A 222,501-nucleotide genomic window follows, 5' to 3' on the forward strand; every position below is an offset into this window, starting at 1 on the left:
GAGCAGCTTCACCGCGCCGAGGACGTCGGACGCGGTGAGCAGTTCCTCGATCCGGCTGTCGAAGGACCGCGCCTCCTTCTCGCCCCGGGCGACCGCGAACACGTCGGCGGCGTGCGGCCAGCGCGGGTACTCGTGCGGGTGGAGGCGCTCACCGAGCCGCTTGAAGGGCTCCCGGTGCGTGTGCACGTCGGCGAGCTTCGCGGGATTCGCCGCGATCACGGCGTCGAGACCTGCGAGCAGCCCTCGGCGCAGCGGCCGGGGCACCGACCGGAACCGGGTCGGTTCCTGCAGCGTCACGTCACCGCCGGAGAGTACGCAGGCCAGCCGCAGCACATCGGTGACGGTGTCGAGCAGGAGGTCCGCCCCGACGCCGAGCCGCGCCTCGTTGATGACGGCCCGGTTCTCCCGTACCGGAATCCGCTCCGGCTGAGGATCGAGCGCGCAGCGCTGGGCGAGGGTCCTGAGGTCGCGCAGGTCGTCCTCGTTCAGCGGGGTGGTGCTGCCGGCGAGGGCGAGGTAGAGGGCGCCGAGTTCGGTGTCCAGGTCGCGGCCGAGGTGCAGGACGGTGATCCGGTCGCCCGCCGAGGCGATCAGTTCGTCCTGGGCCGCGAGCATCTCCTCGTACGTGTGCTGGTACCGGCCGTAGGCGGGCAGGCTCAGCAGGTCCACGGCCCCGCGCGTCAACTGGGCCAGCACCTTCCCGCGTGACGCCTTGTCACCGAGCGCCTCGGTCACGCATCGCGTCCAGAACTCTTCGGTGGCCGGCACGTTGGCGGGGAAGTCGATGAAGTAGGAGTTGTGCCGGACATGGTCGCCCGCCATCTCGCGCACCACGGGCAGCGTCCGCCTGGCGGTGTGCACGACCGCGGCCTCGGACAGTCCCGACAGCCGCTCCAGCAGCTCGGCCGAGAGCTTGAAGCCCACGGAGGCCAGCACGGCGTCGAACTGCCGCGCGACGACCGTGCCTGCACCGGCCGAGCCCTCGGGGGCGGGAAGCCGGTGTGTGTGCCGGATGACCAGCGATTCGAAAATCTGCGCCATTCCGGGATGATCGCAGAGGCGGACACACCGCCGCACGGGAGTTTTGCCGGGTGTCGCACCGGCGGCGCCGGTCCGCCGTGCGGCCGTCAGCGGGTGCGTTCGTAGTGGCGTCGCGCCTTCTCGCGGTTGCCGCAGGCGGCCATCGAGCACCAGCGGGCCCGGTTGGCACGGCTGCGATCGAGCAGGAACAGCCGGCACTCGCTGTTGGCGCACGGCCGCAGGCGGCCGGGCATGCGCTCCTCGGTGTCCGCCCAGGCGAGTACGGTCTCGACGGCCAGCCGGGCGTGCGGGGCGGTCCTGAGCGTCCACCGAAGGCCCTCCCGGCCGACCTCCGGAACCTGCTGGACGCCGTCGAGCAGCGGCTTCAACGCCTCGGGCGAGCGCACTCCGCCGACGATGTCCCGCAGGACGTCCCGCGCCTCCCGGAGCAGCTCCAGTTCCGCGAGGCTGCCGTCGCCGCCGTGTTCCCGTGCCCAGCTCCGGCCTTCGGCCGAGTCGGCGAGGGCGTCCTGTTCGCGGCCGTCGACCAGCGGCCTGCTGTTGAGCAGGTCCAGCAGCGTGTTCATCGAGCATCCTCCCTCTAACCATACCGGAGCGCTTGACAGGTTAGCTCACGCGTGCTTGCCTGGCCAGAAGCTAACCGGATACTGCACACGAAGGGGTTAGACATGAACTCGGTGCACCACCGGACCGCCACCGTCGACGGCCACGAGATCTTCTACCGCGAGGCCGGACCGGCCGACGCTCCCACGATCGTCCTGCTGCACGGCTATCCGACCAGCTCGTTCATGTTCCGCGAGCTCATCCCGCTGCTGGCCGACGACTACCACGTCATCGCGCCGGACCACCTCGGCTTCGGCCTCTCCGACGCCCCCGACGCAGCGGACTTCACCTACACCTTCGACGCCCTCGCCGAGATCACCTCCCGGCTGCTCGACCAGCTCGGCGTGGACCGCTACGCCCTCTACGTCCAGGACTACGGCGCCCCCATCGGCTGGCGCCTCGCCCTCAAGCACCCCGAGCGGATCTCCGCCGTCGTCACGCAGAACGGCAACGGTTACGAGGACGGTTTCGTCGAGTCGTTCTGGACCGACGTATGGGCGTACGGGGCGAACCCGGGCCCCGACACCGAACCCGCCGTACGCGCCGCGCTCAGCCGCGACGCCATCCGCTGGCAGTACCTGCACGGCGTGCCCGACCCGAGCGTGGTCAGCCCGGACACCTGGGAGCACGACGTCGCCCTGGTCTCCCGCGAGGGCAACGACGAGGTCCAGCTCGCCCTCTTCCGCGACTACGCCAGCAACCGCCCGCTCTACCCGGCGCTGCACGACTTCCTGCGCAGCAGCGAGGTGCCGGTGCTCGCCGTGTGGGGCCGCAACGACGAGATCTTCGGCCCGGCCGGCGCCCTGGCCTTCACCCGGGACGCCCAGGACGCCGAGGTGCACCTGATCGACGGCGGCCACTTCCTGCTGGAGAGCCACCTCGATGTCGTCGCGGGGTATCTGCGCGGCTTCCTCGGCCGGGTACTGGGCTGAGGCCGTGGGTCTGTGTGCGGCCGCCATATGGGGGCCGCACGCACACTCCCGCCCCGAACTATGTAGCCCCACCACATGTGCCCCTGACCTGCCCCTTCCTACGGTGTGCCGACACCACCCGTCCCCACCGCACACAAGGAAGTGGCGCACATGGCAGCCGACCACACCGCTCCCCCGCCCCCGGCGAAGCTCCCCCGCATCGTCGCCGCCAGCCTCATCGGCACCACCATCGAGTGGTACGACTTCTTCCTGTACGGGTCGGCGGCGGCCCTGGTGTTCAACAAGCTGTTCTTCCCGGACTCCGACCCGTTGGTGGGGACGCTGCTGGCGTTCGTGACCTATGCGGCCGGGTTCGCGGCGCGACCGCTCGGGGCGCTGGTGTTCGGGCACTTCGGGGACCGGCTGGGGCGCAAGAGGCTGCTGGTGCTGAGCCTGCTGCTGATGGGCGGGGCGACCTTCTGCATCGGCCTGCTGCCGACCCACGCCACCATCGGCACCGCCGCGCCGGTGCTGCTCACCGCGCTGCGCCTGGTGCAGGGTTTCGCTCTGGGCGGCGAGTGGGGTGGCGCCGTCCTGCTGGTGTCCGAACACGGGGACGCGCGCAGGCGCGGCTTCTGGGCCTCGTGGCCGCAGACCGGCGCGCCCGCGGGGCAGTTGCTCGCCACGGGTGTGCTGTCCCTGCTCACCGCCACCCTCTCGGACGACGCGTTCACCGCCTGGGGCTGGCGCGTCCCCTTCCTGCTCTCCGGTGTGCTGGTGGTCGTGGGGCTGTGGATACGCCTCTCCGTCGACGAATCGCCCGTCTTCAAGCAGGCGTTGGCCCGCGCCGAGGCACGGCAGGGCGAGGCGGCGGAGAAGCTGCCGCTGGTGTCCGTGCTGCGCCACCAGTGGCGCGAGGTGCTCGTCGCCATGGGCGCCCGCCTGGCGGAGAACATCAGCTACTACGTCATCACCGCCTTCATCCTCGTCTACGCCACCACCTCCGCCGACGTCTCCAAGCAGACCGCGCTCAACGCCGTACTCATCGGTTCCGCCGTCCACTTCGCGGTGATACCCGCCTGGGGCGCGCTCTCGGACCGCGTCGGACGGCGGCCGGTGTACCTGTTCGGCGCGGCCGGCGTGGGCCTGTGGATCTTCCCGTTCTTCGCGCTGGTGGACGCGGGTACCTTCGGGCGGCTGGTGCTTGCCGTTGTCGTCGGCCTGATCCTCCACGGCGCCATGTACGCGCCCCAGGCAGCCTTCTTCGCGGAGATGTTCGCCACCCGCGTCCGCTACTCCGGCGCCTCCATCGGCGCCCAGTTCTCCTCCGTGGCCGCCGGTGCGCCCGCCCCGCTGATCGCCACGGCGCTGCTCGCGGAGTACGACAGCGCGACCCCGATCGCCCTGTACGTCATCGGCGCCGTCCTGCTCACCCTGGTCGCCGTGGGCGTGGCCGTCGAGACCCGCGACCGGGACCTCGCCGACGTCACGGCCGACGGCGCCTCCCCGTCCGCCCCGGTGGACACGGCGGACCCGGTGGCGAAGACCCCGGCCCCCTGACCGGCGTCGGCCGGCACCCCCGTGCGGGTGCCGGTCAGCGGCGTCCCGGACCCGACAACCCGTGCAGCCTCAGCGCGAGTTGGATCTCCAGCACGCGGGACGGGGTCTGCCAGTCCTCGCCCAGCAGCCGGCCCACCCGTTCCAGCCGCTGGGCGACGGTGTTCACATGGACATGGAGCACCTCCTTGGTGCGGGCCGGGCTCATCCCGGCGGCGAAGTAGGCGTCCAGGGTGCGCAGCAGATCGGTGCCGCGCCGCGCGTCGTAGGCGACGAGGGGGCCGATGGTGCGGTCCACGAAGCCGCCGATGTCCCGGTCCCCGGCGAGCAGCAGCCCGAGGAAGCCGAAGTCCTCGGCGGCCGCGCCCTCCCCCGACCTGCCGAGCAGTTGGAGAGCGTCCAGGCAGCGACGGCCCTCGGCGTAGGCGGCGGCCACCTGGTCGGGGCGGGCGGCCAGGCCGGTGACGGGGGCGGAGGCTCCGACGGTGACCGGCTGGCGGACGGCGGTGCCCAGTTCGCGGGCGGTGCGCCGGGCCAGTTCCGTGGCGGTGTCGCCGGGGCCGAGCGGGAGCAGCAGCACGGTGCCGCCGTCGCGGGTGCCGGCCAGGCCGTGCCGGGTGGTGGCGAGGTGGGAGGCGGCGGACCACAGGCGGCGCCTGGCGGCGGCCTCCTCGTCGGCGTCGGCCGAGGCTGCGTCGAGGCGGGTGGCGAGGACGGCGTGGGTGGCGTCCAGGTCGGCGTCGAGCCGCGCGGCACGTTCCCGCAGCAGGCGCGGGTCGCGGTCGCGGGCGTCGAGGAGGTCGTCCAGGAGTTCGCCGCGCACCCGGCGTTCGGCCTCGGCGGCGGAACGGCGGGCCAGCAGGAGCAGGGAGGTGACCATGGCGGCCCGCTCCAGGGTGCGCTGGTCGACCGGGTCGAGGTCGGGGTGGCCGTGCAGGACGAGCGCGCCGAACACCTCCTCGCCCGCTGCCACGGCCGCGATCCAGTCGGGCCCGTGGCGCACGGCGTGCCCCTCGGCGCGGGACGCCTCCAGCGCCTCGGCCGGCGTGCCGCCTGTCTCGGTGAACTCCACCGCCCCGTCGAGGACTTCGGCGACGGCGGCGGCCACGTCGTGCACTCCGCCGCCGCGCAGGACGAGTTCGGCGAGCCGGTCGTGCACCTCGGAGGCGCGCTCGATGACGGCGCTGCGGTCCTGGATGACCTCGTTGGCGCGTTCGAGTCCGGCGAGGGCGGCCTGGGTCCCGGTGAGCAGGTTGGTGGTGTCGATGGCGGCCGCGGCGAGGGCCGCGAAGGAGCCGAGCAGGGCGATCTGTTCGCGCTCGAAGACCCGCGCGCGCCGGTCGGCCGCGAAGAGGACGCCGATGACCTGCGGGCCGAGCGTCAGCGGGACCCCGACGATGGCGAACAGGCCCTCGTCGCGCACCGCGACGTCGATGGTGTCGGTGTGCTGGAAGCGGGCGTCCTGGAAGTAGTCGTCGGTGACGTACGGCCGGGCGGTCTGGGCGACGAGTCCGCCGAGCCCCTCGCCCATGCCGAGCCGGAGCTGCTGGAAGCGGGCGGAGACGGAGCCCTCGGTGACCAGCATGTAGGTGTCGCCGCGCTCGGGGTCGTTGAGGCTGAGGTAGGCGATGTCGGTGGCGAGCAGGGAGCGGGCGCGCTGCACGATGGCCCGCAGGACCGCGTCCACGTCCCTGAGCCCGGCCAGGTCGTGGGCGGTCTCGAAGAGGGCGGACAGCTCCGCCTCGCGGCGGCGGCGCCCCTCCAGCTCGGCGCGGACGCGCAGCGCGAGGAACTTGGCGTGTTCCAGCGCGGCGACCCGGTCGACGGACTCCCCCTCGGCGCGGGCGAGCAGGACGGGACGTTCGTACGCCTCCGGGGAGGCGTCGCGGGCGAGCAGTTCGAGGTAGGGGGCCTCCGCACAGGCGACGGCCCCCGCCGCGGCGGCCCCGGTGGCGGGGCGCGCGGCCGACTGGAGTTGATCGGGAGACATGGCCACAGGATCGCTCATCGTGGGCTCGGCCCGTCAGCCCTGTGGACAACTCCGCGAGGGCCCACGCGGGCTGGTCGGGACACCGGTTCAGTGGGCCGTCCAGCCGCCGTCCAGCACCAGGGAGGTGCCGGTGACGAAGGACGCCTGCGGGCCGCAGAGGTAGGCGACGGCCTCCGCGACCTCCTCGGGTTCGATCAGCCGACGCAGCGCGCTGTCCTTGAGCAGGACCTCGGAGAGCACCTGGTCCTCCGGGATGCCGTGCGCCTCGGCCTGGTCGGCGATCTGCTTCTCCACCAGTGGGGTGCGCACATAGGCGGGGTTCACACAGTTCGACGTCACCCCATGGGGGGCGCCCTCCAGCGCCGCCGTCTTGGACAGCCCCTCCAGCCCATGTTTGGCGGCCACATAGGCCGACTTGAAGGCAGAGGCGCGCAGCCCATGGACGGAGGACACATTGACGATGCGCCCCCAGCCCTGCGCGTACATATGGGGCAGCGCCCCACGGATGAGCCGGAACGGCGCCTCCAGCATCACCGTCAGCACGGTGTGGAAGACCTCGGGCGGGAACTCCTCCAGCGGCCGTACCAGTTGCAGCCCGGCATTGTTGACCAGGACGTCGGCCCCGGCGGCGGCCTCCTCGGCCGCGTCGAGATCGGTGAGGTCGACCACCCGGGGCACGATCCGGCCCGCGAGGCCCCCGGCCCGGCCGGCCAGCTCGGCCAGCCCCGCCGCGTCCAGGTCGAGCGCGCGCACCTCCGCCCCGGCCGCCGCGAGCCGGAGCGCACAGGCGCTGCCGATGCCTCCGGCGGCCCCGGTGACGAGGGCGACCCGGCCGGCGAGGTCCAGGGCGGAAGAGGTGCTGGGCTGAGGGCTGGGCGAGATCATGCTTCGACCCTAATGACGCGCCCCCGGCTCGCCACATAGGGCGAGAACCCATACTTCAGCCAAGAGTCATGGGGTCGAACCATGTGGGTGTCTCGGACAGGGCCTGCTTGATCCGGAACAGCGAGAACTCGTTCAGCTCCGGCAGCGCGTCCACCGCGAACCAGCCCACGTCCAGCGACTCGTCGTCGTTGACCCGCGCCTCGCCGCCCACCGCCCGGCAGCGGAAGGTGATGTCCATGTACTGGCACTCGTCGCCGTTGCCGTAGGTGATCGGCTGGAGGGCCTGCACCAGGACGACCCGCTCGGGCACACAGTGCACGGCCGTCTCCTCGAAGACCTCGCGCACGGCGCAGGCGGCGGGCTGCTCCCCCGGCTCCGGGATGCCACCGACCACGGACCACTTGCGGGTGTCGGTGCGGCGGCCCAGGAGCACCCGCCCCTCGTCGTCGAAGACGATGGCGGTGACACCGGGCATCCAGAGCAACTGGGTGCCCGCCGTGGCCCGGAGCGCGGTGATGAATTCAGGTGTAGCCATGGCCCCGACCCTAAACGGCCCGGCACCCGCCGACCGCCACGGCCGGGCGCGCCCGCCCGGCTGGACGCCGAAAGCGCGCCGCTAGGCACTGTCCGGCGGATCATGTGACTTTCCGACCGGCTGCTCGTTGGACGGAGCATGGGTCGGGGGGATCTGACGAATCGCGAGTGGTCGCTGCTCGAGCCGCATCTGCCGTCCGCGGGCGGTAGGGGAGGCCGGTGGAGCGACCATCGCACGGTGATCAACGGGATCCTGTTCCGGGTTCGGACCGTTGTCCCGTGGCGTGACCTGCCGGAACGCTATGGGTCCTGGAAGACGGTCTATGAACGGCATCGCCGCTGGTCGGCGGACGGCACCTGGGACCGGGTCCTGCAGGCGGTCCAGGCCGACGCCGACCTGGCGGGGCGGATCGACTGGTCGATGGTCGGAGTGGACTCGACGTCCTGCCGGGCTCACCAGCACGCGGCCGGCGCCCGCAAGGCCAGGCCGCGGGTTCCGAAAAAAGGACGACGCCCCGGCACCACCGCCCCGATGAGGGACTCGGACGGTCCCGGGGCGGTCTGACCTGCAAGATCCACCCTCGCCGGCGAGGGTGGATGCCGTCCCATGGCCCTGCTGCTCACGCCGGGTCAATGGGGCGATGCCCCGCAGCTGATCGAGGTCCTGGACCGGATCCGAGTCCCCCGGCCGCTGGGCGGACGGCCCCGGACCCGGCCCGGCCACGTCAGCGGCGACAAGGCCTACAGTTCCCGCCGCAACCGCCGCTACCTGCGAAGACGCAGGATCAAACACACGATCCCTGAGCCGAGGGACCAGCGGGCCAACCGTCGGCGCAGAGGCAGCACGGGCGGCAGACCCGCCGGGTTCGACCGCGAGCGCTACCGGCGTCGCAACGAGGTCGAGCGGACCATCAACCGGCTCAAGAACTTCCGCGCTGTCGCCACCCGTTACGACAAACGGGCCTACGTCTTCCACGGCACGGTCACCGCAGCAGCGATCCGCTTATGGCTCCGACCATGATCCGCCGGACAGTGCCTAGACGCCCGAGGCCCGTCGGCCGCGTGCCACCACCGCGCCCGCCCAGCCCAGACCGCCCGCCGCGACCAGCAGCAGCGCCAGTTCGGGCAGGATGCCGAGCCGGGTGGCGGGCGTCTCGGAGGTGCGCAGCGGGACCTTCATGTCGATGTGGGCGGGGACGAACATCCCGGTGTGCCGCACTACCCGCCCGTCCGGCATGATCACCGCGCTGACGCCGCTGGTCACCGGCACGGTCACGGCCCGGCTGTGCTCGACGGCGCGGACGCGGGACATGGCGAGCTGCTGGTAGGTCATCTCGCTGCGGTCGAAGGTGGCGTTGTTGCTCGGCACGGAGATCATCTGGGCGCCGTGGGTGACGGTGTCCCGCACGGCCCAGTCGAACGCGGCCTCGTAGCAGGTGGCGAGGCCGACCTTGACGCGGCCGAAGCCGAAGACGCCCGGCTTGTCGCCCCGGCTGAAGTCCTGGCGGACCATGCTGGTCCACTCGCTGTTGATCGCGCCGATGAGCGACCGCATCGGGAGGTACTCGCCGAAGGGCTGCACCTGGCGCTTGTCGTAGGTCTGGAGGGGTCCCCTGACCGGGTCCCAGAGGATCTGCTCGTTGAGGAGCCTGCCGTCCCGCTCGACGACCGAGCCGACCGAGATGGGCGCGCCGATCGCCTCGGCGGCGCCCTGGATGACGGCGGCCGCGTCGGGGGCGGCGAAGGGGTCGATGTCGGAGGAGTTCTCCGGCCAGAGCACGAAGTCGGGGCGCGGCGCCTTGCCCGCCGCGACCTCGGCGGCGAGCCGGCGGGTCTCCCGCGCGTGGTAGTCGAGCACCGCGCGCCGCTGGGCGTTGAACTCCAGGCCCGCGCGCGGCACGTTGCCCTGGATCAGCGCCACGGTCGCGGTCCCGGCCTCCGCCTTGTCGCTGACCAGGGCGCGCGCGCCGAGCGCGCCCACCACCGGCAACACGAAGCTGAGCAGCGCGACGACGGCGGCCGATCGCCGTACCTCGCCGTCGCGGCGGCGCAGTGCCAGCCGGACGATCTCGTAGAGGCCGAAGCCGCACAGGACGACGCCGAAGCCGAGCACCGGGGTGCCGCCCAGCGCGGCGAGCGGCAGGAAGACGCCGTCGGCCTGTCCGAAGGCGACCTTGCCCCAGGGGAACCCGCCGAAGGGCATGCGCGCGCGTACCGCTTCCCCTGCGGTCCACAGCGCCGCCGCCCACACCGGCCACACGGGCAGCCTCGACACGGCGGCGATGCCCACGCCGACGAGCGCGACATAGACGGCCTCGATGGCGACGAGGGCGATCCAGGGGCCGGGGCCGACCTCCACACCGGTCCACACCAGGAGCGGCAGCAGGAAGCCGAGGCCGAAGAGGTAGCCGAGGCCGAGCGCCGTCTTCCAGGTCCGGCCGCGCAGCGCCCAGGCGAAGCAGGCGAAGGCGGGCAGCGCAAGCCACCACAGGGTGCGGGGCGGGAAGCTGACGTAGAGGAGCACGCCGCTCAGCGCGGACACGAGGGCCGGGACCAGGCGGATCAGGCGGGCGCGGGCGCCCTTGGCCGGGGACGGCTGGAGCCGGTCCGGCCGGTCCACGGAAGTTGCGGTGACGGTCACCCTGGGGAGTGTACGGCGGTCCGCACACCCCCCGACATGCCGGTCATCACGGCATTCACGCGCAACTCGTCCACAAATCGGCCCGCAGCCGTTAGCGTGATCCGAGCCTCGGCGGCGCGGCCGGTCCCGGCCGGATGCCGTCGCGAGGTGCGGCCACAGGTCGGGGGACCGGGTGCGAGGGGCAACGGGTGGCGTCGACGGGGATGGAGCGCGCGTCCGGGGTGGACGTGGACCGCGCGGGACGGAACGGGTCCGACGGTGCGGGGATGGTCCTGCTCGGGCTGTGCGCGGCCTGGGCTCTGATATCGGCGGCGGCGCACGACGGGCGGCCGGAGGGGATGCTGCTGGCCGTGCTCGCCACGGCGGCGGGCTGCGCGGCGGGGCGGATGTCGGGGGCGCTGCTCCCGGTGGCCGCGCCGTGCGCCGGGGCGGCGGCCGCGCTGGTGCTGGCCGTGACGATGCCCGGCCCGCTGCCGGGACCGGCCTACGCGGCTCCGCTCGGGCAGGCCGGTGCCGTGGCGGCGCTGCTGGCGCTGGCCACGGGCGCGCTGTGCTGCGCCGCCTGGTCGACGCCGGTGCCGGGGATGCGGCCCCTGCTGTGGCTGTCGGCGGCCGCGCTGGTGCCGGCCGGGGCGCTGCTGGGTTCGCCGGGCGGCTGCGCGGCCGGGGGCGCGGTACTGCTGTGCTCGGTGGCCGCCGGTTCGATCCCGTACCGGGGCGCGGGCCTGGCCGGACTGTCGGTCGTGGCCGGGGTGGCGGCGGCCGCGGTGTGGGGGCTGGCGGCGGGGGTGCTGCCGGGCGGGTTCGCCGCGGAGTTCACGGAGCGGATCGGGCCGTACCGGGTGGGGCTGTGGGGCCGGGCGCTGCGGCTGGCCCGGGAGGCGCCGGTGTGGGGGGTGGGGCCGGGGCGTTTCGGTACGCCTGGTGATCCGGTGGGGCGGCCGCACTCGGCGCCGCTGCAGTTGCTGGCCGAGCAGGGGGTGGTGGGGGCGCTGCTGCTGGCGGCGGTGTTCGGTTGGGTGCTGCACGCCCTGTGGCGAGCGGCCCGGCCGACGCCGGTGGTGCTGACGGCGGGTGCGGCGCTCACGGCGCTGGCGGTGATCGCGTCGGTGGGTGACGCGCTGAGCTTCACCACGGTGACGGCGGGCGCGGGACTGCTGGCCGGGTGGGCGACGGCGCGCCCGTGGGGCGAGGAGGAGCGGGCGCCCCGCGCGGAGCCGGTGCCCCGGCAGGAGCCGGTGGGCTGAGCGGGTCGGTGCGCGTCGTCAGTGCGCGTTGCCCGGGGTGATGGCGAGCAGCCGGGCCCGGATGACGCGGACCGCCGACTCGGCGTTGTCCACGGTGATGGTGAAGGTGTGGCCGTCCCACAGGCTGAGCACGATGCCCTCGCCCCGGCGGACGACCACGGCGGTGCCCTTCTCGGGGCGCCAGCGGTAGCCCCAGCCGCCCCAGTGCCGGGGGGTGACGTGCGGGAGGTACTCGGCGTCGACGACCTGGGAGAGCGGGATGCGGCGGCGCGGCAGCCCGACATGGCCGCAGCGGACCTCCAGCGCGTCCCGGTCCAGCTTGAGGTCGACGTGCACGAAGGCGAGTGTGCCGAACAGGACGAGCAGCCCGACCGCGATGCAGCCCACCACGGACATGACCAGGGCGATGATCCCGGAGGTCCACGCGGACTGCACGGCCAGTTCGATGCCGAGCGCCATGCAGGCGGCGCCGGCCAGCGCCAGCACCCACTGCACGCGGTTGGTGGCGCGTCCGGTCCAGACGTCGGGGTGCGGGGCGTCCTCGGAGTCGCGGTGCTCCCTCATGTCTATGAGGTTACCCAGGTTCCGCCGTGGTGGTATCCGGTCACGCAGAGGTACTGCTCCGGGCGGACGGGCGGACCGCGCGGGCGCCCGGTGTCACATCCGGTCGGCGAGCGGGCCGGTGGTGGGCAGCAGCCGTCCCTCGGCGTAGTGCAGCGCGGCGGCGGGCAGCGCGCTCCCCTCACGGCCGCTGAGCAGCACGGTGAGGGAGCCCCCGGCGGGGGCGTCGGGGGCGGCGCTCTCCCCGATCCGGCGCAGCGCCTGGGAGGCGACGGCTCCGGCGGAGCCGTGCAGCACGAGCGGGGCGGCGCCCGGCTGCTGGACGGCGGCGCGGATGCGTTCCGCGACGAGTTCGTAGTGGGTGCAGCCCAGGACGACGGTCGTGACGTCGGGCGGGGTGAGTTCGGCGGCGGCCGCGACGGTCGCGGCGATGGCCTGCTCGTCGGCGTGCTCGACGGCCTCGGCCAGCCCCCAGCAGGGCACCTCGGTGACCTGGACACCGTGCGCGAAGTCCGCGATCAGACCGCGCTGGTAGGGGCTGCCGGTGGTGGCGGGGGTCGCCCAGATCGCCACGTGTCCGCCGCCGGCCGAGGCGGGCTTGATCGCGGGTACGGTGCCGATCACCGGGATGCCGGGTTCGCAGAGGGCGCGCAGCGCGGGCAGGGCGTGCACGGTCGCTGTGTTGCAGCCGACGATGAGGGCGTCCGGCCGGTGCGCGGCGGCGGCCTCGGCGACGGCGACGGCACGCCGGGTCAGGTCCTCGGGGGTGCGCGGGCCCCAGGGCATACCGTCGGGGTCCAGGGAGAGCACGAGATCCGCGTCGGGCCGAAGGCGGCGGACCGCCGCGGTGGCTGCGAGGAGGCCGATTCCGGAGTCCATGAGCGCGATCTTCACCCGGCCACGATAGTCGATGACCGTTGACGGGCCCTTCGGGTGGGGCAGACTGCGGCCGTGAGCGCCATCGTGTGGACCGCCGCCGTATCCCTCGCCGTCTGGTGCTGGCTGCTGCTGGGCCAGGGCTTCTTCTGGCGCACCGATGTACGCCTTCCCCCGCGCCGCGAGCCCGAGGAGTGGCCCCCGGTCTGTGTGGTCGTCCCGGCCCGTGACGAGGCGGCCGTGCTGCCCGCGAGCCTGCCCTCGCTGCTCGCCCAGGACTATCCGGGCCGGGCGGAGGTCTTCCTGGTGGACGACGGCAGCCGCGACGGCACCGGTGAGCTGGCCCGCGAGCTGTCCGCGCGGTACGGCGGGCTGCCGCTCACGGTGGACTCCCCCGGTGAGCCGCCCGAGGGCTGGACGGGCAAGCTGTGGGCGGTCCGGCACGGGATCGCGCTGGCTCGCGCGCGTGATCCCGAGTTCCTGCTGCTGACGGACGCGGACATCGCGCACGCCCCGGACAGCCTGCGCTCCCTGGTCGCGGCGGCCCGTACGGGTGACTTCGACCTGGTCTCCCAGATGGCCCGGCTGCGCGCGGAGAGCCCCTGGGAGCGGCTGGTGGTCCCGGCCTTCGTCTACTTCTTCGCCCAGCTCTACCCGTTCCGGTGGATCGGCCGCCGGGGAGCGCGTACGACGGCTGCGGCCGGGGGCTGTGTGCTGCTGCGGGCGGACATGGCCGAGCGGGCCCGGATTCCGGACGCGGTCCGGCACGCGGTCATCGACGACGTGGCGCTGGCGCGCGCGGTGCGGGCGAACGGCGGCCATCTCTGGCTGGGCCTGGCGGACCGGGTGGACAGCGTGCGCCCGTACCCGGGGCTCGGCGAGCTGTGGCGCATGGTGGCGCGCAGCGCGTACGCCCAGCTCAGGCACAGTCCGGCGCTGCTGCTGGGCACGGTGGCGGGGCTGGTGCTGGTGTATCTGGTGCCGCCCGTGTCGGTGGTGGCGGGCGCGGCCGTGGGGAGCGCGCCGACGTGCGCGCTCGGCGCGGTGGCGTGGGCGGTCATGGCGGCGACGTACGTGCCGATGCTCCGCTACTACCGGCAGCCGCTGTGGCTCGCTCCTCTGCTGCCCTTCACGGCGTTCCTGTATCTGCTGATGACCCTCGACTCGGCGGTCCGGCACTACCGGGGCCGGGGCGCCGCCTGGAAGGGCCGTACCTACGCGCGCCCCGACGCCGTGCCGGACGAGGGCTGAGGGCGGCTCACTTGCGGCCGGGCGTCCAGTTCATGCCCCAGCCGTAGGCCCGGTCCACGGTGCGCTGCGGGCTCACCCCGCGCTCCGGGACCAGATAGCGGGCCTCGCGCCGGACGACGAGGTCGCCGCCCGCGTCGGTGATCAGCGCGAGCGCGCACACCGTGGAGGGCACCGTGCACTCGTCCAGCGAGAAGTCGATCGGGGCGCCGTGCTGGGGCCGCAGGGTGACGGTGGCGTGCAGGTCGGCGAAGGAACGGGCGCCCTCGTAGATGGTGACGAACACCAGGACCCGTCTGAGGTGCTCCTTGTGGTCGAGACTGATGGTGAGGTTCTCACCGTCCGTCACGGCCCCGGTCCGGTCGTCGCCGTCGAGATGGATGTACGGCGGCCGCTCCAGCGCCCCGAAGGCGTTGCCGAGGGCCTGTACGACGCCTTTGCGGCCGTCGGCGAGTTCGTACAGGGCGCACAGGTCGAGGTCCACGTCACCGGGTCCGGGGCCCCGGCCGCGGCCGGTGATGTGCTTGCGGGTCTGCCAGTTGAGGTTGACGCGCATGACGCCGGAGGTGCCGCCCTGCTTGGCCAGGGACACCGAGGGGGTCGCCTTGGTGAGTGTGACCTTGGCGGGCGGGGCCGGCGGCGCGGCCGGGGCGGGGGGTGCTGCGGGGTGCCCGGGGTGCTGGGGTACGTCGACGGTGATGCCGAAGTCCGTCGCGAGGCCCTCCAGTCCGCTGTCGTAGCCCTGGCCCACGGCCCGGAACTTCCAGGAGCCCTGGCGGCGGTAGAACTCGCCGAGGACGAAGGCGGTCTCCACGGTGGCGCCGGTGCTGTCGAAGCGGGCGGCGGTGTCTCCCGTGGCGGGGTCGGTGACCTGGACGGCGAGACCGGGGACCTGGCCGAAGGTGCCGCCGTCGGCCGAGGCCGCGAGGACGATCCGTTCGACGCCGGCCTCCACGCGCGCGAGGTCGACGAGCAGGGTGTCGGTGACCTGCGCCCCGCCGGCCCGCTTGCCCTCGTGGCGGACCGCGCCGGAGGGATGCGCGGGCTGGTTGTAGAAGACGAAATCGCCGTCCGCGCGGACCCTGCCGCCCGAGAGAAGCAGTGCCGAGGCGTCCACGTCGGGGATGCCGGGGCCCGCCCGGCGGGTCACCTCGACACGGAGCGCGGTGACGGGCACCGGTGTGTTCGACCCCTTGGGCATTGACATGTCCGCCCCCATCTGTACATCTTCCGACGCTCCGTCAACCGCCGGTAATCGGACAGGAACTCGCCTTTTACACGATCCAGACACCGGATGGAGTCCATTTTTGCCAAGTTCGCTCGGATTAGCGATCGCAGATCGCCGCCGACACGGAAAACAACCCTCTTATCGGTCTCCCCAACCAGCACATCGTGGGCTTAACTTATGTGCCATGACCTCCCCCCGCTCCACCTATGGCGGCGGCTACTACTCCGCCTCCTTCCCGGACACCCCGATCTACGACTCGCTCGTGGCCGAGCGGGGCACCCCGCAGATCGCCCCGATCCGGGTCCCGGCCGCCTATGACACCGGTCTCGGCATGCAGTCCTCCCCGGGCATGCCCTCCCCCGGCGGCAACCTCCCCGCACTGCCCTCCGCTCTCCCCGCGCTGCCCGCGGCCCCCTCGCCGCAGCCCGCCTACGGCTACCCGCAGCAGCAGGCGCCCCAGATGCAGCCGACGCCCACGGCGTACATCCCGCAGCAGGCCGGCGCCCCGCGCGGCTACCCCGGCGCGCAGCCCCAGCCGCCGCGCCCGGCGCCCTCGGGCTACGAGGCGATGCGCCCGGCCGCTCCCCGGCCGCCGCAGCAGCCGTACCAGGAGCCGTACAACAACCAGCAGTACCGCGGCTACTGAGCCCGTTCCGCTCCTCGTAGCGGCCGTCCGGCTCCGGGAACGCGACTCCGCGATCGATCGATGCCCACCGTGACCAGCGGTGGAACCGGTTCGACGACGGGGGGAGGTCGTCACCCCGCCCGAGCCGCCCCGTCCCCCTTGTGCCGTGTGCCGTCGCCGGGCCTGTCGCCCGGCGGCGGCATTCGTCCGTCCCCCTCCGTCTGCCTCTCCCGACGGTGCCCGTACCCCGTCACACGGGGAACATGCCGCTCACTTTTCCCAGCCGTACGGACCGGCGGGCGTCCACATCCCACACCGCGTCACCACTGGTCGGCTGTTCGGGCACGGGAACCGGGAACTCCCCCCGCACTTCGGTCGTTGGGCGAACATGAGAAAACCGTGAGAGAGACCGCAGGGACGTGATGTCCTTCTCCCGTGCCCTCTTCACCGGGCCGGGGGATGAGCGGGGCCGACACGGGGCAGGACAGGGGGCGTCGGAGCGAAGGGGGGTGGGGGACGTGCGGACCATCAGCGGTGTGTGGCGCTGGCGCGGCAATCCGCTGCGCCGCCCGACCGATCTCGCGGAGGCATGGGTGTGCCTCGTCGCGCTGTTGCTGACGCTCGTGGCGATGCCCGTCGTCGGCGTCGTCACCGGGTCGGCGACACAGGACTCGCTGCGGCGGTCGGTGCGCGAGCAGCGGCACACCCGGCATCTGGTCACGGCCACCGTGCTTCGCACCCTCGCACAGGCCCCGCCCGAGGCCGATCCCGACACCGGCGCGGCCCGTACCTCGCGCAGCCGGGTGGTGGCCGGGTGGACCGCGCCGGACGGCAGCCGCCGGCAGGGCGCGGTGCTGGCCGAGGTCAAGTCCCCCCGCGCGGGTGAGCACTTCAGGCTGTGGACGGACCCGGCCGGGCGAATAACGACCCGGCCACTGGACTCCGCCACCGCGCGGGCGCACGCGGTGCTGGCCGGTTTCGGCGCCGCCGTGGTGGCGGCCGGGCTCATCGAGAGCGTGCGGCGCCTCGTCGTGTGGCGCATGGTCCGCCGCCGCCACGCGAGTTGGGACCGCGCCTGGGACCGGGCGGGCCCGGACTGGGGCAAGGCCGACACGGGCAGCTAGGGGGTGTCGTTTGGATCAGGTCGGCCGAGAGTGACTGCGCCGCTCGGGTCGGCATGATCCAAACGACAGGCCCTAGGGCTGGGCGGCACGGGCTCCGGGTCCGGGGTTGCGGCTCTGGTCGGTCCGCCGCCCGCGCGCACGCTACGGTGGACCGGCCGACTCGCTTTCGGCATCGACCCGCGCGCGAGCGAGCCGAAGGCCGCGCCGGAGTCCGGAACACGCGTATCCGTGAACGCCCTTGGGGCGCTCCGCGGCCCGCCGTCCCGGCACCGGCTGCGGAGCCCCTGAGGCGGACGAGCACAAGTACCACGAGGTGGGGGCACGGCAACGCCATGGCACAGGGCACGGTCCAGGTGACGCACACCGGCACATCGCGGTGGCGACGCCGCACGGGTGAGTACGCGTCGCTCGCGGCCGCTCTCGAGGCCGCCTCCGACGGCGACGTCCTCACCATCGCCCCCGGCACCTACCGGGAGAACCTCGTCGTGCGGCGGGAGGTGACACTGCGCGGCCCCGACAACGCGCCGGGCTCGGTGCGGATCGCGCCCGTGGACGGCGTCCCGCTGACCGTGCGGGCCTCCGCCGTGGTGCAGGGCCTGCATGTGGAGGGCCAGGACGGCGCCGCCCCGGCGCTGCTGGTGGAGGAGGGCACCCCCGAACTGCTGGACGTGCGGATCGTGACCCGCTCCGCCTCCGGCATCGAGGTGCGCGGCGGAGCACGCCCGACCGTGCGCCGCTGCACGGTGAACAACCCGGCCGGCATCGGCGTCCTCGTCCTCGACGGCGCCGCCGGGGTGTTCGAGGAGTGCGAGGTCGTCTCGGCCGGCCAGGCGGGCGTGGCGGTGCGCGGTGGCGGCCGTCCGCGCCTGGACCGCTGCCGGGTGCACCACGCCTCGGGCAGCGGACTGAGCGCGACCGGCGAGAACTCCGCGCTGGAGGCGTTCGGCTGCGAGGTGTACGAGGTCCGCGGGGCCGGGGTGCAGATCACCCAGGGGGCCACCGCCCACCTCACCGACTGCGCGGTGCACCGCACCTCGGCGGACGGCGTCACCCTCGACACCGACGCGGTGCTGACCCTGGCCGACTGCCGTATCCACGACATCCCGGAGAACGCGGTCGACCTGCGCTCCCGTTCGGTGCTGACCCTGACCCGGACGACGGTGCGCCAGTTCGGGCGCAACGGCCTGTCGGTGTGGGACCCGGGCACGCGCGTGGACGCCAACCAGTGCGAGATCTTCGACAGCACCGGCGACTACCCGGCGGTCTGGGTGAGCGACGGCGCGACGGCCGTACTGGACTCCTGCCGGGTGCACGACGTGCCGGACGCCCTGTTCGTGCTGGACCGGGGCTCCCGCGCGGACGTGGTGGACAGCGACCTCTCCCAGGTGCGCAACACGGCGGTCTCGGTGAGCGACGGCGCGACCGCCCAGCTCGACGACTGCCGTATCCGGGACGCGGCGACCGGCGCCTGGTTCCGGGACCACGGCAGCGGCGGCACGCTGAGCAACTGCACGGTGGACGGCACCCAGACCGGCGTGATCGTCACCAAGGGCGCGGACCCGACGATCGAGCGCTGCGCGGTGGAGAGCCCCGCCGAGGCGGGGTTCTACGTCTCGGCGGGCGGCCGGGGCAGCTTCGTCAACTGCCGGGTGACCGGCAGCGGCGGCTACGGCTTCCATGTACTCGACGGCTGCCGTACGACCCTGCGCAAGTGCCGTACGGAGCGCTGTGTGCGCGGTGGTTACGAGTTCGCCGAGGGCGGTCCGGACGCGGGCTCGGGCGCCGGTCCGGTCGTGGAGGACTGCTCCAGCGACGAGAGCGGCGCGTTGCGGCCCCCGGCGGCGCAGGACACGGCGGTGCAGACGGTTCCGGCGTCCACCGGCGGGCTGCTCGGCGCGATTCCGGGACAGCGTGCCGTCGGCGCGGAGCCGTCGGCGGCGGCGCCCGTGCCCGAGCGGGAGACCCGTACCTCGAAGGCGGTGATGGGTGAACTCGACGCCCTGGTTGGCCTGGAGAGCGTCAAGCGCGAGGTGCGGGCGCTGACCGACATGATCGAGGTGGGCAGACGGCGACAGAAGGCGGGGCTCAAGGCGGCCTCGGTCAAGCGGCATCTGGTCTTCACCGGCTCCCCCGGCACCGGCAAGACGACGGTGGCCCGGCTGTACGGGGAGATCCTGGCCGCGCTCGGGGTGCTGGAGATAGGGCATCTGGTGGAGGTGTCCCGGGTCGATCTGGTGGGCGAGCACATCGGTTCCACCGCGATCCGCACCCAGGAAGCGTTCGAACGGGCCCGGGGCGGGGTGCTGTTCATCGACGAAGCGTACGCGCTGTCGCCGGAGGACGCCGGGCGTGACTTCGGCAAGGAGGCCATCGACACCCTGGTGAAGCTGATGGAGGACCACCGGGACGCGGTCGTGGTGATCGTGGCGGGCTACACGGCGGAGATGGAGCGCTTCCTGTCGGTCAACCCCGGTGTGGCGTCCCGCTTCTCGCGGACGATCACCTTCGGGGACTACGGCCCCGAGGAGCTGCTGCGGATCGTGGAGCAGCAGACGGACGAGCACGAGTACCGGCTCGCGTCCGGCACGGCGGAGGCGCTGCTGAAGTACTTCACGGCGCTGCCGAAGGGCCCGGCGTTCGGCAACGGCCGTACCGCGCGGCAGACGTTCGAGGCGATGGTGGAGCGGCACGCGAGCCGGGTGGCGCAGTTCGCCGACCCGAGCACCGACGACCTGACCCTGCTGTACCCGGAGGACCTGCCCGAACTGCCGTGAGGCGCCGTCACTTCCGGTCCGGTTCCGGGCGGGGTGCGGGCAGGTCGGGGTGGAGGCGGGCCAGCAGGCGGTCGCGTTCGCGGACGAAGACGGGGTCCTCCTGGTAGTCGGAGTGGCCGAGGATCGGCGCGGGCAGCGGGTGTTCGGGGGTGCGGCCGTAGGCGCGTGGGTCGGGCAGCGGCTCGTGGTCGACCTCGGTGCCGTGCCCGGCGGGCAGCCGGATGGGGCCGCCGATGGGGTCGGTGCGGCGGTGGAGGTTGCGCCAGCAGCAGATGTCCCGGTGCAGGGCGGCGAGGGCGGCCGGGCCGAAGTGGGCGGGGAACCAGCGCCCGTAGAGCCGTTCCAGCGGTGAGCCGTAGGTGAGCAGGGCGACGCGCTGCCGTACGGCGGGCGGGAGCTGCCAGGCCGCGGCGGCGACCAGGACGCTGCCCTGGGAGTGGCCGGAGAGGACGAGACGGCCGCCGGTGCGCTCGGTCCAGGTCGCGGTGCGCCAGGTCAGGTCGGGTACGGCGCGCTCGGCGTAGCACGGGGGCGCGAAGGGGTGCGCCGCGCGCGGCCAGAAGGTGCCGACGTCCCACAGGATGCCTATGGTCCGGCGGGCGGAGGCGTCCTTGTAGGCGCGGCGCCCCCAGGTGACGAAGAGCAGGAAGCCGACGCCGACCAGCCAGGAGCCGAGCGTCTGGCAGATCTCGGCGGCGACATGGACGGGGGCCCAGGCGTCCCGGGCGGCGTGGGCGGGAGCGAGCCCGGTGGCGAGGGCGCCGGTGAGGGCCCCCGCGCCGGCGATCAGGGTGGCGACGGAGCCGACGGCGAGGATCAGGGGCGCGCGGTCGGTGAGGGTCGCCATGGCGCGGACGTGGGCGATGCGCCGCGTGCGATGGGGGTCCTCGGGCTCACCGGGGTGCTCGGCGCGCACCCGTCGGCGCTCGGCGCGGGCGAGGCGCGCGGTGCGCCGGGCCAGGAAGGCGATCAGTACGAGGAGCACGGCGAGTACGGGCGGGATCGCGGACGCCTGCCAGGTGAGGGTGACGGGCGGGCCGGTGATCGAGGCGCGGGTGCCGTCCAGCCAGTCGGCGACGCGCTGGGCGACTCCGCCGGAGGCGACTCCGCCGAGCGCGCATGCCAGCAGGGCGACGGCCGGTCCGCCGAGGCCGCGCATCGCGGCGCGGGGGTCGGGCAGGCGCCGGTGCAGCCGGCGGGCGACGACCGCGAGGGCGACGACGAGGATGCCCTGGGCCAGCATGATCGCGCCGAACGCCGGGTCGCCGGGCAGCCGCCCGGCGGACTGCCAGCCGGGCCGGGCCGAGCAGGCGTAGGTGACCGCGAGCAGCAGCAGGGCGAGGGCGCCGAGCGGGAGGGCGCGCAGCAGGTGGCGGTCGAGCGCCTGGTCGAGTTCGCGTTCGCTGCGGCCCCGGCGGCACACCACCGCGACGACCGCGCAGGCCCAGGTGAGGATGCCTGTGCCGAGCAGGACGCCGAGGAGGTCCAGGAGTGCGGGTCCGCCGGGGCGGTGGTCGAACCGGACGGCGGGCAGGGTGACGGCGGCGGCGACGGTGAGCAGGCCGGCCGAGGTGTGCGCGGCGCGGAGCCGGGCACCGAGGCGGCGGCCGTACCAGAATCCGGGGCGGGCCAGCGCGCCCTCGTCGGCGGCCGGTTCGGCGGTGGTGGTCAGGGGGCGGTGGGACTCGTACGCGCTCCAGGTGCGGTGGGAGAGGTACCAGAGCAGCGCGGTGAGCAGGGTGGGCGCCAGGGCGGCGAGGGCGAGGCGGCGGCCGGGCGGGGTCCACCAGCCGCCGGAGAGGCTGGGCGAGAGGAAGGTGAGCCAGGTGTGGCGGCCGGCGCAGGCGGGGGCACCGGCGCACTGCCAGGCCACCAGGTCCAGCGCGACCTCGGAGGCGGCGGCGACCAGGAGCACGGTCAGGGTGAGCGCGGCCAGCCGGACGAGGAGGCCGTAGAGGCGGACCGAGGGGCCGGGGCGCTCGACGGAGGGGCGCATCCAGTGGGCGAGGTTGACCACCATGAAGGGCAGCAGCAACAGCCACAGGGCCCGGGTGCCGTTGCCGGAGGTGAGGTTGCACCAGACGTACGCCTCGCGCACCGGGCCTTCGCCGGGGCGTTCGTCCAGGGCGGGTCCGGCGGGTCCGGGGGACTCCGGGACGTCCTCGGCGCGGCGGTAGACGGCGGCCGTGTCGTCGCCGGTCACGCGGATCGTGCGCGGCTCGGCGAGCATCTTCTCGGGGGTGGTGCCGCCGACGCCGTGCACCAGCAGTTCCAGGCCGCGTGCTCCGCCGGCGGATGCCGGGGGCGGCGGGTCGGGAGGGCCCGGCCGGGGATCGGTGATGCGTTCCCGCGCGTGTTCCACTTGTCGTCCGCACTTCCGTTGTCACCTGAGGAGTCTCAAGTCCGTGCGGGCTTCAGGTTCTCCGCTTCCAAGGTGGCGTACACCTGGCGGACGGCCCTTGTCACGGAATCTCCCCGATCCGGGTGACGAGGGCCGCCATGGTGGCCGCACACATGTGCGCGCGCCCTATGTGTGCGTGGTGACAGCCAGTGGCGCGCCCCATGGCGGCCCGTGACAAGATGAGAGGCCGACGCATGTGGTGCGCCCGGGGAACGGGCAGGTCACCGTAGATGCGCCGGGAAGCTCGGACAGGTGTGGCGAAAGGACCGGAGCGTACGTGAGCGAGAATCAGAACCTCCTCGCGGAGCAGCGGCGCGCTCTGATCGTGGACGAGGTCCGGCGGCGGGGCGGGGTCCGGGTCAACGAACTGACCCGGCAGCTGGGCGTCTCGGACATGACCGTGCGCCGCGATCTGGACGCGCTGGCCCGGCAGGGTGTGCTGGAAAAGGTGCACGGCGGTGCGGTCCCGGTGGTCGAGGCGAGCACGCACGAGCCGGGTTTCGAGGCCAAGTCGGGCCTGGAGCCGACCGCCAAGGAGGAGATCGCGCGGGCGGCCGCGCGCCTGGTGGCGCCGGGTTCCGCGATCGCGCTGTCCGGCGGTACGACCACCTACACGCTCGCCCGCCGGCTCCTGGAGGTGCCCGACCTGACCGTGGTGACGAACTCGGTGCGGGTCGCGGACGTGTTCCACACCGCGCAACGCACCACGGGCCGGCGGCCGGGCGCGGCCACGGTGGTGCTGACCGGCGGGGTGCGCACCCCCTCCGACTCCCTGGTGGGTCCGGTCGCGGACCGGGCCATCGCCGCCCTCCACTTCGATGTGCTGTTCCTCGGCGTGCACGGCATATCGGTGGAGGCCGGACTGTCCACGCCGAACCTCGCGGAGGCGGAGACCAACCGGCAGCTGGTGCGCTCGGCGCGCCGGGTCGTGGTGGTCGCCGACCACACCAAGTGGGGCACGGTGGGCCTGAGTTCGTTCGCCGCGCTGCACGAGGTGGACACGCTCGTCACGGACGGCGGGCTGCCCGCCGAGGCCCGTGCGGAGATCTCCGAGCGGCTGCGGCGCCTGGTGGTGGCGGGCGAGCCGGAGGACGACGAGGAGCCCGAGGGCCCCGAAGAGGACTGACGGCCTCCCGAGGGCCCGGTCAGCCCGGCCACACGCCCGTGGCCAGCAGCGATTCGATCGCGGCCGTGTACGGCCCGATGTCGAGGTTCTGCTCCTCCAGCCAGCTGTCCGAGTAGTACTTGTCCAGGTAGCGGTCGCCGGGGTCGCAGAGCAGGGTGACCACACTGCCGTTCCGGCCCTCGGCCACCATCTCGGACACGATCTTCAGCGAGCTCCACAGCCCGGTCCCGGTGGACCCGCCCGCCTTGCGGCCGAGCGCCCGCTCCAGCGCGCGTACGGCGGCCACGCTCGCGGCGTCCGGGACCTTCATCATGCGGTCGATCGCGCCGGGCACGAAGCTGGGCTCCATGCGCGGCCGCCCGATCCCCTCGATACGGGAGCCGCAGTCGTAGGTGACGTCCGGGTCGCCGGTGGTCCAGCCCTCGAAGAAGCAGGAGTTCTCGGGGTCGGCCACACAGACCCGGGTGTCGTGCTGGAGGTAGTGCACATAGCGGGCGAGGGTGGCGGAGGTGCCGCCGGTGCCGGCCGTGGCGACGATCCAGGTGGGCACCGGGTACCGCTCCAGCGCGAGCTGCCGGAAGATCGACTCGGCGATGTTGTTGTTGCCGCGCCAGTCGGTGGCGCGCTCGGCGTAGGTGAACTGGTCCATGAAGTGGCCGCCGGTCTCGGCCGCGAGCCGCGCGGACTCGGCGTACATGGTGCGCGGGTCGTCCACGAAGTGGCAGCGGCCGCCGTGGAACTCGATGAGCCGGCACTTCTCGGCGCTCGTGGTGCGCGGCATGACGGCGATGAACGGGACCCCGATCAGGGAGGCGAAGTACGCCTCGGAGACGGCGGTCGAGCCGCTGGACGCCTCGATCACCGGGCGGTCGGGACGGATCCAGCCGTTGCACAGGCCGTAGAGGAAGAGGGAGCGGGCGAGGCGGTGCTTGAGGCTGCCGGTCGGGTGGGTCGACTCGTCCTTGAGGTACAGGTCGATGCCCCATTCCTCGGGCAGCGGGAAGCGCAGCAGATGCGTGTCCGCCGAGCGGTTCGCATCCGCCTGGACCTTGCGCACGGCCTCTTTCAGCCAGTCCCGGTAGACGGCGTCACTGCGGTCGACATCGAGGGTGACGCCGGTCCGGGCCGGTGGGGTGGTGCTCACGGCGGGGCTCCTTACGCTGGGCGCCGACGACGCCCGGCGCGGTCGGCAGCCCGATCATAGGCATCAGTCGCACCGCTTCTCACCTGCATCAACGCATCTTTGAGCCACCCAAAGGCAGCCTGGGGCACACCCGTACGAGGGGGCGCGGGGGCGCATTGGCGCGAGTGCTGCGGCGCCACGTGCGCCCCGTCCGCGCGCACTGGTGCTCCCGTCCGCGCCGGGGCAGACTGCACCGCGTGGACCGGCCGCCACCCGGGGGCCGGTGGACGGTACGCGCGAGGGGGCGGTGCGGGATGGCGGAGCCGGAGTTCACGGCGAGAGGCGTGCGCATCGGCAAGGGGGTGCGCTCGCTGACGCGGGCGGGCCGGGTCCGGGTCGGCGACGGCAGGGTGGAGCTGCTCACCAGTGCGGGCAGCGAGATCGACAGCGCCCCCGTCGGGACCGTAAGGGCCTCCAGACCGTGGTTCGCCCCGCAGGACCGGGCGCAGGCCGAGCTGAACGGCCGGCGCTACCAGCTGACGCTCACCGAACGTGCCGCCGAGCCCGGTGAACCGGGGCCGCCCGCCGCCGGACGGTTCGTCGAAGCGGTGCGCCGCGCGGCCGGCCGGGGTGGCTGACCTGCGGGCCACCGTGGCGAGTTGCGGGAGGGCGGGCACTGCGGCACGCTGATCTCACGTCACTCTGGGTTTACCGGAGGTAACGCTGCGGACCAGCCCGTCGGCCTCGACGGCGGCGGTCACAGGGACGTCGGCGCCCTCCCGGATTTCCGTTGTTCTCCGTGTTCCTCCGGTCAATCCGGACCTCACACCGGGGAGTCGCAGCCGTGATCAGTTACCCGAACAGGCACTGCACGGTGGAGCTCCAAGCCCTGCCGTCGCGGATCGGCCAGGTCCGCAGAATCGTATCTGCGCAATTGCGCTACTGGCGTCTGGACCCCTTGATAGACCGGGCCGCGCTCGGTGTGACCGAGCTGCTCAGCAACGTCCACCGACATGCCCGGCCCGACAAGTCGTGCACCGTGGAGCTGGAGTTCCAGTCCGACCGGCTCACCGTCTCGGTCCGCGACCGCGATCCCCGTCTTCCCGTGGTGCCCGAGGGCGCCGACGCGTCGGACGCCGGACCGCTCGCCACCTGCGGGCGCGGGCTGGTGATGGTGGCCGCCGTCAGCGAGAGCTGGGGGTGCCGCCCGGACGGCGAGGACGGCAAGGTCGTGTGGTTCGCGCTGTCCGCGACCGCCGCCCCGGCCCCGCTTCCCATGGCGCCGAAGCCGCTCCGCGCGGCGGAGAAGCGGCCCGAGCCCGCCCAACTCACCGTCCAGCAACCGGTCCGCGCACCGGAGCCGGTCGTGGTCCACGCACCGGCACCCGAGCCTTCGGTGACACACGGTCCGGTCCGCTCCCCCGAGCCCGCCGTGGCCCACGCCCCGGTCGCCACCCCGGCACCGGAACCCGCTCTGGCCCACGCGGCACCCGAACCCGTGGCCCCTCAACCGGCCGAGCCCGTGGTGGTGGCCGTGGCTTCCGCGACGTCGGCCGTCCCCGGCTGACCGCACGGAACGCGTGCCCGGTACCGCGCCCGTGCGCCGTACCGGGCCACGCCGAGCCCTTCGCTACGCCCCGAAGAAGCGCCTCGCTGCCAACTCCAGGTAGGACGCCAACGGGCCGGGCCGCGAACGGAGTTCGGACAGCGAGCCGATCAACTCCACCCGGTCGAACTCGGGGTCCACCCCGGACGCGGTCTCGGTGCGCGCCAATTCCGCGTACCGCTCCCGCAGTTCGCGCGCGGGCCGCGGCGGGGCGGTGAAGAGGAACCCCAGGCTGCCCCGGGCGCCAAGGACGACCGGCCCCGGTACGAGCGCGTCGGCGGGGGTGTCCGAGCCGGTCTCCTCGGCCAGTTCACGCGCGGCGTGGGCGCGGAGCAGCTCCAAGTCCAACGCGCCCCCGTCACCCGGAGGTTCGAGCGTCCCGCCGGGTGGCTGCCACCGGCCGGGGGCGGAGGTGGTGGGCGACATCCGGCCCACCAGCAGACGCCCGTCGTCGCAGGGCTGGAGCACGGCAACGAACAGGGCCGCGACGGCCGGCGCGCCCGGCAGCCCGCGCAGGGCGCGGAACCGGTACGTCAGCCTCGTCCAGGAGACCGACAGGCCGCCCGCGCCGTCCCGTTCGTACCCGGCGAGCGCGGCCACCGGGCCGTCGAACAGGGTCGGGTTGGCGCGTACGGCGGCTGCCCAGCGGGCGTCCATCGTGGTGCGCTGGGCGGCGGTGAGACCGGGCGGGGCGGTCTCCTCGAAGCGGAGGCGGGAGACGTCCCACAGCTCCGCCGTCACCGCAGGACCGTCTTCCCTCACCGCAGCGCCGCGAGCGGGTCGTCGAGGACCGGCTGCCAGGCGAGTTCGGCGGCGCCGACCAGGCTGTCATGGTCCAGGGTGCACGGCAGGATGGGGACACTGCCGCTCTGTCCCCACAGGCTGCGCTCGGCGACGACCGCCCGCAGCCGCTCGGGGTCGGCGTTGAGCAGGCCCCGGTGCAGTCCGCCGAGGATGACGCGGTCGGGGTTGAGGATGTTCACCAGTCCGGCGAGCCCCAGTCCGAGCCGGTCGATCAGGGTCTCGGCGGCGGCGCGTACGGCGGGCTCGGCGTACCGGGTGCGCAGCAGGTCGTCGGCCTGGTCGAGGAGTGAGACCTCGGGGCCGGGATCGAGGCCGGCCTCCGTGAGCAGGGCGAGCGGGTCGGCCTCGACGTCGAGGCAGCCCCGGCTGCCGCAGTGGCAGACGCGGCCCTCGGGATTGACGGTGAGGTGGCCGACCTCCAGGGCGAGGCCCGAACTCCCGGTGTGCAGGCGGCCGTCGAGGACGAGGGCGCCGCCGACACCCCGGTGCCCGGTGGCCACGCACAGCAGGTGCCGGGCGCCCCGGCCCGCGCCGTGCCGGTGTTCGGCGAGCGCGGCGAGGTTGACGTCGTTGCCCGCGAAGGCGGGGCCGGTGATCCCGGCGGCGTGCACGAGGTCGGTGAAGATGCGGCGCACCGGCTCCCCGGCGGGCCAGGCCAGGTGGAGGGGGTTGAGGGCGAGCCCGTCGGGTTCGGCTACGGCGGACGGCACGGCGAGTCCGGCGCCCACGCAGCGGCGGCCGGTGGCGCGCAGCAGGTCGGCGCCCGCCTCCACCACCGCGCCGAGCACCTTGGCAGGGTCCGCGTCGACGGCCTCGCAGCCGGGCGTGGTCGCCACGATCCGTCCGCCGAGGCCGACCAGGGCGGCGCGGAAGCCGTCGGTGTGCACTTGCGCGGCCAGCGCGACGGGCCCGTTCTCGGCGACCTCCAGGCGGTGCGAGGGGCGGCCCTGGGAACCGGCGGGGGCGCTGGGGCGGGCGTCGACCCTGATCAGGCCGAGCGCCTCCAGTTCGGCGGCGACGGCACCGGCGGTGGCGCGGGTGACGCCGAGTTCGGCGGTGAGCACGGCGCGGGTCGGGGCGCGTCCGGTGTGCACCAGCTCGAGGGCGGGCCCGAGGGCACCGCGTCCCCGGTCCAGCCGCGCCCGTGAGATGGGTCCTGCCCCCGCCTTCCGGGGGTCCGCCATGCCGCTCATGGGGGCGAGTCTCGCATGATCCGCGCCGGTCGTGACCGGTCTCGTGACCCATGTGACACGGTCAATCACCGGAGGCGGCCAGGCCGCTCACCCGGAGGGTGATGTTGAGCCGACCGGTCAGGCCCAGCCAGGGCGGCGCGGTGCCGGGGAGCACGCGCGGGACGCCGTGGAAGGCGAGGCGGGAGGGGCCGCCGAAGACGAACAGGTCGCCGCTGCGCAGCTCCACGTCCGTGTAGGGGCGGGTGCGGGTCTCGGTGTTGCCGAAGCGGAAGACACAGGTGTCGCCCAGACTGAGGGAGACCACCGGGGCCGCGGAGCGTTCGTCGCCGTCGCGGTGCATGCCCATGCGGGCGTCGCCGTCGTAGAAGTTGATCAGGGCGATGTCGTAGGGGTCGCCGGGGACCGCTTCCGGGCCGAGGGCATCGGCGACCGCGTCCCGGGCCAGTTCGCCGAGCCAGGCCGGGAAGGGTTTGACGGGCGCGTGGTCGCCGTCGACGACGGTGCGGGCGTAGGCGTACGGGTACCAGTGCCAGCCGAGGCAGACCTGCCGGGCGGTCATCGTGCCGCCGCCGGGGGTGTGGACGGTGCGCAGTCCGGCCGGCGGGCGGGCCCATCCGCGGCAGGCGGTGAGCAGCGCGCGCTGCCGGTGCTCGTCCAGCCAGTGCGGGACGTGCACGGCGCCCGGTGCGGCTTCGGCCCGCTCCCGCGGGAAGAGTTCCACGTCCATGCGCCCCATCTTGCCGCAGGAGCGGCCGACCGGGCCTGAGCTGCGGCTCGGCTAGCCTGGGGGGCGATGAACGACCGCATGACGACTCCGTGGGGCGAGACCGAGCTGTCCCGTTTCCCCGATGATCCCCGCGACCGGCTGCGTGCCTGGGACGCCTCCGACGCCTATCTGCTGCGGCATCTGGCCGGGGAAGGGGTGGATCTGTCGGGCGAGGTGGTGGTGCTCGGCGACCGCTGGGGCGCGCTGGCGACGGCGCTCGCCGCACACCGGCCGACGCAGATCACCGAGTCCTTCCTGAGCCAGGAGGCCACGCGGGCCAACCTGGCGCGGGCCGGGGTCGGCCCCGGCACGGTACGGCTGCTGACCACGCAGGACCCGGTGCCGGAGCGGGTGGACGTGCTGCTGGTGCGGGTGCCCAAGAGCCTGGCGCTGCTGGAGGACCAGCTGCTGCGGCTGGCGCCCTCGGTGCACGCGGGGACGGTGGTGATCGGCACCGGCATGGTGAAGGAGATCCACACCTCCACGCTGAAGCTGTTCGAGCGGATTCTCGGGCCGACCCGCACCTCGCTGGCCGAGCAGAAGGCCCGGCTGATCTTCTGCACCCCGGACCCGTCGCTCGTCGCGCCGGTCAACCCCTGGCCGTACGGCTACACCCTGCCGGACGGGGTCGGGGCGGCGTCGGGGCGGCCGGTGGTCAATCACGCGGGTGTCTTCTGCGCCGACCGGCTGGACATCGGCACCCGGTTCTTCCTGGGGCACCTGCCGGAGACGCGCGGGCGCCGGGTGGTGGACCTCGGCTGCGGCAACGGCGTGGTGGGCACGGCGGTGGCGCTGGCCGACCCGGAGGCCGAGGTGCTGTTCGTGGACGAGTCGTTCCAGGCCGTGGCCTCGGCGGAGGCCACGTACAAGGCGAACGGGGTGCCGGGGCACGCCGAGTTCCGGGTCGGGGACGGGCTGGCCGGGGTGGCGTCCGGCAGTGTCGATCTGGTGCTGAACAACCCGCCGTTCCACTCCCACCAGGCCACCAGCGACGCCACGTCCTGGCGGATGTTCACCGGCGCCGAGCGCGCGCTGCGGCCGGGCGGCGAGCTGTGGGTGATCGGCAACCGGCATCTGGGCTACCACACGAAGCTGAAGCGGCTGTTCGGCAACTGCGAACTGGTGGCGAGCGACCCGAAGTTCGTGGTGCTGAAGGCGGTCAAGCAGGGCTGACGCCCAGTACGCGGATAATTCGGGCCACCTCCTCGGCCATGGCCGTGCGGCCGTCGGCGAGGTAGGTGCGCGGGTCGACCGTCCCGGGGTGCCGGCCGAGGTGGTCACGGACGGCCCGGGTGAGGGCCGTGTTGAGCGCGGTGCCGACGTTGACCTTGCCGATGCCGCCCTCCACCGCCCGCGCCAGCTCGTCGTCCGGCACGCCCGAGGAGCCGTGCAGCACCAGGGGTACGGCCAGTTCGGCGGAGAGCCGCTTGAGCAGGGCGTGGTCCAGGCCGGCGGTACGGGTGGTCATGGCGTGGGTGCTGCCGACGGCCACGGCCAGCGCGTCGACACCGGTCCGCGCGACGAAGTCCCGCGCCTCGGCGGGGTCGGTACGGGCTCCTGGGGCGTGGGCGTCCAGCGGGGGGCTGCCGGCCTTGCCGCCTATCTGGCCCAACTCGGCCTCGATCCAGAGACCTTGGGCGTGCGCCCAGTCGGCGGCCGCGAGCGTGGCGGCCAGGTTCTCGGCGTAGGGCAGGCGGGCGGCGTCGTACATCACCGAGCTGAACCCGGCGTCGGGGGCGCGACGCAGAAGGCCGTCGCTCTGGACGTGGTCGAGGTGCAACGCCACCGGGACGGCGGCCTGTTCGGCGGCGGAGACGGCGGCGTGGGCGAGCGGCTGGAGGTGGCCGTTCCTGAACTTAACCGCGTTCTCGCTCACTTGGAGCACGACGGGCGCTCCGGCCGCTTCGGCTCCCATGACGACGGCCTCGATGTGTTCGAGGGTGATGATGTTGAACGCGGCCACGGCGGTACGGAGTCGGGCTGCCCGGGTGATCAGTTCACCGGTGGTGGTGAGAGGCACGGCGACTGCTCCCTTCCGCGTTCAGGGGGTGAGGATCACCGAGCGGGTGAGGTGGCGGGGCCGGTCGGGGTCGAGCCCCCGCGCGGCGGCGACCGCCACGGCGAGACGCTGGACGCGGATCAGTTCGGCCAGCGGGTCGAGACCGCCCTCGATCCACAACGCGCCGGTCGCGCGCACCTGTTCGGCGAGCCCCTCGGGGGCCGGGCCGAGCGTCCAGGTCGCGGTGTCCTCGCCGCTGATACTGATCGGGCCGTGCCGGTACTCCATCGCCGGGTACGCCTCGGTCCAGGACAGCGACGCCTCGCGCATCTTCAGCGCCGCCTCGTTGGCCAGTCCCACGGTCCAGCCTTGGCCGAGGAAGGTGAACTCCCGCCGCTCCACCAGTCCTTCGGGCAGCGGGGCGGTGAGGGCCGCGCGGGCGTCGGTGACGGCGGCCGGGGTGTGCAGACCCAGGTGCGCGCGGAGCAGGGTGAGGGCGGAGGTGGCGAACCGGGTCTGCACGACGGAGCGTTCGTCGGCGAAGTCGAGGACCACCAGGCCGTCGGCGGCCTGCCGGATCGGTGTCTCCGGGTCGGCGGTGATCGCGGTGGTGCGTGCCGTGCCCTTCAACTGGGTCAGCAGGTCGAGCACTTCGGTGGTGGTGCCGGAGCGGGTGAGGGCGACGACCTGGTCGTAGGACCGGCCGCGCGGGAACTCCGAGGCGGCGAACGCGTCCGTCTCGCCCTGCCCGGCGCCCTCGCGCAGCGCGGCCACGGCCTGCGCCATGAAGTACGAGGTCCCGCAGCCGACGACCGCGACCCGCTCCCCCGGCACCGGAAGGGCCGCCCGGTGCGGGCCCGCCTCCCGCGCCGCCCGCTCCCAGCACTCCGGCTGGCTGCTCAGCTCGTCCTCGACATGGCTCATGCCACACCCCCCCCAGGCTGATCGTTCTTGCAAGATACGGGGGACTTTCGAGCACAATCAAGCATCGGGACGGAAATCACCGGTGCGTTAGGGTCGCCGGGAGATCACAGGAACGGAGACCCGATGGCGCGGGACACCCGCTGGCAGGCACTGCTCGAACTCCTCGCGGAGCGGGGCCGGCTGGACGTCGAGGAGGCGGCGGCCGAGCTGGCGGTGTCGGCGGCGACCATCCGCCGGGACCTCGACGGGCTGGCCGAGCAGCGGATGCTCGTACGGACGCGGGGCGGGGCGGTGGCGCACGGGGTGTCGTACGAGCTGCCGTTGCGCTACAAGACGGCCCGGCACGCCTCCGAGAAGCAGCGGATCGCGGCCGCGGTGGCGGAACTGGTGGCGCCGGGCGAGGCGGTGGGGCTGACCGGGGGCACGACGACCACGGAGGTGGCCCGCGCGCTGGCGGTACGCCCCGATCTGGCCGCCGGCTCACCCGCGTTGACCGTGGTCACCAACGCGCTCAACATCGCGGGGGAACTCGCCGTACGGCCGCAGTTCAAGATCGTGGTGACCGGCGGGGTCGCGCGTCCGCAGTCGTTCGAGCTGGTCGGGCCGCTCGCCGACGGGGTGCTCGGCGCGGTCACGCTGGACGTGGCGGTGCTCGGGGTGGGCGCCTTCGACCCGGTGCACGGCGCGGCGGCGCACGACGAGTCGGAGGCGGCGGTCAACCGGCTGCTCTGCGAGCGCGCGGAGCGGGTGGTGGTCGCGGCCGACTCCAGCAAGCTCCAACGGCGGGCGTTCGCCCGGATCTGCGGCCCGGAACCGGTGGACACCCTGGTGACGGACACCGCGGTCGCCCCGGAGACGGTGCGCCGGTTCGAGGAGGCGGGCGTGCGGGTGCTGGCGGTCTGAGCCCGCCGGAGCGGACAGGGGGTGCCGCCGGCTCAGGCGGCCGGCAGGCCCACGCTCACACCGAGCCGGGTCACGGCGTGCCGGAAGAAGCGCTCCCGGTCGAGCACCACCTGCTCGAACTGCCCGAACACCTCGAACCCGACCAGCCCGAACAGCTCCGCCCAGGCGGCGACCATGGCGGGCGCGGCCTCCACCGGCAGCTCGGGGGCGATGTCCGCCGCCATGCGCTCGGCCTCGGTCCGCAGCTCGGCGGGGAGTGCCAGGCCGGTGAGGCCGGGCCCCCGGTCGGCGTCGCGGACGACCCCGATCAGCACCATGGCCACCCGCGCGGCGGACGAGATGGTGGTGGCGGGGGCCGCGTATCCCGGTACCGGCGACCCGTAGATCAGGGCGTACTCGTGCGGGTGGGCCAGCGCCCATACCCGTACCGCCTCGCAGGCGACCGTCCAGCGGCGCATCAGCTCCCCCTCGGGGACGGCCGCGTGGGCGGTCTCGGCCGCCGCGCCGATCGCGTCGTAGGCGTCGATGATCAGCGCGGTCAGCAGGTCGTCGCGGCTGGGGAAGTAGCGGTACAGCGCGGAGGACACCATGCCCAGCTCGCGGGCCACCGCGCGCAGCGAGAGCTTCGACGCGCCCTCGGCGGCGAGCTGCCTGCGGGCCTCGTCCTTGATGGCCGCGGTGACCTCGGTCCTGGCCCGTGCGCGGGCGCCCTCTGCGGTGCTCATGCCGGTCAGTGTGCCATTACGGAGCAGTGCACACAAAGCAGAGCACTGCTCTTGCGCGAGAGCACTGATCTCGGCACACTGGAACCAGAAGCGAGAGCACCGCTCTCCCGAACCCCTGGGGGTCGTCATGTCGTCCGCGCCGTACTACCTGAAGGCAAGCCCGCTCGGCACGTGGTTCAACGGGCTGGTCGGCAAGCTGGCCCGCCTCGGTGTCAGCCTGGCGGGCAGTGCGGAGCTGTCGGTGCGCGGCCGCAGGAGCGGCGAGATGCAGCGCATCCCGGTCAACCCGCACACCTACGAGGGCGAGCGGTACCTCGTCTCGGCGCGCGGACACTCCCAGTGGGTGCGCAACATGCGTGTGGCGCACGGCGGTGAGCTGCGGGTCGGCCGGAAGGTGCGGCCGTTTCGCGCGGTGGAGCTGCCGGACGCGGAGAAGCTGCCGATACTGCGGACCTACCTGGAGCGCTGGGGCTGGCAGGTCGACAAGTTCTTCGCCGGGGTGACCGCGAGCAGCCCCGACGCGGAGATCCTCGCGGCCGCCTCCGACCACCCGGTGTTCCGGATCACCGTCACGGACTGACGGTGATCCGGACTGACGGTGCTCACCGTCACGGACTGACGGTGTCCCCCTGCTCCGGGCGCTCCGGCTGTTCCTCCTGCTCCGGCCGGTTCTCCGGCACGGTCCGCCCCCGGTCCAGCGCGGCCAGCGCCCGCTGGGCGAGCGGACGGGACCTGACCATCTCCCCCAGCGTCGTCGCACCGGTGGTGATGTCCCGGAACGCCTTCCACGCGGGCCGGAACCCGGTGATCCCGGCGTGGAAGACACCGGGACGGCGCTCGAAGGCGGCCAGCAGCCGCTTGCCGACGCTCATCTCCACGCCGAGCCCCGCCTTGATGGCGAAGGCGTAGTTCAGGGCCTGCCGGCGGGTGTCGACCGCGTCGTGGGCCTCGGCGATCCGTACCGCCCACTCACCCGCCAGGCGCCCGGAGCGCAGCGCGAAGGAGATGCCCTCACGGGTCCAGGGCTCCAGCAGACCGGCCGCGTCCCCGCAGACCAGCACCCGGCCGCGGGAGAGCGGGGAGTCGTCGGCGCGGCAGCGGGTCAAGTGCCCGGAGGAGATGCTCGGTTCGAAGCCGGCGAGGCCCAGCCGGGCGATGAAGTCCTCCAAGTACCGCTTGGTGGCGGCCCCTTCGCCGCGCGCGGAGATCACGCCGACGGTGAGCGTGTCGCCCTTGGGGAAGACCCAGCCGTAACTGCCGGGCAGCGGGCCCCAGTCGATGAGGACGCGGCCCTGCCAGTCCTCGGCGACGGTGTCCGGCACCGGGATCTCGGCCTCCAGGCCGAGGTCGACCTGGTCGAGCTTGACCCCGACATGGGCTCCTATGCGGCTGGCGCTGCCGTCCGCGCCGACGACCGCGTGGGCCAGTACCGTCTCGCCGTTCTGCAGGACCACGGCGACGGTGCGCCGGTCGGGGACGGCCGAGCCGTGCTGCTCGACGCGCTGCACGGTGACGCCGGTGCGCACCTCGGCGCCCGCCTTCTGGGCGTGCTCCACCAGCCGCTGGTCGAACTCGGGCCGGTTGATCAGCCCGAACAGCATCTGCCGGGAGCGGCGGGTCCGGGTGAAGCGGCCGTTGTGGGAGAAGGTGACGGCGTGCACCCGGTCTCTGAAGGGGAGTTCGAAGCCGGGCGGGAGCGCGTCGCGGGAGGGGCCGATGATGCCGCCGCCGCACGTCTTGTAGCGGGGCAGTTCCGCCTTCTCCAGGATCAGCACCCGGCGGCCGGCGACGGCCGCCGCGTAGGCCGCCGAGGCGCCCGCGGGTCCCGCGCCGACCACGACGACGTCCCAGACCCGCCGCTCATCCTCCGCCGAAGTGTTCTCGCCGCTCACGATGGTCCATCGCTCCGATCAAGCCGCTGCCGCTCCCCCGGTGCACCGCTGACACGGGGCGGGGGACCCCCATGTCCCACGCATCCTACGGCGGGTCCCCGGCGTGGGCCGCTGTGGGAGGATCGGTGTATTCCAGCAGTTCAACGTCGTACCCCACGAGGAGCCGTGCCCATGTCGTCGAATCCGGTCGCCGAGACCGTCGCCTCGCTGATGCCCCGCGCCAAGGCGGAGCTGGCCGAGCTGGTCGCCTTCAGGTCGGTGGCGGACTTCGAGCAGTTCCCGAAGAGCGAGAGCGAGGGCGCCGCGAACTGGATCGCGGACGCGCTCACCGCCGAGGGCTTCACCGACGTGGCGCTCCTGGACACCCCCGACGGCACCCAGTCGGTGTACGGCTACCTGCCCGGCCCCGAGGGCGCGAAGACCGTGCTGCTCTACGCCCACTACGACGTGCAGCCCCCGCTGGACGAGGCCGGCTGGACCACGCCCCCGTTCGAGCTGACCGAGCGGGACGGCCGCTGGTACGGGCGCGGCGCGGCCGACTGCAAGGGCGGCCTGATCATGCACCTGCTGGCGCTGCGCGCGCTGAAGGCGAACGGCGGGGTGCCGGTCAACGTCAAGGTGATCGCGGAGGGTTCGGAGGAGCAGGGCACGGGCGGCCTGGAGCGGTACGCGGAGGCGCACCCCGAGCTGCTGACGGCGGACACCATCGTGATCGGCGACACCGGCAACTTCCGGGTGGGCCTGCCGACGGCGACCACCACTCTGCGCGGTATGACGATGCTCCGGGTCCAGGTCGACACCCTGGCCGGGAACCTGCACTCGGGCCAGTTCGGCGGCGCCGCCCCGGACGCGCTCGCGGCGCTGATCCGTCTGCTGGACTCGCTGCGCGCCGAGGACGGTTCGACCACGGTGGACGGCCTCACGGCCGACGCCCGCTGGGAGGGCCTGGAGTACGGCGAGGAGCAGTTCCGCTCGGACGCCAAGGTGCTGGACGGCGTGGAGCTGATCGGTGACGGTTCGGTGGCCGACCGCCTGTGGGCGCGTCCGGCCGTGACGGTCGTCGGCATCGACTGCCCGCCGGTCGTGGGCGCCACCCCGTCCGTGCAGGCCGCCGCCCGGGCGCAGATCAGCCTCCGGGTGCCGCCGGGCGTGGACGCCGCCGAGGCGACCAAGCTGCTCACCGCCCACCTGGAGGCCCACGCGCCGTGGGGCGCGCGGGTGAGCGTCGAGCAGGTCGGCCAGGGCCAGCCCTTCCGCGCCGACACCACGAGCCCCGCCTACCAGGCGATGGCCGACGCGATGGCGGCCGCCTACCCCGGCGAGACCATGCAGTACGCGGGCCAGGGCGGCTCGATCCCGCTCTGCAACACCCTCGCCGGTCTCTACCCCGACGCCGAGATCCTGCTCATCGGCCTGAGCGAGCCCGAGGCCCAGATCCACGCGGTCAACGAGAGCGTCTCCCCCGAGGAGCTGGAGCGCCTCTCGGTCGCGGAGGCCCTGTTCCTGAACAAGTACGCGGCGAACTGAGCGAGTTGACGACGGTGCGCCCGCCCGTGGGAGTGTGCGCACCGTCGTCGAGTGCGCGTCAGCCCACCGGCACCCCCGCCTCCAGGTACAGCGCCGCGCCGCGTTCGCGGGCTCTCAGCGCCCAGCGGAGGCGTTCGTAGCGGACCGGGGGGAGCATGGTGGCGGCCTCGCGTTCGGTGGCGAAGCGCCAGGCGCGCAGTTCGGGGCCGGGCAGCAGCACACGGGCGGCCTCGTCGGGGGCGAGGCGGCCGCCGTCGAAGAGCAGGCGGAGTCCGCCGTGGCCGGGCGGGGCGGGACGCTCCCAGTCGACCACCAGCAGGCGGGGCACCTCGCGCAGCCGGATGCCGACCTCCTCGGCGACCTCGCGCATCCCGGCGCGGGCCGGGGCCTCCCCCCGCTCGACCACCCCGCCGGGGAACTCCCAGCCCGGCTTGTAGGTCGGGTCGACCAGCAGCACCCGGTCCTCCGCGTCGAAGAGCAGCACCCCGGCGGCCAGCGTCTCCCCGGCCGGCTCGGGCGTCTGCACGATCTCGCACGGCCGGGCCGCCCCGCTCCCCACGGCCTCGGTGATCCGGACGGCGCTCTGGTACGGCGTGAGCCCGCTGGTGTCGACGGGGTACGCGTCGGCCGTGAGCCAGGAGGCGAGGGCCGCGCGGTAGGGCTCGATGTGGTCGTAGGCCCACTGCCGCTCGCGCATCTCGGCGTCCGGAACGCCCGGCGAGGGCTCCCGCCCGGCGATCCGCTGGCGCAAAATCGTTTCGGCCGGGGCGAGCAGCAGATGGCGCACGGAGATCCGGCGGGCGGCGAGGCCGCCGAAGATCTCGTCGCGGTACTCCTGGCGCAGCAGGGTCATGGGGACCACCAGGGTCCCGCCCAGCTCGGCGTGGAGCGCGGCGGCGGTGTCGATCACCAGGCGGCGCCAGATCGGCAGGTTCTGGAAGTCGTCGACCTCGGCGAGGCGCTTGGCCGGCAGCAGGCGCGGGAGCGCGGCGCCGATCAGCTCGGGGTCGAAGATCGTGCTGTTCGGGATCAGTTCGATCAATTCCCGTGCGGTCGTGGTCTTGCCCGCACCGAACGCGCCGTTGATCCAGACGACGGTCACGGTTCCCCCTCTTCTGTTGGCCCCCTGGGGCTTGCCCGTTCCACCCTGTCACGGAAACCACGCGCAGTTGAGGGCGCACAGCACGGTGCCGGGACCCCTGGGGCGGGGTCCCGGCACGGTGCCGGCGGCCGGTTCCGGCCGTTACTGGCCGAGCGCGCCCTCGTCCACGTCGAAGCTGTCCTGGCTCACGATGTGGTCGACGGTGCTCAGGGTGTCGTCCACCTTGAGGTCGCTGAGCCCGGCGTTCTCGGCGGCGTGCGACGGGGTGAGGGCGGCCACCACGAATCCGGTGGCGAGGCTGGCGATGGCGAGCATGCTGCGCTTCTTCATGCCGTGATCAACTGCTTGATGGCCCGAGGGGTCACGCGGTACGGGTTTCGGCCAGCCGAACCACCAGGACCGAACAGATCCGTCCTACCCCTTCCAACAGACTCGGACACGTCCTACCGTGATCGCGCACCGGTGCCCCGTCCCTGTCCGCCGCGAGCCGGAGGAACGCCGACGATGCGTCACCCTCGTCCCCGCACGCACCGCATCCGAACAGCCGCACTGCTCCTGACGACCCTGCTGAGCACGGGCGGTCTCGCCGCCCCTGCCACGGCCGCGCCCCCTCCCCGGGCCCCCGCCGAGGGCCTGGCGCCCACCCCGCCGATGGGCTTCAACAACTGGAACTCCACGCACTGCCGGGCCGAGTTCAACGAGGACATGGTCAAGGGCATCGCCGACCTCTTCGTGACCAAGGGCCTCAAGGACGCGGGGTACCAGTACGTCAACCTCGACGACTGCTGGGCACTCCCCCAGCGGAACGCCGACGGCAAGCTCGTCCCGGACCCGGCCCGCTTCCCGCACGGCATCTCGGCGGTCGCGGACTATGTGCACGCCAAGGGCCTCAAACTCGGCATCTACACCAGCGCGGGCACCAAGACCTGCGACGGCGCGGGCTTCCCGGGCGCGCTGGGCCACGAGGAGAGCGACGCCCGGCAGTTCGCCGACTGGGGCGTGGACTACCTGAAGTACGACAACTGCAACAACCAGGGCGTGGACGCCCAGCAGCGCTACCGCACCATGCGCGACGCCCTCAGGGCCACCGGGCGCCCGATCGTCTACAGCATCTGCGAGTGGGGCGAGAACAAGCCCTGGGAGTGGGCCGCCGGCGTGGGCCAGCTCTGGCGCACCACCGGCGACATCAGCGACAGCTGGGGCTCGATGCTTTCCATCCTCAAGCAGAACCTCCCCCTCGCCCCCTACGCCGGTCCCGGCCACTGGAACGACCCCGACATGCTGGAGGTCGGCAACGGCGGGATGACCGACACCGAGTACCGCTCCCACTTCTCGCTCTGGTCGGTCATGGCGGCGCCGCTGCTCATCGGCACCGATCTGCGCACCGCCTCCCCCGCCACCCTGGACATCCTGGGCAACAAGGAGGTCATCGCGGTCGACCAGGACCCGCTGGGCAAGCAGGGCACGGTGATCTCCAGCGAGGCGGGGCGCTGGGTGGTCGCCAAGGAGATGGCCGACGGCAGCCGCGCGGTAGCCCTGTTCAACGAGTCCGGGACCGCGCAGCGCGTCGCCACCAGCGCCGCCGCCGTGGGCCTGCCCCGCGCCGCCGGCTACACCCAGCGCGACCTCTGGCAGCACCGGGACACCAACACGGCCGGCACCATCGCGGCCACCGTCCCGGCCCACGGCACCGTGCTGCTCCGGGTGTCGGCCGACGGCCACTGGGCGGAACACCCGCCCGCCGTCGAACTCGGCCTTGACGAGGCGCCGTTCGTCGAGCGGGACACCCCGGCCACGCTCACCACGACCGTCACCGGCCTGGGCCGCACCCCGGCCCGCGAGGTCTCGGCCGCGCTGACCGGCCCGGAGGGGTGGACCGTACGCGCCCTGTCCCCCGCCACCAGGGCGAGCCTCCCCAACGGGGGTTCCCTGCGCACCCGTTGGCGGGTGACCGCGCCGCCCGGTACGCCCGTCGGGTCGTACGTCCTCTCGCTGCGCGTGCGGTACCGCTCGCCCGCCGGGGAGCGGGTGACGAGTGAGCTGCCGGTGAGCGCGTCCGTGGTGGTGCCGCCGCCTGCCGGGACCTCGTACCTGAGCGACCTGCCGTGGCTCTCGGCGGTCAGCGGGTGGGGTCCGGTGGAGCGGGACACCAGCAACGGCGAGGACGCGGCGGGCGACGGCTCCCCGCTCACCATCGGCTCCACGGTGTACGCCAAGGGGCTCGGGGTGCACGCGGTCAGCGAGGTCGCGTACTACACCGGGCGGCACTGCTCGACGGTCACCGCCGAGGTGGGCGTGGACGACGAGAAGGGCGCGAAGGGCAGCGTGGCGTTCGAGATCTGGGCGGACGGGGTGAAGGCCGCCTCGACGGGCGTACTGACCAACGCCGATCCGGCCGAGCCGCTCAGCGCCGATGTCAGCGGCGCGCGGGTGGTGCGGCTGGTCGTCACCGACGGGGGCGACGGGATCGACTCCGACCACGCGGACTGGGCGGACGCCCGGCTTGGCTGCTGAACCGGCCGTGGCCACGGGGGTGTTGGCCCCGTGGCCACGCGCGTCCGTCAGACTCCGGCGGCGGTGGTGTCCGGCCGGAGGGCGAGCGCGGCCGCGGCGGCGCCGACCAGGCCGGCGTCGGTGCCCATCTGGGCGGGCACGACGGTGAGCCGCTGGACGAAGGAGAGGGTGGCGTAGTCCGCCAGGGCCTTGCGTAGCGGGGCGAAGAGCACGTCGCCCGCCTTGCCGACACCGCCGCCGATCACCGCGATGTCGATCTCGACCAGGGTCGCGGTCGCCGCGATCCCGGCCGCGAGGGCCTGCGCGGCCCGCTCGAAGGAGGCCACGGCGACCGGGTCGCCCCGGCGGGCCGCGTCCGCCACGGCGGCGGCGGAGGTGTCGCCGTCCGGGCCGGGCAGCCAGCCGTCGGCCAGGGCGCGGCGGGCGATGTTGGGGCCGCTGGCCAGGCCCTCCACGCAGCCGCGCGCGCCGCACGGGCAGGGCTCGCCGTCCAGGTCGACGCTGATGTGGCCGATGTGACCGGCGTTGCCGGTGGGGCCCGGGTGCAGCCGGCCGCCGAGGACCAGGCCACCGCCGACGCCGGTGGAGACCACCATGCAGAGGGCGTTGTCATGGCCGCGCGCGGCGCCCTGCCAGTGTTCGGCGGCGGTGATGGCGACGCCGTCGCCGATCAGCTCGACCGGCAGGCCGCCGGTGGCCGCGCGTACCCGCTCGACCAGCGGGAAGCCGCGCCAGCCCGGCACGTTGACCGGGCTCACGGTGCCCGCCGAGGTGTCCACCGGACCGGCGCTGCCGATGCCGAGCACGGAGGCGCGTCCCCACAGCGGCGAGGCCGCGAGGTCGCCGAGCACCTGCTCGACGGCCTGCATGACCGTTTCGCCATCCTGCCGCGCGGGCGTCGCGCGCTGGGTGCGCGCCTGAATCCGGCCATGGCCGTCCACCAGCGCACCGGCGATCTTGGTACCGCCGATGTCCAGGGCCGCCACGAGGTCGGTGTGCATCTGAGTCTGGTCTCCCCGTCGAGCCGTCGGTTGGTTTCGGTGGGCCTCCCCGGCCTGGTCGCGGTGGGGGCGCGGGCCGGAACGGCGGTGGACAGTCTCTCTCGCACCTGACAACGTTGTCCAGGCTCTATGCTCGACGCCACATGCTTGTACCGGCCTTTGATTCCCCGCACCGACCCGTCACACCCGCGCCACCCCCGGACAACAGGACAGGACACCGCACCGTGCCCGAGACCACCCGCCGAGCAGACCGCGCCAACGGCAGCCGTTACGGCAACCGGCCCACCATGAAGGACGTGGCCGCGCGGGCCGGGGTCGGCCTGAAGACGGTGTCCCGGGTGGTCAACGGCGAGCCGGGGGTCACTCCGGACACCGAGCGGCGGGTGCGGGAGGCGATCGAGGCGCTGGGCTTCCGGCGCAACGACAGCGCGCGGGTGCTGCGCAAGGGCCGTACCGCGAGCATCGGCCTGGTGCTGGAGGACCTCGCGGACCCGTTCTACGGGCCGCTCAGCCGGGCCGTCGAGGAGGTGGCCCGCGCGCACGGGGCGCTGCTGATCAACGGGTCCAGCGCGGAGGACCCGGAGCGGGAGCAGGAGCTGGCGCTCGCGCTGTGCGCGCGGCGGGTGGACGGTCTGGTGGTGATCCCGGCCGGGGACGACCACCGTTATCTGGAGCCGGAGATCCGGGCGGGCGTGGCCACGGTGTTCGTGGACCGGCCGGCCGGGGGCATCGACGCGGACGTGGTCCTGTCGGACAACTTCGGCGGCGCCCGTGACGGGGTCGCGCATCTGATCGCGCACGGCCACCGCCGGATCGGCTTCATCGGCGACATGCCCCGCATCCACACGGCCGCCGAGCGGCTGCGCGGCTACCGGGCGGCGATGGAAGACGCGGGGATACCGGTCGCGGAGGGCTGGATGTCGCTGGGGGCGACCGATCCGGAGCGGGTGCGGCGGGCCACCGAGGAGATGCTCTCCGGGCCCGACCGGGTCACCGCCGTCTTCACCGGCAACAACCGGGTGACGGTCACCGTGATCCGGGTCCTGGCCGAGTACGACCGGCCGGTCGCCCTCGTCGGGTTCGACGACTTCGAGCTGGCCGACCTGCTCCAGCCGGGCGTGACGGTGGTCGCGCAGGACGCGGCCGCGCTCGGCCGCACCGCCGCCGACCGCCTCTTCCAGCGCCTCGACGGCGCCCCCGGCACGCCGGAACGCCTGGAACTGCCGACCCGGCTGATCACGCGGGGCTCGGGCGAGCTGCCCCCGGCGGACTGAGAGGGCTACTGGGGCCTGAGGGCGGCCAGGTTCTCCAGTTCGGCCCGGCTGAGCCCGCTCGCGGCCGTCACCTCGGCGCTGTCCAGGGCGCCGCAGTGCAGGCCCCTCAGCAGGTAGCCGCTCAGCGCCCGTGCGGTGGCGGGCTCGTCCAGCACGTCGCCCTGGGCGCGGGCGGTGTAGGCGGCGAGGCGGGCGGCGGCCTGGGCGAACCCCTCGCGGTAGAAGGCGAAGACGGCCGCGTACCGGGTCGGGAGATGGCCGGGGTGCATGTCCCAGCCCTGGTGGTAGGCGCGGGCCAGGGCGCGACGGGTGAGCCGGTGGTGCAGCCGCCAGGCGTCGTGGACCTGCGCGGTGGGTCCGACCGGCAGCACGTTGGTGGAGCCGTCCGAGACGCGTACGCCGGTGCCGGCGGCCGCGACCTGCATCACCGCCTTGGCGTGGTCGGCTGCGGGGTGGTCGGGGGCCTGGTGGGCGGCGGAGACGCCGAGGGCGGCGCTGTAGTCGAAGGTGCCGTAGTGCAGTCCGGTGGCCCGCCCTCCGGCCGCCTGGATCATGCGGGCGACGGTGGCGGTGCCGTCCGTGGCGAGGATCGCCTGGCTGGTCTCGATCTGGATCTCGAAGCCGAGCCGCCCGGACTCCAGCCCGTGCACCCGCTCGAAGGCGTCCAGCACATGCGCGAACGCCGCGACCTGCTCGGCGTACGTCACCTTCGGCAGGGTCAGGTTCAGCCCCTCGGGCAGTCCGCCGGCCGCCAGCAGCCCGGTGAGGAAGACGTCGAGGGTACGGACGCCCCGCTCGCGCACCCCCGCCTCCATGCACTTCACCCGCACCCCGAGGTACGGGGGCGAGTCCTCGGCGAGCAGCCGGGCGGCGCGGGCGGCGTGCTCGTCCTCCTCGGCGTCCGGGCGGTGCCCGTACCCGTCCTCGAAATCGACCCGCAGGTCTTCCACGGGCTCGCGCTCCAGCTTGGCCCGGACCCGCTCGTACACCGGCCCGGCGAGTCCCCCGTCCAGCCCGAGCACGGCCCCGAACGAGTCCGCGTCCGGGGCGTGTTCGTCGAGCGCGGCGAGCGCCCGGTCACCCCACTCGCGCACGGTCCCGGCGCCGAACACGTCTCCCGGCACATACACGGTGTGCACGGGCTGACGTGTGCCGGGATCGCCGGGATAACGGAGCGCCAACTCGGCGTCGACAGGCGCGAGAAGCCCGTCGACCTCCTTGCCGACCCCCGCGCCGAGACTCGTCCGCACCCGCTCCTGCCGACCCATGCCCCACCCTCCGGCCTCGACGAACCCGTCCAGGGACGCTATCCAGGGCGATTCCGGCGGGTCAACACACCCCGCCACCCGTAGGGGCCGCCGGGTGTCCGCTCGTACCGAGGGACGGCACCGGGGCAGGCCCGCGCGCTGCTGCACGCCCTGCTGGGCATCCCGCTCGGCGCGCTCTCCCTCGTCGCGTCGGTGTGGAGCTGCTGTTCGTAGCCCGTGGCGTGCTGTACGTGCTGGTGGACCGGGGCCCTACGACCATTGCTGGGGCGGGCCGATGCGGGGCGGGGCGTGGCCGGCGCACTCCGCGCTGGGGCTGCCCGTCGCGGCGGCCGGGCCGGCCCTGCTGTGGTGCGTCGCGTATCTGGACGACCGGCTCGGGGCGCGGTTCGTGCGCGGTGAGCGGACCGGCGCCTGGGTACTGTCCGCTGCGCTGCTCGCGTGCGGCGCCGGGGCGGTGTTCGTGGTGGCGTGCGCGCACCAGCTCTGAACCCCGGGCCGTCGCAAGGCGCCCGGAACAGGGCGAGGCCCCCGGGACCGTGTGGGTTCCGGGGGCCTCGTTCGGCGTCGGAGGGGTCAGCCCTTGCGGGTCTTGACTTCCTCGGTGAGCTGGGGGACGACCTCGAAGAGGTCGCCGACCACGCCGTAGTCGACCAGGTCGAAGATCGGGGCCTCGGGGTCCTTGTTGACCGCGACGATCGTCTTCGACGTCTGCATGCCCGCGCGGTGCTGGATCGCGCCGGAGATGCCGTTGGCGATGTACAGCTGCGGCGAGACCGACTTGCCGGTCTGGCCGACCTGGTTGGTGTGCGGGTACCAGCCGGCGTCCACGGCGGCACGCGAGGCGCCGACAGCGGCGCCGAGCGAGTCGGCGAGGGCCTCGATCAGCGCGAAGTTGTCCGCGCCGTTGACGCCACGGCCACCGGAGACCACGATCGCGGCCTCGGTCAGCTCCGGGCGGCCCGTCGACTCGCGCGGGGTGCGGCCGGTGACCTTGGTGCCGGTCGCCTTGTCCGAGAAGGTCACCGACAGCGCCTCGGCGGCACCGGCGGCCGGGGCGGCCTCCACGGCGGCCGAGTTCGGCTTGACCGTGATGACCGGGACGCCCTTGGTGACCTGGGACTTGGTGGTGTACGACGCGGCGAACACCGACTGGGTGGCGACGGGACCCTCGGCCCCGGCCTCGATGTCGACGGCGTCGGTGATCAGACCGGAGCCGATGCGCAGCGCCAGACGGGCGGCGATCTCCTTGCCCTCGGCGGAGGACGGGACCAGCACGGCGGCCGGGGAGACGGCCTCGACGGCGGCCTGGAGCGCGTCGACCTTGGGGACGACCAGGTAGTCGGCGTACTCGGACGCGTCGTCGGTGAGTACCTTCACCGCGCCGTGCTCGGCGAGGGCGGCGACGGTGTCGGCGGCGCCGTTGCCCAGGGCGACGGCGACGGGCTCGCCGATGCGGCGGGCCAGCGTCAGCAGCTCCAGGGTGGGCTTGCGGACGGCACCGTCCACGTGGTCGACGTAGACGAGGACTTCAGCCATGGGATTGCTCTCCTGCGTAACGAAGTTGAGGGGCGGTCGGCGGGGTGCGGGTCCTTAGATGAACTTCTGGCCCGCGAGGTACTCGGCGAGCTGCTTGCCGCCCTCGCCCTCGTCCTTGACGATCGTGCCCGCGGTGCGCGCCGGGCGCTCGGTCGCGGTCTCGACCTTGGTCCACGCGCCCTCGAGGCCGACCTCCTCCGCCTCGATGTCGAGGTCGGACAGGTCCCAGGACTCCACCGGCTTCTTCTTGGCCGCCATGATGCCCTTGAACGAGGGGTAACGCGCCTCGCCCGACTGGTCCGTCACGGAGATCACGGCCGGCAGCGAAGCCTCCAGCTGCTCGGAGGCGGCGTCGCCGTCACGGCGGCCCTTGACGGTGCCGTCCTCGACCGAGACCTCGGACAGCAGCGTCACCTGCGGCACACCGAGACGCTCGGCGACCAGCGCCGGGACGACACCCATGGTGCCGTCGGTGGAGGCCATGCCGGAGATCACCAGGTCGAAGCCGGCCTTCTCGATGGCCTTGGCCAGCACCAGCGAGGTGCCCAGCGCGTCCGTGCCGTGCAGGTCGTCGTCCTCGACGTGGATCGCCTTGTCGGCACCCATCGAGAGCGCCTTGCGCAGCGCGTCCTTCGCGTCCTCGGGGCCGACGGTCAGCACGGTGACCTCGGCGTCGTCCGCCTCGTCCGCGATCTGAAGAGCCTGCTCCACCGCGTACTCGTCGAGTTCGGAGAGCAGACCGTCCACGTCGTCGCGGTCGACGGTCAGGTCATCGGCGAAGTGCCGGTCGCCAGTGGCGTCGGGCACGTACTTCACAGTGACAACGATCCTCAAGCTCACGCCGGCTCTCCTACTGCATCGTCTTTTCCGGGCTGCCTCTTGAAGTGCAGCATAGGCGCCTCAAGCGGCTGATCCCGCTCGGGGCGTCGGTGCGCTCCGACCGAAATATTACTCACCAGTACATCCAGTTCATGCCCGCTAAGCAAGCGCTTTGAACTGTGACCTTCGCAACGCAGCGTAACCGGAACTCGACGGCACCGCGGAGCCGGGGCCCAACCCGCTCAGTCCCGCAGGGCGTTGAAGCGTCCCTGGTGATAGAGCAGCGGGCGGCCGTCGCCGGAGGGATCGCCGAGCAGCACTTCGGCGAGCACGATCCGGTGGTCCCCGGCCGGTACCCGGCCCACGATCCGGCACACCAGCCAGGCGAGCACGTCGTCCAGCACGGGCACGCCCCCGGGCCCCTCGCGCCACGCGGTGGACGCCCCGAAACGGTCGGCGCCGCTGCGGGCGAAGGTGGCCGCCAGCTCGCTCTGGTGCTCGGCGAGCAGGTGCACGCCGACGTGGTCGGTGCGCTCGATGGCAGGCCAGCTCGACCCGCCGGTGCCTATGCCGAAGGAGATCATCGGGGGCTCGGCGGAGACGGAGCTGAGCGAGGTGGCGGTGAAGCCGACCGGGCCGTGCTCGCCGCGCGCGGTGATCACCGCGACACCGGCCGCGTGCCGGCGGAAGACGGAACGCAGCAGGTCCGGAGAGGCGGGCTGCCGGGAACCGAGGCCGTAAGTGGCCGTCATGAGGTCGTCCTTCTGCTGACGGGGGCGAGCTGGTGGGGTCCGGTGCTGTTCAACGGCCCCGGCAGCGGGCGCTCCCGAGGCGGGCCGGGCCGCGGGCGGCGGCCGGTCCGGCGAGAAGGTGTTCGATCGGCACCGGGCCAGGCTGACGACCGACGGCGGGCGCAGTCAAGTCGCCGCCGGTGCGCCCGGGAGCGCTCAGCCATCGTGCCGCCCCCGCACGGCCTCGCCCAGCGCGGCGATGACATCGGCCCTGCGCGGCTGCCCCTGGGCCCGCCGCACGACCGCGCCGCCGGCGTCGAGGACGAGCACGGTGGGGGTCTTCAGGATGCCGAGTTCGCGGACGAGCTCCAGCCGGGCCTCCGCGTCGATCTCGACATGGGCGACACCGGGCACCATCCGGGCGACCTCGGCGAGGGTGCGCCGGGTGGCCCGGCAGGGCGCGCAGAAGGCGGAGGAGAACTGCACGAGGGTGGCCCGCTCCCCCGGTTCGCCGCCGAGGTCGGCCGCCGTCAGCCGCCGTACGTCGTCCGCCCCGCGCACCTGTGTCCTCCGCCCTGCCGCCACCGCGGCACCGCTCGTCCGATCCGTCCTCAACACCAGCACATCGAGGGCCGAATGGATTCCCCGCCTCCGAAAGAGTGGGTCGAGGGCGGACGTGACGAGGATCTCGCCGCCACCGGGCACCAGGACTGGTCACCCGCCCGTTCTTGGGGCACGATCTGCGAGAGCCGTAAACCTACGGCTCCGTAACTTCCCGCCGGGAGCCCCCTTTCCCGAGCAGAGCAGAAAGGGACCACCCCGAACATGGCAGAACTGGTCTACCGTCCCGTCGTCGGTCTCGCCAAGACGATGTTCAAGGTCTGGGACCTCAAGATCGACTGCCAGGGGTCGGAGAACATCCCGCGTACCGGCGGCGCCGTCCTGGTGAGCAATCACATCAGCTACCTGGACTTCATCTTCAACGGTCTGGCCGCGCTGCCGCAGAAGCGCCTGGTGCGCTTCATGGCCAAGGAGTCGGTGTTCCGGCACAAGGTGTCGGGTCCGCTGATGCGCGGCATGAAGCACATCCCGGTCGACCGCGAGCAGGGCGAGACGGCGTACGCGCACGCGCTGGCGTCGCTGCGCGCCGGGGAGATCGTCGGGGTGTTCCCCGAGGCGACGATCTCGCAGTCCTTCACGCTGAAGGGCTTCAAGTCCGGTGCCGCGCGCCTGGCGCAGGAGGCGGGCGTCCCGCTGGTGCCGATGGCGCTGTGGGGCACCCAGCGGCTGTGGACCAAGGGCCAGCCGCGCAACTTCAAGCGCAGCCACACCCCGGTCACCATGCGGGTCGGCGAGGCGCTGGAGGCGTCGCGCGAGCAGTACGCGGGCGCGATCACCCGCCGGCTGCGTGAGCGCGTCCAGGAGCTGCTGGACGCGGCCCAGCGTGCCTACCCGGCCCGCCCGAGGGGCGCCGAGGACTCCTGGTGGCTCCCCGCCCACCTGGGCGGCACGGCCCCGACGAACGAGCAGCTGCGCGCGGCCGAGGCCCACTGAGACGACGACGGCCCGGCCGGACGGTTCCCCGTCCGGCCGGGCCGTTCGCGTGTCCCGAGGAGGCCCTCAGCGGGCCATCTCCTCCTTGAGCGCCGCCACGAAGGTGTCGACGTCGTCCTCGGTGGTGTCGAAGCCGCACATCCAGCGGACGTCACCGGCCGCCTCGTCCCAGAAGTAGAAGCGGAACCGCTTCTGCAGCCGGACGCTCACGTCGTGCGGGAGCCGGGCGAAGACGCCGTTGGCCTGCACCGGGTGCAGGATCTCCACGCCGTGCACCGCGCGGACGCCCTCGGCGAGCCGCTGGGCCATCTCGTTGGCGTGCCGGGCGTTGCGCAGCCAGAGGTCCTTGGCGTACAGGGCCTCCAACTGCACGGAGACGAAGCGCATCTTGGACGCGAGCTGCATGGACAGCTTGCGCAGGTGCTTCATGTGGGAGACGGCGTCCTGGTTGATGACCACGACCGCCTCGCCGAACAGGGCACCGTTCTTCGTCCCGCCCAGCGACAGGATGTCGACGCCGACCGCGTTGGTGAACGCCCGCATGGGGACGTTCAGGGAGGCGGCGGCGTTGGATATCCGGGAGCCGTCCAGGTGCACCTTCATGCCGTGCGCGTGGGCGTGTTCGCAGATCGCGCGGATCTCGTCGGGCGTGTAGAGGGTGCCCAGCTCGGTGGACTGGGTGATCGAGACGACCTGGGGCATCGCCCGGTGCTCGTCGTCCCAGCCGAACGCCTGCCGGTCGATCAGCTCGGGGGTGAGCTTGCCGTCCGGGGTGGGCACGGTGAGCAGCTTCAGCCCGCCCATCCGCTCGGGCGCGCCACCCTCGTCCACGTTGATGTGCGCGCTCTCGGCGCAGATCACCGCGCCCCAGCGGTCGGTGACCGCCTGGAGCGCGACCACGTTGGCCCCGGTGCCGTTGAACACCGGGAACGCCTCGGCGGTCGCGCCGAAGTGGCTGCGGATGATCCGCTGGAGGTTCTCGGTGTACTCGTCCTCGCCGTACGCGACCTGGTGGCCGCCGTTGGCCAGGGCCACGGCGGCGAGCACCTCGGGGTGCGCCCCGGCGTAGTTGTCGCTGGCGAAACCGCGGACCTGCGGGTCGTGGTGACGACGGGCGTCGGTCCTGGGAGGGTTCACGGCTTCTCGGTCAGCCACAGACGGTTTCCGTTCACTTCGGCGGCGGGCCTGCCCCAGACGCCCTCGATGGCCTCGGCCAGCTCCTTGACGTCCGTGAAGCCCGCGAACTTCGCGTTGGGGCGCTCCGCGCGCATCGCGTCGTGCACCAGCGCCTTCACCACCAGGATGGCAGCCGCGGCCTGCGGGCCGTCCTCGCCCCCCGCCTTGCGGAAGCCGTCGGCCATAGCCAGCGTCCACGCCTCGGCCGCGGCCTTGGCGGCGGAGTACGCGGCGTTGCCCGCGGTCGGCTTGGACGCGCCGGCGGCGCTGATCAGCAGGTAACGGCCGCCCCCGGCGCGCTGGAGGGCGTCGTAGAAGGCGAGCGAGGTGTGCTGGACGGTGCGGACGAGCAGTTTCTCCAGCAGGTCCCAGTCGGCGAGGTCGGTGTCGTCGAACTTGGCGCCGCCGCGCCAGCCGCCGACCAGGTGGACCAGGCCGTCGACGCGGCCGAACTCCTTCTCGATGCCGGCGGCCCAGGCGCGGGTGGAGTCCAGGTCGAGCAGGTCGACCGTCTCGCCGGTGACCGTGGCGCCGCCGTTGGCGTAGCGGGCCGCGTCCACGGCCTCCGCCAGCCGGGCGGGGTCGTTGTCCGCGCCGACCACGGTCGCGCCCGCCTCGGCGAGCCTGATCAGGGTGGCCCGTCCCGCCGGTCCGCCCGCACCGGCGACCGCGATCACCGCGCCCCGAAGAGCCCCGTTCTGCATCGTCTTCCCTTCTCCCACTGCCGTGTCGTCCCGGCGGTCGCTCACGCGGCGATCCGCTCGGCGCCGTCCGCGGTGATGCCCTTGGTCTCGGCGATCACATTCTTCAGCTTCTTGGCCAGCGCCTCGTAGAACATGCTCAGCGGAAACTCGTCCGGGAGCACGTCGTCCACCAGCTTGCGCGGCGGCAGGCCGAGGTCGAGGGCGTCGGGGCCCTTGGCCCACTTGGAGCCGGGGTGCGGGGAGAGGTAGGTGGCGACGAGTTCGTACCCGGCGAACCAGTGCACCAGCTTGGGGCGGTCGATGCCGTCGCGGTAGAGCTGCTCGATGTCGGCGCAGAGCTGGTTGGTGACCTGCGGGGCGCGCTCCCAGTCGATGGCGAGCTTGTTGTCGGTCCAGCGGACCACGTCGTGCTTGTGCAGGTAGGCGAAGAGGAGCTGGCCGCCGAGCCCGTCGTAGTTGCGGACGCGGTCGCCGGTGACCGGGAAGCGGAACATCCGGTCGAAGAGCACCGCGTACTGCACGTCACGGGCCTGCGGGACGCCGTCGGCCTCCAGCTTCACGGCCTCCTTGAAGGCGGTGAGGTCGCAGCGCAGCTCCTCCAGGCCGTACATCCAGAAGGGCTGGCGCTGCTTGATCATGAAGGGGTCGAACGGCAGGTCGCCGTGGCTGTGGGTGCGGTCGTGGACCATGTCCCAGAGCACGAACGCCTCTTCGCAGCGCTTCTGGTCGTGCACCATCGCGGCGATGTCCTCGGGCAGCTCCAGGCCCAGGATGCCGACGGCGGCGTCGGTGACCCGGCGGAAGCGGGCGGCCTCGCGGTCGCAGAAGATGCCACCCCAGGAGAAACGTTCCGGCGCCTCACGGACGGCGATGGTCTCCGGGAAGAGGACGGCGGAGTTGGTGTCGTACCCGGCCGTGAAGTCCTCGAAGGTGATGCCGCAGAACAGCGGGTTGTCGTACCGGGTGCGCTCCAGCTCGGCCAGCCAGTCCGGCCAGACCATGCGCAGCACGACCGCCTCCAGGTTGCGGTCGGGGTTGCCGTTCTGCGTGTACATCGGGAAGACGACCAGGTGCTGGAGGCCGTCCGCGCGGTCGGCCGCCGGCTGGAACGCCAGCAGCGAGTCCAGGAAGTCCGGCACCTCGAAGCCGCCCTCGGCCCAGCGGCGCAGGTCGGCCACCAGCGCGCGGTGGTACTCCGCGTCGTGCGCGACCAGCGGGGAGAGCTGCTCCACGGCGTCCACGACCCGGTCCACGGCCGCCTCCGCCTCGGCGCGCCCGGGGGCGCCCTCGGCGGTGAAGTCGATCGAGCCGTCCTTCGACTGCCATGGCCGGATCTGCTCCACCGCGGCCTTGAGGACGGGCCACGCCGGGTGCTCGACCACCCTGGTCAGCGAAGGAAGGTGTCCCTCCGGACCGGCCTGCACAAGAATTTCCGTCATGTCCCATCCTCCACGGGAGAACCTCGCGTATGGACACCGTATGCATACCCCGTTTCGCCTAACAAGAGGGGGCTCGGGAAATTATTCTGCGCGGCCGCATGGTCACCGCTGTTTTTGCGGCCTCAAACCGTGACCGCGCTCACTTTCGCTGCGGGTGCCGAGGCGGTCCGGGAGCGTGACCGGACGTTCCGTTCCGGCCACCGAACCTCCGGTGCCGCGCCGTGCACCACGGATCGCCCAGGTGAGGGCATCGCCGTTAGGCTGCGAGCCAGGCGTGCGGACGACGACACTCCGTCCCGTCCGCGAAAGCCGATCCGCCGTCGACGGAAGCGAGTTGAACCTTGAACTTCCTTACCATCGGGCACCGTGGGGTCATGGGTGTCGAGCCCGAGAACACGCTTCGTTCCTTCGCCGCCGCCGAGCAGGCCGGGCTGGACCTGATCGAACTCGATCTGCACCTGAGCAAGGACGGTGCGCTGATCGTCATGCACGACGCCTCGGTGGACCGCACCACGGACGGCACCGGGCAGATCGCCGAGAAGACCCTCGCGGAGCTGCGCGCGCTGGACGCGGGGCGCGGCGAGCGGGTGCCGGTGTTCGAAGAGGTGCTGGACGCGGTCCGGGCGCCGGTCCAGGCCGAGATCAAGGACGTGGCCGCCGCGAAGGCGCTGGCGGAGGTGATGCTCCGGCGGGACCTCGTCTCCCGCGTGGAGGTCATCTCCTTCCACGACGAGGCGCTCGCCGAGATCTCCCGGCTGGTGCCGGGGGTGCGCACCGCGCTGGTGGCCGAGCACTACGGCCCCGAGGTGGTGGCCCGCGCGGTGGCGGTCGGCGCGGCGACCCTCTGCCTGGACGTCCGCCGGCTGACGCTGGAGGTAGTGGAGAAGGCGCGCGCGGCGGGCCTGAGGGTCTTCGCCTGGGTGGTGAACACCCAGGACGAGCTGCGGCTGGTGCGCGCCCTCCAACTGGACGGCGCGACCACCGACCTGCCGGACATCAAGCGCACGGGCCGCTTCACGGCCTAGGTCTCAGACCAGCGGCTTGACCAGCAGCTCGAAGCAGAGGTCGGGGCGGCGGGGGATGCCGAAGCGCTCATCGCCGTACGGGAACGGGGTCGTCTCACCCGTACGGCGGTAGCCCCGGCGCTCGTACCAGCCGATCAGGTCGTCGCGGACCGAGATCACCGTCATGTGCATCTCGGTGACGCCCCAGTCCGCCCGTGCCAGCCGCTCCGCCTCGGCCAGGACCGCCTTGCCGAGGCCCGCTCCCTGGACGGTGGGGCTGACCGCGAACATGCCGAAGTAGGCGTGCGTACCCCGGTGTTCGAGCTGGCAGCAGGCGACGATCCGGCCCTCCCGCTCCACCACCAGCAGCCTGCTGTCGGGCGTCTTGATGACCTGGCGCACGCCCTCGGGGTCGGTGCGCTGCCCGTCCAGGATGTCCGCCTCGGTCGTCCACCCGGCCCGGCTGGCGTCCCCCCGGTACGCCGACTCGACGAGCGCGACGAGGGCGTCCACATCGACGTCGGTGGCGTCTCGGAACGTCGGTCCGGTGGGGGTCTCCATGGCGGTGTACTCCGATCTGGGGCGCGGCTGAACAGGGACGAGCGTAGCCGGGCGGCTAGGCTCCGCTCGCATGGTGCATGTACTGAGCAGCCGTACCCTCGTCCGCCCCACGGACCCCGAGCGCTCCCGGGCCTTCTACGGGGGGCAGCTCGGGCTCGCCGTCTATCGCGAGTTCGGGGAGGGGCCCGAGCGCGGGACCGTGTACTTCCTGGGCGGTGGCTTCCTCGAACTCTCCGGGCGCTCCGAGACCCCGCTCGCGCCCTCGGTGCGGCTGTGGCTCCAGGTGCCGGACGCGGCCGCCGCGCACGACGAGCTGCTGGCCGAGGGCGTGGAGATCGTCCGGGCGCCGGTCCGGGAGCCGTGGGGGCTGATCGAGCTGTGGATCGCCGACCCGGACGGCATCCCGGTCGTGCTGGTGGAGACCCCGGCGGACCATCCACTGCGGTACCGGCCGGGCATCTGACAACACCACCTCAGCCGCGCAGGGCGCCCAGCCGGCCTTCGAGACCGTCGAGGAGACCGGCGAGCAGCCCGGACAGCTCATCCTGGCGGCCGGGGGTCAGTACGGACAACACGGCCTCCTCGTAGGCGAGTTGCTCGGGCAGGATGCCGTCCACGAGGTCGCGTCCGGCGTCGGTGAGGCGGAGGTGGGAGACGCGGCGGTCGCGGGTGTCGCCGCGCCGCTCGACCAGTCCGCGCCCGGTGAGCTGCTTGACCCGCTTGGTCACGGCCGCCCCGGAGGAGAAGGTCTCCCGCGCCAGCTCCCCCGGCGTCAGCTCGTGCCCCGTCCGGCGGAGCGCGCCGAGCAGGTCGAACTCCGCCCGGCTGAGCCCGGCCCGGCGCAGCGGGGCGTCCTCGGCCTGCTGGAGGAGGGCGGCGCAGCGGTTGATCCGGCCGATGACCTCCATGGGCCCGGTGTCCAGCGCGGGGTGCACGGCACGCCACTGCCGGACGACCGAGGCGACGGTGTCCGCCCTCGGCTGCTGGTCTGCCGTGTCCGTCATGGCCGCGTGTCCTCCGTGGTGCCGTGTCGGTCCTGCTTCAAGGGTGCGGCTTCCCGGTGCCGCACCGCAGCCGCGAGCGTACGGTGTCCGGCCTGCTCGGCGAGCGCGAGGCGTTCGGTGGGGAAGGGTCGCTGCCACCACTCCCCCCGCGCGGCGTCGGCGGTGGCGCGCAGGTCGGTCAGCGCACGGGCGAGGGCTCGGCGGGCCTCGGGCAGGGCGTGGGGCGCGGGGCGGGCCAGCAGGTGTTCGGTGTGCGCGCCGGCGTTCTCGACGGCGGTCAGCGCTTCGTGCACGCGGTCACCGGCCCGGCGGTTGGTGACGAGCACGGCGGCGGCGAACCCGGCCGACGCGCCGACAAGGGTGTCCAGCACCCGCTGGGTGATCAGCAGGCCGGGGTCCTGGAGGTGGGTGAACTCGGTGATGAGCAGCGCCATGGGGGTTACGCAGACCGTGCCGAGCCAGTAGTTGCGGGCGATGAGCGCCTCCGCGCCGAAGCTGCACGCGAGGCAGCACAGGACGAGCGTGACGGGGTGGAGGTGGGTCAGCGGGGTGAGCGCGGCGAAGACGAGCACGCCGAGGAGGTTGCCGACGACGCGCTGGACGCTCCGGTTCCAGGTGAGGGTGACGTTGGCCTGGTAGAGGGAGGCGGCGGTGACCAGGGCCCAGTAGGGGCGGCCCACGCCGAGGGAGAGGGCGGCCAGACCGGCCAGCGCGCAGCCCAGGGCGGTGCGGGTGGCCACGGGGGCCAGGTGGCTGAAGGGGACGCGGGCGGGGCGGGGGTGTGTGCCGGCCTCGTGGGCGGCTTCCGCCTGCGGCACCGGGCCGGTGCCGCGCAGTGCCCCGGCCCAGGCGCGGAGTTGCTCCGGGTCGGCGTCGGCGGACTCGGCGCGCAGCAGCAGGTTCTCCAGGGCGCGCCGGGTGGAATCGGAGCGGGTGCCGGGGGAACGCAGGGTCTGCCAGGCGGTGTGCAGGGCGGCATGGGCGGGCGCGTGGCTCTGGTCGGCGAGGCCGGCGGCGGCGTGCAGAGCGGCGGCGACGGCCCGGCGCTCGGGTCCGTGCGGGCGGAGCAGCCCGGGGGCCATGCAGACGAGCCAGGCCCAGGCTCCGGCGGCGAGGGTGAGGCCGAGGTGGGCGGGGACCTGGCCGGGCGTCTGCGGGATGAACAGCGCGGCGGAGCTGATGAAGGTGACGACGACATTGCCGGGGGGGCCGACGCGGGTGGCCTCGCAGACCGTCTTCTGCGCGGCGGCCAGCAGGGCGCCGACGAGCACCAGGACGACAGGGCCCGGGGTGAGCGCCGAGGCGAGCAGGGCGACGGCGAGTCCGGCCGTCATGCCGAGCACGACACCGGTGAGGACGCGGGCGCGGGCCGCGTAGGGGCGCTGATGGGCGTAGAGCGCGCAGAGGGACCCGGCCATCGCGTAGAGGGCGAGGTCGAGGCGGCCGAGGGCCAGCAGGAGGAGGTTGGGCGGGGCCGCCGACACGACCACGCTCAGCGCGGGCTTGAACCAGATCGCGGAGGGTCCTTGGAGGCGGAGCGCCTGGACGAGGGGAAGGCGGCGGCTGCTCATACGAATAACTTAACAGGTGTTTCACCAGTAAAAGACTTATCGTGGGCCCGCAACCGCCCTGGTCACACGCCGTGCTCCGGTGAACGCTCCCCGTACACCCCCTTGCGCTCGCGTGCGCTGCGCGTGGCATGGGCATCGCATCCCTCGACATGGCGTCGAACGGGGGTGGTGCGCGTGCACGGACCGGTGTCACCGGCCTGGCTGCTGGTCGCGCTCTGCGCGGCGACCGGCGCCTACTGCCTGCTGCGGATGCGCAGCGGGGTCGAGGAGCAGCGCCGCGCGGCGGGCGGCGAGGCGCTGATGGGCTTCGGGATGGCGGCGATGGCGGTACCCGCCGCGGTGTTCGCCCCGCCGCGCTGGGTGTGGCCGCTGTACGCGGCGGTCTTCGGGCTCGCCGCCCTGCGCGCGCTGTGGTCGGCGCGGCGGAGCGCCCACCATCTGCACCATCTGCTGGGCAGTACGGCGATGGTGTACATGGCGGTGCTGATGGCCGCCGCCCCGGCTCCCCACCACCACACGGGCGGCTCGGGCCCGGCGTGGCTGACGGGCGCGCTGCTGCTGTACTTCACCGGCTACGTCCTGCTGACCGGCGCCCGTCTGGTGCCGGTCACCGTACGGGGCGGCCCCGGCGCGGTGCGGTGGGGCGACCGGCCCGAGCTGTCCCGGGTGTGCCGGCTGTCGATGGGGATCGGCATGCTGGCGATGCTCCTGACGATGTGACACCTCAAGCGGCGTGCGGCGCACGGGAGTTGCCTGCGTCACTTCGGCGCCGGTGAGCGGTCCGCTGCTCATAGGGTGCTGCCCATGACCGTCCCCGTGGCACTGCTGCTGCTCGGCATCCTGACCTCCGTCGCCGCCCCGCGCCTGCTGGGCCGGGCCGACTGGCCGGACCGGGAGCCGGTGGTGGCGCTGTGGGCCTGGCAGTGCGTGGTGGCCGCCGTCCTGCTGTGCTGCGCGCTGTCGATGACGCTGAGCGCGGCGGCGGCCTGGCAGGAGGTGCGCGGGCATCTGTTCGGCGGGGCCCCGCACGGGGTCGTCGAGGCGTACGCCCTCGGCGCGGCGGGTCCCTGGGCCGCGCCGACCGCCGTGGCGCTCGCCTGCGGCGGGCTGTGGACCCTGACGATGCTGGCCGGTGAGGTGCTGCGCGCGCGGCGCCGCCGGCGGGCGGGCCGGGCCGAACTCCTCCGGCGGGCGCCCCTGTTGCAGGGCGAGGAGCCGGGCGGACGGCTGGTGGTCGTGGAGGCCGACCACCCCGACGCCCACTGGCTCCCCGGCGCCACCCCTCAACTCGTCGTCACCACGGCCGCCCTCCGCCGCCTCAAGGGCAGCCGCCTGGACGCCCTGCTGGCCCACGAACAGGACCACGCCCGCTTCCGCCACGACTGGCTGCTGCACTGTTCCGCAGCTCTGGCCGGCGGCTTTCCCCAGGTGCCGGTCTTCGCCGCCTTCCGTAACGAGATGCACCGCCTGGTCGAACTGGCCGCCGACGACACCGCCTCCCGCCGCTTCGGCCGCGTCACCACCGCCCTCGCCCTGGTCGACCTCAACGAGCACCGCGGTGTCTTCGGCCCGTCCCCCACCCCCGAGGCCCAACTACCCCACCGAGTGAACCGCCTCCTGGCCGCCCGAACCCGCCTCCCGGCCCCCCAACGCCTCCGGCTTACGGCAACAGCCGCCCTGGTACCGGCACTTCCGGTGCTCGTCGCTTTCGTCCCGGGGTTGCGGGCGCTGCATTAGGGTCTGTCGTCCGCGATGGGCCGACGCGTCGGGTGATGCTCCGCGTCTTCATGGACGAGGATCGCCCCATGCCCCGCCGACCCACCCTTCTGCTCGCCCTCCCCTCCGCCCTCCTCCTCGCCCTCGTCGCCCTCCACTGGTCCCCTCTCCTCGCGATGGACGAGGGCATCGCCCGCACCACCCACCGCTGGGCCGTGAGGGAGCGGGGGGTCACGCAGACCGTTCGGGTGCTGACCGACTGGGTCTGGGACCCGGTGACGATGCGGCTGTTGTGTGCCGGGGTCGCGGTGTGGCTGGGGTGGAGGAGGGCGGCCTGGGGGACGGCGGTGTGGCTGTTGGTCACCTGTGCCGTGGCGGCCATGGTGCAGCAGGCGGTCAAGGCGGGTGTCGCGCGGCCGAGGCCGGTGTGGCCGGACCCCGTGGACAGTGCGCGGTTCGCCGCGTTTCCGTCCGGGCACGCCATGACGGCCACCGTGGTGTGCGGGCTGCTGCTGTGGCTGGTCCGCGAGAGCGGGGTGCGTGGGCCCCGTTGGTACGGTGCGGTCGTCCTGGCCGTCGTCTCCGTGCTCGGTGTCGGTCTCACCCGGGTCTGGCTGGGGGTGCACTGGTTCTCGGACGTGCTCGGGGGCTGGCTGTTCGGGGCCTTGGTGGTGGCCGTCGCCGTACGGGTCCATGAGCGCCGGAGTAGGGTCCGCCCATGACCGCTGTGCTGTTCGACTTCTCGGGCACCCTGTGCCGCGTCGAGTCCACCGAGTCCTGGCTCCGCGCCACCCTCACAGCGACCGGCATGACGATGGAGGAGCCTCAACTCCTGCAAGCCGCAGCCGCGTTGGAGAAGGCGGGCGCACTGCCCGGCGGTGCCGAACCGAGCACCGTACCGGAGGAGCTGGCCGGGACGTGGGCCGGGCGGGACCTCGACGCCGCCTCGCACCGGGCCGCGTTCACCGGCCTCTCCCTGCAGGTGCCGCTGCCCGAGGAGACCCTCCACGACGCGCTGTACGACCGGCACATGACCCCCGCCGCGTGGACCCCGTACCCGGACGCGGCCCACGTCCTCGGAGAACTGCGGCAGCGCGGGATCGCCGTGGGCGTCGTCAGCAACATCGGCTGGGACCTGCGGCCGGTCTTCCGCGAGCACGGGCTCGACGCGTACGTGGACGCGTACGTGCTGTCGTACGAGCACGGTGTGCGCAAGCCGGACCCGCGCCTGTTCGCCGCCGCCTGCGCGGAGTTGGGGGTGGAGCCCGAGCGCACGGTGATGGTCGGGGACAGCAGGGTGGCCGACGGAGGCGCCGCCGTGCTCGGCTGCCGGGTGCACTTCGTGGAGCATCTGCCGGCGCACGAACGCCCGGACGCCCTGCTGGCGGTGCTGGACCTGCTGCCGGACGCGGAACTGCCGTCCGTCTGAGGCGCTCCCCCGCGGCGCTCAGACGAACGGCAGCCCTGAGAAGGCCCCGCGCGATGCGGTGCCTCACGCCTTGAGTATAGTTGGCTGACAGCCAGTCAACGCAGGAGTTCGACAATGTCCCCGCGCAGCGCCTCGGTCAATGAAGAGCTGCGGCGGCGTTCGCGCGAGCGGCTCCTCCACGCAGCGGTCGAACTGGTGGACGAGCGCGGGTTCGAGGCGACGACCCTCGGCGACATCGCGGACCGCGCCGGATCGGCGCGCGGACTGGTCTCGTACTACTTCCCGGGCAAGCGTCAGCTCGTCCAGTCCGCCGTGCACCGGCTGATGCACCGCACGCTGGAGGAGGCGCTGGAGCGGGAGCCGCGTACCGAGGACGGGCGGGAGCGGCTGGCCCGTGCCATCGACGCGATCCTGGGACTGGCGCGGGAGCGGCCGGTGCTCATGCGCCAGCACATGGCGGGCCTGCTGCACGAGGAGGGCTTCGTGCAGTGCCCGGAGCAGCAGCGCCTCTCCGAACTCCTCGGCGACACGATCGCCCGCAGCGGCGCGGAGGACGGCACGGCCGGCTATCCGATGCTCCGGGCGCTGCTGATGGGCGCGGTGTACGCGGCGCTGGTACCAGGCGTACCGATGCCGATACCCGTACTGCGCGCGGAGCTGTTCGAGCGGTACGGACTCGACGGCGAGCCGGGTCTCCCGGCGGACGGCGAGCCGGACCGGGGCGACCTCTCCCGCTTCTTCGCCACGGAGAGGCGGCCTGAGGGCCCGGGCGAGTAGTCCGCTCCCCTGCCGACCCCGCCGCGCGGTGCCATGCTGGAGCCGTCAGGGCTGTCTCCCGATGCCCACGGGGTGAGGAGTACGCCGTGCTGCGGGTCGCCGTCGTCGGCTCCGGACCGAGCGGGTGCTACACCGCGCAGAATCTGGTGGAGCGCCACCCCGACGTGCACGTGGACGTGCTGGACCGGCTGCCGGCCCCCTTCGGGCTGGTGCGCTACGGCGTCGCCCCGGACCACGAGAAGATCAAGTCGCTCCAGGGCGGCCTCCGGACGGTGCTGGAGCACGACCGGGTCCGGTTCCTCGGCGGAGTCGGGGTGGGCGGCCCGGACGGGGTGCCGGTGGAGCGGCTGCGGGAGCTGTACCACGCGGTGGTGTACTGCGTGGGCGCGGCGGCGGGCCGCCCGCTGGGGATTCCGGGCGAGGAACTGCCGGGGAGCTGGTCGGCGTCGGAGTTCGTGTCCTGGTACAGCGCGCATCCGGACGCGGCCGACGAGGGTTTCCTGCGCGACGTGCGCTCGGCGGTGGTCATCGGGGTCGGCAATGTGGCCGTGGACGTCACACGGATGCTGATGCGCGGCGCAGCCGAGCTGCACGGTACGGACATGCCGCAGGCCGCGCTGGAGATGCTGGCCGGGGGCGGGGTCGGCGCGGTGACGATGGCCGGGCGGCGCGGGCCCACCCAGGCCCGGTTCACCACCAAGGAGCTGCGCGAGCTGGGCCGTCTGCCGGGCGTCGGGGTCTCGGTCGACACGGCGGAGCTGGCCCTCGACCCCGGCTTCGTGGACCTCGCGGCGCTGCCCGCCGCCCGGCGCCGTAACGCGGAGGTGCTGCGGGACTGGGCCGCCGTCTCGCCCCCGGACACCGGTCGGACGATCAGCCTGCGGTTCTTCCTGCGTCCGGTTCAGGTGCTGGAGGCGGACGGCCGGGTGGGCGGGGTCCGCTTCGAGCGCACCGAGCCGGACGGGCGGGGCGGGGTGCGGGGCACGGGCGTGTTCGAGGACGTCCCGGCGCAGCTGGTGCTCCGCTCGGTGGGGTACCGGGGGATGCCGCCTCAGGGGCTGCCGTCCGACCCCGAGACCGGGATGGTGCCGCATCTGGCGGGCCGGGTGCTGAGCGACGGCGTGCCGGTGCCCGGGGCGTACGTGGCCGGGTGGATCAAGCGGGGCCCGACCGGGGTCATCGGCAGCAACCGCTCCTGCGCCAAGGAGACGGTGACCTCGCTGCTGGAGGACGCCCCCGCGCTGGAGTCCCGCGAGGTGCCCGGGGACCCGCTGCCGGGGCTGCGGGCGGCGGGCGCGGACCCGGTGGCGTGGCCGGGCTGGCTGGCGATCGAGCGGGCCGAGGCGGAGCTGGGCGCGAGCCTGGGCCGGAACCCGGTCAAGCTGTCCGACTGGGAAGCGCTGTGGGCGGCGGCGCGGTCGGAGTAACGCGGCGGAGGGCGTCTCCGCGTGTCCCCACCGTTCACGTGGGCATGACACACAGCGGCAACGCACCGGAAATCAACAGATTGTTCAAGGCCCCTACGGTCTCGTGCTGTCCCGTTGCCGCTCCCCGCCCGCCGCTGAGGAGGCCCCATGGCCACGACCGCCGAAGTGCACCCCGTCGACGAGATACCCCCGGTACGGCAGCTCGCGGCCTTCGGGCTCCAGCATGTGCTGGCCATGTACGCGGGCGCCGTGGCCGTCCCGCTGATCGTGGGCGGCGCCATGCGGCTCTCCCCCGCCGACCTGGCGTATCTGATCACCGCCGACCTGCTGGTGTGCGGGGTGGCGACGCTGATCCAGTGCGTCGGCTTCTGGCGGTTCGGGGTACGGCTGCCGATCATGCAGGGATGCACCTTCGCGGCCGTCTCGCCGATGGTGCTGATCGGTACGACGGGCGGCGGCCTGCCCGCGATCTACGGCTCGGTGATCGTCGCGGGGCTGGCGATCATGCTGCTGGCGCCGGCCTTCGGCCGGCTGCTGCGGTTCTTCCCGCCGCTGGTCACCGGCACGGTCATCCTGATCATCGGGGTCTCCCTGCTGCCGGTGGCGGGCAACTGGGCGGCCGGCGGGGCGGGCGCGAAGGACTTCGGGGCGCCCCGGAACCTGGCGCTGGCCGGGTTCGTCCTGCTGGTGGTGCTCGCCGTGCAGCGCTTCGCCCCGCCCTTCCTGGCCCGGGTGGCCGTACTGACCGGCATCGTGGTGGGTCTGGCCGTCGCGGTGCCGTTCGGCTTCACGGACTTCGGCGGGGTCGCGGACGCGGACTGGGTGGGGATCAGCACCCCGTTCCACTTCGGGGCGCCCGAGTTCCGGGTGTCCGCGATCGTGTCCATGCTGGTGGTGGCGCTGGTGACGATGACGGAGACCACCGGTGACCTCATCGCGGTGGGCGAGCTGACCGGCCGCGAGGTCGAGCCGCGCTCCCTGGCGGACGGGCTGCGCGCGGACGGCCTGTCGACCGTGCTGGGCGGCGTCTTCAACACCTTCCCGTACACCGCGTACGCGCAGAACGTGGGCCTGGTCGGGATGACGCGGGTCCGCAGCCGCTGGGTGGTCGCGGCCGCGGGTGCGCTGCTGGTCCTCCTCGGGCTGCTGCCCAAGCTGGGCGCCGTCGTGGCGGCCGTCCCGGCGCCGGTGCTCGGCGGGGCGGGGCTGGTCATGTTCGGCACGGTCGCGGCGAGCGGTCTGCGCACCCTGGCCCGCGTGGACTTCCGGGACAACCACAACCTCACCGTCGTCGCCGTCTCGGTCGCGGTCGGCATGCTCCCGGTGGGCGTGCCGACGGTGTACGCGAAGTTCCCGGACTGGTTCCAGACGGTGATGAACAGCGGCATCAGCGCGGGGTGCCTGACGGCGATCGTGCTGAACCTGCTGTTCAACCACCTGCCTGGCCGGAAGGCCGAGGAGGCTCCCGTACAGGTCGGGGAGCGTGTCTAGGCCGCTTCCTCCGTCGGCACCAGTCCCGCGACGATCTCCTCCAGCCGGGGCAGCGTCCGCTGGGCCGCGAGTGCGGCGGCGATGGCCACGGCGACGCCCGCCCAGGCCATCGGGCCGAGCGGGGTGCAGCCGACCAGGCGGCTGACGGCGGGGGTCTGGATGACGGCCACCAGGACCCCGGCGGAGCCGAGGGCGGTGACCCGGACCAGGGTGCTGTCGCGGCGGTCGAGGAGGGTCTGGACGAGCTGGGTGCCGACGACGCCGCACAGGGCCATGGTGCTGGCGCGGCGGGCGGTGCCGGGGGTGTAGCGGCCGATGAGCCAGGCGGCGATGGCGCCCAGCGCGGTGGTCAGGGCCCGGTGCCGGATCTGCCGGATCAGCGGGGTGCCGAGGACCCCGCCCGCCGCGTCCTCCGGGGAGGCGGTGCGGTCGCGTGCCCCGGCTTCGTCGCCGTCCTTGGGGGTCACGGCCACCGCCATGGCCGGGAAGAGGTCGGTGAACAGGTTGACCAGCAGCATCTGCCGGGTGGACAGCGGGGCGGTGCCGGAGAGCAGGGTGCCGAGGATGCCGAAGCCGACCTCGCCCGCGTTGCCGCCGATGAGGATGGCGATGGCGTCCGCGACGCTGTGCCACAGCGAACGCCCTTCGCCGATGGCGTCGATGAGGACGGTCAGGTCGTCGTCGGTGAGAACGATGTCGGCGGCGTTGCGCGCGGCGGCCGAGCCCCGTGCGCTGATGCCGACGCCGATGTCGGCGGCCCGGATCGCGGCGGCGTCGTTCGCACCGTCGCCGACCATGCCGACCACCCGGCCCGCGTCCCGCAGCGCCTCCACGACCTGGAGTTTCTGCTCGGGCGCGACACGGGCGACGACCCCGGCGTCCCGCAGCATCCGGGCGCGGGTGCGCCGGTCGGCGGCGGCCAGTTCGTCGCCGGTGACCACCTCGGTGTCCTCGGGCCAGCCGAGTTCCCGGGCGATGGCGCGGGCGGTCTGCGGGTGGTCGCCGGTGAGCATGACGGGCCGTACGCCCTCCTCGTAGAGGCCGCGCACCAGCGCCTTCGAGGTCTCCCGGGGTACGTCGGAGAGCGCGAGCAGACCGGTGAACTCCAGTCCGTTCAGCGGGCCTTGGAGGGCGTCGGCCTCCGACTCGCCCTCGTCGAGGCGCCGCATCGCCACCGCGAGGACGCGCAGGCCGGCGCCGGCGAGGGAGTGCGCGGAGTCGTCGGCGCGGCCGGAGAGGTCCGCGCAGCCGGGCAGGACGGTCTCGGGGGCGCCCTTGACGACCAGGGTCCGGGGGCCGTCGCCGTCGCGGCCCACGGCGGCGGCGTATCCCCGCGCGGCCTCGAAGGAGAGGCCGCCGAGCTGGGTCCAGCCGGGGTCGGGGGCGGCCGCGTCGATGACGGCCTCGTCGGTGGCGTGCACCGGGCGCCCGGAGCCGCCGTTGACGCGGGGGCAGGCTCGGGCGGCGCGGCGCAGGGTGGCGGCGGGGCCCGCCTCGCCCGCGTCACCGGCCGCCCACTCGATGCCCTCGGCGTCGGTCACCCGCACGACCCGGAGCCGGTTCTCGGTGAGGGTGCCGGTCTTGTCGAAGCAGAAGGTGTCGACCCGGCCCAGCGCCTCCAGGGTGCGCGGGGTGCGGACCAGGACGCCGTCGCGGCTCAGCCGGCGGGCGGCGGCGAGCTGGGCGACCGTGGCGACCAGCGGCAGCCCCTCGGGCACGGCGGCGACCGCGACGGCCACGCCCCCGCTGACCGCCTCGCGCACCGGGGTGCCGCGCAGCAGGGCGAGCCCGGTCACGGCCGCGCCGCCGGCGAGGGTCAACGGCAGTGCCTTGCGGGTGAGTTCCTGGAGCCGGGCCTGCACCCCGGCGGCCGGGGGCGTGCGGGCGGCGAGGTGGACGGCGCGGGCGGCCTCGGTGCGCTCACCGGTGTCGACGACGACTGCCTGCGCGGTGCCGGCGACGACGGTGGTGCCCTCGAAGACCATGCAGCGCCGGTCGGCGACGGCCGCGTGCGGGGTGACCCCGACGTGCTTGTGCACGGGCAGGGACTCACCGGTCAGCGCGGACTCGTCCACCTCAAGACCGTCCTGCCGGAGCAGCCGGGCGTCGGCGGGGACCACGTCGTCGCCCTTCAGCTCGATCACGTCGCCGGGCAGCAGCTGTCCCGCGTCCACGGTGCGGGTGCCGCCGGCGGGCGCCTCCTCGGGCGGGGGCGCGACCCGTGCCTTGCGCTGCTGCTCGGCGTGCAGCCCGGACAGCGCCCGCTCGGCGCGCAGCCGCTGGACCCCGCCGACCAGCGCGTTCAGGTCGAGGGCGCCGACGACGAGCAGGGCGTCCACGACCGAACCGAGGATCGCGGAGGCGGCGGAGCCGACGGCCAGCACCGGGGTGAGCGGGTCGTCCAGCTCGCCGCGTACCGCCCGGCCGAGCTGCCAGGTGAAGCGTGCGGGGGCGAGCGCGGGGACGCGGGCGATCCGGCCGGCTCTCTTACGGGCCTCGGTGGCGGCCCGCTCCAGCATGCCCGGCTCGGGGGGTGCCTCGCGGTCCAGGCGTTCCACCGCCTCGTCGGGGTCGAGTTCGTGCCAGCGCACGCGGGCGTGCGGGTGCGGGGCGCGGGCGACGGCCACCTTGAGGGCGGCCCAGACGCCGTACACCAGGGCGGTGAGCGCGCCGGTGTCGACGGGGGCGTGCCGCATCCCGGGCAGGACCGAGCGGCTCCCCCGGCCGCGCCGGGCCTCGCCGACGGCCACCAGCAGGCCGGAGAGCGCGGCGCCGGAGCGGGCCAGGACCTGGCCCCGGCTGCCGACGGCGCGGGCGGCCGGGATCGCGGTGAGCAGCCGCCACACGTCGGGCAGGCCGTGCGGGGCGAGGATGTCGGCGCCCCAGATGACGGCGCCCTCCAGGTCGGTGAGCGCGACGGCGATGTCGGCGGCGTCGAGCCCGGCCAGGACGTCGGCCTCGGCCAGGGCACGCGGCCGGGCGACGGTGATGACGACGCGTTCCTCGCCGCCCGCGCCGCTCTCGGCGTCCTCCGCGTCCAGTTCTCCGCGCAGGGCGTGCACGACGTCGTCCAACGGCCTTCTGGCGTCGACCACTTGGTCCGCGAGCCCGGCGAAGTCCTCCAGCGCGGGGTCGTCGACGAGGACGACGCGCAGCCGGGCGCGGCGGGCCGCGTCGAGCACGGCCTCGGTCCACGGGTCGGGGAGCCCCTCGCCGGTGCGCAGCGCACTCGGGTGCAGCAGGAGGGTCCCGGCCATCTCCAGCTGTCTGAGCCGCTCCGGATCGCGGACCAGCACGTCGGCGCGGGCGAGGGCGGTGCCGAGTACGGCGTGGAAGGCGGCCGGGGCGTAGCGGGCGGCCTTGGGCGAGCCGGAGAGGGCGGCCTCGGCGGCCGAGTTCAGGTTCCGCTTGACCAGCAGCGCGGCCACGGCGCCGAGCACGCTGCCCGCCGAGGCGTGGGCGGCGTACACCTGGGCCGGGGACTCGCGCAGCGGCGGGCGCGGGCAGCCGGTGGGGGCGACGCTGAGGCGCTCGGGTCCGCACAGTTCGTCGTGCAGGGAGTCGAAGGCGGCGGCGCGGGCCATGGTCTCGGTGAGCTGGAGGGAGCGCAGGGTGCCGTCCAGGACGAGGGAGGTGGGGGTCTGTCCGGCGGCGTGCACGAGCGCGTTGGCACTGGCCAGCAGGAGATCCATGCGGGCGGCGCCGATCCGGGCGCGCAGCAGGGCGCGGACGCGCGGGTTCTCCCGGAGCAGGGTGACGCAGGCGGTGACCGCGCGGGGGGTCGGGGGCAGCCGCAGCAGGTAGCCGGTGAGGGCGGCGGTGATGCCGATCAGGTCGACGCCGAGGGTGGTGGCGGCGGCACGCACGCCGGCCGGGTCGGCGGGGTGGTCGTACTCCTCGGGGTCGCCGCCCGCCACGAGCAGGCCGTGGTGTTCGGCGAGTTCGGCGGCGCGGTCCACGACGCGGTCGCCGACGGCGTCCTCGGTCAGGGTCACGACCAGGCGGGCGAGGCCGTCGTCCCAGTAGGCGAGGAGGACGTCGGGCCGCTCGGCGAGGGCCACCGCGATCCGGCGGCCCAGGTGGGCGCGGCCGCCCGCCTCCCGGACCCGGTCGGGTTCGGCGGCGCGCAGCGGGAGGTGGACGCGGGCGCCGGAGCGCCAGTGGGCGGGGCCGCCGGGCAGCGCGGTGCGGGCGACGCGGCTCACGCGTACGGCCGCGTCCGCGCCGCGTACGCCGGCCCGCGCGGTGCCCGCGGCGGCGCCGGCCGCCGCGCCGATGAGGGGGGCGGCGGCCTCGGCGAGGAGCCGGGGCAGGCGGACGGCGGCGGACGGGGCGGTGAGGAGGTTGAGGACCATCGAGGCCGTCAGAGGCTGGTGCGTTCGGGGCGGGCGGTGGGCCCGAGCTGTCCGGTGGCGCCCTTGGAGTGCTTGCCGGACTTCTTGCCGTGCTTCTTGTGCGACTCAGGGTGCGCGGACTCAGGATGCGCGGACCCCGTGTCCGTCGCCTTCACCGGGCCGGGGGCGTCGTGGTGCCCGGCGTGCAGTGCCGCGTCGCCCACCTCGGCCTCGCCGGCGGGCGCGGGCTCCTCGATCACGACCTCCGTGGTCTCGGCCACCGGGGTCACGAGCGGCGGGCGGGGCTGGGTCAGCCAGGCGATGGCGGCGCCGGTCAGCGCCACGGGCCACTCCACCACCCCGGCGACGCCGAGCACCCCCGCCCCGGTGTACACCGCCAGGCGCCGTCCTCTGGGTGAGATCACGCCGATCACGTCCAGCGTGTCCTGGGCCGCCCTGTTGACCGCCGACGCGCCGGGCACCTTGCTCAGGAGCGAGGCGGCGCCGCGCAGGGGCGCGGTGAGGACCGACGACGACGTGTGCTCAGCCATGACTCTCCTCGGGCGAGATCGCCTGCCGTGCCCCACCCGGTGCCCGGAGGCACGCGCACGCTGGTCACCCCCTCCACTCCCCAGGAGACGCCAAGCACCGGACCCTCGCCACTCGGCCCGACCGCCGGCCTACGACGTGGCCAGCTCCCGCTGATAACCGGCGTAGGCCGTCCGGAGCGCCTCGCCGGGCCAGTCGGCGGGCAGCAGGGGGGCGGGCAGCACCGGGTCGGTGAGGAGATGGCGTACGACGGCCGCGTAGGCGGTGAGGCGGTCGGCGGGGTGGCGGGCAGCGGTCGCCCGGCCGAGGAGGGCGCGTGCCTCGGCCGCCCAGTTGTCCAGGGGCCACAGGCGGGCCACGAGGTGGGGGGCCGGCTCGTCGGGGCGGGCGGTGTACGTCAGGGCCACCCCGGCCAGCTCCCCGGGCAGCGGCCGGACGAGGTTGGCGGGACGCAGCCAGACGCCCTCGCGGAGTTCGGCCAGGCGCAGCGCGGTCAGCCGGGCGCGCAGCTCGGCGCGCTCGGCCGGGCCGCGTCCGGTCGCCGTGATCACGACCATCTCCCAGGCGCCGTCCCACGCGCGCGTGCGCGGCGCCACGGCCTCGTCCTGGCGGCGCTGGCGGGCCAGCAGGCGGTCGCTGAGCCCGTACACCGCGTCGGTGCGGCACAGGTCGCCCGCGGCCACCATCCGGCTGAGCGCGGCCCGCAGCGTGGAGCCGCCCACGCCGAACGGCTCGACCAGGCGCACCAGTTCCCGTACCGGCAGCCGGGGCGGGTGCGCGCCGAGCAGCAGGCTCAGTACGACCGACCGCGCGGACAACGGCCTGGTCACCGGCTCGGCCGACGGGTTGATGCCCATGGGGACGTACTGTACGTGCGCCGATCCGTGTTGCGTCATTGCTACAACCGTACGGAGAGTGCAACATGGCCGTATGGACCCGATGCCCGAGCAGTCGCCGTCGTCCGCCACCCACGACGTCACCAACCAGCCCCCGCCGCTGGCTCCCTACGACGCGTCCGCCGACGCCGCCCTGCTGGAGGGGCTGCGCCGGGAGGGCGCCGGGTGGGCCGAGGAGGACGTCCGGCTGCTGGGGCTGCGGGCGGGCGGCGCCGAGGCGCAGGAGTGGGGCGAGCTGGCCAACCGGCACGAGCCGGAGCTGCGCACCCACGACCGGTACGGCAACCGCGTCGACGAGGTCGAGTTCCACCCGAGCTGGCACCACCTGATGCGCACCGCCGTCGCCGAGGGCCTGGCCGGCACCCCGTGGGCGGAGGACCGCCCCGGCGCGCACGTGGCCCGTACGGCGGGCGGCCTGGTCTGGGGGCACACCGAGGCGGGGCACGGCTGCCCGACCTCGATGACGTACGCGGCCGTCCCCGCCCTGCGCGCCCAGCCGGACCTGGCCAAGGTGTACGAACCGCTGCTCACCAGCCGGGAGTACGAGCCGGGGCTGCGGCCGCCCACCGAGAAGCGGGGGCTGCTCGCCGGGATGGGGATGACCGAGAAGCAGGGCGGCTCCGACGTCCGCACCAACACCACCGTGGCCACGCCGACGGACGAACCCGGCGCGTACACGCTGCGCGGGCACAAGTGGTTCACCTCGGCGCCGATGTGCGACGTGTTCCTGGTGCTGGCGCAGGCTCCGGGCGGGCTCTCCTGCTTCCTGGTGCCCCGGGTGCTGCCGGACGGCACCCGCAACACCTTCCGCATCCAGCGCCTGAAGGACAAGCTCGGCAACCGCTCCAACGCGTCCTCCGAGCCGGAGTTCGACCGTACGGTGGCGTGGCTGGTCGGGCCGGAGGGGCGCGGGGTGAAGACCATCATCGAGATGGTCAACTGCACCCGGCTGGACTGTGTGATGTCCTCGGCGACGCTGATGCGCAAGACGCTGGTGGAGGCCGGCCACCACGCCCGGCACCGCAGCGCCTTCGGCGCCCGGCTGCTCGACCAGCCCCTGATGCGGAACGTCCTCGCCGATCTCGCGCTGGAGTCGGAGGCGGCGACGACGCTCACCCTCCGCCTCGCGGGCGCGGCGGACCGGGCGGTGCGCGGCGACGAGGGCGAGCGCGCGTTCCGCCGGATCGCCACCGCCGTGGGCAAGTACTGGGTCACCAAGCGCGGCCCGGCCTTCACCGCCGAGGCGCTGGAATGCCTCGGCGGCAACGGCTACGTCGAGGACTCCGGCATGCCCCGCCACTACCGCGAGGCCCCCCTCCTCTCCATCTGGGAGGGCTCGGGCAACGTCAACGCCCTCGACGTGCTGCGGGCGTTGGGCCGGTCACCGGAGAGCGCGGAGTCGTTCTTCGGCGAGCTGGCCCTCGCACGCGGGGCGAACGCCCACCTGGACACCGCGGTGGCCTCGCTGAAGGGTGAGCTGGCGGAGGCGGACCAGTTGAGCGCGCGCCGGGTGGTGGAACGGATGGCCCTGACCCTCCAGGCGTCCCTCCTGGTCCGTCATGCGCCTGCAGCGGTGGCGGACGCGTTCTGCGCGACACGGCTGGGGGGCGACTGGGGGCACTCCTTCGGGACGCTGCCCTCCGGGACGGATCTGTCGGCGATCGTGGATCGGGCGCTGCCGGTCTGAGCGCCGGGTGCGTCGTCAGCCCGTCATGCGGCCCCATTGGGGGCCCAGGCGGGACCACTCCGTGTCCCAGCGGGACAGGCGGTGGCGTGCCAGGCGGGCGAGGAGGAGGCGGCCGCCGGCGTAGGGGACGGCGGCCGCGGCGGCGCCGGCCAGGGTGCCGATGAAGGCGGCGCGGACGGCGGCCTCGGTGGGGGTGGCGGGGCGGCCCGCGAGGCGGCCGCGCGCGTCGGTCCAGACGGCGACCGGTGCGCCGGTGGCCGCGCCGGGCGTGACCCGGACCTGGCCGGTGCGGGGTGAGCCGTCGGCGGCGGTCCAGCGGACCTCCGCCCAGACCCGTTCGCCGCTGGAACTGCGGGCGCCGGAGCGGCCGGGGGCGTGCGCGACGACGTAGGCGACCATGGGGCGCGAGGCGGCCCGTTCCTGGGCGAGGCCGTGCTCGACCGTCCGCGCCGACACCAGGCCCAGGGCCGCCCCGGCCAACAGGGTCAGCAGCCAGGCGCCCAGCAGTACCCACCCCTCCACCACGTCGGCACGGCGGCGCAGCGGATTCCTCCGCCACCGCCAGAGCCACCGATGCCGACGCTGCCGCCGACCACGGAACGCCTCCAAAGCCAGCCTCCTCCCGAGCACACCGAAAGACCGGACCGTCCTCCGATACGGACACCCGCCGCCCGTTGCTCAGGGTCACTGTCAGTGGCGGGGTGCAGACTGGGCGGAATCGGAACATGCCGCGTCCGACGCCGGTGCGGCACAGTGGACAACGAAGTCCCGGAGGTGGTCGTCATGACCGAGGTACTGCTCGCCGTGGGAACCCGCAAGGGCCTGTTCATCGGCCGACGGCGCGGCGGCGCCTGGGAGTTCGACGACGGCCCCCGCTTCAACGCCCAAGCGGTCTACGCGGTCGCCATCGACACACGCGGCGCGGTTCCCCGGCTGCTGGCCGGCGGGGACAGCTCGCACTGGGGCCCGTCGGTGTTCCACTCCGACGACCTGGGCCGCACCTGGACCGAGCCCGTCCAGCCCGCCGTCAGGTTCCCCAAGGACACGGGCGCCTCGCTGGAGCGCGTCTGGCAGCTGCACCCGGCCGCCGCCGAACCGGACGTGGTGTACGCGGGTACGGAACCGGCCGCGCTGTACCGCTCCGAGGACCGGGGCGAGAGCTTCGCGCTGGTACGCCCACTGTGGGAGCACCCGACCCGCTCGCGCTGGGTGCCGGGAGGCGGCGGCGAGGGGCTGCACACGGTGCTGACCGACGCCCGCGATCCGCGCGCGGTGACGGTGGCGGTCTCGACGGCCGGGGTGTTCCGCACGGCGGACGGCGGCGAGAGCTGGGCCCCGTCGAACTCCGGGGTGTCCGCCGTGTTCCTCCCCGACCCCGACCCGGAGTTCGGCCAGTGCGTGCACAAGGTCGCCCGGGACGCGGACGACCCCGACCGCCTGTACCTCCAGAACCACTGGGGCGTGTACCGCAGCGACGACGCGGGCGCCCACTGGACCGACATCGGCGCGGGCCTCCCCTCGACCTTCGGCTTCGCCGTCGCCGCGCATCCGCACCGGGGCGGCACGGCCTACGTCTTCCCCATCAACGCCGACTCCGACCGCGTCCCCGCCGACCACCGCTGCCGTGTCTTCCGCACCCCCGACGCCGGCAAATCCTGGGAACCCCTCTCGCGGGGCCTCCCCCAGGACGACCACTACGGCACCGTCCTGCGCGACGCCCTCTGCACCGACGACGCGGACCCGGCGGGCGTGTACTTCGGCAACCGCAACGGCGAGGTGTTCGCCTCCGCCGACGACGGGGACACGTGGGAACAGCTGGCGTCGCATCTGCCGGACGTGCTGTGCGTGCGAGCGGCGGTGGTGGCCTGAGGAGCACGTCCTGCGCGGCCGGAGGGGGCGCGGCGGGCCGACGCGAGACGGCGGCCCACCGCGCGGTGCCCTACGGCAGGCGCCAGTCCACCGGCTCCGCGCCCTGGCTCGTCAGCAGCTCGTTGGCCCGGCTGAACGGCCGGGAGCCGAAGAAGCCCCGGTCGGCCGACATGGGTGAGGGGTGGGCGGACTCGATGGCCGGGTAGTCGCCGAGGAGGGGACGGAGGTTGCGGGCGTCGCGGCCCCAGAGGACGGACACCAGCGGCTTGCCACGGGCGGCGAGCGCGCGGATGGCCTGCTCGGTGACCTCTTCCCAGCCCTGGCCACGATGGGCGCCGGGCTTGCGGGGCGCGGTGGTGAGGGCCCTGTTGAGCAGCAGGACGCCCTGGGAGGTCCACGGGGTCAGATCACCGTTGGAGGGCCGGGGCAGGCCCAGGTCGGTGTTCAGCTCCCGGTATATGTTCTCCAGGCTGCCCGGCAGCGACCGCACCTCCGGCGCCACCGCGAAGCTCAGCCCGATCGCCATGCCGGGCGTCGGGTAGGGGTCCTGACCCACGATCAGGACCCGCACATCGTCGAAGGGCTGCTGGAAGGCCCGCAGGACGTTCGCCCCGGACGGCAGATAGGTCCGTCCCGCCGCCACCTCGGCACGCAGGAAGTCCCCCATGGCCGTGATGCGATCGGCCACCGGGTCCAGGGCCTTCGCCCAGCCGGCCTCTACAAGTTCGTTCAACGGTCGTCGTGCCACGTCAAGTCACTCTACTGGCCATCACTGACATCGCCCGAACGGCTGTGGACAGACCTCCCCGCACCCCCTCTCCCCCGCTACCCTGCCTGCGTCGTACGCGCTCCGGCGAGAAGAGGGGAACTCCGTTGCTCCCAGACGGCAGCTCGGCCCACCCGCACAACTCCGGTTTCCTCGCGGTCGACTCGGGAGGCTCCGGCCTGCGCGTGGCCGTGGGGACTTACGACGGAGCGCCACCGGCCGAGGGCAGGTCCGCCGAGCCGGTACGGACCGGGGAACGGGGCATCGACCCGGGCCATCTGCTGGAGCGGGTACTGCCGTTGGCCCGGACCCTCGCGGCCGACGCCGGGGTGGAGCGGCTGACCACGGCCGTGATCGGCGCCGCCGGCTTCGCCACCCTGGGCGACGCCCTGCGCGCCGAACTGCCGGACGCGCTGACCGGGGCGCTCGGCGTACGGCAAGTGGCCCTCGCCGCCGACGCGGTCACCGCGTACATCGGTGCCCTCGGGCCCCGGCCGGGCGCCGTGCTCGCGGCCGGCACCGGCCTGATCGCCATCGGCACGGACCTGACCGCCTGGCGCCGCGCTGACGGCTGGGGCCACCTGCTGGGCGACTGCGGCGGCGGCGCCTGGATCGGCCGGGCCGGTCTGGAGGCGGCGCTCCGGGCGTACGACGGCCGCACGGGAGGCTCCGTACCGCTGCTGGAGCGGGCGCGGGAGCGGTTCGGGCAGCCCCCGGAGCTGCCGGGCCTGATCTATCCCCGGCCCGACCGCGCGGCCCTGCTGGCCTCCTTCGCCCCGGACGTCGCCGCGTGCGCCCCGCACGACCCCGTCGCCACCGGCATCCTGCGCGCGGCGGCCCGGCACATGGCCGAGTCGGCCGCCGCAGCCTGCCCGGCGTCCGGCATGCCCGAAGTGGCCTGCACCGGGGGCCTGTTGAATCTGGCCGATCCGCTCCTCACCTTCCTGCACGAGGAGTTGACCCGACAGGTGCCGCACGCCCGGCAGACGGTGGCCGAGGGCGACCCCCTGCACGGCTGCGTCCGGCTCGCCGTCGCGCTGGCCGCGGGGGAGGCCGTATGGCCGGAGGACCCGTACCTGTTGCATGTGACCGGCGCGGACAACAGGGCGACATAAAGGGAAATCCGGCACAGCGGGGCCCTCAACCACCCATTACGGGACCGGATCAGCCGCCCCATGTACGCAACTCATCCGACAAAACCGGACGGATACCGCTCACCTGCACCCTCCCCGAACAGGGGCGCTCGGGAAACCAGTAACATGCGGCGCCATGAGCTCCCCCACTGGACCCGAGTCCGGCCTGCCAGTACGAATGCCGCGACCCCGCCAGCCCGGACGGCACCGCCGTCCGGAGCCGCTGGTGGCTCCCGAGGACGCGCCCGCGTTCGTCCTCGCGGTGCCCGGTGCGCCCAGCGCCGCCACGCGCAGCCTCGCCGAGGAGGTCGTGAGCATCGCCCGCTCCGAGCTGCCCGGCCTCGACGCGCGGATCGGTTACCTGGACGGGGACGACGACGAATTCCCGACCCTGAGCGCCGTCCTGGCGCGCGCCTCCGAGGAGCGCACGGCCCGCCACGAGCAGGCCGTCGCCGCCGGTTCCGACGCCAAGGCGCCGGACGGTCCGGTGGCCGTGGTCGTGCCGCTGCTGGCCGGTCCCGACAACGCCCTGCTGCGCCAGACCCGCCAGGCCGTCATGGACAGCCGGGTCGCCGCCGAGCTGACCGACGTCCTCGGCCCGCACCCGCTGCTCGCGGAGGGGCTGCACGTGCGGCTGTCGGAGGCGGGCCTCGCCCGCGCCGACCGCGCCCGCCTCTTCACGGTGGCGACCGCGGCCGACGGCATCATCCTGGCTTCCGTGGGCGGCGAAGAGGCCGTGCAGGCCGCCGGCATCACCGGCATGCTGCTCGCCGCGCGTCTCGCCGTGCCGGTGATGGCCGCCGCGCTCGACCAGGAGGGCTCCATCGCCTCCATCGCCGAGCAGCTCCGCGCCTCGGGTTCGCAGCAGCTCGCGCTCGCGCCGTACCTGATCGGCCCGGAGATCGACACCGCGCTGCTGACGGCCGCCGCCGCCGAGGTCGACTGCGCGACCTCCGAGGCGCTCGGCGCGTACCCGGCCATCGGCAAGCTGGCCCTCGCCAAGTACACGGCCTCCCTGGGCATCGCCCAGCAGCCCCAGGGCGCCCCGGCCTTCTGACCAGGCCACCCCGCCCCAGCACAAAGGAAGGGCCCACCCCGGCAACCCCGGAGTGGGCCCTTCGCACTACTTGAACTTCTCAGCAAACCTCATCCACACCCACCCAGGGGCGCGGGGAACCGCGCGACCAGCCACAACGCACCCGCACCCTCAGGCCCCCACAAGGCGCCCCGACCCCGCGACCCCCCGAAGCGGCTCCGCCAGATCGGCCAGAGCGTGCTCCAGCCCATGCATATGAACCAGCGCGGGCTCCACGGGAGCCTCCCCGGGCCGGTGCAACGGCTCGGAACCCCCCACGGTGAGCGCCTCCACAGCGGCCTCCACCCGCCAACAGGCGGCGGCCAGCCGAGCATCGTGGGACGCCTCGGGATCAGCCGCGACGGCGACCAGCCCCCGGACCTCCCGCGCACACTCGTCCAACAGCACCAGCACCCGCCGAGCCCGCCCCTTGCGCCCCACCAGCGGGTTCAGGGGATGCACCAACGGCGCCACGGACATCCGCACCCGCCCGAGCAACAGCTCCAGCTCGGCCACCAGCAGCGCGGGGTCAGCCGTGGCCGACCCGGCGAGCCGGGCCGCCGCCTCAGCCGTGCACGCGTGCACGCACCGCAACGCCCGCTGGATCCACGCGTCGGTGGTGACATGCGTGGTCACCGGCAACACCACCAGTACGGCCAGCATCGCCCCCACCGCCCCGACCGCCGTCTCGGCCACCCGCAGCGCCAGCAGCGCGGGGGTGAGCACTCCGAGCAGCCCGTACAGCACCTCGGCCAGCAGCGTCACCCAGAGCATCATCCAGGTGTAGGACACGGCGGCCGAGTAGAAGATCCCGAACACCGCGACCGCGACCAGCACCACGGACGGCACGACGGCCCCGTCCACCGGCAGCGCCACCAGCAGCCCGAGCCCGATCCCCAGCACGGTCCCGAGCACCCGCCGGAACCCCCGTACCAGCGTCTCCCCGCGTGAGGCGGTGTTGACGAAGACCCACCAGGTCGCCCCGACGGCCCAGTACCAGCGCTGCCCGGACAGCACCTGCCCGAGGACCAGCGCGAACCCGGCGCCCACGACCGCCTGCGCGGCCTGCCGGGTGGTCACGCGGGCCAGCCCGGAGCCCCCCGGCGGGACGGGCACCGTGGGCACGGGCAGCCCGCGCTCGTAGCACCAGGCCCCGAAGCGCACCACGGCGGCGGTGAGCAGGGACAGCAGGACGGCGGCGTACAGCGCGGGCAGTTGCGCGGGGGTGACGTGCAGGAACTGTCCGACGAAGAACATCATGAAGGCGAACACCCCGAGGCTGTGCCCGCGCGGCCCCCACCGGCGCGCGTACACGCCGGCGCCGACGACCGCGAGGAACGCCAGGTCCCGCGCGACCGGGTAGGCGTGCAGCTCGGCGGCGACCGCCAGCACCAGCACGCCGGCCCCGGGGAGCAGCGCCGTGGTGACGGCCTGCCCGCGCACGGTGGTGTCCGCGACGGTGAACAGGGCGAGCAGCGCGGCGAGACCGCCCGCGACCATGCCCGGCAGCGACTGCCCCGCGAGCCCGCACACCACGACGGCCAGCCCGATGCCGAGCACGGCCCGCGCGGCGAAGCGCAGCCGTATCCGTCCCGGGTCCGGCGCCATGAACACCTTCTTCAGCACTGCTCGTCCGCCCCCTAGTGGCCGTTCGCACGAAAAAGGCGCCGCGGAATCCGCAGCGCCATCGACACCCCTATGACAACACCTCAGGGCCGTTTGGCTCAACTGCCTCCCTTTTTGCTGAGCCATTGGCCCATGCCGTCCGTGCCGGGAAAGCGGCCTCGGAGACCAACGGTCCAGGTCGCCCGGCATGCGCCCACCGGGAGACACTGGGCCATTGGTACAGTCACGCTGGTCGACGAACCGCGAGGAGGCCGGAACGCGATGGCCGTGGACGAGCTGGACACCCGTATCCTGCGGCTGCTGCTGGAGCAGCCGCGCACCAGCGTGCGCGAGTACGCGCGCCTCCTCGGCATCGCGCGAGGCACCCTCCAGGCCCGGCTGGACCGGATGGAGCGGGACGGGGTGATCACCGGCACGGGCCCCTCCCTCTCCCCCGCCGCGCTCGGCCATCCCGTGCTGGCGTTCGTGCACATCGAGGTCACACAGGGCCACATGGACGACGTCGGCGAGGCACTGGCGGCCGTTCCGGAGATCGTCGAGGCGTTCTCCACCACGGGTGGCGGGGATCTGCTGGCGCGGGTGGTGGGCCGGGACAACGCCCATCTGGAGGACGTGATCCAGAAGCTGATCAGCGTGCCCGGCGTGGTGCGCACCCGTACCGAGGTGGCCCTGCGGGAGCGGGTGCCGTACCGGCTGCTGCCCCTGGTGGAGTCGGTGGGCCGGTCGGCGGCGAAGCCCTGACGGCCCGCGCGGACCCGTTTCCCGTAGTGCGGACATAAAGGTCACTGCATAGCGTGACCCCATGACTACAGTCCAGACCCGCCCTGCCGCCGCCGGTGACCGACGGCGGTGGCAGGCGCTCGCGGTCTGTCTCGTGGCGGGCTTCATGACGCTGCTCGACAGCTCGATCGTGAACGTCGCGCTGCCCTCGATGGAACGCGGCCTCGGCGCCGACGCGGCCGACGTGTCCTGGGTGGTGTCGGGCTACGCGCTCACCTTCGGCCTCGCCCTCGTCCCGGCGGGCCGTCTCGGTGACGTGCGCGGGCGCCGGGCGGCGTTCCTGTTCGGGCTCGCGCTGTTCACGGTCGCCTCGGTGGCGTGCGGGCTGGCGCCGAGTTCGGGCTGGCTGGTGGTGTTCCGGCTGTTGCAGGGCGCCGCCTCGGGCATCGTCGCGCCGCAGACGACGGGGCTGATCCAGCAGATGTTCCAGGGCGCCGACCGGGCGCGCGCGTTCGGCATGCTGGGCAGCGTGGTCGGGATCTCCACGGCGGTCGGACCGCCGGCGGGCGGCCTGCTGATCCAGGCGTTCGGCGTCGACGACGGCTGGCGCTGGGTGTTCTACGTCAACCTGCCCATCGGCGTGGCCGCGTTCTGCGCGGCGCTGCGGCTGCTGCCGCGTACCCCGGTGGCGGAGAAGCGGCGCGAGGGCGCGGATCTGACGGGCGTCCTGCTGCTCGGCACGGGTGTGCTGGCGCTGATGCTGCCGCTGGTGCAGGAGCAGCAGTGGACGGGCCGGGCCAAGTGGGCCCTGGTGCCGGTGGCGGCACTGCTGCTGGCGGCGTTCTGGCGGTGGGAGCGGCGTCAGGGCCGGCGCGGAAACGATCCGCTGATCGACCTGGAGCTGTTCTCCCTGCGCTCCTTCACCCTGGGCGTGCTGCTGAACCTGGTGTACTTCGGCGGCTTCACCACGGTGTTCTTCGTCTACACCCTGTACTTGCAGAACGGCCTCGGCTACGGCGCGCTCGCGGCGGGGCTGGCCTCGCTGCCGTTCGCCATCGGTTCGGCGGTGGGCGCGGCGCTGGGCGGCCGGCTGGTGGTACGGCATGGGCGGAAACTGGTGGTCGTCGGGCTGGTCGGGGTGGCGGTGGGCCTGCTCGCCGTGATCGGCGCCGTACAGCTCGTCCAGGGGCCCGGCGCGGCGTGGGCGGCCGCGCTGCCGCTGCTGCTCGCGGGGGTGGGCTCCGGCGTGACGATCTCTCCCAACACCACACTGACCCTCACCCGCGTCCCGGTGCGCCGGGCCGGGGCGGCGGGCGGCATCCTGGTGACGGCCCAGCGCATCGGCTCGGCGGCCGGGATCGCGGCCGTGGGCGCGGTGTACTTCGCCCATCTGGCCAACCACGGCACCTCAGTACGGGCGCTCCAGCTGGGCCTGCTCACGGCGGTCGGGATCATCCTGGTAGCGCTGGTGCTGGCCATCGCCGACCTGCGGGAACGGCTGGCGCACCCGGAGCCGCCGATGGGCGACGGGCCGGCGCCGGAGCCGGTGGAGCGCACACCGACGAAGGCGTGAGCACCCGGCTCAGGACTTGCGGCGGGGCTTACCCGGACGCCCGCCGGAGCGCCCGCGCACCGGCCGTCCGGTGGGCTTGCCGCCCTTCTGCTTGGCGGCGCCCTGCGCGGGCTTCTTCTTCTGCTGCTTGGGCTCCGGGGGCGTGGCACGGCCCCGGGTGCTGTTGACGGTGCGGCCCCGGACGATGCCGATGAAGTCGTCCACCCGGTCGGTGGTCGCCTCCTCCGGCCAGGCCAGCGCGATCTGGGACCGGGGGGCGTCGACGATCGTCCGGTAGGTGAGGTCCTTGCGGTGGTAGAGGCGCGCCAGGGACTGCGGGACGATCAGCAGGCCGACGTCGGCCGCGACCAGTTCCAGCGCGTCCGGGGTGGTGGCGGGCCGCTCGAAGCCGGGCTCACCGGGCGGGGCGTCCCAGTCGAAGACGTCGTCCAGCGGGTGGAAGAGCACCTCGTCGGCGAGGTCGGCGAGCGTGACCTCCTCGGCCGCGGTGATCACATGGTCCTTGGGGACCACGACCACCGTGTCCTCGGTGTACAGGGGGATCGCGCTGAAGAAGTCCCGGTCGACGGGCAGCCGTACGAAGCCCGCGTCCGCCTCTCCCGCGCGCATCAGGGCGTCCGCCTCGGCGGCGGGGACCTGGGTGAGGACGAGGGGGGTGCCGGGCAGGCGCTCGTTCCAGATCCGCACCCATTTGGCGGGCGTCACTCCGGGGACGTACGCGAGCCGGAACGACGGTGATTCTTCCGAGCCTGTCACCAGGCCAGGCTACCGGCCGTGGTCGGCTGCCACGCACACGGCCGATACCCTTGACCTCATGAGTTCGCAGCAGAGCCCCCAGACGATGAAGCCCGCCACCGCGGCGAAGAAGCTGGGTGTGTACCTCCCCGCCACCCCCGCCGCCTTCCAGGAGGGTGTGGTCTCGCGCGCCGAGCTGAACGAGCTCCAGACCAACCCGCCCGAGTGGCTGCGCGAGCTGCGTCAGAACGGCCCGCACCCGCGTCCGGTGGTCGCGGCCCGCCTCGGCATCTCCATCGCGGGTCTCGCCCGCGGCGGTGTCACCGAGCCCCTGACCACCGCGCAGATCGAGGACCTCCGCGAGGAGGGCCCCGAGTGGCTGGAGAAGGAGCGCGCCACCCAGGCCGAGGTCCGCAAGGAGACCGCGCGCATCAAGAAGCTGCACGAGGAGAAGGACGCCAAGGAGAGCTGACGCTCCTCCCGTACGTGCTGACGACGCGGCCGCGCCCTGGGTGCGGCCGCGTTCCGTATTGCGTCGAGGGGCGTTCTTTGTCGCGTCGATGGTCATCGCGACGGTAATTGCGTCGACAATCCCCCGCCGCCCCCGGCAGAGTGGCCGCCCGTGACGAGCAGCGAGCTGTGGGACCGTGCCAGTGCCGAGCGCTACGACGCCGAGGAGACGGAGATGTCCTCGGCGGGGGTGCTCGGGCCGACCCTCGATTTCCTCGCCGGGCTCGCCGGTGAGGGACGGGCGCTGGAGTTCGCCGTCGGTACCGGGCGGGTGGCGGTGCCGCTGCGGGAGCGCGGGGTGCCGGTGGCGGGGATCGAGTTCTCCGCGCACATGGCTGCGGTGCTGCGCCGCAAGGTGGACGAGGAGACGCTGCCGGTCACGCTCGGGGACATGGCCACGACGGTCGTGCCGGGCGAGTTCAGCCTGGTGTACCTCGTCTACAACACGATCTCCAACCTGCTGACGCAGGACGAGCAGGTGGAGTGCTTCCGCAACGCCGCCCGGCATCTGGCGCCCGGTGGGCGGTTCGTCGTCGAGCTGGGGGTGCCTCCGCTGCGGCTGCTGCCGCCCACACAGGTGGCGGTGCCGTTCGATGTGTCGGCGCACCATGTCGGCTTCGACACCTTCGACCTGGTGGGGCAGATCCTCGTCTCGCACCACCTCACCCGGGACGGCGAGGACGGCCGGTACCGCCGCTCGGCCTCCCGCCACCGCTACGCCTGGCCGGCGGAGCTGGACCTGATGGCCCGCATCGCCGGCCTGGAGCTGGAGCGGCGGGTGGCGGACTGGACCGGGACCCCGTTCACGCACGACTCGGCCAAGCACATCTCCGTCTGGCGGAAGCCGTTCTGAGCGGGTACTTCCCCACCCGGGTCCGCGCCTGATAGACGCAGGAGGCATGACACGACTCTCCCGCGCCGCACGCGGTGTCATCACCGCCGTGGCCGCCCTGCTGACCGTCACCGCCGCCTCCGCCCCGGCCCGCGCCACGCCGGACCCGAGGGCGCCGAAGGACTTCGTGGCCCTGAGCACGGTGGACCCGACGATCATCCAGGAGATGCGCTACTTCACGCCGCACAACTTCGTCGGCGAGCGCGTCGACGGCTACCGGCAGCCGATCTGCGTCCTCACCCGCCCCGCCGCCGAGGGCCTGCACCGGGCTCAGCGCCAACTCCTGCGCCACGGCTACAGCTTGAAGGTGTACGACTGTTACCGGCCGCAACGCGCCGTCGACCACTTCGTCCGCTGGGCCGAGGACCTGGACGACGAGACCATGAAGGCCGAGTTCTACCCGGAGGTCGACAAGACCCGCCTCTTCGCCGACGGCTACATCGCGGAGAGGTCCGGCCACAGCCGGGGCTCCACCATGGACCTGACCATCGTCCGCCTCCCGGCGCGGCCGACCCGCCCGTACACGCCCGGCCGGCCCCTCGTCCCCTGCTTCGCCCCCGAGCGGGAGCGCTTTCCCGACAACTCCCTGGACATGGGCACCGGTTTCGACTGCTTCGACCCGCTCGCGCACACCCTGGACCCGCGCGTCCAGGGCCAACAGCGGGCCAACCGCCTGCTGTTGAAGAACACCCTGGAGAAGCTCGGGTTCGTGAACCTGGCGGAGGAGTGGTGGCACTACACGTACAAGCCGGAGCCGTACCCGGACACGTACTTCGACTTCCCGGTGGCGTGGAAGTCGCTGTCCGCCAGGCGCTGACGCGGGCCGCCCCGGAACGGACCGACCGGCCCCCGGAGGGCGGCCCGTTCCAGGGCGGCGGACAATGGGCCGCACGGGGAGACTCCAGTGAAGGGGAAGCGTGACCGAGACCAGCAGCACCCCATCCACCGCCGGTGACGCGCACGAAGCGCCACGCGGCCGACTGCAACGCCTGATGCGCTACATCCCCCTGGTCGCCCCGGTCCTGCTGTGGGCCGTGCCGTGCGGGGTGCTCCTGTACACCGGCCAGCACTGGCCGCTTCCGGTGACCCTGACCGCCACCGCGCTGTTCGTCCTCGGCCTGGTCGGCATGCCGCTGGCGATGGCGCGCGGCCACGGGCGGCGCCAGCAGGACTGGGCGGCGATCATCGGCGACACGCTGCTGGGCGGCGCGTGGGTGCTGTTCGTCTGGTCCGCCCTGCTGGGCATCCTGCTACGGCTCGCCCTGACCGTGGCCGGAGTGGGCGACGGCCAGGACCGGGCGCGCATCGTCACCTGGGCGGTCCTCGGGGTGACCGCCGCGCTGCTCACCTGGGGGTACTACGAGGCCCGGCGTGTACCGCGCGTGCGCCGGCTCGACGTGGAACTCCCGCGTCTGGGAGCCGGGTTGGACGGCACCCGGGTCGTGCTGATCACCGACACCCACTACGGCCCGCTCGACCGCGCCCGCTGGTCGGAACGCGTCTGCGAGACGGTGAACACCCTGGAGGCCGACCTCGTCTGCCACACCGGCGACATCGCGGACGGCACGGCCGACCGCCGCCGCGCCCAGGCCGCCCCGCTGGGCACCGTCGAGGCGACGCGGGCCCGCGTCTACGTCACCGGCAACCACGAGTACTACAGCGAGGCCCAGGGCTGGGTCGACCTGATGGACCGGCTGGGCTGGGAGCCGCTGCGCAACCGCCATGTGCTGCTGGAGCGCGGCGGCGACACCCTCGTGGTGGCCGGCGTGGACGACGTCACCGCCGAGTCCTCCGGCCTGGCGGGGCACGGCGCTGACCTCGCCGAGGCCCTGACCGGCGCCGACCCCGACCTGCCCGTCCTGCTCCTCGCCCATCAGCCCAAGTTCATCGACCGCGCGGCGGCCCACGGCGTCGACCTCCAGCTCTCCGGCCACACCCACGGCGGCCAGATCTGGCCCTTCCACCATCTGGTCCGCCTCGACCAGCCCGCGCTCGCCGGCCTCACCCGCCACGGCTCCCGCACCCAGCTCTACACGAGCCGGGGCACGGGCTTCTGGGGGCCGCCGTTCCGGGTCTTCGCGCCCAGCGAGATCACGTTGCTCGTGCTGCGCTCGGCGTCATAGGGCGGGTCAGCCCGCTCGCGGCGGCTTCCTGGTGTCGAAGGCGAAGAGCGTGTTCTTCGCGGCGGCCACGATCACCGCACGCCCCGCCACGGTCACGCGCGGACTCGCCCCCTGTTCGCCGGTCAGGCCGTCGGCCCGCGGCCCCGTCGTCCACAGGGTCGCGCCGTCGTGCGGCGACAGGGCGACGACCCGGCCGGTGGCCGAGCTGAAGTACAGCCTCCCGCCTCCCGCCACCGGCCCGGACGCCCCTTCCACGTCGGTCTGGCGTGACCACCGCTGCCGCCCGGTCGAGGGGTCGATCGCGGTGACCAGCCCGGTCTGCCCGCTCACATAGACGGTGCCGTCCGCCATGCCCGGCGTCCCGGCGTACGTCCTGCCCAGCCGGGAGTACGTGACCTCGCGCGACGCCGGGTCGACCCGCGCAACCGAGTCGTACCCGTCCCAGGCGACTCCGTCCAGGTGCTCCCGGAGCAGGACGAGCGTGCCGCCCGCGACGCCCATCGGGACGGCCGGCCCGTCGACGGCGATGGGCGCGCCCAGCTTCCCCGAGGCCCGGTCGACCTCGTACAGCGTGGGATGGCGCACCGCCACGGCGTCGATCTCCGCGCGTGTCGCACACATCGCGAAGAGTCGCGGGCCGGCCGGGACGGGGGCGCACTGCGTACCCCCGGGGAACGGCGTCGCCCAGCGGACCGCGCCGCTGTGCGCGTCCCGCGCCTCCAGGCGGGAGTCGGGACCGTCCACCATCACGACGGCGGAGCCCAGCACGACGGCGTCCTGGGTCCGGCCCGTGACGGCCTGGGACTGCGCGCCGGACGGCGCGGACCACAGCTCCCGGCCGGACGTGGCGTCGACGGCGACCACCTCGGTGGGAGGCGAGCCGGGGTCGTCCTCGGCGGCGATGCGGTAGCCGAGCACCGCGTCGCCGGTCGCGCCCACCAGATGGACGCCCTGGGCCGGGACACCCGGACTCTTCACGGTCCACACCCGCGAGCCGTCATGGGCCCGCAGACGGGCCGCGACCACGCCGCCGCCCCCGCAGTAGACCGCGTCGCCGCGCGCCACGCAGCGCAGTTCGTCGGGGATGTCCTCGCGGCCGCCCAGCACGACCTTGCGCCAGGGCCTGAACCCGTCGGGGAGGGGGGCTTCCGATGCCGCGACGCTCTTGCCCCGGTCGTCGCCCCCGGAGCGGACCGCGTTCAGCGCGGCGACGGACCCGCCGATGGCCGCCACCGCGACGGCGACCGCGAGCGCGGGCCGCCACCGGTGACGCGGGCGGCGACCGCCGAGGGTGCTCGCCGCGCCGGGACCGACCGGCGTCGGGGACAGGTGCTGGGTGGCCATGTCACCGGGCCTGCCCGCGCCGGGTCCGGCCGCGTCGGCGCCGCCGAGGTCCACCGGCAGGTTGCGCAGCAGCACGAGGAGTTCGTCCGACGAGGGGCGCTCCCCCGGCTCCTTGGCCAGGCACGGCTCGACGACCGCGCGCAGCGCCTCCGGCACGGCCCCGAGCGACGGCTCCTCGTGCACCACCTGATACGCCATCAGGTAAGGGCTGTCGGCCCCGAAGGGCCCGCTGCCCGTCGCCGCGTACACCAGCAGGGTGCCCAGCGAGAAGACGTCCGACCGCGGCCCCACATCACGCGGCGACTGCAACTGCTCCGGCGACATGAAGGGCGGCGTCCCGATGATCCGCCCCGTCATCGTGAGCGTCTCCTGGTCCGCGGCTCGCGAGATGCCGAAGTCGATGACGCGCGGGCCCTCGGGCGAGAGGACGACGTTCGAGGGCTTGAGGTCACGGTGGACGACCCCGGCCCGGTGGATGTCGCGCAGCGCCTCCGCCAGTCCGATGGCGAGGTTCCGCAGCTTCGCCCCGCTCAACGGGCCGTCCGCCGCGCAGTGCTGGGCGAGCGTGCGCCCCTCGATGTACGCCGTCGCCATCCACGGCTGGTCCGCCTCCGGATCGGCGTCGACCACGGCGGCGGTGAACGCGCCGCTCACCCGCCGGGCCGCCGCCACTTCCTGACGGAAGCGGATACGGAACTCGTCGTCCTCCGCGAAGTGCCGGTGGATCAGCTTGACGGCGACGGGCCGCCCCGAAGCGGTACGGGCCAGGAACACCGTGCCCATGCCGCCCGAGCCGAGCCGCGCCTCCAGGGGATAGCCACCGATCTCGGCCGGATCACCCGCGCGCAGCGACACCGCTCCCGATTTCCCGCTCTCCACGTGCACCTCTGCCCCACGGACCTGCCCACCTGACCCGCCCAAGCTAACCAGAGCGGCCGCGCCACGCCGAAGCTGATCCCCACCCGGGCAGGGACGTCACGGCTCAGGAACGCGTCCGCTCCGTCGACGGTACCGCCGTGCGCGAGCGCGGAGTGGGGGGCAACGGCCGGCGTTCCGTGGGAGTTGTCGAGGGGACGGACGAGGGCGAGGCGGTGGCCGCCGACGGGGTCTGCGTACGGGTCGAGGGGCGGTCGGGGCGCGGCGAGGGGCTCACGGGAACCGACGCGGCCGGGGTCGGCGGGGCCGTGGGGCTGCTCGCGGGGGGCGGCGCGAGCGGGACCGTCCGCTGGGTGGGGTCCGGAGAGGCACCGCGCAGAAACGGTACGGCGAGAAGGCCGGCGACCGCGCAGGCCGCACCGGCCACGACAGCGGTACGCAGGACACGGCGGCGGGCCGCGCCACGGCGGATCTCCTCGTACCGGCCGGGCGGAGGCGCGAGGTGTCCGGAGGGGGGCCGCATGATGACGGCGAGCGGGTCGTCGGGTTCGAAGTCAGGACCGTCGTCACTGAATGTGATCAAGGCTTCTCCTCAGATGGGCGCGGAGCAGTTCACGGGCCGCGTGCAGGTCGGCCTTGACGGTCCCTTCCTTGCGCCCGGTCAGCACGGCCACCTCCCGGATCGGCAAGTCAGCGTAGTAGTGCAGGAGGGTCGGTACGCGCAGTCGTTCGGGGAGCGCCTGGACTAGCAGGCGGACCGACGGATCGCTCTGCTCCGCGGGCGGGAGGACGGACGCCTCGACGGTGGCGCGGCGCATGGCCCGGCGTTCGCGCTCCAGGCGGCGCCAGTGGTCGCGGACGATGTTGGCGGCCGTGACGTAGAGGAAGCCCCGGGGCTCCGACACGGACGTCCAGCGGGCCCAGAGCCGGGTGAACGCCTCCGAGGCGATCTCGTGGGCGGTCTCGTCGTCGTCCACCAGACGGCGGCACCAGCCGGCCAGGCGCGGGTAGAGAACGGCGAACAGCTCCGCTGCCGCCTTCTCACGGGACCGTTTCAACACTCTCCATGGGGGGTGGGGGGTATTCCTGGCGCCCCGGACATCCGGGGCCACCCTGGGGAAGACCCCGGACCGGGGCCGTACGCTCCACACGGCGTACCTTTCCCCGGTCCGGGGCCGGGGCGGGCGGCGACCGGTCAGTGACGCGCGGGGTGCGCCGCGGCGAAGACGATCACGTTGTCGCGATAGCCGTCGCCGGTACGGGGGCCGCCGCAGGTGATGAGCCGCAACTCCGGCCGGCTGACGTCCCCGTACACCGCCTTCGTCGGAAACTCGGCCTTGGCGACGGTCCGTACGGAGGTCACCGCGAACTCGGCCGAGGTGCCGTTCTCCAGGCGCACCGTGATCTCGTCACCCCGGCGCAGACGGTCGAGCCGGCGGAAGACGCCGTCCCCGTAGGCGCCGACCGTGACATGACCGAGGATCACCGACGGGCCCGTACGGCCCGGTGTCGGGGAGCCCTGGTACCAGCCCGCCTGGTCGTGCGCGGTGATCGGGGGCACCTGCACGGTGCCGTCCTGTGCCAGCCCGAGCCGCATGACCGGGGTGTCGACGCCGATCCCGGGAATCCGCAGCCGCACCGGGACCGAACGGCCGGGCGTCGTCGGCGGGTTCGCCGAGGGGGTGGTCACGTGCGGGCGAGCGGCGGACGTCTTGTCGTCACTGTGCCCGGCACAGCCCACGAGCAGCGAGGCCACGGCCACGGTGACGAACGCGCGCCTGGAGAGGTGGGTCATGCCCCGGCGGCCCGTCGGCGGCGGACCAGGAAGACCGCCGCGCCGCCCACGGCCAGCACGCCGGCCGAACTGCCGCCGATCAGCGCGCCGTCGGAGCTGCCGGAGCCGGTGGCGACACCGGTGTCGGGCGCGCCGCTCGGCACGACGCCGACCTGACGGCGCCCCTCGCCCGGAGCCACGGACGGCACCGGGGTGGCCGCCCGTCCCGGCACCCGGGAGGGAACCGCACTCGGCTCCGCACTGGCCGGCACGCTCGGCCGGGTTGAAGGCGCCTCGCTGGCGGGGCGCGGGGTGGGAGACGAGTCCGCCCCACCGGCGAACGCGGGCACCGCACTCGCCAGCACGGCGACGCACGCGACTGCCGCGGCACTGAGGACTGTTCGACGCATGTATCGCTCTCTCTCGTCGACCGGTCCGACGGGGTGGCCGGGCCGGTGTGATGGATCGAGCGAAGAGACGAGACAGGCCGGGCGGGGGTTGTAAAGGATTGGCAAAGTCAGACGGAGGCTCCGGCACCGGCGACCTCGTCGGCGACGAGCCGCCCACCCGGCGTGCTGAATTTTCAGTCAAACAAGCTTGCCCCCCGCAATCAGAACTTCCCCGGCACAGAAGGGTTCTCCTCGCGGTCCCACCCTCATTTCTTGACTGAATTTTCAGTTCATGTCAGAGTCGAGAAATCGGTTCGGTCCGCCAGGGCTGCCCCGTCGCGCTCCCACCGCGCGGCTCACTCTGTCGGCGGATACCTTGACCCCCATACGAAAACCGGAGCTGCTCGTGCCTCCTCTTCCCCCCACCCGCCGTACCGCCCTGAGGACACTCGCCGGAATCGGTGCCGTCGCCCTCGGCGCCTCGGCGTGCGGTCCGGGCGACGAAATGACGGGGATCGCGAGTGTCCCCGACGGTGAGGACACGGCGACGAGCGGACTGCGCATGGGCGCCGAGTGGGAGAGCCACGCCCGCACCTTCATGTCCTGGCCGGCCCTCGAGTCGGTCTGGGCCGAAGACCTGCCCTACGTCCGCGAGGACATAGCCCGAGTCGCACGCGCCATCGCGGAGTACGAGTACGTCGTGATGATGGCCAGGCCGGAACAGCAGAAGGCCGCCCAGAAGGCGTGCGGGCGTGATGTCGAGGTCATCCCGCTCGAGGTCGACGACCTGTGGGCCCGGGACACCGTGCCGGTGTTCGTGGCGGACGGCGGCAAGGTGACCGGCGTCGACTTCAACTTCAGCGGGTGGGGCAACAAGCAGGTACATAACAACGACGCGCGCGTGGGAGCCACCCTCCTGACGAAGTACGGCATCCCCCGCCGGACGGCTCCGCTGGTCGCCGAGGGCGGCTCCTTCGAGACCGACGGTGAGGGAACGCTCCTCGTCACGGAGAGCTCGATCGTCAACGACAACCGCAACCCCGGAAAGAGCCGGGACCAGATCGAGGCCGAGCTGAAGCGGACGCTGGGCATCCAGAAGGTGATCTGGCTGGCCGGTGTGCGCGGCCAGGACATCACCGACGCACACGTGGACAGCCTCGTACGGTTCACCGCGCCCGGAGTGGTGCTGCTGGACACGGCACACCCCGACACGCCACCGGACTCCTGGTCGCGTTCGTCCGACCAGGCGAGGGCCGTCCTCAGCAGGGCGACCGACGCCAAGGGCCGGTCCTTCGAGATCATCGACCTGCCGCAGCCCGACCTGTACGAGATCACCGGCGAGGGCGACGACTTCGTGTCCACCTACGCCAACTTCTACGTGGCCAACGACTCAGTCTTCATGCCCAAGTTCGGAGACCGGAAGGCCGACAACCGCGCCCGGAGCATCCTGCGGGAGCACTTCCCCGAGCGGGACGTCGTACAGGTGCAGATCGACACGATCGCCTCCGGTGGCGGCGGCATCCACTGCTCGACGCATGATGAACCCGGCAAGCCGGTGGACTGACGGGGGGTCAGCGCCCCAGGCGCTCGACCTCGGCTTCGATGCCCTCGCTCATCAGAGTCCGCGCGTGGTCGATCCGGAGCATGCCGCTGAGCCATCGCATGCTCAGACCTTCCACCAGAGCGGTGAGCCGCTCCGCCGCTGCCGCCAGCGCTGCCGCGGGGGCCATGGGCCGAACCTGCCCCAACAGGGCCGCGACGTCCTGGATCCACACCAGAGTGGCCCTCGCGAGGTCTTCCCGCAGGACTTCGTCGAAGACCGCGCTTGCCCGCAGCTCACCCCAGGCGCTGCTGTTCTCCCTGACCTCCGTCGTGTCCTGGAGTTCCAGCAGCAGCATCTGGTCCAACTCCTCGCGCGGACTCAGCGGTTCACCGTCCGGGGCCAGGTGAGTCGTGTAGCGCTCGGCCCGGTCGCTGATGAACTCCAGCGTCTTGCGCAGGACTCCGGTGCGGTCCTTGAAGTGGTAGTAGATCAGCGCGGTGGAGACGCCCGCCTCTTCGGCCAGCTCCTCCACGCGCAGACCACGGACCCCGCGGCGGGCGATCACCCGGGCCGCGGCTTCCAGGATCTGAGTACTGCGAGATGCCATGCCCAGAACCCTATCCGGCATGTTCACGGACCCGGTCACGCCCTGCGGGCCCGCGCCGCAGCCGCCCCAGGGCCGAGGGATCATGGGCCGCCCCGGCTCTCCGTCCTGACCAGCCGCCCCGGCTCTCCGTCCTGACTACCCGAGGAAGCTCAGCCGCACCTGACGGTTCGGGTTGTCCCTGTTCGTGTCCACCAGGCACACCGACTGCCAGGTGCCCAGTTCCAGGCTGCCGCCGATGACCGGGAGTGTGGCGTGGGGCGGGACGATCGCCGGGAGGACGTGGTCGCGGCCGTGGCCGGGGCTGCCGTGGCGGTGCTGCCAGCGGTCGTCCGCCGGGAGCAGGGTGTGCAGGGCGGTGAGGAGGTCGTCGTCGCTGCCGGCGCCGGTCTCGATGACGGCGACGCCGCAGGTCGCGTGGGGGACGAAGATGTTGAGCAGGCCGTCGCGGCCCGCCGCGACCTCGCCCAGGAAGTGTTCGCACTCCTGAGTGAGGTCCACGACCCGCTCACGGGACCCGGTGGCGACGTCGAGCACGCGTGTGGTGAAGGCATCTGGCATGCCTCCATCCTCGCCCACCGTCCGCGTTTCACGCCTTTCGGCACGGCTGTCCGCCGAGACGGGAAGTCCACTGACCGAGACACCGTTGACCGGCGAACGCCCGCCTGGCTACGTTCACCGGCATGTCGCGTTCAGCCCTGCTCACCACGCGCGGTCACATCGACCTGCTCCGGGTGGCCTCCGCCGCGTGTCGCCCCGGCCGCTGACGCCCTTCCCCCGCTTCACCTTCGCCCTTTCTCCGGGCCGCCTCGCGTTCCCCGCCCGCCGCACCTGACCCTCCGCTGAGCCGAGGGCGCCGTGGCGGCGACGGGCGCACCCTCGTTCCCGCTCTCCACCCTGTGGAGCACCCATGAGCATCAGCCATGCCCCGCCGCACCCGTCCGGCGCGGCGGGCGCAGCCGAGCTGCCCGCCTCCCCCGCCCTGCAACGCCTCGTCCCCGCCTCCTCCCGCCGCACCCGGCTCCCCCGCTGGCTGCGGCGCACGACCGGCCCGGCAGCCCTCCTGATCCTGTGGCAAGTCCTCAGCGCAACTGGGGCGTTGGCACCTGATGTACTCGCCTCACCGGGCCGGATCGCCCATGTCGCCGGTGATCTCATGGCCGACGGTTCACTGCCCTCCGCGATGGGCATCTCCCTGCAACGCGTCGCCGGCGGTCTGGTCCTCGGTACCGTCGTCGGCACCGGACTCGCCCTGGTTTCCGGGCTGTTCCGCATCGGCGAGGACGTGATCGACGCTCCCGTGCAGATGTTGCGCACCGTGCCGTTCGTGGGCCTGATCCCGCTGTTCATCATCTGGTTCGGTATCGGCGAGACACCCAAGATCGCCATCATCACGCTGGGCGTGACCTTCCCGCTCTATCTGAACGTCTACGCGGGCATTCGCGGCGTCGACTCCCAGCTCATCGAGGCCGGCGAGTCGTTGGGCCTGTCCCGCCGGGGGCTCGTCCGCCATGTGGTGCTGCCGGGTGCCCTGCCGGGCGCGCTCACCGGTCTGCGCTACTCCCTCGGCATCGCCTGGCTCGCCCTGGTCTTCGCGGAGCAGGTCAACGCCGATTCCGGCATCGGCTTTCTGATGGTCCAGGCCCGCGACTTCCTGCGGACCGACGTGATCGTGGTCTGCCTGATCGTCTACGCCTTCCTCGGCCTCCTCGCCGACTTCGTCGTCCGCTCTCTCGAAAGGCTGTTGCTGCGATGGCGACCGACGTTCACGGGCCGTTGAGCCCCGCGACCACCCAGGCCGTGCATGTCGAGGGGCTGACCCGTGCCTTCGACGGCCGCGCGGTCATCGACGACGTTCATCTCGACCTGGCGCCGGGCGAGTTCGTCGCCCTGCTCGGCCGCAGCGGGTGCGGCAAGTCCACGCTGCTGCGGGTGCTCGCCGGGCTCGACCGGGACATCGACGGCACGGTACTGGTCCCCCGCCGCCGCGCGGTCGCCTTCCAGGCACCCCGGCTCATGCCGTGGAAACGGGTGTGGCGCAACGTCCTGCTGGGGCTGCCCGGCAGGCCCGAACGCACCCTCGCCGAGCAGGCGTTGGAGGAGGTCGGGCTGGGCCATCGGGTGAACGCCTGGCCCAAGACCCTCTCCGGCGGCGAGGCCCAGCGCGTCTCCCTCGCGCGTGCCCTGGTCCGCGAGCCCGATCTCCTGCTGCTGGACGAGCCGTTCGGCGCGCTGGACGCACTGACCCGGATCAACGCGCAGCGTCTGGTGGGTGAGCTGTGGCAGCGCCGGGGCTGCGCGGTCCTGCTCGTCACGCACGACGTGGAGGAAGCCGTACTGCTGGCCGACCGGGTGCTGGTGATGGACGGCGGCCGCATCGCGCACGAGCAGCGCGTCGAACTCGACCGGCCCCGCGAACTCACCGACCCCCGCTTCGCCGCGATCCGAGCCGATCTGCTGGCCCGCCTCGGCGTCACGCCGGCGGCCGAAGCGGCCTGAACCTCCCCTCGCCCTCACCGAATGAACGGACCCTCCATGCGACGACTCCTGGTCCCCGCAGCGCTGCTCCTCCCCCTTACCCTCGTGCTCACCTCCTGCGGTGGGAACTCCGCCGCCGACACGGGTGCGCAGATCGACGGCTCGGGCTCCGTCACCCTCGCCGTCGGCGACCAGAAGGGCGGCTCCGAGGCCATCCTGCGGGCCGCCGGGGAGCTGAAGAACCTGGACTACCGGATCAAGTGGTCGACCTTCACCTCCGGACCACCCCTGCTGGAGGCGGTCAACGCCGGGGCCGTGGACGTCGGCGGCGTCGGCAACACCCCGCCCGTCTTCGCGGCGGGCGCCGGCTCCAAGATCTCGGTGGTGGCCGCCTGGCACGGCACGTCCCGGGGCGACGCCATCCTCGTACCCGACGACTCCGAGCTGACCGGCCCCAAGCAGCTCAAGGGCAAGTCCGTGGCCGTCGCCCAGGGCTCCTCCGCCCACTACCAACTGGTCGCCTCCCTCGAAGCCGCCGGGCTCCAGCTGAAGGACATCAAAGTCAAGTACCTCCAGCCGGCCGACGCGCTCGCCGCTTTCAACTCCGGCAAGGTCGACGCCTGGGCGGTCTGGGACCCGTACACCTCGCAGGTTCTCCAGGGCAAACAGGGGCGCGTGCTCACGACCGGTGACGGTGTCACCAACGGCCTCTCCTTCCAGGTCGCCTCGCCCGCCGCGCTGCGGAACTCCAAGAAGGCCGCCGCCGTCAAGGACTACCTGGCCAGGCTGCGGCGCGCGCAGGACTGGGTGCACGGCCACCAGGAGGAGTGGGCCAAGGTGTGGGCGAAGGACACCGGACTGCCGTACGACGTGGCGCTCGCCTCCGTACACCGGACCAACGCCACCCGGGTCGCCGTCGCCGTGGACAAGCCCCTGGTCGCCTCCGAGCAGCGGATCGCAGACACCTTCACCGAGCTGCACCTCATCCCGAAGAAGGTCGACTTCGGCGACTTCGTGGACCCGCGCTTCAACGGCGGCCTGCCGCCCTCCACCACTCCGGCCAAGCACTGACACGGGAGGCCCCCTCATGACCGTACGACTCCACTGGTTCCTGCCGACGGGCGGCGACGGCCGCACCCTCATCGACCGGCACGCCTACGGTTCCAACATCGGCCGCGAGACCCGCGGCCTGCGCACCCCCGACATCGAGTACCTGGCGCAGATAGCCAAGGCCGCCGAGCAACTGGGCTTCGAGGCGGTGCTCACTCCGACCGGCACCTGGTGCGAGGACGCCTGGCTTACCACGGTGGCCCTCGCCCAGCACACCGAACGCCTGAAGTTCCTGGTCGCCTTCCGCCCCGGCCTTCTCTCCCCCACCCTGGCCGCCCAGATGGCCGCGACCTACCAGCGCCTCACCCGAGGACGGCTGCTGCTCAACGTCGTCACCGGCGGCGACTCCGCCGAACAACGCCGCTTCGGCGACCATCTCGACCACGACCGGCGCTACGAACGCACCGACGAGTTCCTCTCCGTCGTACGCGGTGTCTGGCAGGGCGAGCCCTACGACTTCCACGGCGCCCACTACGAGGTGCACGGCGGCCTCACCTCCCTCCCGCCGAACCCGGTACCGGAGATCTTCTTCGGCGGCTCCTCCCAGGCCGCCGGTCCGGTGGCCGCCCGCCACGCCGACGTCTATCTGACCTGGGGCGAGCCGCCGGCCCAGGTGAAGGAGAAGATCGACTGGATCCGGTCGCTGGCCGAGCGGGAGGGGCGCACGGTCCGGTTCGGCATCCGGCTGCACACCATCTCCCGCGACTCCTCCGCCGACGCCTGGTCGACGGCGAACCGGCTCCTCGACGACCTCGACTCCGACACCATCGCCGCCGCCCAGGCCGCCCTGGGACGCAGCGAGTCGGTCGGCCAGCGGCGGATGCTGGAGCTGCACGGCGGCTCCCGCGACCATCTGGAGATCTACCCCAACCTCTGGGCGGGTGTCGGCCTGGTCCGCGGTGGCGCCGGCACCGCCCTGGTCGGCAGCCACGCGGAGGTCGCCGACCGGATCGAGGAGTACCACTCCCTCGGTGTCGAACACTTCGTGCTCTCCGGATATCCGCATCTGGAGGAGGCGTACTGGTTCGGCGAGGGCGTGATCCCCGAACTGTCCGCCCGTGGGCTGCTCTCCCCCGGCACGGCGTCCCGGGCCACCGGGCGTCCGGCCCCGCTCCTGGTCGCGCGCGGCCGCTGAGCCCTCCGGCCGCCGCTCATCCCTGGCCGCCCCGGCCGCTCACTGGGGCGGCCGGGTGACCGGGGTGTGGCTCCCGGACGGCGTACCCGAACCGGCGGCGGCCCTGTGCTGGGCGTTGAAATCGGCAACGTTGCGCAGGTGCTGGGTGTAGTCGGCGGTGAAGCGCGTGTCGCCGGGCTTGACGGTGACGAAGTACAACCAGTCCCCTTTCGGCGGGTTGGTCACCGCCCGCATCGCGTCCTCCCCGGGATTGTCGATGGGCGTCGGCGGCAGCCCCATGCGCTGGTAGGAGTTGTACGGGCTCTCGATCCGGGTGTCGTCGATGCTGGTGTGGACGGTGTTGCGTTTCAGGGCGTAGTTGAGGGTGGAGTCCATCTGGAGCGGCATCCCACGCTCCAGCCGGTTGAAGACGACGCGGGCCACCTTCCCCATGTCGCTCTTGGTGGCCGCCTCGGCCTGCACGATGCTCGCGACGGTGACGGCTTCGTAGACGTTCATCGTGTTCCGCTGCGCTCCGGCCGCGACCGGTGCGCCGTTGAACCGCCGGTTGGCCGTCTCGACCATCTGCCGGAGCAGCGACTCGGCGGTCGTGTCGTCGGTGAGGGTGTAGGTCGCCGGGAAGAGGTAGCCCTCGGGGTTTCCCTCCGCGGCGGACTCCAGCTTGAGACCCGCCTTGGCGACGGTCTTGCGGGCGCTGCCGGGCGGCAGTGCGAGCGCCTTGTCGATCGCGTCGTAGATCTGGCTCGCGCGCCAGCCCTCCGGGATGAGGAGGGTGGTGGTCTCGTCGTCCCTGAACACTCCCAGGCTCAGCGGCACCACCACGGCAGTGCCGGCCAGGACGGCGCCGACCCCGACGAGGGCGAGCCTGCCCCGGCGCGTCAGGCGGATCATGCTCCGTGACCGAGTCTTCGTCTGCATGCGGGCACGGTAATACGCATATGACCGTAAACCCGGCATATCTTCAGTTTGTCGACTCCTGATCGCCCGTCATGACGGCACGTCAGCCGGTGGGTTCGAGCTGAGCGTCCCGGCGCACCAGTGCCGCGTAGCGTCCCTCGCGCTCCAGCAGTTCGTCGTGCGTGCCCAGTTCGGCGACCCGGCCGGAGTCGAGGACGGCTATCTGGTCGGCGTCCCGGACGGTCGAGAGCCGGTGGGCGATGGTGATGGTGGTCCGGTCGGCCGACAGGGCGTCGATCGCGTCCTGGACCGCCGCCTCGGTGCGGGTGTCGAGGGCGCTGGTCGCCTCGTCGAGGATGAGGACGGGCGGGTCGCGCAGGATGGTGCGGGCGATGGCCAGGCGCTGCTTCTCCCCGCCGGAGAACCGATGGCCGCGTTCGCCGACGACGGTGTCGTATCCGTCCGGCAGGGCGGTGATGTGGTCGTGGATCTGAGCGGCGCGGGCCGCCGTGTGCAGCTCCTCGTCGGTGGCGTCGGGCTTGGCGAAGCGGAGGTTGTCGGCGACGGAGGCGTGAAAGAGGTAGGTCTCCTGCGCGACGACACCGACCGCGCGGGCAAGGGTGTCGAAGTCGAGGTCGCGCACGTCCACGCCGTCCACGGTGACGCGGCCCCCGGTGACGTCGTACAGCCGGGGCACCAGGCAGCCGAACGTCGACTTGCCGGCTCCGGTCGGTCCCACCACGGCGAGGCTCCCCCCGGCGGGCACGGTGAGGTCGATGCCGTCGAGGACCGGGCCGCTCTTGTCGTCGTAGCGGAACTCGACCCCCTCGAAGCGGACCTCGCCCTTGATCTCGTCGAGGTGGACGGGGTCCACCCGCTCGGTGATGTCGATGGGCAGGTCGAGGTACTCGAAGATGCGCTGGAAGAGCGCGAGGGAACTCTGGATCTGGACGCCGGTGGAGAGCAGGCTCACGGCGGGCCGGAACAGGCCCTGCTGGAGCGAGACGAAGGCGACCAGCGTGCCCAGCGAGACCTCGGGTCCACCGAACTGGAGGGCCAGACCCGCGGCCCAGTAGATGAACGCGGGCATCGCCGCCATGACGATGGAGATCACCGCCATGCGCCAGCGGCCCGCCATGCTCGCCCTGACCTCCAGGTCGACCAGGCGCTCGGACTCCTCGGCGAAGCCGGCGGTCAGCGAGTCGGAGCGGCCCATGGTGCGGCCGAGCAGGATGCCACTGACGGACAGCGACTCGGTGACGGTGGCGGCCATGACGGCCATCTGTTTCTGCCGCCGCGTGGTGATCTTCTTGCGCTCGTCACCGACCCGGCGGCTGATCCACACGAACACCGGGAGGAGGACCAGCGAGACCAGCGTGAGCCGCCAGTCGAGGGCGACCATGGCCACGATCGTGGCGACCACGCTGGTGGTGTTGGAGACCAGGGAGGTGGCGGTGGAGGTGACGGTCGCCTGCATCCCGCCGATGTCGTTGGCGATGCGGGACTGCACCTCGCCGGTGCGGGTGCGGGTGAAGAAGGCGAGGGACATCCGCTGGAGGCGGCCGTAGACGGCGGTGCGCAGGTCGTGCATGACGCGCTGGCCGACGGTGGTCGAGATCAGTGTCTGGAGGACGCCGAAGACGCTGGAGAGGACCGCGCTGAGGATCATGCCGAGCGCGAGCAGGCTCAGCAGTCCGGTGCGGCCCTGTGGGATCGCGACATCGAGGATCTCGCGCAGCAGGAAGGGGGTGGCCACCGAGACCAGCGAGGAGGCGCCGACCAACAGGCCGACGACGGCGAGCCGGCCACGGTAGGGACGGAAGAGGGTGAGGATGCGGCGCACCTGCCGGGGCTGGCCCCCGGTGTCGGGTGGCGGCATCCAGGTCGTTTCTCGTTCGGGGTTCAAAGGACTCCTAGGAAGAGAGAAGGGCCGGACCGACGGGCGGCCGACTCTGGCTCATTGAGCATAGCTCATTGTTACCTGTACTCACAATGAATGGCGTCCTGATATTGTTCCCGCATGACGACCCCAGATCCCGAGGGTGTACTCGCCGAGCAGTTGCTGCGGCTGACCCGCCGGGTGCACCGCATCCAGAAGCGCCATCTCGAATGGCGTGATCTGGGCGTCACTCCCGCCCAGTCCCGCCTGCTGCGCACTCTGGCGCACTACGACTCGCCGCCGCGCATGGCCGACCTCGCCGAGCGCCTCGAAGTGGTGCCGCGTGCGGTGACGACCCTGGTCGACGGCCTCGAGGCGCACGGCAAGGTCCGACGGGTGGCGGACCCGTCCAACCGCAGGGTCACCCGGATCGAGCTGACGGACGACGGTCGCGCCACCCTGAGCGAACTGCACGGAGCACGCCGTTCCGCCGCCGAGGAGATCCTCGCCCCGCTGACCGAGAAGGAGCGGCAGGTGCTGGGTGTGCTGCTGGACACCCTGGTCGACGGCGACATCCCGAACCGGTGAATCCGCCACTCGGCCTCCCCGTCATCCGCACGCCGTCGAACCACGCGTAGCGGGGCGTCGCCGCCTGGCCGGAACCCGGTGCGGGTCGTGCCACACCGGAAAAACCGTTTGAAATTCACCTCCGCGCAAGGCGAACCTTTCACGGCTTGCCGCCGCCTCCGGGTGCCGCCGCAGCATGCCCTTCCCTGACACGAGCCACTGGGACGCCATGCAGATCCAAGACCTTCCGTACTCAGATCCAGGCGTACCCGACGCGCGGTCCGGCCCCCGCCTGCTGTGGTGGCTCGGCCGCAACCAGCTGGGCGGCCAGTGCAGGGCGCTGCTGTGGGGCCTGCTCCACTTCGCCTCGGTCTGCGCCCTGCCCTTCTGCGTCGGCCTGGCCGTTCAGGCGGCCGTCGACCGCTCCGCCGGCCGGCTCGCCCTGACGGGCGGTCTGATGCTGCTGTGCGGTACGGCCATCGCGGTGGGCGACACCTTCCTGCACCGCGCCGCCGTCACCAACTGGATCACGGCGGCCGCCCGCCTCCAGCAACTCCTGGCGCGTAAAGCCGCCTACCTCGGCTCCGCACTGACCCGGCGGGTCGCGGCGGGCGAAGTCGTCACTGTTTCCACGGGTGACGTGGAGAAGATCGGATGGTTCGTCGAGGCGGTGTCCCGCTTCACCGCGGCCGCGCTGACGGTGGTCGTGGTCTGCGTGGCGCTTCTGGTCTACCAACCCGCTCTGGGGGTGGTCGTGGCCGTCGGCCTGCCGGTGGTCGCGCTCGCGGTGCTGCCGCTGCTGCCCAGGGCCACCAGCCGGGCCGACGTTCAGCGTGAGAAGGCCGGCCGGGCGACCGAGCTGGCCTCGGACACCGTGGCCGGACTGCGGGTGCTGCGGGGCATCGGCGGCGAGGACCTGTTCCTCGACCGCTACCGCCGCGCCTCGCAGGAGGTACGGCACGCCGCCGTGCGCAGCGCCCGGATGTGGTCGGTCATCTCAGCCCTCCAGGTACTGCTGCCGGGCCTGCTCCTGATCGTCGTCGTCCTGCGCGGTGTCCAACTGGCCCGCGAGGGCCGGATCACGGTCGGTGAACTGGTCACCGTCTACAGCGCGGTCATGATCGTGAACTATCCGCTGCGGCACTTCGTCGAGATCGCCATGGCGTACTCCTTCTCCCGGCCTTCCGCCCAACGGGCCGCGCGGGTGCTGTCGTTGCAACGCCTCACGAACACCGAGAGTTCGCGCACGAGCGGGGCGCCGGGCGGCGAACTGTTCGATCCGGCCTCCGGTCTGCGCGCGCCCGCACACGGGTTCACCGCGGTGGTGTGCGGCGACCCCGACATGGCGGGACGCCTCGCGGACCGTCTGGGTGGCCACGCCGCCGAGCCCGGCCGGTCGGTGCTGCTTGGCGGAGTACCGCTGGACGAACTGTCTCTCGCCCAGGCCCGCACCGCCGTCCTGGTCCAGGACAAGGACCCGGTGCTGCTGTCCGGCACCCTGCGCGAACTCCTCGACGTACCCTCCTCCGGCACCGTCCGCGCCGAGGACGCGCTGGCGGCCGCCCAGTGCGCGGATGTGCTGGACGCCCTGGTGCAGGGGTCGCTGGACGCCTCCGACCCGATGGACGCGCGGATCACCGAGCGCGGGCGCTCCCTGTCCGGCGGCCAACGCCAGCGCCTCGCCCTGGCCCGCTCGCTCGTCACCGATCCGGAGGTCCTGGTCCTGGACGAACCGACTTCCGCCGTGGACTCGCACACCGAGGCGAGGATCGCGGAGGGTCTGCGACGGCTGCGCCGGGGCCGCACCACCGTGGTGCTCACCTCCTCGCCCCTGCTGCTGGACCGGGCCGACCAGGTCGTCTTCCTCCACGAGGGCAAGGTCGCGGCGACCGGCAGGCACCGCGAGCTGATCGGTGCCGAACCCCGGTACCGCGCCGTCGTCACCCGCGAGACCGAGGACGAGCAGCACGCGTCAGGGGACATCGCGGCCCCTGCTCCCCCACGGGAACGTCCGGACCCCTCCGACGGAGCCCCTCTCCTGGGCGCTCTCGAACCGCTCGAAGAGATCGAGGAGAGCGCATGATCGGCGTAGCGCCACCGGCCTACGACCCGGCGGCCCCGACGACCGCCACCACCCTGCCCGTCGGTGCGGCCTCGACCGTGCGCGACTACGTGGCGGAGCTGTTCCGCCGTCATCGCCGGGCCTTCCTGTCGCTCATGGGCGTCAACACCGTCGCGGTCGTCGCCTCCATGACCGGCCCGTACCTGCTCGGCGGTCTGGTCGAACGCGTCGCCGACCGGACATCCGATCCCCGACTGGGTCTGACCATCGGCCTCTTCGTGGCCGCGTCGGCCGTGCAGGCGCTCTTCACGCTGCAAGTGCGGCTGCGGGGCGCGATGCTCGGCGAGCAGATGCTCGCCGACCTGCGCGAGGACTTCCTCGTCCGCTCGGTGCGGCTGCCTCCGGGCGTGCTGGAGCGGGCCGGGACGGGTGACCTCCTCTCCCGCATCACCACCGACATCGACCGGCTGTCCAACGCCATGCGGGAGGCCGTTCCCGAGCTGGCGATCGGTGTCGTATGGGCGCTGCTGCTGCTCGGTGGCCTCGTCGTCACCGCCCCGCCGCTCGCGGCCGCCGTCCTGCTCGCGGTCCCGGTGCTGGTGGTCGGGTGCCGCTGGTACTTCAAGCGCGCCCCTTCCGGCTACCGCTCGGAGGCCGCCGGATACGCGGCCGTCGCCGCCGCGCTCGCCGAGACCGTGGACGCCGGCCGCACCATCGAGGCCCACCGCCTCGGCGCCCGCCGCGTCGCCCTCTCGGACCGGCGGATCAAGGAATGGACCGCGTGGGAGCAGTACACGCTGTGGCTCCGCTCGGTGCTGTTCCCCGTGATCAACGCCGTGCACGCCATCGTGCTGGGCTCCGTCCTCATGGTCGGCGGGGTCTTCGTCCTGCGGGGCTGGATGGACGTGGGGCAGCTCACCACGGGTGCGCTGATCGCCCAGATGCTGGTCGACCCGATCAATCTCATCCTGCGCTGGTACGACGAGGTGCAGGTGGCGCAGGTGTCGCTGGCCCGGCTCGTCGGAGTACGGGACATCGAGCCGGACGCCGGTGACGCCTCGCTGGTGCCGGCCGGCCGGGACGTGGACGCCGACCGGGTGCACTTCGGCTACCGCGAGGGCGTCGACGTGCTGCGCGCGGTGTCCCTGCGGGTCGCGCCGGGCACCCGGCTGGCGCTGGTCGGCCCCTCGGGCGCGGGCAAGTCCACGCTGGGCAGACTGCTCGCCGGTGTCTACGCTCCTCGGGACGGCCATGTCACCCTCGGCGGCGCCGAGCTGTCCGGAATGCCGGCCGAACGCGTCCGTACGCATGTCGCCCTCGTCAACCAGGAGCACCACGTCTTCGTCGGCTCCCTGCGGGACAACCTCCTGCTGGCCCGCACCGGGGCGCGCGACGCCGAGCTGTGGGCGGCACTGGGCGCGGTCGACGCGGACACCTGGGCGCGGGCGCTGGACGCGGGGCTGGACACCGAGGTCGGTTCCGGTGGTCTGCCCCTGACCCCGGCGCAGGCGCAGCAGATCGCGCTGGCCAGGCTGGTACTGGCCGACCCGCACACCCTGGTGCTGGACGAGGCGACCTCGCTCCTCGACCCGCGCGCGGCGCGCCACCTGGAGCGTTCGCTGTCCCGTGTCCTCGACGGGCGCACGGTGGTCGCCATCGCCCACCGTCTCCACACCGCGCATGACGCCGACATGATCGCGGTCGTCGAAGAGGGCCGCATCAGCGAGCTGGGCAGCCACGACGACCTGGTCGCGGCGGACGGAGCCTACGCCGCGCTCTGGCGTTCCTGGCACGGGTGAGCACCGGCCCACCGCGCCCGGCCGGAGGCGGGTGGCGCGGTGGGCCGGCGGTCGTCCGTCCCCCGCTGCCCGGCGTTGCCGTTGCGCGGTCCCGAATCGGGGTGGAAGGCTGGATGGAGGCACCGGACCCGGAATCCGGGGGAAGTTTCCCCGGCCGTTCCCGGGGACAGCAGGGTCCTGTGTGCCCATGGGCCCGCGCCCGTTCTCACGGCGTCGGGTCGTGCTTACCGGATGGAGGTCCACGTGAACAGCGCCGACGGATGGGGTGACGACGTCTACCAGCCCGACACCGACGAGATCCAGGAGGACTCGGGGGTGCTCGACGTCGAGGACACGCTGGACACCGACGGTGTCGACGATCCCCTCGACCGGGGCTGGTCCCCTCCCGAGCGGCCCTGGGCGGTCGAGCACGACGGGGTGACGGCGGCGGAACGCGCGCCGGAGAGACGCTCGACCAGCGCCTCGCCGAGGAACTGCCCGACCGGGCCGCCCCCGACGGCGACGGCCTGGGCGACATCGAGGGCACCGACGGCGAACTGCTCGACAATGAGGTCGGCCTCCGGCGCTCCGGCCGCCTGGTGGCTCCCGACGAGGGCGCGCACGAGGACGACGAGAGCGCGCTCGTGGCCACCGACGTCGGCATCGACGGCGCCGCCGCGTCCGCCGAGGAGGCCGCCGTCCACATCGTCGACGAGGACTCCCTCCCCGGCTGATCCGGAAGCCTCCCGCCCTACCGATCCGTGCGAGGAGCCCCCATGCAGCAGGACAAGCAGCCCGCGTACCGTCCGGTCGTCTTCCGCGACCGCTCCGCGGGCTACGCCTTCCTCACCCGGTCCACCGCCGGGAGCGAGCAGACCATCGAGTGGGACGACGGCGAGACGTACCCGGTGGTCGACGTGGAGATCTCCTCGGAGAGCCACCCCTTCTACACCGGCAAGGCCCGCACGCTGGACAGCGAGGGCCGCATCGACCGGTTCGAGCGGCGGTACGGCGGGCAGCGCCCGGACGCGAGCGCCTGACGCTCTCGTCCTCAGATGAAGTTGAGCGCCGCCGCGCCGCCCACTCCGCCGAGCAGCATGAACACGGGCATCAGTACCCGCAGCTCGACCCAGCTCCCGGCGCGGAAGCGCAGCACCTTCGGCGGTCCGACCGGGTACCAGCGCTTGCGGCCGATGGGGATGGGCCACAGGACGGGGCAGCCGGAGACGGTCAGCGCGTCCCCGATGTCGTGGACCAGGGCGCCCAGCACGACCGGCAGGCCCAGCCACATGTACGCCTGGCCCGGGTCGCTGAACAGCCAGTAGGCGCCCTGGCCGGGCTTGTCCAGCATCCCCGCCAGAATCCAGGCGCTGGTCGCCGCGAGCAGCCAGACCAGCACATCGCTGCTGGAACCGCGTGCCGCCCGCCACAACAGGCCTTCGATGGCCAGCACCATGTGCACGAACAGAATGCCCAGCACACCCCAGCGGCCACAGGTGATCGCCACCACGGAGCTGCCCACCCCGATCAGGACCGCCCACAGCCAGGTGTGCGTGAGGGTGCGGTGACCGCCGGTGCGGCGCGCGTCGCCCGGCTTCCGGGTGGCCTTGTAGACGGCGTACGACAGCTTGTCGACGATCTCGCAGACCCAGCGGGACACCGGTCCGAAGGCCCGCGAGATGGTGGCCGCCTTGTGGTCCAGGTCGGGGGCCAGCGCGGCGCCCGCGCAGACCAGGGAACCCACCAGCAGGACCGGCCAGGGCATCGGGTACCCGAAGGCGGCGGCCGCCGCTCCGACACCGAGCCAGGCCGCGGCCCCCGACAGTGAGTGTGCTGGTCCCATCATGGCCGCGTCCCGCCCCATTCCTCGTGTGCCGCTGTCCAGTTGACCTGCGGTGCTGATGATCCGTCGGCGACACAGCGTAGCCTCCATGATCTTGACGCCCGCAGCCGATTCCCCGGTTGACGGCATGGGCAGGCAAGATGGGGGCGTGACCCTCATCGATCAGCTCCCGCGGACCGCCGACCCCGACGCCCTGTACGAAAACTTCGAGTCGTGGGCCCAGGATCGCGGCCTCACCCTCTATCCCCACCAGGAAGAGGCGCTGATCGAGGTGGTCTCCGGGGCGAACGTGATCGTCTCGACGCCCACCGGTTCCGGCAAGAGCATGATCGCCGCCGGCGCGCACTTCGCGGCGCTGGCCCGCGACGAGGTCACCTTCTACACCGCTCCGATCAAGGCCCTGGTGTCGGAGAAGTTCTTCGAACTGTGCAAGATCTTCGGCACCGAGAACGTGGGCATGCTGACCGGCGACGCGTCCGTGAACGCCGACGCGCCCGTGATCTGCTGTACGGCCGAGGTGCTGGCGTCCATCGCGCTGCGGGACGGCAAGGACGCGGACATCGGCCAGGTCGTGATGGACGAGTTCCACTTCTACGCGGAGGGCGACCGGGGCTGGGCCTGGCAGATCCCGCTGCTGGAGCTGCCGCAGGCCCAGTTCATCCTGATGTCGGCCACGCTCGGTGACGTGTCCTTCTTCGAGAAGGACCTCACCCGCCGCACCGGACGCCCCACCTCGGTCGTCCGCTCGGCCACCCGCCCGGTACCGCTGTCCTACGAGTACCGGCTCACCCCGCTCACCGAGACGCTCACCGAACTGCTGGAGACCCGGCAGGCCCCGGTGTACATCGTGCACTTCACACAGGCGCAGGCCGTCGAACGGGCGCAGGCGCTGATGAGCATCAACATGTGCACCCGCGAGGAGAAGGACCGGATCGCCGAGCTGATCGGCAACTTCCGCTTCACCACCAAGTTCGGCCAGAACCTCTCCCGTTACGTCCGGCACGGCATCGGCGTCCACCACGCCGGCATGCTGCCCAAGTACCGGCGCTTGGTGGAGAAGCTGGCCCAGGCCGGTCTGCTGAAGGTCATCTGCGGCACGGACACCCTCGGCGTCGGCGTCAACGTGCCCATCCGCACGGTGCTGTTCACCGCCCTGACCAAGTACGACGGCAACCGGGTGCGCACGCTGCGGGCCCGCGAGTTCCACCAGATCGCGGGACGGGCCGGCCGCGCCGGCTTCGACACCGCCGGACTCGTCGTCGCGCAGGCGCCCGAGCACGTCATCGAGAACGAGAAGGCCCTCGCCAAGGCGGGGGACGACGCGAAGAAGCGTCGCAAGGTGGTGCGCAAGAAGGCTCCGGAGGGCTTCGTCGGCTGGACCGAGAACACCTTCGAGAAGCTGATCGCGTCCGAGCCCGAGCCGCTGACCTCGCGGTTCCGGGTGACGCACACCATGCTGCTGTCGGTGATCGCCCGGCCGGGCAACGCCTTCGAGGCGATGCGTCACCTGCTGGAGGACAACCACGAGCCGCGCAAGCAGCAGCTCCGCCACATCCGCCGCGCGATCGCCATCTACCGCTCGCTGCTGGACGGCGGCATCGTCGAGAAGCTCGACACGCCGGACGCCGAGGGCCGCATCGTCCGTCTCACGGTCGATCTCCAGCAGGACTTCGCGCTCAACCAGCCGCTGTCCACCTTCGCGCTCGCGGCCTTCGAGCTCCTCGATCCCGAGTCGCCGTCCTACGCCCTCGACATGGTGTCCGTCGTCGAGTCCACCCTGGACGACCCGCGCCAGATCCTCTCCGCCCAGCAGAACAAGGCGCGCGGTGAGGCCGTGGCCCTGATGAAGGCGGACGGTGTCGAGTACGAGGAGCGCATGGAGCGGCTCCAGGACATCAGCTACCCGAAGCCGATGGAAGAGCTGCTCTTCCACGCCTACGACACCTACCGCAAGAGCCACCCCTGGGTCGGCGACCACCCGCTGTCGCCGAAGTCGGTCGTCCGCGACATGTACGAGCGCGCCCTGTCCTTCACGGAACTGGTCTCCCTCTACGAGCTGGCCCGCACCGAGGGCATCGTGCTGCGTTACCTCGCCAGCGCCTACAAGACCCTCGACCACACCATCCCGGACGACCTGAAGTCCGAGGACCTCCAGGACCTCATCGAGTGGCTCGGCGAGATGGTCCGCCAGGTCGACTCCAGCCTCCTTGACGAGTGGGAGCAGCTCGCCAACCCCGAGGTGATGACCGCCGAGGAGGCCCAGGAGAAGGCCGACGAGGTCAAGCCGGTCACCACCAACGCCCGCGCCTTCCGCGTGCTGGTCCGCAACGCCCTCTTCCGCCGAGTGGAGCTGGCCGCCCTCGACCAGGTCGAGGAGCTCGGCGAGCTGGACGCCGAGTCCGGCTGGGACGCGGACGCGTGGGGCGAGGCCATGGACAAGTACTGGGACGAGTACGAGGACCTCGGCACCGGTCCCGACGCCCGCGGCCCCAAGCTGCTGGTGATCAAGGAGGAGCCGCAGGACAAGCTGTGGCGCGTCCGTCAGATCTTCGACGACCCGAATGATGACCACGACTGGGGCATCAGCGCGGAAGTCGATCTCGCCGCATCCGACGCGGAGGGCCGTGCGGTCATCCGGGTCACCGATGTCGGTCAGTTGTGAGCACAGGAGAAACCCACCGATGACGAATCCGGCCGAGAGCCTGGTCGACCTGCTCGACCTGGAGCAGATCGAGGTCAACATCTTCCGCGGCCGCAGCCCGCAGGAGTCCCTCCAGAGGGTCTTCGGCGGCCAGGTCGCGGGCCAGGCGCTGGTCGCCGCGGGGCGTACCACGGAGGGCGACCGCCCCGTGCACTCGCTGCACGCGTACTTCCTGCGTCCGGGCCGGCCCGGCGTGCCGATCGTGTACCAGGTGGAGCGGGTCCGTGACGGGCGCTCGTTCACCACGCGCCGGGTCACGGCCGTGCAGCAGGGCCGCACGATCTTCAATCTGACCGCCTCCTTTCACAAGCCTGAGGAAGGACCGTTCGAGCACCAGCTCCCGCCCGCCCGCGTGGTGCCGGACCCGGAGTCCCTGCCGCCCGTGGCCGAGGAGATCCGGAAGCATCTCGGTGCGCTGCCGGAGCAGTTGGAGCTGATGGCGCGCCGCCAGCCCTTCGACATCCGCTATGTCGACCGGTTGCGCTGGAACTCCGACGAGATCGACGGTGCCGAGCCGCGCAGCGCGGTGTGGATGCGCGCGGTCGGTCCGCTCGGCGACGACCCGCTGATCCACACCTGCGCGCTGACCTACGCGAGCGACATGACCCTGCTCGACGCGGTCCGCATCCCGATCGAGCCGCTGTGGGGTCAGCGGAACTTCGACATGGCGTCGCTGGACCACGCCATGTGGTTCCACCGCCCGTTCCGCGCCGACGAGTGGTTCCTGTACGACCAGGAGTCCCCGATCGCCATCGGCGGCCGTGGCCTGGCGCGCGGGCGCATCTACGACGTGCACGGGCAACTGCTCGTGTCGGTCGTCCAGGAGGGGCTGTTCAGGTCCCTCTAGCGTGATCGCCGGCGCATACGCTCCGGGGGCTTCTGCGACGCAGCCAGGTCAGCAGCCCCCGGGTCGGTCGCGGCCCTGAGCCCGGCGGCGCGGAAGGCGACGTGTCGGAGCGCGTCCGGCTTGCGGCTGGGTCGACCGGTGCTTCTGGGACGACAGGTCTCGGAACTGCCGGTGTGGGGGACCAGGGTGCGCGGGTGGCCTCCAGCTGTCGCGCCAGGTCGGCACTCAGCCAGGCGATCTCGTCCGCGTCCTGCGCGGTCATGATCTGCTCGCCGAGAAGTGCGCCGGGTGATCCAGGGGCGCCGTGCTCGGGCAGGGATGGCCGCATGCGGTCCAACCTGGCCCGTTCATAAGGGATCTTGGCGATCGCCGCGACTTCCTCGTTCGGCAGGAAGGCGGCGATGGCTCCGGCTCGCACCCATGGGTCCTCGGCCTGCCGCAGCAGGAAGCCCAGATGGCGTCCCCGCCAGTTCCTCGGACGCAGGTCGAGCCCGGCCGTCAACTGGCTTCTGAGCGTCTCGGGGGTCCTGCCCGTGATCAGATCTGCGTGCTCACTGTTCGCCACGAACTCCCTCAGTTCCTCCGCCAGATACAGCCAGACCACGGCTCGGTAGCGGTTGAGGTAGAAGCGCACCGGCACCAGCAGTCCCAGTCGGGCGAGCCTGGCGAACCTGCCTTCGGAGACGCCCATGAGTGAGGCGCCCTCCTTGGTGCCCACGACGCGTACGCGTTCGCGGAGCGTCTGGGGAAAGCCGGCCTGTGCCTGGAGACGGGCGATCTCGGTCCGGGCGACCCGGCGGGCGCCGCTTGCCCTGTCGGACACGACGCGGATGCGGCCCAGCTCGACGGCGAGGTCGAACTCGTAGCGCTTGAGACCCAGTTCCCGGGCCGCGCGGCTCGGTGCGCAGAGCGCGGGGCGCTCCGGGGTTAGGGTGGTCACGGATGCGATGGTGGTTCCCGGCATGGGTCTGCTCCCCCGTGGAGTGGTCGGCTCACGCCCTGCGCGTTCGCCGTGCACACACCGTAGCCATGTCCGCGCACTCCGTGTCGGGCCTGTGGACAACCCTCCGTTCTACCCCTGAAGTCGCAGGTCAGAGTTCGGATACCGGAGACGGTTCGGGCTGCCGGGCATTCACTCCGAGGTGTTCGCCGACCCGGTTCACGAGCAGCGTCATCTCGTAGGCGATCTGACCGATGTCCGCCTCCGCACCGCTGAGCAGGCACAGGCAACTGCTGGGCCCGGCAGCGGTGACGAAGAGTACGGCGTCGTCGTACTCGATCATGGTCTGCCGGACGCGGCCCGCGCCGAAGTGACGGCCCGAGCCCTTTGCCAGGCTGTGCAGTCCGGAGGAGACGGCCGCCAGATGCTCCGCGTCCTCGCGCCGTAGTCCGGTGCTCGCCCCGGTGACCAGTCCGTCGTTCGAGAGCACCAGCGCGTGCCGCACGTGGTCCACGCGCTGGGTGAGATCGTCCAGGAGCCAACCCAGTCCCTGGTTCTGCGCCATGTTCGTTCTCCCCGTGTGGCCTCTCCCCCTGGCTGGAGGAGCTTTCCGCAAGCCTTCCCCACCTCCGGCGTCCGGGCAAGCAGGATGGGCTCATGGCACACAAGATGACCGACGAGGAATGGCGGGCGTTCGTCTCCGACGGCACCCGGACCGGCAAGCTGGCGACGGTAAGGGCCGATGGAAGCCCTCATATCGCCCCGATCTGGTTCCTGCTCGACGGCGACGAGCTGGTCTTCAACACCGGTGAGGAGACAGTGAAAGGGCGGAATCTCGCCCGTGATCCGCGGGTCGCGCTCTGCGTGGACGACGACCGGCCGCCGTTCTCGTTCGTGGTGCTGAACGGGCAGGCCCGGTTGTTCGAGGATCTGGACGAGATCCGCCGCTGGGCCACCCGGATCGCCGCGCGGTACATGGGCGAGGACCGCGCCGAGGAGTTCGGCGCGCGCAACGGCGTTCCGGGTGAACTACTGGTGAGGGTGCACATCGACCACGTCGTGGCCGTGCGGGACCTCGCGGACTGAGGCGGCCTCAGCTCACCGAGTCGAGAAGCCGGGCGGTGTGCATGCGCCCGGCGTACTCGACGAGGCGGATCAGTACTTCCTTGCCGGAGTCGCGGTCGCGGGCGTCGCAAAGCACCACGGGCGTGCCCTGGTCCAGGTCGAGGGCGCGGGAGACGTCGTGGGCGCCGTAGGGGCGTGCGCCGGGGAAGCAGTTGACGGCGACGACGAACGGGATGCGCCGGTGCTCGAAGTAGTCGACCGCAGGGAAGCAGTCCTCCAGGCGGCGGGTGTCGGCGAGGACCACGGCTCCGAGGGCTCCTTGCGAGAGTTCGTCCCAGATGAACCAGAAACGGTCCTGTCCCGGTGTCCCGAACAGGTAGAGGGCGAGGCCGGAGCGGATGGTGATGCGGCCGAAGTCCATCGCCACGGTGGTGGTGACCTTGTGGTCCACGCCGTCGGTGTCGTCGACCAGTTGGCCCGCCTCGCTGAGCAGTTCCTCGGTGCGCAGCGGGCGGATCTCACTGACGGAGCCGACCAGCGTGGTCTTCCCGACGCCGAATCCCCCCGCCACCAGTATCTTCAGCGCCAGGGCGGAGATGTCGTCGGCGGCTTCGACGTGCTCAGAGGCCATGATCACTTCTCTCGGGAGGGCCGGCTGCGGTCGACGTGCTCGGGCGTGAGGTCAGCATCATGACAACTTCGACACCGCCTCGCGGGTTCGGACTGAAAAGCACCAGATGTGACCGGCTTCCGGCCGGTTGGCCACCGGAAGCGTGCGGAACGGCGGTTGAAGAGGCGCCGGGTCGGTCGTGAACGTTCATCTACAGGGCCCGCAACCCTTCGATGACCTCGCGCAGAATCCGCTCGTCCGGCAGATGAGCGGGCGGCACCGGGCGGCTGACGGTGACACACCCCAGTTCCAGCAGGTCGCCCAGGAGCACGCGGACCACGCCCACGGGCAGGTCCGCGTCGGCCGCGAGTTCGGCCACCGACTGCGTCTCGGTGCGGCACAGCTCGATCAGGGTCCGGTGTTCCGGGCCGAGCGCGCTGCCGTCGTCCGTTCCCGGCGCGGCGGGGTCGAGGGTGACCAGGGCGATGAGGTCGAAGGGCACCCCGGTCGGGCCGGGCTGGGTGCGTCCACCGGTCATGGCATAGGGGCGCACCAAGGGTCCGGCCTCGCCGTCGTACCACTGGCTGCCCTCGTCTCGGAGGTCGCCCGGCGGGTTCTCGGTCATCCGTCACGGCCTTCCCGGTCAGCCTGCCGCAGGCGGCTGTGAGACGACACGCGGTGCCGCGTAGAGGTGTTCACCCACACGCCTGACCAGGCGTGCCATCTCGTAGGCGACCAGGCCGATGTCGGCGGTGGCGGCCGTGAGGACGGCGAGGCAGGAGCCGTCGCCGGCGGAGACCACGAAGAGGAAGGCGTCGTCCAGCTCCACCATGGTCTGGCGGACGCCGCCCGCGCCGAAGTGGCGGCCCGTGCCCTTGGCCAGGCTGTTGAAGCCGGAGGCGACGGCGGCGAGGTGCTCGGCGTCGTCACGGCCGAGACCGGTGGAGGCCCCGACCGCGAGGCCGTCGTTGGACAGCACGACGGCATGGCGGACTTCGCCCACGCGCCTGACGAGGTCGTCCAGGAGCCAGTCGAGTTCGCCGGATCGCTGGCTCGCGGTCGTGTTCGGCTCCTGGATCATGCCGGTTCTCCTTCGGTGCTGTCGCTGCCCGTCGTGGGCGCCGGTGCGGCGAGGCCGGGGCGGCGGCCGCCGCCGCGCACCCAGCCGTCGCGGTAGGCCGCCATGCGGTCCCGCACGATTTCGGGGGTGCGCCCCTCGTCGTCGGGTGTTTCGGGTTCCTCTGCCGGCTCGTCGGGACGCTCCTTGCGGAGCTGGGGCGCGAGGCTGGCCTGCCGCACGCGGCGCGGGAGGTCGTCCGAGGATGCGGAGTCGGTGGGCGGGCGGTGGGGCCTCAAGGTGCTGACTCCGGGAGGCGGTGGGTCGGGTACGGGGTCGGCGGGGGGCGGGACGGTGGCGGCCAGGGCGGGCCGCTCGGTCTGGGTGGTCACCGCGGCCGGGGCCGGCGCCTCGGGCACGCGCGCGAATTCGCGTTCCGGTTCCCGCGGGACCGGGGGTTCCTCGGCGGGTTGCTCCGGGGCTCCTTGGTGGACCAGGGCGGTGGGCAGCAGCACGACCGCGGTGGTGCCGCCGTAGGGGGAGGTGCGCAGGTGCACCTTGATGCCCTGGCGGGCCGCGAGCCGGCTGACCACGAAGAGGCCGAGGCGGTCGCTGTCGAAGAGGTCGAGCGCCCCGGACTGTTCGATGCGCCGGTTGGCCTCCACGAGCGTGTCGGCACTCATGCCGAGGCCCCGGTCCTCGACCTCGATGACATAGCCGTTGCCGACCGGTTCGCCGGACACGCGCACGCGCGTGTGGGGCGGCGAGAACTGGGCCGCGTTCTCGACCAGTTCCGCGAGCAGGTGGGTGAGGTCGGCGACGGCCGCCCCGATGACGGCCGCTTCGGGGAGCTGGCGGACCTCGACGCGCGCGTAGTCCTCGATCTCGGAGACGGCCGCGCGGACGACATTGGTCAGGGACACCGGCATGCGCCAGGCCCGGCCGGGTGCCGCCCCGGAGAGGATGATCAGACTTTCGGCGTGGCGCCGCATGCGCGTGGTGAGGTGGTCGAGCCGGAACAGGTCGCTCAGCTCGTTCGGGTCGTCGGAGCGGCGCTCCATGCTGTCCAGCAGGCTGAGCTGGCGGTGGACCAGCACCTGGCTGCGCCGGGCGAGGTTGACGAAGACTCCGGAGATACCGCTGGCGAGTTCGGCGCGCTCCACGGCGGCGTGCAGGGCGGCCCGGTGCACGGTCGTCAGGGCCTCCGCCACCTGCCCGGTCTCGTCCTCGGCGGGTGGTCCGGCGGGTGCCTCGGCCCGGATGTCGATCTCCGCACCGGCGCGGAGTTTTCGCATGGCCGCCGGAAGTTTACGGCGGGCGATCTCCAGAGCGTCGTTGCGCAGACTCACCAGCTCGACCACGAGCGCGCGTCCGATCCGGACCGAGATCACGAGCGACGCCACGACCGCGGCCAGACCGAAGAGCACGGCGGCGCCGGCCGGGCTCAGCACGCCGTGCGTGAACGGGTCGGCGCGGCCCGCGACCGCCCGGCTCGTGTCCGCCGCGATGGTGCTCATGTCGCTCTGCACGCGCGCGTGGGCGGCGGCCCACGGCGAACCGGGCGCCGTGTCGACGGCTTTGGCGCCGGAACCGGCGGCCAGAACGCGGTCCTCGGCCGCCGTGAGGGCGAGATAGGCGCTGCCGTGGGCGACACGGTTCCAGGCGGCGCGCTGGGCCGCTGGCAGGTCGGCGACGGCGACCTGGGTCAGGGCGCGCCGGTTGGCGACGGCACCGTCCAGCAGAAGGGCACGCCGGCCACGGAGCATGTCGTCGGGGCGGGTGCTGCCGAGAACGGCGTTCTCCTGGGCCAGCGCTTCGGCCGCCCGGGAGAATTCGAGCAGCACGCGCGCGTCGGACCCGACATCGGCCCGCTGGATGCCTGAGAGGGCTCCGTCCACGGCGAAGGCGGCATCGATGGTCCGGGAATACCGGTCGTACGCGGTCGCCCAGTCCGTCTCATGGCCCAGCACGGAGGTGCGCAGGGTACGGAGCCGCTCGACGCCGTCGACGAAGCTCGCCAGGCGGTTGCCGATGCCCGCGGGGAGCTGCTGGCCGGCGGCGACGGTGCTGTCGTCGCCCAGCCGCAGCTTCGCCACCGCCCGGTCGGTGGTGGACGCGAGGCCGCGCAGTTCGCTCCCGCGTGCCGCGTCCGGTCCGGCGGCGTAGCGCACGGCGGCGGCCCGTTCGGCCTGCAGCGCGGCGACGGCGGCCGCGACGGGCGTACGCAGCTCGGCGTCGACGCGCTGGGACTGGCGCAGCTTGGACACGTCCTGCGCGGTGGTCACTGTGGCGTACGCCCACAGCGCGAGGAGTGAGACCACCGGCACCATCAGCAGGCAGACCACCTTGGCGCGCACGGTGCGGGGGCGCATGTGCCAGCGACTCGTGCGCGGGGGCGCGTAGTCCGGCGCCATGTCGAGGTACGCCTCGGGGCCCTCGTCGGCCGGGGGTCCGGCGTGTGCGCGCCGGCCGCGTGGCGGTGTCGGGGACTGCGCCGGTGGTCCGGCCTTCGGGGTGCTACGGGGTGGGCGCATGGCCTCCTCGCTCGGGCAGTGGGTCGGGGCTCTCGGGCCGGGCTTCCGCTAGTGGGCGGCGCCCTCGACGGGCCGTTGGGCGGTGGCGGACGCCTGACGCTCGTCCGCCGAGGGCGAGAGGGCGACGAAGGCCGAGGTGATGAAGAGGTAGGAGCCGAGGCCCACGGCGAGCGGGAAGATGAACTGCATGGCCGTGGCTCCCGGCAGGGTCGCGCCGGAGGGGTCGACGTGGACGCTCACGGCGAACATGCCGCTGTAGTGCATGCTGCTGACGGCCGCGCCCATGACGAGGGAGGCGAGCGTGACCGCCAGCGGGGACTTGATGTTCAGGCCCGCCCAGAGCGCCGCCGTCGCGGCGACCACCGCGATCACGATCGACAGTCCGACGAGTACGGGGTCGTAGCTCACGTTCCCGTGCAGCCGGACCGCGGCCATGCCGAGGTAGTGCATGCTGGCGACGCCGAGACCGGTGGTGAGGCCGCCGAGCAGGAGGGCGCGGCTGCGGTCCTTGCTGTAGCCGACGGCGAAGACGCCCGCGCACACGACGACCATGGCGACGACGAGGCTCAGGATCGTCAGCGGCACGTCGTAGCGGATGTCGGTGCCGTTGACGCGGAAGCCGAGCATCGCAACGAAGTGCATGGTCCAGATGCCGGTCCCGATCGCCGAGGCGGCCGTGATCAGCCAGTTGCGACGGGCCCGGCCGGTCGTCGCCAGCGCGCGCACGGTGCAGCGCAGGCCGAGTGCGGCGCCGATGCAGGCCATCGCATACGAGAGCGCCGGGGTGAGCCAGCCGAAGGCCGCGTGGTCAAGGTGTCCCATGGGCCACGGACGCTAGCCGGGGCTGGGGCGTACATAGGGGGCGCGTTTCGAAAGCTGTCACAACATGACACAGCGGGTGTCCGAACATGACGTGGAGGTGCGGTGAACGGACCGCATCGCGGCCTATCCCTGTGCGTGCGGCGTCAGCGGGGATGGTGAGAGATCATCGGAGTATGAGTGACGACCACACGCACGTCCAGGAGTTCTTCACCGCGCGGGCGGCCGGCTGGGACGACAAGTTTCCCGACGACGGACCCGCCTACTCGGCGGCGGTGTCCGAGATGGGACTGGACGCGGGCGACCGGGTGCTGGACGCGGGGTGCGGCACGGGACGCGCACTCCCGCCGCTGCGCGCCGCCGTGGGGTCGTCCGGGACAGTGATCGGAGCCGATCTCACGCCGGCCATGCTGGAGGCCGCCTCGCAGGCAGGGCGCGGCCGGGCGGGGACCCTGCTGCTGGCCGACGTCACCGCCCTTCCCCTGCGGACGGAGACCCTGGACGCCGTTTTCGCGGCAGGGCTGATCGCCCACCTACCCGAGCCGGGCGAGAACCTGCGCGAACTGGCCCGCGTGGTGCGGCCCGGAGGAACGCTGGCCCTGTTCCACCCCATCGGCCGGGCCGCGTTGGCCGCGCGCCAAGGCCGGCAGCTCACACCCGACGACTTGCGGGCCGAGGCCAACCTGGGTCCGCTCCTGGCGCGTTCCGGGTGGCGCATGACGTCGTACGTCGACGACCCCGGCTACTTCCTCACGCTGGCGGTGCGCGAGTCCTGAACCCGGACCGAGTGCGACGGTTCGCCTCAGTCCACCGCGTCGGTCATGTTCACCTGCCTCACCGGGCAGCCGCCCATCCCCTGCACCGGCCGCGTGCCGAGGTCCGCGGTGCGATAGCCGTTGGGGTAGCTCTTGATCTCCCAGTTCTGGCGGGCGAAGTGCGGCGCACGGCGCGGTGGGAGCAGCCTGACGAGCCGTCCCCGGAACCTGACGGCGCGGCGCACCAGGGAGGCGGCGGTCGCGCTCGGCGCTTCGTAGCGGAAGGCGCGCAGCAGGGGCTCGTCGAGGAGCGAGAGCGTCACCGTCCTCAACAGCGGTGCGAGCGGGCGCGGGTACCAGGAGACCATGAGGTCGAGCGTCGCGTCGGACACCTGCCGGGACCGCTGGTCCCACGCGAAGTGGTCCCTCTCGTAGGCGTCGAGGAGAGCCTCGAACTCCTCGAACGTCTCCGGGATGCCGGGGATGCCCATGTGGCGGCCGAGGGTGCGGTAGTACTCGGTGGTGGCGACGATCTCGTGCCGGGACAGCCGCCGCCAGCCGTAGGTGTCGATCCAGCGTCTGGGCATCACGACGAAGGTCGAGAGCACGTACCGCATGTCGTCGTCGCTGATGTCGTAGCTGCGGTGCATCCGGTTGATGCGCCGGATCGCGGTACGGCCCTCCCGGGCGGCGAAGCCGTGCTCGACGACGGCGTCGAGCAGCAGGGCGGTGTCGTCGTACCGCCGCTGTGAGCGCTCGGTCAGCTCCGCCGTCTCCGCGAGCAGCCGGCCGATGCTGGGGACGGCGTAGGTGCGGTAAAGAGCCAGCTCCAGCGCGCGCGTGTAGTCCCAGGGGAATTCGAACGCGACGCTGAGCCGGTAGATCTCCGGGGCGTCGGCGACCGGGTCCATCCGTCTGATCTGGTCGAGCCGCTTGAAGCGCTTCACCGTGAGGTCCCCTTCTGCCGACGGAATTTCCACTCTACTTTGAGTGACGAGACATGTGTGATGAGCGAGCCCCGGACCAAGACGGCTCCCACCGAGCAGAAGCCGCGTGGATACAACACGGGAAGGGGGCGTTTCGCCCCTGTCCGGCAGGAAAACCGCAGCTCCGCCCGGTGCGTGGAGCCGTGACAAGCCTCTCCCACGGGCACTAGGGTGCGCGCCGACGGACGAACCACTGGGGAGGCTGAGATGGCCGGGTCGGACGATGCACCCGTGGCTGCCGCGGACGAGGCGCTGTACGTGTTGACGGCGGTGCTGCTGACACCGGCGCAGTTCCCGAGCCTGCTCGGTGACGACTATCCGGCGGCCTGCGCGACGCTGGGGCTCACCCCGCTCGACGAGGGCTACGGCCTGGTTCTCGGGCAGGACGGAGCCGGAGCCCGGTGGACGGCCGTCATCGACGACGTGTCCCTGGTCGCCGTGGCGATCGCTTCCTGGGACTGCGGCATGGAGTACGAGCTGTCGCCCGACGAGCACACGCTCGTGGCGGCGCTGCCCGGCTGGCCCCTGGCGCTGACCGTCGCCGCACCAGATGTACCGGCCCCGCACGACCCGGACACCGAGGCGACGGACCCACCCCCGCTCACCCCGCCCGACACCAGCAGCTGGGGACCGGCGCAGCGGAGGCTCGGCGCCGACGAGATAGCGCTCCAGTGGGCCGAGTGGCGCGGCCGGCTCGACGACGCCGACGTCCTGCCGAACACCCAGGATTACGCTCCCGAGGCATCCGCCCCGAAGGCCGAAGCAGCACCGGAGACCGAGCCAGAAGACGCAGCCGAGCCCGGCCGCCCCAGTGTCCGGCAGGTACTCGCGGAAGCGCGGGCCTACATCGACGCTCCGCCGCCCCTCGGACGTGTCCGCTCCTCCTTCGCCCCCGGAGACGCACGGACGCTGCGCGCCGACGGCCCCGGCTGGTCGATCGTGGCCCGCACCGACGACATCGCGTTCATCCTGCTCGACACGGAACCCGGCGAGGTCATCCCCGTGGGACGGGGCCCGGAACTCCCCAGCCTGCTGGAAGGGCTGGACAAGATCGCCGTACGTCCCCTGTGACTCCGCGCGCAGCGTCACCCAGGGTGCGTCAGCGGCCTATCTCCTTGCGTGTCACCCGGCGCAGCCTGCGCCGCTGCGAGGGGTCCAGCGTCAGGTACGCGGCGGCGGGCACGCCCACCACGATCAGCAGCGCGACCCACCAGGGCAGCCAGATCAGCAGGATCAGCCCGACCGCCACGCCACCTACGGCGATCTTCGCGTTTCTCGACATGAAATCCGCCTCCTCCGTCACGACCCGCTGCCGCTCTCTGCATGGGAAACGGTCCCGAGGGCCTCACGGTTCCGGCCTCCACCCCTGAGACATCCCCGATACCCGACCCTGAGGAACCCCTGAGACCCGGGTGAAAGGGGCTTCACGGAAGTCACGTGACCAGCCCCGGCGGGCCGGTCACGCGCGATCCCGTCAGCCGCGGGCGCCGAGCAGGTGGTCCATCGCCAGCTGGTCGAGCCGCTCGAAGGCCATGCCCCGCGCGGCGGCGGAGTCGACGTCGAAGTCCTCGAAGGCCGAGCTGTCGGCCAGCAGGGCGTCGAGGCCGTCGGCGGCCGTGGGCTGGGCCAGCTCGTCCAGCCGCGACGCGCGCAGCGCCTCCTGCACCTCCGGGTCGGCGCGGAACGCGGCCGCGCGGTCCTTCAGGATGAGGTAGTTCCGCATGCAGCCGGCGGCCGACGCCCAGACACCGTCGAGGTCCTCGGTGCGCGGCGGCTTGAAGTCGAAGTGCCGGGGCCCCTCGTAGCCGGCGCTCTCCAGGAGGTCGACGAGCCAGAAGGCGGCCCGGAGGTCACCGGCTCCGAAGCGCAGGTCCTGGTCGTACTTGATGCCCGACTGGCCGTTGAGGTCGATGTGGAAGAGCTTGTCCGCCCACAGCGCCTGAGCGATGCCGTGCGGGAAGTTGAGCCCGGCCATCTGCTCGTGCCCGACCTCGGGGTTGACGCCGTACAGCTCCGGGCGCTCCAGCCGCTCGATGAAGGCGAGGGCGTGGCCGACGGTGGGGAGCAGGATGTCGCCGCGCGGCTCGTTCGGCTTGGGTTCGATGGCGAAGCGGAGGTCGTAGCCCTGGGCGGTGACGTACTCGCCGAGGAGGTCGAACGCCTCCTTCATGCGGTCCAGGGCCGCCCGGACGTCCTTCGCGCCCCCGGACTCGGCGCCTTCGCGGCCGCCCCACGCGACATAGGTCTTGGCGCCCAGTTCGGCGGCGAGGTCGATGTTGCGGATCGTCTTGCGGAGGGCGTAGCGGCGCACGTCGCGGTCGTTGGCGGTGAACGCGCCGTCCTTGAAGACGGGGTGGGTGAAGAGATTGGTGGTCGCCATCGGCACGGCCATGCCGGTCGCGTCCAGGGCCTGGCGGAAGCGCTTGATGTGCGACTCGCGCTCGGTCTCGGAGGCGCCGAACGGGATCAGGTCGTCGTCGTGGAAGGTCACGCCGTGGGCGCCGAGCTCGGCCAGGCGCTGGACCGACTCGACCGGGTCGAGGGCGCGGCGGGTGGCGTCGCCGAACGGGTCCCTCCCCTGCCAGCCGACGGTCCACAGGCCGAAGGTGAACTTGTCCTCGGGGGTGGGCTGGTAGTTCATGCCGCGGCTCCTTGGTGCGTGAGACTATTTCGTCATGGCCGTTTACAAATTAGTATGCGAAGGCGCCTCTGGGAAGAGACCAGATGTTTCCGACGCCGGGGCGCCATCGATGAACGGCGTCGCTGCCGGTCGATGACGCCGCGGAAGAGGGAGAGCCCGATGTCAGCAGCCGAGGGTCCGCTCGTCGTCGGTGTGGACACGTCCACCCAGTCCACGAAGGCACTGGTCGTCGACGCGTCCACCGGACGGGTGGTGGCGAGCGGCCAGGCCGCGCACACGGTGACCTCGGGCGCGGGACGGGAGAGCGATCCGCGTCAGTGGTGGGACGCGCTGTGCGAGGCGCTGCGTCAGTGCGGCGACGCGGCGCACGAGGCGGCGGCGGTGTCGATCGGCGGCCAGCAGCACGGCCTGGTCACGCTGGACGCGCACGGCGAGCCGGTGCGTCCCGCGCTGCTCTGGAACGACGTCCGGTCGGCGCCTCAGGCCCGCCGTCTCGTGGAGGAGTTGGGCGGCCCGGACGCCTGGGCGGAGCGCACGGGCAGCGTGCCGGGCGCGTCGTTCACGGTGAGCAAGTGGGCGTGGCTGGCTGAGCACGAGCCGGACGCGGTCCGCGCCACCAGGGCCGTGCGTCTCCCCCACGACTACCTCACCGAACGTCTCACCGGCCTCGGCACGACCGACCGCGGCGACGTCTCCGGCACCGGCTGGTGGGCGTCCACGACCGAGTCCTACGACGAGGAGACCTTGGCGCACGTGGGACTCGACCCCGCGCTGCTGCCCCGGGTGGTGCGGCCCGGCGAGGTGGCCGGCACCGTGCGCGACGGACATGACCTGCCGTTCTCCAAGGGCACGCTGGTGGCGCCGGGTACCGGGGACAACGCCGCCGCCGCGCTGGGCCTGGGCCTGCGTCCCGGCACTCCGGTACTCAGCCTCGGTACGTCGGGCACCGTGTACGCCGTCTCCAAGCGCCGCCCCACCGACCCGACCGGCACGGTGGCGGGTTTCGCCGACGCGCACGGCGACTGGCTGCCGCTGGCCTGCACCCTGAACTGCACCCTCGCCGTGGACCGGGTCGCGGCCCTGCTGGGGCTCGACCGGGAGGCCGTGGAACCCGGCACCTCGGTCACCCTGCTGCCGTATCTCGACGGTGAGCGCACCCCCAACCTGCCCCACGCCTCGGGTCTGCTGCACGGACTCCGCCATGACACGACCGGCGGCCAGGTGCTCCAGGCCGCCTACGACGGCGCGGTGCACTCCCTGCTCGGCGCCCTCGATCTGGTTCTGGACGAGGACGCCGACCGCACCGCTCCCCTGCTGCTGATCGGCGGCGGCGCACGCGGCACGGCCTGGCAGGAGACGGTGCGCCGGCTGTCGGGGCGGCCGGTACAGATCCCCGAAGCGAAGGAACTCGTCGCGCTCGGTGCGGCCGCGCAGGCCGCGGGACTGCTGACCGGCGAGGACCCGGCAGCCGTCGCCCGCCGCTGGAACACGACGGAGGGACGGGTCCTGGACGCCGTGGAACGGGACGAGGAAGCCCTGAACCGGATCGCCGGGGTAGTCTCCGACGCGTCCCCGCTGCTGGAGCGGGGTACGGACTCCCTCTGACCCCCGCCGCCGGGTCACCGAGAGGGTCGCGCACAAGGCCCGGTGGCGAGCGACCACAGCGCCAGGACCACGGACACCGAGGATCGACGGAGGCATGACCGCACCGCCGCACGACAGCCGACCGACGGGGAACGGACGCACCCTGCCGGACACCCAGCAGGGCATGCGGCGCCGCAACCTGGCACGGGTCATGCACGCCGTCAGCTCGGACGGCCCGCTGTCGCGCGCCACGGTCGCCTCGCGCATCGGCCTCACGCGGGCGGCCGTGTCGTCCCTCGTGGACGAGCTGATCCGCTGGGACCTGCTGGAGGAACTGGGTCCCGAACGACCGAGCCGGGTGGGACGACCCGGCTCCGCGCTCGCGGTGAGCGGGCGCGGGCCTGCGGGGATCGGGGCGGAGATCGGCGTGGATCACCTGGCCGTGTGCGCGGTCGACCTGCGGGGCACGGTCCGGGCGCGGGCCGTGCGACGCGGAGCGAACCGTGGGCGCTCCCCCGAATCCGTGGCCGAGGAACTGACCTCGCTACTCCAGCAGGTCACGGCCGAGGTGGAGAAGGACGGGCTGTGGGTCGCCGGACTCGCGGTCGCCGTCCCCGGGCTGATCGCCCGCGACGGCCGTACGGTCGTACGCGCCCCCAACCTCGGCTGGCACGACACCGACCTCGGCGGCGTGCTGCCGGGCGAGGTGCCGCTGACCGTGGACAACGAGGCCAACTTCGGTGCGCTGGCGGAGCTGTGGCTCGGTGACGGGACACCGGGCGACTTCCTCCATGTGTCTGCGGAAATCGGCATCGGTGCGGCGATCGTCGTGGACGGTCAGTTGCTGCGGGGCACCCGTGGCTTCGCCGGAGAGCTGGGCCATGTCCCGGTCCGGCCGGACGGTCCCCCCTGTCCGTGCGGCGGTCGCGGCTGTCTGGAGCAGTACGCCGGTGAGGAGGCCGTACTGCGGGCGGCCGGGATCGAACCCCGCGAGGACGTGGTGGGAGTGCTCTCGGAGCGGGCCGACGCGGGCGACGAGGAGGTGCGCACGGCGCTGGGTGAAGCGGGTACGGCACTCGGTATCGCCCTGACCGGGGCGGTCAATCTCCTGGACCCAGACACGGTCGTCCTGGGTGGCGCGCTGGCGGCCCTCTCGCCATGGCTTCTCCCCTCTCTGCAACGTGAGCTGCGCTGTCGCACAGCCGGGCCGGCATGTCCGGTGGCGGTCTCCGAGCTGGGGCCGGAGGGTCCGCTGCTCGGCGCCGCGCATTCGGTGGTACGGGCCGTGCTGGACGATCCGGCGATGGTGGCGGAACGGCCCTGACACTTCGGCCGATGCCCGCGGCGGAAGCCCGCCACGCTCACCGCCGCCCGAAGTCCCTCGAACGGGTGGCCGACTTATCCACAAAGCGCCGGTTGTCCACGGACTCGGCGCACACCCTTCTGCCCAACTCCCCCGCGCCGTACCGTGATTCACGCGAGCCGCAACCGCCGGACCGTAGAGGCGGAAGCGCAGGCCGCCACACGTGCTGAGCGCCATCTGACACATGCATCGGGGGATACATGTACGCGAATTCGACCGGCGTACGACGCCACAACCGACACCACCACGACCATTCCCGGCTCCCGCTGACCGGAGCTGACACTGTGTCGGTCATACGTGCAGGGCTCCACCGATCCGGACGCGCACCCCGCCGTACAGACGCACCCGCACACGCTCACACCCTGCGTACCCACGTCCTCATCTGCCGCATCACGCACGGCAGATGACACTCACAGCGCTGAAGGGCAGCCGACGATGGAGATGAACCAGCCCCGTACCCACCTCACCCGACGTGGCGTCCTCAAGGGCGCGGCACTCGCCGCTGTCCCCTACGCCCTCCTGCCCGGCCCCCAGGCTGCCGCGCAGGCGGCGGTCGACTACCCGCCCGGCGAATGGCAACCCGCGAGCAGCGGCAACTACACGGTGTCCAGCCGGCCGGCGGCCTACAAGATCGATCGGGTGATCCTCCATGTCACCCAGGAGACCTACACAAACACGCTGGCCATCTTCCGGAACACCGGCAAGAAGGTGTCCGCGCACTACCTCGTGCGCTCGGCGGACGGTCATGTCGCCCAGTGCGTCCGGGAAGCGGACGTCGCCTGGCACGCGGGCGACTGGGGCTACAACACCCGGAGCATCGGCATCGAGCACGAGGGCTGGGTGGACCAGCCGGCCTACTTCACGAACGCGCTCTACGAGCAGTCCGCGAGACTGACGGCAGCGGTGTGCGACAAGTACGGCATCCCGAAGGACCGGGAACACATCATCGGCCACTACCAGGTGCCCGGCACCGACCACACCGATCCGGGGGTGAACTGGGACTGGGTCCGCTACATCAGACTCGTCAATTTCTCCTGACCTCACGTCGGCCCGGTTGTCCGCAGCGGAACCGCGCGTGACGATGGCCCAGTTGATTCCCTCGCAGGGAGGACGAGTTGACCGATCAGTGGGTGGCTCTGGAGCCGGGAGCCGACCCAGACGAACGAGTACGGGCGCTACGCCGAGCGCATGAGACCTTCACGACCGCAGGCACGGTCCCGCGTCCGGTCCGGCCGGTGGTGGCCGAGTCCTGGCGGCGCAGCGCACGCGCCGGCGTCGGGCCGGACGGCACCGCGAGCGTGGAACTGACCGATGACGACCTCGGCGCATACCGCGCCGAACATCCCCTGGCCCAGGTGATGCCGCTGGTCCGGGAGCTGGTGGGCACATTCGCCGCAGACGGCTCGCACCTGCTCGCGGTGTGCGACGCGCACGGCAGGCTGATGTGGGTCGAGGGCCATCCGACGACGCTGCGGCGGGCGGACCGGATGAACTTCGTACCCGGGGCACGGTGGTCGGAGGCGGCGGTAGGGACCAACGCACCCGGTACGGCGGTGGCGGTGGACCGCCCGGTGCAGGTGTTCGCGGCGGAGCACTTCATAAGACGGGTGCAGCCGTGGACCTGTGCGGCCGCGCCGATCCACGATCCGCACACCGGCCGGGTCCTGGGTGCCGTCGACATCACCGGAGGCGACGGCCTGGCACATCCGCACAGCCTGGGCTTCGTGCAGGCGGTGGCACGGGCAGCCGAGTCACAGCTCAGCCTGCTCACCCCGCCGAAGCAGGCCGAGGACACGGTCACGCTGAGCGTGCTGGGCCGGGACGAGGCCGAGCTCCGCCCGAGCGGCGGGCGCGGGATCAGACTGAGCCGTCGGCACAGCGAGGTTCTCGTGCTCCTGGCCCGCCACCCCGAGGGCATGACCGGGGACGAGCTGCTGTGCGCGCTGTACGCGGACGAGTCGGTGACACCGGTGACCTTGCGCGCCGAGCTGGCCCGACTGCGCCCGCTTCTGCCACCCGGGTTGCTGGCATCCCGGCCCTACCGGCTCTCCGTGCCGGTCGAGTGTGACGCGACCTTGGTGGAGCGGCAGTTGGAGACAGGTGCGCTCACGGCCGCCATACGGGCCTACCGTGGCCCGCTGCTGCCGAACTCCCAGGCCCCGGCGGTCGTGGGACTGCGGCGCCGGCTCGCCGCTGCTCTGCGCACGGCGCTGATCACCCGCGGCGACCCGGACCTGCTGGCCGACTGGGCCCACGCGCCGTGGGGCGAGCACGACCTGCCGGTCTGGCGAGCCTTGGCGGCTGTACGGCCGACGGCCCCCGTGCGGGCCCGGATCGCGGCGCTGGAGGCCGAGCTTGCCGTACCGGAGATGCCGAACCGTCGCCGTGTCCGTCAGACACCCTGGGTGACCAGCGGTGCAACATATCCGCAACGTCCGCCCGTCTAGCCTGCACGGCGGGAGCTGCCCAATGGCGGGCAGCGCTGCACCGGGAGGCACACCAGCATGACCCGTTACGCGACACCCGGCTCCGAGGGCTCGATCGTCTCCTACCAGCCGCGCTACGACCACTTCATCGGCGGGGAGTACGTGCCGCCGGCGCGCGGGCAGTACTTCGACAACCCGTCGCCGGTCAACGGACAGCCGTTCACCGAGATCGCGCGCGGTACCGCGGAGGACGTCGAGCGGGCACTCGACGCGGCGCACGCGGCCGCGCCCGGCTGGGGCCGTACGTCGGTGACGGAGCGCTCGGACATCCTGCTGAAGATCGCGGATCGTATGGAGGCGAACCTCGAGTCGCTGGCGGTGGCCGAGAGCTGGGAGAACGGCAAGCCGGTCCGCGAGACGCTGGCCGCGGACATTCCGCTGGCCATCGACCACTTCCGTTACTTCGCCGGGGCGATCCGCGCGCAGGAGGGGTCGCTGGGCGAGATCGACGACGACACCGTGGCGTACCACTTCCACGAGCCGCTCGGGGTCGTCGCGCAGATCATCCCGTGGAACTTCCCGATCCTGATGGCGGCCTGGAAGCTGGCGCCCGCGCTCGCGGCGGGCAACGCGGTCATCCTGAAGCCCGCCGAGCAGACCCCGGCGTCCATCCACTACTGGATGAGCCTGATCGCCGACCTGCTGCCGCCGGGCGTGGTCAACATCGTCAACGGGTTCGGCGCGGAGGCGGGCAAGCCGCTGGCCTCCAGCGCCCGGGTGGCGAAGGTGGCCTTCACCGGGGAGACCACGACCGGGCGGCTGATCATGCAGTACGCCTCCGAGAACATCAAGCCGGTGACGCTGGAGCTGGGCGGCAAGTCGCCCAACATCTTCTTCGACGACGTGTGGGCGCACGACGACGACTTCCGGGACAAGGCGCTCGAGGGCTTCACCATGTTCGCGCTCAACCAGGGCGAGGTGTGCACCTGTCCTTCCCGGGCGCTCGTCCAGCGCGGCCACTACACCGACTTCCTGGAGGCGGCCGTGGCCCGCACCCAGCAGATCAAGCCGGGGCACCCGCTCGACACCGACACGATGATCGGGGCGCAGGCGTCCAACGACCAGTTGGAGAAGATCCTCTCCTACCTGGACATCGGCCGTCAGGAGGGCGCCAAGGTGCTCACCGGCGGCGAACGCGTCGAGTACGACGGCGAGCTGAAGGGCGGGTACTACGTCCAGCCGACCATCTTCGAGGGCGACAACCGCATGCGGATCTTCCAGGAGGAGATCTTCGGCCCGGTCGTCTCGGTGACGTCCTTCGACGACTTCGACGACGCGATGAAGCTGGCCAACGACACGCTGTACGGCCTCGGCGCGGGCGTCTGGACCCGCGACATCAACACCGCCTACCGCGCAGGCCGCACCATCCAGGCAGGCCGCGTCTGGACCAACTGCTACCACGCCTACCCGGCCCACGCGGCCTTCGGCGGCTACAAGCAGTCCGGCATCGGCCGGGAGAACCACAAGATGATGCTGGAGCACTACCAGCAGACGAAGAACCTGCTGGTGTCGTACTCGCCGAAGAAGCTGGGCTTCTTCTAGAGCCGGAAGTCGGGTTGCCTGAAGCCCTGGTGCGCTCCAGGCAACCCGCCACCCGCACCCCGCAACCCGACCCGGTCATCCGACAACAAGCAGACGCAGGCGCCCCCGCCCCACCACCCCGGCCACCGCATCGGCGTGCCGGGAGAGGGGTACGGCGAGCAGGGTCGCGACGAGTGCTCCGACGGCGAGGCCCGCGAGGATGTCGTGCGGGTAGTGGGCGCCGACCCAGACGCGGGAGGCGGCCATGGCCAGCGCGCCGAGCGTGGCGATCGCGCCGAGGCGGGTGTTGACGAACCAGAGGGCTACCGCCGCTGCGGCGGCGAGGGTGGCGTGGTTGCTGGGGAAGGACCAGTCGCCGGTGGCGGGGCACGCTTCCAGGGTGATCACGTGCAGGGACTGGCAGGGCCGGTTCTCCTGGACCGTCTGCTTCAGCGCGGTGCTGACGGCGAAGGCAAGCACGGTGAGTACCGGGGCGGCGAGTGCCTTCACGGCCTGGGCCGCATTCTGATGGCGGGCCTGCCACCAGCCGATCAGCATCAGGAGGGCGAACAGGGCGAGTCCGTAGGTGGAGTAGCCGGAGATGAGTCCGTCCAGCCAGGACGGCGCGTGGTGGGCGGCGTCGACCACGTCGACGTAGGCAGCGCCGTCGATGGCCGAGCCGTCGTACGCCTGGGCGGTGGTCAGGGCGTGCATCAGGCGCCCCCGTTCGCGCTGCGGGAGCGGCGGGTACGCAGGAGTTCCAGTCCGACGGGGACGAGGGACACGATGACGATGACGGCGATGATCGGTAGGAGATAGCGGTCGACGTTCGGGACCGAGGCGCCGAGGCCGTAGCCCCCCAGCACCAGGCCCACGGTCCACAGCAGACCGCCGACGACCTGCCAGAGGGCGAAGGTCCGCGCCGGGACGGCCAGGACACCGGCCAGTGGATTCAGCACGGTGCGGACGACCGGCAGGAAGCGGGCGAGCACGATGGCCTTGGCGTGTCCGTACCGTTCGAGGATGTCCGCGGCCCGGTCAGCGCCCTCACGGAGCTTGCGTGCGTTCGTCCGCTTGAGCAGGGCTGGGCCGGCCCGGCGGCCGAGCAGATAGCCGGCCTGGGCTCCGGTGAGCGCGCCCACGGCGGCAGCGGCGAGGACCCAGCCCAGGGACAGACGGCCCGACCCTCCGGCGGAGCCCGAGGCGCACAGCAGCCCGGCCGTGAACAACAGCGAATCTCCCGGCAGGAAGAAGCCGATCAGCAGACCGGTCTCGGCGAACAGGACCACGGCGATGCCGAGTGTGCCGAAGGTGGCGAGCAGCGAGTGGGCGTCGAGGACGTTCACGGCGAGTTGGAGCGGGGGTGCTGGGTGGTGCGCGAGCGTCATCGGCGCTGGACCCTTCGATGGCGGCTGTCGGGTGTACCGGGCACAGAAACGGACGCCAAGGGGCCGGGGCCTCGACGGGCACGAGGCAAGGACCCACCTGCGTCTACAGGACTGTAGTCGGTCTACGTCACTGTAGACGACCTGGGGGAAAGAAGGGTTCCCGCTCGCGGCGGGCTACCGCCGATCGAGTCGCAGAGTCGTCGCCCCCGCCGCAGGCGTCACCATGGAGTCCGCCGCCCCGTTGCCGTACTTGGCTCGGTACGCGGCGTCGACTTCGGCCGTGACGTCCGCCGAGGTCTCGCCGACGTCCTCCACGGTCACCTCGGCTTCCAGACCCGGCACCCGGATGCGGGCCCGACCCGAGCGGACGGCGTGACCGAACCAGCCGGTGTCGCGGCGGTACCAGCTCCGGACGTACACCCGTTCGCCGACGCGGACCACCCAGATCAGGGCCTCCGGCCGCAGACTGCCGTCAGAGTCTCTGACAGCGATGCGCAGCTCTCCGGCCGCGTCCAGGAGGTGGAGGTCTTCCGGAGTCCAGGTCATGACGGCACATCCTCAGGGTCGCTGCGATCACCTGCCCACGCGCAAGCGTGCGGCATGACAGCGACCGGTACATCCCGGCGGCCCTCCCCCGGGTCCGCGTTTATCCGCCCATCGATACGGCAATTCTTGTGCGATCTCCCGGACGACGAGGAAGGCAGCGGACCAATGATCGATGCTAAGCAACTCGCCAAGAGGTACGGCGAGAAAACCGCCGTGGACGGCCTGGACTTCGTCGTGAAGCCCGGCACCGTGACGGGCTTCCTGGGACCCAACGGTGCGGGCAAGTCCACGACCATGCGCATGATCGTGGGGCTGGACGCCCCCACGAGCGGCACCGTCACGGTGAACGGACGCCGCTACGAGCAGCACCGGGCACCCCTCCAGGAGGTCGGCACCCTTCTGGAGGCCAGGTCGATCCACCCCGGCCGCTCGGCGTACCAGCACCTCAGGGCGCTGGCGCTGACCCACGGCATCCCCCGCCGGCGCGTCGACGAGGTCATCGGCATCACCGGTCTGGGCAGCGTGGCCGGGAAGCGGGCCGGTGCCTTCTCGCTCGGCATGGGACAGCGGCTCGGCATCGCCGCGGCGCTGCTGGGCGACCCGCGGACCGTGATGCTGGACGAACCCGTCAACGGGCTGGACCCCGAGGGTGTGCTCTGGATCCGCAACCTGCTGACGTCGCTCGCGGCGGAGGGCCGCACGGTGTTCGTGTCCTCGCATCTGATGAGCGAAGTGGCTCTGGTGGCGGACCACTTGATCGTGATCGGGCGTGGCCGGATGCTGGCCGACACGACCGTGCGGGAGCTGGTGCGCGAGGCCGGCGGGAACACCGTACGGGTGGCGGCTCAGGACCCCGCGCGGCTGCGGGAGGTGCTGGCGGGGCCCGGGGTGGAGATCACCGGACAGGCCGGTGCGGAGGAGCTTCAGGTGACCGGGTTGTCGGCGCGCGACATCGGCCTGCGGGCGGCCGAGCACGGGATCGCCCTGTTCGAGCTGCATACGCGTCAGGTCTCGCTGGAGGAGGCGTTCATGGAACTGACCAGGGACTCCGTCGAATATCAAGGCACCCCGGCCGAGGCTCTCGCGTCCACCGGGAGGCCGGCGTGAGCACCCTCACCGCGGCCACCGAGACCCCGTCCGCCGCGAGCGGCCGTCCTGCCTACCGCGTCACCGGACGCCGTGTCCTCGCCTCGGAGTGGGCCAAACTCTTCTCCCTGCGCTCTTCCTGGATCGTCCTCGGACTGAGCCTGTTGTTCGTCGTCGGCTTCGGACTGATCGCCGCGCTCCGCTACCGGTCCGGGATCGGCTCCGGGCAGATCAACCAGGACTTCGCCCGGCAGAACGCCGTTGGCCTGTCCCTGTTCGGCACGAACTTCGCCCAGCTGGCCCTGGGTGTCCTCGGGGTGCTGGTCACCGCCGGGGAGTACTCCACTGGCATGATCCGCTCGACGCTGGCCGCCGTGCCGCGCCGGCTCCCGGTGCTGTGGGCCAAGGCCGCCGTGACCGGGCTGGTCGCGCTGGTCGTCGCGACGGCGGGGGCGTTCGTGGCCTTCCTGTTCGGCAGCCGGATCGTCGCCGGTACGCCCGGGGCCATGGACTTCTCGCACGCGGGCGTCGTACGGAGTCTGCTGGGCGCCGGGCTCTACCTGTGCCTGGTCGCCGTGATCGGGACCGCGCTGGGTGCCCTCCTGCGCTCCGTGGCCGGCGCCATCTCGGCTCTGGTCGCCGCCCTGATGCTGATCCCGGGCCTGATCACCCTGCTCCCGAGCGCGTGGCACGACGGCATCAGCCCCTACCTGCCCAGCAACGCGGGCGCGTCGATGTTCGCCGTCACCCGCGACGCCACCACGCTGGCCCCCGGTACGGGCCTGCTGGTCCTCCTCGCCTGGACCGCGCTGACGCTGGCCGGTGCCGCCTGTCGCCTGCGGCGCGCCGACGCGTGAATTCCGCTGGGGCGAGCGGATGTCAGGCACGGACCGGCGCGCCCGGTCCGTGCCTGACACGGAGGCCCCTACCCCGCGCCGGTCAACTGCCGGGCCGCGTACTCGACGTACTCGTGCAGCCCGTAAGCCGCCCCGAGAGCCGCCACCGCCGCGACCACCACTGTTCCCGCCAGGGCAGCGGCTCCGGCTCGGCGGGCGGTCCCGCGTGGGGCCGTCGGTTCGGGGAGGAGGAGCGCCTCGACACGCCGTGGCACGGGTCCGCGCGCCGCCGACAGCAGCGGGTAGCCGCCCCCACGACCGGCGGGCGTCCCTGCCAGGGCCGCCCGTGCGATGGCCGCGGCCGTCTTCCTGCGGTCTCCAACGGCGCGGGCCGCCGCCTCGTCCGCCCAGCGCTCCAGGTGGAAGGCGAGCGGTGCGCGCAGCCCCCGGAGAGCCGGGTGGACCACGGTGGCGAGGTCGACGAGCGCCGACAGCAGGTGGTGGCGGCCGGCCAGATGAGCCCGCTCGTGCGCGAGCAGCACCGCGCGTTCGCCCGGCCTCAGCGCCCGCACCGTCCCTGAGGTCATGACGACCCGGCCGGACCGCCCCCGGTACCCGGGAAGCGCGAAGGCGTCCACGTCGGCGACAGGGATCACGAGCAGATCCCCGTCCCCCGTGCCCTCACCGGCCATCCGCCAGGCGCGCCGCAGCAACGTACGCTGTCGCACCCACCGGCGGAGCAGCAGCACGGCCTGGCCGAGCATGACCGCGCCCGCCGTGCAGGCGAACGGCACCACGGCAGGCCAGTCCGCGAGCACCTGGGGCAAGGACATCCGCTCCAGAGCGGCGAGGAAGGGTACCTGGAACAGACCGGCCAGCGCCGCGATCGTGCTGCCCGCGAGGAGGACCGCCGCGCCCGTCAGTGCCCAGCACGCCTCGCGGGGCGGAAGGAGCAGGGCCAGACGACGGGCGAGCGGGGCGGCGCCCCAGGGAAACCCCAGGGCCGGCACCACCAGGACCAGGAACCACGTCACTCGGGGTCGGACTCCGCTTCGAGGAGCAGGCGTCGCAGGGTCTCCTCGTCATCCTCGGACAGGGAGGACACGAACCGTTTGAGGACCAGATCGCGGGCGGGTTCGCTCTCCAGTTCGCGGCGCATCCGGTCGGCGACCAGCCCCGCCGCGTCCTCCACCGGTTCGTAGGCGAAGCCGCGTCCCGCAGGGGTGCGGCGCAGGACGCCCTTCTCGAAGAGACGGGTCAGGGTGGTGGCCATGGTGGTCCTGGCCAGCCCCTGGTCGAGCGCCGCGTTGACCTCCTGCGCGGTCAGCGGCTTGCCGGCCGCCCACAGCACGGCCAGTACGTCCGCGGCCAGCTCGCCGTGGGCGCGCCTCTCCTCCCGACGCTTGTCCGGCATTCTCTCCCCGTCCTCGGGCCCGCAGTATTTTCAGACAGCCAACGTACCGTCCTCCCGGCGCCGGCCCGTCTCCGGCCTCATGGGTGGGGATGCCCGTTCGCGCCGGCCAGGTCGCGCGGGGTGAGCGGGTTCATGGCGGTCACGTCACGCGATGCCAGGGAGAAGCCCTGCCAGTGCACCGGCATCGGCTGCTGGTCCTCGTCCCGGGCGATGTGGTGGAAGCCGATGTTCACCCAGGTGATCGGGTGGGTCAGCGTCTCCCCGTTCACGAACCTGTCCACGCTGGTGGGACTGCCGTTCGGGCACCCCGGGTTGTCGCTCGCGTACTGCTCGCACGCCTTGTACTGGGTGAAGAACACGTCGTGCCTGGTGTACGGCCGCCCGGGGTGCTTCTGGCTGGCGCCGGGCACGATCTCGTACGAGCGGGGGTGGCCGTCCTTGTTCTTGCCGGCGGTGCTCACCACCCGCCACCAGCGCATGTCGGTGCGGTCACCGCTGAGTTCCTTGGTGATCGGCGTGCGGCGGGTGCTGGTGGTCGGGCTGCCCCGGCCGCTGGGCGCGGTGACCTTGGAGTCGTACTGCTCGGCCTTGGTCCTGGTGGAGCCGTCCAGGGCGAAGTCCAGCCGCCAGAAGACGTTGTGGGCGTGGCTCTCGGCCTTGGCCTGGGAGCCCTTGCCGATGGGCCAGCCCCGGGTGTCGCCGCCGTCGAAGTCGTAGGGCGAAAGGCTGCCGGTGGCACCGACGTTGGAGCTGATGGTGCCGTCGGAGGCGAAGCGCCACTCGGTGATGTATTCGTACCACGACGCCTTGTTGACGGTGTAGACCAGCAGGTCCTTGCCCTGGGCCGTGTAGAGGTGACCGTTGCCGTCGGTGCTGGCGTCGTTGTTGAGCCGGTAGGCGTGACCCCGGGCGCGGGTGGTGACACACAGGCCCGCGACGGTGCCCCGGTCGGGGACCTTGACGGACTTGATGGTGCCGCCGGGGCATTCGTCGGGGCGCAGCTTCTGCAGCTGCTGCCCGAAGTCGGTGCCGGTGACGTCGTCGTACTCGGCCTCGCCGTCGTCGTAGGGCACATGGACCTGGGCGAGGCGGGCGCCGGCGAGGACGCGGATGGGCTTGGCCTCGCCCTTGGGCTGGTAGCCGACCTTGTCCAGGACCAGGCCGGAGAACGTGTTGTAGTGCCAGCACATGCGCCAGGTGGTGCCGCCGTCGAGGGTCTGCTCGATCTTGTAGGCACTGCTGCAGTCGGCCGGGGCGGCAGCGGCGGACGCGGGGCTCGCCAGGGCGGCCGGTGAGCCGAGGAGGGCGATGGCCGAGAGGAGCGCCGCTGCCCGGTTTCGGGCATGCCGGAGTGTGGTGCCGTACGGGACCTGCATGGGTGGTCGGCTCCTTCGCCGAAGGGAGAGGGGGATCAGCCGAGACGGCCGACGGAGCGGGCGCTGAGGTCGACGACGAAGGCCCGGGTGTCGATCCAGGGGCCGTTCTTGACCTTGGCCACGACCTGGAGGCAGCGGTGCTCGCCGCACGTCTCGAGGGTGGCGGGCAGGCGCTCGACGGTGTCCTTGCGGAAGACGAATCCGCTGAGGTCGAGTTCCGAGGGTCCGGTGAGGTCCTTCCCGGTGGCCTTCCGGTAGTCCTGCTTGAGTCCCTTGCCGTGCGGGTCGGCGATCAACACGCGGGCTGCTTCGGTGAGTTCCTCGCGGCTGGGCGGTGGCTGCACATGCCGGGCGGTGGCCGTGGCGGTGACCTTGCCGGTCCCCAGGTCCACCGTCCTGGTGGTGGTGACGTTCGCCTTGTAGTCGTAGTAGATGATCTCCGCCCGTCGGACTCCCTTGCCCGTCGGGTCCTCGGCGAGGTTGGTGGCGACGCGCTGTGGGCCCCGGTCGCCCTCGACGTCGCGCGCGGAGGCGCTCATGCCGCTGCCGCGCAGGGCGATCGCCTCGGCGCGCGCGGTCTCGGCGTCGGTGAGCGGGTCGCTCCCGACGCCGTGCTCCTTCTCCCGGGGCGGGGCCTCGACCTTGCCCGCGGGGGCCACGGCGTCCTGGCTCGCGGTGCCCGCCGGTTCGCTGCTCACCCCCGGGTCCGGCTGATTCGGCAGCGTGACGGCTAACAGCAGAGCCGTCGCGGCCACGGCGAGCGATCCACCCGCCACGACCTTGCCGAGATGACGTTCGACAACGTGCCGCACATGATCCTCCTGTCCGACTCGGCACTCCTTGTCGCGGATGTGCCGACGGTGCATTCAGGCGGATAGACGGGCACAGCCGCCGAGGCGTTGCCTGCCGGTGCGGATTGGGCCGGGAATTCGCCAGCGAAGGGGTCAGCGGTCAACTGGCGTGGAGCAGGCGGCTACTTCGCCGCTCGTAGCCGCGAACTCCATCCCCGCATCGGTGCCGTTGGCGGACCTGCCGGACCTCGCCAGCAGCCGGTACAGCGTGGCCGGTACGGCGAGTCCGACGATCCAGGACACGTCCGCGCCGCCGAGCGGGGCGACCAGGGGGCCGGCGTAGAACGAGGTTGCCAGGAAGGGGAGTTGGGCCAGGACACCGACCGTGTAGACGATCAGGGCGTCGGCGCGCCAGGCGCCGTAGCGGCCGTGCGGGTCGAAGAGGGCGGGGATGTCGTAACGCTCGCGGGAGATCAGGTAGTAGTCCACGAGGTTGATGGCCGACCAGGGGGTGAAGAAGGTCAGCAGGAACAGCAGGAAGTCCTTGAACGAGACGAGGAAGCTGCCCTTGCCGAGAAGCGCCATCGCGGTGCCGGTCACCATGATCACGGCGATGTACGCGGCCCGGCCGCGCGGCGACAGCGTCCGCCGGCCACGGAAGCCGCTGATCCCCGTGACCATGGAGATGAAGCCGCCGTAGGTGTTGAGGACGTTGATGGTGAGCTTGCCCAGGGCGATGACGAAGTACAGCAGCGACGCGGCCAGCCCGGCGCCGCCGAGCGAGACGACGTAACCGACCTGGTCGTCGAAGAACCGCTCCCCCGCACTCGCCGCCACCAGCACGCCGAACGTCATGGACCACTGGGAGCCGAGCGCCGAGCCGGACAGGGTCCACCAGAAGGTCGCCCGCGCACTGGTCGTACGCGGCAGATAGCGCGAGTAGTCGGCGACGTACGGGCCGAAGGCGAGCTGCCAGGAGGCGGACAGCGACATGGTCAGCAGGAACATCGGCAGCGAGAAGTGGGCGTCGCCGAGGAGCGCGCCCAGGTCGACGCGGTCGAGCAGCCGGATGCCCAGGAAGACGAACGCGAGGGCGCAGACGACGCTCGCGACGCGGCCGACGACGTGGATGACGCGGTAGCCGACCGCGGCCACGACGGCGGTGAGCACCGCGAAGGCGATGATGCCCGTGGTGTCGCCGGTGTGGGTGAGGCGGGCGGTGGCCTGCCCGGCGAGCACGCTGCCGCTCGCGAAGAACCCGATGTACATCAGGATGACCAGGAACAGCGGCACGGCGGCACCCCGTACGCCGAACTGCGCCCGCGACTGGATCATCTGCGGGAGTCCGAGCCTCGGGCCCTGCGCGGAGTGCAGCGCCATGACCGCGCCGCCCAGCAGGTTGCCGGCGACGAGCCCCACGAGCGACCAGACGACATCACCGCCGAAGACGACGGCGAGGGCGCCGGTGACGATGGCGGTGATCTGGAGGTTCGCCCCGAGCCAGAGCGTGAACTGACTGAACGCCCGGCCGTGTCGCTCACCGTCCGGCACCACGTCGATGGAATGCCGCTCGATCACACCACCGGGGCTGCCCTTGGTGCGCGCGTCCGTCTGCTCGTCACGACCGGCCCTGTCCATCGTCCGCCCTCCGCGCTCACCCACCGCCCTGCATATTGGTATGCAGACTCTGGCTCACTGAATGATTTGTCAATACCCTGCCGACCGGGCGGAGGCCGGTTCGCGGGTGGGGGCACGGATGCCGGTCCGGGCTAGTCCCGCGCCACCGTGCGAGCCAGGATTCCGAGGGTGGCGCGGAGGCCGGCTTCCGGGATGACGGGGAAGATGCCCGCCTTGCGGTACTTGTCGTCGATCTGGCTCCAGTCGTAGTACGAAGTGACCAGCGTGCCGGACTCGTTGGGGGTGAGGCGGTAGCCGTAGAGGTGGCGGATGGGCGGCTGGATGGTGCCCGAGATCGTCCATTCCAGGAGGGTGTCGGGCTCGTAGCGGGTGATGATCACGGTCACGTCGTAGCGGCCCATGGGGAGGTCTCCGAGCGCCTCCCGGTCCATGTGGACGACGAACTCGTCCCCCACGGCGTTCACCGGGTCGCCCTCCGCGGACTGGAGCATTCCGGAGCTGTCGATGGCCACATGGCCCTGCGGGGAGCGCAGCACATCGAAGATCGTCGCGGGGGAGGCGGCCAGCTGGCGCGTGACTTCAAATCGTTCCGTCGTCATACTTCACCCTCGCACGCCCGCCCTGGTCAGCCCGCGGTGGGGGAATCCGGCGCGCGCCCTACGCTGGTCCGGTGCGCACCGTGGAACTGCTGCCCGACGAGGCGACCGAGGAGCGGGTGCGGCGGGTCTGGGGACGGCTCGCGGAGCTGGGGATGCCCAGCCTGGCCGGCCACCGGCACCCGACGAACCGGCCACACCTCACGCTGACGACGGCGTCCGAGCTGCCGTGGGACGCACGGCCCTCGCTGACGGAGGCGCTCTCGGTACTCCCCCTGCCCTTGCGGCTGGCGGGGACGCTTCGGTTCGAGGGGCGAACTTCGACACTGGCGTGGGGAGTTGTGCCCGAGGCCGGGCTGGCCGCCTTGCAGCGGCAGGTGTGGGAGCTGCTGCCCGGGGCCGGGAATCCGCTCTTCGAGCCGGAGAACTGGGTGCCTCACCTCAGCCTCGGCCGGACGCGGTCGGGACCCGGCTCATGGCCCACGGAACTTCTGCCCGCCGAGCTGTCCGACCCTTGGGAGGGAGCGTTCGTATCGGCGCGGAGCTACGACAGCGAGCTGCGGACCGTGGAGGGCCTCGCCCAGCCGCCCGCCTGACCGGCGGAGGGCCGGGCTCGCGTGCCGCGCCCTCGGTAGCGTGACCATCGGATATGTGGAGCGTCCACATGGCCGGCCGGCCCGCGCGACGGGCTTTCGGCGAACAGTGGCGAAGAGTGATGAGGTTGCGGTGAGCGAACTGACGAAGCCCGAGGTCGACGTCCCAGAGGGCGATGCTCCTGCCGAGCTGACCGTCCGGGATCTGGTGGTCGGGGACGGGCCCGAGGTCAAGCCGGGCATGGTGGTCCGGGTCCACTACGTCGGGGTGGCCTTCGCGTCCGGGAAGGAGTTCGACGCCTCCTGGGACCGGGGAGAGCCGTACAAGTTCGCCCTGGGCAGCGGCAAGGTCATCAAGGGCTGGGACCGGGGCGTGCGGGGGATGAGGGTCGGCGGCCGGCGCGAGATCATCGTCCCGCCGCGCCTCGGGTACGGCAATCAGTCGCCGTCTCCCATGATCCCGCCGGGCTCCACCCTGGTCTTCGTGGTGGACCTGCTGGATGTGTACTCCGGCCCGACCGGGTGGAGCAAGGGCTAGGTGTATTGATCACGAGCGTTGTTGACGCGGCTGATCGGTGGGTGGCCTCCGAGTGCGGTGTGGCAGCGGTGGTGGTTGTCGGTGTGGAGGAAGTCTGCCAGGGCGTCGGTGCGTTCGGTGTTGGTGGTGTAGGGCCGCTGGTAGGCCCATTCGTCGAGCAGGGTGCGGTTGAAGCGTTCGACCTTGCCGTTGGTCTGCGGCCGGTAGGGGCGAGTCAGCTTGCCGGCCGCACCGATCTCGGTGAGCACCTTTTTCCAGGCCAGGCCCTTGCGGTAGGCCCAGGCGTTGTCGGTCAGGACCCGCTCGATCCGGTCGATGCCCTGGGCGTGGAAGAAGGCGGCCGCGCGGGTCAGGAAGCCCGCGCAGGTCGCGGCTTTCTCGTCGGGGTGGATCTCGCTGTAGGCCAGGCGGGAGTGGTCGTCGACGGCGGAGTGGACGTAGTCGAAGCCCATGCCGCGGATCGGGCGGCCGGCCTCGCGGCCGTGGGTCTTGTGGCCGCCGCCGTCGGGGATCCGGCCCAGCTTCTTCACGTCCACGTGGATCAGCTCGCCGGGCCGGTCACGCTCGTAACGGCGGATGACGGTGCCGGTCGGCCGGTCGATCCAGGCCAACTGGTTGAGGCGGTGGCGGGTCAGGATCCGGTGCACGGTCGAGGTGGGAAGGCCCACGATCGGGCCGATCCGGGCCGGGCCCAGCTTGCGGCTCTGCCGCAGGTCGCAGACGCGGTCTTCCACCGCGGACGCGGTCCGGTGCGGCGTCGTGCGAGGTCGGCTGGAGCGGTCCTGCAGTCCCGCCTCGCCCTCGGTCCGCCACCGGCGGATCCATTTATGGGCGGTGGCGCGGGAGATACCCATCTCGGCGGCCACATGAGCGACCGGACGGCCTGAGCGGACACGTTCGACCAGCAGCCTCCTACCGAAGACGGTCAGCCGGGCATTACGGTGGGGCACGAAGACCTCCGTGCGGTGAGTTCCTAGACAGCTCCCACCACACCGGAGGTCTTCGCCATGTTCAAGACCACAGCCGTGTCAACAACGCTCGTGATCAATACACCTAGGCCGCTCCCCCGGTCGGCGCGCGCATCCCGCGAGGGGAGTCAGCCGACCTTGTCGGCCCGGCCCAGGCGGAGCGCGGAGACCAGGAAGAAGACCCCGCCCAGGAAGGCGTAGCCCGCCAGAGAACCCAAGGAGGCGTCCGGCTTTGCGGCCTGGGCGATGAACGAGGCTCCGGCGAGGGTGGAGATGGCGCCGCTGAGGATCATCGGCCACTGTCCGGCCATGCCGTGCCGGCGTCGCAGGGCGCCGACGATCAGCTGGACGGCTCCGGCGGTGACGGCCCAGGCGCCCCAGACGCGCAGGACCGCCGGGATGCCCGAGGTGGCCGCGGCGGCCAGACCGGCGGTGGTGAGGGTGCTGAGCGCGATGTTCGCGCAGAGACCCCGCACCGGGCCCTGGTTCGCCCTGGCGGACCTGAGGTCGACGACCGCGCACGCCACGTCGAACAGGGGATAGAGCACCAGCAGTGTCGCGCCGAGGGGACTCAGGGTGTGCGCGGTGGCGAACACCAGGGCGGCCCACACGGCGGCGAACGCGAAGCGGAGGAAGTACAGGCGGCGCAGTGCCGCGGTGTCGCTCTTGACGGGAACGGGGGCGGTGATGGACGAGGCCATGGGGTGCCCTTCCACAGGGAGTCGAAGAAGAGGGAGAACGTTCGGTCTCCCTCTTTCATCTAAGAGACCCCCATCCCCCCTGTCAAGACCGAACGTTCTCCCTCGCCGCCTGCTACCGTGGCCGCCATGAGCACCCGCACAGAAGGCAAGAGCACGTCCGAGGCGCGCGCGCGGCTGCTCGACACGGCGACCCGGATCTTCTACGCGGAGGGCATCCACTCCGTCGGCGTCGACCGGATCATCGCGGAGGCCCAGGTCACGCGCGCCACCCTGTACCGGCACTTCAAGGGCAAGGACGAGCTGATCCTCGCCTACCTCCAGCAGGCCGATCGCGGCATCCGGGGGCAGGTGGACGCCGTCCGGGCACAGGGCCTTCCGCCCGCCGAGACGGTCCGCGCCGTGGGCAGGTCCATCGCCGAGGGCATCCGGTCCCCCGGCTTCCGTGGCTGCGCCTTCCTGAACGCGGCGGCCGAGTACCCCGACCCGGCGCACCCCGTCCACCAGGCCGTACTGGCCCACCGGCAGTGGTTCCTGGAGACCGCCACGCAGCTCATGGACGACGCCGGCTGCTCCCCCGCCGAGGTGACCGGCCGCCACTTCGTCATGCTCCGCGACGGCGCGATGGCCGCCGGCTGCCTCTTCGACCCGGCGCTGATCTGCGCGACGTTCCTGGACGGAGTCGAGGGCATCCTGCGTACGGGCGCCTGAACTCCGCCTCCGTAGCGGCAGGGGCGGGTTCGCACACTCGGGGCGACTCTTCACTCGCCCCCTACCTGGGCGGCCATCCCCGCAGCGCCGCGTCTGCCATCGCCCGTAGCTCGTCCCGGCACACCCCACCGGCCGCCTGTACGGCGATGCCGTGGGCCAGCGTGGTGACGTACCGGGCCAGGAGCCCCGCGTCGGCTTCCGTCGACAGGTCGCCCTCCTCGACGGCCCGCTCGAACCGCTCCCGTATCCGCAGGTAGCCGTCGTTGCGCCAGCCGATCAGCAGTTCCCGGGCAGCACGGCCCGACTCGCCTGCGGCGAGCGCGCCCTGGACGCCCATGCAGCCCTGCGGTCCGGACGGAGCGGTGGTGGTCCGGATGACGCCCGCCAGGATCGCGGTGACGACACCGAGGGCGGTGGGCTGGTCCGCCTGGCGACGCCCGGCGCGGACGGTCCCACCGGGACGCTCCGGGACAAGAGCGGGGTGCTGCCTTGGTAAGCAGCGGCTTGAGAAGCGGTGCGTGCCCACCGAGGCGGGGGCCGTGGGTTCGAAGCGGAACTTCTCGTACCACGGTCACGGCGTGCCACGAGTTCGGCAGGCCGAGCCGCGCGGCCTCGGGCGTCTTGGCGCTCGGGCCCGTAAAAGCCGCCCCGCCGCATCCGCCGGGCCCTCACCGGGCGAAGTGTTCCGAGGACGTGAGAGGCGGGAGGCGTGGTGTGGAGATCCGGGGCGCGCGCGTTCTCGTCGCCGGGGCGACCGGTGACATCGGGTCGGCGCTGGCCGAGCGGCTGGCCGGGGTCGGAGCGGTGACCGCGCTCGCGGGGCGCGACCCGGCCCGGCTGGCCGGGGTGCGTGAGCGGTGCGGTCCCGGGCCCTCGCGGATTTTCGACGCCTGGGACCTCGACGGCGCCGAGGGCACGGCGGCCTGGGCGGCGCGGGAACTGGGCGGGCTCGACGCCGTGGTCGTCTGTGTGGGGGTGGCCGCGTTCGGGCCGGTCGGTGAGATCGGCGAGGCGGTCGCGGAACACGTGATGGCGGTGAACGCGCTCGCGCCGATGGCGATCCTGCGTTCCGCGTCCGCCCATGTGTCCCCGGGCGGCCTGCTCGCCGCCGTCACGGGGACCGTCGCCCGCTCGGCCCCGGCCGGCATGGCGGACTACGCGGCGGCCAAGGCCGCGCTGGCCACCTGGCTGACGGCGACCCGGCGGGAGTTGCGGCGAGCGGGGGTGGGGGTGCTGGAGGTCTGCCTGCCGCACGTCGAGTCCGGGTTCGCCGGGCGCGCGGTGACCGGCACCGCTCCGCCGCTGCCGCCGGGCATCACGGTGGCCGAGGCGGTCGACGTCATCGTGGAGGGGATGCGCATGGACGCGCGGGTCGTGGACAGCGCCCGGTCGAAGCGGGGTACGACGTGACGGCAGGTACGTCAGCTCACGTGGAGGACGTCACGCCCCTGTCCCCACGCCCCCTGTCGCGCGTCCTGTTCCGGCAATGGTGGCGTGAACTGGTCTTCCTGCACTGGGAAGTCGACCCCGACGAGGTGGCACGGCTGCTGCCTCCGGGGACGTGTCCCGACCTCCACGAGGGCCGCGCCTACGTCGGCCTCGTCTTCTTCCGCATGGACCACCTGGCCTTCGGACGGGGGCCCGCCGTCTCCTACCTGGGCAGCTTCGGCGAGGTGAATGTCCGCCTGTACAGCAGGGACGCCCTCGGGCGGCGCGGAGTGGTGTTCCGCTCCCTGGACTGCGACCGCCTGCTGCCCGTCCTGACGGCCCGGACGGCGTTCGGCCTGCCCTACCGCTGGGCCCGCATCCACACCCGCCGCACCGCCACCGGAATCTCCTACGCCAGCCTCCGGCGCGACGGTTCGGGAGCGGGCGCCCGCGTCCGGGCCGACATCTCCCCCGAGCCGTACGAGGCGACCACCCTGGAGCACTTCCTCACCTGCCGCTGGGGCCTGCACGCCCAACTCCGCGGCCGCACCTATTACTTGCCGAACACCCACCCCCGGTGGACGTTCACCCACTGCGACCTGACCTCGTACGACGAGTCAGCCATCGCGGCAGCCGGACTCCCCGCCCCGGCCGACGCCCCCGTCAGCGTCCTCCACGCCCCCGGCGTCCCCGTCCGCTTCGGCCCGCCTCAGCGGCTGCCCTAGGGACCCGAACCACCCGGACTTCGAGCTGCCCTCACGCACAGCATTGACGTGAGCACGACCCACCACTACGTTGCCACAGCGCTGAGACAACGTTGTCAGGTCGTCAGGGAGGTTCCCGGTCCCGCCTCGCTCTCCCCCACTTCTTCAGGAGGCACAGAACGATGTCCTGGATCTCGTCAGGCAGACCCCGGCGTGCGCGCCGGGGGTATGCGGTGGCTGCCGCCGTGGCAGGGGCCGCGCTGGTCGGTGCGTACGCGCTGCCCGCTTCCGCGGCGCCCGCGCGGGTCGCCGCTCTCGTGGCTCATCCGGCCGATCTGGTCAACCCGTTCATCGGTACGTCCAACGACGCCAATGACTTCCCCGGCGCGGACGTGCCGTTCGGCATGGTGCAGTGGAGTCCGGACACCTCGTCGCGGCCGCCGGGCGGGGGGTACGAGTACAAGGACGCCTCGATCACCGGGTTCAGCCTCACGCACATCGCCGGGCCCGGCTGCGGGGCGGCGGGGGACGTGCCGGTGCTGCCGACGGTCGGCGCGGTCAACAACTCGGCCACCGACTCCTTCTCGCACGCCAACGAGTCCGCCACGGCCGGGTCGTACAAGGTCGCGCTGGACAACAAGGTGACCACCGAGCTGGCCACCACCGCGCGGAGCGGGATGGCGCGGTTCACCTTCCCGGCCACCACTCAGGCGAACCTGCTGTTCAAGCTGAACAGCAGTCAGAACGGCGGGAGTTCGACCCAGTTCAACGTGGTGTCCAGCACCGAGGTCAGCGGCCAGGTCACGAGCGGCCGGTTCTGCGGGGCGGGCAACAGCTACACCGTGTACTTCGACATGGTCTTCGACCGGCCGTTCGCCACCAGCGGCAGCTCACTCGCGCCGGAGAAGCCCGCGCCGAGCGCGAAGCGGGCCGGGAAGAACGCGGCGGACAAGCCCAACCACCCGCGCCTGCACGGCACCGCGCCCAAGTCCGTCAAGGGCGGTGCGACTCCGAAGGCCGCCGCGTCCAACGCCCACGTCACCTTCGACACCAGCTCCAGTCAGACCGTCCAGGCCAAGGTGGGCGTCTCCTACGTGTCGATCGCCAACGCGAGCGCCAACCGGGTCGCAGAGAACCCCAACTGGAACTTCGACGCGATCCGCACCTCGGCGCACGACGCCTGGGACTCGGCGCTGGGCAAGGTGCTGATCGGTGGCGGCACCTCGGACCAGCAGAAGATCTTCTACACCGCGCTCTACCACTCGCTGCTGCACCCGAACGTCATCAGCGACACCAACGGCCAGTACTTCGGCTTCGACGGCAGGACGCACACGGTGGACTCCGGTCACAGGGCCGCGTACGCCAACTACTCGGGCTGGGACATCTACCGTTCCCAGGCCCAGCTGGAGGCGCTGGTCAGTCCCCAAGTGGCTTCCGACACCGCCCAGTCGATGCTCGACGACTACCAGCAGACCGGGATCTTCCCCAAGTGGTCGGAGAACAACGGCGAGTCCTACGTCATGGTCGGTGACCCGGCCGCCGCGATCATCGCCGACTACTACGCCTTCGGCGCACGGAACTTCGACACCTCGGCGGCGCTCGCGGGGCTGCTGAAGCAGGCGAGCACCGCCAACAACGACCGCCCCGGCCTCAGTTACCTCGACAACCCCGGCTACGAGCCGCACGACGGCAGCTACGGCTGCTGCAACTTCTACGGCCCCGTGGCCACCACCCTGGAATACAACACCGCCGACTTCGCCCTCTCCGCCTTCGCCGGCGCCCTGGGTGACAGCGGGAGCCAGAAGACGTACGCGCACCGGGCGCAGGACTGGCGTAACGTGCTCAACCCGGCCTCCGGCTTCGTCCAGCCGCGCAACCTCGACGGCAGCTGGACCGGCGGGTTCGACCCGACCAGCGGGACGGACATGGTGGAGGCCGACTCCTGGATCTACACCGGCATGGTGCCGTTCAACGTGGCCGGGCTCGCCACCGCCAAGGGCGGCAACAAGGTGATGGGCGACTACCTGGACACCGTGCTGCGCAGCTACACCGGTGCCAACGGCTACGCCTGGGTGGGCAACGAGCCGAGCATCGAACTCCCCTGGGAGTACGACTACATCGGCATGCCGTACAAGACCCAGGCGACGGTGCGCGCGGTCCAGGACCAGATCTGGTCCAACTCCCCGGCGGGGCTGGCCGACGGCAACGACGACCTGGGCGCGATGAGTGCCTGGTACGTATGGTCGGCGCTCGGCATGTTCCCGATGACGCCGGGCACGGCCGATCTCGCCCTCGGTTCCCCGCTGTTCCCGCAGGCGCAGGTCACGCTGCCCTCGGGCAAGACGCTGACCGTCAACGGCACCGGCGCGGCGGACAACGCCCCCTACGTCCAGTCCGCGACCTTCAACGGCTCGGCGTGGAACAACGCCTACGCCCCGACGTCCGCGCTCACCTCGGGAGGCACCCTCGGCTTCACCCTGGGCACCACCGCCAACACCGGCTGGGCGAGCGGGACTTCGGCCGCACCCCCGTCGTACCCCGATGACACCTCCGCCCCGGCCAAGCCCCGGGTGGGTCCGGTGAAGGCCGGTGTCAGCTCCTCGCTCTGCGTGGACGACGCCAACTCCGGTACGGCGGACCACACCGCGATCCAGCTCTGGACCTGCAACGGCACATACGCCCAGGACTGGACGGTCGCCTCGGACGGCACCCTGCGCACCCTCGGCAAGTGCCTCGACGTGACGAACAGCGGAACGGTCAACGGCACCCTCGTCCAGCTGTACGCCTGCAACGGCACCGGGGCGCAGAAGTGGACGGCCGGCTCGGACGGCTCCCTGAAGAACGCCAACTCCGGTCTGTGCCTGGACGATCCCAACTCCGCCACGGCGGAGGGCACCCGCCTGCAGATCTACACCTGCAACGGTTCGGCGGCCCAGAAGTGGACCCTTCCGGCGGCCTGAGCACCCGAGTGCGGCCCCGTCCCTCCCCGGGCGGGGCCGCACTCGGCCGTACGCAGGCCGGAGATGAGGCGGCGGACCGTAGTCCGGACTCAGGCGCCACCCGGCGAGCCCGAACGGGGCGATTCGCGGGCGGACTGGGAGCGGGTGTTGGGCGGGGTACGGGTGTCCCGGAAGCGCAGGTCGCGGCCGTGTCGCCGGAAGAGGTCGCTGACGAACTCGTCGAGCGCCAGGATCTCGTCCTCGCGCGAGTGGATGTCGGCGAGAGCGGCGCGCTGCTGCTGGTCGATCACGCGCTGTCCGTCGCGCCAGGACTGGTCCGCCGGCGCCTCGGGCAGGTTGTCGAACTCGTCCTGGGTGCGGACCTGGAAGGTCTCCACCGGCTCAAGGATCATTGGGCCGCCCGAGGGGTCCTCGCGGGAGCGGTAGACGACGAAGGACAGCCCGTCCACACGGTTGTCGGCGATGGAGGCGCGCAGCTCGGGCCACTCCAGGGTGCTGAGCACGCTGGATCCCACGGTGCCGTCCAGGGCGTGGGCGGTGACGGTGCCGGTGAGGGCCTGGACGTAGGTCGTCGACAGGCGCTTCCACAGCGCGGCCAGGGCGTCGGAGGCGCTCCAGGTCGGCAGGCCGAAAAGGAGGCCGTCGAAGATACGGCCCTGTATGGACGCCTCCAGCACCACACCGTGGCCTACGCTCGCGTCCTCGGTGGGGATGGCCGAGTTCATCTTGGACCAGAGATGCCCGTGCTCCGTCGAGCCGGCCGCGACCCGGTCGAGCGCCCCCTGGAACCCCTCCTTGCCCTGCTGCCGGACGAACCAGGAGTACTGGACACGGTGGCCCTGGACCCGGGGATCGTGGAAGCCGTCGATGATCCGGTCGATGGCGGCTCCGTCCACGGCGGTGGGCTGCCCGGCCTTCATGTCGGCCTCGATGTTGTCGAGGAAGGCGTCGAGTCCGGACATGAAGCCGGGCACGTTCTTCAGCACCTCGATCCGGCCGACGCGCCCCAGGAGTTCCGCCTTGTCCTGAGCGAACTTGATCTTCCGCCGGTCGACGGCGGTCATCGAGTGCGCGGACTCCTGGGAGCTCTCGGTCTCCTGCGAGTCCCCGGACTTCTGCGAGGTCCGCGAGGGCGGCCGCGAGGGCTCGGGCGACCGCTGCACGACGTCCTCGGTGCGGGCGTCCGCGACCAGCCGGGACACCGCCGCGTTGCCGGCCGACCGCTGGAGGGCCAGAAGCGGAGGCGCCGGCGCGCCGGCCCGCCGTGCCCGATCGGTGTCGGGACCGTGCGTTCCGTCCCGGTCCGTCCCGTGCCTGTGTGTGCGCAACGCGCTCCCTCACCCACTCGAGCGGAACCGGATCATGACGGTGAACCGGCTCCGATGCTTAGAGGAGATCAAGCCAAGTTTGATTCGTAGTCAATGGCGCCTACTTGCGGTTACCGAGAGAAATTCAGGCAAGACACCCGAACATAGTCGAGCAATTCGGTCACATGATCGACAGAACCGGGAGTCCTTTTTCCGGACTCCCGGCCCTGTCACGGCTTTGCATCACGGCGCGTCTCGCAGAGCATGGGCGTGACGCCCAAGTCACCTGATGTCGCTGAGCACTCCGCTGACGTTGAGCACCTCATGGCACTCCTGGGCCCGCCTGCCGGTGGCGGGGGTACCGGGCTTGGCACAGGTGACCTGGGCGGTGACCGTGTCGTTCGCGGAGATCCTGATGGGGGTGACCCAGTGATAGTCCTGGTTGCGGAAGGTCTCCAGCGCGATCGTCGTGATCTTCCGGTCACCGAAGTTGATGGTCAGCACCCCCTCGTCGCCCTGGAAGTTGGCCACGACGATGTCGGTGACCTGGAACACCTTGTCCGCGGGGACCGTGTAGGTGCCGGTCTTCTCCGCGCCGCCGCCCGTCTGCACGTCGATGGTGGCCGAGCTCTGGCCGCCGCCGGCTCCGCCGCCACCCCCGCCGTTGCCGGTTCCGGTCCCGGTGCCCGTACCGTCGCCGCCGCCCGTGCCCGGCTGACTGCCCGCGCCACCACCGCCGGTGCCGGGCCGCCCGCCGTCGGCTCCCGTGCCCTGGCCGGCCTGCTCGCTGCCGCCGGGGGTGGGCCGCTGCTGGACGACCTCGTCGGCCGCCTCCTTGGCCGCGCTGCGCACGGCGGGGCGCACCAGGGTGAACCAGGCGAGGAGCAGGGCGATCAGCGCGGCGAGCACCGCGAGCAGCCACTTGGGGAAGACGGGGATCTGGACGAACTCGGCGTCCAGCGAGGTACGGATGGTGTCCGGGCGCTCCGGCAGCGTCGCGTCCGGTGCCGCCGTCTCGGCGACGGTGACCGTGAACGGCCAGATGACCGGGGCGCCGAACCACACCGGCTTGCCGATACGGGCCCGCAGACCCACTTCCGCCGACTCGCCGGGCTCCAGCGCCTGTTCGGCGGGCTTGAGGGTGAAGCGGAGTTCCTCGCCGGGCTGGGCGGGCGTGAAGCCCAGCGTCACCGGGGAGTTGCCCTCGTTGCGCAGCGCGAGCCGGTAGCGGCCGCGCAGCCAGCCACGGCGGCGGCGCGGGGCGATCTCGGCGCGCAGCTCCCGGAACTCCTCGACCCGCACGGTCGATTCGGGCACCCGCACGGCCTCGGGGTGCTCGGTGGGCAGCACGCGTACGGCGAGCGGCACCTCACCGGCGCGGACCTCGGGGGACCTCGGGGGTTCGAGCCGGATGGTCACCGTCTCGGAGGTGCCCGGGTAGAGAGATACGCGCGCGGGCTCCACCGTGGCCCAGGCAGCGCAGTCGCCGACCACCTCGAGGCCGTATGCCTCGACGATGTCGCTGTCGTTGCGGACGGTCAGGGTGGTGGTGGCGAGCCCGCCGGGCGTCACCGACACCGCGGGGATGTCGGAACCGGGCGCGCCGGGGCTGGGGGTGGATGCTGGAGACGTCACCCGGCGACCGTATGACGCGGTCCCTTCCTTTCGGAGAGACGCGAGGGCAAGCCCGCGGGCAGCGCTCGTGCCCCGGACAGCACTCACCGACTCCCTTTTGGCTTACGCCAGTTGACCGAAGACCCGGCGCGGGCCGACTTCCGCCGCCCGGTCCCGCACGTTGCTCCACCGGCCCGTCGCACCACCCCCACACGTTCGATGGAATCAGGACTCATGACCACGAGCTGCCCCCAGGCCAACCATCCCGCTCCCGCCGCCCACACGGCCCCCTGGACCACCTCCGCCAGGCGGCCCGAACGGGTCTCTGTCACCGTCTATGCCCCCGATCCCGTGCTCTACGTCGGCATCGTGCACCAGTTGCGCCAGCGCCCCGAGATCGAGTTCGTGGAGGCCGGGGCCGCGGACAGCGCCCAGGTCTCCCTGATCACCGTCGACACGGTGGATGACGAGACATCGGCCCTGCTCAACCGGCTGCGCCACAACTCCGCGACCCGGACCGGCCTGGTCGTCGGCACCTTCGAGTCGGGTGACGCTCTCCAGCGCGCCATAGACAACGGGGTGGCGGCGGTGCTCCGCCGTGCCGAGGCCGACCAGGACCGGTTGCTGCGTCTGGTCCTCGCCATAGCCAACGGCGAGGGCATGCTGCCCGGCGATCTGCTCGCCAAACTCCTCACCCACGTCGGCAGCATGCAGCGTTCCTCCCCGCTGGACCCGAGGGCGGCCTCGCTGTCCACGCTGGCGCCCCGGGAGACGGAGATGCTGCGGCTGGTGGCGGAGGGCCTGGACACCGGGGAGATCGCCCGGAAGACCTCGTACTCCGAGCGGACCGTGAAGAACGTGCTGCACGAGGTGATCACCCGGCTGCAGCTCCGCAACCGGGCCCACGCGGTCGGCTACGCGCTGCGCAACGGCCTGATCTGAGAGGTGTACCGACCAGGGGCTGTCGGCACACTGCCCGAAAGCCCCTCCGCCGCTTCCCCCGGGAGCGTCCCGCCGGCCCTGCCGCACCAGGGACGGCGACGCCCAGGATGGCGGACGGTTGTGCGAAAGCTGGAGTGCGGACGGTGAGGTGGGCCCGTGACGGGCACGGACAAGGCCGGCGGGTGGCGGTACCCGCTGGAGCGGATCGGCCTGGCGTTGTTGCTGCTGGTCCCCCTGTTGGCGGTGACGGCGGCCGCCGGTCCCGGTACGGCGAAGGCCCGCCCCCGAGCCGGTGACGAGGGGGTCACCCGGATCGCCTACGCCGGCACCCGGCACCGCAGCCTGGGCCGGGTGGAGACGACGAAGTCCAGCGCCCCGCTGTTCGGCGTTGGCGCGACCCACTACGACGTGGAACCCTCGGCGCTGGGCGACCAGTTGGTCTTCGCCAGCCGCCGGGACGAGCGGAACCCGCAGGTCTACCTCCGGGCCGCCGACGGCTCCGTGGCCAAGCTGACCAGCGGCCGGGACGCGGCACACCCGCGGCTGACGCCCGACGGCCGCTCGGTCGTCTTCGACTCGGCCGAGCCCGGCGGTCCCGGCGGCGCCACCCAGCGCGACCTGTGGCTGGTGCGCACCGACGGCACGGGCCTGACCCGGCTGACGAACACCCCGGCCGACGAGGAGTGCCCGACGGTGTCGCCGGACGGGCAGCGCCTGGCGTACTCCAGTGACGCCGATCCCCTGGTGGGGCAGCAGGTCTACGTCCGCCCGCTCGGCGGCGGCACCGTGAACCGGGTCACCGATCCGGCGAACGGCACGGCGAGCGAACCGGCGTGGAACCCGCTGGACAACGCCGAGAAGCGGGACATCATCGCCTACACGGCGACCACCGCAGACGGCCCCAAGCTCCGCTATGTCTACGCGAGTTCGGGTGACGGCGGCCCGCTGCTGGGCGCCACGGAGGCAGGCTGGCGTACCCATGGGGCAGCCTGGTTGCCCGACGGGAACCAGTTGCTGTTCCTCAGCCCGGACCGCGACTGCACCTGCGAGGGCGACTTCGACCACGTCTTCAAGACGGTCGTGCACTCCGACAACGACGCCAACCGGTCGCTCGTCCTGACCGAGGACCGCGAGGTCGGCACGGTCACCTGGCTCGGACCGGTGGACGGCGGCGGGACCGTGGTGGACCGCACCACCGCCGCCGGACCGCACGTGGTGACCCTCCAGGACGCCCGCGCGGACGGTTCCGACCCCCGTGACCTGGGTCTGACGATCCTGAACGAGGACCCGGCGGCCGACACCAACACGGACCCGACGAAGGACCCGCTGTTCCAGCCCGCCGCCGGGTCCGACCCGTGGACGGAGCGGCAGAACTACACCCCGGACGGGCGGCAGATCGTGCTGACCCGGTTCGAGGACTCCGACGCCGGACGCATCGAGCGGATCTGGCTCGCCGACGCCGACGGCTCCAACGCGCGGCCGCTGCCGCTGGCCGGACGCGGCGCGAAGGACTGGGACACCGACCCGACCTTCTCCCCGGACGGCAGGTACATCGCCTTCCGGCGCACTTCGCCCGGCGGCACCGGCGACGCGGCCGGTCCCAGCAAGGTGCTCATCGCCGACGTGGCGACCGGCGCGCTGCGGGGCACGATCACTCCGCCGGCCGGACAGGCGCAGGGCACCGACGCCCAGCCGACCTGGTCCTCGGACGGCACCCAGCTCGCCTTCACCCGTACGCAGGTGATCAACGGGGGCAACGGCAACAAGCACATCTGGACCGTCCCGGTCGACCGTCTCGGCCAGCAGCGCGACCTCAGCGCCGCCGACTGCCCCGGCGCCTGTGACGTCATCGACGACAGCCCGGCCTTCTCGCCGGACGGGCAGACCATCGCCTTCAACCGCAAGGCCGGTGGCGGCCGGGTGGACCAGCAGGGCGGGCTCCTGCTGACCTCGGTGTCGGGCGACGACTGCCGGGTGCTGCTGCCCGCCGCCGGGCGCGGCCTGCCGGGCGCCTGCGGCCGGGAGCTGCCGAACGCGGGCACGGGTCCGTTCCAGCCGCGTGACGCCGCCTGGACCGCGGACGGCACCGCTCTGGTGTTCAGCTCGCGTGCCCAGCTCGCGGCGAACAGCCCGGAGAAGCTGAGCCGGGTGGACGTCGAGTCGGGCGCCCTGACCCCGCTCACCACCGGGCTGGCGGGCCGTCAGAAGGAGCCCTCGGTACAGCAGTCCGTGGACCTGGCCGTACAGGCACCGGACACCTCGGGGCAGGTGATCGTCGGCCGTACCGGCACCGTCCGGGTCGACGTCGTGAACCAGGGCCCCGCGGCCTCTCCCGGTACCCGCTTCACCGTGGCGCCGCCCCTCGGTGCGACCGTCACCGGGCTGACCGCGCCCGGCCGGAACTGCGACGTGCGCGGCCTCACCTGCGACCTCGGCGTGGTGCCGCCCGGCGCCACCGTCCCGGTGACCGTCACCTTCACCGGGGTCACGCCCGGCGACCAGCCCGTGGACTGGTCGGTGACCGGCGCGGTGATCGACCCCGACCCGAGCGACAACACCGACCGCACGGTGGTCCCGGTGCGCGAGGCGCCCGCCCCGCCCGACCCGACGCCGAGCCCTGCCCCGCCCACTCCGACCCCGCCCACGACGCCTCCGGTGCCGCCCGCGCCCCCGGCGCCGCCGGTCCCGGAACCCCCGGCGCCGAAGGCCGGTCCGGGTGTGACGGTCACCGCCAACCCGAACCCCGGCTATGTCGGCGGCCGCGTGGTCGTCACGTACACCGTCCGCAACGGCCGCAACGCGCTGGCCACCGGGCTCCGGCTGCGCATCGGGCTGCCGGCGGACATCCCGAACAACGGGCGCCCGCCCGGCTGTGACGCCAACTGGCTCTGCGCGCTGCCCGATCTGGCGCCCGGTGCCCGCAGCACCCTTCAGGTCGTGCTCACCCCGAAGAAGGCGCTGACCGCCGAGGTCACCGGCACCCTGACCACCACCGGTACGGACGCCGACCGAGGCGACAACTCCGCCCGGCAGCGGCTGCGTGTCCTCCAGCCCAAGATCGTCGCCGTGCCGCCGATCGGCAAGCCCGGCTTCGTGACCTCGGTGCGCGGCAAGGACTTCCCGCCGGGCGTGCCGGTCCGGTTCCGCTGGAAGCCCGGCATCACCGCGGCCGCCGCGCCGACGGTGCCGCTGCCGGACGGCACGTTCATCGGGCAGCTCCTGATCCTCGCCAAGGACCAGACGGGCCCGCGCACCATCACCGCGAGCGGCCCCGGCTTCTCCCCGGTGAAGACGGACTTCCTGGTCGTCAACGGCAGTGTGCAGCCGCCGGACGAGGTGACCCGCCGGTGATCCACGAGGTCGACGAGGCCCTGCGGGGCCTGCTGGAGGAGTCCGGGCTGGCAGCGTCGGGCGTCGAGGTGGTCTTCGACGCGCCGACCAGCGACTGGGCGGCCCGGCGCAGCGCGCCCACGGTGTGCGCGTTCCTGTACGACATCCGCGAGGACAACTCCCGGCGCAACAGCAGCGCGGGCGAGATCTACGACGAGGACGGCTTCGTCGTCGCCCGTCGCTCGCCCGCCCGGTGGTTCGAGCTGACGTACCTCGTCACCGCGTGGGCGAGCCGCCCGCAGGACGAGCACCGGCTGCTGTCCCAGGTGCTGTCCACCCTGGTGTCCACGGACACCCTGGCCCCGCGTCTGCTGACCGGTTCGCTCGCCGAACTGGGCCTGATCGTGGGCCTGGACGCGGGCGGCACCGGTCTGGACGCCCCGGCCGCGTCCGACGTGTGGTCCGCGCTGGGCGGCGAGCTGAAGCCGTCACTCGGGTTGCGGGTACGCGCCCCGCTGGCCGGCATCGAGCGGGTGGCCGCGCCCCCGGTCACCGAGGGCCTGGTCGTACGGTCGGTGCCCCACTCCCTGCCGGACGAGCCGGAGTCCACCCGCCGGCTGCGGTACGCGGAGATCGACGATCCAGGCGGCGAGGGCTTCGGCGGGTCCCGGGAGCGGCGGCCCGCGCCGGCCCGGCGCCGCAGGAGGGGTGACCGCCAGCCATGACGCACCCCGTGGAACCGGAGCTGTGGCACCGGCTGCACACCGTGGAGGAACGGGTACGCAAGGCGGTCGCCGCACGGCGGGCCGTCGACCCCGACCCGGACGACCCCTACCGGGGCCAGTACCTCACCCCCGAGGCCGCCCAGCGCGTCCTCGACACCCGCGCCGAGCCGTCGGCCACCGAGCCCGAACGGTCGGCGGAGGACACCCCCCTCGGCCGCCTGGCCCGGGACTTCGGTCTCAGCCCGCTCGACCTGGACCTGCTGCTGGTCGCCCTGGCGCCGGACCTGGACGCCCGCTTCGAGCAGCTCTACGGCTATCTGAACGACGACCTCACCCGGCGCCGGCCCACGGTCGGGCTGGCCCTCGAACTGTGCGGGCACACCGGGCTCTCCCCGGCCCGCTTCCGCCTCTCCCCCGGCGCCCCGCTCCTCGCGGGCGGGCTGCTGGAGGTCCACGAGCCGGAACGGCCGCCGCTGTCCCGGGTGCTGACGGTGCCCGACCGGGTGACCGCGCATCTGCTGGGCGACACCGCGCCGGACGCCCGCCTGGGTTCGGTGCTCGGGGAGCAGACGGCCGACCCGGCCGCCGACCCCGCGCTGGTCCGGCGGGCCGCGGCCGGGGTCCGGAGCGGCACCGGGCATGTGCACCTGCGGGCAGTCGGCGGTGCCCCCGAGGGCCTGGCGGACGCGGCGCTGCGCGAAGCGGGCCGCGTCCCGCTGGTGCTGGACGCGGTTGCCCTGGCCCGGCACGCCCGTGACCTGCCCTCACTCGCCGCGGCCGCCGCCCGCGAGGCCCGGCTGACCGGCGCCGGGGTGGTGCTCGGCCCGCTGGACGACCTCCCCGACAAGCCCGCCGAGCGGACCCATGTGCTGCGCACGGTGTGCGCGGCGCTGTCCGGCATCCCGCTGTTCACCTACGGCGCGCAGGTCTGGGACCCGGGGTGGGCCGTCCGTACCCCGGTGTCCTTCACGGTGGGCACCTCCTCGCCCGAACAGCAGGCCGTGCGCTGGCGGTTCGCGCTGGAGGCGTCCGGTGCCCCGGACGGCTCGGGCAGCGAGGACCTGGCGCGTGCCGTGGCCGCGCACCGGCTCGACTCGGGCCAGCTCCGGCGCGCGGCCGACGCCGCCGTGCGCACCGCCGGACTCGCCGGTCGCCCGGTGGACGCCGAGGACGTACGGGCCGCCGTACGGGCGCAGAACGGCGCGGGGCTGGCCCGGCTGGCGCGGCGGGTGGAGCCCGCGGTCGGCTGGGACGACCTGGTGCTGCCGCCGAGGACCCTGCGGGGTCTGCGCGAGCTCGCGGTGCGCGCCCGTCACCGCGATCAGGTGCTCGGCCGGTGGGGCATGCGGCCGGGCGGCGGCCGGGGGCGTGGCGTGATCGCGCTGTTCGCCGGGGAGTCCGGCACCGGCAAGACGATGTCCGCCGAGGTGGTCGCCACCGACCTCGGCATGGATCTGTACGTGGTCGACCTGTCGACCGTGGTGGACAAGTACATCGGCGAGACCGAGAAGAACCTGGAGCGGATCTTCACCGAGGCGTCGGCGGTCAACGCGGTGCTGCTGTTCGACGAGGCCGACGCCATCTTCGGCAAGCGCTCCGAGGTGAAGGACGCCCGCGACCGGCACGCCAACATCGAGTCGGCGTACCTGCTCCAGCGGATGGAGTCCTTCGACGGCATCGCCGTGCTGACCACCAACCTCCGGGCCAACCTGGACGAGGCGTTCACCCGGCGGCTCGACGTGGTGGCCGACTTCCCGATGCCGGACGCGGCGCAGCGGCTCGCGCTGTGGGAGCGGTGCCTGGGTGACCGGCTGCCGCGCGCGGAAGACGTCGACCTGAAGTTCTGCGCCGACCGGTTCGAGCTGGCGGGCGGCTCGATCCGGTCGTGTGCGGTGACGGCCGCGTATCTCGCGGCGGATTCGGGGAATGAGCTGACCATGCGGCAGGTCGTGCAGTCGGTCGCGCAGGAGTACCGCAAGCTCGGCCGGCTGGTGCTGGCCGCCGAGTTCGGTCCCTGGCTCGCGCAGGTCACGGCCGCCTGACCCTGCACGCGCGGTGCGGCCCGTCCGCCCGCGCGGGCAGTCGCGCTGCCCCCGGGCAGGGCCCGATGTCCCCTGCCCCGGGGCACGGCCTGAGGAAAGGGTGGAGGAGACCCGGACCGCAGGACCCGTGAAGGAGCGAGCATGCCGACGTACCTCACCCCAGGTGTTTACGTGGAGGAGGTGCAGTCCGGTGCTCGCCCGATCGAGGGTGTGGGCACCGCGGTCGCCGCGTTCGTCGGCTTCGCCGAGGACGGCCCGTTCCACGAGCCCACGCTGGTGACGAGCTGGGACCAGTACACCCGTACCTTCGGCGGTTTCGTGCAGGGCGCGTACCTGCCGCACTCCGTCTACGGCTACTTCGCCAACGGCGGCGGCTCCGCCTACGTGGTGCGCGTCGGCGGTTCCGCCGACGACTCCTCCGCCCCGGCCGGCAACGGTGACGGCGCGCGGCGCGAGCAGGCGGCGCTCGCCGTCGAGGTGGGCGGCTTCCAGATCGCGGCCAAGCCCGGTGTGAGCGGCGTGTCCATCGAGATCGCCGACCCGGAGGGCGAGAACCCGCCGGAGGACCGCTTCCGCGTCCTGGTCCGCCAGGGCGAGCAGGTGGCCGAGACCTACGACGCCTCGACCCGCCGGAACGTCAAGGGCTACCTGCCCACCCAGGCCCGCAACTCGAAGCTGATCGAGGTCACCGAGCAGCGCGGCGGGAACCAGACGCGGCCGGCGGCGCAGACCATCGCCGTCCCGGACGCCCCGGCCTCCCCCGCGCCCGCCACCTCCGGCCAGGTGGCCCGGCTGGACCCGGCCGAGTACGTCGGTGACGCCGACGCGCGCACCGGCTTCGCCGGCCTGGAGAGCGTGGACGAGATCACCATGGTCGCCGTCCCCGACCTGATGAGCGCCTACCAGCGCGGCGACATCGACGCCGAGGGCCTGCGCACGGTGCAGCTCGCCGTCATCTCGCACTGCGAGCAGATGGGCGACCGCGTCGCCGTCCTGGACGCCCCTCCCGGCCTCTCCGCGCAGCAGGTCCGCAACTGGCGCAACGACGAGGCGGGTTACGACTCCCGCTACGCCACCCTGTACTACCCCTGGGTCCGGGTGCTGGACCCGGCCGCCGGCCGCAACATCACCGTCCCGCCCAGCGGGCACGTGGCCGGCCTGTGGGCCCGCAGCGACACCGAGCGCGGGGTGCACAAGGCGCCCGCGAACGAGGTGATCCGCGGCGCGGTCGACCTGGAGCTGCGGCTGAGCAAGGGCGAGCAGGACCTGCTCAACCCGATCGGCGTGAACTGCATCCGTACCTTCCCCGGCCGGGGTGTGCGGGTCTGGGGTGCGCGCACCCTCTCCTCCGACCCGGCGTGGCGCTACCTGAACGTGCGCCGGCTGTTCAACTACCTGGAGGAGTCGATCCTGCTCGGCACCCAGTGGGTGGTGTTCGAGCCGAACGACGACCGGCTCTGGTCGAGCATCCGGCGCAACGTCAGCGCCTTCCTCACCGAGGAGTGGCGCCGGGGCGCGCTGTTCGGGCGGACGGCCGCCGAGGCGTTCTACGTCAAGTGCGACCGGGACAACAACCCGCAGGAGTCCATCGACCAGGGACGCGTGGTCTGCGAGATCGGTGTCTCGCCGGTCAAGCCCGCCGAGTTCGTGGTGTTCCGGCTGGCGCAGTTCTCCGACAGCACCAGCCTCGTCGACGAGTGACGTCCGTCGCTTCCGGCACTTATCCACCCAGAAAGGTGACAGACAGTCATGGCTGAGGGCGATGCTCTTTCCACCCATATCTTCGGCGTCCAGCTCGGCGGCTACCTGGTCGAATCCATCCAGGAGATCAGCGGCCTGAGCGTCGAGGAGGAGGTCGTCGAGGTCCGGCAGGTCAGCTCCGAGGGCAAGCAGATCATCCGCAAGCAGCCGGGCGCCCGCCAGGCCGGCGAGATCACGATCACCCGCGGACTCGACCAGAGCAGCGAGTTCACCTCCTGGATCAAGGAGACGCTGAACAACGGCGCGGTGGACACGGCGCGGCAGAACCTCACCATCGAGATCAAGGACTCCACCGGTGAGACCGTGCGGCGCATCCAGCTGATGCAGGGCTGGGCGTCCAAGTGGGAGGGCCCGTCCCTCAAGGCGGGCGAGTCGTCGGCCGCCACCGAGTCCGTGACCATCGTGTTCGAGGAGATCATCGTCGAATGAGGCGCCGTACGGTGACCGCGGGCAACCTGGACGAGATCCTCCAGGCGACGGCTCCCGCGAAGGACGAGGCGGAGGCGGTGTCCAAGCCGTTCACGCCCGCGGCGCCGCCGCGCCAGGAACCCGCGCTGCGCACGGAGTTCGAGTTCGAGCTGCCGCGCGGGTACGTCGACGAGGCGGGCACCGTGCACCGGCACGGCTCGATGCGCCTGGCCACGGCCCGCGACGAGCTGCGCCCGCAGATCGACCTGCGGGTCAAAGAGAATCCCGCGTACCTCAGTGTCGTGCTGCTCAGCCAGGTGATCACCCGGATCGGCACGGTCACCGATGTGCACGCGGGGATCGTGGAGCGGATGTACGCGACCGATGTCGCGTTCCTCCAGGACTTCTACCGGCGCGTCAACAGCGAGGGCCACACACGTGCGGCGGTCACCTGCCCGCACTGCGAGGGCGGCTTCGAGGTCGACCTCTCGGGTGGGCGCCTGGGGGAATCGTGACGTACGCGCCTTCCCGGCTGCGGGAGGAGATCGCGTACGTCGCCTACCACTTCCACTGGAGCCGTGAGGAGATCCTCGACCTCACCCATGCCGAGCGCCGGGAGTGGGTCACCGAGATCGCCCGCATCAACACCCGCGTGAACGAAGGCGGTTGACCGCATGGGATGGCGAGACAGGGTGCGTCGGCCCCGGCCGCCCGCCGCCGGGAACGCCGGCGACGCCGGCTCCGCGCCAGTGGAGCGGGCGTCCGCCGGCGTCGGCGTGCCCGAGAGCTGGGACGGCGGCTGGCGTGCCGCCGCCACGCCCGAACTGACGGTGTCCCGGGCCCCGTTGGCGGTCAGTGACGGCCTCGGTTTCCGTGCGGGGCTGGCGGCCTGGCGCGACCCGTCCTTCGACACCGGGCTCGCGCACGGGGTGCTGCCCTCGGCTCCGGCCGGTCTGGTGCGGGGCGTCGCCCGGCCCGCTTCCGCGTCCTCGGAGACGTTCAGCGGCGGCGGGCCGCTGCTGTTGCGTGCGGTACGGCGGGAGGAAGCGGAGGAGACCGCTCCTGCCGTCGGCGTGCGACAGGAGCGGGTGGTGGCCGCCCGGCCCCGGCAGGGCGAGCGGGCGGCGGGGTCCGGATCGGCGTCCCGGAAGGGCGCCGGGGCCGGGCGTTCCGGTGCGCCCGCGGTGCAGCGGCGTACGGCTGCCGACCCTGTCGGCGCTGTCACCTCTGTCGGCTCCATCGGCTCTGTCGAGGAGCAGCGGGGGCTCACGTCTTCGGGGTCTCCGGCTGTGCTGGGCGCCGGGGAGGCTCCGCCGGTGCAGCGGACGGCGGTTGCGTCGGCTGCGGCACCGAAGGCGTCGCTGCCGGTGGTGCGGCGCGTCGCGGTGGTGGAACCCCGTTCGGGCGGCGCTGCCTCGCCGGGTCCGGTGCCGACGCGCCCTTTCGCGCGGACCGAGAGCGTTTCGGCGCCGTCCGGCAGTGCCAGCGGGCGCGCCGCCGCCCCGGCCACCACGTCCGTGCGGCCGCTTCCGGTGGGCCGCTCGCTGATCGTGGCCCGGCGGCCGGCCGGTCCCGTGCGCCGGGTGACTCCGGTGGCGACCGCCGCCCCGAAGGCGACCGCGCCCACTCCGCAGGCCGAGCGGCAGCCGCAGGCCGAGCCGGAGCCGCAGGCCGCTCGGGCGGAGCAGGTGGACCGCGCGACGGTCCAGCGGCGCGAGGGGAGCCGTCCGCCACTGGGCGAACCCCTGACCCAACTCCCGCCCACCGCCGTGCCGATGAAGCATGGGGCCGTGGAAGGGAACACCGCGGGGCCCGCGCTTCCGGTGGTGCAGAGCAGGCCGGAGACGACGGCGGCCCGGGAGCGGCCCGCGCCGTCCACCGAGCCCGTCCAGCGCCGGGCCGAGGCGCCGGCTCCGCGTACCCGGTCGGGCCTGGGGGCACCCATGTCGGAGCTGCCGCCGACGGCCGACGTGCCCGGAAGCCGGGAGCGGTCCGGGCGGGCGCCGGTGCAGCGGTCTGCCGCGCCCGCGCATCAACAGCCGTCGCACAAGCCTCTGTTGGGCGGTGCTGCCGGCGCCGACAAGCCGACGCCCGACGCTGCCGTCCAGCGCCGCGCCACCACGGACTCCGCGTCGACGGGCACCCCCGCCGACTCGACCCCCCTGACCGTGGCCCGTCCGAGCGCCCCCGTGCAGGAGACACCCGGCGCCCCCGCGCGCCCCGCCGCGTCCCCCGAGGGCACGCGTCCTGCGGTCCAGCGCGCCCCGGCGAGCCCGGCTGCCACGCCCCGCACCTCCGAGCGCCCGACCCTGGGCGCCCCGGAGCGGCAGGGTCCCGTGTCCCCGGCCACGGCCCCCGACGGCCAGAGCCCCGCACGCCCGAGCACATCGGGCACCGCGTCCGGCACCGGCCAGAGCCCGGTGCCCCTGACCCCGGCGCGCCCCGGCACGTCGGCCCCGCAGGCGTCCGGCACCAACCCGGCTTCCGTACAACCGGCGTCCGTACAGCGGGCTTCGGCCCGCCCGAGCACGCCCGGCACCGCTCCCGGCACCACGTCCGGCGCTGCCCCCGGCACCGCGTCCGGCACCGGTCAGGGCTCGGTCCCCCTGACCCCCGCCCGCCCGGTCAGGCCCACCGTCCGGACCGCCCGTACCGACCAGCACCCCGCACACCCGGGCACCCCGGCCCAGCCCGCGCCCGGCACGGCCCAGTCCGGCATGCCCACCCGCCGGGGACCCGGCACCCCGGATGCCTCGGCACCCCGTACGCCAGGCTCCAGCCCGGCCTCCGCACCCGGCACCCCCGCAGCCTCGGCACCCCGCACCCCCGTACGCCCGCGCCCCACCCCCGGCACCACCCCCCTGGTCGTGGCCCGAGCGGTCACCCTCACCGGGCAGCCCGCCCCCACGGCCACCGCCAAGCCCTCCCCCACCCTGAACCTGCTGCCCGCCCGCCCCCTCACCCTCAGCACCGAGGAGGCACCGCCCATGGCCGCGCCCGCCCAGCGCAGGACGGCCGAACGCCCGGTGGTGGCCGCTCGTTGGGCACGTGAGCCGGCGGCCGGGACGCAGCAGCCGTCGGCCTCGGTCCAGCGGGCGCCCCGGTCCCCGGTCACGCCCTCCCCCTCCCGCGCCGCCCGCCCCACCCCGCTGGCCGCGACCCCCAGCGCCCCGGCGCCACGCCCGCTCCCGGTCACCGCGCCCCAGCCTCCGGCCGTACAGCCCTTCCTGGTGAACTCCCCCGCCCGCGAAGCCACCCCGGCGGCCCCCGCTCCGGTGGTCCGCCCCACGCGCGGCGGAGGCCCCGCCACGGCCGACGCCACGCCCCCGCTGGTCCGCCCCGCGCAGATCCAGCGCGACGTGGTCCCCACCGCGCCGACTCCCACACCCCCGGTGGTCCACACCCAGATCCAGCGGGACAAGACCGGCACCACCACCCCGCCCGCTCAGGGCACCCCCGCCGCGCAACCCGCGAACACCCCCTCGAAGCAGGGCAAGAGCTCCACCCGGAGCAAGCCCGCCGCCGCCGAGTCCTCCCCCGACCTCGACGACCTGGCCCGGCGCCTGCTGGACCCCGTCTCCCGTCTCCTGCGCAACGAGCTGCGCCGGGGCCGGGACCGCACGGGCCGCCCCTTCGACGGCCGCCGTTGAGGCACCCGCCGTCGGCCCACCCAAGACACCCCGCCACCCCTGAACGCCCCACGGACGGAACCCGAGCAGCATGACCGACAACATCTTCGCCACGAGCGTGTTCTTCCGGCTCGCCATCGGCGGGAACGACCTCGGTGCCTTCCACACGTGTTCCGGCATGGGGGCGCAGGTCGAGATGGAGACGTACGCGGAGGGCGGGAACAACGGGTTCACCTGGCAGCTGCCGGGCCGGGTGACCTGGTCGAACATCACGCTGACCCGACCGGTGACGGCGGACACGGCGAAGATCGGCCGATGGCTGGACGAGACGCTGCGCCGGGTGGAGCCGAAGGACGGCGAGATCGTGGCGCTGCGCCCCGACCTGAGCCGGATCATCGGCTGGCAGGTGTACGGGATCGTGCCGGTGCGCTGGCAGGGCCCGTCGTTCGACCCGGCCAGTTCCCAGGCGGCGGTGGAGACGCTGGAGATCGCGCACGAGGGGCTGGTCCCTTCCTGACCGCCCGCTCGTCCAGCCGAAGCCTCCGTTTCCCAGGAAGGAACCACCCATGTCCCCATCGGTCCGCGCCAGCCGGGCCAGGGCGCAGCTCACCCTCAAGGAGCCGCCGGCCTCGGTCGGCGCCAAGCCCGGCGGCACGCTCGCGCGGCTCGACCTCCAGTTCAACCCGTCGACGCTGGAGCTGAGCAAGTCCACCGAGTGGCGGCGCTCCCCCGCCCGCATGGCGGGCGAGTCGGCGCTGCCTGAGTTCGTGGGCAGTGGTCCCCGGGTGCTGAGCCTGGAGGTTTTCCTGGACGCGACGGCCACCCACGACAACTCCGTGGAGCAGGCCGTGGAGAAGCTGATGAAGGCGTGCGTGCCCACGCAGGCGAGCCTCGGCCGGAAGAAGCCGGCGAGCCCCTGGGTGCGGTTCGAGTGGGGCACGGCGCGTACGACGTCGTTCGACGGGGTGCTGTCCAGCCTGTCGGTGTCGTACACGCTGTTCGACGTGGACGGGAAGCCGCTGCGGGCCACCTGCTCGCTGTCCATCGAGGAGGCGAGCGTCGACCCGCCGGGGCAGAACCCCACCTCGGGCGCGCGGACGGCGCGCAGCACGCACACGCTGGTGGCGGGCGACAGCCTGGCGATGCTCGCCTGGCGGGAGTACGGGGACGCGACGGCCTGGCGGGCCATCGCCGAGGCGAACGGCATCGACGACCCGATGGCGCTGGAGCCGGGCACCGAACTGGTGGTGCCCGGACTGCGGGACGCCGGGTACGAGGAGGAGGAACGGTGACGGCTGCGGAGTCGGGTGACGTCCGGTCGTTCGCGGCCGACCCGGTCGTCGAGGCGCCGGGCGAGCTGCCGAAGACCTGGGCGACACAGCTGGTGAGCTGTGTCATCGAGGAGAGCGTGGGGCTGCCGGACACGGCGGTGCTGACCTACCGCGATCCGCAGCACGAGTTCCTCGCCGCGACCGGCGTCACGATCGGCACCCCGCTGAAGGTGTCGGTGGTGACGGTGAAGGGGCAGGCGAGCGAGCCGCTGTTCAGCGGTGAGGTGACGGCGCTGGAACTGGACCGGGACGGCACCGGCACGTTCACCGTGGTGCGCGCGTACTCCAAGGCGCACCGCTTGCAGCGCGGCCGGAAGGTGGTGGCGTACCGGGACATGACGACGGCGGCGATCATCCGCAAGGTCGTGACCTCGGCGGGGCTGGCCTGCGGCAAGGTGGAGGCGCCGGCGGTCACGCACAAGCAGCTCTCGCAGGCGAACGTCTCCGACTGGGACTTCCTGCAGTATCTGGCGGGCGAATGCGGGGCGCAGGTACGGGTGGACGACAAGGGGGTCGTCCAGTTCACGCGTCCGGTGAAGGCATCCGGGGCGCCGTCGCCGTCGACGCCCGCGACGCGGAGCCCGCTGGTGCTGGAGTACGGGCGGAACCTGCTGGCGCTGCGGGCGTCGCTGTCGATGGCGGACGCGGCGCAGAAGGTGCAGGTGCGCGGGTGGGACGCGACGACCAAGCGGGCGGTGGTGGCCGAGCAGGCGTCCATCACCAGCGGCACGGTGGTGCCGGGTCTGAATCCGGCGTCGGTGAACCGGTTCGGGAAGAAGACCCAGGTGACGGTGGCCGACACCCCGTACCGCACGCAGGCGGAGGCGGCGGCGGTGGCGCGGGCGACGGCGGAGCAGGTGAGCGCGTCCTACGGTGACCTGGAGGCGCTGACCACCGGAAATCCGGCGCTGCGCGCGGGCAAGGCGGTCGCGCTGGGCAACGTGGGGCCGGCCTTCTCGGGGCGGTACACGGCGACGGCGGTGCAGCACGTGCTGGAGCCGCACGGCGGTTACCGGACGACCCTGTGGGTCAGTTCCCGCCCGGACCCCTCGCTGACCGGGCTGTCCGGTGCCGGGGCCGGAGGATCGCGCGGTGCGCGCATTCCGGGTCTGGCGATCGGCGTGGTCACCGACGTACGGGAGCCGAACGGCGCGGAGCAGGGCGCGGTCCGGCTCAAGTTCCCCTGGCTGGACGATACTTATGTCTCGGACTGGACGCGTACCGTGCAGTGGGGCGGCAAGGGCGGCGGCGGTGTGGTCAGCCCCGAGGTCAACGACGAGGTGCTGGTCGGGTTCGAGCAGGGGCTGCTGGACAGTCCCTACGTCCTCGGCGGGCTCTACAACGGCGTGGACAAGCCGTCGAAGCACGATGTCCCGCTGATCGACAAGACCAGCGGGAAGGTCAACCGGCGCTCCGTCGTGTCGCGTTCGGGGCACCGGCTGGAGCTGCTGGACGCGCCCCGGCCGGGTCCGTCGGGGCTGCGGCTGGTGACGGCGGACAAGCGTCTGGAGGTCCGGATGGACGACCGCGAGGACCGGATCGAGGTGACGGTGTACCGCTCGCCGGGGCAGGTGGGCACGTCGATGGTGCTGGACAAGCAGGACATCACGCTGAGCGCGCCCCGGGGCGAAGTGACCCTGAAGGGGCGCCGGGTGACGATCGACGGACAGTCGCGGGTGTCCGTGTCCGGGCGCGCGGTGGCGGTGACCGGACGCTCCTCCGTCGAGGTGGACGGTGGTCTGCTGGGTGTCCTGAAGGCCAAGCTCATCCGGATCAACTGAGCTGTCCCGCAAGCTTGTTGTTGTCGATTACCGAGGAGTCCACGATGCCGGCCGCAGCCCGTACCGGTGATCCGACGAGCCATGGCGGCCGGATCACCACCCCGCCGCCCATGGCCGCCGCGCGGGTGGCGACCGTGCTGATCGGGGGCCGTCCGGCCGCCGTGGTGGGCAGCCTGCACGTGTGCGTGGTCCCGCCGCACGCGGCCACCGGCCCGGCGAACGTGATCATCCCCGACCCGATGGCGCTGGTCGGCGAGGGCGTGCTGATCGGTGGGCTGCCGGCCGCGACGATGGGCGACAAGACGGCGTGCCAGGCGCAGATCGTGATGGGTGAGTTGAGCGTGGAGATAGGTGGCGTGCTGTGAGCGAGCGGTTCATCGGCCGGGGCTGGGCGTTCCCGCTGCGGGTCGGCCCCACCGGCGGCATCGCCATGGTGGAGCGGGCGCGGGAGATCGAGGAGGCCATCCGGCTGGTCCTCGGCACCGCGCCCGGCGAGCGGCCGATGCGGCCCGAGTTCGGCTGCGGCATCCACGACTACGTCTTCGCGCCGGGCGACGGCGACACGGCGGGCCGGGTCGCGCAGCAGGTCCGGGAGGCCCTGGAGCGGTGGGAGCCGCGGATCTCCGTGGACGACGTGGTGGTGGCCTTCGACGCGGTGGACGCCGGGACGCTCTACATCGACGTGCACTACACGGTGCGGTCCACCAACGACCGGCGCAATCTGGTGTTTCCGTTCTACACGATCCCCTCCGAGGAGGGTGTCGAGGAAGTGGTCGGCGACTGATGGTCCTGCCCTCCCCCAATCTGGACGACCGGCGCTTCCAGCAGCTCGTCGACGAGGCGAAACGGTATGTGCAGCAGCGTGCCCCCGAGTGGACCGACCACAACGTGTCGGACCCCGGTGTCACGCTGATCGAGACGTTCGCCTATCTGGTGGACCAGCTGCTGTACCGGCTGAACCGGGTCCCGGAGAAGAACTACCTGGCGTTTCTCGATCTGTTGGGCATCCGGCTGTTCCCGCCGTCGGCCGCGGCAGCCGAGGTCGACTTCTGGCTCTCCGCGCCGCAGCCGGAGCCGGTGACGCTGAGTGCGGGCACCGAGGTGACGACGGCGGCCGGCGAGGACGAGGACTCCGTCGTCTTCGCCACCACCGGTGAACTGCGCATCGTGCCGAGCGAGTTGATCAGGCTGGTGACGGCGCCGCGCGGCGGTGAGCAGACCGACCGGACGAACGCGCTGGCCGAGGGCCGGGACGTGCCCTGCTTCCAGACCACGCCCGAGCCCGGTGACGCGCTGCTGTTCGGGCTGCCGACGGCGGTGCCGCGCTGTGTGGTCGCCGTCCGCCTGGACAGCCGGGTCGAGGGCGTCGGCGTCGACCCGCGCCAGCCCCCGCTGGTCTGGGAGGCGTGGGACGGCACGCGCTGGCTGCGCTGCGAGACCGGCGAGGACACCACGGGCGGTCTGAACCGGCCCGGCGAGATCATCGTGTACGTCCCGGCGTCGCACACGGCGTCGGTGATCGGCGGGACGCACGCGGGCTGGCTGCGCTGCCGGGTGGTGCCGGCCGAACCGGGCCAGCCGTTCTACTCCGAGTCGCCGACCGTGCGGGAGGCCGCCGTGTTCACGGTGGGCGGCACCATGACGGTGGAGCACGCGGAGACGGTGACGGACGTGCCGCTCGGCGCCTCCGAGGGCGTCGCGGGACAGACGTTCCGCCTCGACCGGCCGCCGGTGCTGCTGGACGGCGAGCCGCCCGTGGTGGAGGTGTCCTCCGCCGACGGCTGGCAGCGCTGGCAGGTGGTCGAGCACTTCGGCCGCTCCGGCCCCGAGGACCGGCATGTACGGGTGGACGCCACCTCGGGCGAGTTCGGGTTCGCGCCCGCGCTGCGCGAGCCCGACGGCACGCTGCGCCCGTGCGGCGCGGTGCCGCCCAAGGGCGCCCAGGTCCGGGTGGCCCGCTACCGCACCGGCGGCGGCCCGGCGGGCAACGTGGCGCGCGGCGCGATCAACGTGCTGCGCAGTTCGGTGCCGTACGTGGCCCGGGTCGGCAACCGGGAGGCGGCCCGTGGCGGGGTCGCGGGTGAGACGGTGGCCAACGCCCGGCTGCGCGCCCCGCAGGCGCTGCGCATGCAGGAGCGCGCGGTGACCGCCGAGGACCACGAGATCATCGCCCGGCAGGCGGCGCCGTCGGTGCGCCGGGTGCGCTGTCTGCCGGCCGCCGACGAGCCGGGCGCGGTCCGGGTGCTGGTGGTGCCGGACGCGGTGCCCGACGACGACGGCCGGGTTCGCTTCGAGCAGCTCATCCCGTCCGACCAGGTGCTCGCCGCGATCACCGAGGCCCTGGACGAGCGGCGCCTGATCGGCACCCGCCTGGTGGTGGAGCCGCCGGTCTACCAGGGCGTCACCGTGGTGGCCCGGCTCACCGCCCCGGCCGCCGTCGCGGACCGGGTACGGGCCACCGCACTGGCCGCGCTCTACGACCACCTGGACCCGCTGCACGGCGGCCCCGACGGCACGGGCTGGCCGTTCGGGCGCCCGGTGCAGTACGGGGAGGTGTTCGGCGTGCTCCAGCGTGCCGTGGGGGACGTGCTGGTGGAGGACATCCGGCTGTTCCCGGCCGACCCGGTGACCGGGCGACGCGGTACGCCGGTGGACCGGGTCGACATCGGCGCGGGCGCGCTGGTCTTCCCGTACCAGCACCAGGTGGTCGTCACTGCGGCGGAGCCGGAGGCGCGGGTATGAGCCGCGCCGCGATACCCGGCCTGCCGAGCCGCCATCCGATCGGCGGCCAACTGCCCGCGCTGTACGCGGAGGACGACTTCGCCCAGCGGTTCACCGCCGGTCTGGACACGGTCCTGGCCCCGGTGTTCAGCACGCTCGACAACCTGCCCGCCTACCTCGACCCACGGGTGGCCCCGGCCGACTTCGTCGCCTGGCTCGCCTCCTGGGTGGGCGGCGTGGACGACCCGCGCTGGCCGCTGGAGCTGCGTCGCGAGGCCGCGGTCCGGGCGATGGAGCTGCACCGCTGGCGCGGTACGAAGCGCGGTCTGGTGGAGGCGCTCCGGCTGATCCTCGGGGTACGGGCCGAAGTGGTGGGCGACGGGGGCGCCACCTGGTCCGGCACCCCGGGCAGCGAGCTGCCGCCCGCGCCGGACGCGGAGATCGTCGTACGGGTGTGGCCCGGCCGGGATACGGCGGTCGAGGAGTCACGGGTCCATGAACTGATCCGGGCCCTGGTCCCGGTGCACACGCGATGCCGGGTCGAGGTCCTTTCCGCCGCGCCCTCCGGCTCCGGCGAAGGAGAGTGACGGCCATGCGCGAGTGTCCCGCCTGCGGGGCGGCGAACGAGGCGACGGACGACTTCTGCGGCAACTGCGGAAGCTACCTGGGCTGGTCGGAGGGGTCGGACCGGTCCTCGCGGAGCCGGAGCGGAGCGGCTGCCGCCGTACCCGCGGAACCGGTCGCGGAACCGGAACCACAGCCGGAACCCGCGCCCGAGTCGGCCGCCGAGCCCGCGCCCACCCGGCGCGACGAGGCCGAGCCGCCCACGCCGACGCCCGCACCGGTACCGGTACCGGAACCGACCCCGGCACCGGCCCCCGCGCCCACGCGCCCGGTGGCCCCCGAGCCGCCCGCTCCCCAGCCCGTCAAGCCGGCCAAGGCGGTCGCGCCGCGTCCGGTGGTCCGGCCGCTCCCGGCGGACGAGGACACGTCCGGCATCCCGTGTCCGGTCTGCCGTACGCCCAACCCGCCGCACCGCCGTTTCTGCCGCAAGTGCGCCGCGCCGCTTGCGCCCGTCGCGGCGGCGGAGCCGCTGCCGTGGTGGCGCACCGTGTGGCCGTTCCGGCGGCGCACCCGGGCCGGCTCGGGCGCGCTGACGCGGCTGCTGGTGATCCTCGCGGTGGTGCTGGCGCTGTGCGTGGCGGGGTTCCTGCTGCTCCCGGCCGGGCGGAAGCTGATCGAGGACACGCGGGACAAGCTGGGCACGCCGAAGGCAGTCAGCCCCACCCGGGTCATCGCCACGGCCGAACTGCCCGGCCACCCGGCCAAGCTGACCACGGACGGCCTCGCCAACCGCTACTGGGCGATCCCGGGCAGGAGCGCGTCGGTGACGTACTCCTTCGCCAAGCCGTTCCGGTTCGTGGACGTCATCTTCACCAACGGCCCGTCGAGGAACGCGGAGGACTACGGCACCCAGGCCCGCGCCCTCCACCTGGCCATGGACGTCTACTCCGAGGACGGCAAGGTCGAGCGCAAGGAGATCGACCTGAACGACAAGCCCGGCGCGCAGCCCCTCGCGGTCGGCATCAGCCACGTCACCTCGATCCGGCTGACGCTCAGCGACCCGGTCGGCCTGTCCGGCGGCCGGCACGTCGCGCTGGGCGAGGTGGAGTTCTTCCAGCGGACGTGACGCGGCGGACGTGAGGCTCAGGAGGCCGTGGAGTCCAGCGCGCGCAGGGCGTTCTCCACGACCTCCGTCAGGGCCGGATGAATCCACAGCGGCCTCCGTGCGAGGTCGCGCGCGGTGATGCCGAAGGTCTGGGCCACGACCAGCGGCTGGACGAGGGTGGCCGCCTGCGGGCCGAGCAGATGGGCGCCGAGCAGGCGGCCGGTGCCCCGGTCGACGAGCACCTTGCAGAAGCCCTGGGTCTCCTCCAGCGCCCAGCCGTAGGCCACGTCCTCGTACCGGTGCGTGGCGGTCACGTAGTCGAGGCCCTGCTCGCGGGCCTCCTGCTCGGTGAGGCCGACCTGGGCGATCTGCGGGCGGCTGAACACGGCGGCGGGCACCGCGTCGTAGCTCATGGTGCGAAGGTCGCCGGGGTGCAGGAGGTTGTGCGCGACCACCTCCGCCTCACGGTTGGCGACATGCTTGAGCGGTACGGCCGTGGAGACGTCCCCGAGCGCCCACACGCCCTCGGCACTGGTGCGCAGGTGCTCGTCCACGGTGACGCGGCCGTCCTCGGCGTCGATCCCGGCCGCGTCCAGGCCGAGCCGGTCCCCGTTGGGGCGGCGGCCGACGGCCACCAGCAGGGTGTCGGCACGCAGTTCGGTGCCGTCGTCCAGGGTGAGCCGCAGATCGCCGGGCTCGCCGGAGACCCCGGTCAGCTCCCGGCCGAGGCGCAGGTCCCACCGGTCGCGCACGATGGTGGTGAACGCCTCGGAGACCGACTCGTCCTGCTGGGCCAGCAGCCGGTCCTGCTGCTCGACCACGGTGACGTGGCTGCCCGCCGAGTGGAGGACATGGGCGAGTTCGGCCGCGATGTACCCGCCGCCGAGCACGACCAGCCGCTCGGGCGGGGCGTCGAGGCGCATCACGGTCTCGGAGGTCTCGTACGGCAGCCCGGAGTCGGCGACCACCGGGGGTGCGACGGGCCGGCCGCCGACCGCGACCACGATCCGGCCGGCCCCCAGCTCCACCGGGCCGCTCTCCGTCTCGACGGTGAGCCGGCGCTCGCCGGTGAAGCGGGCCCGGCCCCGGTACACGGTGACGTGGTCCGAGGCCCGGCGCCCCTCCTCGCCCTCCTTGGCGTCGGCGTCGAGGCGCCCGAACACCCGCTCGCGGACGTCGGCCCAGCGCACCCGGCGCAGCTCGGCGTCGACGTCGTGCCGGTGGGCGTCGCGGACGGTGTCGGCCACGTCGGCGGTGGCGGCGAGCATCTTGCTGGGGATGCAGCCCGCGTTGAGGCAGGTGCCGCCGAAGGGGCCCTCGGTGACGATCGCGACGTCCAGGTGGGCGAAGCGGTCGTCGACGAGGGCGTTGCCCGTCCCGGCTCCGATGACGATCAGGTCATGAGTGCGCATGCCGGGAACGTGTCCCTTCGGCGGGCCTTCATGCCCGTTCGCCCGGTCAGCGGGTGATGCGGACCAGCTTGTGGTTGGCGAACTCCTCCATGCCGAAGCGGCCCAGTTCGCGGCCGAAGCCGGACCGCTTGACCCCGCCGAAGGGCAGCTCGGCGGCGGTGCCGGCCGGGCCGCCCAGGAACACCATGCCGGTGGCCAGGCGCTGGGCCACCCGCTCGGCCTGCTCGTCGTCGTCGGTCTGCACCGAGGCGCTCAGCCCGTACGGCGAGTTGTTGGCGAACTCGACCGCCTCGTCCTCGGAGCCCACCTTGAACAGCAGCGCGACCGGGCCGAACAGCTCCTCCTGGTAGGCCCGCATGTCGGGCGTGATGCCGGCGAGCACCGTCGGCTCGTACCAGGCGCCCGGCCGGTCCATGCGGCGGCCGCCGGCCAGCACGGTCGCGCCCTTGGAGACGGCGTCCTGGACCTGCTCGTCCAGGGTCTGGACGGCCTTCTCCGAGGAGAGCGGGCCCATGAAGGTGCCGGGGTCGGTGGGGTCGCCCGGGACGATGCGGCGGATCGCCTCGGTGTACTGCTCGGCGAAGTCATCGTAGTGCTCGTCCAGCGCGATGATCCGCTTGGAGGCGTTGCACGCCTGGCCCGCGTTGAGCATGCGGCCCTGGAGGGTGTTCTTCACGACGCGGGACATGTCCGAGACGCCGAGGATCAGGTACGGGTCGGAGCCGCCCAGCTCCAGCACGACCTTCTTCAGGTTCCGGCCCGCGATCTCGGCCACGGCCGCGCCCGCCCGCTCGGACCCGGTGAGGGAGACGCCCTGGACACGGTCGTCGGCGATCACGTCCTCGATCTGCTCGTTGGTGGCGAAGATGTTGACGTACGCCCCCTTCGGCAGCCCGGCGTCCTGGAAGATCCGCTCCATCTCCAGCGCGGACTCCGGACACTGCGGGGCGTGCTTGAGCAGGATCGCGTTGCCCAGCATGAGGTTGGGCGCGGCGAACCGGGCGACCTGGTAGTACGGGAAGTTCCACGGCATGATCCCGAGCAGGGTGCCGACGGCCTCCTTGCGGATGACGGCACGGCCGCCGGAGGCCACGTCCAGCTCCTCCTCCTTCAGGAACTCCTCGCCGTGGTCGGCGTAGTAGCGGTAGATCGAGACGGCGATGTCGATCTCGCCGAGGCCCTGCCGGACCGGCTTGCCCATCTCGCGGGTGATGATCGCGGCGAGCTGGTCCTTGCGCTCCTCGTAGAGGTCGGCCACCCGGTGCAGCACCGCCGCGCGCTCCTCGGGCGGCCGGGCGGCCCACTCGCGCTGGGCGGTGTCGGCGGCTTCGAGCGCCTCGCGCAGTTCGGCGTCGGTCGCGGTCGGGTACTCCCGCTCGGTCTCGCCGGTGGCGGGGTTGACGATTCGGTAGTGCTCCATGACGTCCTCTCGTTCTCCGGTCCGGAAAGCCGCGGTGCGGGTGGCGGCCGCCGGGCGTTACCGGACGGTACGACCGATCGGGTACCCCTGGGCAGGTCCGGAACACACCGGGACGAAGTTGCCGGGCGGCAAGAGTCTCGGGCGGAGGGGTCGTGCGGAGCGCGATCGGGGGTAAGGGGGCCGCATGGCGAAGACCGATCACTCCCGAATCCTGCGAGCCGTACGGCAGTTGCGCCGGGTGCGTGCCTTCTACGCGACCGGCGTGGCCCTGTGGCTCACCGCCGCGGTCTGGACGGGGTGGATGCATCCCGGCAGTGCCCAGATGTGGGTCTCCGTGCTCCTCCTCACCCTGTTCGCCGGGCTGCTGGTCACGGCGACGCTCTGGCTCCAGCGGCTGCGCACCTCGGACGAGGACGCTCCGGCCCACCACGCGGCGCCGGGACGGAAGATCACCGCCCAGCACGCCTGAGGGGCGGGCCGGAGCCCCGGTTCACGCCTTCACGCCGCGAGGTCGTGACCGGGGTGCAGTACCACCTTGGTGTAGCCCTCGATCCGTTTGTCGAACTTGTCGTACGCCTGCGGGGCGTCCTCCAGCGGGAGTTCGTGGGAGACCACGAAGCTGGGCCGGGCGCGACCGGAGGCGATCAGGTCGCGCAACTGGCGGTTGTACTTCTTGACGTTGCACTGGCCGGTGCCCATCTTCTGGCCCTTCTCGAACATCTTGCCGATGGGGACCAGGAGTTGGCCGTGCTTGGCGTTCTCGTCCGGGCCGCCGGGGTCGGACGGCACGTACAGGCCCGGTATGCCGAGCCGGCCGGTGGGGCGGACCGTCTCGACCAGTTGGTTGAGGACGATCGCGGGTTCCTCGTGGCCGCTCTCGTCGCCCTTCTGGGCCTGGTAGCCGACGGCGTCGATGCCCTTGTCGGTGCCCTCGCCGTTCGTCTGGGCCTTGATCTGCTCGGCCGGGTCGCCCTGGGTGAAGTCGATCGGGATGGCCCCGATCTCCTCGGCCTTGGCGAGCCGTTCGGGCACCTTGTCGACCACGAACACCTTGGACGCCCCGCGCAGCAGCGCCGAGTAGGCGGCCATCAGGCCCACCGGCCCGGCCCCGTACACCGCGACCGTCTCGCCGGGTGAGACCTGGGCGAGTTCGCAGCCGTGGTAGCCGGTCGGGAAGATGTCGGCCAGCAGGATGTAGTCGGTCTCGTTCTCGTCGCCCTCGGGCAGCTTCAGGCAGTTGAAGTCGGCGAAGGGCACCCGCAGCCGCTCCGCCTGGCCGCCCGTGTACGGGCCCATGGCCACATAGCCGTACGCGCCGCCCGCGAAGCCGGGGTTCACCGTCAGGCAGAACCCGGTCTCCCCGGCGAGGCAGTTCTTGCAGAACCCGCACGCGACGTTGAACGGCATCACGACGCGGTCCCCCACGGACAGCGAGGTCACGCCGTCGCCGACCTCCTCGATCACGCCCAGGTTCTCGTGGCCGAACACGATGCCCGGCTCGGCCGCCGTGCGCCCCTCGTACATGTGCAGGTCGGAACCGCAGATCGCGGACGAGGTGATGCGGACGATCACGTCGTTGGGGTGCTGGATCTGCGGATCGTCGACCTCTGTCACCGTGACGCTGAAGGGCCTCTCGTAGACAACGGCTTTCACCTGCGTCACCTCCGCGTCTCGTGCCGGATCGCGGTGGCGGGGCGGGCCGGTGCCGGACGCGCGGAAGGCGTGGCCGTGCCGGGGCCCGTGGCCCTCGCTCCACCGCCGTTGCTTCCAGGTAACGCCCCCTGGCGGGGCGCTGCAACCTCCGTGCGGATTGGCGAAGTTTTTGCCTGTGGCCGGTTCGCGGCGCCCCCGCGCTGCTCACCCGGCAGATACCGGCTTTCGCTTCGGCAAAGTGCGGCCCGAAACCGGCGGTGGTACGTGTCGTGGAGGTTACGCGGCCGTTGACCGGGGCCGGTGCCGGGCGGACGCTCGTCATATAGGTGCTCGATACAACTGGTTTGGCGACCGGACCGAAGATCGCGGGAAACCGCAGGTCAGCAACGGGTCGGCCGTGCGCCGGAGGAAGGAGACAGCACATGTGCGGCATCACCGGCTGGGTGTCCTACGACCGTGATCTCGGCGCCGAGGACGCCGTGTTGGATGCGATGACCGAGACGATGGCCTGCCGGGGTCCGGACGACCGGGGCGTCTGGGCCGAGGGGCCCGCCGCGCTGGGTCACCGCCGGCTCGCCATCATCGACCTGCCCGGCGGACGCCAGCCGATGTCGGTGGCGACGCCCCAGGGGAACGTCGCCCTCGTCTACTCGGGCGAGGCGTACAACTTCACCGAGCTGCGCCGCGAACTCGGCGACCGGGGACACCGGTTCACCACCGACTCCGACACCGAGGCCGTGCTGCGCGGCTACCTGGAGTGGGGCGACTCGGTGGCCGAGCGGCTGAACGGCATGTACGCCTTCGCCGTGTGGGACGGGCGGCACGACAAGCTGGTGATGATCCGCGACCGGATGGGCATCAAGCCGTTCTACTACCAGCCCACCGCCGACGGCGTCCTCTTCGGCTCCGAGCCCAAGGCGATCCTCGCCAACCCGCTGGTCCGCCCCCGGGTCGCGCTGGACGGGCTGCGGGAGCTGTTCACCATGGTCAAGACGCCGGGCCACGCGGTGTGGGACGGCATGCGCGAGGTCGAGCCGGGCACCGTCGTCACCGTCGACCGCTCCGGCCCGCGCACCCGGGTGTACTGGCGGCTTGAGACCCGCCCGCACACCGACGACAAGGACACGACGATCGGAACCGTCCGCACGCTGCTGGACGACATCGTGCGCCGCCAGCTCGTCGCGGACGTGCCCCGCTGCACCCTGCTCTCCGGCGGCCTGGACTCCTCCGCCATGACCGCGCTGGCCGCCGGGCAGCTCGCGGAGCAGGGCGAGAAGGTCCGCAGCTTCGCGGTCGACTTCGCCGGGCAGACGGACAACTTCGTCGCGGACGAGCTGCGCGGGACCCCCGACACCCCTTACGTCCACGACGTGGCCCGGCTCGCCGGCACCGACCACCAGGACATCGTCCTGGACGTGCAGTCCCTCGCCGACCCCGCCGTCCGCGAGAAGGTGATCCGCGCCCGCGACCTGCCGGCCGGGTTCGGTGACATGGACGCCTCCCTCCTGCTGCTCTTCCGGGCCATCCGGGACCGGTCCACGGTGGCGCTGTCGGGCGAGTCGGCGGACGAGGTGTTCGGCGGCTACCTCCAGTTCTTCGACGAGGAGGCCCGGCAGGCGGACACCTTCCCCTGGCTGGTGCGCTTCGGCCGCCACTTCGGCGACGACACGGGCGTGCTGCGGCCCGAGCTGACGGAGGCGCTGGACCTGAAGGGGTACATCGCGGACGGGTTCCGCACGGCGGCCGCCGGGGTCGAACGGCTCGACGGCGAGAGCGACCTGGAGTTCCGCATGCGGCGGATGTCCTACCTCCACCTCACCCGGTTCGTGCGCGTCCTGCTCGATCGCAAGGACCGGATGAGCATGGCGGTCGGGCTGGAGGTGCGGGTGCCGTTCTGCGACCACCGGCTCGTGGAGTACGTCTACAACACGCCCTGGGCGCTGAAGTCGTTCGACGGCCGAGAGAAGAGCCTGCTGCGGGAGGCAACGGCGGACGTGCTGCCCCGCTCGGTCTACGACCGGGTCAAGAGCCCCTACCCCTCCACCCAGGACCCGGGCTACGGCCGCGCCCTGCAGACTCAGGTCATGGACCTGCTGGCCAAGCCGTCCCACCGGGTCTTCGACCTGCTCGACCGGGAGAAGGTGCGCCGGATCGCGGAGAGCGGGTCCCTGGCCGGCGCCCAGGCGGCCCGGCGAGGGCTGGAGCGGACGCTCGACCTCGCGACCTGGCTGGACCTGTACGCACCCGAGGTGACCCTCGGCTGAGCCGCGCGGCAGGGGTGTGGAGGGCGTCGACGGCGCCCTCCGCACCCTTTTGTGTGCCGTCGTCCCGCCGCCCGACTCCCTTTCTGCAAAGGGAAGTTGACTGAACTTCACCCTTCTTCAGCACATCCTCTTGACTGGTACAGACCAATGCGTTTGAGTGTGGCCTCACACCCCCCATCACGGCCGCCCCCCACGCCTTCGCCGGTGTCTCCGGCATACCCGCAGTGAGCGCGCCCGCGCTCCGCCCTGCGCTGGAACGGCCGTGGCACATCTAGGAGTTGATTCAGTGTCGAGACGGCACATCTCCGCCGCGCTGGCCGCCCTCGCCCTCGCCGTGGCACCCGCCCTGCTGCCGGCACCGGCCGCTTCCGCCGCCCCCGCGGCCTCCTGTTCGAGCTACCCGAACTGGGTGGCCGGCAAGTCGTACCGGACCGGTGACATCGTCCGGTACACCGACGGCAAGGCGTACATCGCCGAGCACGACAACCCGGGCTACGACCCGATCATCAGCACCTGGTACTGGGACCCGTACAACTGCGACGGCGGCGGCGGGACCACGCCCGTCGGCAACTTCGTCGTCACCGAGGCCCAGTTCAACCAGATGTTCCCGAACCGGAACTCGTTCTACTCCTACAGCGGGCTGGTGAACGCGCTCGGCGCCTACCCCGGCTTCGCCAACACCGGCAGTGACACGGTGAAGAAGCAGGAGGCCGCGGCCTTCCTCGCCAACGTGAACCACGAGACCGGCGGCCTGGTCTACGTGGTCGAGCAGAACACCGCGAACTACCCGACGTACTGCGACTGGAGCCAGTCGTACGGCTGCCCGGCCGGGCAGGCGGCGTACTACGGGCGCGGTCCGATCCAGCTGAGCTGGAACTTCAACTACAAGGCGGCGGGCGACGCGCTCGGCATCGACCTGCTGCACAACCCGAACCTGGTGCAGAACGACAGCGCCGTCGCCTGGAAGACCGGCCTCTGGTACTGGAACACCCAGTCCGGACCGGGCTCCATGACGCCGCACAACGCCATGGTGAACCAGGCGGGCTTCGGGCAGACGATCCGCAGCATCAACGGCTCCCTGGAGTGCGACGGCCGCAACCCGGGCCAGGTGCAGAGCCGCGTCGACGCCTACCAGCGCTTCGCGCAGATCCTCGGCGTCTCCCCCGGTGGCAACCTCTACTGCTGAACCTCCGCAGCTGACGAGGCGACGCTCCCGGCGCGCCACGGCCACCCCGGCCGTGGCGCGCTCGTGCGTCACCGGGCGCCGCACCGAGGTGCCCGAGGTGTGGGTGCCGCGACAAAGGGCACTCAGAGACGGCACACGGTACGTCCAGCGCCCGGGAGGCGGACGATGGGACCACTGGCAGCCCTGCCGACACCACCGGGCGTGTACACCCCGCAGCACGACACCGATCTCATCGCCCGCGTCCTGGAGAAGGAGCACCTGGACGCCCGCTCCGCCGTGCTCGACCTGTGCACCGGCAGCGGCGCCCTGGCCGTGCGGGCCGCCGCGCGCGGGGCGCGGGTCACCGCGGTCGACATCTCCCGGCGGGCCCTGGCCACCGCGTGGTGCAACGCGCTGCTCGCCGGGCAGTGCATCTCGGTGCGCCACGGCGACCTCGTCTCGGCCGTGCCGGGCCGCCGGTACGACCTGGTGGTGAGCAACCCGCCCTACGTGCCCGCGCCCGCCCTGAGGCCGCCGAGCCGGGGTTCCGCGCGCGCCTGGGACGCCGGGCCGGACGGGCGGATCTTCGTGGACCGGATCTGCGACGCCGGCGCCGGAGTGCTGCACCGGGGCGGTGTCCTGCTCCTGGTGCACTCCGCGCTGTGCGGCACCGCGCCGACCCTGGACCGGCTCACCGGCGCGGGTCTGGACGCCACCGTGGTGGACCGGGCCACCGTGCCCTTCGGCCCCGTGCTGCGCGAGCGCCGTTCCTGGCTGCACAGCCGGGGCATGCTGCGCGACCGGCACGAGGACGAGGAGGAGCTGGTGGTGGTCCGCGCCGTGCGCCGGTGACCCGTACGGCCCGTTTCGGCGGCCTTCAGCGGGTACTCGTGCGGGACGGACCCGAGGACCCGAGCCGGAAGGACGGTGGTCGGCCGTGGGCCGAGAAGCCGAGAACGCGACGAGCGTGACGATCACCCCCGACGGCCCGCTGCTGCTGCCCGGACCCGTCGAGGTGACCCTCCCGGACGGCACGGTCGTCACCTCGCGGCGCTTCACGGTCGCGCTCTGCGTCTGCCGCCGCAGCCGCATCTACCCCTGGTGCGACACCAGCCACCGCCGCCGCACGAAGTCCGCGAAGGAGACCCGGTGACCGCGCCCGCACTCCCCCAGCCGCGCGGGGTCCTGTCCGCCGCCGTCGTCGCCGCGCTGAACAGCGGTGACACCGCCCTGGACAGCACGGTCCCGCCCGCCGTCGACCCGTACGGCGACGACCTCCAGCTCGCCCTGTACGTGCTCTACGAGCTGCACTACCGGGGCTTCGCGGGCGTGCCCGACGAGCTGGAGTGGGACCCCGGGCTGCTGGCGCTGCGCCGCTCGCTGGAGCGGCCGTTCCTCGCGGCCCTGCGCCGGGACGTACCGCAGGGCACGAGCGCCGGGGAGGCGCTGGACGCGCTGCTGGTCGAGCCGGTCGGGCACGACGACAGCAGCGTCAGCCACCATCTCCAGCGCGACGGCGAGCTGTGGCAGCTCACCGAGTACGCGGCGCTGCGCTCGCTGTACCACCTGAAGGAGGCCGACCCGCACGCCTGGGTCATCCCGAGGCTGCGCGGCCGGGCCAAGGCGGGCATGGTGGCCGTCGAGTTCGACGAGTTCGGCGCCGGCCGCCCCGAGGAGATCCACGCCCGGCTCTACGCCGACCTGATGGACGACCTCGGCCTGGACACCGCCTACGGCCACTATCTCGACCGGGCGCCGGCCGTCGCGCTGGCCACGGTCAACCTGATGTCCCTGTTCGGGCTGCACCGCGCGCTGCGGGGCGCCCTGGTGGGGCACTTCGCCACCGTCGAGGTGACCTCGTCGCCGGGTTCCCGCCGGATGGCGGCGGCGATGCGCCGTGCCGGTGCGGGAAGGGCCGCGCAGCGGTTCTACGACGAGCACGTGGAGGCGGACGCCGTGCACGAGCAGGTGGTCCGCCGGGACGTGGTCGGCGGGCTGCTGGCCGACGAACCGTACCTCGAACCCGACATCGCCTTCGGCGTGCACGCCACCGGCCTGCTGGAGGACCGGCTCGGCGCGCAGGTGCTGAAGGCGTGGCGCCAGCAGCACAGCGCCCTGCGGACAGGCGGCGCGCCGCTGCCGTGACCGTCGTACGACACGGACAGCGGCCCGGACCGACGAGGTCCGGGCCGCTGTCCGTGTACGGCGTGAGCGGGGCTCAGGCGTCCAGGAGCTGGTTGAAGAAGGTGCGGTACTGCTGGAGTGCCACCCGCAGGCCCTCGGTCTCGACCTGCTCGCCGCGGCTCCACTGGCCCTCGAGTTCCTTCTTGTGGTCGGCGAAGGTCGCGGCCAGCGACTGGATGACGTCCGCGACCAGCGCGTCCGCCGAACGGACCGCGTCCTTGGGGTCGTCGACGAAGGTGCCCTGGATCTTGGCCCAGCGCTCGCGGTAGGTGTCCGCCTCCTGGTGGGCGATCAGCGGGTCGGCGCCCTCGTCCACCGAGCGCGGCTGTCCACCGTCCGGCCGCTGGTCGGCGTCCGGGCGCCGGTCGTGGTCGTCCCGCCCGGCCAGGGGGGTGTGCTCGGGAGCGCCGGCCGGCTCGCCCGTGGCGGTCCGCCCGGGTACGTTCTCCCGATCGCCGGTGGCGGTGCGGCCGCCTGGGGCGTCCCGCCGGTCGTCGGAAAGGACCGACGCCTCACCGGGGTAGGCCGGCGGGGGCGTGTCGGAGGAGGCAGGCGCGCGGTCGGCCGTGTGACCGGCCGTGGGGTCGACCGCGGGGTCGGCCGGGCGGTCCGGGCGCGCCCCGGGCAGCGGGCCGGAGCGGGCGTCCGGCGCGGCGTCGTGGCCGGTGTCGGACGGTGCGTCCCCACGCGGCTCGGACAGGGGACCGGAGCGGGCGTCGGGACGGCTGTCCCGGCCGGGGCGGGCCAGGTCCTCCGTGCTCAACTCACCCTCGCCGGGGCCGCTGTTGGTGTGCCGATCTGACATGACAACCTCGTTTCCGCTCGTGCCGTGATGAAAGTGCGCGCCGGGTCAGGCCGCGTCGTGCCCGGTGCTCTCGTGGTGCGGGGGACGGCCGCTGCCCAGCAGGTCGTCGAAGAGGGTGCGGTAGCGCACCATGGCGCCGCGCAGTTCCTCGGTGGTCGCCTCGCCGTTCTCGTTGCGGAGGTTCACGTCGTGGGCGTCGCGGTAGTGCTCCAGGGTCTGCGCGTGCTCCACGGACAGGTCCCGCAGCTGCTGCTCGAAGCCCTCGGTGGGGTAACCGCGGTCGCGCATGAGCTGGGTGACCAGGCGGTCGGCGTCGTCGACGCTCTGCGCCGGGTGGTCGACGAACCGCTCCTGCGTGCCCCGCCACTCGGTGGCGTAGCGGTCCCGCTCCTCGGGGGACAGCTCCTTCAGGTCGAGGTCGCGGTGCCGCTTCTCGCGGGCCTGCAGTTCGCGCTCGGCCTCCCGCCTGCTCTCGCCGGACTGCACGGCCCGGTCGTACTCGGGGCCGAACTTCTCCTGGAGGCGGCGGCTGCGACGGCGCGTCATGAGCCAGACGCCCGCGGCGATCAGGATCAGGATGACCACGATGGGAATCAGAATGGCGAGCAGCGTTGCGGTGGACATCGCCTCTCCCGCTGGGTGAGTTGAGTGGACGAGGCGGCCGGATCGACGGCCTGCCGGTTACTCCGCCCGAGTACCCCGGCGCCGTTCCCGCACACCGCCGAAGACCCGGCGCGCGGGCGGGTGATTGCCCGCGCGTGGGGACGGGTACGCGGAGTCGGCACCGCGCGGCCCGGCGTCCGTCGTACGGCGGGCCGCCTCCCTCCTCGGAGTCCTTGACGGCTCCTCGCGACCTGGACGGGGATGAGGGCATGAGCCGACGGCACACTCAGGACGACACGGCCCGCGTGCCGCGCGCGCGTTCAGGCACGGCCGGCCGCCGGGAGCGCACCGGGACCGAACCGGTCACCGCCCGCAGCGCGCTGAAGCTCCGCCTGGTGCTCAGCGTGGCCGGGCTGCCGGTCTTCGTGCTCGGTACGGTGGTCTTCGCCGTCTGGGCGGGAGCGGTGGGCCGGCAGGACGTGCCGGACCCGACCCAGCTCACGGTGCTGGCCGTCATCTGCGGTGTGCTCGCGCTGTTCGCGGCCGCGGACCTCGTCGTGGTCCTGCTGCGCCTGGCGCGCGAACGCGCGGGTCACACTCCTCGGCGGGACGCCTGACTGCCGCTTTCCTCGGCGGAGTTGGACCTCGCACTCCTCACCAGGGTTCCAGGACCGCCTTGATCATGCCGTCCCTCTTCGCCTGGAACGTCTCGTACGCCGCGGGCGCCTGTTCCAGCGGGAGGGTGTGGGTGGCGAAGGTGTCCACGCCCAGCGGGTCCTCGTCGGTGAGCAGCGGGAGGATGTCGTCGACCCAGCGGTGCACGTTGGCCTGGCCCATGCGGAGCTGGATCTGCTTGTCGAACAGGGTGAGCATCGGCATCGGGTCGGCCATGCCGCCGTACACGCCGGACAGCGAGACGGTGCCCCCCCGGCGGACGATGTCGATGGCCAGGTGCAGCGCGCCGAGCCGGTCGACGCCCGCCTTCTCCATCAGGCGCTGGGCGAGGGCGTCGGGGAGCAGGCCGGTGGCCCACTGGGCGGCCTTGGCGAGGGGCGCGCCGTGCGCCTCCATGCCGACGGCGTCGATGACGGAGTCCGCGCCGCGTCCGTCGGTGACGTCGCGGATCGCGTCGGCCAGGTCGTCGCCGTACTCGCCGAGGTCGTAGACCCTGATGCCGTGTTGGCGGGCGCGGGCGAGGCGTTCGGGGACGAGGTCGACGCCGATGACGTTCTCGACGCCCCGGTGCCGGGCGATGCGGCAGGCCATCTCGCCGATCGGGCCGAGGCCGAGGACCACGAGGGTGCCGCCGGGCGGTACGTCGGCGTACTCGACGGCCTGCCAGGCGGTCGGCAGTACGTCGGAGAGGTAGAGGAAGCGCTGGTCGGGCGGGCCGTCGGGGATCTTGACGGGGAGTTGGTCGCCGAACGGCACCCGGAGGAACTGGGCCTGGCCGCCGGGGACCTGGCCGTAGAGCTTGGTGTAGCCGAACAGGGAGGCACCCTTGTCGTGGTCGTGGACCTGAGTGGTCTCGCACTGGGAGTGCAGGCCCTGGCCGCACATGTAGCACTCGCCGCAGGAGACGTTGAAGGGCACCACCACACGGTCGCCGGGGGCGAGGGAGGTCACCTCGGAACCGGTCGCCTCCACGATGCCCATGGGCTCGTGGCCGAGGATGTCACCGGCGTCGAGGAACGGGCCGAGCACTTCGTACAGATGCAGATCCGATCCGCAGATCCCGCTCGACGTCACGCGGACGATGACGTCGGTGGGGTCCTGGATCTGGGGGTCGGGGACGGTGTCGACCCGGACGTCCTTCCTGCCCTGCCAGGTGAGAGCACGCATGTCGCCTCCAATGATGTGGGTACAGCGGCTCGCCCCGGCCGGGTACCCGGCGCTCCGGGGCTTACCCAACGGCCGCGCCGACTCCCGGTGTCAGCCGGAGGGCTCGTCGGGTACCGGCTGGTCGGGGCGCACCCCGGCGGTCTCCGGCGCGCCGCGCGGGCCGGCGCCCGCCTCGTCGGTGTCGGGCACTTCTTGGGCGTCGTCCTTCGTGGGCGCGTCCCAGGGGTCCCTGCCGTGGCTCGCCTGCTGGTCGGGCAGGTCCCTGGGGACGCGCCGGGCGTGATGCCGCTCGGTCATGGCTGTTCCTCCTGGTCAGGGGTCGGGGTCACCGCGTCGGGCGGTCCGTCGCGGGTACCCCTGGCCGGGCGGGGCATGCGGAGCCGAGGGGACCAAGAAATTGAACGTTTCGCGTTTCAGGACAAAGCAGGCGGATACCCGCACCCAGTCGTATCAACAGCTCAGAGGAAGTGTTCACGGTGGGCGCACCGAGCCTTACCCCGCAGGAAATACGCAGACTGGCCGAGATCGAGAGAGGCCTGGGCGAGGACAAGGTGCTCGCCCGTCGGCTGCGGACCATGCGCGACCCCGGCGGACCGGCGGCCTGGGCACGGCCGCGGAGGCTCGCGCTGGGGGTGGTCCTGGGCACGCTGACGACTCTGACGCTGCTCGGCCTCGACATCGTCTTCCGTCAGCCGTATCTGACCTGGGCGATCGCCGTCGTATGGCTGTTCACCGTGGCCGGTCTCGTGGGTCTGGTGGTGCGGGCGTGCCGTCGCTGGGAGGCGGCGGAGCGGGCCGGCCTGAAGACACCGTGGCCGATAGATCCGTCGCAGGTGTGAGGGGGGACCGGGAGATGCCGGAAGAACGGAACGACGAGGAAGCCGGGGAAACGAATCTGCCGCGCCCCCGGCGCCGGCTCACGGAGGAGGAGTTCCGAGAGCTGATGCGGGAGGCCCGGCAGGAGGCGCGCCGGCTTCGCTACGGCCGCCCGCCCGAGGAGGACTCGGCGGTCGCGCTGCGCACCCAGCACGCGGAGTTCGGCGCGGCGGCCCACTGAACCCTCTCACCACCCGTACTGATGACCGGTTCCGCTGGATAGGCTCAAGCGGACGGATCACGTCGGGGAGAGCGGGAGGGCGCGGGGTGACGGAGCTGGACATGGCCGGGTACCTGGGCGGTTACGCACGGATGCTGGCCGAGGTCTCCCACACCGGCAGGCGCCCCACCCGTACGGAACTGGACGAGCGGCGCGCCCTCGGGGAACGGGCCGCCGAGGCGGGACACAGCCTCCGGGCCCTGGTGCGCGGCCACTTGGCGGCCACCCGGACCGCGTGGCCAGACGGCACCCCGGCCCGCTCGGCCGGCTGGACACTGGCCGCCGTCGAGCAGGCGGTGGACGCCTTCGCCGAGGGGTACGAGCGGGCGCAGCGGCTCGCCGTACGCCAAGAGGAGGCCGCGCGGCGGGAGTTCATCGACGACCTGCTGTACGGCCGTAGCGACCTGGGCCGGCTGGCCGAGCGCGCCGAGCGGTTCGGCCTCGTGCTCTCCCACGCCCACGCGGTCGCGGTCGCGGAGGGCCCGGAGGCGTACGTCGACACCGCCCCGGTGACCCGGCAGGTGGAGTCGGCGCTGCTCACCCGGTTCAGTGAGCGGCGCGTCCTGCTGACCACCAAGAACGGCAGGCTGATCTGCATCGCCCCCGGCGACCAGGAAGAGGTGCTGCACTGCTTCGCCGAGCAGGTGCGCGCCACCCCGGACTGCGGCCGCGTCGCCCTCGGCCGCCCCCGGCAGGGCGCGGGCGGCGTGGTGCAGTCGTACGAGGAGGCACTGAGCACCCTGGAGCTGGCGGAGCTGCTGCGACTGCCCGAGCCGGTGGTCCGCGCGGCCGACCTGCTGGTGTACCCGGTGCTGCTGCGGGACCGGCAGGCGATGGCCGACCTCGTGCTGAGCGCGCTGGGCCCGCTGCGGGAGGCGCGCGGGGGCGCGGAGCCGCTGCTCGGGACGCTGGAGGCGTACTTCGACTCGGGGTGCCGGGGCGCGGAGGCGGCGCGGCGGCTGGCGCTGAGCGTGCGCGCGCTGACGTACCGGCTGGAGCGCATCCACCAGCTCACCGGCAACAATCCGGCCGACCCGGTGCACCGGTACACGCTGCAGACGGCCGTGATCGGGGCGCGACTGCTGGGGTGGCCCGCGCGGGAGCTGTGAAAGGGGGGCCCGCGCGCAGGCAGGCCCCCCGTCCGCTCTCCCGGCTCAGCCGGTGATCTCGACCTTGCCGTTGTCCGTGGCGGGACGCTCCACGCTCGCGGCGGCACGCTCGGTGACGCCCTTGAGGAGCTGGGTCAGGTCGACGCCGGTGGTGGAGCCGAGCAGTTCGAGGCCCTGGGCCACGTTGTCGGCGACCGCGCGGGGAATCCGGCCGGCGCCGTCGGTGGAGATGACCGTCATCTTGCCCACGGCGCTGAGCGGCTCGGACGCCTTGGCGACGACCTCGGGGAGCACGGCCACCAGCATCTGGAGGACGGCCGCGTCACCGTACTGCTCGTACGCGTCCGCCTTCTTGCGCATGGCCTCGGCCTCGGCGCTGCCCTTGGCGGTGATGGCCGCGGCCTCCGCGTCGCCCTCCAGCCGGACCGCCTCGGCGGCCGCCGCGCGGCGGGACCGCTCGGCCTCACCCTGCTTGAGACCCTCGATGGCCTCGGCCTCGGCCAGCGCGCCACGGCGCTGCTTCTCGCCCTCACCGGTGAGCCGGGACCGCTCCGCCTCGGCCTCGGCCGCCGCGATGGCCGCCAGCCGCTCCGCCTCGGCCTGCTTGACGCGGGCGACCCTGCGGGCCTCCGCCTCCTGCTCCGCGGCGTAGCGCTGGGCGTCGGCGGGCTTGCGGACCTGGGTGTCGAGCTGACGGTCGGTCAGCGCGGCTTGGCGCTCGGCGACCCGTTCCTGCTCCAGGAGGATCTCCTGCTGGCGGGCGGCCTCGGCGAGCGGTCCGGCCGCCGCGGCGCGGGCGGCGGCCTCGTCGGTCTCCGCCTTGATCTCCGCCTGCTTCAGCGCGAAGGTCCGCTGGGCGACGGCGATCTCCTCGGCGGCCTTGAGCCGGGCCTGCTCGGCGGCCCGCTGGGCGACGGCCTCCGCGATGTCGGCCTCCTGCCGGGCGCGGGCGGCCTCGGGCCGGCCGAGGTCCTCCAGGTAGGAGCCCTCGGTGGTGATGTCCTGGATCTGGAACGCGTCCAGCACCAGGCCCTGCCCGGACAGGCTCGACTCGGCCTCTTCCGCGACCTGCCCGGCGAAGGCGGCGCGGTCGCGGATGACGTCCTCCACGGACATCCGGCCGACGATGGCGCGCAGCGCGCCGGAGAGCACTTCCTGGGTGAAGCCGACGATGCCGTCCTGCTGCATCAGGAACCGCTGGGCGGCGGCGCGGATGGAGTCCTCGGTGCCGCCGACCTTGACGATGGCGACACCGTCCAGGTTGGCCTTCACCCCGCGCAGGGTGACCGCGCCGCGCACCGCGACCGGGATGTGCCGCGAGGACAGGTCGAGCGTGAACCGCTGCTGCACGAACGGGACCACGAACACACCGCCGCCGACGACGACCTTCTGGCCGCTGTTGTCGGTGAAGACGCGCCCGGTCTCCGGATCGGTGGACTTCTTGCCCCGGCGCCCGGTGACGATGAACGCCTCGCTCGGCCCGGCCACCTTGTAGCGGCTGACCACGGTGAGCGCCAGCAGCACCAGGAGTACGACGACTCCGGCCACGGCGATGAACACAGGACTCATATCCAGGCCCCCATACGTTGAGACACGCAAGACACGAACACATGACACCCCGTCAGGGGTGGACGACTACGCGGTGGTGAGCCGGGTTCAGCGTTCCACCGGGCGCACCACGACCGAGGTCGGCGACGGCACCGCCTCGACCCACACCTCGCTGCCGCGCGCCACCGGCACCGCGCTGCGGGCGGCGAACTTGACGGTCTGCCCGCCGAGCCGGACGAGGACCTCGCCGAAGCCGCCGGCCGGGATGGCCGTCACCACGTTGCCCGAGGTGCCGAGCAGGTCGTCGCCGGTCGGGGTCGCGTCCGTCTGGTCGCGCAGCAGCAGCCGGCTCAGGCGGTACGTCAGCCAGGCCGTGCCCACCCCCGCCACCGCGCCGATCGCGGTGGCCCCCACCGGGGCGATGCCGAGGCCGTCGTGGGCGATGACTCCGCCGAAGCCGGTCATCGACAGGAACCCCGCGATGACCGGCAGCGACAGCCACCCGTCGAGCGCGCCCCCCAGCGCGCCGTCGAACAGGCCGTCCAGCAGCCCGTCGAAGATCAGCGACAGGACGAGCAGCACGACCCCCGTGATGCCGATTCCCAGAAACCAGGCCATCCGCGCCGCCCCCCTTCCGCCCGCCGCTGATCTCCGGCTTGGTGGAATGTTCACACACCGTCTTGGTCATTTCATTGCCAGATCCCGGCAGTTTTTACGCTTCTTTTATGCCGTCTTCTCGCCGGACCGGTTCGGCGTCCCGGTGGCCGCCCACGTCATCCGTTCGGGGCCAGGACGCGTGATCCGTGGTCACGGGGTTACTCGTGCGACAGTGCGCGGGCGGACCCCGTCCGCGCCGGGTGTTGCGCGAAGGAGGAAACCGTGGCCATCCGGTACCAGCTCATCCGGCGTCCGCCGGCCGCCGTGTGGAAGGTGCTCGAACAGCCCTCCTGCTACGCGGACTGGGTCGTGGGCACCCACGAGACGGCACCCCGCGAGGGCGACTGGCCCGAGCTGGGCTCGTCCCTCGCCTTCAACGTGAAGATCGGCCCGCGCCGCGTCGACGGCTACACCGTGGTGCGCCGCTACGAGCCACCGCGGTACCTCGAACTGGAGGCCAAGGTCCCCCTCGGCAGCGCCCGCATCGCCATCGACGTACGCGACTGGGGCGGCGAGTCCCTCGTCATCGTGGACGAACACCCGCTGCGCGGGCTGGGCGGCAAGCTGCACAACGTCGTGCTGGACACCGTGATCCAGCTCCGGCACCGGGACATGCTGAGCCGGCTGGCGAGGCTGGTCGAGCGGCAGAGTCCGCGCCGCACCGACGCCGAGGAGGCGGGCCATGGCTGACGCGGTGGTCATCGGCGCCGGACCGAACGGGCTGGTCGCGGCCAACCTCCTGGCGGACCAGGGCTGGAGCGTGGAGGTGCTGGAGGCCCAGGACCGGCCCGGCGGCGCCGTCTACAGCGACAGAGGGGTCCACCCCGACTTCGTCAACGACGTCTTCAGCTCCTTCTACCCCCTGGCCGCCGCCTCCCCGGTGATCGACGGGCTCCGGCTGGAAGACGAGGGGCTGCGCTGGACGCACGCCCCGCAGGTGCTGGCCCACCCGCTGGCCGACGGCCGCTGCGCGGTGATCGACCGGGACCTGGACGTCACCGCCGAGGGCCTGGACGAGCTGTGCCCCGGCGACGGCCGCTCCTGGCGCGCCCAGGTCGGCACGTGGGACCGGGTCGGCCACGACCTTCTGCAAGCGCTGTTCACCACGATGCCGCCGGTGCGGGCGCTCGCCGGGCTCGGTCTGAAACTGCGCGGCGGCGGCGCGCTGCGCCTGGCCCGCTCCATGCTGCTGCCGGTGCGCCGCCTGGGCGAGGAGGAGTTCGACGGCGAGGGGGCCAGGCTGCTGCTCGCGGGCAACGCCCTGCACGCGGACCTGGGCCCGGAGTCGGCGATCGGCGGCGGCTTTGGCTGGCTCATGTCGATGCTCGGCCAGCAGTTCGGCTTCCCGGTACCGGTGGGCGGCGCGGTCGGCCTCACGGACGCGCTGGTCAGCCGTCTTGAGCGGCGTGGCGGTGTGATCCGCTGCGGGGAGCCGGTGACGCGGATCGTGGTCGAGCGGGGCCGGGCCGTCGCGGTCCGCACGGCGGGCGGCGACACGGTACCGGCCCGGCGCGCCGTCCTCGCGGACGTCTCCGCGCCCGCCCTCTACGGCGACCTGATCGCCCCCGAACATCTGCCCTCGCAGGTCCTCGACGACATGCGGCGCTTCCAGTGGGACTTCGCCACCTTCAAGGTCGACTGGGCGCTGGACTCCGCCGTCCCGTGGAAGGCCGGGGCGGCGAGCGGCGCGGGCACCGTGCATCTGGCGGACAGCGTGGACGACCTGACCCGGTTCGCCGCCCAGATCGCCATGGGGCAGATCCCCGACAAGCCGTTCCTGCTGGTGGGACAGATGACCACCGCCGACCCGACCCGGTCGCCCGCGGGAACCGAGTCCGCCTGGGCCTACACCCATCTGCCACGCGTGGTGCGCGGCGACGCCGGGGACACCGGGCTCACCGGCTCCTGGGACGCGGCCGAGCGGGAGATCATGGCGGACCGGATGGAGCAGCGCGTCGAGCAGTTCGCGCCCGGCTTCCGCGCCCGGGTCCTGAGCCGGCGCGTGCTGTCGCCGCCCACGCTCCAGTCCGAGGACGCCAATCTCAGCGAGGGCGCCCTCAACGGCGGCACCACCGCCCTGCACCAGCAGGCGGTCTTCCGGCCCATCCCGGGCACCGGCCGCCCCGAGACGCCGGTCCGGGGGCTGTACCTGGCTTCTTCCTCCGCGCATCCCGGCGGCGGGGTGCACGGCGCCCCCGGCGCCAACGCGGCGCGGGCCGCGCTGGGCATCCGCCGGTCCTTCGCGGACGTGATGTCCCTGGTGCAGCGGACCCTGACACGCGGAAGCGGAGCGGCCGCGGTGGGAGACCGCTGACCGCCCCGCTCCGGGCGGGCCCTCGCGGGCTCAGCCCTCCAGGCTCCGGATGATCGCGGAGGAGAAGGCGTCTAGATCGCCGGGGTTGCGCGAGGTGATCAGGGGGTGGCCGCCCGCGGTGTCGACCACGACCTCCTGGTCCGTCCAGTTGGCGCCCGCGTTGACCAGGTCGTCCAGCAGGGACGGGTAGGAGGTCATGTCGCGGTCGTCGGTGAGTTCGCTGTTCACCAGCAGCCAGGGGCCGTGGCAGATCGCCGCCACCGGCTTGCCCTCGCGCGCGAACGCGGTGACCAGACGCTGGGCGTCCTCGTCCACGCGGAGCTGGTCGGCGTTGAGCGTGCCGCCGGGGATGATCACCGCGTCGTAGCCGTCCGAGGTCGCCTCGGAGAGCGTGGTGTCCGGATCGACCTTCTCACCGGGGTCCTTGTCGGAGACGAGCGTGGCGATGGCCTCCGGTTTCTGCGCCGCCACCACCACGCGGGCACCCGCGTCGCGCAGGGCGGCCACCGGTTTCGTCAGTTCGTCTTGTTCCGTCCCGTAGTTCGTCGTGAGAACGAGGACGCTCTTGCCGTCGAGAGCCATGGGTCCGTACTCCTCCGGTCTCCCCCTGCTTCCCGGTGCGGACATCGCCCGTGGCGGCGTCCGGCGCCGGTCTTACCCGCTCCGGCTGCCCCTTTGGCCCCGGTTCATTCGACGGCGGCCGGAATCCTTTCCAGCACCCCGCCGGCGAACACGTCGTACAGCGGCAGGGTCTCCAGGTGGACGTACCCGATGTGGCAGTCGCAGCTGGTCAGCGGGCAGGGGCGGGGGCGCAGCGCGGCCCGGTAGGAGCCGTCGTAGAGGTTGCCGAGTTCGGCCGGGACGAAGTGGCAGCGGCGCACCGTGCCCTCGCCGTCCACCGAGATCACGGACTCACCGGTACGGCACGGCAGCCCGGCGCTGGCGTGCGGGTGCCGGCTGTACGGGAAGAGTGGGTCGATCCCGGTCCACACCCCGGCCTCCGCGTCGTCGTAGGTGCGCCCCTCGGCCGCGTTGACCCACAGGTACACCCGCTCCGGCAGCTCGGCCCGCAGTCGCCGGGCCGCGTCGAGGTGCTCCGGCAGTCCGACGATGCCGACGCTGTACCGGACCCCGAGCCGCTCCAGCTCCCGGCACTTGCCGAGGAACCGGTCGTACGGCGTCTGGCCGGGGTGGTAGGTGCACCAGAGCGCCAGGGTGTCGCGGTCGGCGTCGGCCAGCCAGTCGGTGCGGCAGCTCAGGTTGGTCTGGATGGCGACGCGGCGGATGTGCGGCTGGTGGGAGAGCTCGGTGAGGGCGCGCCGGTACCAGGAGCGCACCAGCCCCTCGCCCCAGGGGGTGAACAGCACCGAGAGCCGGTCCTCGGTCCTGCCGCCGGCCCAGTCGGCGAACCGCTCCAGGCTCGCCCGGTCGGCCCGCAGCTGCTCCCGGCTGTCCCGGCGCTTGGCGAACGGGCAGTACGGACAGTCGTAGTCGCAGGAGGCCAGCGGCCCCCGGTACAGCAGGGTCAGGTCCATGACGGGCGGCTCACTTGCGCTCGTAGGCGGCCATCGCGGCCCGCACGGCCGGGGAGAACAGCTCGGGGCCGAGCGCGTCGGAGTGCGCCAGCCCCTCCGGGGTCAGCCGCAGCACCGGGCCGGACTCCAGCCAGCCCAGCTCCACGAACCGCGCCAGCTCGGCCGGGAAGTCCCCGTCCGGGGTACGGCCGCCGAACCGGGCGCGGTAGTCGGCGACCGGCAGCCCGTCCGCCTGGAGCAGCGACTGGAGCAGATGGCGGCGGCGCGGCTCGTCCCCGGTCATCGGGTACCCGTACGCGGCGTGCGCGAAGTCGGCGGCGGAGCGGGTGACGTAGTCGTCGATGATGTGCCGGATCTCGTGCATGCCGACGGCGTAGTCGAAGGAGTAGTGCAGCCCGGCGGTGTACGAGCGGGCGCCGCAGCCCAGGCCGATCATGCCGTCGGTCTGGCAGGCGTAGTCGTCGGCGCCCTCGGCCGGGGCGTCGGCGCGGCGGAACATCCGCATCGACCGCTGCTCGTAGCCGTGGGCGAGCAGATGGTCGCGTCCGGCGCGGTACAGCCGGAGCCGCTGCTCGTCCCACTCGGGGTCGGCTCCGACGGCACGCCGTCCGAGGCCGGTCAGCGGGCGTATGTAGAGCGGGTAGAGGTACAGCTCCTCGGGCCGCCACGCCAGGGCTGCGTCCAGCGAGCGCAGCCAGCTGTGCTCGGTCTGCCCGTCGATGCCGTAGATCAGGTCGATGTTGAGCACGGGTATCCGCGCGTCCCGCACCCGCCCGAGCGCCGCCTCCACGTCGGCCCGGCGCTGCGGGCGGACGGCGGCCCGCGCCTCGGTGTCGTCGAAGCTCTGCACACCGAGGCTGAGGCGGGTGGCGCCCCGCTCGGCGAGGACTGCGAGCCGGTCGGCGGTGGCCGTGGCCGGGGACGCCTCCACGGAGAGCGGCACGGCACGCAGGTCGGCGCCCATCCGGTGCTCGGCGATGTCGCAGAGCCGGGTCAGCTCGGCGGCGGTGAGGAAGGTCGGGGTGCCGCCCCCGAAGGCGGCGGTGGCGAACCTGACCGGCTCCCGCTCCCCCAGCGCCTCCCGCACCGCGCCCGCCTGCCGCTCCAGCGCGTCGAGATAGGCGCCGGTGAGCCCGTCGGGGGCGCCGATGCGGGTGAACAGGTTGCAGAACCCGCAGCGCACCTCGCAGAACGGGATGTGCAGATACAGCGAGAGCGCGTCCTTGGGCTCGTCCGCCCACAGTTCGCTCAGCAACGGCCGGTCGGGGCGCTGCCGGTACGCGGTCTTGTGCGGGTAGGCGTACACATAGCTCTGGTAGGGGGCCGGGGCGGTCGCGGTGGTCATCGGGCCGCCTCCTGGTCGAGCAGGAAGTGGGCGTAGGGCACGGTCCACACCGACTCGTGGCCGATGCGGTGACCGGTCCAGCCGTCGTCGCCGTAGGCCGTGCCGTGGTCGGAGCAGACGAGGGCGAGGCAGGGGCGGCGGCTGCTCATGGCGGTGAAGAGGCGGCCGATGTGCCGGTCCACGTACTCCAGCGCGGCGGCGTGGGTGGCGCGGGAGTCGCCGTCCTCCTTGCTCGCGCCGGGCAGATGGAACCAGTTGGGCTGGTGCAGCGCGGAGACGTTGACGAAGAGGAAGAGCGGCTGCTCCGGTGCCGTCCGGGCGGCGATCTCCTCGGCGCGGGCCACCTGGGACTCGAAGGAGGTCGGGGAGGAGACCCCGAACTCCGGCTCCCAGTGCGACTCCTCGAAGAGTCCGGGCAGCACCGAGCCGAGCGCGCCCTGCTTGTTGAAGAAGCCCACTCCCCCGACGCATGCCGTGCGGTAGCCCGCCTCGGCGAGTCCGGAGACCAGATCGGGGGTGTCGTAGACGAAGGTGCCGTCGGCCGTGGTCTCGCTGCCCGCGAAGGCGGCGGCGAAGAGGCGCGGGTGGCGGCCGGGTTCGGCCGGGGTGGGCAGGAAGCCGGCGAAGATGGCCTGGTGGGAGGCGTAGGTGAAGCTGCCCGGCGCGTGCCGCTTCTCCCAGCGGCCGCCGGGGAGATGGCGGGCCAGGTTCGGGATGCGGCCGGCCTCGGCGAGTTCGGCGGCCACGTCGAAGCGGAGCGTGTCGAGGGTGAGCAGCAGGATGTCGTGGCTGCCGACGATCTGGTTCATGTCCGGTACGCCGGGGGCCACTTCGGGCAGGCGGGCGGTGGCCTGGTCAGGCGCTGGCATGGGTGGTTCCTGTTCTGTGCGGGTGGTGCGGGCCGGGCCGCCCGGTGAGCGGGGCCCGGCGCAGAGCGGCGGCGACCTGCGCCGCGTAGGTGTCGAGGCCCTCGGCGCCGCTGCCGGGCAGGCCGGTGAGCCGGGGCAGCAGATCGCCGAAGGCGTTGACCTCGCCGACGAAGGCGCGGCGCCAGCCGACGGCGGGCAGCAGGTCGACGCCGACGCAGAGGGTGTCCGGGAAGCAGGCCGCGGCCCGCTCGCAGATTCCGAGCACCTCCGGCCAGCGCAGGCCCGCGCTCTCGGCCGCCTGCCGGGTCCCGGCCAGGTCGCCCCGGCGCCCGCCGAGGTGGAGGTTGGTGAGTGGTCCGGCGCTGGTGCGGACCACCGCGTGGGTGGCGCGGCCGTCCACCACGACCACCCTGAGGTCGGCGGCACGGCCGCCCTGGGACGCCTTGGGCACCCAGCGCTCCAGGTGCAGGCCGTCCGGGGCGAGGGCGTCCACCATGGCGGCGATGTCCCGCTCCCGCTGGTACCGGCGCACCTTGAGGGAGTTGAACAGCCGCCCGTCGGGGCCGAGTTCGACGGAGGTGGTCGCCCTGATCCGGCCTCCCCCGGCCGAGTCGACGGCGAGCACCCCGGAGGCGGACGAGCCGTGCGCGGGCTTGACGAACAGCCGGGGCATCCGGTGCCCCCGCATCAGCGCCCGCACGTCGTCCCAGCCGCGCACCGGGGCGCCGGCCGCGCCGGAGGTGGGTGACTCCGGCACCGGTACGCCCGCCGCCGCGAGGACCGCGTGACAGCGCCGCTTGTCGAACATGACGGCCACGTCGTCGGTGCCGTCCAGCCGGATGCCGCCGCGCAGCGTGCCCAGGGCGGCCGTGAAGCGCCGGTACCAGCGGGCGGTGCCCTCCACGCGGGTCGGGTCGGGCATGTCCCGCAGGAGCAGGTCGACCTCGGGGTCCTCGCCGGGCGAGTCCACCCGGACGATCTCCCCGGCGCCGAACTCGGCCCCGCCCGCGCGCAGGACGTCCAGCCAGGCCACCACGCGGGGCGCGGGCAGCCCGGCGGCCCGGACGGCCTCCGCGAACAGGGTCACCCTGCGGCCCCCGGGGTTGCCCACCACCGCGAAACACCGGTTCATGGCCTGCCGCTCACTCGCCGATGGCCACGAAGCGCTGCACGGTGCCGTCCTCGTTCTCGTACGAGTCCGCGTCGTCCTCGTCCAGGTCGAGCCGGACGCCCGCCGGTTCCAGCGTCTCGCGCAGGCGCTGCTGGAGGGGCTCGGTGATGTAGTGGTGGTGCAGGTCGAGGAAGTTGAGGTGGGTCAGCGGCCGGCCGGCGAGCAGCGCGGCGGCGCCCTCGTCGCCCAGGGTGCCCATGGAGAGGTCCAGCGTCTCCAGCCGGTCCACCACGGGTGCGGCGGCGACGGCGACGGCGATCTCGTCCTGTATCTCGCTGTTGCGCAGCCCCAGATGGCGCAGGGCGGGCAGCCGGGTGCCGGAGAGGATCGGCTCCAGGTCGGACACCGTGGTGTCGGCGCCGTACATCGAGTCGCCGAGCCAGAGTTCGAGGTGCTCCAGCGCGGGGAGGGTGCTGCCGCCGACGCCCCGCACGACCTCCATGGGCAGTCCGCCAGTCTCCACGACCAGCTTGCGCAGCGCGGTGTGCTCCAGCGCGGGGAACTCCAGCCCGGTGCCGCCGCGCACGCCGAACTCGGCCAGCTCCGGGAAGCCGGTGAGCAGGGGGGTGACGTCGGTCTGCTGGATCCAGGAGAGTTCGGCCTCCTCCATCACGAGGTCGCCGAGGAACAAGGCGCGCAGGGCGGGCAGCCGGTCACGGGCGGCGAGCAGCGCCGATATGGCGGCGGAGGAGTCCGTCTCGTACGCGTCCGTCCAGGCGCCGACGAGCAGCGCCCGCACCCGGGTGGTGTCCACGGTGTCGAGGAAGCGGGCGAAGGCGTCCACCCACTCCTCGTCCGCGTCGTACACATCCCCGGCGACCCGCCAGGCGACGGCGTCCGGCTCGGGCAGTTCGGCCTTCGCGCCGGGTCCGGGAAAGGCGAACGCGGGGAGGCCGTACAGCTCCTCCAGGTGGTGACCGATGGTCATGCGGGCTGCTCCTGACGTGCGATGGGCGCGAACGTGTGCGGTCCACGGCGTACGCGGAAAGTTCTACCAACTCGCACTGACAACCGGTCACCGGGCTGTGGACAACTACTCGCCGGCCGGCGCCTCACGCAGCGACTTCGCGGTGACGCCCGGGTCGTACCCCTCGGGGACGCCGTCCACCAGGATGATGTCGCCGGCGATGTGCCGGGAGCGCAGCGGGGCGATCTCCCGGTAGGCGGGCGAGTCCCACCAGGCCCGCGCCTCGGTGATCCCGGGGAACTCGATGATCACGACATGCCCGGCCCACTCCCCTTCTTTCACCTCGTGCTGGGCACCGTGCACGAGGAAGCGGCCGCCGTACGGCTCGAAGGTGGCGGTGACGCGCTCGATGTACTCCGCGATCTCGGAGTGCGGCGCGGCCTCGCGGAGATGGGCTACGGCATAGGCGGGCATGGGTCCTCCATGGCGTGAGCGATCGTCGGATCTTCGCACCGGCGATGCTCGCACCCCCGCCGACCGGCGTCGATGGGTCTGCGGGAGATCGACAGCGACACGCCGGGGAGCGAGATCCATCCCGTCCGCCGGGCGGCACGTGTGCTAGTCTTTCTCTTGTTGCAGTTGTGGTACCCATGAACTTTATGTGCGCCTGACGGGAAATGTTTTCTCTTTGGGCGCATTTTGTTTTCCGGCATCTTCCGGATGGGGCCTCTGCCATCAGAAGGAGAAAGTCATGGCACAGGGAACCGTCAAGTGGTTCAACTCTGAAAAGGGTTTCGGCTTCATCGAGCAGGACGGTGGCGGTCCGGACGTCTTCGCCCACTACTCGAACATCGCCACCCAGGGCTTCCGTGAGCTCCAGGAGGGCCAGCGGGTCAGCTTCGACGTCACGCAGGGCCAGAAGGGCCCGCAGGCCGAGAACATCGTTCCCGCCTAATCGCAGGACGCGTATTCCGCTCACCGGGGTCCGCACCGTCATGGTGCGGACCCCGGTTTGTGCTGTGTTGAGGAAGGCAGTAACCGCATGCCCCGCAGGTATCAGAAGCCGAACCGCGGCTCGTCGCCGTCCCGGCCCTCGTCTGCTCCCCAGGCTCCCCAGGAATTCCGCCTGCCGGAGAGCACGACGCCCGCACTGCCCGCCGTCGCTGAGTTCGCCGACCTCGACATGCCCGCGGCACTGCTGAAGACGCTCACCGCGCAAGGGGTGACCACCCCCTTCCCGATCCAGGCCGCCACGCTGCCGAACTCGCTGGCCGGCCGGGACCTCCTGGGCCGTGGCCGCACCGGCTCCGGCAAGACCCTCGCCTTCGGCCTCGCCCTCCTCGCCCGCACGGCGGGGCAGCGCGCCGAGCCCAAGGCCCCCCTGTCGCTCATCCTGGTGCCCACCCGTGAGCTGGCCCAGCAGGTGACCGACGCGCTGACCCCCTACGCGACGGCGGTCAACCTCCGGATGGCCACGGTGGTCGGCGGTCTGTCGATCACCAAGCAGGCCGCCACGCTCCGGCGCGGCGTCGAGGTGCTGGTGGCCAGCCCCGGCCGCCTCAACGACCTGGTGGAGCGCGGCGACTGCGTGCTGCACGACGTCGGCATCACGGTGCTGGACGAGGCCGACCAGATGACCGACATGGGCTTCCTGCCGCAGATCACCCGGCTGATCCAGCAGGTGCGCCCCGACGGCCAGCGGATGCTGTTCTCGGCCACGCTGGACAAGAACATCGACAAGCTGGTGCAGCGGTTCCTCACCGACCCCGTGGTGCACTCGGTGGACCCCTCCGCCGGTGCGGTCACCACGATGGAGCACCACCTGCTCCACCTCCAGGACGAGACCGACAAGAAGGCCGTCACCACGCGCATCGCGGCCCGTGACGGCCGGGTCATCCTGTTCCTGGACACCAAGCGCTCCGCCGACCGGCTCGCCAAGCGGCTGCTCTCGGTCGGCGTCCGCGCCGCCGCCCTGCACGGCGGCCGCTCCCAGCCGCAGCGCAACCGCGCCCTGGAGCAGTTCAAGACCGGCGAGATCACCGCGCTGGTGGCGACGAACGTCGCGGCGCGCGGTATACACATCGACGACCTCGACCTCGTCGTGAACGTCGACCCGCCCACCGACCACAAGGACTACCTGCACCGCGGCGGCCGCACCGCCCGCGCGGGTGGTTCCGGCAGCGTGGTCACGCTGGTGCTGCCCGAGCAGAAGCGGGAGGTCAACCAGCTCATGTCGGCCGCCGGCATCCGCCCGAAGACCGCCCGCGTCACCTCCAGCGCCCCGGAGCTGGCGACCATCACCGGCGCCCGTGAGCCCTCCGGCGTGGCCGTGGTCATCGCCGCCCCGGAGCCGACGCCGCCGAAGGCACGTCCGGCCCGCAGGTCCGGTGCCGGTGCCGAGGGCGCCGGCCGAGCCAACCGCCGGCGCCGTCCGGCCGGTGCCGGCGAGACCGCGGGCGGTCAGAACCGCAAGCCCGAGGGCCGGTCCAAGCCGGGCGCGGCGAGCGGCGCCACCGGCACGTCCGGTGGGCGCGGCACGGGCCGTCGTGCTAGCGCCGAGGGCGCCAAGGGCCAGGGCGCGTCCGGCCGTCGTGGCGCCGGGGGCGCGGCTCCCGGCAAGGCGGCCGCGCGCGGTACCGCCCGCAGGGCGCCGGGTGAGCGCTCGGCGGGTTCCGGCGGCTCGGACCGCCGTGGCGGGCGCCGCCCGGCCGCGAGCTGAGCCGAGCGAGACAGAACACCCCCCGACCGGGCCGGTCGGGGGGTGTTCCGCGTTACGGGGTCACTTCCGCCGTGGCAGGCGGACCACCTGGACGAAGAAGTCGTCGATCTGACGGACGGCGGCGATGAACTGGTCGAGGTCGACCGGCTTGGTGACGTACGCGTTGGCGTGCAGCTTGTAGCTGCGGAGGATGTCCTCCTCGGCCGCCGAGGTGGTGAGGACGACCACCGGGATGTCCGCCAGGTCCTGGTCGGACTTGATGCGCTCCAGGACCTGACGCCCGTCGTACTTGGGCAGGTTCAGGTCCAGCAGGATCAGGTCGGGCCGGGGCGCGCCGGCGTGGTCGCCGCGCCGGTAGAGGAAGTCGAGCGCCTCCTCGCCGTCGCGGACCACGTGCAGTGTGTTGCCGATCTTGTTGTCCTCGAACGCCTCCCGGGTCATCAGCTCGTCACCGGGGTCGTCCTCCACCAGGAGGACGTCGATCGGGGTGGCGTCGGGAGTCGTCATGTGAGGGCCTTTTCCTGGGTGATGCCGGGCTCGTCCGGGGCGGTGGCCACGGGAAGGGTGAAGCGGAAACGGGTGCCGCCGGTGTACTCGGTGTCCAGCCAGATCCTGCCGCCGTGATGTTCCACGATCTTCTTGCAGAGCGCCAGTCCGATGCCGGTGCCACCGTAGGCGTCCCGGCTGTGCAGTCGCTGGAAGATGACGAAGACCTTGTCGGCGAACTCGCCGGGGATGCCGATGCCGTTGTCCGAGACGCTCACCTGGACGCTGCCCGGCTCGTCCGGGTCGGGCTCGCAGACGACGGTGACCTGCGGGGCGCGGTCGGGGTGGCGGAACTTCAGGGCGTTGCCGATGAGGTTCTGCCAGAGCATCGCGAACAGGGTCGGGTCGCCCACCACCTCGGGCATCTCCTTCGGCCGCTCGACGCGGGCGCCGGACTCCTCCACGGCGGTGGCGAGGTTCATCATCGCCTTCTCCAGCGACTTGTCGAGGCCGACGGGCACCCGGTCGTCGGTGAGCCGGCCGACGCGGGAGAAGGTCAGCAGGTCGTTGATGAGCACCTGCATGCGCTTGGCGCCGTCCACCGCGAAGTCGATGTACTGCCGGCCACGGTCGTCCAGCTTGTCGTAGTACCGCTTCTCCAGGAGCTGACAGAAGGAGGCCACCTTGCGCAGCGGCTCCTGGAGGTCGTGGGAGGCGACGTAGGCGAACTGTTCCAACTCCACGTTGGAGCGGCGCAGCTCGACCGCCTGGGCGTCCAGGTCGGCGGCCTGGGTGGTGAGGACGCGCTGCTGGGCGTGGGAGGCGTCCAGCTCGGCCACGATCCGCCGGCGCATGCCCTCCACGTCGTCGGCGACGGCGGTGAGGTCGGCCGGGCCGCCGCCGGTGATGACGTGCTCGAAGTCGCCGCCCGCGACCCGCCGGGAGGCGGTGCGCAGCCGCGCCAGGGGCTGGGTGACCAGCAGGCGTACGAAGACGGCGAGCGCGACGCCGGTCAGCAGGAACGCGGCGACCATGCCGACGAGTACCGAGTTGCGCAGCGTGCGCTCCTGGGCGATGTGGGCGCGGCCGTCGTCCACCATGCGGGTCATGTGGGCGTTCTGCCTGGCCCAGCTGACGCGCAGCTTGTCGAAGTCCTGCTTGCCGTTCTCCACGGTCCGCAGGTCGACGGCCTTGGGCTTGCCGGGGGTGACGGAGGCGACGAGCGGTTCGGCGTAGGTGAGGCGCCACTGGGCCGCCTGCCGCTCCACCGTGGTCAGGTCGTCGCGCATCTCGGGCTGGTCCGCGACCAGACGGCGCAGCCGCGCCGCGGACTCCGACTCGTTCTTCTTGCCCTCGGTGTAGGGCTTGAGGAAGCGTTTGTCGGCGGTGATGGCGTAGCCCCGGATACCGGTCTCCTGGTTGACCATGGCGGACTGGAGCCGGTACGCCTCGGTCTGGGCGGGCTGTACGCCCTTCAGCAGGGAGTCGGTCGCGTCGGCCGTGCGGTTGAGCAGGTTGGCGCCCACCACGGTGCCGACGAGCACCAGGAGGGTCATGAGCGACAGCACGAGGTAGAACCAGCCCTGCACGGTCAGGCGGCGCCCGGTCCACGGCTTGCCCGCGAGGTTGTTCACCCTGTGCTCCGTACCGACTCGTCACTCACGCGTCCCACTCGTTTCTCTCGTCTCACGTTTCTCAGTTCCAGCTCACATGGACGACGGCGACGTCGTCCGCGAGCCCGCCCTGTTCCTCGGCCAGCCCCTCGGCCTCGCCGATGAGCCGGTCCACGAACTCGTCGGGCGCCAGTCCGGCCGCCTCCCGGGCGAGTTCCAGCAACCCCTCCTCACCGAGGCGCTGCGGGCCACGGCTGACGTGCCCCTCGAAGAGCCCGTCGGTGAAGAGGACCACGGAGGAGCCCGGCGGCACCAGGAGTTCCGCGGTGGGCCAGCGGGCGCCGCCGGGGATGAGGCCCAGCGCGGGCCCGCCCGGCACCTCGACCCAGTCCACTTCCCGCGCGCCGCGCAGGAGCAGCCCGTGGTGGCCGGCCCGCACCACGGTGGCCCGGTGCTCGCCGGGTACGGCGGACAGGCTGACCAGAGTGGCGAAGACCTCGTCCCGGGCGCGCTCGGCGACCAGGATCTCCTCCAGGCGGGCCACCTGTTCGACGCCGGTGATACCGCTGAGGACCAGTGTGCGCCAGGCTATCCGCAGGGCGACACCGAGGGCGGCCTCGTCCGGGCCGTGCCCGGAGACGTCCCCGACCAGGGCGTGCACGGTGCCGTCGGCGCTCTGCACGATGTCGTAGAAGTCGCCGCCGAGCAGCGCCTGGGCGCGGCCGGGGCGGTAGCGGGCGACGACCTGGACGCCGTCGGCGCGCAGCAGCGGGCGGGGCAGCAGACCGCGTTCCAGGCGGGCGTTCTCCTGAGCCTGCATGAGGCTGGCCTGGAGCGCCACGGCCGCCTGCTCGGCCTGCTTGCGCTGGATCGCGTAGCGGACCGCGCGGCCGAAGAGTTCGGGTTCGACGCGGCCCTTGACCAGGTAGTCCTGGGCGCCCGCGGTGACCGCGGACAGGCCGGTCTGCTCCTCGGCGAGCCCGGTGAGGACGACGATGGCCACCTGGTCGGCGTGCGCCTTGACCAGGGAGACCGCTTCGAGACCGCTCGCGTCCGGCAGGTGCAGGTCGAGGAGTACGCAGTCCGGGCGCTCGGTGGCGAGCACCCCGGCGGCCTCGGACATCGACCGCACCCAGCGCAGCCGCATCTTCAGGGCGCTGTCGGCGACCAGTTCCTCGACCAGCAGCGCGTCACCCGGATCGTCCTCGACCAAGAGGACCGACGGCTGTCGCCCGTCCCACTCCGTGTCGATCCCGCCCACGGTCACCGGCATCAGCTCATCGGCATCAGCCCGCGACGTCACCATGGTCACGCCCTTTCCGCTCCGCTCGTGCCGCCCGTCGCCAGAAGTTGTCGACCGACAACATTGGATGAGCATACTCAGTGCGAAGATCCGGGCGTGACCAGTCCGGGTGACATCATTCACCCATCCGGACTCGAACGCGACGGCATGGTGCCTGTCAGTGAGTTTTCACCCCTCGAAGCGATAGCCCATACCCGGCTCGGTGATGAGGTAGCGGGGGTGGGAGGGGTCCGCCTCCAGCTTCCGGCGGAGCTGGGCCATGTAGACGCGAAGATAGTTGGTCCGGTCGCTCAGGGAAAGTCCCCAGACCTCGCGCAGCAGGTGTTCCCGGCTCACCAGGCGGCCGGGGCTGGTGACAAGAATCTCCGGCAGATGCCACTCGGTCGGCGTGAGGCGGACGTCGAGGCCGTCGCGTACGGCCTTCTTGGCGGCGAGGTCCAGGGTGAAGCCGGCCGTCCGCACCAGGGTGGTCTCCGGGGCGGCCCGGCCGGCCTCGGAGCGGCGGACGGCGGCGCGGAGCCGGGCCAGCAGCTCGTCCATGCTGAACGGCTTGGTGACGTAGTCGTCGGCCCCGGCGTCCAGCGCGGCGACCTTCTCCTCGGACGCCTGGCGGGCGGAGAGGACGAGGATCGGCACCCGGCTCCGGCCGCCGCGCAGGGACCGTATGACGTCGGCTCCGTCCATGTCGGGCAGTCCGAGGTCGAGGACGACCACGTCCGGCCCCCGATCGGCGGCGAGCCGGAGCGCGGTGGCGCCGTCGGGGGCCGCGTCGACGGCGTACCGGCGGGCCTGGAGGTTGATCACGAGGGCCCGTACGAGCTGCGGATCGTCCTCCACCACGAGCACCCGTGTCATGGACGCGCGCCCTCCCGTCGTACGCCTTCAGTGGACCGAGGGCAGCAACCTACGGCATCGGGGCGGGAGCGGGCGGTCCGGGTGCGTCTTCCGGACACCGGGGCGCCCGGTCAGTGCCGGGCCACCAGGGCCTTGAGGGCGATGTTCAGCTCCAGCACGTTGACGCGGGGCTCGCCCAGGAAGCCCAGGGCGCGGCCCTCGGTGTGCGCGCGGACGAGCCGGGCGACCTCGGGAAGGGGCAGGTGGTTGCGAGCGGCGACACGGTTCGTCTGGAGCCGGGCGTACGCCGGGGAGATGTCCGGGTCGAGGCCGGAGCCGGAGGAGGTGACCGCGTCGGCGGGGACGTCCGCCGGGCGCACCGGGCGGCCGGGTACGGAGTTGTCCCGGACGACGGTGGCCTTGGCGTCCTCCACCCGCTGGACCAGGATCTTGTTGTCGGCGGCGAGGTTGGTGGCCCCGGAGAGCAGCAGCGCGTACCGGGTGTTCTCGGTGTTGGTGCCGAGCCCGGCCGCGGGACGCCCCTGGAACCACCTGAGATCCGGCTCCGCCGTCTCCTGCCCCTTCTTCAGGGGCAGCGTGTACGACTGCCCGATGAGGGAGGAGCCGGCGACCCGGCCGTCCGCCCGGACCTCGGAGCCGTTCGCCCGGCCGGGCATCAGGAGCTGGGACACGCCGGTCACGGCGAGGGGGTAGAGGACGCCGGTGACGAGGGTGAGCACGAGCAGGGCGCGCAGGCCCGCGCCGAGGGACCGGAGCTTGCCGGTGAGGGAGGTGTTCATGGTCAGCCGATCCCGGGGATCAAGGAGAGGAGCAGGTCGATGAGTTTGATGCCGACGAACGGCGCCACGAGGCCGCCGAGTCCGTAGACGGCGAGGTTGCGCCGCAGCAGGCGGTCGGCGCTGACCGGCCGGTAGCGCACTCCGCGCAGGGAGAGCGGGACAAGCGCGATGATGATCAGCGCGTTGAAGACGACGGCCGAGAGGATCGCGGAGTCGGGCGAGGCCAGCCGCATGATGTTCAGCCGGTCGAGCCCCGGATACACGGCGGCGAACAGCGCCGGGATGATCGCGAAGTACTTGGCCACGTCGTTGGCGATGGAGAACGTGGTCAGCGCGCCCCGGGTGATGAGGAGCTGCTTGCCGATCCCGACGATCTCGATGAGCTTGGTCGGGTCGGAGTCCAGGTCGACCATGTTGCCGGCCTCCTTGGCGGCCGACGTGCCGGTGTTCATGGCCACGCCGACGTCCGCCTGGGCCAGCGCGGGGGCGTCGTTGGTGCCGTCCCCGGTCATGGCGACGAGCTTGCCGCCCGCCTGCTCCCGTTTGATGAGGGCCATCTTGTCCTCGGGGGTGGCCTCCGCGAGGAAGTCGTCGACGCCCGCCTCCTCGGCGATGGCCTGCGCGGTGAGCGGGTTGTCACCGGTGATCATGACGGTACGGATGCCCATCCGGCGCAGCTCGGAGAATCGTTCCCGCATGCCGTCCTTGACGACGTCCTTGAGGTGGATGACACCGAGCACGCGGGCGCCCCGGCGGTCCCGCACCGCGACCAGCAGCGGAGTGCCGCCCGCGCGGGAGATCCGGTCGACGGCGGCTTCCGTGTCGTCGGCGACCGCGCCGCCCTGCTCGCGCACCCAGCGCAGCACCGAGGCCGCGGCCCCCTTGCGGACCCCGCGCCCGTCCACGTCGACGCCGGACATCCGGGTCTGCGCGGTGAACGCGACCCACTCGGCGCCGGCCAGCTCGCCCTGGTGGCGCTCGCGCAGTCCGTACGCCTCCTTGGCGAGGACGACGACGGAGCGGCCCTCGGGCGTCTCGTCGGCCAGCGAGGAGAGCTGGGCCGCGTCCGCGAGTTCGGCCTCGCTCGCGCCGGCCACCGGCACGAACTCGGCGGCCCGGCGGTTGCCGAGGGTGATGGTGCCGGTCTTGTCCAGCAGCAGCGTCGACACGTCACCGGCCGCCTCGACGGCCCGGCCCGACATGGCCAGCACATTGCGCTGGACCAGCCGGTCCATGCCCGCGATGCCGATGGCGGAGAGCAGGGCGCCGATGGTGGTGGGGATCAGGCACACCAGCAGGGCGACCAGCACGACCATCGTGAGGTGGGTGCCCGCGTGGGCGGCGAACGGCGGCAGCGTGGCGCAGGCCAGCAGGAAGACGATGGTCAGCGAGGCCAGCAGGATGTTCAGCGCGATCTCGTTGGGTGTGCGCTGCCGGGCCGCGCCCTCCACCAGTCCGATCATCCGGTCGATGAAGGTCTCCCCCGGCCTGGTGGTGATCCGGACCACGATCCGGTCGGAGAGCACCTTGGTGCCGCCCGTGACGGCGCTCCGGTCGCCCCCGGACTCCCGGATGACCGGCGCCGACTCGCCGGTGATCGCGGACTCGTCCACCGAGGCGACGCCCTCCACGACGTCGCCGTCACCGGGGATCACGTCGCCCGACTCGCAGACGACCAGGTCACCGACGCGCAGCTCGGTGCCCGAGACGTGCTCCTCGGCCGTGCCGTTCAGCCGGCGGGCCACGGTGTCCGCCCTGGCCTTGCGGAGGGTGTCGGCCTGCGCCTTGCCCCGGCCCTCGGCGACCGCCTCCGCGAGGTTGGCGAAGAGCACGGTCAGCCAGAGCCAGACGCTGATGGTCCAGCCGAACCAGTCGGTGGGGTCGGTGACGGAGAACGCCGTGGTCAGCACCGAGCCGATCCACACCACGAACATCACGGGCGACTTGACCATGACCCGCGGATCGAGCTTGCGGAAGGCGTCGGGCAGCGATCTCAGCAACTGCCGGGGATCGAACAGGCCCGCCCCGACCCGGCCCTCTCCGGAAGGACCCCCCGGCCGCCGCCTCGTCGTGCGGCACGCGGGTGGGAGTGGCTGTGGACATGGCGGCCTCTGGGTCGTGGGAACGGGTGGTCGGCGCGTCGGCGCGGGTGGTGGGCTCGCCGGTACGGGGAGGTGTCATGCCAGCCCCTCCGCGAGCGGTCCCAGCGCCAGCGCCGGGAAGTAGGTCAGGCCGGTGATGATGAGGATCGCCCCGACCAACAGCCCCGCGAACAGGGGCTTCTCGGTGCGCAGGGTGCCCGCGCTCTCCGGGACCGGCCGCTGCGCGGCGAGCGAGCCGGCCAGCGCCAGGACGAACACCATCGGCAGGAAGCGGCCCAGCAGCATGGCGAGCCCGGTCGTGGTGTTGAACCAGTCGGTGTTGGCGTTCAGCCCGGCGAAGGCCGAGCCGTTGTTGTTGGCGGCCGAGGTGAAGGCGTACAGCACCTCGGAGAACCCGTGCGCGCCCGGGTTGAGCATCGAGTGCGGCGGGGTCGGCAGGGCCAGCGAGGCCGCGGTGAAGACGAGGACCAGCGCGGGGGTGACCAGGATGTAGCAGGCGGCGAGCTTCATCTCGCGCGCGCCGATCTTCTTGCCCAGGTACTCGGGGGTGCGGCCGACCATCAGACCGGCGAGGAACACCGCGATCACGGCCATGATCAGCATGCCGTAGAGCCCGGAGCCGGTGCCGCCGGGCGCGATCTCGCCCAGCATCATCCCGAGCATGGCGATACCGCCGCCGAGCCCGGTGAAGGAGGAGTGGAAGGAGTCCACGGCGCCGGTGGAGGTGAGCGTGGTGGACACCGCGAAGAGCGCGGAGCCGCCGACGCCGAAGCGGACCTCCTTGCCCTCCATGGCGCCGCCCGCGGCCTGGAGCGCCGGGCCGTGGTGGCTGAACTCCGCCGCCGTCATCAGGGCGGTGAAGCCGAGCCAGATGGTGGCCATGGTGGCGAGGATGGCGTAGCCCTGCCGGACGCTGCCGACCATCAGGCCGAAGGTGCGGGTCAGCGAGAACGGGATGACCAGGATCAGGAAGATCTCGAACAGGTTGGTGAAGGGCGTCGGGTTCTCGAAGGGGTGGGCGCTGTTGGCGTTGAAGTAGCCGCCGCCGTTGGTGCCCAGCTCCTTGATGGCCTCCTGGGAGGCGACCGCGCCGCCGTTCCACTGCTGGGAGCCGCCCATGAACTGGCCGACCTCATGGATGCCGGAGAAGTTCTGGATGGCGCCGCACGCGACGAGGACCAGCGCGCCGATGACGGCGGCCGGGACCAGGACGCGCAGCGTGCCGCGCACCAGATCGGCCCAGAAGTTGCCCAGTTCGCCGGAGCGGGACCGGGCGAACCCGCGCACCAGGGCGACCGCGACGGCCATGCCCACGGCGGCGGACACGAAGTTCTGCACCGCGAGCCCCGCCGTCTGCACGACATGGCCCATGGTCTGCTCGCCGTAGTACGACTGCCAGTTGGTGTTGGTGACGAAGGAGACGGCGGTGTTGAAGGACTGCGCCGGGTTCACCGAGGAGAACCCGAGCGAGCCGGGCAGCAGCCCCTGGAGCCGCTGGAGCAGGTAGAGGAAGAGGACCCCGGCGAGGGAGAAGGCGAGCACCCCGCGCAGATACGCCGGCCAGCGCATCTCGGTGTCGGGGTCGGCGCCGATGGCCCGGTAGATCCAGCGCTCGACGCGCAGATGACGGCGCGAGGAGTACACCGTGGCCATGTAGCCGCCGGCGGGTGCGTGGACGAGGGCCAGCCCGCCTATGAGCGCGAGGAGCTGGAGCACGCCCGCGAGTACGGAACCCATGTCTGCTCTCAGAACCTCTCCGGGAAGATCAGGGCGAGGACGAGATAGCCCAGCAGGGCGACGGCCACGACCAGGCCGACGGTGTTCTCGGCGGTCACAGCTTCGTCACCCCCTTGGCGACGAGTGCCACCAGCGCGAACGCCGCGAGCACGGTGACGACGAAGGCCAGGTCGGCCATCTTGGGACTCCTGAACGGACTCGGTGTCGAAAGGACTCGGTGTCGAAAGAGGAACCCTTCGAGGAAACCCCTGCTCCGAGGGGTCGGAGGCCCACGTTGACGCCTCCCTTACGTGTGGGGGCGCGGCTTTGACGGGTCTCTGACGGGGACGGGGTGCGCGGGGGCGGAGCGCGGCGCCCGGAGTGCGCTTCCCTCGATCGACTGAGTTTGGGAACGGCGCTCCTTGGCGCGTCTGGCCGAGCGGGGGACGGGAACACACGTTCCGGAATTCGGGTCGACGGAGCCGTAACAAGGCGGGTGTCCGGGGCGTTTTTAGAGCACCAGTTCACTTCCCACCCGGATGGAGGAGGTCGACGACATGAGTACGTTCGCCCCCGGTTCCGCCCACCTCACCTGCCGCGCGCTCGTCGTCGACCGCGAGGGGCGGGTCCTGCGGGTACGAGACCCCGCGGAGCTGCCCGGCGCGCGGGCCGGTGCGGGCGACCGCACCTTGCTGGACGCCGCGCTGCGAGCGGTGACCGAGCGGACCGGGCTCGCCCGGAGCGACCTGTGTCTGACCCCGGAGCTGCTGACCACCCCGGTCCATGTCGAGACGGTCGGGCCGGCGCATTACGAGGTCACGTTCGCCCTGTACTTGTCCCGCGAGCTGCCCGAACCGCTGCCCGACGCGGACTGGTCACCGGTCGAGCAGGTCGACTCCGGCTACCTGCGGAACAGGTTGAGCGGGCTGAAGCTGCACGGTAAACCGGAGCCGGTGAACGCCTCGGCGCTGATCCACGACGGCGACGGCCGCTACCTCCTCCACCTGCGCGACAACATCCCCGGCATCTGGGAGCCGGGAGCCTTCGCCCTGCTCGGCGGCGGCCGGGAGCCTCAGGACCGCACCCTGGAGGACACCCTCCGCCGCGAGCTGGCCGAGGAGGTGTCTGGGCTCGACCTTGCCGGTCTGGAGCCGTACGCCGTGGAGGAGGCCACCGGTACCGACGGGCTGTGCGTGCCGGTCCAGGTCTTCTCCGGCCGCTGGAGCGGCGATCCGGACGGGGTGGGGCTGACCGAGGGGGTGCTGCTGCGCTGGTTCCGCCCGGACATGCTGCACCGGCTGCGGCTGAGCCCCGGGACGCGTGATCTGATCCTGCGCCACGCGGCGGGCCCGGCCGCGCGGGCCCCGGTGATCCCGCGTCCGGCGAAGGCACCGGACGCGGGCGGCACCGAGCTGAACATCGTCGGCGTCCATCTGTACGCCGAGGACGCCGACGGCCGCGTCCTGCTCGGGCTGCGCCACCCCGACTCGGCCTTCGCGGGCTCCACCTGGCACTTCCTGGCCGGGCACTGCGAGCGGGAGTCGGCCGCCGCGTGCCTGGTGCGGGAGGCGTACGAGGAGGCCGGGCTGCTGATCGACCCCGCCGACCTGGAGCTGGCCCATGTGGTGCACGTGCTGCACGGGCCGAGCGCGCGGCCGCGCATGCAACTGGTATTCCGCGCCCGCCGCCTGGGCGGGACACCGTGGCTGCGGGAGCCCGACAAGTGCCTCGCCTGGCGCTGGTGGGACCCGGACGGGCTGCCGGAACCGCTCGTGCCCTACGCCCGCACGGTCATCGACGGCATACGTGCCGGCCGTGGCTACTCGGAGACCGGCTGGTGCCCGGCATGAGCGGGCGGCAGCGGTACACGGTGCCCGTGGACGTCCACCTGATCCTGCGCCGGGAGACCGGCGCCGGTCCGGAGGTGCTGGTGTCGCGCCGGGCCGGGCCGGTGTACGCGACCGGGCTCTGGCAGCTGCCCTCCGGGCACCTGGACGGCCCGCACGAGGACGTGGTCGACGCGCTGATCCGGGAGGCGCGGGAGGAGACCGGTGTCGTCATCGGCCGGGCCGACGTGCGCGCCGCCGTCACCGTCCACCACCGCGCGCCCGTCGGTTCGGCCCGCGTCGGCTTCTTCTTCGAGGTGCGGCGCTGGACGGGCGAGCCCCGCGTCGTGGAGCCGGACGTCTGCGACGCCATGACCTGGGTCCCGCTGGACGAGCTGCCCGCCGAGACGGTGGCGTACTGCCGGGCCGGTCTGGACGCGTACCGGTCCGGGGAGCGTCTGGCCGTGCACTTCCAGCGGCCGGGCGACCCGATCGCCCACGACCCGGCGGCGGACCGGCGCCAGGCCGTCCCCGGCGTCGATCCACTGCCCGCCCAGCGGAGTCCGGCCCCGCCCCACCCCTTGGAGACGCATCGTGAGCAGTGAGGCCCTGCCCGTCCGCCCCCGGCACCTCGGCGGCGCGCACCCCGGCACCGCGCCCGTCGCACGACTCGCCACGCCCGCCGACGCGGAGGGCATCGTCCGGCTCCGGTCCTCCTTCGTCCTCGCCGAGCCGCTGCCGGAGGAGTGGGTCGTCCGCTCCGGCGCCGCGCTGGCCGCCCGGCTGGCCCCGGACGGCGACGCGCGGGCCTCGGTCGTCGACGCCCCGGACGGCACGCTCGCCTCCTGCGCCCTCGCGCTGCTCCACCCCGTGCTGCCCGAACCGGCGTCGCCCGCCGGGCGGGCGGCGCGGGTGCACACGGTCGCCACGCATCCATCGTGGCGCCGCCGGGGACACGCCCGGTCGGCCCTGACCACGCTGCTCGGCCGGCTCCGGGCGGAGGGGGTGGCACCCGTGGAGGCCGACACGCCCAGCGCCGTGGGGGCGCTCTTCCGTGCCTCGGGATTCTGCGGCAGCCTGGCGCCCATGCGGATGACATGGCCGGAGCCGGTGGCCCGGGGGCGGGTGGACGAGCGGACCGGCCATGTGTGGCTGCCGCCGGAGCAGTACGCCGAGACGGTCATGAAGGCCACCGGATTCGCCTGCGTCCTCTTCACCGACCTCCACGACCGGCCCGTCCAGCTGCACGGGGTCTACAGCGCGACCCACCCCTGGCAGTTGGTGGGCGGCACGATGGACCCCGGTGAGCGGCCGTGGGAGACGGCCGTGCGGGAGTGCCGGGAGGAGACCGGCATCGAGCTCGCCGGCCCGCCCCGGCTGCTGGCCACGGTGTACGGGCTGCCCGGCGCCGAGTGGCCGTACAGCACGATGGGGCTCGTCTTCGACGGCGGGCGGCTGGACGAGGCGCGGCTCCGGGACATCGTGCTGGACCCGCGTGAGCACGACGAGGTGCGGGTGCTGCCGCTTCCCGAGTGGCGGCCGCTGATGCCCCCACGGGACTTCGCGCGGCTCGGCGCGGTGATGGAGGCGCGCCGCACCGGTGTGGCGGCCTACTTCGACACCTGGGACTGGGGGACGGAATGAGCGTCGTACTGATGTCGGACCAGCGGGTGGCGGCGGTCCCGGTGCGGGAGTGCGGCGAGCCGCTGGTCGACGTCCGGGCGCACGGCGCGCTCCGGGTCGACCCGCGCAAGGAGGACGGCTCGGGCGCCTTCGCGTATCTGCGCCAGGGGGTGCTGCATCGCCTGCTGCACGCCCAGTCGCTCCTGCCGGACGGGATGCGGCTGCTGTTCGTCGAGGGGTACCGGCCGCCCGGTCTCCAGCACCGGTACTTCGAGGAGTACGCCGCTGTGCTGGGCCGGGACAACCCCGGCTGGTCCCAGGAACGCGTCCGGGACGAGGCGAGCCGGTTCGTCTCCCCGCCGGAGATAGCCCCGCACAGCGCGGGTGCCGCCGCGGACCTCACCCTGATGGACGCCGACGGCAACGAACTGGACCTGGGCACCCGGATGAACGCGGACCCGGTGGAGAGTGAGGGCGCCTGCTACACCTCGGCCACCAACATCGGCGCCGAGGCCACGGCCCACCGGAACACGCTGGCCCTCGTGCTGTCGGAGGCGGGGCTGGTCAACTACGCCACGGAGTGGTGGCACTGGAGCTGGGGCGACCGTTACTGGGCGCTCCAGACGAACAACCCGACCGCGCCCTACGGCCCCACCGAACCGGAAGCCATATAAGCCGCATATCGCCCCATCGCTGGCATAGTGCCGCCCATGACCCTCACGCCCCCTCAGAACGGCGCACGGCGGGGCGGCGGCCGCCGTCGCGCGGTGCTCGCGCTTGCCTGTGTCCTCGGGATCACGGGCGGCGTCGTCCTCGCGCTCGACCTGTCCGAGGACGAGCCCCGCTCCCCCGCAGCGCTCCCCGGCCACCCCGCCCCCGGCCCCCGGGACGTCCCCTCCCCCGGAGCCCCCGGCATCGGCGACCCGCTGATGCCGCTGGACGGGAACGGCGGCTACACGGTCCGCCGCTACACCCTGGACTTCGACTGGCAGGCACCGAGAACCCCGTTCGCCGCCGCCACCACGATCAGCGCCACCGCCACCCAGGCCCTCTCCCGCTTCGACCTCGACTTCGCGGGCAACACCCTGCGCGGAGTCACGGTCGACGGCGCACCGGCGAGGACCGCCCGTCAGGGCGACGAACTGGTCGTCACCCCGGCGAAGCCGCTCGGCCGGGGCCGGACCTTCACCGTCAAGGTCACCTACACCGCCGACCCCACCCAGCACCGCCACCGCACCGACGCGATCCAGGACTACGGCTGGGTCCCCACGGCCGACGGCACCGTGCTCTCCCCGCAGCCGAACGGCGCCCGGATGATCTTCCCGGCGGACGACCACCCCAGCCTGCGCGCGCCGTTCACCTTCCACGTCACCACCCCGCCCGGCCTGACGGCGGTGGCCAACGGACGGCTCGTCACCCGCGCGCCCCAACGCGACGGCCGGGTGCGGTGGACGTACGACTCGGAGCATCCGGTCGCCCCGCAGCTGGTCCAGTTGGCCATCGGGAAGTTCGACGTGGTCGACGGCACCGGCCCGCGCGGGCTCCCCCTGCGGGACGTGGTGCCCGAGGGGCTGGTGACGGAGACCAAGGCGTACCGGGCGCTGACGCCGGACCACCTCGCATGGCTGGAGCAGCGGCTCGGCCCGTACCCGTTCCGGCGCTACGGCGTGCTGGTGGGCGACGGCGAGCTGCCGGTGGCGCTGGAGACGCAGTCCCTCTCGGTGGTGCCGAGCGGGGACCTGCTGGGGGATCAGGTCGCCGCCGAACGCAATCTCGTACACGAGCTGACTCACCACTGGACCGGGGACAGCGTGGCCGTCCGCCGCTGGTCGGACCTGTGGCTGAGCGAGGGTCACGCCCGTTTCTACGAGCTGCTGTACGCCGACACGCGGGGCGGTCCGAGCCTGGCGGACATGATGCGTTCGGCCTACGAGCAGCACGACCAGTGGCGGCACGACGACGGCGCCCCCGCCGAGCCGCACGAGGAGGGCCTGTTCCGGCAGATGCGCTACGACGGCTCGGCGCTGGTGCTGTACGCGCTGCGGGAGAAGGTCGGCGCGGACACCTTCGAGCGCGTCGAGAAAGCCTGGGTGACGACGTATCGGGGACGGGTGGCCGGCACCCGGGACTTCATCGCGCTGGCCTCGAAGGTGGCGGGACAGGACCTGACGGGCTTTCTGACCCCGTGGCTGTACGGGTCGCACACCCCGCCCATGCCGAACCGCCCGGACTGGCGGGTGGACCCGGTCGAGGAGGGGTGAGGTGTGCGGGGGTGAAGCGCTGCCCCCACCCGGCGGGGTCCGCTGCCGCCGACCGGGTGGCCTGAGCGCGGGGGCTGGTCCACGCCAGTGACGCTCGGCGCGACGCGGCGCGCGAGGCAAGGAAACGTGAGCGGGGTGACATGCGGGGCGCGCCCTCCTTCGCGCCCTGGCCGCATGTCCCGGCCGCGCCGAACCTCGTTGGAGCCACCCGTATGAGAAAACGCGTCGCCCCCCGCCTGTCCAGTGCCATGCGCGGGCATCGGCGGATCGTCTGCGTGACCGCCGCGTCGGCGGCGCTTCTGGTGCCCTTGCTGATCGACCGCTCGGAGGACTCCGGCGGTCCGAACGACCAACGCCTCCAGGACGACTACACCGCCGCCGCGAAGGAGTTCCACGTCCCCCGCAGCGTCCTGATGGGGGTGTCCTACCTCCAGTCCCGGTGGGACTCCCACCAGGGCGCGCCGAGCGTCATCGGCGGCTACGGGCCGATGCACCTGGTCGACTCCGCCGGGCCGCCGGCCGCCACCCCGCCGCACCATGTGACACCCCATCCGAAGGTGCAGAAGCCCAGCCCCTCCCCGGCGCAGAAGGCGGCCGAGGAGGCCCGGCGCTCCGCCGACCTGCGGCGGGCGGCCGACCTCGTCGGTCTCCCGGTGGAGCGGCTGCGCACGGACGACGCCGCGAACGTGCGCGGTGGCGCGGCCCTCCTCGCGGCGGCGCAGCAGAAGCTCGGCAAGCCGCTCAGCAACGACCCGGCCGACTGGTGGGACGCGGTCTCGCGCTTCCCGGGCTCCAGCGACGCGGGGTCGGCGGCGACCTATGCCAACGATGTCTTCGACATCATCCGCAAGGGCGCGAACCGCGTCACGGACGCCGGTCAGCATGTCGTCCTGGCCGCGAGCCCCCAGGTGCGCCCGAAGGCCGGGGCAGCGGGCGCGTCCCGCTCGAAGAACGTGGAGTGCCCGGCGGAGCTGTCGTGCTCCTGGCTGAGCGCGCCGTACGTACGGATCGACGATGAGGCGTACGGCAACCACGACCTGGCCGACCGGCCCAAGGACCAGAAGATCGAGTACATCGTCATCCATGACACCGAGGCGCCGCTGGCCTCGATGCTGCTGACCGTCCAGGACCCGACGGAGGCGTCCTGGCACTACTCGATCCGGTCCAGCGACGGCAGTGTCACCCAGCACGTCAAGACCAAGGACGCGGCCTGGCACTCGGGCAGCCAGTTCGTGAACGGCCGCTCGATCGGCATCGAGCACGAGGGCTTCCTGCGGCAGCCGGACGCCTGGTACACGGAGCAGATGTACCGTTCCTCGGCCCGGCTGGTGAAGTACCTGACGAAGAAGTACGACATCCCGCTGGACCGTCAGCATATCTTCGGCCACGACAACGTGCCGGCGCCGACCGAGGACACCATCCCGGACATGCACGACGACCCGGGCCCGTTCTGGGACTGGCGGCACTACTTCGACCTGCTGGGCGCGCCGCTGAAGGCGACGGCGGGCCCGGACAGCGACGCGGTGATGATCCTTCCGGAGTACGCCAAGCACAAGCCGGTGTTCACCGGGTGTGTGGAGAGCGGCGAGAAGTGCGCGCCGCACGGCTCCAGCGCGGTCCGGCTGCACACCGAGCCGAGCGAGGACTCCGGGCTGATCCAGGACCCGGGCCGCAAGCCGGACGGTGACGACACCACGGTGGATGTCAACGACCTGGGTTCGCGGGTGTCGGCGGGCCAGCAGTTCGCGGTGGCCGGGCGGCAGGGCGACTGGACGGCGATCTGGTTCCAGGGTCACAAGGCGTGGTTCAAGAACCCGAAGGACCAGCCGACGGCCGTAGGCGAGCGGGCCCGGACCATCACGCCGAAGCAGGGCCGCCACGAGATCCCGGTGTTCGGGCGGGCGCTCCCGGAGGAGTCGGCGTACCCCGACGGGATGGACGAGCAGCAGGAGGCGCCGCTGCCGTACACGATCCAGGAGGGTCAGCGGTATGTGACCCAGTCGGTCGTGCACGGCACCTACGTCGACCGGTCCTCATTCGGCGACGCCCCGGCGCCGGTGGTGAAGGGGCAGGAGGAGTACTACGAGATCCAGCTCGACCACCGGCTCGCCTACGTGCGGGCGAGCGACGTGGACGTGAAGGAGCCTCCGGCGGCCGCCGGTGCGCCGAAACCGGCCAAGCCGAAGTCCAGGAACTGACACACTGCGGCCGGGGCCGGACCCACGAGGTCCGGCCCCGGCCGCTTGCCTGCCCCGACCGGCGAAGGAGACATGTGATGTCCGTACGGCGTGTGGTGCCGAACCTCCCGGCGGCCGCGCGGGAGGAGAGCGTGGCGTTCTACGGGGTGCTGGGGCTGGAGCGGCTCATGGACCACGGCTGGATCACCACCCTGGGCTCGCCCGCGAACCCCGTCGCGCAACTGAGCCTGATGGACGAGGACCGCACGGCCCCGGTGGCCCCGGATCTGAGCATCGAGGTGGACGACGTGGACGCGGTGTACGCGGCGTTCCTGGAGCGGGGCGCGGAGGTCGTGCACCCGCTGACCGACGAGGAGTGGGGGGTGCGCCGCTTCTTCGTCCGGGACCCGGCCGGCCGCGTGGTGAACGTCCTGAGCCATCGCTGACCGCTGGACTGCCTCCCGGCGAGCGCCCAGACTGGGGGTGTCGGACGCCCCGCTCTTCCTGGACGGTGACCGTGGAAACGCAAGAGAGTCAGCGCGTCGAGTTCACGCCCGAGGCGGCCGCACTGGTGCGGAGGCTGCGCGAGCAGCACGGTCCGCTGATGTTCCACCAGTCCGGCGGCTGCTGCGACGGCAGCGCGCCCATGTGCTACCCCGAGGGCGAGTTCCGTACCGGCGCCTCCGACGTCCTGCTGGCCGAACTGGCCCTGGACGGTGTCCCGGAACCGGTCGGCTTCTGGATGTCGAGGTCCCAGCACGAGCTCTGGAGCCACACCCGGCTCATCGTGGACGTGGTCCCCGGCCGGGGCGGCGGGTTCTCCCTGGAGGCCCCGGAGGGCGTCCGCTTCCTGATCCGCTCCCGGGTGATCGGCGGCTGACCGGCGTCACGGCCGCAGCCCGCTCACCAGATCCGCGGTGGCCGTGAGGCCGTTGCTGATGGTGGGGGCCATGCTGGTGCTGGCCAGGTAGAAGCCGAGCATCATGCAGACCAGGGCGTGGGAGATCTTCAGCGCGCCGTTGCGCATGAAGACCACTGCCAGGATCAGGAGCAGCAGCACCACTGAGATGGAAACAGCCATCGGAACCTCCTCCGCCACGCCCGGTGTGCGGCGTTCGGCCGCAAGTGTGGCGTAGCGGAGGGGTGTTCCGGGGCGCTGACGTGTCCCCCGTAAGGGTGGTGTCAGCCCGACGCGGGAATCGGGAGGTCCGCCAGGCCGGCGACGGCCTCGCGGTGGGCGCCCGCGCTGCCGTAGGCGAGGGAGTCGGCCTTGGCCCGCTTCAGATACAGGTGGACGGGGTGTTCCCAGGTCATGCCGAGGCCGCCGTGCAGTTGCAGCGCCTCCTCGGTGGCGTGGACGGCGACGGGCGAGGCGTAGGACTGCGCGACGGCGACGGTGAGGCCGGTGTCGTGGCCCGTGGTGAGCGCGTCGGCGGCGGCGCGGGCGGCCGCGCGGAGGCTGACCACCTCCAGCCAGAGCTGGGCGAGCCGGTGCTTGAGCGCCTGGAATCCGCCGACCGGCCGGTTGAACTGCTTGCGCTCCTTCAGATAGCGCACGGTCTCGGTCAACGCCCAGTCGGCGACGCCCAGTTGCTCGGAGGCGAGCAGTCCGGCACCGGCCCGCAGCGCACGCCGCACGGCGGGTTCGGCGGGGCCCAGGGAGCGGCCGGGGGCGCCGTCGAGGGTGACGGTGGCGAGCGGGCGGGTGAGGTCGAGCGGGATCCGCGGGGTGCGGGTGACCGCGTCGGCGGCGACCGCGTAGAGGTTGTCGTCGTCAGCCGGGACGAGCAGCACGTCGGCCGCGACCGCGTCCGCGACGGAGGTCAACTCCCCGTGCAGCGAGCCGCCTTCGACCCGCGCGGTGGCGAAGGGGGCGCCGGGCGCGGTGGTCAGGGAGACGGCGAGCGCGCCCACGGTGCGGCCGGAGGCGAGCCGCTCCAGCAGTTCGGCGTCGTCGCAGGCGAGCAGCGCCTCGGTGGCGACCACCGCGCTGGTGAGGTACGGCACGGGGGCGACGGCCCGCCCCAACTCCTCCAGCACGACGGCGACTTCGCGGTGCGAGGCGCCCTGGCCGCCCCGCACCTCGGGGATCAGCAGCCCCGCCAGGCCCATGCCCTCCGCGAGCTGCTTCCACAGGGCGGGGTCGTACGGGGTGTCCGACTCGGTGCGGGCGATCACCGCGGCGGGCCCGCAGTGGTCGGTGAGCAGGTCGCGGACGGCGGCGCGCAGCGCCTCCTCCTCCTCGGAGTAGAGGAGGTCGGGCTCGGCGTTCGGCGTGCTCATCGGGCCAGGTCCTTCCAGGGGACGTCCTTGTCGGTGCGCGGTTCGGCGGGCAGGCCGAGGACGCGCTCGGCGACGATGTTCAGCAGGACCTCGCTGGTCCCGCCCTCGATGCTGTTGCCCTTGGAGCGCAGATAGCGGTATCCGGCGTCGCGCCCGGTGAAGTCGACCAGTTCGGGGCGGCGCATGGTCCAGTCGTCGTACAACAGCCCCTCCTCGCCCCGGAGTTCGACCTCCAGGCCGCTGATCTCCTGGTTGAGGCGGGCGAAGGCGAGCTTCATGCCGGAGCCCTCGTAGCCGGGCTGGCCCGCGTTGAGCTGCTGGCGGAGGCGTTCGGCGGTGAGGCGGGACACCTCGGCCTCGATCCAGAGCTTCACGAGTCGCTGGTGCAGTTCGTGGGTGCGCAGTGCGGGGCGTTCCCGCCAGGTCTTCGCGACCGGGCCGATCATGCCGCCCTCGCGGGGCAGGCGCATGCCGCCGATGGAGACGCGTTCGTTCATCAGCGTGGTCTGGGCCACCCGCCAGCCGTCGCCGACCTCGCCGAGGCGGTGACTGTCGGGGATGCGGACGCCGGTGAGGAAGACCTCGTTGAACTCGGCCTCGCCGGTGATCTGGCGCAGCGGCCGGACCTCCACGCCGGGGTCGGTCATGTCGCAGACGAAGTAGGTGATGCCCGCGTGCTTGGGCGCGTCCGGGTCGGTGCGGGCGATGAGGATGGCCCAGCGGGCCAGGTGGGCGCTGGAGGTCCACACCTTCTGCCCGTCGATCACCCAGTCCTCGCCCTCCCGGACGGCACGGGTGCCGAGCGCGGCCAGGTCGGAACCGGCGCCGGGCTCGCTGAACAGCTGGCACCACACCTCCTCACCGGTCCACAGCGGGCGCAGGAAGCGGGCCTTCTGCTCGTCGGTGCCGTAGCGCAGCACGGTCGGGGCGGCCATGCCGAGGCCGATGCCGATGCGGCGCGGGTCGTTGTCGGGGGCGCCGACGGCGGCCAGCTCCTCGTCCACGACGGCCTGGAGGGAGCGCGGGGCGCCGAGTCCGCCGAGGCCCTCCGGGTAGTGCACCCAGGCGAGCCCGGCGTCGAAGCGGGCCCGGAGGAAGCCGAGCCGGTCGGTGGTGGCGGGCGGGTGCGCGGCCAGCAACTCCTGCGTGCGGCGGCGCAGTTCGGCGGCGTCGGTCATGCGGTGTCTCCGTTCTGCGGCAGGACGGCGATCCGGCCGGTGGTCACGCCGTCGGCGACCCGCTGCACGGCGTCGGCCGCCCCCGCGAGCGGTACGCGCTCGCTGACCAGCGGCTTGATCGCGCCGCGCGCGGCCAGCCCGGTCAGCTCCTCGTGGCAGCGCAGCACCAGCTTGGGGTTCTTGGTGTTGTACAGACCCCAGTGCAGGCCCAGGATCGCGTAGTTCTTCACCAGGGCGTGGTTGAGCGCGGGGCTCGGGATGGTGCCGCTGGCGAAGCCGACGACCACGATCCGGCCCTCGAAGGCGACGAGCCTGGCGGACTGCGCGTAGGCGTCCCCGCCGACGGGGTCGTAGATCACGTCGGCGCCCTTGCCGCCGGTGGCCTCCTTGACGGCGGCGACCACGTCCTCGGTACGCCGGTCCACGACGACGTCGCAGCCCAGCTCGCGGGCGACGGCGGCCTTGTCCGCGCCGCCCACGACACCGATGACCCGGGCCCCGGCGGCCTTGCCGAGCTGGACGGCGGCGCTGCCGACACCGCCCGCGGCGGCGTGCACGAGCAGGGTCTCCCCCGCCTCCAGGTGCGCCCGGCGGTGCAGGCCGAACCAGCCGGTCTGGTAGCCGATGTGCAGGGCGGCGGCCTCGGCGTCGTCCAGCGCCTCGGGCGCGGGCAGCAGCGCGCGGGCGTCGGCGAGCGCGTACTCGGCGAAACCGCCGTACGGCAGCGCGGGGTTGGCGATGACGCGGCGGCCGTCCTCGGTCTCGCCGCAGATCTCCACGCCGGGCGTGAAGGGCAGCGGGGGCCGGATCTGGTACTGGCCCCGGCAGAGCAGGGCGTCCGGGAAGTTGACGTTGGCGGCACGCACGCGGAGCAGCACCTGGCCCTCGCCGGGCGTGGGGGTCTCCACCTCCGCCAGGCGCATCACCTCGCGCGGCTCGCCGTTCTCGTGCACTTGCCATGCCTGCATGCCGGGCCTCCACGGGACTGCTTCGTCTGAACCGGGGTCCTGGGCATACTAAGCGGTCGCTTGCCGATCAGGGAACAGCCGCCGGGCAACGGAACAGCGGAACCCTCAGCCCTCTCCCTCGGACCGCCGCCCCGCCCGCGCCCGCAGATGCATCCGCTCCCCCTGCGGCCCGAACAGGCTCAGGAACTCCACCGGCCCGTCCCACGCCGACCCGAACCAGTGCGGGACACGGGTGTCGAACTCGGCGGCCTCTCCCGGCCCCAGCACCACGTCACGGTCACCGAGCACCAGCCTGAGGCGGCCGGAGAGGACGTACAGCCACTCGTACCCCTCGTGGGTGCGCGGGTCCGGCTGCCGGTCGCGGCGCGGTTCGATCACCTTGTACGCCTGGGGGCCGCCGGGGCGCCGGGTGAGGGGGTAGAAGGTGCGGCCGTCCCGCTTGACCGGCTCGGTCCGCACCCGGGGGTCGCCGACCGGCGGGGCGCCGACCAGTTCGTCCAGCGGGACCCGGTGGGCCTGCGCGATGGGCAGCAGCAGTTCCAGGCTGGGGCGGCGCAGGCCGGACTCCAGCCGGGAGAGGGTGCTGACCGAGATGCCGGTGGTCTCCGACAGCGCGGCCAGCGTCACGTCCCGTTCCTTGCGGATGCGCCGCAGTCTCGGGCCCACGGCGGCCAGCACCTCGTCGGTGCTCTCCGTGCCCGCGTCACTCGTCTCACTCATGCCCTTATTGCAGATTCGGCAAGGGGGTTTGTCAATCCGGCAGGTGTGAGCGGGGCCTTCGCGGTGCACATTGCTTGCATGCTGCTCACCCGGCTCGCTGAAGTGTCGGGCCAGGTCGCCGCCACGGCGTCCCGGACCCGCAAGACGGATCTGCTCGCGGAACTCTTCCGGGACGCGGAACCCGACGACGTGCCCGTGGTCATCCCGTATCTGGCGGGACGGCTGCCGCAAGGGCGGATCGGCGTCGGCTGGAAGGTGCTCGGCCGCGAGGTGCCGCCCGCCGACCGGCCCACGCTCACCGTGCGCGGGGTGGACGCCCTGCTGACCGAGCTGGCCTCGGTGTCCGGGGCCGGTTCGCAGGCCGAGCGGGCGCGGATCGTCGACGAGCTGATGGGCGCGGCCACCGGGGACGAACAGCGGTTCCTGCGGGGCCTGCTGACCGGCGAGGTCCGCCAGGGCGCCCTGGACGCGCTCGCCGTGGAGGGGCTGGCCCGCGCCACGGAGGCCGACCCGGCCACGGTACGGCGGGCGGTGATGCTGGCCGGCTCGCTCCAGACGGTCGCCCAGGCTCTGCTGGCCGAGGGACCCGGCGCGCTGGACGAGTTCCGGCTCACCGTGGGCCGCCCGGTGCTGCCGATGCTGGCCCGCAGCGCCTCCTCGGTCGCGGAGGCGGTGGAGAAGCTCGGCGAATGCGTGGTGGAGGAGAAGCTCGACGGCATCCGCGTACAGGTGCACCGGGACGGTGACGAGGTGCGCGTGTACACCCGGACGCTGGACGACATCACCGACCGGCTGCCCGAGGTGACCTCGGCGGCGCTGGAACTGCCGGGCGAGCGGTTCGTGCTGGACGGCGAGGTGATCTCCTTCGGCCCGGACGGGCGGCCCCGGTCCTTCCAGGAGACGGCCGGCCGGGTCGGCTCTCGGGTGGACGTGGCCAGGGCGGCCGAGGAGGTCCCGGTGTCCCCGGTCTTCTTCGACGCCCTCTCGGTGGACGGCCGGGACCTGCTGGACCTGCCCTTCACCGAACGGCACGCGGAGCTGGCCCGGCTGGTGCCGGAGCCGATGCGGGTGCGCCGGGCGCTGGTGGCCGGGCCGGAGGGCAGCGCGGCGGCGGAGGAGTTCTCGGCCGCGACCCTGGCGCGCGGACACGAGGGCATCGTGGCCAAGGGGCTGGACGCGCCGTACAGCGCGGGCCGGCGCGGTGCCTCCTGGCTCAAGGTCAAGCCCGTGCACACCCTCGATCTGGTGGTCCTGGCAGCCGAGTGGGGCCACGGCCGGCGCACCGGCAAGCTCTCCAACCTCCACCTGGCAGCCCGCACGGCCGACGGCGGTTACGCGATGCTCGGCAAGACCTTCAAGGGCATGACGGACGTGATGCTCGCCTGGCAGACCGAACGGCTCGGCGAACTCGCGGTCGAGGAGAAGGGCTGGGGGGTGACCGTACGCCCCGAACTCGTCGTGGAGATCGCCTACGACGGGCTCCAGCGCTCCACCCGTTACCCGGCCGGGGTGACCCTGCGGTTCGCGCGGGTGATCCGCTATCGCGAGGACAAACGGCCCGAGGACGCCGATACGGTGGAGTCCCTGCTCGCGGCCCACCCGGAGGTCAAGGCGTGACAGTGCGTGCGACGAAGCGCAGTGCGGGACTGCTGTTGTTCCGCCACACCGACCGAGGTCTTGAGGTGTTGCTCGGCCATATGGGCGGCCCCCTCTGGGCCACGAAGGACGAGGGAGCCTGGTCGGTGCCCAAGGGCGAGTACGAGGCGGACGAGCCCGCCTGGGAGGCGGCCCGCCGGGAGTTCGAGGAGGAGCTGGGCATCGCCCCGCCGGACGGCCCGGCGCTGCCGCTGGGGGAGATCGCCCAGCGCAACGGCAAGATCGTCACCGCCTGGGCGGTGGAGGCCGACCTCGACCCGGCGGCCATCTCGCCCGGCACCTTCACCATGGAGTGGCCGCCCCACTCGGGCCGCGTCCAGGAGTTCCCGGAGCTGGACCGGGTGGCCTGGTTCACCCCCGAGGAGGCCAGGAGGCTGATGGTCTCCGGACAGGGCACGTTTCTGGACCGTCTGGCGGAGCACTCGGGCTGAACAGGGGATCGAAGCGTTGCGGCATCGCGTGCCGCGCGCGAAGGTCGACGCACACCCCGCACCAGGAGGTCAGCCATGCCCATCGCCACGGTGAACCCGGCGAACGGCGAGACGGTCAAGACGTACGAGCCGATGGACGACGCCGAGGTGGAGCGCCGGCTCCAGCTCGCCGAGGCCACCTTCCGGACCTACCGGACGACGTCGTTCGCCGAGCGCGCCGAGCATCTGAACCGGGCCGCCGACCTGCTGGAGTCGGACAACGACGAGGTCGCCCGGATCATGACGACCGAGATGGGCAAGCCGCTCGCACAGGCCCGCGCGGAGGCCGCCAAGTGTGTCAAGGCGATGCGCTGGTACGCCGAGCGGGCCGAGAAGCTGCTCGCCGACGAAGTGCCGGACGAGGCCGACGTGAAGGACTCCGGCGCCTCCCGGGTCCGCGTGGTCTACCGCCCGCTCGGCCCGGTGCTCGCGGTGATGCCGTGGAACTTCCCGCTCTGGCAGGTGATCCGGTTCGCCGCGCCCGCGCTGATGGCGGGCAACGTCGGTCTGCTCAAGCACGCCTCGAACGTGCCGCAAACCGCCCTCTACCTGGAGGACCTGTTCCAGCGGGCCGGCTTCCCGGTCGGCTGCTTCCAGACGCTGCTGGTCGGCTCGGCCGCCGTCGACGAGATCCTCCGCGACGAGCGGGTCAAGGCCGCCACCCTCACCGGCAGCGAGCCGGCCGGGCGCGCGGTCGCCTCCACCTCCGGCGAGATGATCAAGAAGACCGTGCTGGAGCTGGGCGGCAGCGACCCCTATCTGGTGATGCCCTCCGCCGACATCGACCGGGCGGCCGAGGTCGCGGTGACCGCGCGGGTGCAGAACAACGGGCAGTCCTGCATCGCCGCCAAGCGGTTCATCGTGCACACGGACGTCTACGACACCTTCCTGGAGAAGTTCGTCGCCGGCATGAAGGACCTCACCGTCGGCGACCCCATGGACGACCACACCGACGTCGGGCCGCTCGCCACCGAGCAGGGCCGGGCCGACGTGGAGGAACTGGTCGACGACGCGCGCCGCAGCGGGGCCGACATCCTGTGCGGGGGCGAGCGGCCGGACGGCGTGGGCTGGTACTACCCGCCGACAGTGATCGCGGGCGTGGAGCGCGAGATGCGCATCCACCGCGAGGAGGCGTTCGGGCCGGTGGCGACCGTGTACCGGGCGGAGGACCTGGAGGACGCGATCCTGATCGCCAACGACTCCCCGTTCGGGCTGAGTTCGAGCGTGTGGACGCGGGACGAGGACGAGATGGCGCACTGCGCGCGGGACCTGGAGGCGGGCGGTGTGTTCGTCAACGGCATGACCGCCTCGCACGCCGCGTTCCCCTTCGGCGGGATCAAGCGGTCCGGGTACGGACGTGAACTGTCCGCGCAGGGAATCCGGGAGTTCTGCAACATCACCACCGTTTGGCAGGGAGCGTGAGGATCGCACGGATACGATCCGGTCTGTGAACGGCGAAGTGACCCTCCCTCTGATCGTGGACGAGCGTGGTGCGCTGCGGGTGTCGGCGGGCGACGTCAGCAAGTTGCTGCGCAGCGTCGGCGCGCGGTGGGTGCATCTGGTGGAGGCCGGTGAGCGGGGGCTTGATGAGGACACCGTTGCCGAGCTGACGATCGAGTTGGCCAAACTGGCCGACCGGATCGATGTGGCGTGCATCGCCCACAGCAGTGGGGCGCCGTAGGGGCTTGGGGTTCGTGGTGGGGTGCTGCGCCGTCGTGGCTTGTCGCGCAGTTCCCCGCGCCCCTTTTTACAGTGGGCCTGAGCTGCGTAGATGGCTCTTTATTACTCTCTGTTCTCGCCGGTTCGGAGTAATTCGGCGCGAGATCGTCGGCCTTCCGGGTGAGTGTGGGTGGACCACCTTCTGACCGGCGGACGAAGGCCCGCCGGACGGCGAAAGCAGGGACCGCTCATGGCGACTTTGTGCAGACCCTCGGTGTCCGTGCCGGAACACGTGATCACCATGGAGGAGACCCTGGAGCTGGCCCGCACGCACCACGCGGACAACCCACAGCTCCCGCTGGCCCTCCGTCTGATCGAGAACACCGGAGTGCGCACCCGGCACATCGTGCAGCCCATCGAGGAGACCCTGAAGCACCCGGGCTTCGAGCAGCGCAACAAGATGTACGAGTCCGAGGCCAAGGCCCGGGTCCCCGCGGTCATCCAGCAGGCGCTGGACTCGGCCGAACTCCTCACCTCTGACATCGATGTCATCGTCTACGTGTCGTGCACCGGCTTCATGATGCCGTCGCTCACCGCGTGGCTGATCAACGAGATGGACTTCTCCAGCACCACCCGGCAGCTCCCCATCGCCCAGCTGGGCTGTGCGGCCGGCGGTGCGGCCATCAACCGGGCACACGACTTCTGTTCGGCCTACCCGGAGGCCAACGCCCTCATCGTGGCCTGCGAGTTCTGCTCGCTGTGCTACCAGCCCACCGACCTCGGCGTCGGCTCCCTGCTCTCCAACGGCCTGTTCGGCGACGGCATCGCGGCCGCCGTGGTGCGCGGCCGGGGCGGCACGGGGGTGCAGCTCGAACGCAACGGCTCGTACCTGATCCCCAAGACCGAGGACTGGATCTCGTACGACGTCCGCGACACCGGGTTCCACTTCCTGCTGGACAAGCGGGTGCCGACCACCATGGAGCCGCTGGCCCCGGCGCTCCAGGAGCTCGCGGGCAACCACGGCTGGAACGCCTCCGACCTGGACTTCTACATCATCCACGCCGGCGGC

General features: G+C 72.7%; 210 protein-coding genes and 3 pseudogenes (2 of these 213 cut by a window edge). 111 read left to right on the top strand and 102 right to left on the bottom strand.

Annotation, left to right across the window (positions count from 1 at the left end):
- On the bottom strand, nucleotides 1-1,041 hold the beginning of the coding sequence (locus D0Z67_RS02070; protein WP_031180390.1) for a TerD family protein. It extends 1,131 nt beyond the left edge of the window; 1,041 of the gene's 2,172 nt are visible here — the first part of the coding sequence; the start codon lies at nucleotides 1,039-1,041; its stop codon lies beyond the left edge, outside the window.
- A gap of 86 nt (nucleotides 1,042-1,127) precedes the next feature.
- The gene (locus tag D0Z67_RS02075) at nucleotides 1,128-1,607 is read right to left on the bottom strand and encodes a CGNR zinc finger domain-containing protein (protein ID WP_031180389.1); all 480 of its coding nucleotides are present in this window, start codon (nucleotides 1,605-1,607) and stop codon (nucleotides 1,128-1,130) included.
- Nucleotides 1,608-1,709: 102 nt separating this feature from the next.
- On the opposite strand from D0Z67_RS02075, the gene D0Z67_RS02080 reads away from it, so the two are divergent.
- Both D0Z67_RS02080 and D0Z67_RS02085 read left to right on the top strand, forming a co-directional pair.
- Nucleotides 1,710-2,576 carry an alpha/beta fold hydrolase gene (locus D0Z67_RS02080; RefSeq protein ID WP_031180388.1) on the top strand — a complete coding sequence of 289 codons (867 nt, stop codon included), beginning with the start codon at nucleotides 1,710-1,712 and terminating at the stop codon, nucleotides 2,574-2,576.
- Nucleotides 2,577-2,726: 150 nt separating this feature from the next.
- Entirely contained in the window at nucleotides 2,727-4,115 is a 1,389-nt protein-coding gene (locus tag D0Z67_RS02085; protein ID WP_037774634.1) for an MFS transporter, read from the top strand.
- 34 nt (nucleotides 4,116-4,149) lie between these two features.
- Here D0Z67_RS02085 and D0Z67_RS02090 read toward each other — a convergent pair whose 3' ends face one another.
- The 3 genes from D0Z67_RS02090 to D0Z67_RS02100 all read right to left on the bottom strand — a co-directional run bounded on the left by D0Z67_RS02090 (nucleotide 4,150) and on the right by D0Z67_RS02100 (nucleotide 7,522).
- Nucleotides 4,150-6,102 carry a helix-turn-helix domain-containing protein gene (locus D0Z67_RS02090; protein WP_031180386.1) on the bottom strand — a complete coding sequence of 651 codons (1,953 nt, stop codon included), beginning with the start codon at nucleotides 6,100-6,102 and terminating at the stop codon, nucleotides 4,150-4,152.
- Between the two features lie 87 nt (nucleotides 6,103-6,189).
- On the bottom strand, nucleotides 6,190-6,987 hold the full coding sequence (locus tag D0Z67_RS02095; protein WP_031180385.1) for a 3-hydroxybutyrate dehydrogenase: 798 nt from the start codon (nucleotides 6,985-6,987) through the stop codon (nucleotides 6,190-6,192).
- A gap of 55 nt (nucleotides 6,988-7,042) precedes the next feature.
- On the bottom strand, nucleotides 7,043-7,522 hold the full coding sequence (locus D0Z67_RS02100) for an NUDIX hydrolase (protein ID WP_031180384.1): 480 nt from the start codon (nucleotides 7,520-7,522) through the stop codon (nucleotides 7,043-7,045).
- Between the two features lie 138 nt (nucleotides 7,523-7,660).
- Between D0Z67_RS02100 and D0Z67_RS02105 the strand changes: the two are divergent.
- A pseudogene (locus tag D0Z67_RS02105) lies at nucleotides 7,661-8,542 on the top strand (IS5 family transposase).
- A gap of 15 nt (nucleotides 8,543-8,557) precedes the next feature.
- Here the strand turns inward: D0Z67_RS02105 and lnt are convergent.
- Nucleotides 8,558-10,162, bottom strand: coding sequence for an apolipoprotein N-acyltransferase (lnt, locus tag D0Z67_RS02110; protein WP_031180381.1), 1,605 nt, complete (start codon nucleotides 10,160-10,162; stop codon nucleotides 8,558-8,560).
- 266 nt (nucleotides 10,163-10,428) lie between these two features.
- Here lnt and D0Z67_RS02115 point away from each other — a divergent pair, with 266 nt between their 5' ends.
- On the top strand, nucleotides 10,429-11,409 hold the full coding sequence (locus D0Z67_RS02115) for an O-antigen ligase family protein (RefSeq protein WP_031180380.1): 981 nt from the start codon (nucleotides 10,429-10,431) through the stop codon (nucleotides 11,407-11,409).
- Between the two features lie 18 nt (nucleotides 11,410-11,427).
- Here the strand turns inward: D0Z67_RS02115 and D0Z67_RS02120 are convergent, their stop codons facing one another.
- Nucleotides 11,428-11,973, bottom strand: coding sequence for a hypothetical protein (locus D0Z67_RS02120; protein ID WP_031180379.1), 546 nt, complete (start codon nucleotides 11,971-11,973; stop codon nucleotides 11,428-11,430).
- 93 nt (nucleotides 11,974-12,066) lie between these two features.
- A complete protein-coding gene (locus D0Z67_RS02125; RefSeq protein WP_031180378.1) occupies nucleotides 12,067-12,864 on the bottom strand; it encodes a glutamate racemase in 798 nt (265 codons plus the stop codon).
- A 57-nt stretch (nucleotides 12,865-12,921) separates the two neighbouring features.
- On the opposite strand from D0Z67_RS02125, the gene D0Z67_RS02130 reads away from it, so the two are divergent.
- Nucleotides 12,922-14,097: a glycosyltransferase gene (locus tag D0Z67_RS02130; RefSeq protein WP_031180377.1), complete on the top strand. Its 1,176-nt coding sequence runs from the start codon at nucleotides 12,922-12,924 to the stop codon at nucleotides 14,095-14,097.
- A gap of 7 nt (nucleotides 14,098-14,104) precedes the next feature.
- Here D0Z67_RS02130 and D0Z67_RS02135 read toward each other — a convergent pair whose 3' ends face one another.
- Nucleotides 14,105-15,301: a TerD family protein gene (locus tag D0Z67_RS02135; RefSeq protein WP_420824423.1), complete on the bottom strand. Its 1,197-nt coding sequence runs from the start codon at nucleotides 15,299-15,301 to the stop codon at nucleotides 14,105-14,107.
- Nucleotides 15,302-15,506: 205 nt separating this feature from the next.
- Here D0Z67_RS02135 and D0Z67_RS02140 point away from each other — a divergent pair, with 205 nt between their 5' ends.
- The 3 genes from D0Z67_RS02140 (at nucleotide 15,507) to D0Z67_RS02150 (ending at nucleotide 19,845) form a co-directional block, all read left to right on the top strand.
- Nucleotides 15,507-15,968 (top strand): DUF6643 family protein, encoded by a 462-nt coding sequence (locus D0Z67_RS02140; RefSeq protein WP_031180375.1) that lies wholly within the window; start codon nucleotides 15,507-15,509, stop codon nucleotides 15,966-15,968.
- 497 nt (nucleotides 15,969-16,465) lie between these two features.
- Nucleotides 16,466-17,071: an Rv1733c family protein gene (locus D0Z67_RS02145; protein ID WP_031180374.1), complete on the top strand. Its 606-nt coding sequence runs from the start codon at nucleotides 16,466-16,468 to the stop codon at nucleotides 17,069-17,071.
- A 332-nt stretch (nucleotides 17,072-17,403) separates the two neighbouring features.
- The gene (locus tag D0Z67_RS02150) at nucleotides 17,404-19,845 is read left to right on the top strand and encodes a right-handed parallel beta-helix repeat-containing protein (protein WP_031180373.1); all 2,442 of its coding nucleotides are present in this window, start codon (nucleotides 17,404-17,406) and stop codon (nucleotides 19,843-19,845) included.
- A gap of 7 nt (nucleotides 19,846-19,852) precedes the next feature.
- Here D0Z67_RS02150 and D0Z67_RS02155 read toward each other — a convergent pair whose 3' ends face one another.
- A complete protein-coding gene (locus D0Z67_RS02155; protein ID WP_031180372.1) occupies nucleotides 19,853-22,207 on the bottom strand; it encodes a hypothetical protein in 2,355 nt (784 codons plus the stop codon).
- A 316-nt stretch (nucleotides 22,208-22,523) separates the two neighbouring features.
- On the opposite strand from D0Z67_RS02155, the gene D0Z67_RS02160 reads away from it, so the two are divergent.
- Nucleotides 22,524-23,372 carry a DeoR/GlpR family DNA-binding transcription regulator gene (locus tag D0Z67_RS02160; RefSeq protein WP_031180371.1) on the top strand — a complete coding sequence of 283 codons (849 nt, stop codon included), beginning with the start codon at nucleotides 22,524-22,526 and terminating at the stop codon, nucleotides 23,370-23,372.
- Nucleotides 23,373-23,391: 19 nt separating this feature from the next.
- Here D0Z67_RS02160 and cds1 read toward each other — a convergent pair whose 3' ends face one another.
- Nucleotides 23,392-24,516 (bottom strand): L-cysteine desulfhydrase Cds1, encoded by a 1,125-nt coding sequence (cds1, locus tag D0Z67_RS02165; protein ID WP_031180370.1) that lies wholly within the window; start codon nucleotides 24,514-24,516, stop codon nucleotides 23,392-23,394.
- 293 nt (nucleotides 24,517-24,809) lie between these two features.
- Here cds1 and D0Z67_RS02170 point away from each other — a divergent pair, with 293 nt between their 5' ends.
- Both D0Z67_RS02170 and D0Z67_RS30535 read left to right on the top strand, forming a co-directional pair.
- Nucleotides 24,810-25,133 carry a hypothetical protein gene (locus D0Z67_RS02170; RefSeq protein WP_031180369.1) on the top strand — a complete coding sequence of 108 codons (324 nt, stop codon included), beginning with the start codon at nucleotides 24,810-24,812 and terminating at the stop codon, nucleotides 25,131-25,133.
- Between the two features lie 296 nt (nucleotides 25,134-25,429).
- Nucleotides 25,430-26,062: an ATP-binding protein gene (locus D0Z67_RS30535; RefSeq protein WP_382847270.1), complete on the top strand. Its 633-nt coding sequence runs from the start codon at nucleotides 25,430-25,432 to the stop codon at nucleotides 26,060-26,062.
- A 63-nt stretch (nucleotides 26,063-26,125) separates the two neighbouring features.
- On the opposite strand, the gene D0Z67_RS02180 is transcribed toward D0Z67_RS30535, so the two are convergent.
- The 3 genes from D0Z67_RS02180 to D0Z67_RS02190 all read right to left on the bottom strand — a co-directional run bounded on the left by D0Z67_RS02180 (nucleotide 26,126) and on the right by D0Z67_RS02190 (nucleotide 28,825).
- Nucleotides 26,126-26,842, bottom strand: coding sequence for an NUDIX domain-containing protein (locus D0Z67_RS02180; protein WP_031180367.1), 717 nt, complete (start codon nucleotides 26,840-26,842; stop codon nucleotides 26,126-26,128).
- Nucleotides 26,843-26,859: 17 nt separating this feature from the next.
- Nucleotides 26,860-28,098 (bottom strand): ROK family protein, encoded by a 1,239-nt coding sequence (locus D0Z67_RS02185; RefSeq protein ID WP_031180366.1) that lies wholly within the window; start codon nucleotides 28,096-28,098, stop codon nucleotides 26,860-26,862.
- Nucleotides 28,099-28,159: 61 nt separating this feature from the next.
- Nucleotides 28,160-28,825 carry an alpha-ketoglutarate-dependent dioxygenase AlkB family protein gene (locus D0Z67_RS02190; protein WP_031180365.1) on the bottom strand — a complete coding sequence of 222 codons (666 nt, stop codon included), beginning with the start codon at nucleotides 28,823-28,825 and terminating at the stop codon, nucleotides 28,160-28,162.
- A 78-nt stretch (nucleotides 28,826-28,903) separates the two neighbouring features.
- Here D0Z67_RS02190 and D0Z67_RS02195 point away from each other — a divergent pair, with 78 nt between their 5' ends.
- The gene (locus D0Z67_RS02195; RefSeq protein ID WP_031180364.1) at nucleotides 28,904-30,037 is read left to right on the top strand and encodes a methyltransferase; all 1,134 of its coding nucleotides are present in this window, start codon (nucleotides 28,904-28,906) and stop codon (nucleotides 30,035-30,037) included.
- On the opposite strand, the gene D0Z67_RS02200 is transcribed toward D0Z67_RS02195, so the two are convergent.
- On the bottom strand, nucleotides 30,024-30,884 hold the full coding sequence (locus D0Z67_RS02200) for a class II fructose-bisphosphate aldolase (RefSeq protein WP_031180363.1): 861 nt from the start codon (nucleotides 30,882-30,884) through the stop codon (nucleotides 30,024-30,026). The two genes, D0Z67_RS02195 and D0Z67_RS02200, sit on opposite strands and share 14 nt — an antisense overlap.
- A 21-nt stretch (nucleotides 30,885-30,905) precedes the next feature.
- Nucleotides 30,906-31,787: an SIS domain-containing protein gene (locus D0Z67_RS02205; RefSeq protein WP_031180362.1), complete on the bottom strand. Its 882-nt coding sequence runs from the start codon at nucleotides 31,785-31,787 to the stop codon at nucleotides 30,906-30,908.
- Nucleotides 31,788-31,910: 123 nt separating this feature from the next.
- On the opposite strand from D0Z67_RS02205, the gene D0Z67_RS02210 reads away from it, so the two are divergent.
- Nucleotides 31,911-32,690, top strand: a complete 780-nt coding sequence (locus D0Z67_RS02210) for a DeoR/GlpR family DNA-binding transcription regulator (protein WP_031180361.1) — start codon at nucleotides 31,911-31,913, stop codon at nucleotides 32,688-32,690.
- 32 nt (nucleotides 32,691-32,722) lie between these two features.
- Here D0Z67_RS02210 and D0Z67_RS02215 read toward each other — a convergent pair whose 3' ends face one another.
- Nucleotides 32,723-33,415, bottom strand: coding sequence for a TetR/AcrR family transcriptional regulator (locus D0Z67_RS02215; RefSeq protein WP_031180360.1), 693 nt, complete (start codon nucleotides 33,413-33,415; stop codon nucleotides 32,723-32,725).
- Nucleotides 33,416-33,542: 127 nt separating this feature from the next.
- On the opposite strand from D0Z67_RS02215, the gene D0Z67_RS02220 reads away from it, so the two are divergent.
- Entirely contained in the window at nucleotides 33,543-33,995 is a 453-nt protein-coding gene (locus D0Z67_RS02220; protein ID WP_031180359.1) for a nitroreductase/quinone reductase family protein, read from the top strand.
- Nucleotides 33,996-34,023: 28 nt separating this feature from the next.
- On the opposite strand, the gene D0Z67_RS02225 is transcribed toward D0Z67_RS02220, so the two are convergent.
- On the bottom strand, nucleotides 34,024-35,307 hold the full coding sequence (locus D0Z67_RS02225; RefSeq protein ID WP_078873154.1) for a geranylgeranyl reductase family protein: 1,284 nt from the start codon (nucleotides 35,305-35,307) through the stop codon (nucleotides 34,024-34,026).
- 171 nt (nucleotides 35,308-35,478) lie between these two features.
- On the opposite strand from D0Z67_RS02225, the gene D0Z67_RS02230 reads away from it, so the two are divergent.
- Nucleotides 35,479-36,834, top strand: a complete 1,356-nt coding sequence (locus D0Z67_RS02230; protein WP_031180357.1) for a dipeptidase — start codon at nucleotides 35,479-35,481, stop codon at nucleotides 36,832-36,834.
- Nucleotides 36,835-36,892: 58 nt separating this feature from the next.
- Here D0Z67_RS02230 and D0Z67_RS02235 read toward each other — a convergent pair whose 3' ends face one another.
- Nucleotides 36,893-37,936, bottom strand: coding sequence for an NUDIX hydrolase (locus D0Z67_RS02235; RefSeq protein ID WP_031180356.1), 1,044 nt, complete (start codon nucleotides 37,934-37,936; stop codon nucleotides 36,893-36,895).
- Nucleotides 37,937-38,077: 141 nt separating this feature from the next.
- Entirely contained in the window at nucleotides 38,078-38,266 is a 189-nt protein-coding gene (locus D0Z67_RS02240; protein ID WP_031180355.1) for a hypothetical protein, read from the bottom strand.
- Between the two features lie 174 nt (nucleotides 38,267-38,440).
- Here D0Z67_RS02240 and D0Z67_RS02245 point away from each other — a divergent pair, with 174 nt between their 5' ends.
- A complete protein-coding gene (locus D0Z67_RS02245; protein ID WP_051887537.1) occupies nucleotides 38,441-40,450 on the top strand; it encodes an NPCBM/NEW2 domain-containing protein in 2,010 nt (669 codons plus the stop codon).
- A gap of 47 nt (nucleotides 40,451-40,497) precedes the next feature.
- Here D0Z67_RS02245 and D0Z67_RS02250 read toward each other — a convergent pair whose 3' ends face one another.
- Nucleotides 40,498-41,451, bottom strand: a complete 954-nt coding sequence (locus D0Z67_RS02250; protein ID WP_031180353.1) for an ROK family protein — start codon at nucleotides 41,449-41,451, stop codon at nucleotides 40,498-40,500.
- 224 nt (nucleotides 41,452-41,675) lie between these two features.
- Between D0Z67_RS02250 and D0Z67_RS02255 the strand changes: the two genes are divergently transcribed.
- Entirely contained in the window at nucleotides 41,676-42,725 is a 1,050-nt protein-coding gene (locus tag D0Z67_RS02255; protein ID WP_031180352.1) for a LacI family DNA-binding transcriptional regulator, read from the top strand.
- Nucleotides 42,726-42,730: 5 nt separating this feature from the next.
- On the opposite strand, the gene D0Z67_RS02260 is transcribed toward D0Z67_RS02255, so the two are convergent.
- Complete coding sequence (locus tag D0Z67_RS02260; RefSeq protein WP_031180351.1) at nucleotides 42,731-43,993, bottom strand: DUF6986 family protein; 1,263 nt, start codon at nucleotides 43,991-43,993, stop codon at nucleotides 42,731-42,733.
- 274 nt (nucleotides 43,994-44,267) lie between these two features.
- Between D0Z67_RS02260 and D0Z67_RS02265 the strand changes: the two genes are divergently transcribed.
- Nucleotides 44,268-44,480, top strand: coding sequence for a hypothetical protein (locus D0Z67_RS02265; protein ID WP_031180350.1), 213 nt, complete (start codon nucleotides 44,268-44,270; stop codon nucleotides 44,478-44,480).
- An 86-nt stretch (nucleotides 44,481-44,566) separates the two neighbouring features.
- On the opposite strand, the gene D0Z67_RS02270 is transcribed toward D0Z67_RS02265, so the two are convergent.
- The 4 genes from D0Z67_RS02270 to D0Z67_RS02285 all read right to left on the bottom strand — a co-directional run bounded on the left by D0Z67_RS02270 (nucleotide 44,567) and on the right by D0Z67_RS02285 (nucleotide 47,664).
- On the bottom strand, nucleotides 44,567-45,529 hold the full coding sequence (locus tag D0Z67_RS02270; protein WP_031180349.1) for an electron transfer flavoprotein subunit alpha/FixB family protein: 963 nt from the start codon (nucleotides 45,527-45,529) through the stop codon (nucleotides 44,567-44,569).
- A gap of 54 nt (nucleotides 45,530-45,583) precedes the next feature.
- Complete coding sequence (locus D0Z67_RS02275) at nucleotides 45,584-46,369, bottom strand: electron transfer flavoprotein subunit beta/FixA family protein (RefSeq protein WP_031180348.1); 786 nt, start codon at nucleotides 46,367-46,369, stop codon at nucleotides 45,584-45,586.
- 221 nt (nucleotides 46,370-46,590) lie between these two features.
- Nucleotides 46,591-47,100, bottom strand: a complete 510-nt coding sequence (locus D0Z67_RS02280) for a flavin reductase family protein (RefSeq protein WP_031180347.1) — start codon at nucleotides 47,098-47,100, stop codon at nucleotides 46,591-46,593.
- 195 nt (nucleotides 47,101-47,295) lie between these two features.
- Complete coding sequence (locus D0Z67_RS02285) at nucleotides 47,296-47,664, bottom strand: TlpA family protein disulfide reductase (protein ID WP_234312672.1); 369 nt, start codon at nucleotides 47,662-47,664, stop codon at nucleotides 47,296-47,298.
- A 240-nt stretch (nucleotides 47,665-47,904) separates the two neighbouring features.
- On the opposite strand from D0Z67_RS02285, the gene D0Z67_RS02290 reads away from it, so the two are divergent.
- The gene (locus D0Z67_RS02290; RefSeq protein ID WP_031180345.1) at nucleotides 47,905-48,633 is read left to right on the top strand and encodes a lysophospholipid acyltransferase family protein; all 729 of its coding nucleotides are present in this window, start codon (nucleotides 47,905-47,907) and stop codon (nucleotides 48,631-48,633) included.
- A 66-nt stretch (nucleotides 48,634-48,699) separates the two neighbouring features.
- Here the strand turns inward: D0Z67_RS02290 and D0Z67_RS02295 are convergent, their stop codons facing one another.
- From D0Z67_RS02295 to D0Z67_RS02305, 3 genes are read right to left on the bottom strand one after another with little or no spacing between them, the layout of a single operon-like run.
- Nucleotides 48,700-49,770, bottom strand: a complete 1,071-nt coding sequence (locus D0Z67_RS02295) for a threonine aldolase family protein (RefSeq protein WP_031180344.1) — start codon at nucleotides 49,768-49,770, stop codon at nucleotides 48,700-48,702.
- Nucleotides 49,767-50,513 carry an SDR family oxidoreductase gene (locus tag D0Z67_RS02300; RefSeq protein ID WP_031180343.1) on the bottom strand — a complete coding sequence of 249 codons (747 nt, stop codon included), beginning with the start codon at nucleotides 50,511-50,513 and terminating at the stop codon, nucleotides 49,767-49,769. The genes D0Z67_RS02295 and D0Z67_RS02300 overlap by 4 nt, the downstream gene beginning before the upstream one ends.
- A gap of 41 nt (nucleotides 50,514-50,554) precedes the next feature.
- Nucleotides 50,555-51,952 (bottom strand): DUF6421 family protein, encoded by a 1,398-nt coding sequence (locus D0Z67_RS02305; protein WP_031180342.1) that lies wholly within the window; start codon nucleotides 51,950-51,952, stop codon nucleotides 50,555-50,557.
- 341 nt (nucleotides 51,953-52,293) lie between these two features.
- On the opposite strand from D0Z67_RS02305, the gene D0Z67_RS02310 reads away from it, so the two are divergent.
- Nucleotides 52,294-52,977, top strand: a complete 684-nt coding sequence (locus D0Z67_RS02310; protein WP_031180341.1) for a glycerophosphodiester phosphodiesterase — start codon at nucleotides 52,294-52,296, stop codon at nucleotides 52,975-52,977.
- Between the two features lie 3 nt (nucleotides 52,978-52,980).
- On the opposite strand, the gene D0Z67_RS02315 is transcribed toward D0Z67_RS02310, so the two are convergent.
- Nucleotides 52,981-53,517 carry a GNAT family N-acetyltransferase gene (locus D0Z67_RS02315; RefSeq protein ID WP_031180340.1) on the bottom strand — a complete coding sequence of 179 codons (537 nt, stop codon included), beginning with the start codon at nucleotides 53,515-53,517 and terminating at the stop codon, nucleotides 52,981-52,983.
- A 70-nt stretch (nucleotides 53,518-53,587) separates the two neighbouring features.
- On the opposite strand from D0Z67_RS02315, the gene D0Z67_RS02320 reads away from it, so the two are divergent.
- On the top strand, nucleotides 53,588-53,980 hold the full coding sequence (locus D0Z67_RS02320) for a VOC family protein (RefSeq protein ID WP_031180339.1): 393 nt from the start codon (nucleotides 53,588-53,590) through the stop codon (nucleotides 53,978-53,980).
- Between the two features lie 10 nt (nucleotides 53,981-53,990).
- Here the strand turns inward: D0Z67_RS02320 and D0Z67_RS02325 are convergent, their stop codons facing one another.
- Both D0Z67_RS02325 and D0Z67_RS02330 read right to left on the bottom strand, forming a co-directional pair.
- The gene (locus tag D0Z67_RS02325; RefSeq protein ID WP_031180338.1) at nucleotides 53,991-54,521 is read right to left on the bottom strand and encodes a MarR family winged helix-turn-helix transcriptional regulator; all 531 of its coding nucleotides are present in this window, start codon (nucleotides 54,519-54,521) and stop codon (nucleotides 53,991-53,993) included.
- Nucleotides 54,518-56,092 (bottom strand): FUSC family protein, encoded by a 1,575-nt coding sequence (locus D0Z67_RS02330; protein ID WP_031180337.1) that lies wholly within the window; start codon nucleotides 56,090-56,092, stop codon nucleotides 54,518-54,520. Before D0Z67_RS02330 ends, D0Z67_RS02325 begins: the two co-directional genes overlap by 4 nt.
- Before the next feature lie 174 nt (nucleotides 56,093-56,266).
- Between D0Z67_RS02330 and D0Z67_RS02335 the strand changes: the two genes are divergently transcribed.
- The 7 genes from D0Z67_RS02335 to D0Z67_RS02365 all read left to right on the top strand — a co-directional run bounded on the left by D0Z67_RS02335 (nucleotide 56,267) and on the right by D0Z67_RS02365 (nucleotide 62,932).
- Nucleotides 56,267-56,812, top strand: coding sequence for a DUF5134 domain-containing protein (locus tag D0Z67_RS02335; RefSeq protein WP_031180336.1), 546 nt, complete (start codon nucleotides 56,267-56,269; stop codon nucleotides 56,810-56,812).
- 84 nt (nucleotides 56,813-56,896) lie between these two features.
- Nucleotides 56,897-57,829, top strand: a complete 933-nt coding sequence (locus D0Z67_RS02340; RefSeq protein WP_031180335.1) for a M56 family metallopeptidase — start codon at nucleotides 56,897-56,899, stop codon at nucleotides 57,827-57,829.
- Between the two features lie 68 nt (nucleotides 57,830-57,897).
- A complete protein-coding gene (locus D0Z67_RS02345) occupies nucleotides 57,898-58,530 on the top strand; it encodes a phosphatase PAP2 family protein (RefSeq protein WP_234312671.1) in 633 nt (210 codons plus the stop codon).
- Complete coding sequence (locus D0Z67_RS02350; protein WP_031180333.1) at nucleotides 58,527-59,237, top strand: HAD family hydrolase; 711 nt, start codon at nucleotides 58,527-58,529, stop codon at nucleotides 59,235-59,237. The genes D0Z67_RS02345 and D0Z67_RS02350 overlap by 4 nt, the downstream gene beginning before the upstream one ends.
- A gap of 114 nt (nucleotides 59,238-59,351) precedes the next feature.
- Nucleotides 59,352-60,014, top strand: a complete 663-nt coding sequence (locus tag D0Z67_RS02355; RefSeq protein ID WP_031180332.1) for a TetR/AcrR family transcriptional regulator — start codon at nucleotides 59,352-59,354, stop codon at nucleotides 60,012-60,014.
- Between the two features lie 86 nt (nucleotides 60,015-60,100).
- The gene (locus D0Z67_RS02360) at nucleotides 60,101-61,441 is read left to right on the top strand and encodes an NAD(P)-binding protein (RefSeq protein ID WP_031180331.1); all 1,341 of its coding nucleotides are present in this window, start codon (nucleotides 60,101-60,103) and stop codon (nucleotides 61,439-61,441) included.
- A 147-nt stretch (nucleotides 61,442-61,588) separates the two neighbouring features.
- A complete protein-coding gene (locus D0Z67_RS02365; protein WP_051887535.1) occupies nucleotides 61,589-62,932 on the top strand; it encodes a nucleobase:cation symporter-2 family protein in 1,344 nt (447 codons plus the stop codon).
- Here D0Z67_RS02365 and D0Z67_RS02370 read toward each other — a convergent pair.
- The 3 genes from D0Z67_RS02370 to D0Z67_RS02380 all read right to left on the bottom strand — a co-directional run bounded on the left by D0Z67_RS02370 (nucleotide 62,929) and on the right by D0Z67_RS02380 (nucleotide 68,672).
- A complete protein-coding gene (locus D0Z67_RS02370; protein WP_031180329.1) occupies nucleotides 62,929-67,287 on the bottom strand; it encodes a cation-translocating P-type ATPase in 4,359 nt (1,452 codons plus the stop codon). The two genes, D0Z67_RS02365 and D0Z67_RS02370, sit on opposite strands and share 4 nt — an antisense overlap.
- Nucleotides 67,288-67,295: 8 nt before the next feature.
- Entirely contained in the window at nucleotides 67,296-67,817 is a 522-nt protein-coding gene (locus D0Z67_RS02375; RefSeq protein ID WP_031180328.1) for a hypothetical protein, read from the bottom strand.
- Nucleotides 67,818-67,946: 129 nt separating this feature from the next.
- On the bottom strand, nucleotides 67,947-68,672 hold the full coding sequence (locus tag D0Z67_RS02380) for a PaaX family transcriptional regulator C-terminal domain-containing protein (protein WP_031180327.1): 726 nt from the start codon (nucleotides 68,670-68,672) through the stop codon (nucleotides 67,947-67,949).
- Nucleotides 68,673-68,745: 73 nt separating this feature from the next.
- Between D0Z67_RS02380 and D0Z67_RS02385 the strand changes: the two genes are divergently transcribed.
- Nucleotides 68,746-70,398 carry a DNA alkylation response protein gene (locus D0Z67_RS02385; RefSeq protein WP_031180326.1) on the top strand — a complete coding sequence of 551 codons (1,653 nt, stop codon included), beginning with the start codon at nucleotides 68,746-68,748 and terminating at the stop codon, nucleotides 70,396-70,398.
- 15 nt (nucleotides 70,399-70,413) lie between these two features.
- On the opposite strand, the gene D0Z67_RS02390 is transcribed toward D0Z67_RS02385, so the two are convergent.
- Nucleotides 70,414-71,007, bottom strand: a complete 594-nt coding sequence (locus D0Z67_RS02390) for an Rv1733c family protein (RefSeq protein WP_031180325.1) — start codon at nucleotides 71,005-71,007, stop codon at nucleotides 70,414-70,416.
- 84 nt (nucleotides 71,008-71,091) lie between these two features.
- On the opposite strand from D0Z67_RS02390, the gene D0Z67_RS02395 reads away from it, so the two are divergent.
- The gene (locus tag D0Z67_RS02395) at nucleotides 71,092-72,267 is read left to right on the top strand and encodes a WD40/YVTN/BNR-like repeat-containing protein (protein ID WP_382847235.1); all 1,176 of its coding nucleotides are present in this window, start codon (nucleotides 71,092-71,094) and stop codon (nucleotides 72,265-72,267) included.
- A 70-nt stretch (nucleotides 72,268-72,337) separates the two neighbouring features.
- Here the strand turns inward: D0Z67_RS02395 and D0Z67_RS02400 are convergent, their stop codons facing one another.
- A complete protein-coding gene (locus tag D0Z67_RS02400; RefSeq protein WP_031180323.1) occupies nucleotides 72,338-73,015 on the bottom strand; it encodes a uracil-DNA glycosylase in 678 nt (225 codons plus the stop codon).
- Between the two features lie 125 nt (nucleotides 73,016-73,140).
- Here D0Z67_RS02400 and D0Z67_RS02405 point away from each other — a divergent pair, with 125 nt between their 5' ends.
- Nucleotides 73,141-74,148, top strand: a complete 1,008-nt coding sequence (locus D0Z67_RS02405; RefSeq protein ID WP_031180322.1) for an N-acetylglucosamine kinase — start codon at nucleotides 73,141-73,143, stop codon at nucleotides 74,146-74,148.
- A gap of 154 nt (nucleotides 74,149-74,302) precedes the next feature.
- The gene (locus D0Z67_RS02410) at nucleotides 74,303-75,223 is read left to right on the top strand and encodes a sirohydrochlorin chelatase (protein ID WP_107059536.1); all 921 of its coding nucleotides are present in this window, start codon (nucleotides 74,303-74,305) and stop codon (nucleotides 75,221-75,223) included.
- Between the two features lie 150 nt (nucleotides 75,224-75,373).
- On the opposite strand, the gene D0Z67_RS02415 is transcribed toward D0Z67_RS02410, so the two are convergent.
- A complete protein-coding gene (locus tag D0Z67_RS02415) occupies nucleotides 75,374-76,867 on the bottom strand; it encodes an FUSC family protein (protein ID WP_031180320.1) in 1,494 nt (497 codons plus the stop codon).
- Nucleotides 76,868-77,128: 261 nt separating this feature from the next.
- On the opposite strand from D0Z67_RS02415, the gene D0Z67_RS02420 reads away from it, so the two are divergent.
- Together D0Z67_RS02420 and D0Z67_RS02425 are read left to right on the top strand one after the other, a co-directional pair.
- Nucleotides 77,129-77,608: an Lrp/AsnC family transcriptional regulator gene (locus D0Z67_RS02420; RefSeq protein WP_030803612.1), complete on the top strand. Its 480-nt coding sequence runs from the start codon at nucleotides 77,129-77,131 to the stop codon at nucleotides 77,606-77,608.
- Between the two features lie 61 nt (nucleotides 77,609-77,669).
- The gene (locus D0Z67_RS02425; RefSeq protein ID WP_031180319.1) at nucleotides 77,670-79,160 is read left to right on the top strand and encodes an MFS transporter; all 1,491 of its coding nucleotides are present in this window, start codon (nucleotides 77,670-77,672) and stop codon (nucleotides 79,158-79,160) included.
- A 9-nt stretch (nucleotides 79,161-79,169) separates the two neighbouring features.
- On the opposite strand, the gene D0Z67_RS02430 is transcribed toward D0Z67_RS02425, so the two are convergent.
- Nucleotides 79,170-79,916: a LysR family substrate-binding domain-containing protein gene (locus D0Z67_RS02430; protein ID WP_199812154.1), complete on the bottom strand. Its 747-nt coding sequence runs from the start codon at nucleotides 79,914-79,916 to the stop codon at nucleotides 79,170-79,172.
- A gap of 58 nt (nucleotides 79,917-79,974) precedes the next feature.
- Between D0Z67_RS02430 and D0Z67_RS02435 the strand changes: the two genes are divergently transcribed.
- The 4 genes from D0Z67_RS02435 to D0Z67_RS02450 all read left to right on the top strand — a co-directional run bounded on the left by D0Z67_RS02435 (nucleotide 79,975) and on the right by D0Z67_RS02450 (nucleotide 83,420).
- On the top strand, nucleotides 79,975-80,367 hold the full coding sequence (locus D0Z67_RS02435) for a DUF5997 family protein (protein WP_031180317.1): 393 nt from the start codon (nucleotides 79,975-79,977) through the stop codon (nucleotides 80,365-80,367).
- Nucleotides 80,368-80,517: 150 nt separating this feature from the next.
- Nucleotides 80,518-81,258: a class I SAM-dependent DNA methyltransferase gene (locus D0Z67_RS02440; RefSeq protein WP_031180316.1), complete on the top strand. Its 741-nt coding sequence runs from the start codon at nucleotides 80,518-80,520 to the stop codon at nucleotides 81,256-81,258.
- A 46-nt stretch (nucleotides 81,259-81,304) separates the two neighbouring features.
- Nucleotides 81,305-82,114, top strand: a complete 810-nt coding sequence (locus D0Z67_RS02445; protein ID WP_031180315.1) for a M15 family metallopeptidase — start codon at nucleotides 81,305-81,307, stop codon at nucleotides 82,112-82,114.
- Between the two features lie 100 nt (nucleotides 82,115-82,214).
- Nucleotides 82,215-83,420, top strand: a complete 1,206-nt coding sequence (locus D0Z67_RS02450; RefSeq protein ID WP_031180314.1) for a metallophosphoesterase — start codon at nucleotides 82,215-82,217, stop codon at nucleotides 83,418-83,420.
- 6 nt (nucleotides 83,421-83,426) lie between these two features.
- Here D0Z67_RS02450 and D0Z67_RS02455 read toward each other — a convergent pair whose 3' ends face one another.
- The 5 genes from D0Z67_RS02455 to D0Z67_RS02475 all read right to left on the bottom strand — a co-directional run bounded on the left by D0Z67_RS02455 (nucleotide 83,427) and on the right by D0Z67_RS02475 (nucleotide 87,824).
- Entirely contained in the window at nucleotides 83,427-85,619 is a 2,193-nt protein-coding gene (locus D0Z67_RS02455; protein ID WP_031180313.1) for a protein kinase domain-containing protein, read from the bottom strand.
- A gap of 127 nt (nucleotides 85,620-85,746) precedes the next feature.
- On the bottom strand, nucleotides 85,747-86,223 hold the full coding sequence (locus tag D0Z67_RS02460; RefSeq protein ID WP_078873152.1) for a hypothetical protein: 477 nt from the start codon (nucleotides 86,221-86,223) through the stop codon (nucleotides 85,747-85,749).
- Nucleotides 86,207-86,698 (bottom strand): RNA polymerase sigma factor, encoded by a 492-nt coding sequence (locus D0Z67_RS02465; protein WP_031180312.1) that lies wholly within the window; start codon nucleotides 86,696-86,698, stop codon nucleotides 86,207-86,209. The genes D0Z67_RS02460 and D0Z67_RS02465 overlap by 17 nt, the downstream gene beginning before the upstream one ends.
- Before the next feature lie 137 nt (nucleotides 86,699-86,835).
- Nucleotides 86,836-87,435, bottom strand: coding sequence for a class F sortase (locus tag D0Z67_RS02470; protein ID WP_031180311.1), 600 nt, complete (start codon nucleotides 87,433-87,435; stop codon nucleotides 86,836-86,838).
- Nucleotides 87,432-87,824 carry a hypothetical protein gene (locus D0Z67_RS02475; protein WP_031180310.1) on the bottom strand — a complete coding sequence of 131 codons (393 nt, stop codon included), beginning with the start codon at nucleotides 87,822-87,824 and terminating at the stop codon, nucleotides 87,432-87,434. Before D0Z67_RS02475 ends, D0Z67_RS02470 begins: the two co-directional genes overlap by 4 nt.
- 385 nt (nucleotides 87,825-88,209) lie before the next feature.
- Here D0Z67_RS02475 and D0Z67_RS02480 point away from each other — a divergent pair, with 385 nt between their 5' ends.
- Nucleotides 88,210-89,367 (top strand): agmatine deiminase family protein, encoded by a 1,158-nt coding sequence (locus tag D0Z67_RS02480; protein ID WP_031180309.1) that lies wholly within the window; start codon nucleotides 88,210-88,212, stop codon nucleotides 89,365-89,367.
- 7 nt (nucleotides 89,368-89,374) lie between these two features.
- Here D0Z67_RS02480 and D0Z67_RS02485 read toward each other — a convergent pair whose 3' ends face one another.
- Together D0Z67_RS02485 and D0Z67_RS02490 are read right to left on the bottom strand one after the other, a co-directional pair.
- Nucleotides 89,375-89,953 carry a TetR/AcrR family transcriptional regulator gene (locus D0Z67_RS02485; protein ID WP_031180308.1) on the bottom strand — a complete coding sequence of 193 codons (579 nt, stop codon included), beginning with the start codon at nucleotides 89,951-89,953 and terminating at the stop codon, nucleotides 89,375-89,377.
- 135 nt (nucleotides 89,954-90,088) lie between these two features.
- On the bottom strand, nucleotides 90,089-90,511 hold the full coding sequence (locus D0Z67_RS02490) for a YjbQ family protein (RefSeq protein ID WP_031180307.1): 423 nt from the start codon (nucleotides 90,509-90,511) through the stop codon (nucleotides 90,089-90,091).
- A 122-nt stretch (nucleotides 90,512-90,633) separates the two neighbouring features.
- Here D0Z67_RS02490 and D0Z67_RS30540 point away from each other — a divergent pair, with 122 nt between their 5' ends.
- From D0Z67_RS30540 to D0Z67_RS02510, 5 genes are all read left to right on the top strand, one after another.
- Nucleotides 90,634-90,717, top strand: a complete 84-nt coding sequence (locus tag D0Z67_RS30540) for a putative leader peptide (protein ID WP_343235472.1) — start codon at nucleotides 90,634-90,636, stop codon at nucleotides 90,715-90,717.
- A 143-nt stretch (nucleotides 90,718-90,860) separates the two neighbouring features.
- Nucleotides 90,861-91,730 (top strand): ABC transporter permease, encoded by an 870-nt coding sequence (locus tag D0Z67_RS02495; RefSeq protein ID WP_031180306.1) that lies wholly within the window; start codon nucleotides 90,861-90,863, stop codon nucleotides 91,728-91,730.
- Nucleotides 91,703-92,449, top strand: coding sequence for an ABC transporter ATP-binding protein (locus tag D0Z67_RS02500; protein ID WP_031180305.1), 747 nt, complete (start codon nucleotides 91,703-91,705; stop codon nucleotides 92,447-92,449). Before D0Z67_RS02495 ends, D0Z67_RS02500 begins: the two co-directional genes overlap by 28 nt.
- A 36-nt stretch (nucleotides 92,450-92,485) precedes the next feature.
- Nucleotides 92,486-93,499 carry an ABC transporter substrate-binding protein gene (locus D0Z67_RS02505; RefSeq protein ID WP_031180304.1) on the top strand — a complete coding sequence of 338 codons (1,014 nt, stop codon included), beginning with the start codon at nucleotides 92,486-92,488 and terminating at the stop codon, nucleotides 93,497-93,499.
- A 16-nt stretch (nucleotides 93,500-93,515) separates the two neighbouring features.
- Nucleotides 93,516-94,673, top strand: a complete 1,158-nt coding sequence (locus D0Z67_RS02510) for an LLM class flavin-dependent oxidoreductase (protein WP_031180303.1) — start codon at nucleotides 93,516-93,518, stop codon at nucleotides 94,671-94,673.
- A gap of 39 nt (nucleotides 94,674-94,712) precedes the next feature.
- Here the strand turns inward: D0Z67_RS02510 and mltG are convergent, their stop codons facing one another.
- Together mltG and D0Z67_RS02520 are read right to left on the bottom strand one after the other, a co-directional pair.
- A complete protein-coding gene (gene mltG, locus D0Z67_RS02515) occupies nucleotides 94,713-95,591 on the bottom strand; it encodes an endolytic transglycosylase MltG (protein ID WP_037774620.1) in 879 nt (292 codons plus the stop codon).
- Nucleotides 95,592-95,673: 82 nt separating this feature from the next.
- Nucleotides 95,674-97,449 (bottom strand): ABC transporter ATP-binding protein, encoded by a 1,776-nt coding sequence (locus D0Z67_RS02520; RefSeq protein ID WP_234312669.1) that lies wholly within the window; start codon nucleotides 97,447-97,449, stop codon nucleotides 95,674-95,676.
- A gap of 141 nt (nucleotides 97,450-97,590) precedes the next feature.
- Here D0Z67_RS02520 and D0Z67_RS02525 point away from each other — a divergent pair, with 141 nt between their 5' ends.
- From D0Z67_RS02525 to D0Z67_RS02545, 5 genes and pseudogenes are all read left to right on the top strand, one after another.
- Nucleotides 97,591-98,037, top strand: a complete 447-nt coding sequence (locus D0Z67_RS02525) for a MarR family winged helix-turn-helix transcriptional regulator (RefSeq protein WP_031180300.1) — start codon at nucleotides 97,591-97,593, stop codon at nucleotides 98,035-98,037.
- Nucleotides 98,038-98,245: 208 nt separating this feature from the next.
- Nucleotides 98,246-100,099: an ABC transporter transmembrane domain-containing protein gene (locus D0Z67_RS02530; RefSeq protein WP_131589730.1), complete on the top strand. Its 1,854-nt coding sequence runs from the start codon at nucleotides 98,246-98,248 to the stop codon at nucleotides 100,097-100,099.
- Nucleotides 100,096-101,877, top strand: coding sequence for an ABC transporter ATP-binding protein (locus tag D0Z67_RS02535; RefSeq protein WP_031180298.1), 1,782 nt, complete (start codon nucleotides 100,096-100,098; stop codon nucleotides 101,875-101,877). Before D0Z67_RS02530 ends, D0Z67_RS02535 begins: the two co-directional genes overlap by 4 nt.
- Before the next feature lie 243 nt (nucleotides 101,878-102,120).
- Nucleotides 102,121-102,590: pseudogene (locus D0Z67_RS02540) on the top strand (DUF5709 domain-containing protein).
- Between the two features lie 42 nt (nucleotides 102,591-102,632).
- Nucleotides 102,633-102,896: a type B 50S ribosomal protein L31 gene (locus tag D0Z67_RS02545; protein WP_031180297.1), complete on the top strand. Its 264-nt coding sequence runs from the start codon at nucleotides 102,633-102,635 to the stop codon at nucleotides 102,894-102,896.
- An 11-nt stretch (nucleotides 102,897-102,907) separates the two neighbouring features.
- Here the strand turns inward: D0Z67_RS02545 and D0Z67_RS02550 are convergent, their stop codons facing one another.
- On the bottom strand, nucleotides 102,908-103,702 hold the full coding sequence (locus D0Z67_RS02550) for a metal-dependent hydrolase (protein ID WP_031180296.1): 795 nt from the start codon (nucleotides 103,700-103,702) through the stop codon (nucleotides 102,908-102,910).
- Nucleotides 103,703-103,847: 145 nt separating this feature from the next.
- Here D0Z67_RS02550 and D0Z67_RS02555 point away from each other — a divergent pair, with 145 nt between their 5' ends.
- On the top strand, nucleotides 103,848-106,361 hold the full coding sequence (locus tag D0Z67_RS02555; protein WP_031180295.1) for a DEAD/DEAH box helicase: 2,514 nt from the start codon (nucleotides 103,848-103,850) through the stop codon (nucleotides 106,359-106,361).
- Between the two features lie 19 nt (nucleotides 106,362-106,380).
- Nucleotides 106,381-107,247, top strand: a complete 867-nt coding sequence (locus tag D0Z67_RS02560) for an acyl-CoA thioesterase (protein WP_031180294.1) — start codon at nucleotides 106,381-106,383, stop codon at nucleotides 107,245-107,247.
- Here D0Z67_RS02560 and D0Z67_RS02565 read toward each other — a convergent pair.
- Both D0Z67_RS02565 and D0Z67_RS02570 read right to left on the bottom strand, forming a co-directional pair.
- The gene (locus tag D0Z67_RS02565) at nucleotides 107,234-108,211 is read right to left on the bottom strand and encodes a DUF6397 family protein (protein ID WP_051887534.1); all 978 of its coding nucleotides are present in this window, start codon (nucleotides 108,209-108,211) and stop codon (nucleotides 107,234-107,236) included. The two genes, D0Z67_RS02560 and D0Z67_RS02565, sit on opposite strands and share 14 nt — an antisense overlap.
- A gap of 127 nt (nucleotides 108,212-108,338) precedes the next feature.
- Nucleotides 108,339-108,752: a roadblock/LC7 domain-containing protein gene (locus tag D0Z67_RS02570; protein WP_031180292.1), complete on the bottom strand. Its 414-nt coding sequence runs from the start codon at nucleotides 108,750-108,752 to the stop codon at nucleotides 108,339-108,341.
- Between the two features lie 92 nt (nucleotides 108,753-108,844).
- Between D0Z67_RS02570 and D0Z67_RS02575 the strand changes: the two genes are divergently transcribed.
- The gene (locus D0Z67_RS02575) at nucleotides 108,845-109,273 is read left to right on the top strand and encodes a PPOX class F420-dependent oxidoreductase (protein WP_031180291.1); all 429 of its coding nucleotides are present in this window, start codon (nucleotides 108,845-108,847) and stop codon (nucleotides 109,271-109,273) included.
- Between the two features lie 7 nt (nucleotides 109,274-109,280).
- On the opposite strand, the gene D0Z67_RS02580 is transcribed toward D0Z67_RS02575, so the two are convergent.
- From D0Z67_RS02580 to D0Z67_RS02600, 5 genes are all read right to left on the bottom strand, one after another.
- On the bottom strand, nucleotides 109,281-109,883 hold the full coding sequence (locus tag D0Z67_RS02580; RefSeq protein ID WP_031180290.1) for a GTP-binding protein: 603 nt from the start codon (nucleotides 109,881-109,883) through the stop codon (nucleotides 109,281-109,283).
- A 190-nt stretch (nucleotides 109,884-110,073) separates the two neighbouring features.
- The gene (locus D0Z67_RS02585) at nucleotides 110,074-110,487 is read right to left on the bottom strand and encodes a DUF742 domain-containing protein (RefSeq protein ID WP_031180289.1); all 414 of its coding nucleotides are present in this window, start codon (nucleotides 110,485-110,487) and stop codon (nucleotides 110,074-110,076) included.
- A gap of 18 nt (nucleotides 110,488-110,505) precedes the next feature.
- On the bottom strand, nucleotides 110,506-110,943 hold the full coding sequence (locus tag D0Z67_RS02590; RefSeq protein ID WP_031180288.1) for a roadblock/LC7 domain-containing protein: 438 nt from the start codon (nucleotides 110,941-110,943) through the stop codon (nucleotides 110,506-110,508).
- A complete protein-coding gene (locus D0Z67_RS02595; protein ID WP_031180287.1) occupies nucleotides 110,940-113,453 on the bottom strand; it encodes a sensor histidine kinase in 2,514 nt (837 codons plus the stop codon). The genes D0Z67_RS02590 and D0Z67_RS02595 overlap by 4 nt, the downstream gene beginning before the upstream one ends.
- 48 nt (nucleotides 113,454-113,501) lie before the next feature.
- The gene (locus tag D0Z67_RS02600; protein ID WP_031180286.1) at nucleotides 113,502-114,275 is read right to left on the bottom strand and encodes an MHYT domain-containing protein; all 774 of its coding nucleotides are present in this window, start codon (nucleotides 114,273-114,275) and stop codon (nucleotides 113,502-113,504) included.
- Between the two features lie 173 nt (nucleotides 114,276-114,448).
- Between D0Z67_RS02600 and D0Z67_RS02605 the strand changes: the two genes are divergently transcribed.
- On the top strand, nucleotides 114,449-115,048 hold the full coding sequence (locus tag D0Z67_RS02605; RefSeq protein ID WP_031180285.1) for a class I SAM-dependent methyltransferase: 600 nt from the start codon (nucleotides 114,449-114,451) through the stop codon (nucleotides 115,046-115,048).
- A 26-nt stretch (nucleotides 115,049-115,074) separates the two neighbouring features.
- On the opposite strand, the gene D0Z67_RS02610 is transcribed toward D0Z67_RS02605, so the two are convergent.
- Nucleotides 115,075-115,974 carry an oxygenase MpaB family protein gene (locus D0Z67_RS02610; protein ID WP_031180284.1) on the bottom strand — a complete coding sequence of 300 codons (900 nt, stop codon included), beginning with the start codon at nucleotides 115,972-115,974 and terminating at the stop codon, nucleotides 115,075-115,077.
- A 246-nt stretch (nucleotides 115,975-116,220) separates the two neighbouring features.
- Here D0Z67_RS02610 and D0Z67_RS02615 point away from each other — a divergent pair, with 246 nt between their 5' ends.
- The gene (locus tag D0Z67_RS02615; RefSeq protein WP_031180283.1) at nucleotides 116,221-117,084 is read left to right on the top strand and encodes a hypothetical protein; all 864 of its coding nucleotides are present in this window, start codon (nucleotides 116,221-116,223) and stop codon (nucleotides 117,082-117,084) included.
- Between the two features lie 28 nt (nucleotides 117,085-117,112).
- Here the strand turns inward: D0Z67_RS02615 and D0Z67_RS02620 are convergent, their stop codons facing one another.
- Together D0Z67_RS02620 and xylA are read right to left on the bottom strand one after the other, a co-directional pair.
- Nucleotides 117,113-117,295 (bottom strand): hypothetical protein, encoded by a 183-nt coding sequence (locus D0Z67_RS02620; protein WP_031180282.1) that lies wholly within the window; start codon nucleotides 117,293-117,295, stop codon nucleotides 117,113-117,115.
- 192 nt (nucleotides 117,296-117,487) lie between these two features.
- A complete protein-coding gene (gene xylA, locus D0Z67_RS02625) occupies nucleotides 117,488-118,654 on the bottom strand; it encodes a xylose isomerase (RefSeq protein WP_031180281.1) in 1,167 nt (388 codons plus the stop codon).
- 159 nt (nucleotides 118,655-118,813) lie between these two features.
- Between xylA and xylB the strand changes: the two genes are divergently transcribed.
- The 5 genes from xylB to adh all read left to right on the top strand — a co-directional run bounded on the left by xylB (nucleotide 118,814) and on the right by adh (nucleotide 125,629).
- Nucleotides 118,814-120,259, top strand: coding sequence for a xylulokinase (xylB, locus tag D0Z67_RS02630; RefSeq protein WP_031180280.1), 1,446 nt, complete (start codon nucleotides 118,814-118,816; stop codon nucleotides 120,257-120,259).
- A 94-nt stretch (nucleotides 120,260-120,353) separates the two neighbouring features.
- Nucleotides 120,354-121,562 (top strand): ROK family transcriptional regulator, encoded by a 1,209-nt coding sequence (locus D0Z67_RS02635; protein WP_031180279.1) that lies wholly within the window; start codon nucleotides 120,354-120,356, stop codon nucleotides 121,560-121,562.
- A 480-nt stretch (nucleotides 121,563-122,042) separates the two neighbouring features.
- Complete coding sequence (locus D0Z67_RS02640) at nucleotides 122,043-122,639, top strand: N-acetylmuramoyl-L-alanine amidase (RefSeq protein WP_199812153.1); 597 nt, start codon at nucleotides 122,043-122,045, stop codon at nucleotides 122,637-122,639.
- 77 nt (nucleotides 122,640-122,716) lie between these two features.
- Nucleotides 122,717-124,048, top strand: a complete 1,332-nt coding sequence (locus tag D0Z67_RS02645; protein WP_031180277.1) for a GAF domain-containing protein — start codon at nucleotides 122,717-122,719, stop codon at nucleotides 124,046-124,048.
- Nucleotides 124,049-124,105: 57 nt separating this feature from the next.
- Entirely contained in the window at nucleotides 124,106-125,629 is a 1,524-nt protein-coding gene (adh, locus tag D0Z67_RS02650) for an aldehyde dehydrogenase (protein WP_031180276.1), read from the top strand.
- A 75-nt stretch (nucleotides 125,630-125,704) separates the two neighbouring features.
- Here the strand turns inward: adh and D0Z67_RS02655 are convergent, their stop codons facing one another.
- From D0Z67_RS02655 to D0Z67_RS02665, 3 genes are all read right to left on the bottom strand, one after another.
- A complete protein-coding gene (locus D0Z67_RS02655) occupies nucleotides 125,705-126,322 on the bottom strand; it encodes a phosphatase PAP2 family protein (RefSeq protein ID WP_031180275.1) in 618 nt (205 codons plus the stop codon).
- Nucleotides 126,322-126,996 carry a DedA family protein gene (locus D0Z67_RS02660; protein WP_031180274.1) on the bottom strand — a complete coding sequence of 225 codons (675 nt, stop codon included), beginning with the start codon at nucleotides 126,994-126,996 and terminating at the stop codon, nucleotides 126,322-126,324. The genes D0Z67_RS02655 and D0Z67_RS02660 overlap by 1 nt, the downstream gene beginning before the upstream one ends.
- Nucleotides 126,997-127,170: 174 nt before the next feature.
- Complete coding sequence (locus D0Z67_RS02665) at nucleotides 127,171-127,542, bottom strand: DUF2255 family protein (RefSeq protein ID WP_031180273.1); 372 nt, start codon at nucleotides 127,540-127,542, stop codon at nucleotides 127,171-127,173.
- Nucleotides 127,543-127,707: 165 nt separating this feature from the next.
- Between D0Z67_RS02665 and D0Z67_RS02670 the strand changes: the two genes are divergently transcribed.
- Nucleotides 127,708-128,649: an ABC transporter ATP-binding protein gene (locus D0Z67_RS02670; protein WP_031180272.1), complete on the top strand. Its 942-nt coding sequence runs from the start codon at nucleotides 127,708-127,710 to the stop codon at nucleotides 128,647-128,649.
- Nucleotides 128,646-129,485, top strand: a complete 840-nt coding sequence (locus D0Z67_RS02675; protein ID WP_031180271.1) for an ABC transporter permease — start codon at nucleotides 128,646-128,648, stop codon at nucleotides 129,483-129,485. The genes D0Z67_RS02670 and D0Z67_RS02675 overlap by 4 nt, the downstream gene beginning before the upstream one ends.
- Before the next feature lie 68 nt (nucleotides 129,486-129,553).
- Here D0Z67_RS02675 and D0Z67_RS02680 read toward each other — a convergent pair whose 3' ends face one another.
- From D0Z67_RS02680 to D0Z67_RS02705, 6 genes are all read right to left on the bottom strand, one after another.
- The gene (locus D0Z67_RS02680; RefSeq protein ID WP_031180270.1) at nucleotides 129,554-130,498 is read right to left on the bottom strand and encodes a M56 family metallopeptidase; all 945 of its coding nucleotides are present in this window, start codon (nucleotides 130,496-130,498) and stop codon (nucleotides 129,554-129,556) included.
- The gene (locus D0Z67_RS02685; RefSeq protein ID WP_031180269.1) at nucleotides 130,495-130,878 is read right to left on the bottom strand and encodes a BlaI/MecI/CopY family transcriptional regulator; all 384 of its coding nucleotides are present in this window, start codon (nucleotides 130,876-130,878) and stop codon (nucleotides 130,495-130,497) included. The genes D0Z67_RS02680 and D0Z67_RS02685 overlap by 4 nt, the downstream gene beginning before the upstream one ends.
- Before the next feature lie 77 nt (nucleotides 130,879-130,955).
- Nucleotides 130,956-132,254 carry a copper amine oxidase gene (locus D0Z67_RS02690; protein WP_031180268.1) on the bottom strand — a complete coding sequence of 433 codons (1,299 nt, stop codon included), beginning with the start codon at nucleotides 132,252-132,254 and terminating at the stop codon, nucleotides 130,956-130,958.
- A gap of 35 nt (nucleotides 132,255-132,289) precedes the next feature.
- Nucleotides 132,290-133,066 carry a hypothetical protein gene (locus D0Z67_RS02695; RefSeq protein ID WP_031180267.1) on the bottom strand — a complete coding sequence of 259 codons (777 nt, stop codon included), beginning with the start codon at nucleotides 133,064-133,066 and terminating at the stop codon, nucleotides 132,290-132,292.
- Nucleotides 133,067-133,198: 132 nt separating this feature from the next.
- Entirely contained in the window at nucleotides 133,199-134,683 is a 1,485-nt protein-coding gene (locus tag D0Z67_RS02700) for a purine-cytosine permease family protein (protein ID WP_078873148.1), read from the bottom strand.
- Between the two features lie 131 nt (nucleotides 134,684-134,814).
- Nucleotides 134,815-135,282 carry an SRPBCC family protein gene (locus D0Z67_RS02705; protein WP_031180265.1) on the bottom strand — a complete coding sequence of 156 codons (468 nt, stop codon included), beginning with the start codon at nucleotides 135,280-135,282 and terminating at the stop codon, nucleotides 134,815-134,817.
- A gap of 71 nt (nucleotides 135,283-135,353) precedes the next feature.
- On the opposite strand from D0Z67_RS02705, the gene D0Z67_RS02710 reads away from it, so the two are divergent.
- A complete protein-coding gene (locus tag D0Z67_RS02710; protein WP_031180264.1) occupies nucleotides 135,354-135,875 on the top strand; it encodes a 2'-5' RNA ligase family protein in 522 nt (173 codons plus the stop codon).
- A gap of 130 nt (nucleotides 135,876-136,005) precedes the next feature.
- Nucleotides 136,006-136,410: an FKBP-type peptidyl-prolyl cis-trans isomerase gene (locus tag D0Z67_RS02715; RefSeq protein WP_131589611.1), complete on the top strand. Its 405-nt coding sequence runs from the start codon at nucleotides 136,006-136,008 to the stop codon at nucleotides 136,408-136,410.
- Here D0Z67_RS02715 and D0Z67_RS02720 read toward each other — a convergent pair.
- Both D0Z67_RS02720 and D0Z67_RS02725 read right to left on the bottom strand, forming a co-directional pair.
- Nucleotides 136,407-137,360, bottom strand: a complete 954-nt coding sequence (locus D0Z67_RS02720; protein ID WP_131589612.1) for an IS481 family transposase — start codon at nucleotides 137,358-137,360, stop codon at nucleotides 136,407-136,409. The two genes, D0Z67_RS02715 and D0Z67_RS02720, sit on opposite strands and share 4 nt — an antisense overlap.
- Before the next feature lie 146 nt (nucleotides 137,361-137,506).
- Nucleotides 137,507-138,079, bottom strand: a complete 573-nt coding sequence (locus D0Z67_RS02725) for a hypothetical protein (RefSeq protein ID WP_031183831.1) — start codon at nucleotides 138,077-138,079, stop codon at nucleotides 137,507-137,509.
- A gap of 126 nt (nucleotides 138,080-138,205) precedes the next feature.
- Between D0Z67_RS02725 and D0Z67_RS02730 the strand changes: the two genes are divergently transcribed.
- Nucleotides 138,206-138,787, top strand: coding sequence for a TetR/AcrR family transcriptional regulator (locus D0Z67_RS02730; protein ID WP_031183832.1), 582 nt, complete (start codon nucleotides 138,206-138,208; stop codon nucleotides 138,785-138,787).
- Between the two features lie 61 nt (nucleotides 138,788-138,848).
- On the opposite strand, the gene D0Z67_RS02735 is transcribed toward D0Z67_RS02730, so the two are convergent.
- Nucleotides 138,849-139,313: a hypothetical protein gene (locus D0Z67_RS02735; protein ID WP_199812243.1), complete on the bottom strand. Its 465-nt coding sequence runs from the start codon at nucleotides 139,311-139,313 to the stop codon at nucleotides 138,849-138,851.
- Nucleotides 139,314-139,501: 188 nt separating this feature from the next.
- Here D0Z67_RS02735 and D0Z67_RS02740 point away from each other — a divergent pair, with 188 nt between their 5' ends.
- The 3 genes from D0Z67_RS02740 (at nucleotide 139,502) to D0Z67_RS02750 (ending at nucleotide 143,879) form a co-directional block, all read left to right on the top strand.
- Complete coding sequence (locus tag D0Z67_RS02740) at nucleotides 139,502-140,197, top strand: SDR family NAD(P)-dependent oxidoreductase (protein ID WP_031183834.1); 696 nt, start codon at nucleotides 139,502-139,504, stop codon at nucleotides 140,195-140,197.
- 20 nt (nucleotides 140,198-140,217) lie between these two features.
- On the top strand, nucleotides 140,218-140,940 hold the full coding sequence (locus D0Z67_RS02745; protein ID WP_031183835.1) for a YqjF family protein: 723 nt from the start codon (nucleotides 140,218-140,220) through the stop codon (nucleotides 140,938-140,940).
- Nucleotides 140,941-141,152: 212 nt separating this feature from the next.
- Entirely contained in the window at nucleotides 141,153-143,879 is a 2,727-nt protein-coding gene (locus D0Z67_RS02750) for a lectin (protein WP_234312924.1), read from the top strand.
- 89 nt (nucleotides 143,880-143,968) lie between these two features.
- On the opposite strand, the gene D0Z67_RS02755 is transcribed toward D0Z67_RS02750, so the two are convergent.
- Nucleotides 143,969-145,207: a hypothetical protein gene (locus D0Z67_RS02755; RefSeq protein WP_031183837.1), complete on the bottom strand. Its 1,239-nt coding sequence runs from the start codon at nucleotides 145,205-145,207 to the stop codon at nucleotides 143,969-143,971.
- Between the two features lie 261 nt (nucleotides 145,208-145,468).
- A complete protein-coding gene (locus D0Z67_RS02760; RefSeq protein WP_234312925.1) occupies nucleotides 145,469-146,821 on the bottom strand; it encodes a COG1470 family protein in 1,353 nt (450 codons plus the stop codon).
- A 213-nt stretch (nucleotides 146,822-147,034) separates the two neighbouring features.
- Between D0Z67_RS02760 and D0Z67_RS02765 the strand changes: the two genes are divergently transcribed.
- The 17 genes from D0Z67_RS02765 (at nucleotide 147,035) to D0Z67_RS02840 (ending at nucleotide 167,160) form a co-directional block, all read left to right on the top strand.
- Entirely contained in the window at nucleotides 147,035-147,742 is a 708-nt protein-coding gene (locus D0Z67_RS02765; protein WP_086690412.1) for a response regulator transcription factor, read from the top strand.
- A 156-nt stretch (nucleotides 147,743-147,898) separates the two neighbouring features.
- On the top strand, nucleotides 147,899-151,093 hold the full coding sequence (locus D0Z67_RS02770; RefSeq protein WP_051888171.1) for a DUF11 domain-containing protein: 3,195 nt from the start codon (nucleotides 147,899-147,901) through the stop codon (nucleotides 151,091-151,093).
- Nucleotides 151,090-151,797: a Pvc16 family protein gene (locus tag D0Z67_RS02775; protein ID WP_031183841.1), complete on the top strand. Its 708-nt coding sequence runs from the start codon at nucleotides 151,090-151,092 to the stop codon at nucleotides 151,795-151,797. Before D0Z67_RS02770 ends, D0Z67_RS02775 begins: the two co-directional genes overlap by 4 nt.
- A complete protein-coding gene (locus tag D0Z67_RS02780) occupies nucleotides 151,794-153,839 on the top strand; it encodes an ATP-binding protein (RefSeq protein ID WP_031183842.1) in 2,046 nt (681 codons plus the stop codon). Before D0Z67_RS02775 ends, D0Z67_RS02780 begins: the two co-directional genes overlap by 4 nt.
- 141 nt (nucleotides 153,840-153,980) lie before the next feature.
- Complete coding sequence (locus D0Z67_RS02785; RefSeq protein ID WP_031183843.1) at nucleotides 153,981-155,540, top strand: phage tail sheath family protein; 1,560 nt, start codon at nucleotides 153,981-153,983, stop codon at nucleotides 155,538-155,540.
- Between the two features lie 48 nt (nucleotides 155,541-155,588).
- A complete protein-coding gene (locus D0Z67_RS02790) occupies nucleotides 155,589-156,029 on the top strand; it encodes a phage tail protein (protein WP_030803419.1) in 441 nt (146 codons plus the stop codon).
- The gene (locus D0Z67_RS02795) at nucleotides 156,026-156,523 is read left to right on the top strand and encodes a zinc-ribbon domain-containing protein (RefSeq protein ID WP_031183844.1); all 498 of its coding nucleotides are present in this window, start codon (nucleotides 156,026-156,028) and stop codon (nucleotides 156,521-156,523) included. The genes D0Z67_RS02790 and D0Z67_RS02795 overlap by 4 nt, the downstream gene beginning before the upstream one ends.
- Entirely contained in the window at nucleotides 156,520-156,678 is a 159-nt protein-coding gene (locus D0Z67_RS29600; protein ID WP_165507338.1) for a DUF6760 family protein, read from the top strand. The genes D0Z67_RS02795 and D0Z67_RS29600 overlap by 4 nt, the downstream gene beginning before the upstream one ends.
- A gap of 4 nt (nucleotides 156,679-156,682) precedes the next feature.
- Nucleotides 156,683-159,658 carry a hypothetical protein gene (locus D0Z67_RS02800; RefSeq protein ID WP_131589613.1) on the top strand — a complete coding sequence of 992 codons (2,976 nt, stop codon included), beginning with the start codon at nucleotides 156,683-156,685 and terminating at the stop codon, nucleotides 159,656-159,658.
- Between the two features lie 70 nt (nucleotides 159,659-159,728).
- On the top strand, nucleotides 159,729-160,154 hold the full coding sequence (locus D0Z67_RS02805) for a phage tail protein (RefSeq protein ID WP_031181814.1): 426 nt from the start codon (nucleotides 159,729-159,731) through the stop codon (nucleotides 160,152-160,154).
- A 49-nt stretch (nucleotides 160,155-160,203) separates the two neighbouring features.
- The gene (locus D0Z67_RS02810; protein ID WP_031181815.1) at nucleotides 160,204-160,929 is read left to right on the top strand and encodes a CIS tube protein; all 726 of its coding nucleotides are present in this window, start codon (nucleotides 160,204-160,206) and stop codon (nucleotides 160,927-160,929) included.
- Entirely contained in the window at nucleotides 160,926-162,749 is a 1,824-nt protein-coding gene (locus D0Z67_RS02815; protein ID WP_031181816.1) for a VgrG-related protein, read from the top strand. Before D0Z67_RS02810 ends, D0Z67_RS02815 begins: the two co-directional genes overlap by 4 nt.
- A gap of 44 nt (nucleotides 162,750-162,793) precedes the next feature.
- On the top strand, nucleotides 162,794-163,114 hold the full coding sequence (locus tag D0Z67_RS02820) for a PAAR domain-containing protein (protein WP_031181817.1): 321 nt from the start codon (nucleotides 162,794-162,796) through the stop codon (nucleotides 163,112-163,114).
- On the top strand, nucleotides 163,111-163,533 hold the full coding sequence (locus tag D0Z67_RS02825) for a GPW/gp25 family protein (RefSeq protein ID WP_031181818.1): 423 nt from the start codon (nucleotides 163,111-163,113) through the stop codon (nucleotides 163,531-163,533). The genes D0Z67_RS02820 and D0Z67_RS02825 overlap by 4 nt, the downstream gene beginning before the upstream one ends.
- Nucleotides 163,533-165,491 (top strand): putative baseplate assembly protein, encoded by a 1,959-nt coding sequence (locus tag D0Z67_RS02830; RefSeq protein WP_031181819.1) that lies wholly within the window; start codon nucleotides 163,533-163,535, stop codon nucleotides 165,489-165,491. The genes D0Z67_RS02825 and D0Z67_RS02830 overlap by 1 nt, the downstream gene beginning before the upstream one ends.
- Complete coding sequence (locus D0Z67_RS02835; RefSeq protein ID WP_031181820.1) at nucleotides 165,488-166,057, top strand: phage tail protein; 570 nt, start codon at nucleotides 165,488-165,490, stop codon at nucleotides 166,055-166,057. Before D0Z67_RS02830 ends, D0Z67_RS02835 begins: the two co-directional genes overlap by 4 nt.
- Nucleotides 166,058-166,062: 5 nt before the next feature.
- A complete protein-coding gene (locus tag D0Z67_RS02840) occupies nucleotides 166,063-167,160 on the top strand; it encodes a zinc ribbon domain-containing protein (protein WP_031181821.1) in 1,098 nt (365 codons plus the stop codon).
- Nucleotides 167,161-167,177: 17 nt separating this feature from the next.
- Here D0Z67_RS02840 and D0Z67_RS02845 read toward each other — a convergent pair whose 3' ends face one another.
- Together D0Z67_RS02845 and D0Z67_RS02850 are read right to left on the bottom strand one after the other, a co-directional pair.
- Entirely contained in the window at nucleotides 167,178-168,551 is a 1,374-nt protein-coding gene (locus D0Z67_RS02845; RefSeq protein ID WP_031181822.1) for a mycothione reductase, read from the bottom strand.
- Between the two features lie 46 nt (nucleotides 168,552-168,597).
- On the bottom strand, nucleotides 168,598-169,971 hold the full coding sequence (locus D0Z67_RS02850) for an NAD-dependent succinate-semialdehyde dehydrogenase (RefSeq protein ID WP_031181823.1): 1,374 nt from the start codon (nucleotides 169,969-169,971) through the stop codon (nucleotides 168,598-168,600).
- A gap of 184 nt (nucleotides 169,972-170,155) precedes the next feature.
- Here D0Z67_RS02850 and D0Z67_RS02855 point away from each other — a divergent pair, with 184 nt between their 5' ends.
- A complete protein-coding gene (locus D0Z67_RS02855; protein WP_031181824.1) occupies nucleotides 170,156-170,440 on the top strand; it encodes a hypothetical protein in 285 nt (94 codons plus the stop codon).
- Between the two features lie 29 nt (nucleotides 170,441-170,469).
- On the opposite strand, the gene D0Z67_RS02860 is transcribed toward D0Z67_RS02855, so the two are convergent.
- The gene (locus D0Z67_RS02860) at nucleotides 170,470-171,624 is read right to left on the bottom strand and encodes a glutathione-independent formaldehyde dehydrogenase (protein WP_031181825.1); all 1,155 of its coding nucleotides are present in this window, start codon (nucleotides 171,622-171,624) and stop codon (nucleotides 170,470-170,472) included.
- 422 nt (nucleotides 171,625-172,046) lie between these two features.
- On the opposite strand from D0Z67_RS02860, the gene asnB reads away from it, so the two are divergent.
- The 5 genes from asnB to D0Z67_RS02885 all read left to right on the top strand — a co-directional run bounded on the left by asnB (nucleotide 172,047) and on the right by D0Z67_RS02885 (nucleotide 177,198).
- Nucleotides 172,047-173,888 carry an asparagine synthase (glutamine-hydrolyzing) gene (gene asnB / locus D0Z67_RS02865; RefSeq protein ID WP_031181826.1) on the top strand — a complete coding sequence of 614 codons (1,842 nt, stop codon included), beginning with the start codon at nucleotides 172,047-172,049 and terminating at the stop codon, nucleotides 173,886-173,888.
- Nucleotides 173,889-174,174: 286 nt separating this feature from the next.
- A complete protein-coding gene (locus D0Z67_RS02870; RefSeq protein ID WP_031181827.1) occupies nucleotides 174,175-175,074 on the top strand; it encodes a glycoside hydrolase family 19 protein in 900 nt (299 codons plus the stop codon).
- 165 nt (nucleotides 175,075-175,239) lie between these two features.
- The gene (locus D0Z67_RS02875; RefSeq protein ID WP_031181828.1) at nucleotides 175,240-175,905 is read left to right on the top strand and encodes a HemK2/MTQ2 family protein methyltransferase; all 666 of its coding nucleotides are present in this window, start codon (nucleotides 175,240-175,242) and stop codon (nucleotides 175,903-175,905) included.
- 85 nt (nucleotides 175,906-175,990) lie between these two features.
- On the top strand, nucleotides 175,991-176,206 hold the full coding sequence (locus D0Z67_RS02880) for a CDGSH iron-sulfur domain-containing protein (RefSeq protein WP_031181829.1): 216 nt from the start codon (nucleotides 175,991-175,993) through the stop codon (nucleotides 176,204-176,206).
- Entirely contained in the window at nucleotides 176,203-177,198 is a 996-nt protein-coding gene (locus D0Z67_RS02885; protein ID WP_031181830.1) for an iron-containing redox enzyme family protein, read from the top strand. The genes D0Z67_RS02880 and D0Z67_RS02885 overlap by 4 nt, the downstream gene beginning before the upstream one ends.
- Before the next feature lie 73 nt (nucleotides 177,199-177,271).
- Here D0Z67_RS02885 and D0Z67_RS30075 read toward each other — a convergent pair whose 3' ends face one another.
- Entirely contained in the window at nucleotides 177,272-178,042 is a 771-nt protein-coding gene (locus D0Z67_RS30075) for a hypothetical protein (protein ID WP_234312801.1), read from the bottom strand.
- A gap of 45 nt (nucleotides 178,043-178,087) precedes the next feature.
- Nucleotides 178,088-178,666 carry a hypothetical protein gene (locus tag D0Z67_RS02895; RefSeq protein WP_051887802.1) on the bottom strand — a complete coding sequence of 193 codons (579 nt, stop codon included), beginning with the start codon at nucleotides 178,664-178,666 and terminating at the stop codon, nucleotides 178,088-178,090.
- A 248-nt stretch (nucleotides 178,667-178,914) separates the two neighbouring features.
- On the opposite strand from D0Z67_RS02895, the gene D0Z67_RS02900 reads away from it, so the two are divergent.
- Entirely contained in the window at nucleotides 178,915-179,262 is a 348-nt protein-coding gene (locus D0Z67_RS02900; protein ID WP_031181833.1) for a DUF6343 family protein, read from the top strand.
- 37 nt (nucleotides 179,263-179,299) lie between these two features.
- Here the strand turns inward: D0Z67_RS02900 and D0Z67_RS02905 are convergent, their stop codons facing one another.
- The gene (locus D0Z67_RS02905) at nucleotides 179,300-180,487 is read right to left on the bottom strand and encodes a zinc-dependent alcohol dehydrogenase (RefSeq protein ID WP_031181834.1); all 1,188 of its coding nucleotides are present in this window, start codon (nucleotides 180,485-180,487) and stop codon (nucleotides 179,300-179,302) included.
- Between the two features lie 90 nt (nucleotides 180,488-180,577).
- The gene (locus D0Z67_RS02910; RefSeq protein WP_031181835.1) at nucleotides 180,578-180,784 is read right to left on the bottom strand and encodes a hypothetical protein; all 207 of its coding nucleotides are present in this window, start codon (nucleotides 180,782-180,784) and stop codon (nucleotides 180,578-180,580) included.
- 179 nt (nucleotides 180,785-180,963) lie between these two features.
- On the opposite strand from D0Z67_RS02910, the gene D0Z67_RS02915 reads away from it, so the two are divergent.
- From D0Z67_RS02915 to D0Z67_RS02925, 3 genes are all read left to right on the top strand, one after another.
- Complete coding sequence (locus tag D0Z67_RS02915) at nucleotides 180,964-181,326, top strand: DUF3040 domain-containing protein (RefSeq protein WP_158713895.1); 363 nt, start codon at nucleotides 180,964-180,966, stop codon at nucleotides 181,324-181,326.
- Between the two features lie 14 nt (nucleotides 181,327-181,340).
- Nucleotides 181,341-181,544: a hypothetical protein gene (locus D0Z67_RS02920; protein WP_031181837.1), complete on the top strand. Its 204-nt coding sequence runs from the start codon at nucleotides 181,341-181,343 to the stop codon at nucleotides 181,542-181,544.
- Nucleotides 181,545-181,645: 101 nt separating this feature from the next.
- Entirely contained in the window at nucleotides 181,646-182,692 is a 1,047-nt protein-coding gene (locus tag D0Z67_RS02925; protein ID WP_031181838.1) for a PucR family transcriptional regulator, read from the top strand.
- Between the two features lie 45 nt (nucleotides 182,693-182,737).
- On the opposite strand, the gene D0Z67_RS02930 is transcribed toward D0Z67_RS02925, so the two are convergent.
- A complete protein-coding gene (locus D0Z67_RS02930; RefSeq protein WP_031181839.1) occupies nucleotides 182,738-184,261 on the bottom strand; it encodes a flotillin family protein in 1,524 nt (507 codons plus the stop codon).
- Nucleotides 184,262-184,348: 87 nt separating this feature from the next.
- Entirely contained in the window at nucleotides 184,349-184,858 is a 510-nt protein-coding gene (locus tag D0Z67_RS02935) for an NfeD family protein (RefSeq protein WP_031181840.1), read from the bottom strand.
- Nucleotides 184,859-185,119: 261 nt separating this feature from the next.
- Between D0Z67_RS02935 and D0Z67_RS02940 the strand changes: the two genes are divergently transcribed.
- Both D0Z67_RS02940 and D0Z67_RS02945 read left to right on the top strand, forming a co-directional pair.
- The gene (locus D0Z67_RS02940; protein WP_031181841.1) at nucleotides 185,120-185,587 is read left to right on the top strand and encodes an SRPBCC family protein; all 468 of its coding nucleotides are present in this window, start codon (nucleotides 185,120-185,122) and stop codon (nucleotides 185,585-185,587) included.
- Entirely contained in the window at nucleotides 185,580-187,211 is a 1,632-nt protein-coding gene (locus D0Z67_RS02945) for a phytoene desaturase family protein (protein WP_031181842.1), read from the top strand. The genes D0Z67_RS02940 and D0Z67_RS02945 overlap by 8 nt, the downstream gene beginning before the upstream one ends.
- Before the next feature lie 30 nt (nucleotides 187,212-187,241).
- Here D0Z67_RS02945 and D0Z67_RS02950 read toward each other — a convergent pair whose 3' ends face one another.
- From D0Z67_RS02950 to D0Z67_RS02980, 7 genes are all read right to left on the bottom strand, one after another.
- On the bottom strand, nucleotides 187,242-187,793 hold the full coding sequence (locus D0Z67_RS02950) for a type 1 glutamine amidotransferase domain-containing protein (RefSeq protein WP_031181843.1): 552 nt from the start codon (nucleotides 187,791-187,793) through the stop codon (nucleotides 187,242-187,244).
- A 104-nt stretch (nucleotides 187,794-187,897) separates the two neighbouring features.
- Nucleotides 187,898-188,746 carry an STM4011 family radical SAM protein gene (locus tag D0Z67_RS02955; protein ID WP_031181844.1) on the bottom strand — a complete coding sequence of 283 codons (849 nt, stop codon included), beginning with the start codon at nucleotides 188,744-188,746 and terminating at the stop codon, nucleotides 187,898-187,900.
- A gap of 10 nt (nucleotides 188,747-188,756) precedes the next feature.
- Nucleotides 188,757-190,091 carry an STM4012 family radical SAM protein gene (locus D0Z67_RS02960; RefSeq protein ID WP_031181845.1) on the bottom strand — a complete coding sequence of 445 codons (1,335 nt, stop codon included), beginning with the start codon at nucleotides 190,089-190,091 and terminating at the stop codon, nucleotides 188,757-188,759.
- Nucleotides 190,088-190,900, bottom strand: a complete 813-nt coding sequence (locus tag D0Z67_RS02965; protein ID WP_031181846.1) for an STM4013/SEN3800 family hydrolase — start codon at nucleotides 190,898-190,900, stop codon at nucleotides 190,088-190,090. The genes D0Z67_RS02960 and D0Z67_RS02965 overlap by 4 nt, the downstream gene beginning before the upstream one ends.
- A 46-nt stretch (nucleotides 190,901-190,946) precedes the next feature.
- Nucleotides 190,947-192,092, bottom strand: coding sequence for an STM4014 family protein (locus D0Z67_RS02970; protein ID WP_051887806.1), 1,146 nt, complete (start codon nucleotides 192,090-192,092; stop codon nucleotides 190,947-190,949).
- Between the two features lie 10 nt (nucleotides 192,093-192,102).
- Entirely contained in the window at nucleotides 192,103-193,059 is a 957-nt protein-coding gene (locus tag D0Z67_RS02975; RefSeq protein ID WP_031181848.1) for an STM4015 family protein, read from the bottom strand.
- Between the two features lie 105 nt (nucleotides 193,060-193,164).
- On the bottom strand, nucleotides 193,165-193,512 hold the full coding sequence (locus D0Z67_RS02980; protein ID WP_031181849.1) for a DUF1330 domain-containing protein: 348 nt from the start codon (nucleotides 193,510-193,512) through the stop codon (nucleotides 193,165-193,167).
- A gap of 277 nt (nucleotides 193,513-193,789) precedes the next feature.
- Here D0Z67_RS02980 and D0Z67_RS02985 point away from each other — a divergent pair, with 277 nt between their 5' ends.
- The gene (locus tag D0Z67_RS02985; RefSeq protein ID WP_007502648.1) at nucleotides 193,790-193,993 is read left to right on the top strand and encodes a cold-shock protein; all 204 of its coding nucleotides are present in this window, start codon (nucleotides 193,790-193,792) and stop codon (nucleotides 193,991-193,993) included.
- 87 nt (nucleotides 193,994-194,080) lie between these two features.
- Nucleotides 194,081-195,757, top strand: coding sequence for a DEAD/DEAH box helicase (locus D0Z67_RS02990; protein WP_037775327.1), 1,677 nt, complete (start codon nucleotides 194,081-194,083; stop codon nucleotides 195,755-195,757).
- Nucleotides 195,758-195,817: 60 nt separating this feature from the next.
- Here D0Z67_RS02990 and D0Z67_RS02995 read toward each other — a convergent pair whose 3' ends face one another.
- The 8 genes and pseudogenes from D0Z67_RS02995 to kdpF all read right to left on the bottom strand — a co-directional run bounded on the left by D0Z67_RS02995 (nucleotide 195,818) and on the right by kdpF (nucleotide 204,730).
- On the bottom strand, nucleotides 195,818-196,264 hold the full coding sequence (locus D0Z67_RS02995) for a response regulator (protein ID WP_031181851.1): 447 nt from the start codon (nucleotides 196,262-196,264) through the stop codon (nucleotides 195,818-195,820).
- Nucleotides 196,261-197,799 (bottom strand): sensor histidine kinase, encoded by a 1,539-nt coding sequence (locus D0Z67_RS03000; protein ID WP_051887833.1) that lies wholly within the window; start codon nucleotides 197,797-197,799, stop codon nucleotides 196,261-196,263. The genes D0Z67_RS02995 and D0Z67_RS03000 overlap by 4 nt, the downstream gene beginning before the upstream one ends.
- A 139-nt stretch (nucleotides 197,800-197,938) precedes the next feature.
- The gene (locus D0Z67_RS03005) at nucleotides 197,939-199,162 is read right to left on the bottom strand and encodes a PP2C family protein-serine/threonine phosphatase (protein WP_031181853.1); all 1,224 of its coding nucleotides are present in this window, start codon (nucleotides 199,160-199,162) and stop codon (nucleotides 197,939-197,941) included.
- Between the two features lie 165 nt (nucleotides 199,163-199,327).
- On the bottom strand, nucleotides 199,328-200,014 hold the full coding sequence (locus D0Z67_RS03010; protein WP_031181854.1) for a response regulator transcription factor: 687 nt from the start codon (nucleotides 200,012-200,014) through the stop codon (nucleotides 199,328-199,330).
- 110 nt (nucleotides 200,015-200,124) lie between these two features.
- Nucleotides 200,125-200,793, bottom strand: coding sequence for a potassium-transporting ATPase subunit C (locus D0Z67_RS03015; RefSeq protein WP_031181855.1), 669 nt, complete (start codon nucleotides 200,791-200,793; stop codon nucleotides 200,125-200,127).
- Between the two features lie 2 nt (nucleotides 200,794-200,795).
- A pseudogene (gene kdpB, locus D0Z67_RS03020) lies at nucleotides 200,796-202,896 on the bottom strand (potassium-transporting ATPase subunit KdpB).
- Nucleotides 202,897-202,970: 74 nt separating this feature from the next.
- The gene (gene kdpA, locus D0Z67_RS03025) at nucleotides 202,971-204,632 is read right to left on the bottom strand and encodes a potassium-transporting ATPase subunit KdpA (RefSeq protein ID WP_031181856.1); all 1,662 of its coding nucleotides are present in this window, start codon (nucleotides 204,630-204,632) and stop codon (nucleotides 202,971-202,973) included.
- Between the two features lie 8 nt (nucleotides 204,633-204,640).
- Nucleotides 204,641-204,730 (bottom strand): K(+)-transporting ATPase subunit F, encoded by a 90-nt coding sequence (gene kdpF, locus D0Z67_RS03030; RefSeq protein WP_037775329.1) that lies wholly within the window; start codon nucleotides 204,728-204,730, stop codon nucleotides 204,641-204,643.
- Between the two features lie 438 nt (nucleotides 204,731-205,168).
- Here kdpF and D0Z67_RS03035 point away from each other — a divergent pair, with 438 nt between their 5' ends.
- The 8 genes from D0Z67_RS03035 to D0Z67_RS03070 all read left to right on the top strand — a co-directional run bounded on the left by D0Z67_RS03035 (nucleotide 205,169) and on the right by D0Z67_RS03070 (nucleotide 213,378).
- Nucleotides 205,169-206,461 carry an NUDIX hydrolase gene (locus D0Z67_RS03035; RefSeq protein ID WP_051887817.1) on the top strand — a complete coding sequence of 431 codons (1,293 nt, stop codon included), beginning with the start codon at nucleotides 205,169-205,171 and terminating at the stop codon, nucleotides 206,459-206,461.
- A complete protein-coding gene (locus tag D0Z67_RS03040) occupies nucleotides 206,458-207,042 on the top strand; it encodes an NUDIX hydrolase (protein ID WP_051887835.1) in 585 nt (194 codons plus the stop codon). Before D0Z67_RS03035 ends, D0Z67_RS03040 begins: the two co-directional genes overlap by 4 nt.
- Nucleotides 207,032-208,081: a bifunctional GNAT family N-acetyltransferase/NUDIX hydrolase gene (locus D0Z67_RS03045; protein ID WP_234312804.1), complete on the top strand. Its 1,050-nt coding sequence runs from the start codon at nucleotides 207,032-207,034 to the stop codon at nucleotides 208,079-208,081. Before D0Z67_RS03040 ends, D0Z67_RS03045 begins: the two co-directional genes overlap by 11 nt.
- On the top strand, nucleotides 208,078-208,734 hold the full coding sequence (locus D0Z67_RS03050; RefSeq protein ID WP_031181860.1) for a M15 family metallopeptidase: 657 nt from the start codon (nucleotides 208,078-208,080) through the stop codon (nucleotides 208,732-208,734). The genes D0Z67_RS03045 and D0Z67_RS03050 overlap by 4 nt, the downstream gene beginning before the upstream one ends.
- Before the next feature lie 36 nt (nucleotides 208,735-208,770).
- Complete coding sequence (locus D0Z67_RS03055) at nucleotides 208,771-210,321, top strand: M1 family metallopeptidase (protein WP_234312806.1); 1,551 nt, start codon at nucleotides 208,771-208,773, stop codon at nucleotides 210,319-210,321.
- Nucleotides 210,322-210,533: 212 nt separating this feature from the next.
- Complete coding sequence (locus tag D0Z67_RS03060; protein WP_031181862.1) at nucleotides 210,534-212,519, top strand: N-acetylmuramoyl-L-alanine amidase; 1,986 nt, start codon at nucleotides 210,534-210,536, stop codon at nucleotides 212,517-212,519.
- A gap of 77 nt (nucleotides 212,520-212,596) precedes the next feature.
- The gene (locus tag D0Z67_RS03065; RefSeq protein WP_031181863.1) at nucleotides 212,597-212,944 is read left to right on the top strand and encodes a VOC family protein; all 348 of its coding nucleotides are present in this window, start codon (nucleotides 212,597-212,599) and stop codon (nucleotides 212,942-212,944) included.
- Nucleotides 212,945-213,015: 71 nt separating this feature from the next.
- Nucleotides 213,016-213,378 (top strand): DUF779 domain-containing protein, encoded by a 363-nt coding sequence (locus D0Z67_RS03070; protein WP_031181864.1) that lies wholly within the window; start codon nucleotides 213,016-213,018, stop codon nucleotides 213,376-213,378.
- Nucleotides 213,379-213,384: 6 nt separating this feature from the next.
- On the opposite strand, the gene D0Z67_RS03075 is transcribed toward D0Z67_RS03070, so the two are convergent.
- The 5 genes from D0Z67_RS03075 to D0Z67_RS03095 form a co-directional block, all read right to left on the bottom strand.
- Complete coding sequence (locus D0Z67_RS03075) at nucleotides 213,385-213,579, bottom strand: hypothetical protein (protein WP_031181865.1); 195 nt, start codon at nucleotides 213,577-213,579, stop codon at nucleotides 213,385-213,387.
- Nucleotides 213,580-213,680: 101 nt separating this feature from the next.
- Nucleotides 213,681-214,781 carry an acyl-CoA dehydrogenase family protein gene (locus tag D0Z67_RS03080; RefSeq protein WP_031181866.1) on the bottom strand — a complete coding sequence of 367 codons (1,101 nt, stop codon included), beginning with the start codon at nucleotides 214,779-214,781 and terminating at the stop codon, nucleotides 213,681-213,683.
- On the bottom strand, nucleotides 214,778-215,959 hold the full coding sequence (locus tag D0Z67_RS03085) for an acyl-CoA dehydrogenase family protein (protein WP_031181867.1): 1,182 nt from the start codon (nucleotides 215,957-215,959) through the stop codon (nucleotides 214,778-214,780). The genes D0Z67_RS03080 and D0Z67_RS03085 overlap by 4 nt, the downstream gene beginning before the upstream one ends.
- Nucleotides 215,956-216,927 carry an NADPH:quinone oxidoreductase family protein gene (locus tag D0Z67_RS03090; protein ID WP_031181868.1) on the bottom strand — a complete coding sequence of 324 codons (972 nt, stop codon included), beginning with the start codon at nucleotides 216,925-216,927 and terminating at the stop codon, nucleotides 215,956-215,958. Before D0Z67_RS03090 ends, D0Z67_RS03085 begins: the two co-directional genes overlap by 4 nt.
- Before the next feature lie 105 nt (nucleotides 216,928-217,032).
- Nucleotides 217,033-217,647, bottom strand: a complete 615-nt coding sequence (locus tag D0Z67_RS03095; protein ID WP_031181869.1) for a helix-turn-helix domain-containing protein — start codon at nucleotides 217,645-217,647, stop codon at nucleotides 217,033-217,035.
- Between the two features lie 78 nt (nucleotides 217,648-217,725).
- Between D0Z67_RS03095 and D0Z67_RS03100 the strand changes: the two genes are divergently transcribed.
- From D0Z67_RS03100 to D0Z67_RS03120, 5 genes are all read left to right on the top strand, one after another.
- Nucleotides 217,726-219,264 (top strand): ATP-dependent DNA ligase, encoded by a 1,539-nt coding sequence (locus D0Z67_RS03100; RefSeq protein WP_031181870.1) that lies wholly within the window; start codon nucleotides 217,726-217,728, stop codon nucleotides 219,262-219,264.
- The gene (locus tag D0Z67_RS03105) at nucleotides 219,261-219,734 is read left to right on the top strand and encodes an NUDIX hydrolase (RefSeq protein ID WP_031181871.1); all 474 of its coding nucleotides are present in this window, start codon (nucleotides 219,261-219,263) and stop codon (nucleotides 219,732-219,734) included. The genes D0Z67_RS03100 and D0Z67_RS03105 overlap by 4 nt, the downstream gene beginning before the upstream one ends.
- Before the next feature lie 75 nt (nucleotides 219,735-219,809).
- A complete protein-coding gene (locus tag D0Z67_RS03110; RefSeq protein ID WP_031181872.1) occupies nucleotides 219,810-221,195 on the top strand; it encodes an NADP-dependent succinic semialdehyde dehydrogenase in 1,386 nt (461 codons plus the stop codon).
- A gap of 25 nt (nucleotides 221,196-221,220) precedes the next feature.
- Nucleotides 221,221-221,454 (top strand): DUF6213 family protein, encoded by a 234-nt coding sequence (locus D0Z67_RS03115; protein ID WP_031181873.1) that lies wholly within the window; start codon nucleotides 221,221-221,223, stop codon nucleotides 221,452-221,454.
- 228 nt (nucleotides 221,455-221,682) lie between these two features.
- Nucleotides 221,683-222,501: the 5' portion of a type III polyketide synthase gene (locus tag D0Z67_RS03120; protein WP_031181874.1), read on the top strand. 246 nt of this gene lie beyond the right edge of the window; 819 of the gene's 1,065 nt are visible here — the first part of the coding sequence; its start codon is at nucleotides 221,683-221,685; its stop codon lies off the right edge, out of view.

Origin of the sequence: Streptomyces seoulensis (assembly GCF_004328625.1) — a bacterium.
Taxonomy (GTDB): Bacteria; Actinomycetota; Actinomycetes; order Streptomycetales; family Streptomycetaceae; genus Streptomyces; species Streptomyces seoulensis.

Bases quoted from the DNA above. Each gene is read 5' to 3' on its own strand.
- D0Z67_RS02075 (WP_031180389.1), bottom strand. From the start codon at position 1,607: ATGAACACGCTGCTGGACCTGCTCAACAGCAGGCCGCTGGTCGACGGC.
- D0Z67_RS02080 (WP_031180388.1), top strand. From the start codon at position 1,710: ATGAACTCGGTGCACCACCGGACCGCCACCGTCGACGGCCACGAGATC.
- D0Z67_RS02085 (WP_037774634.1), top strand. From the start codon at position 2,727: ATGGCAGCCGACCACACCGCTCCCCCGCCCCCGGCGAAGCTCCCCCGC.
- D0Z67_RS02090 (WP_031180386.1), bottom strand. From the start codon at position 6,102: ATGTCTCCCGATCAACTCCAGTCGGCCGCGCGCCCCGCCACCGGGGCC.
- D0Z67_RS02095 (WP_031180385.1), bottom strand. From the start codon at position 6,987: ATGATCTCGCCCAGCCCTCAGCCCAGCACCTCTTCCGCCCTGGACCTC.
- D0Z67_RS02100 (WP_031180384.1), bottom strand. From the start codon at position 7,522: ATGGCTACACCTGAATTCATCACCGCGCTCCGGGCCACGGCGGGCACC.
- D0Z67_RS02115 (WP_031180380.1), top strand. From the start codon at position 10,429: ATGGTCCTGCTCGGGCTGTGCGCGGCCTGGGCTCTGATATCGGCGGCG.
- D0Z67_RS02120 (WP_031180379.1), bottom strand. From the start codon at position 11,973: ATGAGGGAGCACCGCGACTCCGAGGACGCCCCGCACCCCGACGTCTGG.
- D0Z67_RS02135 (WP_420824423.1), bottom strand. From the start codon at position 15,301: ATGTCAATGCCCAAGGGGTCGAACACACCGGTGCCCGTCACCGCGCTC.
- D0Z67_RS02140 (WP_031180375.1), top strand. From the start codon at position 15,507: ATGACCTCCCCCCGCTCCACCTATGGCGGCGGCTACTACTCCGCCTCC.
- D0Z67_RS02150 (WP_031180373.1), top strand. From the start codon at position 17,404: ATGGCACAGGGCACGGTCCAGGTGACGCACACCGGCACATCGCGGTGG.
- D0Z67_RS02170 (WP_031180369.1), top strand. From the start codon at position 24,810: ATGGCGGAGCCGGAGTTCACGGCGAGAGGCGTGCGCATCGGCAAGGGG.
- D0Z67_RS02185 (WP_031180366.1), bottom strand. From the start codon at position 28,098: ATGAGCGGCATGGCGGACCCCCGGAAGGCGGGGGCAGGACCCATCTCA.
- D0Z67_RS02190 (WP_031180365.1), bottom strand. From the start codon at position 28,825: ATGGACGTGGAACTCTTCCCGCGGGAGCGGGCCGAAGCCGCACCGGGC.
- D0Z67_RS02195 (WP_031180364.1), top strand. From the start codon at position 28,904: ATGACGACTCCGTGGGGCGAGACCGAGCTGTCCCGTTTCCCCGATGAT.
- D0Z67_RS02205 (WP_031180362.1), bottom strand. From the start codon at position 31,787: ATGAGCCATGTCGAGGACGAGCTGAGCAGCCAGCCGGAGTGCTGGGAG.
- D0Z67_RS02210 (WP_031180361.1), top strand. From the start codon at position 31,911: ATGGCGCGGGACACCCGCTGGCAGGCACTGCTCGAACTCCTCGCGGAG.
- D0Z67_RS02215 (WP_031180360.1), bottom strand. From the start codon at position 33,415: ATGAGCACCGCAGAGGGCGCCCGCGCACGGGCCAGGACCGAGGTCACC.
- D0Z67_RS02220 (WP_031180359.1), top strand. From the start codon at position 33,543: ATGTCGTCCGCGCCGTACTACCTGAAGGCAAGCCCGCTCGGCACGTGG.
- D0Z67_RS02230 (WP_031180357.1), top strand. From the start codon at position 35,479: ATGTCGTCGAATCCGGTCGCCGAGACCGTCGCCTCGCTGATGCCCCGC.
- D0Z67_RS02240 (WP_031180355.1), bottom strand. From the start codon at position 38,266: ATGAAGAAGCGCAGCATGCTCGCCATCGCCAGCCTCGCCACCGGATTC.
- D0Z67_RS02245 (WP_051887537.1), top strand. From the start codon at position 38,441: ATGCGTCACCCTCGTCCCCGCACGCACCGCATCCGAACAGCCGCACTG.
- D0Z67_RS02250 (WP_031180353.1), bottom strand. From the start codon at position 41,451: ATGCACACCGACCTCGTGGCGGCCCTGGACATCGGCGGTACCAAGATC.
- D0Z67_RS02260 (WP_031180351.1), bottom strand. From the start codon at position 43,993: ATGGGTCGGCAGGAGCGGGTGCGGACGAGTCTCGGCGCGGGGGTCGGC.
- D0Z67_RS02265 (WP_031180350.1), top strand. From the start codon at position 44,268: ATGCGGGGCGGGGCGTGGCCGGCGCACTCCGCGCTGGGGCTGCCCGTC.
- D0Z67_RS02270 (WP_031180349.1), bottom strand. From the start codon at position 45,529: ATGGCTGAAGTCCTCGTCTACGTCGACCACGTGGACGGTGCCGTCCGC.
- D0Z67_RS02280 (WP_031180347.1), bottom strand. From the start codon at position 47,100: ATGACGGCCACTTACGGCCTCGGTTCCCGGCAGCCCGCCTCTCCGGAC.
- D0Z67_RS02290 (WP_031180345.1), top strand. From the start codon at position 47,905: ATGGCAGAACTGGTCTACCGTCCCGTCGTCGGTCTCGCCAAGACGATG.
- D0Z67_RS02300 (WP_031180343.1), bottom strand. From the start codon at position 50,513: ATGCAGAACGGGGCTCTTCGGGGCGCGGTGATCGCGGTCGCCGGTGCG.
- D0Z67_RS02305 (WP_031180342.1), bottom strand. From the start codon at position 51,952: ATGACGGAAATTCTTGTGCAGGCCGGTCCGGAGGGACACCTTCCTTCG.
- D0Z67_RS02315 (WP_031180340.1), bottom strand. From the start codon at position 53,517: ATGGAGACCCCCACCGGACCGACGTTCCGAGACGCCACCGACGTCGAT.
- D0Z67_RS02320 (WP_031180339.1), top strand. From the start codon at position 53,588: ATGGTGCATGTACTGAGCAGCCGTACCCTCGTCCGCCCCACGGACCCC.
- D0Z67_RS02325 (WP_031180338.1), bottom strand. From the start codon at position 54,521: ATGACGGACACGGCAGACCAGCAGCCGAGGGCGGACACCGTCGCCTCG.
- D0Z67_RS02330 (WP_031180337.1), bottom strand. From the start codon at position 56,092: ATGAGCAGCCGCCGCCTTCCCCTCGTCCAGGCGCTCCGCCTCCAAGGA.
- D0Z67_RS02340 (WP_031180335.1), top strand. From the start codon at position 56,897: ATGACCGTCCCCGTGGCACTGCTGCTGCTCGGCATCCTGACCTCCGTC.
- D0Z67_RS02345 (WP_234312671.1), top strand. From the start codon at position 57,898: ATGCCCCGCCGACCCACCCTTCTGCTCGCCCTCCCCTCCGCCCTCCTC.
- D0Z67_RS02350 (WP_031180333.1), top strand. From the start codon at position 58,527: ATGACCGCTGTGCTGTTCGACTTCTCGGGCACCCTGTGCCGCGTCGAG.
- D0Z67_RS02355 (WP_031180332.1), top strand. From the start codon at position 59,352: ATGTCCCCGCGCAGCGCCTCGGTCAATGAAGAGCTGCGGCGGCGTTCG.
- D0Z67_RS02365 (WP_051887535.1), top strand. From the start codon at position 61,589: ATGGCCACGACCGCCGAAGTGCACCCCGTCGACGAGATACCCCCGGTA.
- D0Z67_RS02370 (WP_031180329.1), bottom strand. From the start codon at position 67,287: ATGGTCCTCAACCTCCTCACCGCCCCGTCCGCCGCCGTCCGCCTGCCC.
- D0Z67_RS02375 (WP_031180328.1), bottom strand. From the start codon at position 67,817: ATGGCTGAGCACACGTCGTCGTCGGTCCTCACCGCGCCCCTGCGCGGC.
- D0Z67_RS02380 (WP_031180327.1), bottom strand. From the start codon at position 68,672: ATGGGCATCAACCCGTCGGCCGAGCCGGTGACCAGGCCGTTGTCCGCG.
- D0Z67_RS02385 (WP_031180326.1), top strand. From the start codon at position 68,746: ATGGACCCGATGCCCGAGCAGTCGCCGTCGTCCGCCACCCACGACGTC.
- D0Z67_RS02410 (WP_107059536.1), top strand. From the start codon at position 74,303: ATGAGCTCCCCCACTGGACCCGAGTCCGGCCTGCCAGTACGAATGCCG.
- D0Z67_RS02420 (WP_030803612.1), top strand. From the start codon at position 77,129: ATGGCCGTGGACGAGCTGGACACCCGTATCCTGCGGCTGCTGCTGGAG.
- D0Z67_RS02425 (WP_031180319.1), top strand. From the start codon at position 77,670: ATGACTACAGTCCAGACCCGCCCTGCCGCCGCCGGTGACCGACGGCGG.
- D0Z67_RS02435 (WP_031180317.1), top strand. From the start codon at position 79,975: ATGAGTTCGCAGCAGAGCCCCCAGACGATGAAGCCCGCCACCGCGGCG.
- D0Z67_RS02445 (WP_031180315.1), top strand. From the start codon at position 81,305: ATGACACGACTCTCCCGCGCCGCACGCGGTGTCATCACCGCCGTGGCC.
- D0Z67_RS02470 (WP_031180311.1), bottom strand. From the start codon at position 87,435: ATGACCCACCTCTCCAGGCGCGCGTTCGTCACCGTGGCCGTGGCCTCG.
- D0Z67_RS02475 (WP_031180310.1), bottom strand. From the start codon at position 87,824: ATGCGTCGAACAGTCCTCAGTGCCGCGGCAGTCGCGTGCGTCGCCGTG.
- D0Z67_RS02485 (WP_031180308.1), bottom strand. From the start codon at position 89,953: ATGGCATCTCGCAGTACTCAGATCCTGGAAGCCGCGGCCCGGGTGATC.
- D0Z67_RS02490 (WP_031180307.1), bottom strand. From the start codon at position 90,511: ATGCCAGATGCCTTCACCACACGCGTGCTCGACGTCGCCACCGGGTCC.
- D0Z67_RS30540 (WP_343235472.1), top strand. From the start codon at position 90,634: ATGTCGCGTTCAGCCCTGCTCACCACGCGCGGTCACATCGACCTGCTC.
- D0Z67_RS02495 (WP_031180306.1), top strand. From the start codon at position 90,861: ATGAGCATCAGCCATGCCCCGCCGCACCCGTCCGGCGCGGCGGGCGCA.
- D0Z67_RS02500 (WP_031180305.1), top strand. From the start codon at position 91,703: ATGGCGACCGACGTTCACGGGCCGTTGAGCCCCGCGACCACCCAGGCC.
- D0Z67_RS02505 (WP_031180304.1), top strand. From the start codon at position 92,486: ATGCGACGACTCCTGGTCCCCGCAGCGCTGCTCCTCCCCCTTACCCTC.
- D0Z67_RS02510 (WP_031180303.1), top strand. From the start codon at position 93,516: ATGACCGTACGACTCCACTGGTTCCTGCCGACGGGCGGCGACGGCCGC.
- mltG (WP_037774620.1), bottom strand. From the start codon at position 95,591: ATGCAGACGAAGACTCGGTCACGGAGCATGATCCGCCTGACGCGCCGG.
- D0Z67_RS02520 (WP_234312669.1), bottom strand. From the start codon at position 97,449: ATGCCGCCACCCGACACCGGGGGCCAGCCCCGGCAGGTGCGCCGCATC.
- D0Z67_RS02525 (WP_031180300.1), top strand. From the start codon at position 97,591: ATGACGACCCCAGATCCCGAGGGTGTACTCGCCGAGCAGTTGCTGCGG.
- D0Z67_RS02530 (WP_131589730.1), top strand. From the start codon at position 98,246: ATGCAGATCCAAGACCTTCCGTACTCAGATCCAGGCGTACCCGACGCG.
- D0Z67_RS02535 (WP_031180298.1), top strand. From the start codon at position 100,096: ATGATCGGCGTAGCGCCACCGGCCTACGACCCGGCGGCCCCGACGACC.
- D0Z67_RS02545 (WP_031180297.1), top strand. From the start codon at position 102,633: ATGCAGCAGGACAAGCAGCCCGCGTACCGTCCGGTCGTCTTCCGCGAC.
- D0Z67_RS02550 (WP_031180296.1), bottom strand. From the start codon at position 103,702: ATGATGGGACCAGCACACTCACTGTCGGGGGCCGCGGCCTGGCTCGGT.
- D0Z67_RS02560 (WP_031180294.1), top strand. From the start codon at position 106,381: ATGACGAATCCGGCCGAGAGCCTGGTCGACCTGCTCGACCTGGAGCAG.
- D0Z67_RS02565 (WP_051887534.1), bottom strand. From the start codon at position 108,211: ATGCCGGGAACCACCATCGCATCCGTGACCACCCTAACCCCGGAGCGC.
- D0Z67_RS02570 (WP_031180292.1), bottom strand. From the start codon at position 108,752: ATGGCGCAGAACCAGGGACTGGGTTGGCTCCTGGACGATCTCACCCAG.
- D0Z67_RS02575 (WP_031180291.1), top strand. From the start codon at position 108,845: ATGGCACACAAGATGACCGACGAGGAATGGCGGGCGTTCGTCTCCGAC.
- D0Z67_RS02580 (WP_031180290.1), bottom strand. From the start codon at position 109,883: ATGGCCTCTGAGCACGTCGAAGCCGCCGACGACATCTCCGCCCTGGCG.
- D0Z67_RS02585 (WP_031180289.1), bottom strand. From the start codon at position 110,487: ATGACCGAGAACCCGCCGGGCGACCTCCGAGACGAGGGCAGCCAGTGG.
- D0Z67_RS02590 (WP_031180288.1), bottom strand. From the start codon at position 110,943: ATGATCCAGGAGCCGAACACGACCGCGAGCCAGCGATCCGGCGAACTC.
- D0Z67_RS02595 (WP_031180287.1), bottom strand. From the start codon at position 113,453: ATGCGCCCACCCCGTAGCACCCCGAAGGCCGGACCACCGGCGCAGTCC.
- D0Z67_RS02600 (WP_031180286.1), bottom strand. From the start codon at position 114,275: ATGGGACACCTTGACCACGCGGCCTTCGGCTGGCTCACCCCGGCGCTC.
- D0Z67_RS02605 (WP_031180285.1), top strand. From the start codon at position 114,449: ATGAGTGACGACCACACGCACGTCCAGGAGTTCTTCACCGCGCGGGCG.
- D0Z67_RS02615 (WP_031180283.1), top strand. From the start codon at position 116,221: ATGGCCGGGTCGGACGATGCACCCGTGGCTGCCGCGGACGAGGCGCTG.
- D0Z67_RS02620 (WP_031180282.1), bottom strand. From the start codon at position 117,295: ATGTCGAGAAACGCGAAGATCGCCGTAGGTGGCGTGGCGGTCGGGCTG.
- xylA (WP_031180281.1), bottom strand. From the start codon at position 118,654: ATGAACTACCAGCCCACCCCCGAGGACAAGTTCACCTTCGGCCTGTGG.
- xylB (WP_031180280.1), top strand. From the start codon at position 118,814: ATGTCAGCAGCCGAGGGTCCGCTCGTCGTCGGTGTGGACACGTCCACC.
- D0Z67_RS02635 (WP_031180279.1), top strand. From the start codon at position 120,354: ATGACCGCACCGCCGCACGACAGCCGACCGACGGGGAACGGACGCACC.
- D0Z67_RS02640 (WP_199812153.1), top strand. From the start codon at position 122,043: ATGAACCAGCCCCGTACCCACCTCACCCGACGTGGCGTCCTCAAGGGC.
- adh (WP_031180276.1), top strand. From the start codon at position 124,106: ATGACCCGTTACGCGACACCCGGCTCCGAGGGCTCGATCGTCTCCTAC.
- D0Z67_RS02655 (WP_031180275.1), bottom strand. From the start codon at position 126,322: ATGCACGCCCTGACCACCGCCCAGGCGTACGACGGCTCGGCCATCGAC.
- D0Z67_RS02660 (WP_031180274.1), bottom strand. From the start codon at position 126,996: ATGACGCTCGCGCACCACCCAGCACCCCCGCTCCAACTCGCCGTGAAC.
- D0Z67_RS02665 (WP_031180273.1), bottom strand. From the start codon at position 127,542: ATGACCTGGACTCCGGAAGACCTCCACCTCCTGGACGCGGCCGGAGAG.
- D0Z67_RS02670 (WP_031180272.1), top strand. From the start codon at position 127,708: ATGATCGATGCTAAGCAACTCGCCAAGAGGTACGGCGAGAAAACCGCC.
- D0Z67_RS02685 (WP_031180269.1), bottom strand. From the start codon at position 130,878: ATGCCGGACAAGCGTCGGGAGGAGAGGCGCGCCCACGGCGAGCTGGCC.
- D0Z67_RS02690 (WP_031180268.1), bottom strand. From the start codon at position 132,254: ATGCAGGTCCCGTACGGCACCACACTCCGGCATGCCCGAAACCGGGCA.
- D0Z67_RS02700 (WP_078873148.1), bottom strand. From the start codon at position 134,683: ATGGACAGGGCCGGTCGTGACGAGCAGACGGACGCGCGCACCAAGGGC.
- D0Z67_RS02705 (WP_031180265.1), bottom strand. From the start codon at position 135,282: ATGACGACGGAACGATTTGAAGTCACGCGCCAGCTGGCCGCCTCCCCC.
- D0Z67_RS02725 (WP_031183831.1), bottom strand. From the start codon at position 138,079: ATGGCCTCGTCCATCACCGCCCCCGTTCCCGTCAAGAGCGACACCGCG.
- D0Z67_RS02730 (WP_031183832.1), top strand. From the start codon at position 138,206: ATGAGCACCCGCACAGAAGGCAAGAGCACGTCCGAGGCGCGCGCGCGG.
- D0Z67_RS02765 (WP_086690412.1), top strand. From the start codon at position 147,035: ATGACCACGAGCTGCCCCCAGGCCAACCATCCCGCTCCCGCCGCCCAC.
- D0Z67_RS02780 (WP_031183842.1), top strand. From the start codon at position 151,794: ATGACGCACCCCGTGGAACCGGAGCTGTGGCACCGGCTGCACACCGTG.
- D0Z67_RS02785 (WP_031183843.1), top strand. From the start codon at position 153,981: ATGCCGACGTACCTCACCCCAGGTGTTTACGTGGAGGAGGTGCAGTCC.
- D0Z67_RS02790 (WP_030803419.1), top strand. From the start codon at position 155,589: ATGGCTGAGGGCGATGCTCTTTCCACCCATATCTTCGGCGTCCAGCTC.
- D0Z67_RS02795 (WP_031183844.1), top strand. From the start codon at position 156,026: ATGAGGCGCCGTACGGTGACCGCGGGCAACCTGGACGAGATCCTCCAG.
- D0Z67_RS02800 (WP_131589613.1), top strand. From the start codon at position 156,683: ATGGGATGGCGAGACAGGGTGCGTCGGCCCCGGCCGCCCGCCGCCGGG.
- D0Z67_RS02805 (WP_031181814.1), top strand. From the start codon at position 159,729: ATGACCGACAACATCTTCGCCACGAGCGTGTTCTTCCGGCTCGCCATC.
- D0Z67_RS02810 (WP_031181815.1), top strand. From the start codon at position 160,204: ATGTCCCCATCGGTCCGCGCCAGCCGGGCCAGGGCGCAGCTCACCCTC.
- D0Z67_RS02820 (WP_031181817.1), top strand. From the start codon at position 162,794: ATGCCGGCCGCAGCCCGTACCGGTGATCCGACGAGCCATGGCGGCCGG.
- D0Z67_RS02830 (WP_031181819.1), top strand. From the start codon at position 163,533: ATGGTCCTGCCCTCCCCCAATCTGGACGACCGGCGCTTCCAGCAGCTC.
- D0Z67_RS02835 (WP_031181820.1), top strand. From the start codon at position 165,488: ATGAGCCGCGCCGCGATACCCGGCCTGCCGAGCCGCCATCCGATCGGC.
- D0Z67_RS02840 (WP_031181821.1), top strand. From the start codon at position 166,063: ATGCGCGAGTGTCCCGCCTGCGGGGCGGCGAACGAGGCGACGGACGAC.
- D0Z67_RS02845 (WP_031181822.1), bottom strand. From the start codon at position 168,551: ATGCGCACTCATGACCTGATCGTCATCGGAGCCGGGACGGGCAACGCC.
- D0Z67_RS02850 (WP_031181823.1), bottom strand. From the start codon at position 169,971: ATGGAGCACTACCGAATCGTCAACCCCGCCACCGGCGAGACCGAGCGG.
- D0Z67_RS02855 (WP_031181824.1), top strand. From the start codon at position 170,156: ATGGCGAAGACCGATCACTCCCGAATCCTGCGAGCCGTACGGCAGTTG.
- asnB (WP_031181826.1), top strand. From the start codon at position 172,047: ATGTGCGGCATCACCGGCTGGGTGTCCTACGACCGTGATCTCGGCGCC.
- D0Z67_RS02875 (WP_031181828.1), top strand. From the start codon at position 175,240: ATGGGACCACTGGCAGCCCTGCCGACACCACCGGGCGTGTACACCCCG.
- D0Z67_RS30075 (WP_234312801.1), bottom strand. From the start codon at position 178,042: ATGTCAGATCGGCACACCAACAGCGGCCCCGGCGAGGGTGAGTTGAGC.
- D0Z67_RS02895 (WP_051887802.1), bottom strand. From the start codon at position 178,666: ATGTCCACCGCAACGCTGCTCGCCATTCTGATTCCCATCGTGGTCATC.
- D0Z67_RS02900 (WP_031181833.1), top strand. From the start codon at position 178,915: ATGAGCCGACGGCACACTCAGGACGACACGGCCCGCGTGCCGCGCGCG.
- D0Z67_RS02905 (WP_031181834.1), bottom strand. From the start codon at position 180,487: ATGCGTGCTCTCACCTGGCAGGGCAGGAAGGACGTCCGGGTCGACACC.
- D0Z67_RS02910 (WP_031181835.1), bottom strand. From the start codon at position 180,784: ATGACCGAGCGGCATCACGCCCGGCGCGTCCCCAGGGACCTGCCCGAC.
- D0Z67_RS02920 (WP_031181837.1), top strand. From the start codon at position 181,341: ATGCCGGAAGAACGGAACGACGAGGAAGCCGGGGAAACGAATCTGCCG.
- D0Z67_RS02925 (WP_031181838.1), top strand. From the start codon at position 181,646: ATGGCCGGGTACCTGGGCGGTTACGCACGGATGCTGGCCGAGGTCTCC.
- D0Z67_RS02930 (WP_031181839.1), bottom strand. From the start codon at position 184,261: ATGAGTCCTGTGTTCATCGCCGTGGCCGGAGTCGTCGTACTCCTGGTG.
- D0Z67_RS02935 (WP_031181840.1), bottom strand. From the start codon at position 184,858: ATGGCCTGGTTTCTGGGAATCGGCATCACGGGGGTCGTGCTGCTCGTC.
- D0Z67_RS02945 (WP_031181842.1), top strand. From the start codon at position 185,580: ATGGCTGACGCGGTGGTCATCGGCGCCGGACCGAACGGGCTGGTCGCG.
- D0Z67_RS02950 (WP_031181843.1), bottom strand. From the start codon at position 187,793: ATGGCTCTCGACGGCAAGAGCGTCCTCGTTCTCACGACGAACTACGGG.
- D0Z67_RS02955 (WP_031181844.1), bottom strand. From the start codon at position 188,746: ATGGACCTGACCCTGCTGTACCGGGGGCCGCTGGCCTCCTGCGACTAC.
- D0Z67_RS02960 (WP_031181845.1), bottom strand. From the start codon at position 190,091: ATGACCACCGCGACCGCCCCGGCCCCCTACCAGAGCTATGTGTACGCC.
- D0Z67_RS02965 (WP_031181846.1), bottom strand. From the start codon at position 190,900: ATGAACCAGATCGTCGGCAGCCACGACATCCTGCTGCTCACCCTCGAC.
- D0Z67_RS02970 (WP_051887806.1), bottom strand. From the start codon at position 192,092: ATGAACCGGTGTTTCGCGGTGGTGGGCAACCCCGGGGGCCGCAGGGTG.
- D0Z67_RS02975 (WP_031181848.1), bottom strand. From the start codon at position 193,059: ATGACCATCGGTCACCACCTGGAGGAGCTGTACGGCCTCCCCGCGTTC.
- D0Z67_RS02980 (WP_031181849.1), bottom strand. From the start codon at position 193,512: ATGCCCGCCTATGCCGTAGCCCATCTCCGCGAGGCCGCGCCGCACTCC.
- D0Z67_RS02985 (WP_007502648.1), top strand. From the start codon at position 193,790: ATGGCACAGGGAACCGTCAAGTGGTTCAACTCTGAAAAGGGTTTCGGC.
- D0Z67_RS02990 (WP_037775327.1), top strand. From the start codon at position 194,081: ATGCCCCGCAGGTATCAGAAGCCGAACCGCGGCTCGTCGCCGTCCCGG.
- D0Z67_RS02995 (WP_031181851.1), bottom strand. From the start codon at position 196,264: ATGACGACTCCCGACGCCACCCCGATCGACGTCCTCCTGGTGGAGGAC.
- D0Z67_RS03000 (WP_051887833.1), bottom strand. From the start codon at position 197,799: ATGACCCTCCTGGTGCTCGTCGGCACCGTGGTGGGCGCCAACCTGCTC.
- D0Z67_RS03005 (WP_031181853.1), bottom strand. From the start codon at position 199,162: ATGGTGACGTCGCGGGCTGATGCCGATGAGCTGATGCCGGTGACCGTG.
- D0Z67_RS03010 (WP_031181854.1), bottom strand. From the start codon at position 200,014: ATGACACGGGTGCTCGTGGTGGAGGACGATCCGCAGCTCGTACGGGCC.
- D0Z67_RS03015 (WP_031181855.1), bottom strand. From the start codon at position 200,793: ATGAACACCTCCCTCACCGGCAAGCTCCGGTCCCTCGGCGCGGGCCTG.
- kdpA (WP_031181856.1), bottom strand. From the start codon at position 204,632: ATGGGTTCCGTACTCGCGGGCGTGCTCCAGCTCCTCGCGCTCATAGGC.
- D0Z67_RS03035 (WP_051887817.1), top strand. From the start codon at position 205,169: ATGAGTACGTTCGCCCCCGGTTCCGCCCACCTCACCTGCCGCGCGCTC.
- D0Z67_RS03040 (WP_051887835.1), top strand. From the start codon at position 206,458: ATGAGCGGGCGGCAGCGGTACACGGTGCCCGTGGACGTCCACCTGATC.
- D0Z67_RS03050 (WP_031181860.1), top strand. From the start codon at position 208,078: ATGAGCGTCGTACTGATGTCGGACCAGCGGGTGGCGGCGGTCCCGGTG.
- D0Z67_RS03055 (WP_234312806.1), top strand. From the start codon at position 208,771: ATGACCCTCACGCCCCCTCAGAACGGCGCACGGCGGGGCGGCGGCCGC.
- D0Z67_RS03060 (WP_031181862.1), top strand. From the start codon at position 210,534: ATGAGAAAACGCGTCGCCCCCCGCCTGTCCAGTGCCATGCGCGGGCAT.
- D0Z67_RS03065 (WP_031181863.1), top strand. From the start codon at position 212,597: ATGTCCGTACGGCGTGTGGTGCCGAACCTCCCGGCGGCCGCGCGGGAG.
- D0Z67_RS03075 (WP_031181865.1), bottom strand. From the start codon at position 213,579: ATGGCTGTTTCCATCTCAGTGGTGCTGCTGCTCCTGATCCTGGCAGTG.
- D0Z67_RS03080 (WP_031181866.1), bottom strand. From the start codon at position 214,781: ATGAGCACGCCGAACGCCGAGCCCGACCTCCTCTACTCCGAGGAGGAG.
- D0Z67_RS03085 (WP_031181867.1), bottom strand. From the start codon at position 215,959: ATGACCGACGCCGCCGAACTGCGCCGCCGCACGCAGGAGTTGCTGGCC.
- D0Z67_RS03090 (WP_031181868.1), bottom strand. From the start codon at position 216,927: ATGCAGGCATGGCAAGTGCACGAGAACGGCGAGCCGCGCGAGGTGATG.
- D0Z67_RS03095 (WP_031181869.1), bottom strand. From the start codon at position 217,647: ATGAGTGAGACGAGTGACGCGGGCACGGAGAGCACCGACGAGGTGCTG.
- D0Z67_RS03100 (WP_031181870.1), top strand. From the start codon at position 217,726: ATGCTGCTCACCCGGCTCGCTGAAGTGTCGGGCCAGGTCGCCGCCACG.
- D0Z67_RS03110 (WP_031181872.1), top strand. From the start codon at position 219,810: ATGCCCATCGCCACGGTGAACCCGGCGAACGGCGAGACGGTCAAGACG.